This is a genomic window from Dyadobacter sp. CY312, from assembly GCF_021390535.1.
GTDB lineage: Bacteria > Bacteroidota > Bacteroidia > Cytophagales > Spirosomataceae > Dyadobacter.
Genome location: NZ_JAJUXG010000006.1, coordinates 1 through 168,215, shown reverse-complemented (window position 1 = coordinate 168,215; position 168,215 = coordinate 1). Strand labels below are relative to the sequence as shown.

Annotated in this window: 125 protein-coding genes; 56 read left to right on the top strand and 69 right to left on the bottom strand. The window is 42.0% G+C overall.

From position 1 onward, the window contains the following. From LZG71_RS09750 to LZG71_RS09740, 3 genes are all read right to left on the bottom strand, one after another. Nucleotides 1-865, bottom strand: an 865-nt coding sequence (locus LZG71_RS09750) for a winged helix-turn-helix domain-containing protein (RefSeq protein ID WP_233819821.1), incomplete at its 3' end; no start/stop codon positions are given. Nucleotides 866-907: 42 nt separating this feature from the next. Continuing rightward, nucleotides 908-1,369, bottom strand: a complete 462-nt coding sequence (locus LZG71_RS09745; protein ID WP_233819819.1) for a hypothetical protein — start codon at nt 1,367-1,369, stop codon at nt 908-910. A gap of 32 nt (nt 1,370-1,401) precedes the next feature. Further along, nucleotides 1,402-1,809, bottom strand: coding sequence for a hypothetical protein (locus LZG71_RS09740; protein WP_233819818.1), 408 nt, complete (start codon nt 1,807-1,809; stop codon nt 1,402-1,404). A 241-nt stretch (nt 1,810-2,050) separates the two neighbouring features. On the opposite strand from LZG71_RS09740, the gene LZG71_RS09735 reads away from it, so the two are divergent. From LZG71_RS09735 to LZG71_RS09725, 3 genes are all read left to right on the top strand, one after another. Next, the gene (locus LZG71_RS09735; protein WP_233819817.1) at nt 2,051-3,295 is read left to right on the top strand and encodes an MFS transporter; all 1,245 of its coding nucleotides are present in this window, start codon (nt 2,051-2,053) and stop codon (nt 3,293-3,295) included. A 188-nt stretch (nt 3,296-3,483) separates the two neighbouring features. After that, a complete protein-coding gene (locus tag LZG71_RS09730) occupies nt 3,484-3,717 on the top strand; it encodes a hypothetical protein (RefSeq protein ID WP_233819816.1) in 234 nt (77 codons plus the stop codon). After that, complete coding sequence (locus LZG71_RS09725; RefSeq protein WP_233819815.1) at nt 3,717-4,124, top strand: putative toxin-antitoxin system toxin component, PIN family; 408 nt, start codon at nt 3,717-3,719, stop codon at nt 4,122-4,124. Before LZG71_RS09730 ends, LZG71_RS09725 begins: the two co-directional genes overlap by 1 nt. Before the next feature lie 63 nt (nt 4,125-4,187). Here LZG71_RS09725 and LZG71_RS09720 read toward each other — a convergent pair whose 3' ends face one another. The 5 genes from LZG71_RS09720 to LZG71_RS09700 all read right to left on the bottom strand — a co-directional run bounded on the left by LZG71_RS09720 (nt 4,188) and on the right by LZG71_RS09700 (nt 15,509). Further along, complete coding sequence (locus LZG71_RS09720; protein WP_233819814.1) at nt 4,188-6,587, bottom strand: ABC transporter permease; 2,400 nt, start codon at nt 6,585-6,587, stop codon at nt 4,188-4,190. A 78-nt stretch (nt 6,588-6,665) separates the two neighbouring features. Further along, a complete protein-coding gene (locus LZG71_RS09715) occupies nt 6,666-9,062 on the bottom strand; it encodes an ABC transporter permease (RefSeq protein ID WP_233819812.1) in 2,397 nt (798 codons plus the stop codon). Between the two features lie 256 nt (nt 9,063-9,318). Next, nucleotides 9,319-10,731, bottom strand: coding sequence for a RagB/SusD family nutrient uptake outer membrane protein (locus LZG71_RS09710; protein WP_233819806.1), 1,413 nt, complete (start codon nt 10,729-10,731; stop codon nt 9,319-9,321). A 54-nt stretch (nt 10,732-10,785) separates the two neighbouring features. Next, nucleotides 10,786-14,055 (bottom strand): TonB-dependent receptor, encoded by a 3,270-nt coding sequence (locus tag LZG71_RS09705; protein WP_233819805.1) that lies wholly within the window; start codon nt 14,053-14,055, stop codon nt 10,786-10,788. A gap of 410 nt (nt 14,056-14,465) precedes the next feature. Continuing rightward, nucleotides 14,466-15,509: a DUF4097 domain-containing protein gene (locus LZG71_RS09700; protein ID WP_233819804.1), complete on the bottom strand. Its 1,044-nt coding sequence runs from the start codon at nt 15,507-15,509 to the stop codon at nt 14,466-14,468. 264 nt (nt 15,510-15,773) lie between these two features. On the opposite strand from LZG71_RS09700, the gene LZG71_RS09695 reads away from it, so the two are divergent. Continuing rightward, nucleotides 15,774-16,004 (top strand): hypothetical protein, encoded by a 231-nt coding sequence (locus LZG71_RS09695; RefSeq protein WP_233819803.1) that lies wholly within the window; start codon nt 15,774-15,776, stop codon nt 16,002-16,004. 40 nt (nt 16,005-16,044) lie between these two features. Here LZG71_RS09695 and LZG71_RS09690 read toward each other — a convergent pair whose 3' ends face one another. The 4 genes from LZG71_RS09690 to LZG71_RS09675 all read right to left on the bottom strand — a co-directional run bounded on the left by LZG71_RS09690 (nt 16,045) and on the right by LZG71_RS09675 (nt 20,744). Next, complete coding sequence (locus tag LZG71_RS09690) at nt 16,045-16,401, bottom strand: hypothetical protein (RefSeq protein WP_233819801.1); 357 nt, start codon at nt 16,399-16,401, stop codon at nt 16,045-16,047. A 113-nt stretch (nt 16,402-16,514) separates the two neighbouring features. Continuing rightward, on the bottom strand, nt 16,515-17,996 hold the full coding sequence (locus LZG71_RS09685) for a GH1 family beta-glucosidase (RefSeq protein ID WP_233819800.1): 1,482 nt from the start codon (nt 17,994-17,996) through the stop codon (nt 16,515-16,517). 36 nt (nt 17,997-18,032) lie between these two features. Beyond that, nucleotides 18,033-19,640, bottom strand: a complete 1,608-nt coding sequence (locus LZG71_RS09680; protein WP_233819798.1) for a T9SS type A sorting domain-containing protein — start codon at nt 19,638-19,640, stop codon at nt 18,033-18,035. 531 nt (nt 19,641-20,171) lie between these two features. Further along, nucleotides 20,172-20,744 carry an RNA polymerase sigma factor gene (locus tag LZG71_RS09675; protein WP_233819796.1) on the bottom strand — a complete coding sequence of 191 codons (573 nt, stop codon included), beginning with the start codon at nt 20,742-20,744 and terminating at the stop codon, nt 20,172-20,174. A 235-nt stretch (nt 20,745-20,979) separates the two neighbouring features. Between LZG71_RS09675 and LZG71_RS09670 the strand changes: the two genes are divergently transcribed. Continuing rightward, nucleotides 20,980-21,465: a GNAT family N-acetyltransferase gene (locus LZG71_RS09670; protein ID WP_233819795.1), complete on the top strand. Its 486-nt coding sequence runs from the start codon at nt 20,980-20,982 to the stop codon at nt 21,463-21,465. Between the two features lie 57 nt (nt 21,466-21,522). Here LZG71_RS09670 and LZG71_RS09665 read toward each other — a convergent pair whose 3' ends face one another. The 12 genes from LZG71_RS09665 to LZG71_RS09610 form a co-directional block, all read right to left on the bottom strand. Continuing rightward, the gene (locus LZG71_RS09665; RefSeq protein WP_233819794.1) at nt 21,523-22,731 is read right to left on the bottom strand and encodes a hypothetical protein; all 1,209 of its coding nucleotides are present in this window, start codon (nt 22,729-22,731) and stop codon (nt 21,523-21,525) included. A 165-nt stretch (nt 22,732-22,896) separates the two neighbouring features. Then, nucleotides 22,897-23,184, bottom strand: coding sequence for a hypothetical protein (locus LZG71_RS09660; RefSeq protein WP_233819793.1), 288 nt, complete (start codon nt 23,182-23,184; stop codon nt 22,897-22,899). A 66-nt stretch (nt 23,185-23,250) separates the two neighbouring features. Continuing rightward, a complete protein-coding gene (locus LZG71_RS09655; protein ID WP_233819790.1) occupies nt 23,251-25,650 on the bottom strand; it encodes an ABC transporter permease in 2,400 nt (799 codons plus the stop codon). Between the two features lie 202 nt (nt 25,651-25,852). After that, nucleotides 25,853-27,340, bottom strand: coding sequence for a capsule assembly Wzi family protein (locus tag LZG71_RS09650; RefSeq protein ID WP_233819785.1), 1,488 nt, complete (start codon nt 27,338-27,340; stop codon nt 25,853-25,855). 280 nt (nt 27,341-27,620) lie between these two features. After that, complete coding sequence (locus LZG71_RS09645; protein ID WP_233819784.1) at nt 27,621-27,932, bottom strand: hypothetical protein; 312 nt, start codon at nt 27,930-27,932, stop codon at nt 27,621-27,623. A 234-nt stretch (nt 27,933-28,166) separates the two neighbouring features. Continuing rightward, a complete protein-coding gene (locus LZG71_RS09640) occupies nt 28,167-30,575 on the bottom strand; it encodes an ABC transporter permease (protein WP_233819782.1) in 2,409 nt (802 codons plus the stop codon). 120 nt (nt 30,576-30,695) lie between these two features. After that, nucleotides 30,696-33,107 (bottom strand): ABC transporter permease, encoded by a 2,412-nt coding sequence (locus LZG71_RS09635; RefSeq protein WP_233819781.1) that lies wholly within the window; start codon nt 33,105-33,107, stop codon nt 30,696-30,698. Between the two features lie 8 nt (nt 33,108-33,115). After that, complete coding sequence (locus tag LZG71_RS09630) at nt 33,116-34,222, bottom strand: DUF2911 domain-containing protein (RefSeq protein ID WP_233819780.1); 1,107 nt, start codon at nt 34,220-34,222, stop codon at nt 33,116-33,118. 19 nt (nt 34,223-34,241) lie between these two features. Beyond that, the gene (locus tag LZG71_RS09625) at nt 34,242-36,653 is read right to left on the bottom strand and encodes an ABC transporter permease (protein ID WP_233819779.1); all 2,412 of its coding nucleotides are present in this window, start codon (nt 36,651-36,653) and stop codon (nt 34,242-34,244) included. A gap of 91 nt (nt 36,654-36,744) precedes the next feature. Next, nucleotides 36,745-39,135: an ABC transporter permease gene (locus tag LZG71_RS09620; protein ID WP_233819770.1), complete on the bottom strand. Its 2,391-nt coding sequence runs from the start codon at nt 39,133-39,135 to the stop codon at nt 36,745-36,747. A gap of 181 nt (nt 39,136-39,316) precedes the next feature. Further along, on the bottom strand, nt 39,317-41,758 hold the full coding sequence (locus tag LZG71_RS09615) for an outer membrane beta-barrel family protein (RefSeq protein ID WP_233819759.1): 2,442 nt from the start codon (nt 41,756-41,758) through the stop codon (nt 39,317-39,319). Between the two features lie 409 nt (nt 41,759-42,167). Then, nucleotides 42,168-42,515, bottom strand: coding sequence for a DUF6249 domain-containing protein (locus tag LZG71_RS09610; protein ID WP_233819742.1), 348 nt, complete (start codon nt 42,513-42,515; stop codon nt 42,168-42,170). A gap of 227 nt (nt 42,516-42,742) precedes the next feature. Between LZG71_RS09610 and LZG71_RS09605 the strand changes: the two genes are divergently transcribed. The 4 genes from LZG71_RS09605 to LZG71_RS09590 all read left to right on the top strand — a co-directional run bounded on the left by LZG71_RS09605 (nt 42,743) and on the right by LZG71_RS09590 (nt 45,124). Continuing rightward, nucleotides 42,743-43,294, top strand: a complete 552-nt coding sequence (locus LZG71_RS09605; protein WP_233819740.1) for an RNA polymerase sigma factor — start codon at nt 42,743-42,745, stop codon at nt 43,292-43,294. Between the two features lie 34 nt (nt 43,295-43,328). Beyond that, entirely contained in the window at nt 43,329-43,844 is a 516-nt protein-coding gene (locus tag LZG71_RS09600; protein WP_233819738.1) for a hypothetical protein, read from the top strand. 455 nt (nt 43,845-44,299) lie between these two features. Next, nucleotides 44,300-44,599 (top strand): hypothetical protein, encoded by a 300-nt coding sequence (locus LZG71_RS09595; RefSeq protein WP_233819736.1) that lies wholly within the window; start codon nt 44,300-44,302, stop codon nt 44,597-44,599. A 63-nt stretch (nt 44,600-44,662) separates the two neighbouring features. Further along, a complete protein-coding gene (locus LZG71_RS09590; protein WP_233819734.1) occupies nt 44,663-45,124 on the top strand; it encodes an Hsp20/alpha crystallin family protein in 462 nt (153 codons plus the stop codon). Nucleotides 45,125-45,360: 236 nt separating this feature from the next. Here the strand turns inward: LZG71_RS09590 and LZG71_RS09585 are convergent, their stop codons facing one another. Continuing rightward, nucleotides 45,361-47,763, bottom strand: coding sequence for an ABC transporter permease (locus LZG71_RS09585; protein ID WP_233819732.1), 2,403 nt, complete (start codon nt 47,761-47,763; stop codon nt 45,361-45,363). A 64-nt stretch (nt 47,764-47,827) separates the two neighbouring features. Continuing rightward, nucleotides 47,828-50,194: an ABC transporter permease gene (locus LZG71_RS09580; RefSeq protein WP_233819723.1), complete on the bottom strand. Its 2,367-nt coding sequence runs from the start codon at nt 50,192-50,194 to the stop codon at nt 47,828-47,830. A 583-nt stretch (nt 50,195-50,777) separates the two neighbouring features. Here LZG71_RS09580 and LZG71_RS09575 point away from each other — a divergent pair. Together LZG71_RS09575 and LZG71_RS09570 are read left to right on the top strand one after the other, a co-directional pair. Beyond that, on the top strand, nt 50,778-53,948 hold the full coding sequence (locus LZG71_RS09575; RefSeq protein WP_233819713.1) for a SusC/RagA family TonB-linked outer membrane protein: 3,171 nt from the start codon (nt 50,778-50,780) through the stop codon (nt 53,946-53,948). A gap of 58 nt (nt 53,949-54,006) precedes the next feature. Beyond that, nucleotides 54,007-55,281 carry a RagB/SusD family nutrient uptake outer membrane protein gene (locus LZG71_RS09570; RefSeq protein ID WP_233819703.1) on the top strand — a complete coding sequence of 425 codons (1,275 nt, stop codon included), beginning with the start codon at nt 54,007-54,009 and terminating at the stop codon, nt 55,279-55,281. A 193-nt stretch (nt 55,282-55,474) separates the two neighbouring features. Here the strand turns inward: LZG71_RS09570 and LZG71_RS09565 are convergent, their stop codons facing one another. Both LZG71_RS09565 and LZG71_RS09560 read right to left on the bottom strand, forming a co-directional pair. After that, entirely contained in the window at nt 55,475-55,870 is a 396-nt protein-coding gene (locus LZG71_RS09565; RefSeq protein ID WP_233819694.1) for a hypothetical protein, read from the bottom strand. A gap of 58 nt (nt 55,871-55,928) precedes the next feature. Beyond that, complete coding sequence (locus LZG71_RS09560; protein WP_233819692.1) at nt 55,929-56,345, bottom strand: hypothetical protein; 417 nt, start codon at nt 56,343-56,345, stop codon at nt 55,929-55,931. 345 nt (nt 56,346-56,690) lie between these two features. Here LZG71_RS09560 and LZG71_RS09555 point away from each other — a divergent pair, with 345 nt between their 5' ends. Continuing rightward, nucleotides 56,691-57,434 (top strand): hypothetical protein, encoded by a 744-nt coding sequence (locus tag LZG71_RS09555; RefSeq protein ID WP_233819690.1) that lies wholly within the window; start codon nt 56,691-56,693, stop codon nt 57,432-57,434. Between the two features lie 282 nt (nt 57,435-57,716). Further along, a complete protein-coding gene (locus tag LZG71_RS09550) occupies nt 57,717-58,472 on the top strand; it encodes a hypothetical protein (protein ID WP_233819687.1) in 756 nt (251 codons plus the stop codon). Nucleotides 58,473-58,514: 42 nt separating this feature from the next. Here the strand turns inward: LZG71_RS09550 and LZG71_RS09545 are convergent, their stop codons facing one another. Together LZG71_RS09545 and LZG71_RS09540 are read right to left on the bottom strand one after the other, a co-directional pair. Then, a complete protein-coding gene (locus LZG71_RS09545) occupies nt 58,515-61,151 on the bottom strand; it encodes an ABC transporter permease (RefSeq protein ID WP_233819683.1) in 2,637 nt (878 codons plus the stop codon). Between the two features lie 41 nt (nt 61,152-61,192). Beyond that, nucleotides 61,193-61,534 carry a PadR family transcriptional regulator gene (locus LZG71_RS09540; RefSeq protein WP_233819673.1) on the bottom strand — a complete coding sequence of 114 codons (342 nt, stop codon included), beginning with the start codon at nt 61,532-61,534 and terminating at the stop codon, nt 61,193-61,195. A gap of 279 nt (nt 61,535-61,813) precedes the next feature. Here LZG71_RS09540 and LZG71_RS09535 point away from each other — a divergent pair, with 279 nt between their 5' ends. The 3 genes from LZG71_RS09535 to LZG71_RS09525 all read left to right on the top strand — a co-directional run bounded on the left by LZG71_RS09535 (nt 61,814) and on the right by LZG71_RS09525 (nt 63,081). After that, nucleotides 61,814-62,374 (top strand): hypothetical protein, encoded by a 561-nt coding sequence (locus LZG71_RS09535; protein ID WP_233819671.1) that lies wholly within the window; start codon nt 61,814-61,816, stop codon nt 62,372-62,374. Nucleotides 62,375-62,419: 45 nt separating this feature from the next. Next, nucleotides 62,420-62,767: a cupin domain-containing protein gene (locus LZG71_RS09530; protein ID WP_233819669.1), complete on the top strand. Its 348-nt coding sequence runs from the start codon at nt 62,420-62,422 to the stop codon at nt 62,765-62,767. 134 nt (nt 62,768-62,901) lie between these two features. Then, a complete protein-coding gene (locus tag LZG71_RS09525; RefSeq protein ID WP_233819667.1) occupies nt 62,902-63,081 on the top strand; it encodes a hypothetical protein in 180 nt (59 codons plus the stop codon). A gap of 51 nt (nt 63,082-63,132) precedes the next feature. Here LZG71_RS09525 and LZG71_RS09520 read toward each other — a convergent pair whose 3' ends face one another. Beyond that, nucleotides 63,133-65,514, bottom strand: a complete 2,382-nt coding sequence (locus LZG71_RS09520) for an ABC transporter permease (protein ID WP_233819665.1) — start codon at nt 65,512-65,514, stop codon at nt 63,133-63,135. 64 nt (nt 65,515-65,578) lie between these two features. Next, nucleotides 65,579-67,993: an ABC transporter permease gene (locus LZG71_RS09515; protein ID WP_233819657.1), complete on the bottom strand. Its 2,415-nt coding sequence runs from the start codon at nt 67,991-67,993 to the stop codon at nt 65,579-65,581. Between the two features lie 243 nt (nt 67,994-68,236). Between LZG71_RS09515 and LZG71_RS09510 the strand changes: the two genes are divergently transcribed. Further along, a complete protein-coding gene (locus tag LZG71_RS09510; protein WP_233819638.1) occupies nt 68,237-68,440 on the top strand; it encodes a DUF2281 domain-containing protein in 204 nt (67 codons plus the stop codon). Further along, entirely contained in the window at nt 68,440-68,823 is a 384-nt protein-coding gene (locus LZG71_RS09505) for a type II toxin-antitoxin system VapC family toxin (protein WP_233819636.1), read from the top strand. The genes LZG71_RS09510 and LZG71_RS09505 overlap by 1 nt, the downstream gene beginning before the upstream one ends. Before the next feature lie 12 nt (nt 68,824-68,835). Here the strand turns inward: LZG71_RS09505 and LZG71_RS09500 are convergent, their stop codons facing one another. Both LZG71_RS09500 and LZG71_RS09495 read right to left on the bottom strand, forming a co-directional pair. Further along, a complete protein-coding gene (locus LZG71_RS09500; RefSeq protein ID WP_233819634.1) occupies nt 68,836-71,292 on the bottom strand; it encodes an ABC transporter permease in 2,457 nt (818 codons plus the stop codon). A gap of 198 nt (nt 71,293-71,490) precedes the next feature. Further along, nucleotides 71,491-72,159 carry a hypothetical protein gene (locus LZG71_RS09495; RefSeq protein ID WP_233819617.1) on the bottom strand — a complete coding sequence of 223 codons (669 nt, stop codon included), beginning with the start codon at nt 72,157-72,159 and terminating at the stop codon, nt 71,491-71,493. Nucleotides 72,160-72,636: 477 nt separating this feature from the next. Here LZG71_RS09495 and LZG71_RS09490 point away from each other — a divergent pair, with 477 nt between their 5' ends. Further along, entirely contained in the window at nt 72,637-73,389 is a 753-nt protein-coding gene (locus LZG71_RS09490; protein ID WP_233819608.1) for a GIN domain-containing protein, read from the top strand. A gap of 135 nt (nt 73,390-73,524) precedes the next feature. Here LZG71_RS09490 and LZG71_RS09485 read toward each other — a convergent pair whose 3' ends face one another. The 7 genes from LZG71_RS09485 to LZG71_RS09455 form a co-directional block, all read right to left on the bottom strand. Further along, complete coding sequence (locus LZG71_RS09485; RefSeq protein ID WP_233819606.1) at nt 73,525-75,960, bottom strand: ABC transporter permease; 2,436 nt, start codon at nt 75,958-75,960, stop codon at nt 73,525-73,527. 179 nt (nt 75,961-76,139) lie between these two features. Then, nucleotides 76,140-78,569 (bottom strand): ABC transporter permease, encoded by a 2,430-nt coding sequence (locus LZG71_RS09480; RefSeq protein ID WP_233819595.1) that lies wholly within the window; start codon nt 78,567-78,569, stop codon nt 76,140-76,142. 150 nt (nt 78,570-78,719) lie between these two features. Beyond that, complete coding sequence (locus LZG71_RS09475) at nt 78,720-81,083, bottom strand: ABC transporter permease (protein ID WP_233819586.1); 2,364 nt, start codon at nt 81,081-81,083, stop codon at nt 78,720-78,722. A 63-nt stretch (nt 81,084-81,146) separates the two neighbouring features. Next, a complete protein-coding gene (locus LZG71_RS09470; RefSeq protein WP_233819579.1) occupies nt 81,147-83,564 on the bottom strand; it encodes an ABC transporter permease in 2,418 nt (805 codons plus the stop codon). A gap of 196 nt (nt 83,565-83,760) precedes the next feature. Continuing rightward, on the bottom strand, nt 83,761-84,336 hold the full coding sequence (locus LZG71_RS09465; protein WP_233819571.1) for a hypothetical protein: 576 nt from the start codon (nt 84,334-84,336) through the stop codon (nt 83,761-83,763). Nucleotides 84,337-84,638: 302 nt separating this feature from the next. Then, nucleotides 84,639-85,316 carry an ABC transporter ATP-binding protein gene (locus tag LZG71_RS09460; protein WP_233819569.1) on the bottom strand — a complete coding sequence of 226 codons (678 nt, stop codon included), beginning with the start codon at nt 85,314-85,316 and terminating at the stop codon, nt 84,639-84,641. A gap of 136 nt (nt 85,317-85,452) precedes the next feature. Beyond that, nucleotides 85,453-86,697, bottom strand: coding sequence for an efflux RND transporter periplasmic adaptor subunit (locus LZG71_RS09455; protein WP_233819828.1), 1,245 nt, complete (start codon nt 86,695-86,697; stop codon nt 85,453-85,455). 504 nt (nt 86,698-87,201) lie between these two features. Between LZG71_RS09455 and LZG71_RS09450 the strand changes: the two genes are divergently transcribed. From LZG71_RS09450 to LZG71_RS09440, 3 genes are all read left to right on the top strand, one after another. Then, a complete protein-coding gene (locus LZG71_RS09450; RefSeq protein WP_310587751.1) occupies nt 87,202-87,702 on the top strand; it encodes a dihydrofolate reductase in 501 nt (166 codons plus the stop codon). Between the two features lie 54 nt (nt 87,703-87,756). Then, a complete protein-coding gene (locus tag LZG71_RS09445; protein ID WP_233819560.1) occupies nt 87,757-88,851 on the top strand; it encodes an alpha/beta hydrolase in 1,095 nt (364 codons plus the stop codon). 98 nt (nt 88,852-88,949) lie between these two features. After that, nucleotides 88,950-89,948 carry a phosphotransferase enzyme family protein gene (locus LZG71_RS09440; protein WP_233819558.1) on the top strand — a complete coding sequence of 333 codons (999 nt, stop codon included), beginning with the start codon at nt 88,950-88,952 and terminating at the stop codon, nt 89,946-89,948. A gap of 118 nt (nt 89,949-90,066) precedes the next feature. On the opposite strand, the gene hslU is transcribed toward LZG71_RS09440, so the two are convergent. Further along, on the bottom strand, nt 90,067-91,464 hold the full coding sequence (gene hslU / locus LZG71_RS09435) for an ATP-dependent protease ATPase subunit HslU (RefSeq protein ID WP_233819549.1): 1,398 nt from the start codon (nt 91,462-91,464) through the stop codon (nt 90,067-90,069). Nucleotides 91,465-91,744: 280 nt separating this feature from the next. Between hslU and LZG71_RS09430 the strand changes: the two genes are divergently transcribed. The 12 genes from LZG71_RS09430 to LZG71_RS09375 all read left to right on the top strand — a co-directional run bounded on the left by LZG71_RS09430 (nt 91,745) and on the right by LZG71_RS09375 (nt 106,647). After that, a complete protein-coding gene (locus tag LZG71_RS09430; RefSeq protein ID WP_233819547.1) occupies nt 91,745-94,024 on the top strand; it encodes a GH92 family glycosyl hydrolase in 2,280 nt (759 codons plus the stop codon). Between the two features lie 181 nt (nt 94,025-94,205). Further along, the gene (locus tag LZG71_RS09425; protein WP_233819538.1) at nt 94,206-94,463 is read left to right on the top strand and encodes a type II toxin-antitoxin system HicA family toxin; all 258 of its coding nucleotides are present in this window, start codon (nt 94,206-94,208) and stop codon (nt 94,461-94,463) included. After that, nucleotides 94,460-94,858 carry a type II toxin-antitoxin system HicB family antitoxin gene (locus tag LZG71_RS09420; protein WP_233819536.1) on the top strand — a complete coding sequence of 133 codons (399 nt, stop codon included), beginning with the start codon at nt 94,460-94,462 and terminating at the stop codon, nt 94,856-94,858. The genes LZG71_RS09425 and LZG71_RS09420 overlap by 4 nt, the downstream gene beginning before the upstream one ends. Before the next feature lie 449 nt (nt 94,859-95,307). Continuing rightward, complete coding sequence (locus LZG71_RS09415) at nt 95,308-96,321, top strand: aldo/keto reductase (RefSeq protein ID WP_233819534.1); 1,014 nt, start codon at nt 95,308-95,310, stop codon at nt 96,319-96,321. A gap of 85 nt (nt 96,322-96,406) precedes the next feature. Continuing rightward, nucleotides 96,407-97,585, top strand: coding sequence for a PQQ-dependent sugar dehydrogenase (locus LZG71_RS09410; protein ID WP_233819516.1), 1,179 nt, complete (start codon nt 96,407-96,409; stop codon nt 97,583-97,585). Between the two features lie 188 nt (nt 97,586-97,773). Further along, entirely contained in the window at nt 97,774-98,184 is a 411-nt protein-coding gene (locus tag LZG71_RS09405; RefSeq protein ID WP_233819511.1) for a cytochrome c, read from the top strand. Between the two features lie 302 nt (nt 98,185-98,486). Continuing rightward, complete coding sequence (locus LZG71_RS09400; RefSeq protein ID WP_233819509.1) at nt 98,487-100,874, top strand: TonB-dependent receptor; 2,388 nt, start codon at nt 98,487-98,489, stop codon at nt 100,872-100,874. Nucleotides 100,875-101,099: 225 nt separating this feature from the next. Beyond that, the gene (locus tag LZG71_RS09395; protein ID WP_233819500.1) at nt 101,100-101,813 is read left to right on the top strand and encodes a DUF4198 domain-containing protein; all 714 of its coding nucleotides are present in this window, start codon (nt 101,100-101,102) and stop codon (nt 101,811-101,813) included. A 104-nt stretch (nt 101,814-101,917) separates the two neighbouring features. Next, a complete protein-coding gene (locus LZG71_RS09390; RefSeq protein WP_233819486.1) occupies nt 101,918-104,263 on the top strand; it encodes a TonB-dependent receptor in 2,346 nt (781 codons plus the stop codon). A 191-nt stretch (nt 104,264-104,454) separates the two neighbouring features. Further along, nucleotides 104,455-104,766 carry a hypothetical protein gene (locus LZG71_RS09385; RefSeq protein WP_233819484.1) on the top strand — a complete coding sequence of 104 codons (312 nt, stop codon included), beginning with the start codon at nt 104,455-104,457 and terminating at the stop codon, nt 104,764-104,766. Next, a complete protein-coding gene (locus LZG71_RS09380; protein ID WP_233819482.1) occupies nt 104,756-105,037 on the top strand; it encodes a hypothetical protein in 282 nt (93 codons plus the stop codon). The genes LZG71_RS09385 and LZG71_RS09380 overlap by 11 nt, the downstream gene beginning before the upstream one ends. 2 nt (nt 105,038-105,039) lie before the next feature. Next, nucleotides 105,040-106,647, top strand: coding sequence for a PepSY domain-containing protein (locus tag LZG71_RS09375; RefSeq protein ID WP_233819480.1), 1,608 nt, complete (start codon nt 105,040-105,042; stop codon nt 106,645-106,647). A 197-nt stretch (nt 106,648-106,844) separates the two neighbouring features. Here the strand turns inward: LZG71_RS09375 and LZG71_RS09370 are convergent, their stop codons facing one another. After that, the gene (locus LZG71_RS09370; protein WP_233819478.1) at nt 106,845-107,039 is read right to left on the bottom strand and encodes a hypothetical protein; all 195 of its coding nucleotides are present in this window, start codon (nt 107,037-107,039) and stop codon (nt 106,845-106,847) included. Nucleotides 107,040-107,197: 158 nt separating this feature from the next. Next, nucleotides 107,198-108,658: a gluconokinase gene (locus LZG71_RS09365; RefSeq protein ID WP_233819476.1), complete on the bottom strand. Its 1,461-nt coding sequence runs from the start codon at nt 108,656-108,658 to the stop codon at nt 107,198-107,200. Nucleotides 108,659-108,873: 215 nt separating this feature from the next. Between LZG71_RS09365 and LZG71_RS09360 the strand changes: the two genes are divergently transcribed. Then, nucleotides 108,874-109,083: a hypothetical protein gene (locus LZG71_RS09360; RefSeq protein WP_233819474.1), complete on the top strand. Its 210-nt coding sequence runs from the start codon at nt 108,874-108,876 to the stop codon at nt 109,081-109,083. Nucleotides 109,084-109,125: 42 nt separating this feature from the next. On the opposite strand, the gene LZG71_RS09355 is transcribed toward LZG71_RS09360, so the two are convergent. Next, nucleotides 109,126-110,358, bottom strand: a complete 1,233-nt coding sequence (locus LZG71_RS09355) for a metallophosphoesterase (RefSeq protein ID WP_233819472.1) — start codon at nt 110,356-110,358, stop codon at nt 109,126-109,128. Between the two features lie 197 nt (nt 110,359-110,555). Here LZG71_RS09355 and LZG71_RS09350 point away from each other — a divergent pair, with 197 nt between their 5' ends. Beyond that, a complete protein-coding gene (locus tag LZG71_RS09350) occupies nt 110,556-111,071 on the top strand; it encodes a DinB family protein (RefSeq protein ID WP_233819462.1) in 516 nt (171 codons plus the stop codon). A gap of 52 nt (nt 111,072-111,123) precedes the next feature. Here the strand turns inward: LZG71_RS09350 and LZG71_RS09345 are convergent, their stop codons facing one another. Continuing rightward, nucleotides 111,124-112,107, bottom strand: a complete 984-nt coding sequence (locus tag LZG71_RS09345) for a glycosyltransferase family 2 protein (RefSeq protein ID WP_310587752.1) — start codon at nt 112,105-112,107, stop codon at nt 111,124-111,126. Nucleotides 112,108-112,329: 222 nt separating this feature from the next. Here LZG71_RS09345 and pgeF point away from each other — a divergent pair, with 222 nt between their 5' ends. Then, nucleotides 112,330-113,073 (top strand): peptidoglycan editing factor PgeF, encoded by a 744-nt coding sequence (gene pgeF / locus LZG71_RS09340; protein WP_233819444.1) that lies wholly within the window; start codon nt 112,330-112,332, stop codon nt 113,071-113,073. Here pgeF and LZG71_RS09335 read toward each other — a convergent pair. The 4 genes from LZG71_RS09335 to LZG71_RS09320 form a co-directional block, all read right to left on the bottom strand. Beyond that, entirely contained in the window at nt 113,070-114,764 is a 1,695-nt protein-coding gene (locus LZG71_RS09335; protein WP_255712865.1) for a lamin tail domain-containing protein, read from the bottom strand. The two genes, pgeF and LZG71_RS09335, sit on opposite strands and share 4 nt — an antisense overlap. A 126-nt stretch (nt 114,765-114,890) precedes the next feature. Continuing rightward, on the bottom strand, nt 114,891-115,319 hold the full coding sequence (locus LZG71_RS09330; RefSeq protein WP_233819424.1) for a histone H1/H5 family protein, HCT subfamily: 429 nt from the start codon (nt 115,317-115,319) through the stop codon (nt 114,891-114,893). Nucleotides 115,320-115,458: 139 nt separating this feature from the next. After that, nucleotides 115,459-115,995: a TrmH family RNA methyltransferase gene (locus LZG71_RS09325; protein WP_233819416.1), complete on the bottom strand. Its 537-nt coding sequence runs from the start codon at nt 115,993-115,995 to the stop codon at nt 115,459-115,461. 90 nt (nt 115,996-116,085) lie between these two features. Further along, on the bottom strand, nt 116,086-116,706 hold the full coding sequence (locus LZG71_RS09320; RefSeq protein ID WP_233819412.1) for a response regulator transcription factor: 621 nt from the start codon (nt 116,704-116,706) through the stop codon (nt 116,086-116,088). Between the two features lie 336 nt (nt 116,707-117,042). Between LZG71_RS09320 and LZG71_RS09315 the strand changes: the two genes are divergently transcribed. The 3 genes from LZG71_RS09315 to LZG71_RS09305 all read left to right on the top strand — a co-directional run bounded on the left by LZG71_RS09315 (nt 117,043) and on the right by LZG71_RS09305 (nt 120,349). After that, nucleotides 117,043-118,020, top strand: coding sequence for a hypothetical protein (locus LZG71_RS09315; protein WP_233819405.1), 978 nt, complete (start codon nt 117,043-117,045; stop codon nt 118,018-118,020). Between the two features lie 123 nt (nt 118,021-118,143). After that, complete coding sequence (locus LZG71_RS09310) at nt 118,144-119,370, top strand: LamG-like jellyroll fold domain-containing protein (protein ID WP_233819404.1); 1,227 nt, start codon at nt 118,144-118,146, stop codon at nt 119,368-119,370. Between the two features lie 97 nt (nt 119,371-119,467). After that, nucleotides 119,468-120,349, top strand: coding sequence for an FkbM family methyltransferase (locus LZG71_RS09305; RefSeq protein ID WP_233819402.1), 882 nt, complete (start codon nt 119,468-119,470; stop codon nt 120,347-120,349). A 9-nt stretch (nt 120,350-120,358) separates the two neighbouring features. On the opposite strand, the gene LZG71_RS09300 is transcribed toward LZG71_RS09305, so the two are convergent. Genes LZG71_RS09300 through LZG71_RS09290 form a run of 3 tightly spaced genes read right to left on the bottom strand, consistent with a single transcriptional unit; the run spans nt 120,359 to nt 124,205 of the window. Next, nucleotides 120,359-121,858 (bottom strand): lipopolysaccharide biosynthesis protein, encoded by a 1,500-nt coding sequence (locus LZG71_RS09300; RefSeq protein ID WP_233819384.1) that lies wholly within the window; start codon nt 121,856-121,858, stop codon nt 120,359-120,361. Nucleotides 121,859-121,867: 9 nt separating this feature from the next. Continuing rightward, the gene (wecB, locus tag LZG71_RS09295) at nt 121,868-122,968 is read right to left on the bottom strand and encodes a non-hydrolyzing UDP-N-acetylglucosamine 2-epimerase (protein ID WP_233819375.1); all 1,101 of its coding nucleotides are present in this window, start codon (nt 122,966-122,968) and stop codon (nt 121,868-121,870) included. Nucleotides 122,969-122,993: 25 nt separating this feature from the next. Further along, entirely contained in the window at nt 122,994-124,205 is a 1,212-nt protein-coding gene (locus tag LZG71_RS09290; protein ID WP_233819373.1) for a glycosyltransferase family 4 protein, read from the bottom strand. Nucleotides 124,206-124,319: 114 nt separating this feature from the next. On the opposite strand from LZG71_RS09290, the gene LZG71_RS09285 reads away from it, so the two are divergent. Next, nucleotides 124,320-125,126 carry an FkbM family methyltransferase gene (locus LZG71_RS09285; protein ID WP_233819371.1) on the top strand — a complete coding sequence of 269 codons (807 nt, stop codon included), beginning with the start codon at nt 124,320-124,322 and terminating at the stop codon, nt 125,124-125,126. A gap of 251 nt (nt 125,127-125,377) precedes the next feature. Here the strand turns inward: LZG71_RS09285 and LZG71_RS09280 are convergent, their stop codons facing one another. After that, a complete protein-coding gene (locus LZG71_RS09280) occupies nt 125,378-126,286 on the bottom strand; it encodes a class I SAM-dependent methyltransferase (protein ID WP_233819360.1) in 909 nt (302 codons plus the stop codon). Between the two features lie 201 nt (nt 126,287-126,487). After that, nucleotides 126,488-127,756 carry a nucleotide sugar dehydrogenase gene (locus LZG71_RS09275; RefSeq protein WP_233819358.1) on the bottom strand — a complete coding sequence of 423 codons (1,269 nt, stop codon included), beginning with the start codon at nt 127,754-127,756 and terminating at the stop codon, nt 126,488-126,490. Between the two features lie 273 nt (nt 127,757-128,029). Here LZG71_RS09275 and LZG71_RS09270 point away from each other — a divergent pair, with 273 nt between their 5' ends. The 4 genes from LZG71_RS09270 to LZG71_RS09255 all read left to right on the top strand — a co-directional run bounded on the left by LZG71_RS09270 (nt 128,030) and on the right by LZG71_RS09255 (nt 134,754). Then, a complete protein-coding gene (locus LZG71_RS09270) occupies nt 128,030-129,292 on the top strand; it encodes a glycosyltransferase family 4 protein (RefSeq protein ID WP_233819348.1) in 1,263 nt (420 codons plus the stop codon). After that, nucleotides 129,292-130,056: a glycosyltransferase gene (locus LZG71_RS09265; RefSeq protein ID WP_233819346.1), complete on the top strand. Its 765-nt coding sequence runs from the start codon at nt 129,292-129,294 to the stop codon at nt 130,054-130,056. The genes LZG71_RS09270 and LZG71_RS09265 overlap by 1 nt, the downstream gene beginning before the upstream one ends. Nucleotides 130,057-130,248: 192 nt before the next feature. After that, nucleotides 130,249-133,350 (top strand): TonB-dependent receptor, encoded by a 3,102-nt coding sequence (locus LZG71_RS09260; RefSeq protein WP_233819344.1) that lies wholly within the window; start codon nt 130,249-130,251, stop codon nt 133,348-133,350. A gap of 30 nt (nt 133,351-133,380) precedes the next feature. Continuing rightward, complete coding sequence (locus tag LZG71_RS09255) at nt 133,381-134,754, top strand: RagB/SusD family nutrient uptake outer membrane protein (RefSeq protein WP_233819322.1); 1,374 nt, start codon at nt 133,381-133,383, stop codon at nt 134,752-134,754. 72 nt (nt 134,755-134,826) lie between these two features. Here the strand turns inward: LZG71_RS09255 and LZG71_RS09250 are convergent, their stop codons facing one another. From LZG71_RS09250 to nirB, 8 genes are all read right to left on the bottom strand, one after another. Beyond that, nucleotides 134,827-136,137, bottom strand: a complete 1,311-nt coding sequence (locus tag LZG71_RS09250) for a DUF4302 domain-containing protein (protein WP_233819320.1) — start codon at nt 136,135-136,137, stop codon at nt 134,827-134,829. 34 nt (nt 136,138-136,171) lie between these two features. After that, complete coding sequence (locus LZG71_RS09245; RefSeq protein ID WP_233819318.1) at nt 136,172-137,098, bottom strand: putative zinc-binding metallopeptidase; 927 nt, start codon at nt 137,096-137,098, stop codon at nt 136,172-136,174. A gap of 33 nt (nt 137,099-137,131) precedes the next feature. Next, the gene (locus LZG71_RS09240; RefSeq protein ID WP_233819316.1) at nt 137,132-138,613 is read right to left on the bottom strand and encodes a RagB/SusD family nutrient uptake outer membrane protein; all 1,482 of its coding nucleotides are present in this window, start codon (nt 138,611-138,613) and stop codon (nt 137,132-137,134) included. Between the two features lie 50 nt (nt 138,614-138,663). Continuing rightward, complete coding sequence (locus tag LZG71_RS09235; RefSeq protein WP_233819314.1) at nt 138,664-142,020, bottom strand: SusC/RagA family TonB-linked outer membrane protein; 3,357 nt, start codon at nt 142,018-142,020, stop codon at nt 138,664-138,666. A 269-nt stretch (nt 142,021-142,289) separates the two neighbouring features. Next, on the bottom strand, nt 142,290-142,967 hold the full coding sequence (locus LZG71_RS09230; RefSeq protein WP_233819312.1) for a response regulator transcription factor: 678 nt from the start codon (nt 142,965-142,967) through the stop codon (nt 142,290-142,292). A gap of 3 nt (nt 142,968-142,970) precedes the next feature. Continuing rightward, a complete protein-coding gene (locus LZG71_RS09225) occupies nt 142,971-144,416 on the bottom strand; it encodes a histidine kinase (protein WP_233819310.1) in 1,446 nt (481 codons plus the stop codon). A gap of 5 nt (nt 144,417-144,421) precedes the next feature. Next, nucleotides 144,422-144,775 (bottom strand): nitrite reductase small subunit NirD, encoded by a 354-nt coding sequence (gene nirD / locus LZG71_RS09220; RefSeq protein WP_233819823.1) that lies wholly within the window; start codon nt 144,773-144,775, stop codon nt 144,422-144,424. A gap of 304 nt (nt 144,776-145,079) precedes the next feature. Beyond that, nucleotides 145,080-147,593: a nitrite reductase large subunit NirB gene (nirB, locus tag LZG71_RS09215; RefSeq protein ID WP_233819308.1), complete on the bottom strand. Its 2,514-nt coding sequence runs from the start codon at nt 147,591-147,593 to the stop codon at nt 145,080-145,082. A 279-nt stretch (nt 147,594-147,872) separates the two neighbouring features. On the opposite strand from nirB, the gene cobA reads away from it, so the two are divergent. From cobA to LZG71_RS09185, 6 genes are all read left to right on the top strand, one after another. Beyond that, nucleotides 147,873-148,631 (top strand): uroporphyrinogen-III C-methyltransferase, encoded by a 759-nt coding sequence (gene cobA, locus LZG71_RS09210; RefSeq protein ID WP_233819306.1) that lies wholly within the window; start codon nt 147,873-147,875, stop codon nt 148,629-148,631. 321 nt (nt 148,632-148,952) lie between these two features. Beyond that, on the top strand, nt 148,953-150,311 hold the full coding sequence (locus tag LZG71_RS09205) for an alginate export family protein (protein ID WP_233819304.1): 1,359 nt from the start codon (nt 148,953-148,955) through the stop codon (nt 150,309-150,311). A 108-nt stretch (nt 150,312-150,419) separates the two neighbouring features. Beyond that, nucleotides 150,420-151,730: an MFS transporter gene (locus tag LZG71_RS09200; protein WP_233819302.1), complete on the top strand. Its 1,311-nt coding sequence runs from the start codon at nt 150,420-150,422 to the stop codon at nt 151,728-151,730. A gap of 248 nt (nt 151,731-151,978) precedes the next feature. Beyond that, nucleotides 151,979-155,590: a nitrate reductase gene (locus LZG71_RS09195; protein ID WP_233819299.1), complete on the top strand. Its 3,612-nt coding sequence runs from the start codon at nt 151,979-151,981 to the stop codon at nt 155,588-155,590. Between the two features lie 66 nt (nt 155,591-155,656). Next, the gene (locus tag LZG71_RS09190) at nt 155,657-157,117 is read left to right on the top strand and encodes a rubredoxin (protein ID WP_233819297.1); all 1,461 of its coding nucleotides are present in this window, start codon (nt 155,657-155,659) and stop codon (nt 157,115-157,117) included. A gap of 17 nt (nt 157,118-157,134) precedes the next feature. Continuing rightward, complete coding sequence (locus LZG71_RS09185) at nt 157,135-157,605, top strand: nitrate reductase associated protein (RefSeq protein WP_233819295.1); 471 nt, start codon at nt 157,135-157,137, stop codon at nt 157,603-157,605. A 97-nt stretch (nt 157,606-157,702) separates the two neighbouring features. Here the strand turns inward: LZG71_RS09185 and LZG71_RS09180 are convergent, their stop codons facing one another. The 3 genes from LZG71_RS09180 to LZG71_RS09170 are packed head-to-tail and all read right to left on the bottom strand — an operon-like array spanning nt 157,703 to nt 158,938. Then, nucleotides 157,703-158,281 carry a bifunctional precorrin-2 dehydrogenase/sirohydrochlorin ferrochelatase gene (locus tag LZG71_RS09180; protein ID WP_233819293.1) on the bottom strand — a complete coding sequence of 193 codons (579 nt, stop codon included), beginning with the start codon at nt 158,279-158,281 and terminating at the stop codon, nt 157,703-157,705. Nucleotides 158,282-158,291: 10 nt separating this feature from the next. Continuing rightward, on the bottom strand, nt 158,292-158,690 hold the full coding sequence (locus LZG71_RS09175; protein WP_233819291.1) for a type II toxin-antitoxin system VapC family toxin: 399 nt from the start codon (nt 158,688-158,690) through the stop codon (nt 158,292-158,294). 23 nt (nt 158,691-158,713) lie between these two features. Then, entirely contained in the window at nt 158,714-158,938 is a 225-nt protein-coding gene (locus LZG71_RS09170) for a hypothetical protein (protein ID WP_233819289.1), read from the bottom strand. A 219-nt stretch (nt 158,939-159,157) separates the two neighbouring features. Between LZG71_RS09170 and LZG71_RS09165 the strand changes: the two genes are divergently transcribed. Then, complete coding sequence (locus LZG71_RS09165; RefSeq protein WP_233819287.1) at nt 159,158-161,098, top strand: ABC-F family ATP-binding cassette domain-containing protein; 1,941 nt, start codon at nt 159,158-159,160, stop codon at nt 161,096-161,098. A 73-nt stretch (nt 161,099-161,171) separates the two neighbouring features. Here LZG71_RS09165 and LZG71_RS09160 read toward each other — a convergent pair whose 3' ends face one another. Beyond that, nucleotides 161,172-161,753, bottom strand: coding sequence for a Uma2 family endonuclease (locus LZG71_RS09160; protein WP_233819285.1), 582 nt, complete (start codon nt 161,751-161,753; stop codon nt 161,172-161,174). Between the two features lie 102 nt (nt 161,754-161,855). On the opposite strand from LZG71_RS09160, the gene LZG71_RS09155 reads away from it, so the two are divergent. Then, nucleotides 161,856-163,139, top strand: a complete 1,284-nt coding sequence (locus tag LZG71_RS09155; RefSeq protein ID WP_233819283.1) for a DUF5103 domain-containing protein — start codon at nt 161,856-161,858, stop codon at nt 163,137-163,139. Between the two features lie 349 nt (nt 163,140-163,488). On the opposite strand, the gene ychF is transcribed toward LZG71_RS09155, so the two are convergent. Together ychF and LZG71_RS09145 are read right to left on the bottom strand one after the other, a co-directional pair. Continuing rightward, entirely contained in the window at nt 163,489-164,589 is a 1,101-nt protein-coding gene (gene ychF / locus LZG71_RS09150) for a redox-regulated ATPase YchF (RefSeq protein ID WP_233819281.1), read from the bottom strand. A gap of 236 nt (nt 164,590-164,825) precedes the next feature. Beyond that, a complete protein-coding gene (locus LZG71_RS09145) occupies nt 164,826-165,176 on the bottom strand; it encodes a DUF3276 family protein (RefSeq protein WP_233819279.1) in 351 nt (116 codons plus the stop codon). A 243-nt stretch (nt 165,177-165,419) separates the two neighbouring features. Between LZG71_RS09145 and LZG71_RS09140 the strand changes: the two genes are divergently transcribed. The 3 genes from LZG71_RS09140 to LZG71_RS09130 are packed head-to-tail and all read left to right on the top strand — an operon-like array spanning nt 165,420 to nt 168,006. Then, a complete protein-coding gene (locus LZG71_RS09140) occupies nt 165,420-165,869 on the top strand; it encodes a septal ring lytic transglycosylase RlpA family protein (RefSeq protein ID WP_233819277.1) in 450 nt (149 codons plus the stop codon). Nucleotides 165,870-165,889: 20 nt separating this feature from the next. Next, nucleotides 165,890-166,804 (top strand): DUF58 domain-containing protein, encoded by a 915-nt coding sequence (locus LZG71_RS09135; protein ID WP_233819275.1) that lies wholly within the window; start codon nt 165,890-165,892, stop codon nt 166,802-166,804. A gap of 53 nt (nt 166,805-166,857) precedes the next feature. Then, a complete protein-coding gene (locus LZG71_RS09130) occupies nt 166,858-168,006 on the top strand; it encodes a hypothetical protein (RefSeq protein ID WP_233819273.1) in 1,149 nt (382 codons plus the stop codon). Nucleotides 168,007-168,215 lie beyond the last annotated feature (209 nt).

Genomic DNA, 168,215 nt, shown 5'->3' with positions numbered 1-168,215 from the left:
CAGCTGATATTTTTATTTGAGGATCATTTGCCAACATTTTCCGGAGCCGGGAAACGAAGACATCCACGCTGCGGCCAACAATAATGCCTTCGTCTTCCCAAACAGATTTAAGGATAAAATCTCGTTCGAGGATTTGATTTTTACCAGATACAAAAAGGTTTAACAATTTGGCTTCGCGGTAGGTTAGATTGTAGGTATTACTCGCCGAAAACAGTATAAGATTGGGCACATCCAATTCTGAATTTCCGAACGTGACCTTCTTAGAGTTATCGACAATAACGTCAACAGTTTCGACAGGATTATGTACCTTTTGACCTCTTTTCCAGACAATAAAACCAAGCCCGGCAAGAAGGCTGCCAATCGGCAAAACCCACCAATTATTCGCCGTTGAAGCTTTTTGCGGTTCAGACGAAAAGTTGACTTTGATGTTATAACAACCCGGCTCCTGCTTTCTTCCTGCACAAGGAACACCCTCTTTGGAATTCAAATCCTGAAAACTGTACCCCAACTGAATTTCGCCACTTTCACAATTCAAAATCGAAACGGTGTATGGACGAACAATGCCATGCTGCTCGAAAGATTCCTGCAATAACTGAGGCAATTTGTCATAATCAAAAAGGTGGTCGACTCTAACATTAAAAGTGTTGATATCCTGTTGCTGGATAGCAGGAATTTTGGAAAGAGAATCTCCGTTTTCTATGAGCAAATGATGCGCGGTTCTTCTCAAAGCAAGATTTACCTTCTCCGCAAACTGAACAGATTCGTTGTTGCCGGAAACGTTATGGGTAAAAAACATCAAAAGAAATATCAACCCATACAGCGTCCTGAGTGGTGTAGTTGGCCTATTATTTCTTTGCTTTTTCATGACTTGAATCCGTGTAATTATCAATATTCAAATTTACCAAATTCAACACCCATTTCCACTCTTCTTGTTCAATCCCAGCCACCAGTCAAAATTATACATGAATTGTTTTTGTTTCACTACAATGATTTTCCGTCCGGCATTTTCATTTTTCCCGGCAGGATCAACCACAATCTGATCCCCATCTATCGCCTTTTTCAGAATCTCTGCCATTTCAATTTCCATTACAGCATGATTGTGCGCATGGGATTGTGCATCTACAATCTTACCAGCTCTTTTAATGTAGGCATAGAAAGGTACACGTTTTAGAGATTTCGTTTCAGAGTTCCCCTCCGATAAACTTAGTTTCCCTCTCGTTACCCATGAAAATAAGCTCATGTCTACATTTTTCCCATTCAATAAAAGGGCATTGCTATCCGACTTGTTGTCTTTTGGCAACGCATTGGACACAGGCACGGATAACAACGTGGCAAGAAAAAATACGGTGTATAACAAATTGCTTTTCATGATTGAAAATTTTTTAGAAGTAAATAAAATGTTTACAAAACCTGAATTTCGTTGTGCGGCAAGGCGTATTGACTATCCATCGTAAGCAAAACAATTTGATCGCCAGCAGTGCATTTCTGCATCACTTTTTCAATGTTTACCTCCTTGTACGTTTCATCCGAAAACATCACCAGCGTCTTTGTATTCTTATCACGGATCGCAATCCGGAATGAGATTTTCTCTTTCGCCCTGTTCCCGGTTGGGCTCAGATCAGCCGTGCAAACGGTTAGTTTTCCAACAGCATTTGCCGCAAGTTTGCACTTCCCGTTGGGAGCATATTCGTCCACTACCATTTTGTTGTTCAAAAAGGCAGCCGAACAATCATTAAAAGATTTTTGCCCAAAGACAAGTCCTGACATCATCAATAAAACACCGGCTAACAGATAATTTACACCTTTCATGACCATTTTGATTTAAGTGGAAAAAGTTTGGATTTCAATACTGAATCAAATGTAAATCGTGAAGCCAAACGATTCGGTTAAAGCGCTGTAAAACATTGTAAACGAAATGTAAAAGATTGATTTTCGGCTTATAACCACTTAAAAAATAACGTTACTGCCAGTTGATATTAATTTTCCATTAAAGCAGAACATAAATTATCCTGAAACGTGTTACAACAATTGAACACCACACAACATCAGCTTGAAAGCAGTCACTCCGCAAGATCCGTACGCAGCGCTCCGCTATTCCGATTTCCGTTTTTACATTTCAAATACTTTTCTTTTCTCTGCAACAATCCTCATTCAGGAGGTTATTGTCGCTTATGAATTGTATAAAATGACGCATGATCCGCTGGCTCTCGGCCTGATCGGACTGGCAGAGGTGATCCCCTTTATCATCACTTCGCTATTCGGCGGCTACGTTGCGGATCAGAAAAACAAAATCTCCATCATGCACATCAGCATTGTTGTGATCATTTTGGGATCCATCATTTTGTACACTGTATTTCAGCCGGGGATTTACAATTCACTCACACAAGGCCAGCATCTGGCAGCGGTATATTCCGTATTCGGATTGATTGGTTTTGCCAAAGGTTTTTACTCGCCGGCATCCAGTTCGCTGAAACCTTATCTGGTACCTCGTGCCATATATGCGAATTCTTCGACATGGAGCAGTTCGTTCTGGCAGGCAGGTTCCATCACAGGTCCGGCATTTGCAGGTTTTTTATACGCTTATGCAGGATTTACAAATACGCTGTTGATTGTAGTTGCTAACTTTATTCTTTGCTGGTTTCTGCTGGGAATGATCAAAACAAGACCTGAAATTGTAAAAATAACAACGCCCATTATTGAGAGTTTGAAAGAAGGTTTCCGGTTTGTATTCAAAACCAGAATCGTTCTTTATGCTATTTCTCTTGATCTCTTCTCTGTACTTTTTGGTGGTGTAATTGCATTGCTGCCCATTTATGCAGAAGATATTTTAAAAGTGGGGCCCGAAGGGCTCGGACTTTTGCGCGCAGCTCCTTCCATTGGTTCGCTGCTCACCATGCTGGCGATGGCTTTCTTCCCGCCCACGCACAATGCATGGCGGAATATGCTCATAGCAGTTGCAGGTTTCGGCGCATTCACGATCCTGTTCGCCTTGTCGACCAACTTTTTACTTTCCTGTGCTGCACTTTTCGCAACAGGTGTCTGCGACAGTGTGAGTGTTATTGTGCGACAAACCATTTTACAAATTTACCCACCTGACGAAATGCGGGGACGCATTGCTGCTGTAAATGGCATATTCGTAAGTTCATCCAATGAATTGGGTGCCTTCGAATCCGGTGTTTTGGCAAAGGCTTTCGGTACCGTTCCGTCAGTAATAATGGGCGGAGTTCTGACCATTGGGGTTGTGAGCTGGATTTACTTGCGATCGAAGGATTTGTTCTCGGTAAGGCTGAGTTGATGTTAAACACAGAGTTTTAAGAGTTATCACGGAGTTACACGGAGATTGCTAATTCTTACCTTTTAGTATCAGCTAGGACAACCCTATCAAGTTACATTTGAGCAGAAAATTTCTTATTTTTGTTTCTATCAGCTAACTAGTGTTCAAATAACTCGTTATCTAATTTCACAATCTATCAAAACAAAAAAATGGTATCATCACATCAAAAGCAAAGTGGGCCATTGAGTGAGATTCAAATTAGTCTCTTGCGACTTTTTGATCAAAATCTGAGCGAAAGTGAAACACTCGAGGTGCGTAAGATGCTTATGGACCATTTTGACAAAGGACTCCAAAATGAGCTCAAAAAGGTGGTAGAAGAAAAAAAATATTCAGAAGAGGATTACCACAAGATGCTTTCTGATGACAATTTCATGACTAAATAATGCGAGTAGTTATAGACACAAATTGTCTACGGGCATCGATTCCTCCCAAAAGCCCCTTTTATCAACTATATCTTGATTTTAGAGCACAGAAATTTGATTGGTACGTAAGCAATGAGATTTTGCTAGAATACGACGAAATTCTCACTGCAACATACTCTGCTAAGACTTCCCAACTCGTTTTGCATCAGCTCGCAATAGCACCCAATGTGATTTTTACGGAACCTGCCTATAAATGGAATTTGATTACAGAAGATCCCGATGACAACAAATTTTCCGATTTGGCAATAAGCACAAACGCTGACTATTTGGTAACCAACGACTCTCATTTTAACGTTTTCAAATCTATCCCCTTTCCAAAACTAAATGTTGTGGATTTGGCATCGTTTCTGAAAATTTTAGAATCGTAAACAAGGTTAAACTTTTAAAACAGAATCTCACATACCTTATTCTCAAAGAAACTCAGCGCCGCCCTACTCCATACGCAAACTTTTCACCGGATCCATCAATGCAGCCTTCACCACTTTGTAACCAACCGTCATCAAGGTGATTAATAAAATTAAGATTCCTCCTGAACCCAAAATCCACCATTTCAGATCAATACGATAAGCAAAGCCATTTAACCAGCCGGTCATCGTGTACCAGGCAATAGGCGCTGCGATAACAAAGGCGACAGATACGAGAATCAGGAATTCTTTTCCGAACAGAAAAACAATACTTTCCACTCCGGCTCCCAACACCTTTCTCACTCCGATTTCTTTGGTTCTTTGCGTTACAATAAACGACACCATTCCGTACAATCCCAGACAACAGATCAATATTGCGACCATTGCAAACGAGCGGATTAAGGTGGTAAGTTGTTCTTCTTTTTCATAAAACTTAGCAATTTGTTCATCAACAAACTGATAAGAAAACACCTCGTCGGGATAAGTTTTTTGCCAAACTGAATTTATGTTCTGAATTGATTTCTCAAAATTCTTTGTATCCAGCCTTATTGCCAGCTCTTTGTATTGCTCTGGTTTGGCAAAAATCGCGCAAGGTTCTACTCCTACTTGTAATGATTTGAGGTGAAAGCTTTTTACCACACCTACAATTCTACCTTTACGATCATTCATACCGGTATTCAGCATTTTACCCAAAATCTCATTGGGATCAGTAATTCCCAGCTTGAACATCAGTTCCTGGTTTATTACAAACTCTGTTATTGAGTCTGAGGCAATGAAACTTCTTCCTGCCAACAATTTCATTTTATAAGTTTCAAGATAATTTTCATCGCCGTAGCGTTCGCGTATAACAAACTTCTCCCACTCTGTACGGCTATCGAACTTTACAGAACCACCATGTCCCATAGTCGAAGAAGGAGCATCGTATTGGTAGGTTACAGTTTTGATATCAGGGAATTGCAATAAATTATTCCGTAAAGCCGCCCTATTTTGCTGAATAGAATCGGAATTGGGTAATGCCACTGTGATGACGGCATTTTTATCAAAACCCAAATCTGCATTTTTGAAGTATTTCAACTGAAGAATAAGTACCAGTGTGCCAGTAACAAGGACCTGTGCAATAATCAGTTGAACGGTGATCAAAGAACGCCGTAATCCAATACCACCCACCTGCTGCGTTCCCAATTTACTTTTAAGTGCCGCAATGGGGTTAAATCCTGAAATGATAACAGACGGATAAAATCCCGCAATCGTAATAACAGTGAGTATCGTCACCAACCAGAATGATAGCAATTGAAACTGAAACAACATGGTAAAATGAAAAGCCTGCGTATGCGTCCAGTTGTTTAGAAAAGGCAATAATAAGGCAACCAGAAGCAACGCCAGGAATGCGGAAGTAACAGTCAACAATGCGGTTTCGCTCATAAATTGCCAGAAAAGTTGTCGTTGCGTACTGCCCAACACTTTCCTGATTCCAATTTCCTTTGCCCGTTTCAAAGCTTGGGCAGTTGCCAGATTTACAAAATTGATACAGGCGATTACAAGCAAAAAGATACCCACAGAAGCCAATATCCATAAGATTGAACGGCGTATTTCACCTCCATATCTTTCGTCAAAATGGACTTCGGACAACGGTTGTAATTTATGCTCATAATTCTTAGTTGCGCTGCCATAGTATTTTGAACCATTTGATTTTATAAGGTTTTCGACGGATTCAGAGCTTGCTTCTGCTCTCAGTTTAGCATAAATCTTATTTTGTGAGTTTAACCATCCAAAGTTGTCAAATTCGTAAGTCGGATAAACTTTCTTTAATGTCGGCAAAGAAATATAAATTTCAAATTTCAAATCAGTAGGATTTAATTGATTTTTCATCACACCCACGATCATAAGATCCGTAGTGTTATCAAGACGTAATGTTTTTCCAACTACATAAGGGGTTCCGAAATATTTTTTGGCTACTCTTTCACTAATTACCGTGGCATAGGGTTCCCTGAGTAAATTAGCCTTTCCTCCTTCCAACATCTGAAACGAAAAAATGTCGATAAATTCCTGATCAGCAAAAGCTACTTTGTCCTTCTCAATAAATCTTCTAAATCCATTTCCTACATAGGATGTAAGCGTTGCTCTCGGAATCTTTTTTATAAACCCTACCTTTTCAATCTGAGAATAATCAATGGACAAAGCAGTTGCCAATGGGATGGATGAATCCGAACTATACTCCGTTCCTTCATCCAGAAGCAGATCCAAAACAATGCGGTAAGTCCGGTCAAAATTCGGCTGATGACGATCCGTGCTCAAATGATATTGTAAAAAAAGAAAGATCAGTATCGCGCCAGTCATTCCCATACCCAATCCCAGGATATTCAGGAAAGTGTAGGTGCGGTTAATTCCCAGATTCCGCCAGGCGATTTTGAAGTAGTTTTTAAGCATAGGGAAAAAAATTGGTAGGAAGAAGGATGAAGGAAGGTGCAGAAAGTCCGTCTCCTTTCCTCCCTCGTCCTTACTCTATTATTCGGTTTTTATCGCTTTCACCGGATTCATCATTGCCGCTTTATAGGTTTGCAGGCACACCAAACTGATTATTACTATTCCGAATACTGCTGCAATTCCCGCGAATGTTGTCCATCCAAGGTCAATGCGATAGGCGTAATTCTGTAACCATTTGTTCATACTTAAAACCACCAGCGGAAAAGAAATAAGCATGGCAAACAGCATAACATACAAAAACTCTTTCACAAACAACACGATGATACTCACCACCGAAGCGCCCAACACTTTCCTGATTCCCAGCTCTTTGGTTCTTCTTGATACGTTCAGCGATACCATGCCCAATATTCCCAGCAAGACAATCACCATCGCCAATACAGTCGCTACCTTTGATGCCTTTTGTAATTGAATTTCGGATTGGTAAAGTTGTTGTAGAGTATCATCCATGAATTTAAATTCAAAAGGTGCATCCGGTAAGAGCTGCCTCCATTTTTCTTCAATCGCCTTCATGGATGTATTGATATCGCCACCGGGAATTTTGAATGACATAAATCGATAGTTATTCGTAGCTTTTACATTCATAATTAACAGTGGACGAATCGGTTCGTGCATGGACCCAAAATGAAAATCCCGGATTACGCCGCTGACTGTGAATGGCTCAGGATTAAAATGCATTTTGACCTTCTGGCCTATTGCAGACTCAGGATTTTTAAAACCCAGTGCCTTCAAAGTGGTTTCATTCAGTACAATATCATCCCTTCTGACAATTCCATTATTGGCATTAAAAAATTTCCCTGCCAACATTCTAAGCCCGTAGGTTTCAGCATAATTTTCATCAGTTGCAAGGATTTGTGAATAAACGGCTAATGTTGAATCCTGGCCCGCTTTGAATACCCCATTGTTATTACCAAAATTACCGTTGGGAATTTCGTATGATAAACTGACCTCATTTACTTCCTTCAATCTGGCCAGCTGATCCCTTATTCCCTCCATTTTTTGCAGACCTTCGGGCGTCCAGTCGCGTGGCGTGGCTATTGAAACGACGGATTCTTTGTTGTAACCCAAATCTTTGTTAAAAAAGTAATTCACTTGTTGAGAAATGACGGTTGCGCAGACAAATACAAAAAGTGCTATTGTAAATTGGGTGGCAATAAGCAGTCGCCTGAAAAACAGATTCTCTTTTATAGATTTCAATTTCCCTTTTACCGACTCAATGGCGGGCAGTCCGGACAAAATGAATGCGGGATAAATACCGGCCAGTAAACCAGTGAAAATGCCAAACAATAATGCAAGAGAAATATTAAAAGCAGAAAAAACACTGCCAATTTCTCTGCCCAGCATGTCTGTAAAATAGGATCGGCATAACTCAGACAGCCCCAATGCCAATACCATTGATATCCCCGCCAAAATAAATGACTCTGTTAAAAACTGGCGAATTAGCTGCGTTTTAGCGCTTCCAAGTACTTTACGCACACCAATTTCTTTCAGTCTGGACGATGCATTTCCGATTGAGATATTTACAAAATTCACAATGGCCATGAGCAGAATGAACAATGCAACACCAGAAAGTGTGTAAATCATTTTTTGAACAAGTCCATTGTTTTGCTGTCTGTAAAAATCCTTTAATGATGTAAAGTAAACCTGCAAATTCGCTTTTGTACTTTCAGATGCATGGGTGGCGATTAGCTGAGAAATAGCCTTTTGTAAATGCTCTTTGTTAATGCCGGGTTTTAGTTCGATGTAAGTGAGCATGTAAGGAAAATCCCAGCTTTCGGCACCATCTCTACCTTTGAGTCCCGTTAAAGGAATGAAAATGTGTGCGGGATTTTTTAACAGACTTGTAACCGAATTAATCGGCAACTTTTTTACAACCGCAGTAACCTCAAATTCTTGTTTACCTCCGACAAAATTATTCAACGTCAGGCTTTGGCCAAGTACATCACTTTTTCCAAAGTATTTCATTGCCTTTTCCTCTGTGATGACAATAGAATTGGGTTTTTGCAATGCAGTTCTTGCATCTCCGTGCAACAGAGGAAAAGCATACATGGATAGTAACGTGGAATCACCTACCTGAACCTCTTCCCTAAAATGTTTATCTCCTTTGGAAATAGCGACTGTGATACCATCAAAACGGTAGTAATTATCAACCAAATTGGGATATTGTTCTTTCAAAACTCTTCCTAAGGGACCAAGTGTGGCTATGTCCACACCCATATCCGGCTCCTTCCATTTGCTTCGCAGTATATATTGATTGTCTGCATTTTTAAGAAATGAATTCACCTGTAACTCGCCCCAAACATAACTCCCGATCAAGAATGTGAACGTCATACCAACGGATAGCCCAAAAATGTTAATCAATGAATAAAACTTCCGTTTCATCAGATTTCGCCAGGCAATTTTGAAGTAGTTTTTAAGCATCGGATTAAGGCTTGGGGGAAAAGGTATGGGACTTTTTCTCCCTAAAAGTACTTGTTTGGCTTACTGAAATTTGATTTAACTACCTCATTTAACTCTTTTTAACGAATGAGTACCTTTTTCTCCCAAAACAAAAAATCCTGCTCTTCCGAAGAAAAGCAGGATTTTAATGAAGTTTTGTACGATCTGAAAGTTAAACTATCTGACGATTATTGATCTGAAAACGCATAGCCAACCGCCAGGAGCTCTTTGGCCAAAATCAATTTTGCTTGTAAGTGTTATTTATATCCAACTCTCTTTGCGGTATCAGATACAACGGACGAATGGTTTTCCCCTGAGCCTGCAATACTTCTTTTGCAACTCCAAAACGCAGCAAATCGGCCCAGCGGTGATTTTCAAAAGCAAGTTCGACTCTTCTTTCGTGTAGTAGTTTTTGAGCAAATGTACCAGGCGTCGCCGCGCTGATCGGTGCCAGTTTCGCCCGTGCTCTCACCTGATTGATATAGCCGTAAGCCTCGGTTCCCTCTCCCAGGGCCTCCGCCAAAAGCAACAATACATCTGCATAGCGGAACACTACAAAATTGTATGAAGCATCATTTTCGTCAAAGGCATTTTCACGACCAAATTTCACGATGTAACGCGCGTCATTTTTCGTGTTTGTCTGCAAAACGCCCTGTGCATTCACAAAACTGGTGTCCATGGATTTTAAAAATCGATCGTCTCCTGGCTCATAGGCTTTAAGCACATCCTGCGTCGGACGGTTCTTGTAAGCACCTGTGGTATGTTTCAATGTAGGATGAAAAGCGTTGGTAAACGCATTACCAGTTCCCGTTCCTCCTCCTTTGAATTGAACTTCAAAAATAGACTCGGCATTGTTCTTGTTGGCCAACCCCCAAAGGCTTCCATAATCGGGCAACAGCGAATAACCATAAGTGGTAACAATTCTCCTGAGCACAGTTTCCGCAGATTTTTTGTCGCCTGAAATAAGGTAAACTTTCGCCAGCAAAGTTGCCGCTGCGCCTTTTGTAGCACGCCCTACCCTCGCTGCGTCGTATTTCAATGGCAAACCAGCTTCTGCCTTAATCAGATCCGGAATCAGTTGTTTATATACTTCGGCTGCCGGTACCTGGGGCAATGCCTTACCATCCTCCGCGGACTTCGCTTCTGTGAGCGGCAATGGAATTTTCCCAAATGATACTGCCAGATTATAAAAGAACAACGACCGGAGAAAAAGTGCTTCGCCTCTGATTTGTTCCCGCTCTGCTTCGGCAATATCCACTCCGTCGATCCGGCTCAAAACGATGTTACTTCTTGCAACACCCAGATAAGAATCTGTGTAAGCGGCAGTGATGAATTCACTGGTAGCATTCTCTGTAAAATTATCAATTACAGTCAATTCTGCTCCCAAACCCGTTCCGTCACTTCCCTGATCGGTATTGTCGGAGCGCATTTCCTGCGTAACCCAATAGCTCTGATTGTATGTACCGTTGGCCTGGAGTACTTTGTACGCGGCAATGATGGCAGTATTCAAGTCACCTGCGGTGTTGTAGAACTGGTTTACATTCCGCTGCGACGCAGGACTCAGATCCGTAAAACCTTCTCCGCAGGAAAGCAGCGTAGCCGCTCCCAACACCGAGGCGACAAGCTGTACTGATGTCTTTTTAAATTTCATATCTCTATATTTTTTAAACCAAAACATGCCGTCAAACTGGCTGGTTATAGCTGATTAAAATGTTACGTTTAAACCGAAGGTGAAGGTTTTCGCGAGCGGATAAGCACCATAATCTTCACCCTGTACGCCACTGAGAGTGGTTTGGTTGTTTACTTCCGGATTGTAACCTATGTAATCAGTTCGCGTAAACAAGTTGGTTGCTGTGGCGTAAGCCCGTAGGGTCTGAATTCTGTTACCCAGTAACTTTTTAGGAAATGTATAGCCTAAGGCTACATTTCTCAGCCTGATATAGGAACCATCTTCAACCTGATATGATGAAGGACGATTGTTGTTTCCATGCGTATCGGTAAGGCGGTCTGCTCTTGGTACCTCGCCGTTTCCTGGTTGTTCGGCAGATATCCAGCGATCGAGCGCAACTGTGTAAGAGTTGGTTCCCGCTTCACCGTTTGCAAGATGGCGTCTGGTCAAATTAAGAATTTCAGAACCCTGTACGCCCTGAATCAGAAAGCTCAGGTCCACTCCTTTGTATGCAAAACGGTTGGTAATCCCGTAAATAAAATCCGGCTGATAATTTCCTGTAACCGTACGGTCGTTGGCGTTGATCTTGCCATCACCATTTACATCTTTAAACCTGAAATCACCTGGTTGTGGTTTTGGAGCAACTTCGTCTTTCGGAGCATTATCAATGTCGCTTTGATTCTGATAAATCCCATCCACCACATAACCATAATAACTACCAATTGCATCGCCGATTCTGGTGATGTGGCGAATCCCCGCTCCTCCTGAACTCAATATAGGATCACCGGTCGGCCCAAGTTTCAGTACTGTGTTTTTATTTGTGGAAAAATTCAGATCCGTTGTCCAGGTGAAAGCACCCACTACGTTTCGACTGGATATTGTAAGTTCAATTCCTTTGTTTTCAACTTCTCCAATATTCTGGAGGGCGTTTAAAAAACCAACCGATGCAGGAACCTGCACATTCAGCAAAAGATCAGAAGTAACTTTTCTATACCAGTCGAACGAAAAGTAAACCCTGTCTTTAATAAGCCCCAGGTCAACACCAAGGTCCAGCTGGGTTGTTTTTTCCCATGTAAGTTTATTGTTACTGATCGTGAGTGGTGCAATTCCGTTTACTACGTTTCCACCTGTAACATAATTGTAAGGATTTAACAAACCGATGGACGCATAATTAGGAATCAAAAAGTTACCTGTTTTACCCCAACTTCCTCTAAATTTCAAATCACTGATAAACGTAACGGGTTTCAGGAATGCCTCTTCAGATACGCGCCATCCGGCAGATAACGATGGAAAAATCCCGGTTTTGTTGCCATCGCCGAACCGGGACGATTTATCGGTTCTGATGGTTGCAGTTAGCAAATATTTGCTCTGAAAAGAGTAATTAGCCCGTGCAAGATACGATACCAGCGACCACTCTTCGCGAAGCGACGTACCACCAGTAACCTGACCGCCACTCACAGTTTCAACCAGATCGTCCGGGAATTTCTGCGCGAACACCTGATTAATATCAATTCTGTCTTTTTGAGCACTGTAACCCGCTACTGCGGAAACGAAATGATCTTTTCCAAAAGCTTTTTCATATGCAAGCGTATTTTCAATGAGCCAATTCGAGTTCAGCGAAAAATTGGATTGTCCGTAAGGATCTCCAACCGTAGCCTGCCGGAACAGCAGGGAATTTCCACGATAGAAGTTCCGGTTGTAGTTATTGACATCAATACCGGTGTATAGCTTGTATTTAAGACCGGGAATGATTTCATACTCGCCAAATACATTTCCAAGTGTTCTGAACTGTGTTAGTTTGTCATTTACACCAGCAATAATGGCAAGCGGATTACTCGCTTCGGTCATACTTGCTGCGCGACCATCCTCGGTGTATAAGTGCGATTGATTGTCTCTTTGGTTAATGGTACCATCAGCATTATACGGTCTCACCGTTGGCGAGGTAACCAGTGCCGAATACACAATTCCCGGAGGATCGGCGAAGTACGGGGCTCCGGCAGGCGAACGATCCAGATTGCTGAAAGACGGACTTAATCCCAAGCCGAATTTTAACTTTTTGGTTGCATTCGCTTCCAGATTTACACGGAAAGCATAACGCTCAATACCGCTTTTTGCTACGATACCACGCTGATTGAAATAACCACCCGATACATAGTAATTCACATTTTCACCTCCGCCCGACAAGGAAGCATTGTAACTCTGAATGGGTGCCGATTTGAAAACCAGATCCTGCCAGTCGATATCCGTACCATCCGGGTTAACGAAATCGTCGGGAATATAATAGGCTGTATTGGTGGTTTTGGTATATCGGGTTGCATTGTTGTCGCTTGCGTTTGCACCCGCAATATCCTGCACATAAGCATTGTTTTTAGCCTCTTTCACATAAGCTGCAAGCTCGGCTGCATTCATGAGATCCACCTTTTTTGCCACACTTTGGGTTCCGAAATAGGCGTCGAAACCGATCACCGGCTTTTTATCTCTTTTCCCCTTTTTAGTCGTGATCAGGATAACACCGTTTGATCCGCGTGAACCGTATATCGCGGCTGCCGAAGCATCTTTAAGGACCTCAATTGATTCAATGTCATTGGGATTTATATTTCCCAACGGATTGGAAGGCGGAAGTGCAAATGCGACCGTGCGTCGGGAGATATCACCCTGCACCCCGGCATCCACATTTTTGGCCACTGGAAAGCCATCCACTACATAAAGCGGCTCCGTCCCTCCGGAAATAGAACCAAGCCCTCGCACGCGTATGGTTGTTCCTGCACCCGGTTCACCACTCGGCTCCTGCACCTGAACCCCGGCAATTTGCCCCTGAATGGCGTTTTCAAAAGTGGTTACCGGCATATCCTTGATGCTCTTGGCTGAGAGCGATCCTACCGATCCGGTAATATCCCGTTTATTTTGTGTACCATAACCTACAACGACAACTTCGTTCAGGCTGCTGACATCGGCATCCAGCTGAATATCTACTGACTGCCGCGTCCCCACTTTCACTTCCTGGCTTAGATATCCAATAAATGAAAATACCAGTGTGGCGTCACCATTTGGCACCGATAACCTGTAACTGCCGTCCACATCGGTAATGGTACCCGTGTTGGATCCTTTAATAAGAACATTCACTCCCGGGAGTCCTTGTCCGTTGCTTTTATCGGTTACCTTACCGACAATGTCCTGAGCATTTTTTTTCGTAACCGAGGGTTTGTAACGAAGCAGCGGGAATGCTTCCACACCCGCATGCATCGACTGGCTGGTAATTCCCAGAAGTACTGCCAGCATCATTTTGCGCGTAGAGATTAATTGCATCAAATTGTACGTTTTTAAATTTGCAAGATCCTAAAAAACAAACAGACATTATTTTTATTCTGAAATACACAATTAATTCAATAATAAATATGGCATATTGAATAATTAACACACTTCAAATTCTGATTGAATTAATATTTGTAATATAATCTAAATTATCAAACTTAATATAACACCAGCTATCTTAAAAACCGATGGTGACTTGCTTTGCGAATTTGACTTATTACAAGAATTAATTTAGTCTACTAATTTTATAGATTTAATAGTCAAATGTAAAAAAGATATTTATTAATTCAATAATTTTCTTTTCAAGAGAGAAAATTATGCAACAAAAAAAGGCACTCCTTGCGAGAGTACCTTTTCCGACTTGTATTATTTAAAGTTGAGATCGGGCTGAAAAACTTGCTCAACTATTGGTTCACATATACACTTCCGCTGCTGGCCGACAATGTAACCGGAACACCGCCTCCGTTTAATTTTCCGTTTACACGATCTTTTTCCACACTGCCGTCAAAGTTTTTAAGAGGAATAGAAACCTTATTTCCTCTAAGATTGAGATCCATTCCACTTTCCAGCGGCATGCTTACACGAATGCTGCCAGCCGAACTTTTCAGATCGAGATATTTACCAAGTTTGGCCATAGAAACTTCAACACTTCCGGCACTTGTACTTGCTTTCAGACTGCCTGACACATTGGCAAGCCTCACCGAGCCACCAGAAGTTCCCGCATTAAGAGAACCTTTGATATCGTCGCCTCTTACACTCCCACCGCTTGTATGCGCTGCAATTTCACCATCCAGTTTGTTGAGTTCTATACTTCCTCCGGATGTTTTTAATTCGATTATACCAAAAAGATTAGATGCTTTTATACTTCCGCCACTGGTAGAAAGATTGATATTTTTACTGCAGTTGGCCACATCAATACTTCCGCCAGAGGTACGCCCGGTAATTGATCCTTCCAGATCTTGCACTTTAAGGCTACCTCCACTTGTTGTGAAGTTTTGATCACCGGTTAAAGATGCGATTCTGATACTTCCACCACTCGTTTTGAGGTTTGTAGCTACGTTACGTGGAGACACAATTTTGAAGCTGATTGAAATGCCTTTGCTGTTGTCCCACTTGGTACCACTTTTTCTCTTTGCGGTTGCAATTACTTTGGTTCCTTCTGTTCCGATCAGGATGTCGTAGTCTTCCAGGCGGTCTTCAATCTCCTCCTTGCTTAGCTGACTTTTACCGTTCCAGTTATTGGGACGAACGAACATTTCTACCTGAAAACCGGTGTTTTTTCCACCAGTTACACCAATGGAACCTCCGGATGTTTCAACAGTTAATGTATTTAAAGCAGTATTATTAAATGACTTGGTTACATAAGGCTTTTCGTCGGAATTCTGTGCAGAAACCGTTGACACGATTCCAAACGCAAAAACGAAGGATAGTAGCTGTTTAATTTTCATGATCTATATCGGTTAGTTTTTATTAAGGATGACAAAAAGAAAACAAGAGTTGCACGCGCTTGTTTCATTTTATGGAAAAGTTTCATGGCTAATAGATAATGTTATCACTAAAAACAGATGCCAGAAACTTAACAAATTCATTTTCAGATATATAATCACTTTTGACTGTTCGTAAGCGGACACGCTCTTTTCGATGCCGTACAGTAGGATGATCGAAGGAATGGTTTTTGATAAATATCAGACATCATTATTTCTCAATACCTCATGAAAACATATCAGATAAAAGTGTTAGCCGATCGGGATGAAACCACCGTTTCAGACATCCTTACTGATTTGGCAAACAAAGGCATTATTGAGTTCTCAGCGGGCGCGCCGCAGCAGACAGAGAACAAGCGGCAAGAAGCTTCTGAAGATCAGGTTCAGGAGATTATAGAAGAATCGGAGCTGGGTCCATATTATTCAGAAAAAGAAGCGAAAGACATTCTGAATCTGTGACCCGAAGGAAGGTCGTGCTCGGGCGAACACGACCTGTTATTTACTTCTTGTGAATTTCCAGCACATCAATTTCATTCATCTTCGCCGTAGCACCCCAGCCGCATTGTACATTTTTGTTGTTGCCGGTCGGGCTGTATTTAATGTGTACGTTCGTGAAGCTGTACGCACTTTCAATGTTGCCCAATTCCCCTTCAATCAGGTTCATAGAAACGTCCGAAGCGGCCAAAGAAACGATACTGTCCCCTTGCACGACCGTAAAATGCCAGGAGCATCCGTCTGATGCAAGCATGTTGGTCCAGACTGCATCCGCTTCAAGCACATCCGACTTCATGATCTGATTCTGTTTTTCGCAGCCATTCCAGGCCAGCAAACCAAACACAACAATTAGAATCTTCATATAAACACGTTTTTAATGCTCAAGTCTGTAAATCAGCGATAAAAATTACTCAGTTCCAAGTGGGCTAATCTACCTGTACAGACTGTAAAAAGATTCAAAAGGTTGCAATCAGTTTATTCGTTTTTAAGAAGGCGGGCAAACCACTTTCCGGAAGTTTTGATCGTTCTTTTCTGGGTCTCAAAATCAACATGAACCAGCCCGAACCTTGCATTATATCCTTCGGCCCATTCGAAGTTATCCATCAATGACCATACCAGGTACCCCTTTATGTTAATCCCCTCCCGCTTTGCCCTAAGTACCTGTTCCAGGTATAAAGCAAAATATGCAGCACGCTCTTTGTCGTGCACTTCGCCATTCTCTACAAGGTCGTGATATGCTGCACCGCTTTCACTCACAATAATTTCCTTTATTCCCTTGTATTGAGCAAATTGACAAAGAATATTATATACCCCATCCGGCTTCACCTCCCAGCCCATCGCCGTAACAGGAACGTTTCTAAGCTTCGCCGGAACTTCTTTCAGCCACAATACCGGCGCGAGATACGAATGCTTCACAGTCACACCAAAATAGTTTTGCAGGCCGATGAAATCGAAATCAAACCTGAGCCGTTCGGCATCACCCGCTTGCATGTATTTTTTAATGCCACCCAAATAAGCGAAAGCATCAATCGGATATCCCAGACCCAGAGCGGGCTCAATAAACAAGCGATTCATGACTGCATCGGCTCTTTGAGCAGCACGAAGATCTTTTAAATCATTTGTGAATGGCTCGATAAATGAACAGGAGATAGCGGTACCGATGTATGCATCCGGGACAAGATCTCTTAAAATCCTACCTCCTTCCGCCTGACACATTGCAAGATGATGCACCACCGGTAGGAAGTTCCACAAGCCTTTTTTACCAGGCGCATGAAGCCCTGTGGTGTACCCCAGCGCAGCTACGGCCATAGGCTCATTCAACACAATCCAGTTTTTAACCCTATCGCCGAACAATGTAGCGCACAAAGTAGCATACTCCGCAAACCAGTTGATAATTTTTCTATTTTTCCAGCCTCCTTGTACCTCCAAAGCCTGCGGCAGATCCCAGTGATACAGGGTTACCCACGGTTTAATACCCAAGGAAACACATTTATCAATAACCTGATTATAGAAATCGACCCCTTCAGGATTAATTTCGCCTGTACCCGTTGGCAATATACGCGACCATGATAACGAAAAACGGAATTCACTGAATCCCATTTCAGCAACCATCTCAAGATCGGCCTCATAGCGGTTATAAAAGTCACAGGCTACATCGGCATGGTGCCCGTTTTTTATCTTCCCCTTTTTGTGCGAAAAGACATCCCATATCGATGCTCCCCTGCCACCGCTCCGTACAGCTCCTTCAATCTGAAAGGCCGCTGTTACCGTGCCCCAACAGAAATCTTCACCGAATTCATGCCTGGTAAATGGCACAAGCCGTTCTGTCGGATCACTGTTGCTTTCAGAGGTAACATTCATACAATAGGCTATTTCATTTAATCCGGTTTGCTCCGAATATTTACCAAAAATAAACCCTCCATCTGCCAAAACAGATGAAGGGCTGAAATTTAACAATCTCTTTATATTGAGGCTGAGTAAAGAATTGACCTGCTACTTCACAACCACGATGTGTTTGGTTGTAACTGCACCGCTGATATCATTAATCTTCACAATATATCTGCCTGATTTCAAATCACCAAGCTGGATTTTATTGGAAGCGTCCGGAGCTGCATTCTTAACAAGCACTCCGCTCGTGTTGTAAATTTTCACATTTGAAAGCGTGGCGCCCGATGACTTCACCGTCATATAGTCCGTTGCGGGGTTCGGGTACAATGCTATTTCAGAAGTACCTTCAAATTTCACACTTACGATGCTGCTGTAAGCAAATGTATTATCAGCATCAATCATTTTCAGGCGATACAGGTTGTTGCCGGAAGCTGGTGTGTTATGAACGAAATCATAATTGGCAGTTGCGCTGCTTTCACCTTTTGCAGCAACCTCTCCTAATGTCTGCCAGTTATTGCCTGTTACACTTTGCTGAATTTCAAATGATCTGGAATTACTTTCAGAAGCCGTGCTCCATGCAAGTTTTACCGAATTTTCAGATTTTGCTGCTTTGAAACCAACCAGTTTCACTGGTAATGAGCCTCCGAAAATAGTAAGACAAGCTGCATCAACTTTGAAAAAATCACCAGTAGAAGAGCCTACTACACGTACAAACGCAGTTCCCACAGGAGAGAGAGCATCAATTTTGTATTGCTTAAGCCTTCCTTTCAATTCCTCTACTGACTTATCGAGCTCCACGGAAACGGAAGAAATAGGTTCAGAACCTCCTTTGGCAAAAAACTGCAGTTCGAATTTGTGATTTCTTTTGTTATGGTATCCTCCCCATATCTTAAGTGTCACTTTACTTCCGGCCAGGGCTTCTACATCCTGATAAAAACTACCTGCACCACTATTGATTAACCCGCTTTTACTTCCGCAAACAACATATGCTCCGTCTTTAACAAAACGATTACCAGTCCACTCCTTAGGCACCTCTTTGCCATCGGAAGATTTTGTTTCTTCAAAACTTGGGTTTTTAAGCTTATTATCTTCACAGTCATTACATACATACGCAGGCTGCTCAATGTTCAAACAAGCTACGTCTACCTTAAACCAATTCCCCGTTGCAGTTCCCAACACCTTAACTTTCAGTGTTCCTTCCGGAGCAGTTCCTATAAGGGTGTATTTTTTTAACTTGTTACCATTTTCACTCAAAGATTTATCAAGCTTCTGCTTCACAACCAACAATTCTTCACCACCAGCTCCAAGAAAAATCAATTTAAAATAATGGTTGGCAAAGGCGTGGTACCCTCCATAAATATTAAGCGTAACCTTGCTGCCTGGTACCACATTTGCCGATTCCTGTGAAAATGATCCCGAACCGCTCAATAGGCCATTATAATTACCACATACATCATATGCGTTGTCCAATGTAAAATTCCCTTCGTACTTCCAGTCCGTAGGGACCCATACGTCTTTCACCTGCTTATAGGATTCAAAACTGCTATTAAGCAATTCATTTCCATTGCAGTTACAGTTGTCTGTTGTGGCAATGTCAGCGGTAGTGGCTGCTGCCAGAGTCAAATTATTACCAAAGCTGTTCGTCTTTACCGAAAATAGACAAAATGCGATAATAAAAAATGTTAATGATTGGAGTGTAGCGATTTTCTTCATAAGGATGAGACTAGATTGCGAATTTACTTTGTAGGATTACAGCGACAAATATAGTTCAGCATCTACTCAACATGCAAGAAAAAAATAGGATTTTTTATATATTACAAAGTGATAAAAATTACTTCTATGCTTAAAATTGAACTAATATTAGTACTGCATATAGAATTACTTTAAGACCTTTCAAACATATAATTATATAATAATCAATAAATTACAAATTTTACATCTTCCTAAGTATCAAAAATGAAACAAAAAGAACAAAAACAACAAAGTTGAACTATTCCAATAACACATTTCCCAGCATCTAGCTAAAACACGGAACCATGTTGGTTGCCAGGTTTTACCACCTCCCTAAAGCCGATTTGTGACGCTTGTTAGAACTACCAGCATAATCACCGAACAAAACATTGAATAAATACTATAAATCTGAGCAAATACCATAAACGTAGCAGCCCAACGGCATACGGGTGTAGCAAAAAAAACGAGCGGTGAGCTCGTTGTGGAAAAGAATCGAAAACAGGCTCTTAGCTTTCAACCGGCCAATTTGAGTTCGATAACATCTGCTCCGAATACTCCACGCAATTCCTGAAGAGATTTTCGAATTCGTGATTTCACCGTACCTAAAGGTATGCTTAACTTTTCAGCTGTTTCTTCATGTGTATAACCTTCGAAATACACCATTTCTATCAACAAGCGGCGCTCAGGAAGTAAGCCTGCTACAATAGCCCTTATGTCAATAAGTGAAACAGCGGGATTATAGATTGCGACCGGAAGTAATTCTGTTTCATGTACTTGTTCCCAATTCACAACCTTCCTCACTTTAACGTCCATTCGTAATTTGTCAATGGCCGTGTTGCGCGCTACATTGAGAATCCAGGTGAATAAAGTGCCCTTTTCCGGGTTGTAGCTTCCAATGTTTTTCCAGATTTTCAAAAATGTATCCTGCATAGCGTCAGCAGCCTTCTCCTCATCCTTGACCACCTTCAAAATAATCCCAAACAATGCGGCCGAATAACGCTCATACAGATATTCGAAAGCATCTTTGCTATTCGCTTTGAGCCGAACAATCAACTCCGATTCAGTATAAGTAAGCTTACTACTCATTTTAAATACTGTTTTTTTTAAATAGCCTGTAACTTTGCAACGTACATTCCTATCATCTCAAAACAATGTTATCAATTCCATTCCAGCACCAGTTCAATATTCTATGAGCAAACTATTGGTCAAACTGGGGAAAAGCCCAATAATGACTTAACCAACTCAGGATCAATTTTTTCAGATTCACTCCAACAGGCTATAATTCACAACTAATACGTCTTTAACGGACCAAATTGATATCATGCCAGCAATTGTAAAAGCTACAACCCAGCAACAGTACGAATCAGGAGCTTACCTCTTTAAGGAGTATGCTGATTCTCTGGACTTCACTTTATCATTTCAGAACTTCGAGGAAGAACTTAAAACAATTCCGGTTATGTACGGTTCACCATCGGGCGCACTGTTTCTGGTGGAAGATAATAGCACCTATGTAGGTGTAGCAGGATTAAGGCAAATTGAAAATGAACACACCTGTGAAGTAAAACGAATGTTTATCAAGCCTGAATTTCAGGGGAAGGGAATTGGAAAGATGCTTCTTGGCACGCTCATTCAGGAAGGAAAAAATCTGAATTATCAGATTATTAAACTGGATACATTAGGTCCGAAGATGCCGGCAGCCGTCGCCTTGTATCAGTCTTTCGGTTTCAGGGAGACCACGCCTTATAACTACAATCCTTATGATGGTGTGGTATATTTTCAAAAGGATCTTACTCAGCCGGAAGTCTAAAGGAAATAAAAAAGTGGCCGGACTTATAAGGTCCGACCACACAACAAGTTCTCTCAATTAGTGACTCTCGTCGGATTCTATACCCAGTATAGTTAATCTGTATGGCGTAGCAGAAACTTTTACTTTTTTGACTTTCGTAAAATCATTGATATCAATTTGCAGCAACTCGCCTGACTTGGGCTGTGTTACGTATAAGTACTTTGATGTTGCTTCAATTTGTGGTTTTTGAGTTTCATCCTTGGCAACGGCAGCAATCACAGAACCGCTCTTTTTCACTGCATTGCTTTTTAAATCATAAACCCTAACCTCTCCATTGTGAAAAAAAGCAATGAGATTATTACCTGCGTAGTCTGTTTTTACCTGCATAAGGTCCGTACTTTCTACAATGGGCGTAACACTGTTTGCCTGCACATCAATGATATACGCGCCTACCGCAGCAGAATAACCGATGAATTTATTCGCTCCTTTGGCTTCCAGAATTGAGCCAAACCAGGCTGTTCCGAATTTTTCAGGATGCGGAATTAACCTTTGTGCACCGGACGGCTCCACCACCAGAATGCCGCTCGATGAGCCAAAAAGCGATATCTTCCCATCTGTCGCATTGCCGTGAAGTCCTTTGGTCTGAACCGTGGACGCAAACAAAGTTTTACCGCTTGCATCTACTATTTTAACCCGCTCAGGAAGTGTACCCGCCACCGATTCGTCTTTTTCAGTAATGGCATAGGTCCCGTTGTCAAACTTGGTCATTGCGCCATGGTGGGCTTTATTACCGGCATTTATTGTGGTCATTTTCGACCCAGCTACATGAAATTCCGACTCTTTTGCAATGCTCAAAGTTCCATCACCATCATTGAACGTGATTATTTCATCCCCTTTGCTTTTAAAATGCGTAGGCTTGTTTCCATTGCCGGTTAAGGCGCCAAATTTAGGAGTTCCTTTCACATCTACATGATCTCCATGTCCTTCAAAACCTGTGTCAAAGAGCTGCACGTGATTGTTTGCGCCATTTACCAAAGCACCAAAACGACCTGCCTGCGTATTGTACAGTGCCGATTTAGGATAAAGCGCTTCAAATGATTCAGTGGTCAATTTAACAGGATCAACCAGAGAAATCTGCCTGGTAAGTTCATCATTCACCAGTATCCTGATGAACTTGTATTCACTCTCGGTGACCGGCGTCACTGTCTCCTCTTTGTCGTTATCGCAGGCTGTAAAACCTGAAATAATTGTCATGGCTAATAGTGTTCTTAATAAATTCCTCTTCATAGTTCTTCATTTATGTGCAACAATGATGCAAATATAGAAACGACTTTCTTTAATGCAACAATGATGCAAATATTATTTTCTGTTATGAAAAACTTGTTAACTAAAAAGCCAGCACATGCCTTAATGCACGTACTGGCTATAAAAACCTTATTTTTCGATTACAAATCAGGCTGTCGCTTGCTTAATCAAGTTCCTGCTCTCATTTTTCACAAAAGTGATCGGGACGAATTCATCCGTGGGTGCACCAATGTAATAGACCGTCCACTCAGGATCATGATGCGCAAGCATTTCACTGATGCAATCTGCGCGGTGACCCATCGGATTGGAGCAATTTTCCCAGTAGAAAAGCTCAACCCTGTAATGCAATTGCTGTTTAAGACCATTAATAATCACCTGAACTTCAATATCTTGCTTGCCTGGCAAGTTTGGGATTGGTATAGCTATATGGCTCATAAGTTTGGAATTTGGATAAGGTATAAGGCAAAAGTCGACTTTCACAATGCTCCCTGCTCTCCACCCCTACTCTGATCGAAGTGATTTAACAGGATTATTTAATGCTGCTTTTATACTCTGAAAACTGACTGTCAATTGTGCAATCAAAATGGCCATTAATCCGGCTCCGGCAAAAATCCACCACTGAATATCAATCCTGTAAGCAAAATCCTGCAACCAGTATCGAACCAAAAACCAGGCAAACGGCATTGCTATCAGAATTGAGATAAGCACGAGCTTCATGAAATCCTTTGACAGCAGCGCCACAATTCCCGGAACAGAAGCTCCCATTACCTTGCGAACCCCAATTTCCTTCACCCTCCTCTCAGCTGAATAGGAAGCCAGACCGAATAGTCCCAGACACGAGATGAAGATGGCAAGTCCGGCGAGAATCCCAACAATTTTACTCACCTGACCGTCAGCCTGATACAATTCTTTAAAATGTTCGTCCAGAAAGGAATATGTAAACTCCTTCTCAGGCACCTGGTTTTTCCAGATGTTACCAATAGCCGCAACGGCCTGAGTCGCATCTTTGCCCTTGATTTTTACCGACATTTCACCATAACCCCAATCTTTCTGGTTGAACAGGCAAAGTGTTTCAATTTTATGGTGTAACGAATTGAAGTTAAAGTCCTTCGCTATACCAACAATGGTACCAAGGGAATCCATTCCACTGAAACCAAAAGGCTTACCAACAAGCGCCTGAATGTTTTGATTGGGTTGATCCTTCAATAATTCCCTGGCAAGAGATTCATTGATTATATAAGTTCTGGCATTATCGGATTCGTCGTGTGTAAAATTGCGTCCGGCAACCAGCTTAATTTTATATAAAGAAAGATAATCCGGATCCACAATCACCTGCGAGGAAGCCATTTCCCGCACCGGACCATCCCCTTTGAAAGTGACACCAGTTTGATGCAGGTTATTACCCAGACGCTGACCCGATCCTGTGACACTTTCTACAAAAGAACTCGCAAGAAGTTCCTGCTTAAGTGACTCATATTTGGGCTGTGATTTGGAGTCGAGCGGTATAATGACGATTTGATCTTTTTCAAAACCCGGATCTCTATGCTGCATAAAATCAAGTTGTTTCACAGCAAATCCGGTTGCGATGATGAGAAATACCGCACTGCTGAACTGAGCAACAACCAACGTGTTTCTGAATGTACTTTTAGTGGTACCAATCTTACCTTTCAATACTTTAACAGGCTCAAAAGATGAGAGGAAAACCGCTGGATAGAGACCGGAGAAAACCCCAATAAGCGTTGCAGCACCCAGTGTCGTAAGCAGAACAACAGGATCAGTAAAGAACGAGAAGTCAAGTTCTCTCTGACTGAAACGAGCAACCGCAGGCAAAGCGAGCTTCACCAAAACTACTGCCAAAACCGAAGCCACCAAAGCCAGTAAAACCGATTCGCCAATAAACTGATTGGCAAGCTGGAACCTTTGCGCACCAATCGATTTACGGACACCAACTTCTTTGGCACGCCCCGCAGAACGGGCAGTCGACAGGTTCATAAAATTGACACAGGCGATTACCAACACGATCATGGCAATTACCGAGAACATGTACGTGTAAGTGCGGCTGAACTTATGGAAATTCTGATAGTCGTGGGTAATATCTACCGATCCGGAATGGACATTGGCCAGTGGTTGCAGGAAAAGCTCATAATATTTCCATCCGCCTTCTTTCATGTATTTTTTAAGATAGGCAGGAAACTTCTTTTCCAAAGCTGCAACGTTGGCACCAGGTGCAAGTTCAAGATAGGTTACCAGCCAGTTTCCTCCCCATCTGTCCATGAATTCTGGCTTGATGACAGTACTAAAAGAAAACAGTCCATCGAATTGCAAGTGAGAATTGGCAGGCACATCCTTCATCACACCGGTCACTTTGAAAGTTGTTGTATCGCGTGCATACCTCGTCACCGACTGACCGATCGGATTCTCTTTACCAAATAGATTTTCCGCACTCTTTTGCGTCAGCACTACGCTTTTTGGCTCTTTCAAAACTGTACTTTTTTCACCTTTTATCAGTTCAAAATCGAACATTTCAAAAAAGTTGGAATCCACGAAAAATCCCTGAGGCAATTCTATTTTTTTATCTTTCGCAGCCAGCAAAACCTGGGACATATTGTTAATGCGCACAAAATTCCGGACTTCCGGATAATCGTTCTTCAGGGTTGGCCCCATGGGAAACATGGATAGGGCTACTTTTTGCGGCGCTACCATACCTTCGTAGTTCTGAACTTCATTGAGCCTGTAGATATTCTTAGCATGGACTTTGTCGAAGCTCTTTTCATAGAGAACAAATACCATAATGACGATGAATGCGGCCATCCCTATCGCCAGACCGACAATATTGATCGATGAAAAGACTTTATTTTTCCAGATATTACGGAAAGCGATTTTGAAGTAATTTTTTAGCATAATCCTATGGGGTAAATAACAGTCTCGACAAGATGAGCTGGGATAATAAAAACTGGCCTGCCAGGACAGTTACCAAAAATATGCCAAATAAATCAATTAACTCATTATCAATACTTTAATTGCAAATAAACTCTTACAAACGTCCGAAAATGAACATCTTAGTTCAGCTATGAACAAGGATTAGCAAGTGAAAGAGAGGGAGCTACCATGTTTTTCTGATACCAAGATATCCTCCGTAAGAATTTCTGAATAATTCGCCTCTGTCAACAGAAAGCTTAGCCAGAATGGAGGTATTGGACAGGCCTTTCAGCTTTAGATGAGCAGCCAAAAGTGATGAAAACTGATTACGCGGGGGAAAAAAGTCTCCGCCCGGTGTACCATAATTACGGCTGAATGAACCTCTGAAAGTAAGCAGCAGCACGTCTTTATAAGTACCCTGAGCACCAGCATAAAACATATTTACCCTATTGTTGGGAAAAAACCGGGGATTGGTGGACTTAGAAAGATCCAGATCGGCACGCGGAATGATAAATGGCGTTCCAATTACGACGTCCTTGTAGGACCAGCCACTGATATACTGGCTATGATTGAAGTAATTATCGGCACCTTGGTATACGCTTCCTGTAATGTAGAACTCCGATCCGGACTGATCCTTTGTCGTCAGAAATTCCATCGTAAGTCGGGTCAGTTGGAAATGCCCGAATATCTTGGTATCGTTCAGAACCATATTTATACCATACAGCCCGTCCGGAAAATTTCGAAACGCAATGCTCGACACGTCTTCAAAGGCATGCTGGTGATATAATAGCAAGCGGTCACCATTTATTTTGGTCTCAAATGCAGCATCATAACTTCCCAAATGATTACCGATCCGGTAACTGTCGAATGAAGAAAATCCAGATTTTTTATACCAGTCTTTCGGTGTATAACCCAAAACCAGGTATTTATATAGCTTCCAGGAGTCTGGCAATTTGCCGTCTTCCGCCATATCAGGCTGAGCTTTTAAATAATCCGAGTGACCAGCCCAGGTTGCCTGATGGTTGATACCAAAGTAAAATTTTGATTTAGAAGCCGGTCGTCCCAAGCGAAAGTAAAGATGTTTCTGATGCAGGCGGGCACCGTAAATGTTAGGTGGGTTATTGAACCAGCCATGCGAAAAGGCCGCATTAACTGCTACAAACTTTTTAAAGGCGAAAGGTACATATCCTACCGTAGCCAGCTGAATTTTGGGAACCGGAAGTGCATTTCCCGAAACCGAATAAAAACCAGATGTGAGTGTGGAATCACCAAGCCCGGCAAGTTCCTTACGACGGCCTCCAAAAAATTCAATGAACTTATATCTGATCTTAACATGTGCTTCCGGAAAAATGATGCCCAGCTTATTCACCTTTTCAAAGCTGGCAACGGGATTTACAACAAATCCCCAGTCAAAATCTTTGCGTTTTTTTGTGATCGTATCGTATCGGGCATACTCACGCCATAATTTGCCCTGCATCAATGCTGACGGTGCTTGCTTTGGAATAGCTCCAAACTGATTGGTTCTCAGCCAAAATGGCGTTTGTTCATCCGACGACAATATACCGCCCGCTTCAATCTCCGCTCCAATCTGATACTTGCTGATAGACTGCCCGACACTGAGCGTGAAGGAAACAAGAAAAATAAAAAGAAGTATCCCTTTAAAAAAATGCATAAAGCAACTAGTAAAATTGGCTCATCCGACGCACTGTGGTTATAATATTGTTTTCAGCTCATGCTTCTAACAAGCATAAATGTAATGTTTTATCGTCGCAACCCATATCGTGGCATGTTAACCTTTTATTACCGGACATAAAAGGTTCAGGTTATCTACGGAGAAAACCGTTGAAGGGATTAAAGTTTGAGAAAAATAGATTGGTAAAAAGGTATACGCAGGAGTCCCTGACAATCCAATTATTTATTTCGAAGCGAGATAGATAGTCTTTATGCTTGGATTAGGGTTTTCTCACAACAGTAAGAACAATATCTGTTTGATTACTGCCAGGCGCATAATTTTTCAGTGGACTCACATCTGATAAATACCATGACGTATTATTTTTATTGAAATCCTCGTCAATAGTTATAGTTGCGTCACTCTTGATTTCCTTCCTAATATAAAAAGAACCGTTGCTTGCAGAGTAAATCGTGGTATCAGCAAATGTGCTTTGACTAAAAAGTTTTTGTGATGAAAAATTAATAGAGATCGGAAAAGAACCAACAGGATTCCCTGTTTCAGACATCACAATTCCTCCCAAAACTGTATCCATTGGAACAATATCCTTTTTTAGTTTACATGCTGTAAGCGAAACCAGGAATATGAACATGATTAAGTCCAGTACCTTCATAACAAGAATGGGCTATACAAGTTTTACAATTGCAATATAATAAATTCTACACTGCAATAACTCTACTCGCATTTCTCATGTAAAAATCTATTTCCCCGCCTTCATGTCTGTGATAAGCGACAATAGAAACAGCTTTCATTTTTTGGCATTTATGGTTTACTCACTTCTTAAACTCTTCACAGGATCAAGCAATGCCGCTCTTATTGCCTGGTAACTTACTGTCAGTAACGTAACTGACAATGCACCCACTCCGGCAACTGCAAAAATCCACCAGGAAATAGATGTATGATAGGTATATGACGCCAGCCAGGTAGCCATTGCGTACCAGGCAATGGGTATGGAAAGCAGGCAGGAAACGATAACCAAAACCACAAAATCACCGGAAAGTAAACGCCACAGATTACCCACCGAAGCACCAAGTACTTTACGTATACCGATTTCTTTTGTACGTTGCTCAGCCACAAACGAAGCCAAACCGAAAAGACCAAGGCAACTAATTAAAATAGCAAGACCAGCAAAAATGGAAGCCAATTTGCTGATACGCTCCTCTGCTACAAATTTCAGAGCGTACTCCTCATCTACAAATTGATAGTTGAATGGAGAATCGGGACTGTACTTTTTAAAAACAGCTTCGATATTTTTCAATGCTGCACCCGCGTTGGAAGCCGGATTAATCCTGGCTGTCACGAAAGTTCCTCCCCAGGGTCGGATATAAAAGATGGTTTTCTTCACAGGATCATAAGGTGACTCCATGACCATATCCTTCACAACACCCAGTATTTTAAAACTCCTGCCATCCCATTTTACGGTTTCACCAACAGCGGAGCCCATATCAGGTTTACCCAACCCCATGTATTTTACAGCCGTTTCGTTCAACACAAGCCCCGTTGAATCCGTAGAAAATGATTTCGAAAAATCGCGCCCGGCGATGAAATCCCAGCCAAGCGTTTTTCCGAAATCATGTGAGATCCCGATGGTTGCAAATTCTGATTGCAATCCCGGATCTTTACCTTTCCATTCAAAACCTACGTTGGCAGAGTAAACCTCTGTTGGCGGACCAACCGATTCAGCAAGAGATACAACCGTTCCTGTTTTTTTTAAATCGTGGAGCACAGCATCAAAATGGCGGTGAATGTCCTGCGTGTTAACAGGAATAGTTACCAAGCCTTCCCGTTCGTACCCGATGGGCCGGTTTTTGGCGTGAAGAATTTGCCTGTAAACTACAATGGTTCCGATGATCAGTGTAACAGATACCGTGAATTGAAGCACAACCAGTATTTTTCGAGGTAATGTACCGCTGCGGCCAATAGGCGACCAGGCGCCTTTAAGTACTTTAATAGGTTGAAAAGATGATAGATACAATGCGGGATAGCTTCCTGCTACAAAACCTGTAAATAAGCTAAACCCTATTCCGCTGGCTAAAAACACGGGGTCGGACCACCGGATCACCATTTCCTTATCCGCAATGGAATTGAAAAGGGGTAAAACGAGCTGAGCCAGAAGTAATGACAGCACGAAAGCAATACCCACAACCAGAAATGATTCACTGAAAAATTGGCTGACCAATTGCGCACGTACCGAACCTATCGCCTTTCGGATGCCTACTTCTTTGGCCCGCTTTTCGGAACGCGCCGTACTAAGATTCATAAAATTGATACAGGCAAGAAACAGGACAAACATTCCTATCACACCAAAAAGCCACACAAACTGGATACGTCCACCTTCGTTTACGCCATTGCTCCATTCTGAATACAAATGCCAGCGGCTCATTGGCTGCAAAAGCAATCGCGGCTCAAATTTTTGTTCATTTTTATCGGCACTGCTCCGCTTAACGTCTCTGATCTTGTCCGAAACTGCCTGCATATCAGCATTTGGAGCAAGCTGGACAAAAATCTGAAAAGAGTTATTACCCCATTCACTCTTCTCCTTTGCCTCTTTGACCCAATCGGTGGTTGACACAAACAAATCCCACGGAGCGATAAAATACAGATATTGAAACTGGGAATTATAAGGAAGATCCTCGTAAACACCGGTCACTTTCACATCCATGTGATTATCGATCTTCATCGTCTTATCAAGCGGATCGGCGTTGCCAAAAAAAGCCTTGGCCGCCGATTCTGAAAGCAAAATGGATGCGGGGTCCTTCAATCCGGAAGCCGTGCCGCGGATCATTTTTAAAGACAGCATGTCTGCCGCCTCGGGAGACATAAAATTTCCGAGCCTGGTAAATTTCTTGTCGTTGAAAGTCAGGATATGCCGTTGTAGCCACGAGGTGATCATCACATGACTAAAATCACCGTCAAAGTCACTCCGTAACGCGCCAGCAAGCGGAAGCGGCACACCAAAATCCGTTTTGATTTCCCCATCCAAGGTCTGCTGCTGCATTACCTGCGCAATACGGTCATAATTCTGATGGTATTTATTGAACGAGAGCTCGTCATAAACCCATAGACCAATCAGCATGGCTACAGCCATCCCAACAGCGAGGCCGCCAATGTTAATAGCAGAGTAGGTTTTGTTTTTAACCAGATTCCGAAAGGCGATCTTTAGATAGTTTTGGAGCATGTCACAGAATAATTGGATTATAGGTAAACGGCTGGTTTGTCAAGAATAAACATTCTGATGTTAAACAGGTATTTTGGTCAATGATCACTTCCCAGCTTCTTTGACCTTTTATCGATTTTTTTATTCGCTTCTTAAACTCTTCACAGGATTGAGCAGCGCAGCTCTAATTGCCTGATAACTGACAGTAAGCAATGTAATTACCAGCGCGCCGATTCCGGACAACGCAAATATCCACCACGAAATTTCAGTACGATAGCTGTATTTGGTGAGCCACTCTTGCATGGCATACCACGCAATGGGTGTGGAAATAATGGCGGAAATAACAACCAGAAAAGCAAAATCCTTAGAAAGCATTTGCCAAAGAGTTGCTACGGAAGCGCCCAACACTTTTCGAATTCCAATTTCTTTGGTACGTTGCTCAGCTACGAAAGATGCCAAACCGAACAGCCCCAAACAGGAAATAGAAATTGCGAGAATGGCAAAAAAAGTGACCAGCTTACCGGTTCTTTCTTCTGCCAGGAATTTGGAGTCATATTCTTCCCTGGTGAATTTGTATTCAAAAGGTACCGATGGTATCCGTTTCTTGAAGATCTCTTCGATCTTAGGTAAGGCTGCACTTACACTTACATTTGGATTAAGCCTGATGTTAATCCAGTTCGGATTACCCATCAGGATGAAAACAGTAGGTTTGGCCTTCTCGAATGGAGACTCCATCACCATGTCTTGTACCACGCCCAAAATGCTGAACTGCTTGCGAAGGTCGTTGGTCATCCATTTGCTTTGCCAGAACACGGCTTCACCAATGGGATTCTGAAAGCCGAACAATTTTGCAGCAGTTTCATTGATGACAAAGCCCATGGAATCAGAAGCAAAATCTTTTGAAAAATTTCGTCCCTTTACGAACTGCAATCCTACTGTTTTTGCGTATTCAGGCGAGACCGAAAGTGTCGCAAAATTATCTCTTCCCAACAGACTTCCCTCCCAGGTAAAACCCTTGTTGGCAGACCAGACACCAGTTGCCGGACTTTGAGACAAGGCCATTTCTTCAACTACACCACTATTCTCTAATTCACTTCGAATGATATCCGATTTTTGGAGAAATTCTTCCGATTTCATTTCGATCATCATAAGACCATCCCTGGAATAGCCGACAGGACGATTTTTGGCAAATTGCACCTGGCTGTAAATAACTGTTGTGCAAATAGTAAGGGTTATTGAAACGGTAAACTGAACCGCTACCAATATTTTGCGAGGCAATGAAGAGAAACGCCCTAACCGCATCGTACCTTTCAGAACCCTGATAGGCTGAAAGGATGTCAGATATAATGCCGGATAACTGCCGGCCAGCAAACTGGTAATGAAGACAAAAATTATACTAAACAGCCAGAAGTAAGCATTAGCCCAAGGAATAACCATTTGCTTAGCAGCGAGGTTATTGAACCAGCTTAACGATAAACTTACAGCTACAACTGCAATAAAAAAAGCAATAAAAACAACAAGAAATGACTCGCTAAAGAACTGCGCAATAAGCTGAATACGCTTCGAACCTATCGCTTTTCGAATTCCGACCTCTTTGCCCCGCTTTTCTGAACGTGCCGTGCTCAAATTCATAAAATTAATGCAAGCAAGAAGTAGGACAAAAAATCCGATCAGACCCACTAACCAAACATACTGAACCGGACCGTTATCAAGAATACCGTTTTTAAACTGAGAATATAAATGCCAATTGCTCATCGGATGCAGGAACATCTGAGGATTGGTTGCCACTTCACTCTTCATATTATCGATTTTTTTAATTGCATTGAGTTCGGAGTCCTTAATGGCCGCATCAGCTTTCGCATAATCAGTTTCGGGCTTGATCTCTACATACATCAACAGCGCATGATTATCCCATTGCTTTTGCGCCATGTAAGTATTTTTGGCAAGAAAGTAATCCCAGGAAGCAAGAAACCGAACCTCATGTAATTCCGAGTTTTTAGGAGGATCCTCATACACACCAGTTACAACCACCTCTTTATCTATATCTATTCTCACCAATTGATTCATGGGGTCTGACTTCCCAAAAAGCACCTCCGCTGTGGACACCGAGAGCAAAACTGACTGCTGTTCCTGCAAGCCAGCCCACGAACCTTTCAGCATTTTCAATGAAAACAACTCTGGCGCATCGGCTCCTACAAACTGACCAACCTTCGACACCTTAACCTCACCGGCTGCTAACACAGACTCTGAGGGGTGAGTGGCTGGAACGATGTGTTTGAAGCTTTCAGCATAATTGGTTTTCAGTTCGTTCACAAAAGGATAGGGAACGGAACGAGAAGAATGCAATTCTCCACCCACAGTCTGATTTTGCATCGCCAGCGCAATACGGTCATAATTCTGATGGTATTTATTGAACGAGAGCTCGTCATAAACCCATAGACCAATCAGCATGGCGACAGCCATCCCAACAGCGAGGCCGCCAATGTTGATACCAGAGTAGGTTTTGTTTTTAACCAGATTCCGAAAGGCGATCTTTAGATAGTTTTGGAGCATGGGTTTAATTATTTAAAAATCTCTTTGCCGGCGTTCATGTCCGCAATCAGAGATCCAAAGTAGCTTTTCCAATTTGCTTCGGTAGCCATATCCCTTCCCTTTTCAGCGTAGCTGATCGCCTCTTTTTTATTTTCCATGAAATAATAGCCCATCACCATACCTAAATTGGAATAGACTTCTTTGGGGTTTTTATCATGATTTAGTTTAAAGATTTTGAATGCCTGCTCATGCTTTTTCATTTTGTTCAAACTGCTTCCATACATCACCAGCTGAAGAGATGTTCCCATCGGAATGGCTTTTTTCATCAGAGAATCTGCTTCTTTATTTCTGTTGAATTTTTCCAGTAATCCGGCATAGGTAGACAATGTGAGGAAATTAGCTTCTCCGAAATAAGTATTAATCGAACGATCAGCCCAGGACAAACCTTCTTCAAGATTGATGTTGTTAACCAGGCAATAGTTGGCCGCCGTATGCATATTTTGCCAAAACCGGTAGAAAATCCCTGAATTAAACTCCCTTCTGAAAGATTCGATTTGAAGCCTGTGCAGATCTACCGAAATCGCGATCGGGACTTTTACTTTTTCCCATTGCATTGAAAGTGTTGCAGAATTTTCAGTCTGCTGGTCAAATTCATATTTCAGTCTTTCCACACTTTCATTCATATTTTGCACCGGAACCTCCACCCTTAATGCATCATCTTTGGGATCATAATAAAAACTCCCCCACGCCGTACTGAACTTTGAGAGCACAAGCGTAGCCGTTTTCTCTCCCATTGCAATAAAAAGTCCATACTTACCAGCTGAAACCGTTTTTCCTTCAACCATCACCTCCGTACTGAATTCAATTGTGGTGTTTTCATTCGCTCCTGCCCGCCATGGAGCTGCTTTGCTGGTGCCGTAATGAAGATCTTGAAAACCATAATGGACTACACCACCCCATATTTTCCCTTCCCGGCCATTTACTGCCGGTCTGTTGTAATCTACTCTGACAGTTGTAATTCCGATATTTTCAGAAACGGAAGCCTTTTTATTACCGTCAGCTGGTAAAGTGATTTGGCAATACGCCTGAATCACACAATGAGAGAGCAGAAGAAATACAATAGATACAGCTTTCATTTTTCTTACCATTTATGGTTTACTCACTTCTTAAACTCTTCACAGGATCAAGCAAAGCAGCTCTCACACTTTGGAAACTTACGGTGAGCAATGAAATAGCTATTGCTATAAAGCCGGCCATTGCAAATATCCCCCAGCTTATTTCAATTCTGTAAGCGAAATCCTGCAACCATTGATTCATCAGATACCAGGCTATGGGTGATGCGATCAAAATAGCAATGAGGGTTAGTTTCACAAATTCCTTTGAGAGCAAAACCACAACGCTGGTCGCTGTTGCACCCAGCACTTTTCTGATACCAATTTCCTTGGTTCTCTGGTGAGAAATAAATGCGATCAGTGCAAAAAGTCCGAGGCAGGAAATTAAAATTGTTATCACCGAAAATAATGTCAGGATAGTAGAAACCCTGCTTTCCGCTTTATACATGTCGTTAAACTCCTGATCGAGAAAATGGTACTCGAACGGCTGTAAGGGAAAATTGGCTTCCCAGCTCTTTTTCAGCACATCCACAGCCTTGTTAACCTCCGTACCAGACACCCGAACCATCACTTTTCCAAAATAATCGTATTCAGAAATGATGGCAATAGGTGCGATTTTTTCATGAAGTGACCTAAAATGAAAGTCCTTCACCACCGCTTTGACAGTACCTTCCCTCCCGTTCATATTCACTTCCTTCCCTATCGCGCCTGCGGCATTCCATCCAAGTGCTTTAATTGCCGACTCATTGAGAATAAATGCATATCGTCTGAGCTCAACAGAGTCCAAAGTGGCTTGTGCAATGTCGGATTCATTGAAATTTTCTCCCGCAACCAGTTTCATTCCCATGGTTTTTACAAAATCCTTTTCTACTGGAATTGCCGTAATGTTCATACTGAAATCATTCGGTTTGTCCTTGGCAGAAATACTGTAACCACCCTGTACGTTCAGTGGAGAGTCATACGAAGCGGTAGCTGATGCTATGGATGCATTGCCTAGCAATTCGTTTTTAATTGAAGCAAGTTTCCCGGCCGAAATCCCCGTGCTCAAATCGAGCACAAGTACCTGGTCGGGATTCATTCCCAAACTCTTATTTTGTATGTAATCTAACTGTGAATTAGCAATGAGTGTGCCGATAATGAAAAGCAGCGATACCGAGAATTGAAAAACCACCAGAAAGCTTCTCAACATATTGCCTCCCGGACTGGAAAGTACGTTGCTTTTGAGAACCTTAATGGGCTCAAAACGCGAAAGAACAGCGGCGGGATATGCTCCGGCAAGTAACGTAACGGCAACAAACAACGAAACCAACACCATCACAACTGAGAACGGCGGCCACACCCCCAGGTTCAGCTCGGATGCTGTGAGACTGCTCAACCCAGGAAAACCCAGATTAGCGATTACAAATCCGATCAGGACAGATATTATTGTAATGATGCCACATTCATAGAGGTATTGCCCAAAGACCTGCGAACGCTCAGCGCCCATGACCTTTCTCACTCCTACCTCCTTCGCTCTAACCGCAGAACGTGCAGTAACCAGGTTAACAAAATTGATACAGGCTATCGCCAAAATCAAAAAGGCTACACCCGATAGAATGTACATGTATTTGTAGTTTCCGGTAGCTTCCATTCCACCTGTTACATTCGAGTAAAGATGTATCTGACCAAACTCTTCCAGATCCAATCTCACCCTGACACCCGGGTTTTTAGGATCGTTCAGATGTTTTGCTACATAATTATCGACTTTACTTCGAAGAGAAGTTAAACTGGATCCCGGTTTAAGCAGCAAAAAGGTAAAATCGTTTGCAGAATCGAAGGATTCGGTACGTGAGCGGGGAAGTGTGCTGTAACTTGCCAGCCAATGGAATTTAATTGATGAATAAGAAGGCACATCGGCCACCACACCGGTAACCTGCATCGTATACTTATTGTTTATCGAAACAGATTTACCTACGGCACTTTCGTTTCCGAAAAATTTCCGTGCAGCTGTTTCGTCTATTACCACCGAATTGGGAGCAGACAGTGCAGTGGCAGGATTTCCTTCAACAAAAGGAAATGAAAACATATTGAAGAAAGTCGAATCAGCAAAAAGTACATCTTTTTCATTAAACAACTTATCTCCATACTTAACAGGCACAGAGCCATTGCCCGAAAGCGAGTATAGCCGCACCGCACTTTTCACTTCTTCAAATTCTCTCGAAAATACCGGAGCAACGGCCGTTGGTGTAACCGCAACATTCACAGATTCACCATCACCCGATTGATAAAACAAATTGACCCTCACAAGGCTGTCGCTATGTTCGTGAAAACGATCATACCGCAGTTCATGTAAAATGTAAGTTGCCAGCAAAAGGAAACATCCAATACCAATAGAAAGCCCGGTAATGCTCACAAGTGAGTTGGTGCGGTGTTTCATCAAGTTGCGATAAGCGATTTTCAGGTAGTTACGAAGCATAGCTTACTTATTATTTTTGTCAAAAATTATTAGCTGAATTGTGAGAAAGGAGCCTGGCACAAAGGGTTTTCCTTCGCTACCAGGCCCCGTCTTATTCGCTCCTTAAAGACTTCACCGGATTGAGTAACGCCGCCCTGATCGCCTTGTAACTCACTGTGAGTAAAGTAATGGCAACCAGTAAAACGAGCACAGCTGCAAACACCCAGAGCTGTATCTTAATCATATAACTCTTATAATCTTCCAGCCAAATCGTCATGATATAATAAGCAATGGGTGCCGCTATCACAAATGAAATAACAACAAGCTTTACAAAATCCTTTGAAAGTAAACCCCACAATGTAGTTACACTCGCTCCCAGCACTTTGCGGATACCTATTTCTTTTGTGCGTTGCTCGGCCATAAAAGAGGCTAATCCGAACAAACCAAGACAGGAAATAAAGATCGCCAGCAAGGATACAATCGCTGAAAGATTCCCAATCAGCTCTTCGTAATTGAATTTTTTGGCATACTCCGCATCGGCAAATTTGTAATCGAATGGAAAACCGGGATTATATCTGTCGAAAATGGGTTTAATTTTTTGGATGGCTTCTGAACTTGATACGTTCGGGTTAATACGCACGTTAAGACAATTCACCCAGTCTTTCTCAAACACAACCGTTACCGGCGAAGTCGCCCTGAAAGGTGAATCCAGCATGATGTCTGTCATTACACCTACCACACGGCGGTCTTTACCATTCCATTTTACAATTTCTCCCACGGGATCTTTCAGTTTCATGCGTTTTACGGCGGCCTCATTCAAAATAACACCGTTCGAATCCGATACAAACTCTGTGGAGAAATCACGGCCCGCTTTGAGCTCAATGCCGAGGGTTTTTGTATAATCGTAACTCGTGGCAATCGTTGAAAAAATCACACCTTTCTCATCAGGCGTAGATCCTTTCCACTCCCAGCCGCTGTTGTTACTCCATATCTCAGAAGGCGGAGAATTTGTCTTGCAAATGGATGAAACCATGCCCGTCGCCAGCAGTTCGTTACGTAAAGGCTCAAACTTATCAACAAGATCTTTGGTAGCATCAACGGAAATAAGGCTCTTATTATCGAAACCAATAGGCCGGTTTTTCCCATGCTGAATCTGCTGATAAATGATAATGGTCCCGATCATCAGCACAATTGAGAATGAAAACTGAATCACAACCAGTACCTGACGTGGTAGAGAAGCGTTTTTCCCAACATGGACAACACCTTTTAAAATTCTTACGGGGTTGAACGAAGAAAGATAAAGTGCCGGGTAACTTCCAGCAAGAAGTCCGGTAAACAAGGTAAACAGCAAAAGAATACCCCACAGAACAGGATTGCCAAATTCCATACGCAGGGACTTTTCAGTAAGCGAATTGAAGAAAGGCAATGCAATAGCCACCAGTATTACAGAAAACAGTAAAGCCACAAAAGAGATCAGCAGCGATTCACTTAAAAACTGTGTTATAAGTTGCTTCCTGCCAGATCCAACCGCTTTTCTGACACCCACTTCCTTCGCGCGTTTCTCTGACCGGGCAGTACTCAGATTCATGAAATTAATGCAGGCGATGATCAGAATAAACAACCCGAAAATCCCAAACAGGCGTACATATTTGATAAACCCGCCAGAATTGATTCCCTCTGTAAAATTGGAATACAATCTCCATTTTGACATGGGGTGAATAAAGACTTCCGGTTTGATCGTTTTCACCATCAGTTCGTTGTCCCGAAAATGGTTTATGACAAGATCCTTGATTTTCGCATTGGTTTTTTCCGGTGAAACGCCGTCTTTAAGCTGGACAAAAGCCTGGTAGGAATTGTTTCCCCAGTTGCTTTCCTGACCTTTCATCCAATCATATATTTTCTGCTGTAATTGCCACGGAATCAGATATTCAAATTGCAATGTGGCATTTTTGGGCTGGGACGCGATAACGGCGGTTACTTTCAAATCCACCAAATTATCCATTTTGACAGTTTTGCCAATCGGATTATTCTTGCCAAATAATGCTTCCGCCGTTTCTTTTGTCAGAACAATGGAATATGGTTCCTTCAAAGGCTTTTTATCTCCATCCAGAATCTCAAAAGAAAACATGTCGATGGCTTCCTCTCCAATAAAATGCCCCTTTTTCAGGAATTTTTGGTTGCCGACAACCAGCGAGCGGCTGGATCCCCAGTCACACATGGCAACTCCCTGAAAATCCGGATATTTGTTTTTCAGCTCAGGACCCGTAGCAAACGGTATAGCATCCTGCGTACCCCGACGACCGTCGAAAGTCTGGTGCATTTTGATCTGATAAAGCGTTTCGAAGTTTTTGTGATGTTTGTTTGCCGACACCTCGTCGTTAATCCAAAGTCCGATCAATATTGCCACGGACATCCCCACGGCAAGGCCGGCGATATTGATGAAAGAATACACTTTGCTCTTGGCAAGGTTTCGAAACGCAATTTTAAGATAATTCCGGATCATGAGGTGCTATTTTATATATGGCTATGGGTTTTACAAATCATTAATATGGTCGCTGACTCACCAAATTTATACCAGTATATTTGCCACACTGACTATCAGTCATATACATAAAAAAATCGGAGTTTTGATGTCCGAAAACGAACACCAAAACTCCTAAGCGATCACCTGATAACGCTGTTATTTACTGCACATCATCATTTTTGATACCCCTTTTGTTCTTTTTGATCGCATCTTTCAGCTTTCCAAACTTATAGTTCAGACTGACATTAAAAGATCTGAAATAGTCGATTCGATAATTACTTTGGCTGAAATCCGGGCCGGAAGTGGTACGCAAATCTCTGCGGTATTTACTGAAAGGATTATTGACAGAAGCCGATAACGAGAGTTTGTCTTTAATCACATCCTTGTTCACACTGAACGAAGTATAACTCGCCGCGTTGGAAGTCCCCTGCAAATTGATACTCGGACCATTCGCATTGAAACTCGCATTAACCCGCCAATCCTTTTCAAACCGATAGCCTGTGGATGCATGAATCTGATACATCACACCCCTATTGGTGATCTTTTCTCCATTCACTTCACCCCTCACTTTACCATGCGCCACTCTTGCATTCATGTTGAAATTCCATCTTTTGGTAAATGGATAATTCATGCTCAAATTCCCCATTAGTAACCTTGCCGTACCGGTGTTTCCATAACTGATACGGTTAATCGCCGTAACCGGATCATAGGCGGAAACCTGGAAAATCAGATCCGTGAAATAGGTGCCGCCCACGCTGATATTGAAAGAACCCTTTTGGGCACGATTGTAACCTAACTGAAAGTCGTTCACAAGCGCTGGTCTCAAATTCGGATTCCCGGTTCTTTCAAAACTCGGATTCGATTTGTCTACAAACGGGTTGAGCTGATAAATACCTGGTCGTTGTATACGTTGTGTGAAACCCAGATTCATGCCGCTGTTATCCTTTTTGAACTTCTTGCTAATGGAAAGCGAAGGAATAACGTTGAAATAATTCTGCCGAACTTTCGAGTCCGTAGAGATAAAATCGGCACTCATACTGGTTTGTTCAATACGTGCTCCCGCCTTTATACCCCAACTTTTGAAACTGTACTGATAGGTATTGTATGCTCCATAAACATTTTGAACGTTAGCAAATTTGTTGCTGTAAGCCGGATTAAGTTCAAAATCACCCGTTTCCGAATCGAACGAACGATACTGGAAATCACTTTTGTTATCCCGCATGATGGCTTTCAATCCTGCCTCGATATTCAGTTTCTTTAAAGGATATACGTAGTCGACCTGCACCGTTTGTTCACCAAAACTCTGGTCGTTCACCTGCCGGTAATCTGGCAGGTCATAGTTAATACGATCCCAAATAGAAAGATCCGTATTCTGATCGTTCGCAAATCTGAAATAGCGGTACGAAAGTGTCAGTAATCGATTTTTGTCAGCCTTAAAACCCTTCTGGTAATTAAGTGCAACGTCCATTCCGTTTCCAATTCCATCATTACGATTATCCAATCGATATTGTTCCAAAGTACCCTCTTCACCATTCAATAATGAGCTTTGGCTTCCCGATCCTTTGGAGCTATTGCCATTGATATTAAACTGCCCAGAAAGCAGATTGAGACTATCCAATTCATAACTCACTTCATATCCCAAATATCCACTTTTGCTGTTTGAAAGCGTGGAGCCGTTTTGAAGAAGATCTGTACGGTCATCACCAAACGTTTGTCTGGTAATCGAATTAGAAATTCGTGGCGTGTTGTAAATGCTTCCTCCGCCCATGGCTGTCATCCCCCATTTACCCAGTTTTGAAGAAAACGAACCTCCAAACCCCGGACCGCCAACCGGAAATCTTTCACTTACATTTATAGATCCGTTATAACCATTATCCAGTTTTTTGAAGGTGATGATGTTGATAATTCCCGCTAATCCCTCAGCATCGTATTTGGCTGGTGGCGTGGTGATTACTTCAATGCGCTCAATGGATGAAGCAGGCATGCTCCTCAGAATTTCTTTATAACTCCGCTCCACCATGCTGGAAGGTTTTCCGTTGATAAGAATCTTAAAATCTGCGTTTCCTTTCAGGAAAATATTGTTATCTGCATCCAGCGACAAATGCGGAACCTTGCGCATCATATCCAAAACACTAAACACTTTGCTTTCAGGATCTGCTTGTAAATCATAGCTAATTCTATCAATTTCCTGCTTCACAATTTGTTTGGTACCACTTACAGTAACCTCTTTTAGTCCAACCACTTGCTGACTAATTGGTACAACGCCCAAGTCCAGAATTTTCGAAACAGAATCCGTTAGATTCGCATCTACAATCTTATTCTTATAACCCACTCCCACAACAACGACGGTATACTTGCCGGGTTTTATACCCGAAAATGCAAAACTTCCGTCCTCTTTGGTGTAGTCGGCTTTCACCACCGTATTCTTATCCCGCACAAGATTTACAGTAATGAAATCGAGTTTTTTCTGAGATGAAGAGTCTGTTACAATTCCGATTATTTTGAAATCGGTTACGACGACCTGCCCTGTGGCGTTTTTCTTAAAGGCAAGCAAGCCCAGCAAGAGTAGCAGCCAGTGCGTGATGTGACATATTTTTTTCATTTTTCAAGAGTTTCGCCGGGTTGTCCGGCATGATGGCTAATAGATTCAAAAGGCAATAGAAATCCTGTCAAGAGTTTGAGCTCTTTTAAAAAAACGGCAGTTTGTTTTCTCCCTCAGTGTTCGTTTGTGAAGACACAAACGGAGGCGGTAAACATATACCCTTCTCTTAATCAATAATGAATGGCAGCGTAGTTTTTCTTTTTTTCATGGCTAATAGATTTTAAAAATTCTATGCAACAAATATATAAAAAGGTACTTTGTATTGCAAGGTACTTGGTTACATTTATTTTACACGGTATAAATAACAAGCCGACACAGTAGTTGAAATTGAGAATTTGGGATGAATTAAGAGTACTGTTTACTTAAAACTGCAAACTAAACACTAGTAAGTAATGCAGCAACAAGCAAATTACTCCTCCACCTTCTTTTCTAACTTTCTCTCAATTAAAAAGTTAAGAATAAGGCTTATACCTCCAAAGAGAAAAATCATTGAGAAGAATGAAACACCCTGACTAAAACCGTGGTAGTCATGCATGAATTCCGCGGCGATGATTCCAATTGCTACACCGACGAAGAGCATCCCAAATTTGAGTGTTGGAGAAATACTGCCATTTCTGGCTATGAATAGCGATGCATCAACATTGCGTTCGATCATCGCCATACGTTCGCGATATCTGGTAATCAGAAAAACATAAACGATTCCGAAAACTCCGGCAAACGCTGAAACTGTAATAACAATGTGTTTTATATCATGCATGGCTGTAATTTTAAATTGTCATTTTTAGAAAAGTTACCCATATGACAGTGGTATGGAAAACCAGGTTACAGATTTGGCCAAAAAAAATTAAAAAAAATAAAATCCTGGAAATTCTGTAACCAGATTTGAACAGAGGCTGTCTAACCAGTAATTGATAGAATTTTAGAATACCAGGCATGGGTGGAATTTAAATGTTTCCCCGGCTACCAGTTGCTCAAAGTTAATCCATGAAACAACCCGACGACCAGGTATATATAAGTAGAGTAGTAAACGGAGAACCGTCTTACTTCTCCTATCTGGTTAATCGGTACAAGGATATGGCTTTTACAATTTCACTTAAAATCCTGCGAAATCAGGAGGATGCAGAAGATGCGGCGCAGGAAAGTTTTGTGAAGGCCTATCAACAGATTCGTACGTATCAGGGTAATGCAAAGTTTTCAACCTGGCTGTATACCATTGTTTACCGTACCTCCATTTCGAAATTACAGAAGAACAAAATCCTGACTTTTGCTATTGATGATGAACTGAACGAGGAATTTATATACGATTATTCGGCCACACAGTTGGAGCAACTGCAAATGAATGAACAGTCGAAATTCGTGCGGCAGGCCATTCAAAAATTACCGGAGGCAGAAGCTTTACTGATCACGCTCTTTTACATGAATGAAAATACCGTCAAAGAAATTGAGGAGATCACAGGTATGAAGGCTTCAAATATTAAGGTAAAATTGTTCAGAGCGAGAAAAATATTGGAGAAGGAATTACAGTTTTTAATGTAATTCAGACAGAAAACGAATTCATTCAAGTGTTGACATGAAAGAGGCAAACGAGGACATATTGAAAAAGCTGATTCAGCAATCAGGCCCGGAAACCGCACCTTCGGACTTTACTGAATTTGTCATGAGTGCTGTTCAGGTAGAGTCGCAGCATGAATCAATTGTCAACCTGGAATTGAAAACTGTACTTCAACAAAATGCTCTTGACCAACCATCCGCAGATTTCTTGTTGCGGGTGATGTCGCAAGTGGAAGTTCAGCAAATGTCGCCTGTTTTATTAACAGAAGTCAAACCGATTATCAGCCCAAAAGTTTGGTATTGGCTTGGGAGCATTGCCGCAAGTTTGGTGATATTGATCGCGTTCTTTTATCAAAGTCTGGAAAAAATTTCAGACGAACCCACTTCTTTAAGTCTATCCGACAAAGCATTTTCCAACATTTCCGAAAGTTTCATTTCCATCCCACCACTTTACAGCATATCCTGCATAGCCATTACAGGGCTTCTCCTGACCGATTACTTCCTGAGAAATCGGTTCATGAAGCGTTTGGTTTAAAAGCTAAGTGTTTAACTCTTTCTCCCATTTTTATAAGCAGATAGCTTATGAGTTAGCTCGTTTGTGAGGACACAAACGAGGGCAATTATTGCCGTGGTTTGTGTCTTCACAAAACACCAGCACAACTTCTCTAACGCCGCGGTTTGTGTCCTCACAAAACGCAAGCACGACTGCTCGTTGGTTGCAAGCCCACTTTAACACCAAACCAACATTATCGATATTTTTTCGATAAAAAAATCCTAATATACTCACTTTAAACACATTATCCATTTCACAGCAACTAGAATTATGCCGTATGAGAAAAATACTTTCAAAACTTTAAAGTAAAACAACATCCGTGTCCGTCTACCCTTAAAACCGGATATCAGGCTTTGAAAAACAATTTCTGAAACGGTTTAAAGTAAAATGTAAAATCAAACGTCATCATTAAAAAGTAAACATTAAAAGCAGAAAACATGAAAAATAACTTTCGTTTTATATTCCCCCGGTTGGTAGGTGCTACCCTGATTGTTGGTCTTGCCTCATTGGTTTTGGTCACATTGTTCAAATTGCTCTTGGGCGTTATGCTCATAGGTGGGGTGGTGATGCTTGTGAAACGCATGATCGGCAGACCAGGTCACGATTTACCGGCGGGTCCATACGCCAGATTTGCTGAGCATGGATATGGATCTTACCAGAGGCACAATCAATGGGCCGGACCGATAACTGTCGACAGGAATCAGTCTCAAGCGCAAACCATCGTACCAATCAATTAAAAGTATCCTGAGAAAATCAGGAATTAATAACAATTCAATTTTTAACAGATAATAATTAAAGTCATGAATAACCAACAAACAACAACAGACAATCAAAGTCAATATGGATATAGAGGCCGTGGATGCGGACCTTTCAGCAAAATGTTCTCCGGAAAAGGCCCGTTCAGTGGCAAAGGGCCATGGGGAGGTGCCTTTGGCAATCGTAAGGCAGCGAATATTGAAGAAACGGATTCAGTTTTTAAAATTTCCCTCTACGCGGCCGGACTTGTCAAAACCAATTTTAAGATTTCCGTCAGTAACGACATTTTGACGATTGCCTATAATGCGCCGGAGGGAAATAAGTCCGAAGAAAGCAAGTTCGCTTACCAGGAGTATCAACCTTCCTCTTTCGAGCGATCTTTCCAGTTAAACGGAAAGGTTCTTACCGACAGCATCAGTGCAGAATACATCGACGGTGTGATGATTGTAACAATGCCCAAAAATCCTGATACCAACAGACCAGCACAGGAAGTAAATGTGAATTAAGGTTTGCTACTCGTTTGTGAGGACACAAACGAGGGCGAAATAGAAAAGATAAAAGCCCGGCGTCTGTGTCGGGCTTTTATCTTTTTGTCTAACGCCTGCTACAACCACCGTGGTTTGTGTCTTCACTAAACACTCACAACTGCCGCGGTTTGTGTCCTCACAAAACGCCAACGAGACTCGTTTGTGGGGACACAAACGAGGGCGAATCTAAGTTTCTATGCCCCAGCCCCTCTGCCCTATTCGCTTTTCAAACTTTTCACCGGATTCATCAGCGCTGCTTTAATACTTTGTAAGCTGACTGTGAAAAGTGCGATGGCTATTGCCAGAAATCCTGCCAGTGCAAATACCCACCAGTTAATTTCTGTATGATAAGCGAAATCCTGCAACCAATTGTGCATGCCGTACCATGCGATCGGTGAAGCGATCAGGATTGCGATGACTACCAGTTTGAGAAAATCCTGAGATAATAACGTTACGATACTTGCAACTGAAGCTCCCAAAACTTTTCTTACACCAATTTCCTTGGTCCGCAGTTCTGCCATGAACATGGATAACCCTAAAAGTCCGAGACAGGAAATAAAAATGGCGATCCCGGCAAAAATTCCAAACAAAAGCTGCTGGGTTTGTTCTCTTGCATACAGCTTACCAAAACGCTGATCCAGAAATTCGTACTCAAAAGGTTTATCAGGAAACTGTGTTTTCCAAACTGATTCTATATGGCTCACCGCTTGTTTTATATTGCTGCCTGAAACATGAATGGAAACCCTGCCTAATCTTCCTGACTCATTGAACATCACCATCGGAACCACTTTCTGATGCAGGGATTCAAAATGAAAATCTTTCGTAACACCGATAATTTGTCCTCGAATTTCACCATAACCAAAGCCATTCCCGATTGCATCTGCCGGGTTTTTCCAACCCAAAAGTCGGGCGGCAGTTTGGTTAAGTATAAAACCCGACGTTTTATCCGTAGGGTGATCCAACGAGAAATTTCTTCCCGCCGCCATTGCTATCTGATATACCGGAATGAAAGCTTCATCCACTGCCAGAGCTTTGATGATAATATCGCTGGTAGCCATTGTATCACCCTTCATAACATAAGCCTCCCAGGAGTCGAGCAAACGACCTGAGGGAATTCGGGACGAACGGCCCACTTCTTTAACGTTACTATTTTCCTTCAAACGCTGTTTGATACTTTCAAAGTTTGTTGCAGAATCATCCGGCATTCCCAGAAGGATAACCTGATCTTTGGAATAACCCAAATCATAGTTTCTGATGTAACGCATTTGATTATATACCACAGCCGTACTGATGATCAGCACAACAGCAATTGCAAATTGCACCACAACCAAACTCTGCCGTAGTTTTCCATTTTTAAGCGCAGAAGCAATTTTACCCTTCAACACACTGATTGGCTGAAACGAAGTCATGAAAAATGCCGGATAGCTGCCTGCAATAACTCCCGTAAAAAGTGTGATCGACACCAAAATGGCAATAAAAACCGGATCTAAGAGTGCATTAAATTCAAGTTGTTTCTGGGTAAAATTATTTAAAGCCGGCAAACACATTATGACAATCAAAATGGCAATGAGTACAGAAACAAGGACTAAAAGGATTGATTCGCTCAGAAATTGGTTGATCAGTTGCGAACGAACAGCACCAATCACTTTGCGCATACCTACTTCCTTAGCTCTCGTTGCCGACTTGGCAGTTGCCAGGTTCATGTAATTTATGCAGGCAATGATGAGTATAAAAATGGCAATTGCTGAAAACAGATAGACGTATTGTATGTCTCCGTTTGCCTCAATTTCTGAATCCAGATGTGAATGCAAGTGAATGTCAGTCAGTTTCATCAGATCCAAAACAGAATAAGTCGAAGCATTTGAATCGATGTGACGGTTCTGAAATGCAGGAAATGCTTTTACAAGCTTTTGCGGATCATAGTTTTCAGGCAGAAGCAAATAAGTAGAGAACGAATTATTGCCCCAATTTGACCTCAACCCTTCCTCTCCATAAACTCTTGGATCATTTAAAGTAGAAAATGAAACCAGGAAATCAGGGTGAAAATGTGATTGCGAAGGTAACGGCTCAAAAATGCCCGTTACGGTATAATCCAGCTGATTATCAAGGCGCACTGTTTTACCCATGGGGTTTTCGTCTCCAAAATATTTTTTCGCCATAGATCGGGAAAACATAATGGAAAACGGATTCTCGAGTGCTTTGTCAGGATTACCTACCGCAACATCGAAACTGAAAACTTTAAACAGATTTGGCTCAGCAGCGAATACTTTTTCTTCATTGAAAACGCTCTCACCATATTTCACCGAAGCACCCGTTTCCAACAGGCGAACAACCTGTTCAACTTCCGCAAAATCCTGTTTGATCAATGGTCCAAATGGCGGAGCTGCATGCCCCAGCCGCAACGATGCAGTGCCATCTTTGGAAAGGAAAGTTCTCGATAGCCGATAAATACGGTCGGCATTTGTGTTAAAGCGGTCATAACTCAACTCATCTTTAACGTAAAGCGCCAGCAACAAAAAACAAGCAAGCCCAATGGCCACGCCGGCAATGTTGATAAAACTGAATACCTTGTGTTTCAACAAGTTTCGTACAGCGATTTTTAAATAACTCCGTAGCATATTGATATGGATTAGGATTATCCGAATTGGGCAACAGGAACTCTGATACCTTTTTTACCAGTGTTTATTCACTTTTTAAAGATTTCACCGGATTGACTAATGCCGCTTTAACACTCTGATAACTTACTGTGAGCAAAGCAACCAGGAGCGCGAGAAAACCGGACATTGCAAAAACAGGCCATTGAATGTCAATTTTGTAGGCAAAATCCTGCAACCACTTGTCCATCGCGTACCATGCAACTGGCACTGCAATGAGGATACCAATTAGCACCATTTTCATAAAGTCCTTCGCCAATAACCCGATAATCCCAGCAACGCTTGATCCCAAAACTTTACGAACACCGATTTCTCTGGTACGTATCTGTGCCGTGTAGGCAGCAAGACCAAGCAGTCCCAGACACGAAATGAACACTGCAATGGAAGCAAAAATATTGAAGAGAAGTCCGGTTTGCTTTTCAGATTTATACATGTCATTGAACGTATCGTCCAGAAAAGCATACCCAAATGGAAACTGCCCGTTGTATTGCTTCCATGAAACTTCTGCGGCAGCAATTGTCGTTGCCGCATTTTCTCCGTTTGTTTTGATATAAATACGATTCATGTCAGATGGCGTGTATGAAAAAATTGCGGGTTCAATTTTCTCTTTCATCGACTCAAAATGGAAGTCTTTCACCACGCCGATAATCGTCCCATTTTTGTTCCACAACCTGAATTTCTTTCCGATCGGATCTTTGATACGAGCCGCTTTCACAGCGGTTTCATTCAAAATAAAATGAAGAGAATCTGCAACTGATCCACTGAAATTAGCTCCCTGCACCAGCTCCATTTTGAAAAATGGAATAAAGTCCTGGTCAATTGACATGGGCCGGATCATCAAGGTTTCTCCCGTTTCCTTTCCATCCCATTCGTTATTACCCGTTTGCGACCCGATCTGAACGATGTTTGAACTCGCTCTTGTAACACCGCTAACTCCTGGTTTATTTAGCAAATCGGCTTTAACGGCATCATAATGTTTCGCAATACCGTACATGGGAAATGATAAAACATGCGCTTTGTCATAACCCAGCTCTTTAGAACGGATGTAGCTGAGCTGATTGCTGATGATAATAGTACCTGCGATGAGCATCACGGAAACCGAGAATTGTACCACAACAAGCGTTTTTCTAAACAATGCCTCGTTTATTTTCCCTGAAACTTTGCCATGTAATGCTCTTAGTGGATCCATGGATGAAAGAAGCAAAGCCGGATAGATGCTCGACGCAATGAGTGTACCAACAATGGTAAGACCGATAACCTGCCAGATCTGATAACTTGTAAAATCAATGACCAGATTTTTTCCCGCGATTTGATTATAAACCGGCATGAGCAGGTACAGCAAAATTAAAGCAGAGATCGTCGCCAGAAGAAAAAGTATTGTCGTTTCGATCAGGAATTGTAAAAAAAGCTGAGTTCTGGCGGCTCCCACTATTTTTCTCATGCTGACTTCCTTTGAACGCAACATAGACCGTGCCGTTGAGAGGTTCACATAATTGATACAGGCAATGCCGAGAATGAGTAATGCAATGATGATAAACATTCTCACGGTTTCTATTCCTTCATTGGCACCATCTGATTTGTAAAGGTGCATTTTAGACAAAGGTTGCAAGAGGTATGCAACATCAGTGTCATCAGCTTTGTTACGCAAATGAATATTTCTCAGCTTTTCAGGCAGGCTACCAATCGCCTGTCCGGGTTGCAAAAGCAGGTACGTTGAATAATCAAACTGATGAAAATCGTTATCGGAATTCCGGCCGTCCTGCCTCCTGCTGTACATATTTTTGAACAACCGTGAAATAGGCAGAAACATATCTCCCTGAATACTTGAATTTTTGGGCAAATCCCGGATTATCCCGGTTACCATAAAACTGACTTTGTCGTTAGCAGAAAGAATTTTCCCAATCGGATCCTCATCTCCAAAATACTTCTTTGCGGTTGTCTCCGTAAGAATGATAGAATTGTCATCAGAAAATGGCTTTTTGTTGTCGCCTTTAATGAGTCCAAAATCGAAAACGGAAAACAAGTTGGGATCCGTGAATAAAGAATTATTCTCGTTGAAAATTTTATCCTTATAGGTAAACAAAATGTATTGATTGTTCTGGGAAAGCCTCACAGCATCCTTAATCTCAGGCAGTTCTTTTTTACCCAGTATTCCTATTGGAGCCGCCGTACTGGTCCAAATCTGCTGGCTCGAACCAGTGCCAACTCTGTTTTCCAGTTTATAGATATCATCTGCCTGTTTATGAAACCGATCAAAACTCAGTTCGTCCTGTACCCATAACAAAATCAGAATTCCTACACCAAGCCCGATCGTTAAACCGGCTCCGTTGATAAGAGAATAAAATCTGTTTTTCAACAAACTACGCCAGGCGATTTTAAAATAGTTACGGATCATGACATATATTTAGTTTATTAAAACGACTCGAAAATTTTAGCGATTGAGTCTTTAAGTCGCGGTGTATATCTTCATAAGACACTTCCAACTGCCACGGTTTGTATCCTGACAAGGCGTAGTTCCGGCACTGCCTACTACAACCCTATAACTGTATCACCCCTCAGTATATTCGTTTGTGGAGACACAAACGAAGGCAACCAGATACAAACATTAGCAACACTTCAAACTGGCACTACCACACAAACCTATAAAAGGCATACCAAATTCGTAATGTATTATAATACAGTAAATTACAAATCATAAAAATAGAATATTGTCCGAAAACGAACAGACATTGTCCGCAAGCGTAAGCCAGGGTTTTCTATTACCGGACAACAAAAATTAACCATCCTCAAAACCGAACTATATTCTATCAAATTTGGCTTTAAAAGGCATTTATTCTACAAAAAGAATAAATCCTGGGTGAATATTTTACAAAAGAAAATAAATAGACTCCCTCTCATTTGATTATCATATGCGTATTTAGATATTTGCTTTCATCATACAGTTTTAACCCACATTCATGTATTAAAACCAAATATTTATGAGAAAACATATTCATTTATTGTGGTCTCCCAAGGACTGGCTGGCAGGTATTGCAATAGCCATGTTGTTTTCGGTGGGAGCGTTTGCACAATCCTATTCCATCAGTGGAAAAGTTACGGACAAAGCCGGCCAAGGCGTTCCCGGTGTTTCGGTGCAAATAAGAAGTACAACTCAGGGAAGCATCACTGACGCAGAAGGTGTATACGCGCTGAATGCCACTCTCCCCGTGGGAGATTACACCATTGACTTCTCGTCGATCGGATATAAAACCGTATCTCAAAAGCTGAGCCTCGGAAACCAAACCTCCCTCACAATCAATGCATCCATTATTGATGAAGTTGCATTGTTGGATGAGATTGTGGTTACAGGCTCTACGTTAAAATCAACACGCCGACAACTTGGGAATGCCATCAACTCGGTAAGTTCTACGGATCTGCAAAAATCGGGAACGGGAAACCTCTTTTCCGCATTGCAGGGAAAAGTGCCCGGCGCGCAAATCACGCAAAATTCCGGTGATCCTGCTGGTGGGATGACGATCAGACTAAGGGGGATCAAATCTCTTCAAGGAAATTCAGATCCGCTATATGTTATTGACGGGGTCATTATCAGTAATTCCTCGGCAAATGTTTCTCAATATGCTTTGGCTGATCAGATTGGTCAGGCTGTGGTAGGAACCAACCGTATGGCAGATATCAATCCTGCCGACATTGAATCCATGAGTATCATCAACGGAGCTGCCGCTGCGGCACAATATGGTTCACGGGCCTCCAATGGTGTGGTGCTCATCACGACCAAACGAGGGAAAACCGGTGCGCCTCAGATTAACTTTTCAACGAGTGTTAACGTCAATGAGCTTCGTAAGAAATTCGCTATCAGTACATACGGTAAACAATTTGGATTCGCCGGCTTGCGCCTCGCTCCGATTTCAAACGTATCTGCCGCGCAAATTGCAGCAAACCCCGGTGTTACTGTGAGCCGCGTGTTCCGTGACGGCGTATTTGTGGACCTTGCTACCAATCAGGTGGATGTGCAACGTTACGACTATCAGGACGATATCTACAAAACCGGAATCGGCACCGACAATTCGCTGTCAGTAAGTGGCGGAACGGACAAAACGCAATATTTCGCGTCGCTTTCCTATCTTAAAAATCAGGGTATTGTGAAGGGTACGGACTTTCAGCGTTATGGTTTGCGTGTGAGACTCGAACAACGTTTGGCCAGTTGGGCTAAAATATCGGCAGGCATTACCTATTCCAACAGCTTCTCCAACGAGAAGCCAAATGGAAACGTTTTTTACAGTCCGGTAAACTCGATCAATATCACCAACAACATTTATGATATCAGTCGCCGGGATGCGGGAGGCAACCTGCTTGCTGTGGAACCTACACGGGTGAACCCACTTACTGTGATCGAAAAAATGCGTTTTACACAGGCCGTTAACCGTACCGTAAACGATTTACAGCTTAACCTTACACCATTCAAAGGTTTCAACGTGGACTGGGTTTTCGGGATGGACGCATTTTCTCAGTTGGGTAAAAACCTGATTCCCGCTTATCCGTATCAGGCTGTGGCGGGTTTGCCGGCAGAACGTTTTCCGGATGGTTTTGCAGCCAATGTAAATGCCAATACGTTTCTTTACAACAGTGATATCAACCTGTCGTATGAAACTGAGCTAACCAAAGACCTGAAACTGAATCTGATTGCAGGAACGAGTTACCAAAACAGCAAAACGGACATTACATACGGAAGCGGACAAAAACTGGCTCCGTTTATTGAAACTGTCAGCGGCGCTACAACCACGATCCGATCGTCATATAATTATGATCAGTTCGATTTATTCGGAGTTTTCGCTCAGGGAACATTGGGTTACAAAAACCTGCTTTTTGTAACCGGGGCTGTTCGCCGCGACCGTTCTTCCAAATTTTCTGAATCAGAATCAAACCAAACTTATCCAAAATTCAGCGCCAGCTTTGTTCCTTCCGACATGGAGTTTTGGAAAGGTGGCAGCCTGAGTAACGTGGTTAATACCGCCAAACTGCGTTATTCTTGGGGCCGCTCAGGTAACCTCACTGGTATTGGATCGTACGATCGTTTCTGGCAATTCCAGCCTGCCAACTTCCTTGGGAAAGGTACCATCGTGCCAAGTGCCACGCTGGCCAATTCAAAAGTAAGACCGGAATTTATGACTGAAAATGAAGGCGGAATTGATCTTACATTTTTGGAAAATAAACTTTCGCTCGGACTAACCGCCTACAAGCAAAAAATAACGGATCTGGTGGTGAATAAAGTGTTGGCACCAACCGAAGGTGGAACCAGTTCGATTGACAACGTAGGTGAAATGGAAAATAATGGATTTGAGGTAAGCCTGGGTTATAACGTAGTTCAAAGCAAAGATTTCAGCTGGGATTTTAACGTAATTTATAGCCAGAACCGGAATAAAATCACCAGACTTGGAAGTCCTTTACTAGCACTTAATACAGTAACAGGCGCACCTTCTTACCTTATTGAAGGACAGGCTGCCAGTGTTTTTTACGGAACATTTTTTGCAAGAAATGCAGATGGAAGTCAGTTTTTGACCACTCAAAATTTCCCACAGTCTCAGAAAGGTGTGCAGTCGGCAACTGACCCGCTGGCATATACCCCGGCAGCCACAGGAGCAGACGGACAGTTTTTAACGAACAACATGGTCAGAAAAATTATTGGTAATCCTAATCCTAAATGGACCGGTTCATTCGTCAGCAACATGACCTACAAAAACCTTGGCTTCCGTTTCCTGATCGACGCGGTACAAGGGCTGGAAGTATTCAATGCCGACAGACGTACACGCCAGGGAGTGGGAATTGGTGATTATGCAGAAAAAGAACTTACAGGTGAGCTGCCAAGAGGTTACATCTATTCCATTTACAATACGGAAGAGTGGCGTGTGGACGATGGTTCTTTTGTGAAACTTCGTGAAGTGAGCTTGTCGTACACGCTTCCTTCGTTGATCAAAAATGTAAGAAACATCAACATCGCCCTTACTGGCCGGAACCTGATTTCGCTGGATAATTACGACGGTTACGATCCTGAAACCAATGCAGGTGGAAACAGCGACATGGTACGTGGTGTAGATTTTGGCAACGTACCTATTCCAAGAAGTTACCAACTGAAAATTTCTGCAAGTTTCTGATTTTCAATTTCCATGGAAGAATTCCTTATTCTTCTGACCATTTCAATTTTTGATAAAAATGAAAAGAACATACATATTTTCCATACTCGCTGCGGCTGCGCTGATGTTTACATCCTGTGAACAAAAGGAATATCTCAACCCCAGCTCCACCAACGAAGGCCAGGTTATTAACGATGTAAACGGTCTCATTACACTAGCCAACGGATTACAATACCGTTTCACCATCAGTGGCGGGCTATACAATTTCATATCGGCCAACGGATTAACTACCAAAGAGCTTGTTGTGTTGAATGCCGGCAACACCGACCTTGACCTTTTGGGCAAAGGATCAGGAAACGTGCAAGGCAATAATGCTATCCTCACCTCGCTTTGGGCACAATGCCATCTTACCAAGTCCAACGCGGATATTATTCTGAACAACCTGGACAAAGCAACAGACCCGGCGGTAAAAAGCGGATTGGTCGCTTATGCATCCATTTTTAAAGCAATCGCATTGGGTACGCTAGCAGAGTTTTGGCAGCAGGCACCGACAAAAACAGGAAAAAACATTGCCTTTAATACGCGTGAAGATGTGCTTAAAGAAGCTGTGACCTTATTGGAAAGTGCCGCTGCGGCCGTGGCCGCCAATCCGCCTTCGGCTGATTTCACCAGACAGGTTGTAAACAGTATTGATATGCCCAATACGGCTCAGGCGCTGATTGCACGTTACAGTCTTATGCTTGGCGAATACGAAAAAGCGCTGACAGCTGCCAATAAAGTGGATTTAACTAAAAAATCAGCTTTCAATTTCGACGACGTAAGCCAGAATCCGATATTCTTCCTATCGTTCGGAAACCGGAACGTTACCGAACCTGCGAACGTAGGTCTGGGTTTGCCTGATGCTTTGAAACCTACGATTGCTGACAAACGAGTTGGCTTTTATACCCAAACTACTGCCCCGACCAAAAACCTTGGAACCGGATTTTTTACAGCAAATAATGCAGCTATACCGGTCTATTTGCCCGGTGAAATGATGCTGATCAAAGCAGAAGTTCTGGCGCGCCAGAACAAAACGGATGAAGCGATAGCTGAACTGGATAAAGTCTTAACTAAAACCACCGACGTCTGGGGACTTGGAGCAGGTCTGTCGGCCTACGCTGGTGCAAAGGATGCAGCCTCGGTTTTGACAGAGATTTACCGCAACCGATGCATTGAGCTCTTTATGTCGGGATTGAAACTGGAAGATTCACGCCGCTTTGCAAGACCTGAGACAGAACGTAATCGAAACTGGTATCCCTATCCTACCAACGAACGCCAGAATAATACAAGCACACCGGCTGATCCGGCCAACTAAAAAAGTCCCGCTGCAAATCGTCTAAACTTGCAGCGGGACTTTTTTAGTGTTTCACAAAAGTGTTCGTTAGTAACAAACAAAAATGTTTGATAGTAATGGACACTTTATAAATCAACAAAAACCCCTGCAACCAACATTTACGTTCGTTGCAGGGATTTTTCATTTAATATTCATGGCTAAATGCTATTGTCTCCTAACCTCTGCGGTTAAATCTTCCCCGGTTGTCAAACTTGTCAGCATGTTGGTAAGCCATCCATTTTTGACGTTGGTTTGGAGTAAGGACTGAGAAAATTTCACGCTGTTTTTGTTCTTCCAGGCGTTTCTGTCCCTGCCACGACTGTGCTCCTCTTCCTCTATTCACCATTTTGTCGTAAGCTTTTTCAATCTTCTTGATCTTATTCTCCTGCTTGCGGGTAAGACCCACAATTCTATCAAGTTTATTGATATTGTATTCTTCAATTCTGTTATCGTAACGGGACCCCTCCACCACCGGTCCGCCGTGTCCTCTGGATGGAAAACCTTTTTGTGCAAAACCGTTACCGATTGTAAGTATTGCCAAAGTTGCGATTGCTATGATTGTCTTTTTCATGGTTGCTATTTATTTAAAGTTTGATTGTTATTTTTCATGACTAATTGATCTCCGACTATTAACCTCTGCGGTTGTATCTGGCACGACTATCGAATTTATCGCGGCTATTGTTTTTCTGTGCGTATTGGTAAGCTGTCAATTTCTGACGCTGTGCTGAGGTCAATACTTCCAGAATATCGTGACGTTTTTGTTCTTCCAGTCTTGTCAGGCTTTCCAAAGTCTGAGATTTCTTGCTACTGTTCACCACACGATTGTAGTAGTCTGCAATTTTAGAAATTTCGTTTTCCTGCTTACGCGTCAGGTTTACGACCTTATCCAAGTGATCAATGTCATAAACATTCACAACCGGATTGTTGGTGCGGCTGCTTGTTACATACACCGGACCATCGTGACCGTTTGATTTGTAAGCCTGAGCGAAGCTGCCAGTTACTGAGAATATTGCCAAAGCTGCTATTGCGAAGATTGTCTTTTTCATGGTTTCTAAATGTTTAAATTTGTTCGTTATTGATGGTTAGAGGGGCTTTTTTGATTCAGGTTTAAGTGCTCAAAAGCGCAATCTGCCAACTAGCGGTGCGACTAGATGAATAGACTCTTTTCACCGACGAAAGCATCAATAAAGATTTTAAACAGAATTTAGAACGCCATTGTATTTCTTAAAACCCAATTTGTCTTTCTATTTTCACATAATAAAACCCCAATGAATTGACTAAGAGCTAATCAAAACCTCGATTCAAATTTTTCTAAATGCTACTATTTTCCTAAATATGCAAAATACTTCCAGTGACATAGGACTGAGGCACAATCATCAATCAGACTAATCGTGAAAAATCAATTATCCTCCCTGCCAGATCAAAAACGTAGCGGTATCTTCGTCTTACTGATACTCGCTTTGTTCCTACAAGCATGCAAGAGTACCAGTCCCGATCCTATAACTCCTTACGATTATTTCCCATTGGAAATCGGTCGTTACAGAATATTTGAAGTCACAGAGGATGTATATTCTGCCGGAACAGCTAAACCGGTTCGCAAAACATGGCAGGAAAAGGATGAGATTATTGGCATGAATGAAGACACCACTAACGGCAAAATATTCCTATTTTCCCGTTCAATACGTAATACATCAGCGGATTCGTGGAAAAAAATCAAGGAATATACTGCTCAAAAATATATTGAAAAGGTAGTAGTCAACATTGACAATGAAGTTCTGATGCCCTTGATTTTCCCTTACAGCCCACAAGCCAGGTGGGACGGTTATCGGTATTTTATGCTACCCGAAGATGATGTAAGAGAGGGTTTCCTACATACGTATCGCGACATTAATCAACCATTGGATATCAATGGCTTACATTTTGACAAAACATTGAAGGTTAGTGAAAGAGATGAGGATGGTTTGGTTCAACTCCGCTTAGGCTATAAACAATACGCTGTGGGTGTGGGACTTATTACCGACGAACAGACCGACTTTTATTACAGCCAGGAAGGCGATTGGCTTGATAAACCTAAAGAAATTGCCTCCGGTGTAAGCAGGGTTAAGAAAATCATTGAGTTTGGCGTGACCGAATAACCCTCAGCATTTCAATTTTCCACTCTCTATAGTAACGTCGATCACAAAAGTTCACATAAATTACTTTGTGACCGTCTGTTCCTTTCCAGGTCAATACATCGAAGCAATCACCTTATTGAACCATTCCACTCAACGATACGTTGTGCTGGATTTGAAACTTATCCTTTTCTAAATCAGATGTGTATAGAATATTTACCTGTATGAGCAGGTATTTCTTTAAATTTGTCAAATCATACTAGAAAAAACGGAAACACGTTTTTGATTAATATAAACTATCTGTTTGTGAAAGATTTTTTTACTTCTACCAATAAATCCGGGCATTTTTCAAAAGTCATTTCAGGAATTGCCTTGCTGGCTTTACTTGTGGTGCAATCATGCAGTGATTCGGGAACAGATCCCATTGCACCATACGACTATTACCCTCTGAGCATCGGACAGTTTCAGATATATCAGGTAAATGAGGAAGTTTACTCGTCTGGCACCAAAGAGCCTGTATTGAAAGCCTGGCAGGAAAAGGACGAAGTCACAAGTGTGAACGAGGATTCATCAGGTACAAAGGTTTACATTGTTTCGCGTTCTACAAGAAATACAGCGGCTCAATCCTGGCAAAAAATAAAAGAATACAGTGTTCGTCACGACCCGGACAAGGTTATTGTAAATCTGGACAATGAAGTATTGATGCCACTTGTTTTCCCTTACAGCCCGCAGGTTACCTGGGATGGCTATAAATATTTTAGCCTGGACGACGATGATCCGCGTTACAACACCAAACATCGCTATGAGGACATCAACAAACCACTGACAGTTAATGCCCTTAATTTTGACAAAACGATCAAGGTTGCGGAAAGAACAGATACTACTGGCGTGGCTCAGTTCCGTTTGGGATACAAACAATATGCTGCCGGTGTAGGCCTTGTTACCGACGAGCAAACCAACTTTGATTATTTGCAGGAAGGTGGTGTGTTTATTGGTGATCGGGTGATTGGATCCGGAACACGGCGAATCCGAAAGATCATTGAATTTGGTATTAGTCAATAAAAAACTGCCGGCCGATCATTCGATTCGCCGGCAGTTTTTTTATTACTCGCTTCTCAGACTTTTCACCGGGTCAAGTAATGCCGCCCGCAGAGATTTGTATGCTACGGTTATTGCGGCAACAAAAAATGTGATAAAGATTGCAGATGCAAATGTCCAGAAGTTCATTTGAATACGAAACTTAAAGTCCTGCAACCAGCTATTCATAACCCACCAGCCAACCGGCGCCGCAATAACAAAGGCAACTAAAATAAGCATTGAAAATTCTTTACCGAAAATCCACAGGATTTGTGTTACACCACTTCCCAACACTTTACGAATACCAATCTCTTTGGTTTTTTGTGCGGCCATAAATGATACCAATCCATACAATCCAAGCGAACCAATCAAAATCGCAATGAACGAGAACATCTCGATTAATTTCAACATCCGGTCTTCCGTTTCGTAAAACCGGGCAATGTTCTCATCCAGAAACTGAGATTCAAAAATCTGGTCAGGATATTTTGCGATCCATGCCTGTTCAAGAGCAGTGAGTGTGTTTTTTACATTCGACAGATTCACCTTTACAGCCAGGTCTGAATAATTATCATTATAAGTTGTGATCGCAACCGGAGTTATATCTTCGTGAAGAGAGCGATCATGAAAATCTTTTACAATGCCCACAATAGGTCCTTCCATTGTGCCCCCATTAGCTCCTATAACTTTACCAATTGCATCCTGAGGAGTTTTGAAGTTTAGTTTTCTGGTAAATGCTTCATTCACAAGGAACTCTTTTACCGAATCCGCAGGAAAAACATTCCTCCCTGCAACCATTTGCAGCCCAAAAGTTGGCACATAATCCGCATCTGCCGCTTTGATGCTGGTCTGAAAACTTACGTCTTCCAACTGATTGTCAAACCGAATGCCAGTGTTCCAGGCTTGTTGTGACGACGGTGCCGTAAAACACAATGTTGCTTTCTCTACTCCGGCAATGTCCTCAATCTGACTTTTCAGCGTTTTCATTTTCACACCTGTCGTATCAATCCCAAGCGGAATCATCACGATAGCGTCTTTATTAAATCCCAGATCAGCCTGCCGGGTATATTGCATTTGGCTCACAATTACCACCATGCCAATGATTAGCATCTGAGAAATGGTAAACTGCGCTACAATAAGCATACGCCTTGTATTGAAACCTCCAATACTGGCTTGCGATAATTTACCTTTTAAGGCAATAATCGGTTGAAAACGTGCAAGAACGAGCCCGGGATAAGATCCGGCGAAAAAAGTAACAATAATACCAAGTCCGAGAACAAACAGTATCAACTGCACATCTGTGAAAACATTGAGGCTCATTTGGGTATTAAAAAATGAATTCACTACCGGTAAAACCAGGTAGGAAAGCACCACAGAAACAACAATCGCCAGCGCGGAAATGAGGAACGTCTCCGAAATAAACTGCCAGAATAGCTGAGCCTGCAATCCACCCAAAACTTTACGAACACCAACCTCTTTCGAACGTTTGAATGCCTGCGCCGTAGCCAGGTTGACGAAATTAACACAAGCCGTAGCAATGAGAAAAAGTCCGATGACCGACAAAATCCATAAATTCCGTTTTTCCATTGGTCCGTCATAACGTGCATCAAAATGCACTTCCGACAATGGCTGTAACTTGTAATGATGAACGTTTTTGCTATTAGGACGATATTTTTTTGGATACGCAGGAAACACATTTTCCACTTGTGCAACCGAGACACCCGGTCTTAGGCGAACAAAACACTGCACCGAGCTGTTAATCCCACCCCATGAATCATCACTTCCAAGCCAGCTGTCGTAGGTTTTCAATGTAACATAGGATGCATAAATTCCTGTTTTCCGATCCGTATTTTCAGGAAAATCTTTCAGAATTCCGGTAACAGTAAAAGCAATTTTATTATCAAACCAAAACACTTTGCCAATCGGATTTTCGTCACCAAAATACTTCTTCGCTGTCTTTTGAGTCATAATCGCCGTATTCGGCTCGGTCAGTACCGTCTGTTTATTTCCTTCCAGTAACGGGTAATTAAAGATTTCGAAGAAGTCGGTCTCAGCAAAGGCAACGCCCTCCTCTTCTTTAAATTTTTTGAGGTTATTGCCATTCTTCAGGGTAATCAGTGCCTGGTTGTAAGTAGTAATTCTGGCTACATTTTCAGCAAAAGTGTATTCGTTTCTGAACACTTTTCCAAGCGGAGCAGGTACGCTCCTTTGGTAACTAACATTGTCGCGATGCTGCTCAGTCACGATCCGATAGACACGATCGGCATTACTGTGAAAATTATCAAAGCTCAGGTGATATTTTACCAACATAAAAATGATCAGTCCGCAAGTCATTCCAAGCGTTAGACCCGATACATTTATGAGTGTATAAGCTTTATTATTTTTAATGTTTCTGAAAGCGATTTTAAAATAGTTACGGATCATGATATGGCTAATTGTGGAAGATGAGGAATACAAATTCTGTTTTCTTTTTATATACATTGGCTTGAAAAAGCCGAACACCTCCCGCCAGTAAAGCCAGCGTGCTTTCCCAATTCCCAGGTGCACCACATTGTACTGGAAACCCTCATACAAATCTCCCTGAATTGCTTCGAGCAAGTGAGGTGCAATGAACCACACCAATAATCGGGTTGCCAGACTTGGCGGTTGTAAATTTGGCTGTCTCATATTTTTTAATTTCTATGCATCCCTACTCCTCTGCAGGTTTCCTAGTTTATCTGCACCGATAATCTGAAAGGATTAACGAGCCTGCTCCAAAAACCAACTCTCACTTCCTGAATCTCCTGTAAGGTCCGATGCCCATAAGCAGAAACCGTAAACAGGCGTTTCCGCCTACCGCCTCTCTCGGCTGTGGGCTCGCCCAGCGCGGATTTCACCATTCCTTTCTCTTCCAGTCGTTGCAAAGCCGAATGCACCTGATTCAAGCGTACATCCCGACCGGTTTGCTCCGTAATTTCGTTCATCAGTGCTACACCGTAGGCCTGACCTTCCATAACTGCCACAGTGAGCAGAACGATTTCTTCAAACTCTCCCAGATAGGTTCGTTTCATAAGTTGTGATATTTTCCACTTTTGCTGATAAAATAGTACGCCAGAGTAAATATCACTATCAAAAATCCTAACAATCAAATAGTTAAATAAAAATTAAAAACTTTCAACTGTTCAGAACCGAACACCAATGTTCGATTTTAAGGAGAGCAAAAGCAACTTTGTACGCCTTCACAAATTGAAAAAAGTACAGCACCGATTGGAAGTTGGTATTTCAATAGGCACGGGAACTGAAATCTTTATCTTTGCCAATCGATCATTTAACTATTAAATTAATACTGCATGAAAATTATCATTTCAATTTCCCTCTTTTTCCTAGCCATATCGGCCTCGGCTCAGGGAAAAAGTGAAGCCTTCAAATTTTGGGAAAGTCTGAAAAAACATTGTAACAAGTCCTTTGAAGGAAGCTTATTGAGCACGCCGGCCAATGATGATTTTGCAGGAAAGAAATTGGTTATGCACGTCCGTGCTTGTGATGATAACACCATTCGTATTCCATTTTTTGTAGGGGACAACAAATCCAGAACCTGGATATTGACGTTTGAAAACGACCGTATCCAGCTCAAACACGACCACAGGCATGAGGATGGCAGCGAAGACAAAGTAACTCAATATGGAGGAAAGGCAACCAATTCCGGCTCTGCCAACATTCAGATCTTCCCTGCCGATCAGCAAACCACTGACTTACTACCACATGCTTCAACCAACGTCTGGTGGATAACACTGGATGATAGGTCATTTTCCTATAATCTGCGAAGAATGGGTTCCGACCGCCTTTTTACTGTGTTTTTTGATCTGACCAAAACCGTAGAAAATCCATCTGCACCCTGGGGTTGGAAATAAGAAGACCGCTACTTCCAGCGTTAACAATTCAAACAACAATTCATTATGCCGTTTATAGATTACAATTTAGAAAAAACCTTCAAAATATGGGATGGAATTTCTGGTACGATAGCCCATTCTGATCAGGCAACTTATTGCCGCTTCACAATTGAAAGCGGTTCTGTGTTGCCTGTCCACAGCCATGTACATGAGCAATGGTGTCACGTTCTGGAAGGCGAACTGGAATTTGACATTGATGGAGAGAAAAAATTGCTGAAAGCGGGTATGTCTGCATTTATCCCTTCCTGGGCACCGCATTCGGCAGTGGCACTAACAGAATGCAAAGTTCTGGATTGTTTCACTCCTGTGAGAGAAGATTTCAGAGCGTTGCAAGCAAAGATGAGCCAGGAGTAGTTTTAGTGACTATTTCTATTGACAGTCGTCAGCGATAGGGGTTAAACACGATGCTGAATTGGCCAACATTCCAGAAGCAATTAAACGTTAACTTTGATAAGCAAATTGCAATTTTAACGGGAAATGAAACCGCCATGGGAATAATCGAAACAATCAAAATGATAACCTTGGAAGAAGGGATTGAAAAGGGTATCGAACAAGGTCGTAATGAAGAGAAAATTACGTTTGTGAAGAACCTTCTTTCTAACACCGATTTTGATATTTCTAAAATAGCTCGTCTTCCGGAGTATCTGAGACGTTTGTTAAAAATGTAAGACAAAGTCTTGCGTAAATAAGAAAGCTCAAGACTTTGTCTTAGAAAACACCTATTCACTCCTCAAACTCTTCACCGGGTTCATCAGCGCTGCCCTAATACTCTGGAAACTTACTGTTCCAAATGCGATAAGGGTAGATAATGACGCTGCTGCCGCGAAAATCCACCAGTGAATATCGGTACGGTATGCAAAGCCCTGCAACCATTTATACATTCCATAGTAGGCGACCGGGGACGCAATCAAAAATGCAATTAATACCAGTTTAAGAAAATCCTTTGAGAGCAGACCTACAATGCTGCCGACCGATGCACCCATTACCTTCCTCACGCCTATTTCCTTGGTGCGCTGCGCGGTGCTGTACGATGCAAGACCTAACAAACCGAGACAGGAAATAAAAATAGCCAGGATTGCAAAGTTGAAAAAAAGTTTCTCAAAACGCTCTTCACTTCTGTACTGACGATCGAAAAACTCATCCATAAAATAGTAACTGAATGGCCTGTCAGGCATAATGGTTTTCCACTTACTCTCAACCGCCGCCACAATCGCCTTTGTATCTCCTCCGTCGATCTTTACAGATATGAGCTCGCTGCCTCCTGGTTCGATCCGCATGGTAAGCGGCTTAATCACCTCTTGCAAAGAACGAAAATGGAAATCTTTGATCACACCAACAATCTTCCCTTCACGGCCCCATTGTTTGAATCGGCGGCCAATGGCTTGCTCCGGAGAACTGTAACCAAACAGCCTGGCTGCTGCTTCGTTAATCACCATGGCCTGCGTTGTATCAGTTCCGAACGTTCTTGAAAAAGGTCGTCCGGCTGCCATTTTAAGGTTAAACTGCGTAATGTAATCAAAGTCGACGAAATATAGATCCAGATTCGCTATTTGTAAATCGCCACTTTTATTTTCTATTTCTGAGTAAGCTCCCGGATTGCCACCACCAGGAACGCTGGAAGATGCAGCAGTTGATTTTATTCCGGCAATTCCTTTGAGTGATTCTTTAAATGCTTCACGTTTTGGATCGCCCTGCGAATTAACGATCAGCATCTGGTCTTTACTGAAACCAAGGTCACGGTTCCGCATGTAGTCCATTTGTGTAAAAACGACGATTGTGGCAATAATAAGCGCTATCGATATACCAAACTGAAATGTAACCAGCCCCTTACGAAGCAAAATCCCTTTTACACTTGTTGTAAAACGCCCTTTCAAAACCACCACAGGTTCAAACGATGAAAGTACCATCGCCGGATAACTACCAGCCAGAATTCCGATGATGATTGCTGCAACAAAAAGTCCGCCAACAAAAGGAAGGCTACTCAATATACCAGTGCTGATGATTTTGCCTGAAAGGTTGTTAAAAAGTGGCAATAATGCCGCGGACAGAATAACTGCAAACACAAAGGCGATCAGGCAAAGAAGAATGGATTCACTGATGAATTGTCTGGCAAGTAAACTACGTGGAGCACCTACAACTTTACGTATACCTACTTCCTTGGCACGTTCCACCGAACGCGCTGTTGTCAGGTTTACAAAGTTGATGCAGGCAATAAGCAGAATGAAAACAGCTACTACCGAGAATACATATACGTTATTCATACTTCCCCCATCGTCGGAACCCCGGGTAGATAGCAAATGCACATCAGCCAATGGTTCCAGAAAAAGCGTGTAATGCATATTCATTTCGTCCATCAATTTTCCGGCACGGTTTTTCAGAAATGCGGGAAGTTTACTTTCCAGCGCTTTACCAGTTGTTCCGGGTTTTAAAAGCAAGTAGGTTGTTGCACCAAAGTTACCCCATTGATCGTCCAGGCCCTTATTGAACCGCTGAGTCTGGGTTGACATGGAAACAAACATGTCTCCTTTGATCTGCGAATTCTCCGGAATATCTTTCATCACACCCGTAACAGTGGCGGGCAAGCCATCTCCTGACAAGAGTAAGGTCTGTCCAATCGGATCATTATCTCCAAAATATTTCTTCGCAGCTTTTTCAGTAAAAACCAGACTCAGCTGATCCTTCAATGCAGTGGCAGGATTTCCTTTAATCAATTCAAAATCAAAAACCTGAAAAAAGGTTGAATCTGCAAATACCGTTTTTTCTTCCTGAAACTTGATATCCCCTTTTCTAACCAAAAAACTACCACCGCTTACGCGGGTAAAAGCTTCTACTTCCGGAAAGTCATTTTTAATATTTGGAGCAAAAGCCCAAGATGTCACACCTGTATTGATTGTTTCAGAAGGTGTTTTGATATCGGTAACCAGTCGATAGATCCTGTCGGCTTTGGAGTTGAAACGGTCATAGGTTAGCTCGAAATTGACGTAGAGAAATATAAGAAAGCAAGCCGACATCCCGACTGTCAACCCCATAATGTTTATGAAAGAAAATACCTTATGCTTCCAAAGATTCCGGAACGCTATTTTTAAATAATTTTTTATCATGGCTAGTATGTATTATGGGTATGTGATGCGTGTCCAAAGACTAAATAGACGTCTGAGCTTCTCTTTATTCGCTTTTCAAACTTTTTACAGGATTCATCAGCGCGGCTTTTATACTTTGAAAACTTACTGTTCCAACTGCAACAAAAATGGCAGCCAAGCCCACTCCAATAAAGATTAACGGACTAATTTCGATACGATACGCATAGTTATCAAGCCACTTTTGCATGAAGAACCAGGCAAGCGGTGAAGCAATGAGGATGGCAATGACCACCAGTTTGACAAAATCCCTGGAAAGCACAAAAACGAGGTTGGGTATACTGGCACCCAAAACTTTACGGACACCAATTTCTTTGGTTCTCTGCTCAATCACAATCAGCGCAACTGCGAACAAACCAAGACATGACAATAAGATAGCAATGCCCGATGCAAGGCTAAAAATATTGGATAAACGTTGCTCTTCTTTGTACCAGTTATCGGTATTTTCATCCATGAAAGTACCTTTAAATTCAGATTCCGGCGTAATTTCTTTCCAGATACCTTTCAGCTTATCCATTGATACATTAAGACTTTGTGGGGTAACTCTCACAAATATGTAGAGGGGTGTCCGGGAAAGGTGTATGGTGATTGGATTTTTATCATTTTTGACCGAATAAAGGTTAAAATCCGGAATCAGCCCAATGATTTGAATCTTACTTCCAGCTGAATCGGTCTGAAAATACTTACCAACCGGGTCCGTCTCTCCAATTTTTTTCGCCATACTTTCGGTGATGATAACTCTATCGAGCGAGTCGGCGGGATAAGCCGGATCGAATTCCCGTCCACCAAGTAATTTGATGTTCAGCGTTTTCAAATATTCGTAATCAACACCAAGCCAGTCGGTCGACACCTCCTTTTCTTTGTATGTAAATCCAAGTACACTTCGGTAAGTACTTTTGTCAGCACCCACACCAAGGTTCACTTCCGAGCCCGTCACACCAAGAATCGAAGGGTCAGAAGCCAGTTTGTTTCTCATTCTTTGCAATGCCTGAAATCCGTCTACTTTATTACCAACCGGAATACTGATCACCTCCTCTTTCTGAAAACCCAGTGGCTGATTTCGCAAATGATTAACCTGCTGAACGGCGATAATGGTACAACAAATCAACAAACTCGACAAAGTGAACTGGGTAATGATCAGCGAATTGCGCAGTATACCCGGCTTCTTCATGGTCAACTTTCCTTTCAATACTTCCACTGCATTGAACTTGGACATTTGCCATGCCGGATAGCCTCCCGCCAAGGTTGTAACCAGCACAAAAAGTCCGAGGATAAGCACGAGTTTGTCCGGCTGTAACATGTAATCCAGGGTCAGCTTCGACTTGAAGGTTGCGTTAAATGTAGGCAAGAGCAACATGGATAGAATAACTCCGATCAAAAATCCAACGAAACATATCACCGCCGCTTCGCCCCATATCTGTACAAAAAGCTGGTTTTTAAGCGCGCCAAGTGATTTCCTGACACCAACTTCTCTCGCTCGGATAAAAGATCTGGCAACGTTTAGATTGATAAAATTGATGCAGGCAATAAGTAATATAAAAAACGCGATACCCATTAATGCATACACCAACGTGGCCGGTGTGCTTCCACCTGTTGCTAATTCTGTTCCAAAGTGAACATTCGACATTTTTTGAAGCCTTATAGCAAACACATCCCCACGTTCGTCGGGTTTTGCTCCTTTCTTTTCCAGGCTCGCAAAACTCTCGGTCAGATATTTCCGGGCAAATGGCTTCAATTTTTTTTCAAAGGCATCGCGATTGGTATTCGGAGATAATTTTAAGAATACTAAATGAGAACGCGAGTCCCAGGCATCTTTCTGCGACTGATAATCGCTTACATTCTCGGATCTTATAAAAGCATCGAACTCTATTGTGGAGTTATCAGGAAAATCTCCGAGCACTCCGCTTACCACATATTGTTTTTTATTGGCACCCAAACCAAGCTGTAACGTTTTTCCCATCGGGTCTTCCGTTCCGAATACAGATTTGGCCATATTTTCACTGATGATAATATTGCTTAAATCTTTGAGCGCACTTTCTTTGTTTCCCTTAATCAGCGGAAACGAAAATATCTTCAAAAAGTCAGGATCAGTAAATTTGACTTGTTTATCAAAATATTTTCCTTTGTACTCCACCACATCACCTCCGTTTACGACACGTGCGATGCCTTCGATCTCTGGAAATTCTGCTTTAAGCGCAGGCGTGAGCGGAAACGGCATTGTTGTGGTTTTACCAGCTTTTTCGGGATCATTCGAGAAAAAATAAGTCTGATATATCCTGTCTCCATCCTCATGGAAGTTGTCAAAGGTCAGTTGGAAATAGGACGTAAGAAAAAGAAAAACACTGACGCAGAATGCTACTGAGAGTCCGACAATATTGATAAAGGCATAACCCTTACTTTTCCAGATATTACGGAACGCAATTTTGAGGTAGTTTTTAAACATGGCTGTTGGCGATAGGCTTTTAGCTCTTGGCTATTTGATATAGATTACAATGTCCATTGAATTATCATACCAAATCTCCAATGTCAATGTAATGAACTATGAATAAGATAGTTAATAGAAATAAAATTTCAGTAAAATGTTCACTAACGAACAGTTTGTTCGTTAGTGAACTTCGTTAAATTGATATTCGTGAATTGTTTTGCTTTCGCTATATTTGTGTACAAGCAAATAAAATGAATGGATATGAGCGATTTAACCATACATACCAAACTCGATATTTTACCTCAGGAACTAAAAAACGAGGTCAATGACTTTATAGATTTTTTAATCCAAAAATCTACTAAAAATAAAACATCCGTTATCCCAAAATTCGGAAGTGCAAAAGGTAAAATTAAAATGTCTGCTGATTTCGACGCTCCTCTGGATGATTTCAAAGATTATATGTGATGAATTTTTTACTTGATACGCATGCCTTTCTTTGGTTTATAAATGGTGATGCCGAGCTATCAAAAGAAGCCCGAGATATTATTGAAAACTCAGAAAACACCAAATTCATCAGTATTGCCACATTTTGGGAAATAGCGATTAAAATCAATATTGGTAAGTTACAGCTTGACATGCCGTTTCAAGAGCTGGAATACCATGCTTCGATAAATGGATTCAGACTGTTACCGATTACATTTCGACATACCAATAAAATAATTAATCTACCTCTGCATCACAAAGATCCTTTTGACAGAATTATTATTGCTCAGGCAAGTTGCGATAATCTTTCCATAATTGGTAAGGATCCCTACTTCCAGGACTATGATGTAAACATGAGTTGGTAATCACGCCTCCACTCACTCCGATTTCAAAGACTTTACTGGATTTGTAATTGCCGCCTTAATCGCTTGTGAACTCACTGTGATCATCGCAATAATAATGGCCAGTGCTCCGGCAGCTGCGAACATCCACCATTGAATGCTGATTTTGTAGGCAAAATCCTGCAACCATTTGTTCATCACATACCAGGTTAGCGGCGTTGCAATAACAATGGAGACAACCACAAGTTTGATGAAATCTCCGGAGAGCAACCCTACTATATTTCCAACGGATGCTCCTAACACTTTACGGACACCTATTTCCTTAATCCGCTGCTGTGCGGCAAATGTAGCCAGGCCGAAGAGTCCGAGACAGGATATTAAGATTGAAATGATTGTAAACGAATTTACAATACGGGCCGTTCTGGCATCGGCAGTGTAGTTTCTTTGAAAATCTTCATTCAGAAAGCTGTAAGAAAATGGTTCATCCGGTACCATAGCTTTCCATTTGGTTTCAAGAAATGGTAACACTTTGCCAATGTCCGCCGTGCCGACATGCGCAATAATGTAGTTGAAATCATTATTAAACTGAGGAAAAAACGCATATGGTTCTATTGCCTGATGCAAACCTGCAAAATGAAAATCCTTCACAACGCCTACAATTTCAATCCCTTGCGATTTCCCTTCACCATCGTCATAATGTAATTTTGATCCGACAGCTTTATCAAGCGCAATACCAAACTTCTTTATCGTTGCTTCATTTACGACCATTTTGAAATTCGTATCTCCTGGAAACTCGGCCGAGAGCATTCTACCGGCAGCCATTTCAAATCCCATTGTGTTCATGAAATCCGGGGCTACCCAATTGGTTTTCACAATTGAGCTTTCGTTCATAGATAGATCGGAACGGTAAACAGACATATCGCCAGGATTTTGAATTCCCGGATAATAAGATGTTCCTGATGCAGAAGCGATCTGATTATTTTGCAAAATTTCACTTCGCAGCGATGAATAAGCCTTTTTCGCCTGTTCACTGCGCAATGGAATTACAATCTGCTGATCCTTTGTGAAACCCAATGGCTGGTCGCGCATGAAACTGATCTGGCCCTGAATAACCATTGTTGCTACCACAAGCCCGATGGAAATTACAAATTGAAATACTACCAGTCCGCGCCGTAGTGCTGTTGCGGAAACGGAGTTGACAAACTTTCCTTTGATAACATCAAGCGGATTGAAAACCGATAAATAAAATGCAGGATAGCTACCTGATAATAAACCGGTCAGCACGGCAAGCAAAAGAAAGGAAACGATTATTTCCGGCTTAAAAAGGTCTGAAACCAGCAAATTCTTGTCGGAAAGCTGATTAAATAATGGTAAAAACACCACCACCGATATCAATGCGAAGATCAGGGCCAGAAAGGTAAGAACCATTGATTCACCCAAAAACTGACCGATTAGTCCTCCTTTTCCTGCCCCCATCACTTTTCTCATCCCAACTTCCGCCGCCCGTTTCGCAGAACGCGCTGTTGAAAGATTCATGAAATTGATGCACGCAATAAGCAATGTAAAAATGGCAATAGACGCAAGCACGTATAGGTAGGTTGTGCTCGTAGTTGGTGTAATGATGTCAGTTATCTTGTTAAATAAATGAATATCAGTCACCGGAAGTAAGCTCATGTGTTTTGCGTAACCAGCAGCTTTGATATCCTTACCTGCATATTTATCCACAAACGCAGGTAGTTTTTTGTTGAATTTTTCAGGATCAGTACCTGGCTTTACGCGTATGTAGGTGTAAAACATGTTGTTGTTGGTAAAATCCAGATTACCTTCCCGCAAGTAATTACCAACCCAACCCGACATCATGGGCATGAAATAACGTGCATCGTAATGAGAGCGTGCGCTTTCATCCTTGTACACACCCGTAACCTTAAAGTTTTCCCCATTGCCATCGGTTCCTCCTATATTGATCGTTTTGTTTATCGCAGAGACGTTACCAAAAAGTTTGGCTGCAACATCTTCTGATAACACCACGGAATGCGGATCGTTTAAGGCAGTTTTGGGATCGCCCTCCACAAATTGATAAGAAAACATATCGAAAAACGTGGAATCAACATGGCAGCCTTTCGTTTCAAAGACTGATTTTACGGTTTTTCCGGAATCCACCACTTTCAGCAAAGTCTTGTTTTCAAGGAAATTTATCCATGTGCGGGTAACCTGCACCACTTCCGGAAATTCCTGTTTCAAGGCTCCAGCATAAGGTGCCGGAGCACGCGGATTGTCCATTTTCTCGCCACTAAAACGCACATTTTCACTCCTGACAAGATACAATTCATTGGCATGCTCCTGATGTTTATCAAATGAAACTTCGCTCAGTATATACAACAGCAATAACATGCAACAGGTAAGGCCAACCGACAGACCAAACACGTTGATAAAGGAGAAAAGCTTGCTTTTTAGCAAGTTTCGCCAGGCGATTTTTAGATAGTTTTCAAACATGGCTATGAGCTTTTAGCAGTCTGCAATTAGCTTTTCTTTAAAATTATTTTACTTAACAGAATAGCATTCTGATGCCTTCGTTTGTGTCCTCACAAACGAATTGAGACTAATAGGAGCTGTTTGTGGGGACACAAACAGCGGCTGGAAATTGGCTTTCATATCACAGTTTCTGCCCCCACAAACTGCCATTTGTTATGTCTATTGGTCGGCAACTGACAAGTTTGCAAAATCACCGTCTGAACCATTCCCAACCCAGAAACCGATTTTGTTCCCTTTCTGACCACTTAAAGGTTTCACTACCAAACTTGGCGCTGAACTTTTATTCACAAAAACGCTCACCTCATCATTCTTAATAACCAGCCGGCAATGAAACCATTCATCTGGTTCAGGAGCAGGATTTATAGGCTGTTCGTATTTATTTGGAAACTCCGAACGCAACTTTGGCCAGTCGTATTTAGGAAGCGAAATGTATTGTACAGAATGATTTCTTCTCTCTTCTTCTTTTGACTTGAAATTGAAAGGACGAAAATAAACGGCGTCGTAAGTGCTGTCGTTGGAGCTGTGAAAGGCGATTCCAACGAAGCTTTGTTGCAGTACGTTTTTTCCTTTTACGTCAAACTCAATAGTTCCATCTTTAAACTCAACGCCTTCCAACCAGGCAACACCAGCACCTTCTTTCTCATTTAAATGGATATAAGAGCCTTTGGAGCCGGAGGAAACAATACTTACTTCACGATTGTAAGCCTTGATGGATTTGTCAACAACCAGTTTTGACAAATCAACCTCAACATGCTGAGCAAAAGCGGTAATAGACCATATACCGGCTACTAGTGGCAGGATTAATTTTTTCAAAATGAATTCGATCATTGTCATTAGGAAATTGTATTTATGTTAATGTCCTCAACGGACTGGGAGCTAATAGATAGTTCTCGTATTAGATAACTGTACCAGCCATCAAACTACAAATCAAAACGTTGTATTTCAATAAGTTAAATACTTTCCAAAACAAAAAAGTGTTCGATTTTGGACACTTTTCGTTCGGTTTTGGGATTGACATTTTGAGCTTAATCTAAGAAAGACAGCCTATTAAGATTAAAAAAAAGAAGCACGTACCGTCTTCATTTGTACTCCCCTCAAAAAAACTCAAAACCATTATCTAAGCCCTCACACCATACAAAGCCCTTTGTAGGCAAGCAGACGGCGGCTGAGAGAGGCGTATTAATTAAGAATTCTTAAAGCTTAGTCAAGAACAGACTGACAGTGTTATCTTTAAATAATAAAAGTATTGAAGTAAAAACTTGCAATATTTACATAAAATACTTTATCAACTTAATTATTCAGCTCATGAAAAAGTTACTTCTTCCACTGCTTTCATGTCTCGCTATTTTTGATGTTGCCAACGGTCAAATACCAAAAAGCGAGGTCAAAGGAAATAAAATTATAACAACCGTCGACCGAAAAACCCTACCCTTTTCCCATATTAAGGTAATAGGCTTGCATGCGACCCTTGAAAAGGGTAACCAAGAAACAATTCGAATTCAGGCTGAGTCCAATATTGTAAAGTATGTACAGTCAAGTGTAGTTGGAGACACTTTAATCATTCAACCTGATATGTCAATACCGCTAAGAGACATTCATTCTCCGGTTGTTCATATATCTTTTAAAAATATAAAAAGCATTTTAGGAAGTGTTGCCGAAATAAAATTGCTATCTCCCATTGAATCAGATTCGCTGGTTCTCAAACTTCAAACGGCCTCACGTGTAGAAGGCGAGATCTATTCCAAATTTCTTGATTTAAAACTTTTAACGAGCCAAGCTGTACTTTCCGGTACTGCCTTGGAGGCCAAAATGTCTTTGATAACTAAATCAAATTTAGAGGGTAAAGACTTAAAAATACAGAATTTGACACTATGGACAGAGACATTAAGTAAGGCAGACTTAAATGTATCACAGGAGATAACCGCTTCCATACTAGGTGACAATGAAATTTCAAATGCGGGAGCTGCGATCGCCGTGGTAAAACAGGCACCTATTGATAAAATGTTTGTTCCCAAATTCACAAACGGTCGTCCTGATATCTACAAGTTTGAAAAGTAATTGAAGCCTGAATAAAAATGATTATTCCTGTTATGATTCCTACCGCCGCAGTTTGTGTCTCCACAAACTGCCTTTTACAATCTCTCGTTTGTGAGGACACAAACGAGGGCAAGGGCCGTTAGGATCCCCTAAGCCCTATTCACTCTTCAAAGATTTCACCGGATTCATCAAAGCCGCTTTTACACTCTGAAAACTCACCGTCAACAGCGCAATCACAATAGCCAGAACGCCGGCCAGAACAAACACCCACCACTGAATTTCAATTTTGTAAGCAAACCCCTCCAGCCACCTGCTCATTCCATACCAGCCAAGAGGAATTGCAAGTGTAATGGCCATCAGCACGGGCTTGACAAAGTCCTTGGAGAGCTGTACCACAACAGAAATTACTGATGCTCCCAAAACCTTCCGGACACCTATTTCCTTCGTCCTTCTTTCAGCAGCGAATGCGCTTAGGCCAAATAACCCCAGGCACGCAATAAAAATGGCCGTAAAAGCGAATGTTGCAAACAGCTTTTGGATACGCTGTTCAGATCGATACATGGCGTCAAAATCCTCATTCAAAAAGGAATACTCGAAAGCCAGCCCGGGATACAGTTGTTTCCAGGTAGCTTCCATAGCCTTGATAACAGGAGGAAAATCTGTTGTATTCAACTTAAAAGAGACTGCCTCAGGAAAGGCTTTTTCGATACTGGAACTCAACATACCACCATTAATAACCATAACAAGTGGCTGGATTTTATCCCTTAACGACTCATAATGAAAATCCTGAACTACTCCGATAATCGTCAGCAATTCTCCTCCTGGCTTGTGCATCGTTTTTCCGATCGGGTTTTTGTATCCCAGTCGTTTGGCCGCACTTTGATTAATAATTACGGATTCCTGATCTGATGTACTGCTTTCTCTGAAATTCCTTCCTGCAACAAGTTTCAGGCTGAATGTGGTTAAATAATCAGGATCCACCATCCATTCCTGCATATTGATAGAATTCCGTTCATCTGTCTCATTTTCAGCAAACCACATATCGTTCCATCTGTTGGAAACTACTGGTAAAAAACCACTAACAGCACCACTTCCAATGCCCGGATTTCTCAGAACCTCATTTTTGAATACCTGAATTCCACTTCTATCGACAAGAGCGGTTTTGACAATTACAACCTGTTCTTTATCAAATCCGACCCGCTGGCTCTGAATGTAACGCAGCTGCTGATTAACCAGCAAGGTGCCAATGATAAGTAATACAGATATTGAAAATTGCAATACAACCAATGTGGTCCGCAACATCTGACTTCGGTTTCCTGTTGATGCAATCCCTTTTAAAGCAGAAATGGGTTTAAATGCCGAAAGAAAAAATGCCGGGTAAATTCCCGCCAAAATCCCCACAATTGCAGTGCCTCCCAGCAGGCAGGCTATTCCAGAAATACTGATCAAATTCGATACATTCAGTTGCTTGGCTGCAAGCGAATTGAATCCGGGTAAAAGCAGATACAGCATCACAATTCCAACTACAAGCGCCAAAACAGTAGTCAGCATTGATTCGGATAAAAATTGAAACACCAGCACGTTCCGGTTGGAGCCCATAACTTTTCGGACGCCTATCTCGCGTGATCTTTTGGCAGACCTGGCTGTTGTCAGATTTATGAAGTTGAACACCGCAATGAGCAGGATGAACACGCCGATCAGCACAAACATGACTACGGACGAAATGCTATTATTCGGAGCCAGCTCCCCTTCCCTGTTGGAATAAAGATGAATTTCCGAAAGCGGCATCAGTGAATAACCGAAGTCGTTACCCGCTTTTCTGGTTTTGGCCAATGTTGTTTGAAAATACCGTTGCAGTGCAGGATCCAGATAAGTCTGGACTATTTGCTCAAACTTCGCATCCAGCAAAGCAGGATTACTTCCGGGTCTGAGCAGTACATAAGTATTGAAGATATGATTTCCCCACTTGGCGGCCTTTGCATTCTGGGTTTCGTATAAAGGCAATAAAAAGTCGGCCTCAAAATGGGACTGTGCAGGAATATCCAGTATAACGCCGGTTACTTTCCGCACCTCTTTATTGTCGAAAACGAGTGTTTGGTTGAGTGCACTCTCTGTCCCAAAGTATTTCTTTGCCATACTTTCGGTGATTACCACCGACTGCGGATCTGCAAGTGCTTTTTTAGGATTTCCGGCTAACATCGGAAGTGTGAAAACTTCAAAAACAGTTGAATCAGCATACAGTATTTTCTGTTCACGAATCGCAACTTCTTTACTTTTCACAAGCTGACTACCCGACTTACCCAACCGGGTGGCTGCCTCCACTTCCGGGAAATCCTGTTTTAAAGTTTGCCCCATAGGCGTTGGAGCAACAGCGATCTCTGTACTCTTTCCACCCGAAGTCAGCAAACCGTTTACCCGGTAAATCCGGTCAACATTAAGGTTAAACTGATCGTAACTCAACTCATCCTGAACATACAACACACTTAATGTACAAGCGGCCAATCCAAGAGCCAACCCCAAAATGGTTAGTGCAGAATATCCTTTACTCTGAGTAAGATTCCGCCAGGCAATTTTGAGATTATTTCGAAGCATATAATTGGATGTCATCTTATTAACTCCGTAAACTGATGAGCTATTCAATCTTTAAAAACTTTTTCCGACACGGTTTGTATCTCCACAATTCCCCGCCGTTTGTGTCCTCACAAACGGCTCCTCAGCGGGACACAAACGAAGCGCTGTATTTTCCACAAGCAGTTTATTCTTCGTCCCAGCTATTCACTCTTCAATGACTTCACCGGGTTCATCAAAGCCGCCCTAATGCTCTGATAGCTCACCGTAAGCAGTGCAATTACGATGGCCAGTACACCGGCAATGGCAAACATCCACCACGAGATTTCAATGTGATAGGCGAAATCCTGCAACCAGGTATTCATGGCGTACCAGGCAATGGGGCTGCCCAGGAGAATTGAGATCAGTACCAATTTGATAAAATCTTTGGATAAAAGACCCACGATACTACCCACACTTGCTCCCAATACCTTCCGTACGCCTATTTCTTTCGTACGTCTTTCTGCCGTGTAAGCCGACAATCCAAAAAGCCCAAGACAACCGATGATTATCGAAATAATAGCGAAGGTGATGAAAATCTGTCCAACGCGCTGTTCGCTCCTGTATTGTTTGTCGAAATCCGCATCCATAAACTCATATGCAAACGGCTGACCCGGTGCCATACTTTTCCAAAGATTTCCGATCTGACTAACGGTTTGCTGGTAATCATTACCTTTCAATTTGATTGCCACTAGGCCCTGACTTGGTTTAAGAACCATGCTCAGTCCGCCTATATTGTCACGGAGTGACGCGAAATGGAAGTTTTTCACCACGCCAATAATCGTAAACGTTTCACGTTCATTGCCATAAGGGTCATCCATATTGAATATTTTCTTTCCGATCGGATCGGCAAAGCCGAGGATTTTGGCGGCAGTTTCATTAATAATGATCCCCGAAGAATCCGAAGGAAAATCTTCCAGAAAGGCTCTTCCAGTCTTAATCTCAAGATTCAAGGTTTTGACAAAATCGTGATCCACCGCCCATTTTTGCATACTCACTCCTTTATCTTGCTGCAACTGACCTTCCGGAAACATGGAATTGTCGCTTCGGGAAGAAGGTGTGGGCAGGAAACTCGTTACCGTGCTACTTTCCACATTGGGCAGTATTGCCACTTGCTCTTTGAAAGCACTAGACTTTTTGTCGAGTGCATAGGCATTTTTCACGATCAGGATATGCTCTTTGTTGTAACCCAGCTGCTTGGTCTGGATATAATTGAGCTGCTTGTAAATTACACCGGTTCCGATCAGCAGCATCACCGAGATCATGAACTGGAACACTACAAGTGAGTTTCGCAGATATCCACCTTTGCCTTCAATTTCCATAGAGCCCTTTAATACCTTCAACGGCTGGAAAGACGAAAGAAAAAATGCCGGGTAACTACCAGCCATTACGCCCACCACGATTGCAGTAACTACGGCAATGATCCAGAAAAGGACGTTCTGATATGGAAAAACAATTTCTTTATTAGCCAAATTGTTGAACAACGGTAACGCAATAATAGCCAGCAAAACTGCCATTGTCAGCGACAGGAAACTAAGCATGATTGCCTCCGTCAGAAACTGATTGATAAGCGATGATCTTTCCGATCCCAAAGCTTTACGCACCCCTACTTCCTTAGCCCGGTTGGAAGAACGGGCAGTAGCAAGATTCATAAAATTGACACATGCAATGGCGAGTAAAAAAAGCGCAACTACACTAAAAATGTATACGTACTGGATGTTGCTGTTTACCGCAATTTCTGCCTGACGATTGGAATGGAGGTGAATATCGGTCAGTGGCATGAGTGTGTATTTGATGTAACTGCCCGATTTTCTCAGATCGTCCAGCGAAGCTCCCATCACACTTCTCACCCATTTACCAGTATATTTTTCAACAACTGCATCAAAATTCTTTTCAAAAGCAGCCCCACTCACGCCCTCTCTCAGCAACAGATATGTAGCGAAATTATGGCTACCCCAATTGCCCTCCCTGCTGTGTTTGTTGGTACTCATCGAGAGTAGCATATTCAATGTACTCAAATGGGAATGTGTCGGAATATTTTCCATCACCCCCGTAACGGTGTAGGTTTGATTGTTGTTGAGTAACAGGGTTTTACCGATGGGATCTTCCTTCCCGAAATACTTATCGGCATCACGTTCGGAAATTACCAGCGTGTTCGGCTCTGTGAGAATCCTTTTGGTGTCTCCGGCTATCATTGGAATTTGAAAGACCTGAAAAAACGTGGAATCGGCATAGGCCACTTGCGCTTCCTCCAAATTTTCAGTTGTGCCGGTGCGACGAACGAGATAACTGCCATATTTACGCAGCCTTGTCGCTGCCTCCAACTGAGGATATTCCTGTAACATTGTAAAAGCCATCGGATCAGGCGCCTCTGCCAGTTTCATATCGGCTCCGCCAAACCTGATGTCAGAATTGACACGATAAATTCGTTCCGCATTGGTAAAAGATTTGTCATAACTCAGCTCATCAACTACATACAGTGTGATAAGCAGGCAGCTCGCCAAACCAAGTGACAGGCCGAATACATTAAGAAATGTATAAAACTTCTGTTTGCGCAAATTCCGCCAGGCGATTTTTATATAGTTTTTTAGCATTTTTTGGGGTTTTTAGCGAATAGCTGTTAGCTAAGTCGTACTGAAACAAAATTTTCTGATATCTCTTAAAAAACTTAGATGTGGCATCAATGTTATCCTTAGCAGATGCTACTTGTACTTTAACGAAGCCAAGAGCTTATTAGCTAAGCCCTATTCGCTCTTCAATGTTTTCACGGGATTTAATAATGCTGCTTTTATTGCCTGAAAACTTACAGTAAACAAGGCAATCATCAATGCTGCCATAGCGGTAACTACGAAATACCACCATTCTATTTCAATACGATATGCATATTTTTGAAGCCAGCCTTTCAGGAAATACCAGGCTATTGGAAATGCAATCAATGCTGCTATACCAACCAGTTTTACAAAATCTTTTGAAAGCATTCCTACCAGATTGGCGACACTCGCACCTAGTACTTTTCTGACACCAATTTCCTTGGTTCGTTGTTCCGCGGTGAAAGCTGCCAGTCCGAATAAACCCAAACTCGAAATAAAAATGGCTAGAAATGCGAAGTAGTTAGAAAGCTTGCTGACCACATTTTCGGATTTGTACAGGTTGCCAAATTCCTGATCTGCGAAATAATATTTGAGAGGAAATCCTGGATTGTAGCGCTTGTAAACCTCTTCAAGATTTGCAATGGCCTGTTTTGTTTTCCCTGGTTCTGTGCGGATCAAAGCTGCTCCCCAGTTATCGGTTTTAGGTTGCAGGCCAACGATCAAAGGCTCAATAGCAACATGCAATGAACCAATATGAAAATCTTTCATTAACCCGATGATCTTGCCTTTTTTGCCCCACATTGTCAGCTCTTTCCCAACCGGATCTTTGTAACCTATCTTTTTGGCTGCGGCTTCGTTGATGAGATAATTGGAGGTGTCTGTGCCATATTCAGGACTAAAATCGCGTCCGTCCAGCAGTTTGATACCCATCGTTTTTACAAAATCGAATCCGGATGGGTTGACTGCAAAAAGTAATTGCTGAGTTGTATCTTTTCCCGGCCAACTCACGCCCATTGTCGAACTACCCACTTCAAGCGGAGTAGCTTGGGAAACCGCTACGGATTTGATTCCCGGCTGGGATTCAAGTGCTTGTTTAAAAGAAGAAAAATTCTTTGCTAAACCGATTTCAATGTCATCAATATAAAGCAGATTCCCTCTTTCAAACCCAAGATTTTTGGTTTGAATATATTCGATCTGACGATACACGACGATCATAGCCAAAATCAATAGAATCGACAATCCGAACTGAAACACAACCAATCCCTGGCGAAAATAGGCAGCGCTGGGTTTGAACTTTAAAGAGCCTTTCAATATCGTAACAGGATTCAGTGACGACATAAATAGTGCAGGATAACTTCCCGCAACTGTGCCGGTAATAATCGTTAGTCCCAATAGTGTAAAAATCAAAGACGGGCTCAACAAATCAAGAGATAACTGTTTTTCTGTAAGCACATTGAAGGGCGTCAGCATCAGAAAAACGATCACAATTGCAAAAATCAGAGCAATAAAAGTGATGAGAATGGATTCGCCTATAAACTGCCCGATCAGACTAAACCGATAGGCTCCAACCACCTTGCGTAATCCAACTTCCTTGGCTCTTTTCACAGAACGTGCAGTTGCCAGATTCATGAAATTGATACAGGCAATAACCAGAATGAAAACGGCCACGATCGTAAAAATCTTGACATACTCTATCCTTCCGCCATCCTGTTTTCCTGAATCCCACTTCGAATGAAGGTAAGATTCTCCATAGTTTGTCAGGAAAATATCAACGTTGCTATTCTTATTTTTGGTTTTGATGTAATTCTTAATCTTGGTATTCACCTTGCTAAGCGATGCATTTTCAGAAAGCATGACCACGCAACGCGGACCATTGTTTCCCCATTCTTTCGACCAGTCATTCCCGTTTTTCTGCCACCTGTCGTAACTCATCAGGAAATCGAATTTCATGGAAGAAAACGGCGAAATTGGCTTTAAAATCCCTGTAACAATAACGTCGTCCTTATTGTCGACCCGAATGGTTTTACCCATTGGATCTTTTCCTTTGAAGTACTTATCGGCTAATTTTTGAGATATCACTACTCCATCCGGGCGTTTCAAGGCGGTTTTGGCATCTCCCTGACTCAATCCGTATGAAAACATGCTCAAAAAATCACCTTGTACATACCTCCCTTTTTCGTTATCAAAAGTATTTTCAACAGCAAAAACCGGTGATTCTTCCCAAAGCAATTGACTTGCCAGCTGAATTTCAGGAATGTCTTTAACAATATGCTCCGCCAGAATTCCGGGAGTAGCTTCAATTGTATTGATCTGGCCGGAATAGTGCTGATTTTCCATCACCTTGTAAAGACGCGCTCCATTTGCATGAAACTGATCCATCTTCATTTCATCTTTTACCCATAACATAATCAGCAGGCTGCAAGCCATACCCAAAGCAAGGCCAAGAATATTAATAAGGCTGAACGACTTGTTCTTCCACAAATTCCGCCAGGCGATTTTTAGATAGTTTCGGAGCATAGGGATAAGGGTTGTAGGCTTTGGGCAAGACGCACAGATTTCCCATGCCCCTTCCCCAAAGCTCTATTCGCTTTTTAACGTTTTTATCGGATTCATCAAAGCCGCTTTTATTGCCTGAAAACTTACGGTAACCAGCGCAATCACTACGACCACCAGTCCGGCTAGTGCAAACATCCACCACTGAATCTCTATCCTGTAAGCAAAACCTTGTAACCACTTGCTCATGGCCCACCAGGCGACGGGTGAAGCTATCAGGACAGCGATGATCACCAGTTTCACAAAATCACCTGATAACAATGCAACAATCCTTACTACCGAGGCACCCAGTACTTTCCTGATGCCTATTTCTTTGGTTCTTTGTTCTGCCGTGTAAGTAGCCAGCCCCAATAATCCAAGGCAGGCGATAAGAATTGCCAGGACGGAAAATGTGGTAAATATCTTTCTAAATCGAAAATCCGACTGGTATTGGCGATCAAAATCCTGATCCAGAAAACTATACAGGAAAGGTCTTTGGGGTGCCAGTTTTTTCCATATCCGCTCCACTTGGGCAAGGGTTTCAGGAAGGTTTTCGGATTTTATCTTCAAAGATAAATACCTGCTGGCATTGGGTTCCAACGGTAAGGTCAGAGGCTCAATTTTCTGGTGCAGCGAGATGTAGTTAAAATCTTTTACCACCCCGATTACCTCGCCTTTCCTACCCCACTGATCAAATTTTTTACCGATGATATCTTTCGGATTGGCATAACCATATTGCCGTGCTGCCGCCTCATTGATCACAATCGCTTCTTTAAGATCAGAAGGATGATCCCTGGAATAAGTCCTTCCTGCCACAAGTTCCAGCCCATAGTGGCTGATGAAATCCGTACCAACCTGAAATACAGCCTGGCCTTCCCACTTCATTTCACCATCAGCTCCCTGTATACCCGTACCCGCATTTGGAAAGTAACTTCCGGGAACACTTCGGGAGAATGCTGCGGAGCGTATGCCTGGATTGGCTTCCATTTCAGCTTTCAATGTTTCCATCTTCCCATTTACTGTCTCATCATAGTTGTAATCCAGTACGAGCATGCGTTCTTTGTCAAAGCCCAAATTGCCGTCCAGCAGGTGTCCTGTCTGGAAGTACACAATCATCGTCCCCGCAATTAGCGCTATGGAAAGGCTGAATTGGAAAACCACCAGTCCCCTTCTGAGGTTTACTCCCCTCGCACTTGATTTATTAATTCCTTTCAGAATTTTTACAGGATCGAAGCCGGACAAAACCAAAGCAGGATATGAACCAGCTAAAATGCCTATTATCAACATAATACCAAGAAAAAATGGAACCGTCTGCCAACTGACAAAGCTTTGGATCGAAAGTTCTTTTCCGGTGAGGTTAGTCATTACAGGCAATGCTATAGCTATAAAAAGCACTGCGGCGAAGGCCGACATAAAAACAATAATTAAGGATTCGCCCAGGAACTGATAAATCAGGCTTCCACGGTCTGCTCCTATCGATTTTCTGATTCCAACTTCTTTTGCCCTTTCCAAGGATCTGGCAGTTGACAGGTTCATAAAATTAATGATGGCTATAACCAATATGAATAATCCGATCATGGAAAAAACATAAATATTGGTCAAACTGCCCGTCTCTCCCGGTTGCCTCTCTGCGGTTGTTTTGAGATAAACGTCACGCAGCGGCTCTATGGCAATTGTATATTTTGAGTTGTCATCTGCCTTTCTTCTCTCTATAAATCCTGCGATTTTCTTATTGAACGCCGCTTCATCAAAACCTTTACGGACAAGAAAATACGTGTAAAAATCTACGTAACCCCAATTAGTAAATATATCGGGAAGTGATTTCTGAAAAGTACTCATCGACAGAAGTGCATTGAACCGGAAATGTGAGTTGAGGGGAAGATCCGGCATAATGCCCGTTACGGTGTAGATACCAGCATTGGCTCTTCCGGCAGATTCACTTCCCACCAGGGATTTCCCTATCGGATTCTCGCTACCGAAATATTTCCTGGCAGTGCTTTCCGTCAAAACGATACTGAATGGTGCTATCAAGGCAGTCTTTGGATTGCCCTGAATCAACTTCCAGCTGAAAACGTCAAAGACTGTGGAATCCATAAAGAAAACCCCTTCTTCCTGATAGACTTTGTCTCCATTTTTCAGCAAAAGATCCGATCTTCCGGAAAACTGAACCACCTTCTCAATCTCTGGAAAATCCTGTTTCAAAGCAGGTCCGACAGGCGCATTTCCCCAGACCCAAAAAGGTTCTGATCCAGTGCCCTCTCCCACCGGAGCGGTTGAACCGTGAATGACCCTGTAAATCCGGTCCCCTTTTTCATGGTAACTATCGTACGAAAGTTCATTCCTGACAAAGACAAAAATGAGGACACAGCAAGCCATGCCGACCCCGAGTCCGGTAATATTAATGAAGGAATAAACTTTCTGTTTAAGGAAATTCCGCCAGGCGATTTTTAGATAGTTTTTAAGCATTTTTTAGCGGTTTGCTGTGGGCGACTAGCTGTGAGCGACTAGCTTTTAGCTAAATCGTATTGAAACAAAATTTCTGACATTTCTCAAAACTTCGACCTGTATTCAAAGTTATACCAGGCTAGTGTTAATTGTTCGTAAAACGAAGCTAATGGCCATAAGCTAAATGCTAATCGCTCCTTAATGGGGGAGATATTATTTAAAAAGAAACTTCTTCAATGGCCGAGGGAAGTCCTATTTCCGCCTCAAAATTTTTGATGATCGTTTCACGCTGTTTTTCCGATTTAGCACTGACGTCAACAGTTTTTTCAAAAATAAACTCATCTCCTTCTCTCATAAACTGATAACGAAGGTGCATTTCACCAGAATTATTGTCAAAGTCCACTTCCTTCTTGTAAGGTTGTGATCTGGTGCCAAAAACCGGTTTCACATCTTCATTCTCTTGTTCAGAAACATGAGCATATGTGGTAGAAGCGCGTGCAGATCGTGCCGATTCGGGAGCGTTTGCAGGACGTGGCGGTTTGGGGGCGGCTACTTCACCAATTCCCAGTGATTCAAAAACTTTCTGGGTTATTGCAGTCCTTTCGTCCTTGCTAAGCCCGGCTACATCAAAGGTGCGACGATAGTCGATGCTTTCTCCGTTTACAGTCCCGTTGACACTGATGGATAACTTTCGTCCGTCATCATCAATACAACGACTCAAATGATTTTTTTGCTGAGCAAAAGCAAGTGTTGAAACACCAGCTAACAATACGGTGAGGATTTTTCTTTTCATGGCTGGTAAATTTCTGGCTACGAGCACTTAGTTATAAGTTCTTAGCCCGCATTTATGATTTTGGTATCTTTTTTTGATACTGATTATATTAGTAAGCAGCATCTTAACACATAGCCAACTCGTTTGGGAGGACGCAAAGGAGGACAATGAATATCTGGTATCCTGATTGACACAGACTGTGTTCAAAGCCAGCGATTTAAGCATCACAACCAAACTTTTTTGGAGAACACAATCGCCAGCGATACGTCATAGCCAAACTCGTTTGTGAAGACACAAACGAGGGCTATTGTTACTTTCGGCTCCTATACGTGCACTTTTTCTGTCACGATTTTACCATCAAACAGATTCACAATCCGATGCGCAAAACCCGCATCATACGGAGAGTGTGTTACCATCAGGATAGTCGTCCCTGCATTGTTCAGCTGGCTTAGCAAATTCATTACCTCTTCACCATTTTTGGAGTCAAGGTTACCAGTCGGCTCATCGGCCAGTATCGTTTTAGGATTGGCAACTACTGCACGTGCAATGGCTGTACGTTGCTGCTGACCACCCGAAAGTTGCTGTGGAAAGTGATTCCGACGGTGCATCATATTCATACGTGTAAGAGCAGCTTCTACTTTTTCCTTGCGTTCAGCGGGAGGAGTTTTCAGGTATAGCAAAGGAAGCTCCACGTTTTCATATACCGTTAGTTCGTCGATCAGGTTAAAACTTTGGAAAACGAAACCGATGTTTCCTTTTCGTATCTGAGCTCTTTGCCTTTCCGACATTTTCCCTACCTCTGTGCCATAGAATTCGTACGAACCCTCACTTGGATTATCAAGCAGTCCGAGGATGTTCAGCAATGTGGATTTTCCACAACCGGAAGGTCCCATGATGGCAACAAATTCGCCATCTTTCACTTCCATATCGATCCCATTGAGGGCTGTTGTCTCAACCTCCTCCGTAGAGAAGATTTTATGCATGTTGGTAATTTTGATCATCGGGTAATATGTTGTTTCTTTTGACTACTAGTTATTTTAACCGCAATAGATGCAATGTATTTCGCAATGGACGCAAAGATTTTGATTGCAGGTTTCTTACGCATATTGCGCAGACCTTTGTGCCCATTGCGGTTTATTAAAATTCAAGTACTTCGTTGTCTCCGAAGTTCTCATACGAACTTGTGATCACTTTTTCGCCAGGTTTAAGACCGTCCAGTACTTCGAAGTATTCCGGATTTTTGCGGCCAAGTGTTATCTTACGTTTTGATGCTCTTTTGCCGTCTTCGTTCAGGACATATACCCAGTTCCCGCCTGTTTCGGAGAAGAATCCTCCAACCGGTAACAGTGTAGCCTGAGAAGGCTGTCCAAGTTGCAAACGAATCGGTGCGGATTGACCTCTTTTTATTAATTCAGGAGCTTTGTCAAACTGCATGTCCACTTCAAACCGTCCGCTTTTTACTTCCGGATATATCTTGATGATTTTTAGAGAATACTCTTTTCCATTAAAATCCATTGTTCCTGTGAGTCCGGCGAAGATTCGGGAAATATAATGCTCATCCACTCCTACCCGCATTTTAAATCCGTTCAAATCATCAATCTGACCTATGTTTTGTCCCTGACTGATATTAGAACCGACTTCAACGTTCATAGACGAGAGTAAGCCCGTAACAGGTGCTTTTACCGAGAGATTTTCCAAAGTTTGCTTCCAGAGGTTCACGTTCTTTTGTGTACTTGCCAAGGTTCCCTCCAATTGGCTGATCTGCATTTTCGCATTCTCTTCCTGGTATTTTTGAGACTCTATTTCAATATCCCTTTGTTTCACCAAACGCTCGTAATCCCGCTTCGTTTTTAAATAATCAGCATCAGGAATCACCTTATCTTTGTATAGCTTCGTATTCCGGTCATGCGCATCTTTTGCCTGATCGATCTGAAAATCTAATTCACTTAAAGATTTTTGCAGATTAAATCGTGCGATTTTCAAAGTCTGACGTGTGTTTTGAAGATCATTCACCAGTCGGCTTGCTTCCGTTTCAGATTGCAAAAAGCTCAGTTTCAGATTTTGATTTTCCAGTCGCAGCAACACCTCACCTTGCTTCACCATATTTCCACCTTCGATCAACTTTTCGGTCACATAACCACCTACAATTGCATCCAGCTGAATTGTTTTTAAAGGCTGAACAACCCCGGTCACCACGATAAATTCGTCGAACTTACCCTGTGAAACCGCCGAGATGGTGAGCTTATCCTGCTCTACATTCAGCTTGCTTCGTTTATCTGAAAGAAAAAATTGGTATATCAAAAACCCAACGAGCAGCGTGCTTCCGGCTATAAGTCCGATACGCTGATTGGTCCAGAATTTCTTTGGTTTTACTTTGTCCATCGTTGTTGATCCTCCAGTGAATCCGTTACTGGAACTTGACGAGTTAGGTGTTTTTACTTCCATTATATTTTGTAATAATAATTGATATCCGGTTTTTAATCTTACTTCTTTTATCCAATCACTATGCCACAAACCCAATATAGAACTAAGTAGCTCATTAACAACTGTTTATAATTAAAACATTTTAGAGAGTTTGTTCATTATCGGACATTTCTGTACGTGTACGGACAGGAGTTCACAAGCCGGTCAGGGCTTATTCCATAATGCAATATCTTGAAGCGAGGCGGCCGTGATTTCTTGCGAACGTTCCTAATCACAGTTAGATACGAGGCATCTTTCAGTCCGAATCTTTTTCATACCTGAGAAGCAGTTAACAAGATATAAATCGCGTAGCGATGCAATATTGGTAGAATACGCCCCCTACAGAAAAACAGAAATCCCGTCAGAAATGTAACATTCCTGCAAAATCGCCCGTCTTTGTTCTTTATTAAATAAATTTGCAAAATGAAAAAGATGATGGTATCACTTATAGTAGCAGTATCGCGGAATGGCGCGATCGGGAAGGATAATCAATTACTCTGGCGGTTGCCTGATGACTTGAAGAGATTTAAAAATCTTACGCTTGGGCATCCCATCATTATGGGTAGAAAAACTTTTGACTCAATTGGGAAACCATTGCCTGGGAGAACTTCTATTGTTATTACCCGCAATACTGATTTCCAACACGAAGGAGTGATTGTGGTACACAATGTAACGGATGCATTGGAGGAAGCCCGAAAATTGAACGCAGATGAAACTTTTATAATCGGCGGCGGTGAGTTGTATAAACTCACGCAGCCAATTGCGGACAAGCTTTACATCACCGAAGTTGAAACCACAATTGACGGCGATACTTTTTTTCAAATCGACAATCCCGAGGACTGGACCGAAACCGAACGTACTGTTCATCAGGCAGATGAAAAACATTTTTTTGCATTTAACTTTGTCGACTACGTAAAAAAATAGGATTAAATCGTAAATTTGCACCCCGAATTACACATAGTCAGTGACTTTAAGCGCATGGAAGTAGCAGTAGATACACTTAGGATTGAATTAAAAACTCCGGCATCAGACAAACGACCCATTTTCATTACAGGAAATTTTTGCGAATGGTTACCAGATCTTGAAGAATATCAAATGACCGAAGAAACACCTGGTCATTATTTCTTCCAGTTCCCGGCAGACCTGCAACTTCCTGAACCATTAGAATATAAATATACAAGAGGCGGATGGGATCAGGTTGAGCTTGACAACTACGGACAGCCCCAGTCGAACCGGGTTGTGGATCCAAACGAAGACATTGTAATAGATTACATAACGCGTTGGCAAAAAGATAAAACTACAAAGGAGAATTTCGCTCCTATTGTTGAAGTACTTTCTGAAACTTTTGAAATCCCACAACTCAATAAAAAAAGACGCGTGCACGTCCTTTTGCCTCACAACTATTATGAACACCCGGAACGCACTTATCCGGTACTATACATGACCGACGCTCAAAATCTTTTTGGCGACGGATCTCCATACGGCAACTGGGCAATTGATAAAAGTCTTACCAAACTGGCACCCGAGGGCAAGGCGGATGTGATCATCGTTGCCATTGACCATGCCGGGGAAGACCGCGTACAGGAGTTTTCACCTTACGATAATCCACGGTTAGGAAAAGGGCTTGGCCTCAAATTCCTTCGTTTTGTGACAGATACGTTAAAACCGTCAGTCGATAAACAATACCGGACCAAACCCGACAGACTCAATACCGGAATGGGCGGAAGTTCGGTGGGCGGATTATTATCTATTTACGCTGCACTGATGTTCCCAAATGTATTCGGGCGACTGATGATATTCTCTCCTTCGCTTTGGATCTCCCAACGTATTTATTTCGACGCGATTCATTTCTTCGAACCATTCGAAACGCGCATTTACCTTTATGCAGGTGGGAAAGAAGGTGCGAACATGATTCCGAACATTAACAAATTACAGGAAACACTGCACAGCCAGGGTTTTGGATATAGCCGCGTAAAAATCAATACTTCTATTGATCCAAAGGGACAGCATAATGAAAAGCGTTGGAGCAAAGAGTTTCCGGAAGCTTTGAAATGGCTGTATTTTGAGTCATAGAAATTAACATAGAGTCTCACAGAGTTAAAAGGGAGAACCACAGAGGAATTATTACTCTTGGCTCTCCCTTTTTCAAAAGCCCATTTTACTCCCGCAATATGAACATCTTCCCTACGCAATATTCAATGCTGTCAACCGTGGCATTAAAGGATCATTTGGAGAAAGCTTATGGGTTGTCCGGCACGGTTTGTAAACTGCTTGTTCACAATGTGAGTGACACTTATCTGTTACAAAACGAGAACGAGAAGTACATTTTTAAGCTGTACAGAGATTCGCACAGGAGGCTGGACGAGATTAAGGCGGAAGTGGAGTTACTCAATATCCTGAAAGATGCGGACACAAAGATCTCATATCCTATTCAGGCTTTGAATGGCGATTTTATTCAGTCTTTTAATGCTGCCGAAGGAGTTCGGAATGGTATATTGTTTTCATTTGCTGCCGGTAAACCTACTCTTGATTACAACGACAGCCGACTGCAAGCCGTAGGAATTGAAATGGCACGGATTCACAACGTTACGTCAGCATTGCAATTATCCAACCCAAGAAGGGTGTACAATGTAGAGACAACTTTGTTAAAGCCGTTGGATTACATCAAACCAGAATTTGCAGAGCTTCCGGAAGAATATGAATGGCTAAAAACCACGACTGAAAAAGTGGTTGAGAAAATTAATCAGTTCGACCTTTCAAAATTCAGTTACGGATACTGCCATTACGATTTCCTGCCGCATAATTTCCATTTCGATGAAAATGACAACCTGACTTTTTTCGATTTTGACTTTGCAGGAAAGGGATTACTTGCCAACGACCTGATGACATTTAATTTACATTTTTTCTTTGATGTCCATTCCAAAAAACAAACACAGGAAGAAGCCGACAATAAATTTGAAGTGTTCTTAAACGCTTACCGTGAAGTGCGTCCCGTGACGGATGAAGAAATTGCAGCTATACCGTATCTTGGTTTTGCCTTCTGGATGTTTTTCCTGGAATTCTATCAGCTGCACTTTGAAGACTGGTCCAACACTTTTTATACCCTCAGGTTCAAAAAGGAAAGAATGGGCTGGATACGAAGTTATGTGGAGAGGTATTGTAAGTTATAAAGATTTTTAACCGCCCGGCGGCCCGGCGCAATGGGCGCTATGGATATCGCAATGGGCGCAAAAGTCTTTCTAGTGTGACCATTGCGTTTCCTCATTGCGCCCATTGCGGTTTATAACCTTACAAAATGTATTGACTCAAATCTCTGTTTTTGATCAAATGCGAAAGTTTGTCACTTACCATTTCTGCGGTGACAACGATATGAGAATCCGGACCGATTTCATCAGGAATATCAAACATAAAGTCGTTTAACAGTAAACTCATCACCGTTTGCAGACGACGGGCACCAATGTTTTCTACCTCACTATTTACCTCAAAAGCAATTCTGGCCATTTCCTGAAGTGCGCCATCTTCGAACACAAGTTCAACGCCTTCTGCTTCCATCATTGCCTCGTATTGTTTTGTCAAAGCATTTTTTGGTGTTTTCAATATCTGATAGAAATCAGATTCGGTAAGGCTGTTCAATTCCACACGGATCGGGAAACGTCCCTGTAATTCAGGAATAAGATCGGAAGGCTTAGCAACGTGAAATGCACCGGCTGCGATAAACAAGATGTGATCTGTATTGATGACACCATGCTTTGTGTTAACAGCACTTCCTTCCACAATTGGGAGCAAGTCGCGCTGAACACCTTCACGGCTCACATCCGGACCACCACCGCCGCCAGAACGACTTGATGCCACTTTATCAATTTCATCTATAAAGATAATTCCCAGGTTTTCGGCTTTCTGAATCGCTTCCAGCTTCACCTCGTCCATATCGATCAGCTTTCCTGCTTCTTCGTCAAGCAAGAGTTTCTTAGCCTCTCCTACCGTCACTTTTCGTTTTTTACCACGACGAGGCATCATGTTGCCAATCATCTCCTGGATGTTCATCATCGAAACATCGTCCATCGCTCCGCCAATCATACCCACGCTCGGAGACTGGTTTTGCTGAACCTCAATTTCTATCTTGCGGGAATCCAGCTCACCACTGCGGATTTTCTCACGAAAACGTTCACGTGTACGTTGGTTCAGTTCACCATCGTCTTCCGGTACCGAGTTATCACCATCTTGTACAGGTTCGCTCTTGATTTTCGATGCACCATGAATTGGAGGGATTAATGCATCCAGAATAATATCTTCAACAGCCTGCTCAGCCTTGATTTTAACCTCTTCTTTCTTTTGAGTCCGCACCATGCCCACAGCCTGCTCTACCAGGTCACGAACCATACTTTCTACGTCACGGCCCACATAACCCACCTCTGTAAATTTAGAAGCTTCTACTTTTACGAAAGGTGCATCGGCGATTTTGGCAAGACGGCGTGCAATCTCCGTTTTACCCACACCAGTTGCACCTATCATTAATATATTATTCGGAATAATTTCCTTCTGAATTTCCTCAGGACTATTCATGCGCCTCCACCGATTTCTCAATGCAATTGCTACATTTCTCTTTGCGTCATTTTGTCCGATAATGTATTGATCCAACTCAAAAACAATCTGACGTGGCGTTAAGCGATTTAAGTGTTCAGTCATTGTGATTTATGAAAATACTTGGCTTAATATGATGATTTAAAGGTATACATTGATTCTAAATATCCATTGGTACATGATAAAAAGAAGCGCTATTTTCCTGGGACCTTAATATTCCCCGGTACACCGCAGACTGCAAAGAAATAACTATGCCTGTACAAAATGTCATGTTCACGGCGCAGAAGTAAATCTTTTGACAATTTGTGTTTTTATTAAAGCACAGGCTTCTTCCTGTATCGTTTCCTGCAATATCTTTGCCGATCAATTCCTTTAACCTTATATCATGAAAAAAATTCTTTATTGCCTTTTCTTTCTTATTTCAAGCGCATCCGCTTTTGCCCAACATACGCCAGCCACCGATTTGGTTCAATATGTAAACCCTCTTATGGGGACGCAATCCAAATTCAGCCTTTCTTCCGGCAACACCTATCCGGCAATTGCAATGCCATGGGGCATGAATTTCTGGATGCCTCAGACTGGCAAAATGGGAGACGGTTGGAGCTATATGTACGACGCCGAAAAAATCAGAGGCTTCAAACAGACACATCAGCCAAGCCCGTGGATCAACGATTACGGACAGTTTTCAATATTGCCAATGACTGGTAAACTGAAAGTTGACGAAGACAGCCGGGCAAGCTGGTTTTCACATAAAGCAGAAGTTGCCAAGCCAAATTACTATAAGGTTTATCTGGCCGATTATGATGTAACAACCGAAATTGCTCCTACCGAACGTGCCGCGCAATTCCGTTTTACGTTTCCTGAATCTGAAAATTCTTATGTGCTCGTCGATGCTTTTGACAAAGGTTCTTATGTGAAGATCATTCCTGCCGAACGCAAGATCATTGGCTACACAACCAAAAACAGTGGCGGTGTTCCTGCCAATTTCAAAAACTACTTTGTACTCGTTTTTGACAAGGCGTTCACTTTCTCTCAGACATTTAGCGGAAAAAAACTTACCAAAGACACCCTCGAACTACAAGCCAACCATGCTGGCGCAGTTATTGGTTTTAAAACCAAAAGAGGCGAGCAAGTCGGCGTAAAAGTGGCATCTTCTTTCATTAGCCCCGAACAGGCCGAGCTCAACCTGAAAAGAGAAATTGGCACCGATAACTTTGAAACAACAAAACAAAAAGGACATAAAGCCTGGAACGATGAGTTGTCTAAAATTAAAGTAGAAGGTGATAACATCGACCAGATCCGCACTTTTTACTCCTGTCTGTATCGCGTCCTTTTGTTCCCACGGAAGTTTTACGAGTTTGATGCCAAAAATCAGATTGTACATTACAGTCCTTACAATGGCGAGGTTCGTCCCGGATACATGTTTACTGACAATGGTTTTTGGGACACATTCCGGGCTGTTTTTCCATTCTTTACTTTAATGTACCCGACATTGAATTCTCAGATTATGCAGGGCTTGGCCAATGCGTATGACGAGAGTGGATACCTTCCAGAATGGGCAAGTCCTGGTCACCGTGATTGTATGATTGGTTCCAATTCCGCATCACTCATCGCCGATTCATATGTAAAAGGTATCCGTGGATATGATATCAATAAACTGTATGAAGCTGTTCTTAAAAACACTGAAAATGCAGGACCGGTAAGTTCCGTAGGGCGCTTTGGTCATGAATATTACAATGAACTGGGTTATGTTCCTTACGATGTTAAAGTGAATGAAAATGCGGCACGAACACTGGAATACGCCTACGCAGATTTCTGTATTGCTCAATTGGGTAAAGAATTAAAGAAACCGCAGGCCGAAATTGACCTTTACCTGAAAAGGAGCCAGAACTACAAAAACCTTTTTGACCCTGAAACCAAGTGGATGCGGGGAAAAAATAAGGACGGAAAATTCCAGACTCCTTTTAATCCGTTTAAATGGGGAGACGCGTTTACCGAAGGAAACAGCATTCATTATACCTGGTCTGTTTTTCAGGATGTAAAAGGTTTGATCGGATTGGTTGGCGGCAGAGAAGCGTTTGTTCAAAAACTCGATACCGTGTTTACCCTTCCTCCGATTTTCGATGACAGTTATTATGGTTTCCCGATACACGAAATCCGCGAAATGCAGATCATGAACATGGGTAATTACGCGCACGGAAATCAGCCAATTCAGCACATGATTTACCTGTACAATTATGCAGGAGCTCCTTCAAAAACACAATATTGGTCCCGTGAAGTGATGAACAAACTGTATCAGGCTGCTCCGGACGGTTACTGCGGTGACGAGGATAATGGACAAACCTCAGCCTGGTATGTTTTCTCAGCACTTGGTTTTTATCCGGTAACACCCGGAACTACTCAATATGTGATTGGTTCACCATTGTTCAAAAAGGCAACAATTACGCTGGAAAATGGCAAGAAATTTGTGGTAGAAGCACCGGCGTCAAACGACAAAAATATGTACATCCAGGGTGCTACGATGAATGGAAAACCGTATGCACAGACTTACCTGGAACACGGAGATATATTGAGGGGTGGGAATATTAAGTTTAATCTGGCAAGCCAGCCATCCAACGTCTGGGGTGTAAAACCTGAGAATGCGCCGTTTTCGCTGACGAAGTAAACTTGGTTATCAGCCATTAAATTGAGTTAAAAAATTTGCGATGATGCCCCTGTGGGTCTGGTACTTGAAGATATGAGTATCAGACCCACATTTTAACTTTATAACCGAACTGACGTAATTAGCATTAGTTATTTTTTTATCCAATATTTGTAACTAATATCTAGTCACAAACGTTTGTCAATTGAGCAAGATAGATAAGTTAATCATTCGCTTTTTGAAAAAGCCCAAGGATTTCACCTGGGATGAATTAACAGTTGTTTTAGGCTATTACGGTTTCACTGAAATTGCGACTGGGAAAACAGGCGGTTCAAGAAGAAAGTTTGTAGATGCAAACCAGGTAATAATAAGTTTGCACAAGCCCCATCCCAAGCCAATCATTAAGCATTATGTATTAGAACAGGTTATGGAAACATTAAAAGAAAACGGCAAACTGAAATGATCAATTCACTAACATACAACGGATATACGGCTTCGATTTCTTATAGTTCCGTTGACGAGGTTTTCTTCGGTAAAGTACTTGGTATCAATGACCTGGTCAATTTCGAAGGAACATCGGTAAGTGAACTCAAAGAATCTTTTCAGGAGGCGGTAGATGATTACATTGAGACTTGCAAAACACTGGGCAAATCTCCCGAGAAAGCTTATAAAGGAGTTTTTAATGTTCGTGTTCCTTCAATACTTCATAAAAAGGCGGCGACAATTGCTTCACAACATGATATAACATTGAATGATTTCGTTAAATCGGTCTTGGAATATGCAGTCACTCATGAAGATGTGACGGCGGAGTTGGTAAGTAATAAACCGGGAGAATCTAGCTATGCGATGGGAGCATAAGCATTTGATTTCATTATACTAATATTCTCAATAAAATATGTAAGAATGATTTTTTATTCAACTTTTGTCACTTGATTTTTAAAGAACTTAGAAGTATAAAAGCTAAAAAATCAGATACCAAAGAACTTCCCGAAGGGTTTAGTATCAATTCCGAACTAAACGGGAAATACTCTGATCAATCTTTATTTAAGGATAAGGTTGAGAGAGCCAATCATATTTTAAAAACTCATAAATTTCCAAATCTTTCGAAATTTGAGAGCTAGGATTTCTAAATGCACATTTTCAAACCGACTTGATGCTTATCGTTGCCTTTCAACACCGGATAACAACATAGGATCGCATTTGATGCTACAATTTCACCCATAAATGCATGGCACAATTATTTGAGCCATGCATTTAAATTATCAACCCAGCTAACGGCTGATTGCCGAAAGCCAAAAGCCATCAAAATGATTTACAGAAAAATCGCAAATTCGGATCATCCGGAACATAAAGACTTAGAGTTGTCAGTTATCACTTTTGGTGCCTGGGCAACTGGTGGCTGGATGTGGGGAGGTTCGGAAAGAGCTGAATCGGTTAAAGCCATTCAGGCGTCATATGATGCCGGAGTGACTTCGATTGATACAGCACCAGTTTACGGTATGGGACTCAGTGAGGAAATTGTTGGGGAGGCAATCAAAGATATTCCACGGGACAAATTGCAGATTCTTACCAAATACGGAATGCGCTGGGATTTGGCGAAGGGCGATTTGGCTATGCACAGCAAAGACAATGATGGCAACGAAATCGATATCTACAAATACGCTGCAAAAGACAGCATCATCAAGGAGTGCGAAGACAGCCTGCGACGTCTTGGAACGGATTACATCGATCTGTACCAAATCCATTGGCACGACAAAACTACCCCGATCGAAGAAACAATGGAGGCGGTTTCGCAATTGATCAAACAGGGAAAAGTGCGTTACGCAGGTGTGTGTAATTACAATGCAGACCTGATGCGGGAAGCTTCCCAATACATCAATCTGGTATCCGATCAGGTTCCATACAGTATGGTTAAAAGGGATATAGAAGCAGAATTGGTGCCTTATTGCCTGGAACATGAAAAGTCGATTTTAGCTTATAGCCCACTTCAAAGAGGTTTACTCACCGGAAAGATGACTCTCGGATATAAATTTGGTGAGGACGACAACCGCTCCTCATTGCATTATTTTTCGGATGAAAACCTGAAACGCGTTAATGAGTTTCTGGACAAACTAAAACCTTTGGCTGATCAGAAAAACGCGTCGTTATCTCAACTCGTATTGAGATGGACGGTTCAACAACCGGGCATTACGATAGCATTAGTGGGAGCCAGAGATGCAAGGCAGGCTATCCAGAATGCAGCAGCCATGGATTTTGATCTGAATGCCGAAGAAATTAATTTCATTAACGGGCATTTAAATGACCTCAAATTGGTTCAATAACAAGGGTAGCTTAGCTACCTTTCTTTTTTTACCTTTGATACACATTTAAAATCTCAACTTAGTTTTTTTCATTCTTCTTAAATCCATGAATAAATACATTCCTTTCTTAAAGAAAAGCTTTCCTGTTGCACTTGGCGGATTATTGCTTACGGTCTCAATTGGTCTCATGAGTAACACGGGAATAGCCGATGATAAAAATGCTCCAAAGGAAATAACGCAGGCGAATCTTAAACTGGACACAGTGGCGTCGGGTTTGAAAATGCCCTGGGCGACTGCATTCCTGCCAAATGGGGATTTGCTTGTCACAGAACGTGGCGGAAAACTGCGTCTGGTTAAAAATGGCGTACTAGATCCAAAAGAAATAAGCGGCGTACCACAAGTTTGGTACAAAGGACAAGGAGGTTTGCTTGACGTTCAGCTTCATCCCGATTATGCCAAAAATGGCTGGATCTACATCAGCTATTCTTCCCCAAAAGCCGAAGGCGAAGAAGGTGAAGAAGGCGGTGCAAACACCGCTCTTATTCGCGCGAAACTGAAAGACCATGCGCTGGTAGATGTTCAGAAAATATTTAAGGCCATTCCAAATGTGAAAGGTAATGTTCACTTTGGAGGGCGCATTGTATTTGACAAAAAAGGATATGTATTCCTGTCACTGGGAGAACGCGGACAGAAAGAGAATTCGCAGGATTTAAGCAAAGATCAGGGCAAAGTGGTTCGTTTGCATGAAGATGGAAAAATTCCAACGGACAACCCATTTGTTAAAACTGCCAATGCCCGTCCTGAAATATGGAGCTACGGCCATCGTAATCCACAAGGAATGGTGATTCATCCAACAACTGGTGCTATATGGGAACATGAGCACGGTCCACAAGGAGGCGATGAGCTTAACATTGTTGAAAAAGGAAAAAATTACGGCTGGCCACTGATCACTTTTGGTATTGATTATGACAACAGCATCATTTCTAAAGACACTGCACGTGCCGGTCTTGAACAACCTGTAATTTACTGGAAACCATCTATTGCTCCATGCGGTATGACTTTCGTGAACAGTCCTAAATTCAAAGAATGGAACGGCGACCTTATTGTAGGTTCTTTGAAATTTATGCAGTTGCAACACCTTGTCGTTAAAGGTAATAAGGTTACTAAAAAAGAGATTTTGTTCGAAGGAATCGGTCGAGTAAGAGACGTACGCCAGGGACCAGATGGCAATATTTACGTGGTTCTGGAAAGCTCCGGAACTGTGGTGAGAATTAGTAGAAAGTAGATTATTTTGAGAAGTAAGAAGTTAAAAAGGAGAAGTTAAAAGGAGTTAAGGAGTTAAGGAGTTATAGTAGTTACTTACGCTGGCACAAAGCGTTAACTACTTTAACTCCTCTAACTTCATTTTTTAACTACTCTTAACTTCTAAACTTTCTTTACTCCCCGTAACTTCTTAACTCCTTTAACTTCTCAATGAAATTAACAATCATCGCCATTTCCGCACTTACATTGTATTCCTCTTTTACTCTGAACCAAAACGATGAGCTGGCTAAGAGCATTGAGCGTGGGAAAATGGTATATTCGGAAAACTGTATTACCTGCCACATGGGAACCGGCGAAGGTGTTCCGGCTGCATTTCCACCACTGGCGAAGTCTGATTACTTACTAAAAACTCCCGAAAAGGCCATTTACGCAGTTAAGTTTGGACTTGCGGGAAAGATTGTGGTAAATGGAATAGACTACGACAACATGATGCCGCCGCCAGGACTGGATAATGATGAAATTGCCGATGTGATGAACTACATTCAAAACTCCTGGGGAAATAATTCGGATGGTAAAATGGTGACAGAGAAAATGGTTGAGGCGGTGGAAGAGGAAAAGTAGATTAAAAATGTTTCACGCGAAGACAACGAAGAAGAGCAAAGACCGCAAAAAAACTTAGCGATCTTTGCTCTTTTTACTTATCTGCTTTGCATGAAATTTTCATCCCGCAGATCGCAACTTAAATAAATACCAGTCATAAATTTATCAAACTACTTACAATTAACGCCTTACAATTCACTCCCAGGCACATTATACGACTAAAATCTATTTAAAATAAATCTAAATAAACTTGTTTGCATCAAAACAGTGTGTGATATTTGCAGCCAAAATTTTTATTACTAATTAGACCAGTTTTAAATAATATGCAAAGGATTATTTTTACTCTAACGTTATGCCTGATATCAATCGCCATGTATGCTCAAAACGGCAAGATATCAGGGCAAATTTTGACTTCGGACGGAAAACCAGCTGAATACGTTTCAATTGGATTGAAAGGATTAAAGAACGGAACTGTATCCGATGAAAAAGGAAATTTCACGATTAACAAGGTAAAGCCGGGTATTTATACAGTTTTGGCAAGTTTTGTAGGCGCTACAACACAGGAAAAGGAAGTTGAAGTTCTTGAAAATCAAACAGCTCAAATCAATTTCACACTGGCTGAAAGTTCTAACCAATTGGAAGAAGTAACAATCCTGGATCAGAATCAATACAAAAACAACGAAGTATCTTCCAGTTTACGACTGCTCACTCCTATTCTCGAAACACCTCAGAACATTCAGGTTGTAACGTCCAAAGTACTTGCTGATCAACAGATAATAAGCATGAGTGATGGACTAATCCGCAACGTAAGCGGAGCTACACGTGTAGAGCACTGGGGCGACATGTATACCAACATTACCATGCGAGGCTCTCAAATCCAGGCTTTTAGGAATGGATTTAATGTAGTAAGCTCTTTTTGGGGACCGCTCACCGAAGATATGAGCTTCGTAGATCATATAGAGTTTGTGAAAGGTCCCGCAGGGTTTATGCTGGCAAATGGAGATCCGAGCGGATTGTACAATGTGGTAACCAAAAAACCGACCGGGCAAACCAAAGGCGAAGCATCTATTACCGTTGGGAATTACGGCCTGTACCGAACCGCCCTGGACCTGGATGGCAAGTTAACTGCTGATGGCAAATTACTATATCGTCTAAACCTGGCGGGACAAAACAAAAAATCTTTCAGAGCCAATGAGTTCAATAACCGTTACAGCGTTGCTCCGGTTATCTCATACCAGATCGACGACAAAACGAAATTAACAGCGGAATACACGCTTCAATATGCAAAAATGTCGGATGTTGGCTCATTTTATATATTCTCACCAGATGGTTACGCTTCACTCCCACGCGATTTCACAGCAATGCCGGCGGGATTGGAACCCACGAAAATCAAAGATCATAGTTTGTTCCTGAACCTGGAACACCAGTTCAACAGCGACTGGAAACTAACTGCACAGGCCTCCTATTTCAATTATCAACAAAAAGGAACAAGTCTCTGGCCGGGTGAAGTAAAACCTGATGGCAAAATGATTCGCAGTGTCGGTGTATGGGATGCGCAAAGTGAAATGACGCTTGCACAGGTATTCGTGAACGGCAATGTCACAACCGGTGGAATTACCCATAGAATATTGACTGGGTTGGACGTCGGTTCCAAAGATTACATGGCCGACTGGAATCAGTCACATGCCCTGGATGACACAATTAAAGGCGGCGAGTTTAATATCCACGCACCGTATTTTGGCGCACCGAAAAACGGATATCCGGTATGGGATCGCACGCTGAGCCTGGAAGCGCGTGCCGTAAACGGCGGTGGATTAATGGATCAGAAATACACCGGAATTTATGCTCAGGACGAGCTTGGTTTTCTGAACAACAAAATAAGGCTAACGCTGGCGGGCCGGTACACATACGTGAGCCAATCAAGCTGGGGCGGGCCAGCCGTTTCCGACAAACACTTTACTCCCCGTGTCGGTCTCAGTGTCTCTGCAAACAAACAAACCTCCTTTTATCTACTTTATGATCAGGCATTTATTCCGCAATCAGGGCGCATTGCAAGCGCGGAATCCATCAAACCTATCACCGGCAATAACAAGGAGTTTGGTATAAAAAAAGATTGGGCAGGAGGAAAATGGAATTCGACGGTTTCTGTATACAGCATTACCAAAAGAAACGAGCTTACTGCTGATCCAAACAGCCCTCCTAATTCCGGTTTAAGCGTTGTGTTGGGCGAGAAAAGAGCACAGGGTGTTGAATTTGACGTAAGAGGAAGCATTGTTTCCGGCTTGAATCTGGTAGCAAATTATGCCTACACTGATTCCAAAGTAACGAAAGTCGCTGCTGGCGTTACAGACATCAAAGTGGATGACGTGCTTCCCGGATTTGCAAAACATACAGTGAATACGTGGCTAAGCTACAAGCTGCAAAAAGGCGCATTAAAAGGAACCGGAGTCTCCGCAGGATTTACTTACCTCGCCGACAGAGCAACCGGCTCATGGAGTGCAAGTAATGCGAAAGAAAACCTTCCCAATTATTTCAAGCTGGACGGAGGCCTGTTCTGGGAGAAAGAAAAATTCAAGATCACATTCAACGTCTTCAATATTCTGGACGAATACCTGTACAGCGGCTCATTTTACGGATACATGGGTAATGTGTATTCATGGCAGGCCGAGGCGCCAAGAAATTCCCGTTTGAGTATCAACTACAAATTCTAAGATATTGATCAGACTACCGGCTAATTATCGGTGGTCTGATTACTTCTTGAATTTCAAAAATAACCAATCCAACCTTTTATTTTCTGCACTACGCACACGCCACTTTTCAAATTAAACATATGATTAACAAGCCACAAGACCTCATAACCCCTGGTCAATACAGGATGGATGCTACACTTTCCCGCAAATTCAACTAATCTTTATTTTCTCTTCAATTTAAACTTTATGAAAAAATCTCTTTTAGCAATTACCTTGTTTCTCGTTTCAGTTGGAAACCTATTTGCTCATGCACTCTGGATCCAGACCAGCACTGTTGGTAAGACAGGTCAGAAACAATCCGTGAAAATAGTCTACTCAGAACCGGACGACAAACCTGAAAAACTGGCAGACTGGTATTCCGACGTGAAGGAATTCGAACTCTGGCTTACCACGCCCGACAAGCAAAAAGTCAAACTTAATACGGTTGCTGGTGATGACCATTTCACATCGGAATTTACTCCTGAAAAAGATGGCGTATATACCCTATCGATCAGTAAAGCAGCCAAAGAACTGGGTGGAGAGACAATTTATGAATTCAACGCAAGTGCAATCGTTAAGGTGGGCAAATCTCTTACCGGTAACGATGCAGCTTTTAATAGTAACATTATCAACGTATTTGCTGATGCATCTAGGACATATAAAGCCAATCAACCTTTTAATTTTACAACCATATTGAAAGGAAAACCTACTGAAAAGCTGCATGTTGGTGTTGCGTCCCCAAGCGGTTGGAATAAGAACATCAGTTCCAATGCCAACGGAGTTGCTGAGTTTACTCCGATATGGCCGGGAACGTATAAACTGGAAGTGTCTGCAAGCGAAGACGCAACCGGAGATCACTTTGGGAAACCTTACAAATCTATATGGAGATGCGCCACGTTGCTTGTGGACGTTGCGAAATAATCGTTTCCAATTCCCTGTAAAAAAATGTGACTGTCAGTTTTTGTTACTGGCAGTCATCTCCCCTCCTCCCCTTTATTTGTTGCATACTCTTTACTTCAATTTTCATGAAATACATTTTTACAGTGCTATGCCTGATAGCAACAACGCTTGCTTATGCTCAACAGACAGGTAAATCACATATCAAAGGACATATTCAAACCAGTGACGGGAAACCCGGTTCATTTGTAACTGTTCAAGTCAAAAACAGCAAAACAGGAACCGTAACTGACGAAAACGGCAATTACCAGTTGCGTAATGTTCCTGCAGGCAACCATACGCTCATCATTAGCATTGTGGGTTTTGAGTCTATCGAATACGATATTGAAGCAAAAGAAGATGCAACGACAACTATTGCGGACATCAGCCTGAAAGAAGATGCAAAAACACTTCGTGAGGTAACTATTAAAGGAAACATAAACAAGTTTGCCCAAAAGGAAAGTCCTTATGTTTCCCGTTTACCACTTAAAAACCTTGAAAATCCGCAGGTATATAGTGTTATTTCAAAAAATTTAATGGAAGAGCAGCTGGTAACCGACTACAAGCAGGCGCTCCGAAATGTACCGGGAGCGGCAGTAGCTCACGGCGGTTACAGCAATGGCTTTACGTATTCCATCATCCGTGGTTTCTGGACAGGCGCAAGGATGCGTAACGGACTTTCGTCTCAGCAATTCAACGGTATAGATCCCGTTACTGTAGAACGAACTGAGGCAATCAAAGGTCCGTCCGGAACGCTGTTTGGTTCAAGTCTTATTTCATTCGGAGGGCTTACCAACCTGGTTACTAAAAAACCTTTGGAAACATTTCAGGGCAACGTAACCTTCACCACCGGAAGTTACAATCTCGTTCGGCTATCGGCAGATGTAAACACGCCCCTCAATGCAGATAAGTCATTACTGCTGAGAGTAAATACGGCTGTTCATTCAGAAGGCAGTTTCATGGACTGGGGTTTTCAGAAACGTTTTGTATTTGCTCCGTCACTTTCTTACAAAGTAGACGACAGACTTACTCTGAATTTTGAAGCTGAAATTCTAAGGTCTAAAATGACCTTATTACCCATTTATGATTTTTCGGGAGTATCAGTCAAAAACATATCAAAACTGCCCGTTCGTTACAACCAGTCGATCAACTCTGACGATCCTGTTAATTCTGGTGGAAGTGATCTTTTTTATGCACAAGCTACCTATAAACTTCCCGGAAACTGGACTTCCAATACATTGTTTTCCTATGCAGCCGGTCACGACGATGAATTTGTGGCATTATGGGCGAGCTGGAAAAGTGATTCAACCATAGCACGAAACGTGGAAACCGCAGCTGGTGGGACTACGGATTTGCAGTTTCAGCAAAATTTTAACGGTGAATTTAAAATCGCCGGAATGCGTAACCGACTCGTCGTAGGGCTCGATTATTACCATACCAAAAACATCAGTACAGGATATGTAAATGCCTCCTTTGCTTCGCAGTCGCCTTACGACGTCATCAATATCAACAGATTATACAGTCCTGTGTCGCTGGATAAAATCCGTGCAATACGCTCTAACCTGATTCATGCACGGCAATCTTCCAAAACCGAAACATACAGCGCATATGCATCCAACGTATTGAATATCACCGACCGCCTACTTGCCATGCTGAGCCTTAGAGTTGACCGCTACGAGTACAAGGGAGCAGCTGTAATGTTCTCGGACTACACGGGCGGTTATGGACAAACGGCATTGTCCCCAAAATTCGGATTAGTCTATCAGCCCATAAAAGATCAGGTGAGCATATTTGCGAATTATATGAACGGTTTCCAGAACAATGGATCTGCCCGGCAACCAGATGGAAGTATATCTGTTTTGAAACCTGCCAACGGATACCAGTGGGAAACGGGTGTGAAGCTGGATGTTTTCAATCACAAACTGAGTGCTACCGTAAGCTATTACAACATTGACCTGACCAATGCGATCAGACAAGATGCCAGTGGTTTTTCAAGACAGGATGGCAAGCAGCGCAGCAAAGGAATAGAAGCAGATATCATTGCTAACCCTTTCCCAGGCTTGTCGATCATTGCAGGGTTTGGGATGAACGACTACAAATACCTCATCGCAAACGAAGGACAAGAGGGTACAACCACGGGTTTGCCGAATAACTTTGTCAATTTCTGGTTGAGCTATAAGGCACCGGCAGGAGCACTACGTGGTGTTGGTGTGGGTTTTGGTGGAAACTATGTAAGTGAAGCTTATTCAGATAACCAATACGGTTCACTTACAATACCAGCCTACACGCTTCTGGATGCTACCATTTTTTATGATAAACCAAAATGGAGGCTCGCACTGAAAGTAAACAATCTCTCCAATGCGAAGATGTGGGGACTAAATGACAATCCTCTCAATCCTAGAAATGTCGCAACATCGCTTTCATTCAAGTTTTAGGACAAAGCAATGATTGGAATCTGGTTGGTATGAAGGGTGACATTTTTTTTAGAACAAAATTATACTTCACACTGACCAGGTTATATGTTCCAAGGGGACAAGAAAAAAATGGAATCGCTTCAGAAAAAAATACCTGAATCACTTCACCTAAGGATTGGCAAAATCACTCACCACCATTCGAACCGTAACCTATGCTTGCATGTTATTTCATTTTGATCGGCACGTATCTATTCTACACCCGATCCAAGTATTTCCCAGCCTTTCTTTTCCGGCCAAACATTCCAACGGTTAAAAGTTTAGGAACCGTTTTTCTTGTCATAGGAACCGGAATTTATGTTCACTCCGATGGTTGGGCCGGCGGACTGCTCCTGTCTCTTGTAGCTTTTTCTCTGGCCATGTGTCTGACCCAGCTTTTCTCTACTTTGGGTCGAAAATATTTTTATGGAATGGCCGCAATTATTCACCTCTTTTTACTGATTGAACTCATTTCTTATGCCCGCTAAAAAAGAATATTTAACCACAAAAGGCCAACGAGCACTCAAAATTACAGCAGGACTTATTGGCGGATATTTTCTGGCTGTAAGTTTTCAAATGGTCATTGGAGTCCTGATTCCCTACCGTACCGAGGTAATCCTGACCGGAGCATTTTCCGTATTTATCCTTTGGGTTGCCTTCATGGTAATTGCCTTCCTGGCTCGCAACGGATGGGTAATCTGGGGTATTTACTTGTTCAGTACCAGTGCATTTGCAGGAATCATTTATTTATTCAGATAGCCATGAAGTTAAAAGGACTTTCCAACCGACTGTACAACATCACCTTTCACACGCATACGGTGTCCGGAATTGTGATCAGTTTTGCCTTGTATGTGATATTCTTTGCTGGTGCGTTTACGCTTTTCAAATCAGAGTTTTATCAGTGGGAAAACCCGAAAGCAAGACAGCAGCATCGCGCAGCAATTGACTACGATGCAGTGTTGCACAAGCTAAAAGAACAAAAACCGCGGTTTAATCTTTCGGATGACATAACTGTGATAATGCCAACCGAAGAACGGCCCATTATGAATATCTACGGCCATTTGATTGTACCAAAAGGTAAACCGGAAGAACATTATTATACCAGCTACTCGCCCATCAGCGCAACATTTTCAGAAGAAGAAAATACCACCATCGGAGAAACACTTTACCGTCTTCATTTCTTTGACCAGATACCAGTCATTGGCAGATATTTATCAGGTTTTGTAGCCCTGTTTTTTGCCTTTGCGGTGGTAACGGGCGTGATGATCCATTGGAAAAATATGCTTACCAAATTCAATGGTTTTTCACTTAAAGGCGGCTACAAGCAAATCTGGACTAATTCTCACACCGTTTTCGGATTACTTGGACTGCCATTTCAGTTTATGTATGCCATTACCGGTGCTTATTACATGCTTTCGTTTCTGGTTTTGGCACCTGTTGTAATGGTTTTCTTTGATGGAGATCAGGAAAAAGCGTTCAAAGTAATATTAGCAGAGCGAATGTTGGAAACGCAGGAAAATTCGCCAGTAACCACTGAAAATTTAAAACTGACTACCCTTCTCAATCAGGTCCAAAGTGACCATCCTGAGCTAAAGCTGAATTATCTGCAGATTAAAAACTTTGATCGTGAAGACGGAATTTTCACTGCATCGGTACAAAACAATAAAACTTTTGCCGGCGACGGATCTGTTGCAATCACGCTGCGTGACGGCAAAATCATCTCTGATAATCTTCCAGGAAAGAGAAGTTATGCACAATCGGTTCTCCCCGGTATAGCCCGCTTGCATTTTGCAACTTTCGGTGGATTGGCTTTAAAAATTATCTATTTTGTCATGGCTTTGTTTGCCTGTTTTGTCATTATCAGTGGTGTCCTTTTATGGAAAGAAGCAAGAAACAAGAAAAACTACACCGACAAACAAAAGCGTTTTCATCACCGCGTTACGATGTTTTATCTTGCTATTTGCTTCGCACTTTTCCCGGCAGTTGCTATTTTGTTCAGTGCCGAACTGCTCGTCGCAGATACGAATCAACATGTTTTTTATGTCAGATCTATATTCTTCCTCTCCTGGTTTCTGCTGACAGCTGTCGGATTGTTTATGAAAAATGAGGCAAATGAAACCAGACTGTACCTGTTTTTAACCGCCATATTCTCTCTCACTGTACCTGTTGCTAACGGCATTATAACAGAAGACTGGATATGGAACTCTATGGCAAATGGAAATTACTTTGTTGCAGGAACCGATTTGTTTTGGTTGATTACTGGGACTTTGTCGCTGGGGCTTGTATTTGTTATAAGAACAAAAGATCACGGTAAAAGTATATCTGATCGGGCTGAGAAGAACAAAAAGGAAGTGGGAGTTAATTCCTGAGTTGTCTCTTTCACGCAAAGTAAAAAAGAAGAGTAAAGACCGCGAAGGTCAATTTGCGCACTTTGCCCTTACTTACCCTCTTTGCGTGAAATATTTAAAACTACCCTCTTTCACACAAAGCAAAAAAAGAAGAGCAAAGATCGCTGAGAAACTTTGCGATCTTTGCTCTTTTCGTTTATCAACTTAGTGTGAAATTCTTAGATTTCGCCCTGGATTTTCAAAACAAAATCCTCACTTACATCAGCAAGGTTGGCGATTTTGACAATATCAAAGTCTGTATTTTTAAGAAGATTTTTTACAAAAACTATCTTTCCTTCTTCCCTTCCTTTCTCTATCCCTTCTTCCAAAGCCTCTTCTCTGGTAATCAACTTTATGGTTTCTATAATTCCCATGGCAGTTTGGTCTTCGGTTAAAAATGAAATCTGCTTATCAAAGTTAACGTTTGTTTCATATTGTCAATATGGATAAAGGTCTTTAAAAGCAGAGAAAACTTCTGCTCTTCTCATTTCCATATTTTTTACTTTCAATAAGTAAACAAACCTTCCAATCTCTACACCGCATGCGAAAGCATCAGTTTAGAACCCTTGATAAACTTTTCACTTAATACCTCATACGACTTATGAGCGGAATCAACGGGATTGAATTCTTGCCCTACCAGCGTAAATGCTTCCATTTCGGAATACGATTCGTATAGTCCAACTGCTTTCAAACCCATCATGGCAGCGCCGGCTGCACCTGTTTCGACCGTTTCGTTCAGAACCACTTTTTTACCAAAAATATCAGCCAGCATCTGAACCCAAACCGGACTTCTTGCAAAGCCCCCATTGGCATAAATCGTATCGATATCCTGCATCTCCAGTAAAACTTTCCCAATCGCCTTCAAATTGAGCAAGATACCCTCCATCACAGCTCTGGCAAAATGTGGTTTGGTATGCTGAATATCCAGTCCGGAGAATCCGCCACGCACTTCGGAACTCCACAAAGGTGCTCTTTCTCCAAGCAGATAGGGATAAAAAAGCAGTCCGTTTGAGCCCGGCCTGATCGCCGAAGCCTGTTCAAAGACAGCATCGAATTCCTCGTTCGAAAAAAAAGTGTTCATTAACCATTCAAAAATCACCGCGCCATTGTTGGAAGGTCCGCCGACGATATAGGTGTTTTCGTCCAGAATGTAACAGAAAGTCTGCATCAATGAATCGGTATACGGCTTGTCCGAACAAATACGCACTGCCGCACTCGTACCAATTGTAACAGCCATAGAACCCGTTCTGATTGCACCACTGCCCAGATTGGCAAGGCAACCATCACTTGCACCCATAATTAACGAAGTCCCCTCCGGTAACTCAGCCAGATTATTCGCAGGCAGTTTTTCAATATAGTAAGGCGAGACAGCCTCAGATAACTTTGAAGTTTTCAGGCCTAACTTTTTTAGCGTGTATTCATCCCATTTCAATTCCCGGATATTGAACATGCCGGTTGCAGATGCAATGGAATAATCGACTAAAAATTTACCAGTGAGGCGATAAATCACATATTCTTTAATCCCTACAAACCGATAGGCATTTTTATAGATTTCCGGCTCGTTCTCCTTCAACCACAGCAATTTGCAAACGGGCGTCATGGCGTGGATGGGAGTTCCGTTATTTTGGTATATTTTCTTGCCAATTCTTGATGCTTTCAGCTTGAAAGCAATCTCAGAACTTCTGTTGTCCGCCCAGATAATTAGCCCGGTTAAGTGTTTTCCACTTTCATCCAGTGCCAGCACGCCATGCATCGCAGCACTAAAACTAACACCGAGCAATTCACCACCTTTCTCACTGGCTTTGGTTACAACCTGCAATGTTCTACAAGCTGCCTGAAAAATCTCCTCTGGATTTTGTTCACTCCATTCGGGCTTGGGATGCACCATGTCATAGGTTTCACTATGCATCGCAAGTATTTTTCCGGATACAGAATCAAAAGCAACTGACTTTACGTTTGTTGTACCAATGTCACAACCAATGATATAGGGCATTTTTACTATTTTAGTGAATAGCGTCCCACATTTAACTGACAGGACTATTCAGATTATTGACCAAAACAAATGTAATGATTGATTAACATCCAGCTATCAAAAAGCTGAAATCAACCAGACAGAATCACAATTTATTACACATCCTACAATAAACTGCCTGTTATTTATTATTTTCGCAGCATTATCATTTTACGGGTCAAACTTTACAAGGAATCATGTCCGATACAACTCATACAGCGCACAGTCACTCAGAGGAAACGCCAAAGAGGCTTTCAAGTGCAACTTACATCATAGCATTTATAGTATTGTTTTTGATACTTGCTGTTTTTGCTGATCTTTTCGTATTCATACTTGGAACAATTGGTCTGATCGTAACCTTTGCAGCTCTTTACAGCGAAACTAACGCGCACGGCGCTCATCACTAAGCGTCGCACACGTGTGTAACGATATAATAACTGGCCAGTTCATCAGGAATCAGCAAGCCCGCTGACAATATTCCAGCTGAACTGGCCATTTGCCATGTTTACCTGCCATTGTTCCTCTATTACGCAGGTATCTTCCATATCCCGATATTCGGCAGTCAGTTTTGCACCGTCAACATTAAGTTTTACAAATCCATTGTATCCCAACTGATGACGTTTCACAACTTTCCTGACACGCCGGTCGTAGAACATTATTTTTCGTATTTCCTCCTCGGAATGTGGCATTTTGATCTCAACCGGTAATCCTCCATGCCCAAGGCAACGCCCATAAGCTACGGGACCATTTCCATTTTGAGCTTTGTTATATACAACCAGACGGTGATCGTGTCCCCAAAACCATATGATTTCTCTTTCAGAATTTCCCAATAATTCTTGAATCTGTTCTCCTGGTTTGGCATACTGCTCCCTGAACGCAGATACATACGGATGATGACTCAAAAAGACGAGTCCACGTTTATCATCAGGATCGCCAAGACGAACTACATCACGCAGCCAATCCACTTGTTCCTTTTTAAGATGGCAGTCGGGAGGTGACAAGATTTCCAAAAACGGGCGACCAACCGAGGTATAACCCGTATCTAGTCCGATTATTCTCCAATAATCATTTTCAAGACAAAAAAAGCCAGCCTGCTGCGTCTTTCTCATTTCTCCGTCCTTCACATACATTGCAGGTAGCAGGTGCTGGAAAAATGCATCACCGTTCGAGTACATTTCATGATTTCCGGACAAAGCCAGGCTCCCCGACTCACCGTAATACCACGAAGCATAAGGCGCGGTAAAGTTCTCCTCAATTTCTTTTGGCGTGCCTACAAAGTAAATGTCTCCCAGATGAATGGAATAGTCCGGCGCATATTTTGCCACCAAATGTGCCACAGCATCCGATTCTGCGGTGTCACTTGCCCAATCAGAAAGTAAAGCTATGGAAATTCCCGCACGCGACGGAACGGAAGATTGCAGCCGATACACCCCGCTTTCGCCGTTGCGGGGATAAGCCTGATAGGCATGCCGTGGCCCGAACCGGCTTTTAAGATAATGCCACGCGAAACCTAAAAGATTTGTTTTAAAAAATTCGGAAATAACATTGGTTACCTCCGAGGTATTTTTAACATGTTCTTCGTAAAGTTCAAGCTGAGTTTTGGCATGGTTCTCGGCCTCACTATGCCCCAGGTCAAGATATTTCTCACTTCGCTTATCGGCAGAATCCTGCTTATCAGTCATTTAATTAACTTTTTTGTAACAAGAAAAAAATTTATTCCCGCAATACTGCCTCCTTTATTCTATTATTCAGATTTTCAGAACAGCTAAAAGGCAATCAGAACCTTAAACTAATTAAATACTCCCGTTATAGGTAATAAAAATACTTCCTCCTACCTTTCGTCCATAATCAGATTGTCAACCACCAAACAACTATCCAAATGAAAAAAATTTCACTAATCTGTCTGTTATGGCTCACCGCACAGACTGTGTTTGCGCAAGCGTCAAAAGAAAAACAAATTGCTGAATGGGAGCGTGCAAAAATCTATACCCGCGAATATCTGGATACCATGCCAGAAGACGGTTATGCTTTAAAACCCACTCCTGAAATGCGTTCTTTTGCAGAACAAATGGATCACTTAGCCGATGCCAATTTTGCTTTTGCTGCTTCTGCCTCAGGCAAAAAAAGTCCGTTGGAAGGCTCAGCTGAAAAAATGGCTGATCAATCAAAAGCAGCGGTTACAAAGGTGGTCATGGATAGCTACGACTTTACAATTGCAGCGATTAAAGACATGACAGATGCTGATTTCAAAAAAGACATCAAGCTATTTGGAATGGATATGAAAGCTGATACAGCATTCGAAAAATCATTTGAACACCAGACTCACCACCGTGGACAAACGACGGTTTATATCAGACTTAAAGGTGTAAAACCTCCGCAGGAAAAATTGTTCTGATAATAAAAATGCCCTCTTCAACGGAGGGCATTTTTATTACAGCAAGAAATAACTACGACTTTGCCTTGGGTTTTAAGTTGTAAAGCGACAATGCGAAAAAACTATATATCTTCATCGCAAAGGACGGCACAATAAAATCTCTGATTATCTCCTTGCGTTTCTCCTCCGAAGGATCTGCCAAAGACAAATATTTCAAGGCAAACTTCGCTCTGGGCCAGTAGCTATCACGGTATTGTTTTGAAAAAAGCAGCTTGTAATAATAAGTTGCGATATTTTTTTTCAGCTTCGCATCGTATCTATAATTAAACTCTTTATTGATGTTTGAATAGAGTTGAATCCTGTTGAAGAGGAAATCGGAGCTGTAATGGTTATCAGCAAAACTGGCGCCTCCACGATTTTTTCTATACACCGACATCACCTCATCTATATAACCAATAGGACCACGACTTGCCAACATAATATTTCTTGGAATATCTCCACTGGTCGACAAATTGGTCCATTCAGGATCAGGATTTTTCTCAAAATCGGCACGACGGAACATCAGACTAGACGTAGCAATAAAGCACAACTCATCCTCTCCAATCAGATCATCTACCGTAACTTCCGGCTTTTTTAACATATTCACCAGATGTGACGGAGCCGAATTATCGTCATAAATGGCCATTGCATTGTGGTAGCTTGCTGAATAATGCGGATTTGCATCCAGCATTTCAACCTGCTTTTGCAGCTTGTGCGGCGATGTCAGATAATCGTCCCCGTCAAACTGTGCAATGTATTCGCCTTTTGCATTTGCGAACGTATTCAGCGCATTGTATTTCCCGTTTAATCCAAGGTTTTTAGATTGCAGCAACAACCGGATTTTATCAGGAAACCTGCTTTGATATTCCTTTAATATACTTACTGTATTGTCCTTCGAACAATCGTCACCTACAATGATTTCGTAAGGAAATGTTGTTTCCTGCATCAGCAGTGAATCCAACATTTTGGGTACGAATTTTTCATGATTATAGGTAACAACGCAGACACTCACTTTCATCATAAACGCATATTTCATAAAACAAACTGCGACCATTGTAAACCTACAATGCAGCAGCCACTACTGTTATCCAAAGAGTTTATTCAACAAATACTCTCTCGGGATACTAACATGCAAAGTTACTTTAATTGTTTCTGATTCAACCAATCCTTTATAATCTTAACTTTGATGTTTTATTAACCGACAATTAACAGCACTATTTTGTTAGATATAACCAAACCTATGTTTCGCAGTCCGCACATATTTGCTGATTTCGGAAGCGTTACAGCAGCAGAAAGTACCAGACATGGCGGTGTGAGTGAAGCTCCTTATCACGCATTGAACCTGGGAGGATCCACCGCCGATGAACCGGATAAAGTCATTGAAAACAATCACCGTTTCTTCGCGGCATTGGATATTCCCTTTGAAAATGTTGCCAAATCGCATCAGGTTCACGGAACAGAGATCCTGAACGTTGTAAAACCTGGCCGATTTGAAGGATATGATGCACTGATTACCAGTATACCAAATATTCAGCTGGCGGTTACCGTTGCAGATTGCACCCCTGTTCTCGTATACGACCCGGTTACCAGAGCCGTTGCAGCCATTCATGCAGGATGGCGTGGAACTGCGCAGCAAATTGTTTACAAAACCATTCTTAAAATGCAGGAAACATTTGGCTCCGTTCCCGCGAATTGTGTTGCATACATAGGTACATGTATAGACGAATGCTCATTTGAAGTTGGTGAAGAAGTGGCAGCAAACTTCGAGTCTGCACACAAAAGATGGGACGACGATAAACAGAAATTTTTTGTTGATCTAAAAAAAGCGAATAAAGATCAATTGGTGAAAGTGGGGCTGCGGACCGAAAACATAGAGTTATCAGCATATTCCACAGTGCTCAATAATGAAGATTACTTTTCGTACCGTTTTGAAAAAGGTTTGACCGGACGAATGTTGGCAACCATTGGCTTCTCCGCAACTTAATTCCGCCGGTTGGCCACTACTACTTTGCACTTGTAATGCTGCTTTTGCCCGTTTATACTAAAAGTATCAATAACGATAAAGTAATATCCGGTACCGACAACCGCACCCTGGTCGTCGGTACCATCCCATTGCAAGGTTCCGCTTGTTCCCAGTAACTGGTTAACAATAAGATTTTTAACAGAACGTCCACCTGCATTAAATATTCGGATGGTGGCTAAATTACCGGCCATATTCTGCTGATAATGTAAGTTTGCAAAATCATCCACACCATCTCCGTCAGGAGAAAATGCCTCAGGTTCAATGTAAAATATAGGATTAGACGATTCATTTTTGATTTGAGAATTACTATAACCTGGCGTAGCATATCCCACAGTCGACGAAGCAGAATGCCAATTCGACGTTTCTCCGGATGGCATAGCAGAATCCATTCTTTCCAATGAAATGCCTTTGAAGACGGTTACCAAAGCGTGATGCATCTTTTCGTCATAAATCATTTTGTCAAATAACTGCTGTCCATTATTTCTCAAAACAGCTCCACCCTCCGTATTCGGAAATGATGGAAATGTATTCATCTGAAAAAATTGACGCTCGGTATCAGAAGGATATTGTTCTTGCAAAATTTCTACATCCGTCGTTAAAGCCAGATAACCATTCGGCGGCATAGTCACATTCAGCGCAGTTATGAGGGAAAAGGAACTGGTACCATCTGTCTTTACATTACCCAGCGACCAATCCTTGATGCTGATGTGTTTTGATGATCTGTTGTATAGTTCCACAAAATCCACTCCACCCTCAAATGGGTTAAAAAGAATTTCATTAATGACTACATCGCCTGAATCTGCAACGGCTGGCAACGCCAGAGCTCTTTCGGTTTCCCGCAATATGTTTCCGGAACAATCCGATATGTTTCTAACAGACAAACGATATTCCTGTCCTCCCAAAAGCGGCGCATCAAGGATCAGTTTTAACGTATGAAAATCCGGAAGTGTAAGCTCTCTTTTCAGAATCTTCCTCCCGGCCAATTCTATCAGCGCAGCTGAAACTGCATTAAGGCTGTCCATTTTTTTATCGAAAACCAATTGGATCTCTGCATTCCCGTACACATCAACTCGCTCCAAAACTGGCGGAATCACATCCGTTCCAGCTTCTCTGAAACTATTAATCCTGCCTGGCGTTCCGCCGCTTTCGTTCGCTGTAGTACGCCAGTTGGTTTTCTCAAGACAAGGTAAAGTCACATCCACCATTTCAAGCGAATAACCGCCATCCCTCTTATCGGTCTGCCACCATTTGTTTTGATAAGAGATGGCATATATCAGTTTGTTGCGGTTATTTTGCAGAGCAAGGAGCATTCCTTCATTGGTCAGCGAGAAGGAACTCAGACCAATTAAACTCCCCAAAGGAGCCAGGAGATCCATGCTATTTCGATGACATACAATAGTATACGAACCGGGGAGAATTACTGAATCGGGCAGAACAACCGACCGCGTTCCCATCGCCAACTTCCATCCTTTTAAAGATATGGTGCGGTTTGTGGTATTATAAAGTTCGATGTATTCAACATCGGGCAATCCTTTCGCCGGCGTCGGATCCGCCATAATTTCAGTTATTATAACCGAATGGTATTCTTGCGCGATAGTTTCATGTAAGGAAGACACAAAACTAAGAAGGATTAAAAAAAGCCACCTGATCATAACCGTAATTGATTTACACATCATATACGTAAATACAATTTGGTGGTAACACACTTCCAAAAACATAAAAAAATCGACTCCGTTTCCGAAGCCGATTTAATTATCTTGCTGGTAACTAATGCGATACTACTTCCCCTCCTCCACTTTGGCAGGTGCCGTTGCTGCAGGTTTTACCGCAGTTTTGACAGGAGCTTTTGCCGGTGCCTTAGCAACCACTGGTTTAGCCGGAGCTAACGGTTTTGCAGGAGTAGGGACCGGTGCCTTAGTGGTAGCAGCAGCAACCAAAGCAGTTAATTTGGCAGTTTTTTCAGATTTCTTACTTTTTTTATCCTTTTTGCCACCTTTTTTATCTTTTGATTTCTTTTCCAGTTTTTTAGCTTCCTTTTCTTTCGCCTTCAAAGCTTCCTTTTCAAACTTGGCTACTTTTTTGGCCAGTTTAGCTGCTGCTTTTTCAATCGATTTCTTGATGCCTTTCGAGCCTGCTACGACTGACTCAATTTTCACCGATATGGTTTGAGCAATCTCAGAGGACAACTTTTTTGTTGCGGATTTCATGATTTCTTTTTTAAGTTCAGTAATTGAATAAACGCCAGGCAAATAACCTTGAAATATCTGGTTACAAAGGGGAAATTACGTACTATTTATTCAACGCGCAATTACAGCTTATTATAAGCTAAAATCCAAATTTTCCATATTATTTTTCTGTTAAGTTTTTTCGCACAAATTCCCACAGGACAATCCCGGCAGAAACTGATACATTAAATGAATGCTTTGTGCCGAATTGAGGAATTTCAACACATCCATCCACTACCGCCATCACTTCATCCGATACACCTTCTACCTCATTGCCAAAAACAAAAGCATAAGGTGCTCCTGGCTCAAAGTTAAATTCCTGAAGCAAGGTACTTCCCTCGACCTGCTCAACTGCTAAAACTTTATAACCTTTACTTTGAAGATCCAAAACAGCCTCTGCCGCCACCGGCGCCTTTTCCCATGCAACCGATAATTCCGCACCAAGCGCACTTCTGGTGATCTCACGGTGAGGCGGCTGTTGCGTGTATCCTCCCAGGATAATCTTTTCGGCTCGTAGCGCATCTGCCGTCCGAAAAAAAGACCCGATGTTGTTCAGGCTACGTATATTATCAAGTACAATGATGTATGGAAACTTGTCTGACTGCTTAAATTCATCCACAGACAAACGATTCATTTCTTCAACAAGTAATTTTCTCATGCTTTAAGGCAATTAACCTAGGGTATAAAAAAATAACCCCATAAAATTACAGGGTTATCCATTATATTTCCACAAAGAGCAAAAGTGCTCTTATTTAATTTTAGTAATCAGTTCAACAATGTTTTTAACGCCCAGCTTTTCAAAAATGCGGGCCTTGTAAGTACTAACAGTTGAAAGCTGTAAATTTAGTTTTTCCGCGATTTTTGCAGTTCCCAAGCCTTCTTTAAGCAAGTTCATTACGTCTGTTTCTCTTGGAGACAAGCTCACAATAGGATCTGGCAAGAACTCCTTAGGATTGATCAGCCTGTTGATGTTCATCTGCTGCATATCTTCGCTCATGTACTTTTTGTTGTTGAGTACACTCAATACAGCAGCCTGGAATTCTTCTTCCGGTGCGTCTTTGGATAAATATCCATCCGCTCCCGCCTGTAGGTATAACAAACCGTAAAGCTGCTCGTCGTAACTCGAAAACATTAAAATTCTGGTTCCAGGCGACTTTGAGCGAATAGCCTCAACCATTTTGGTATTGTTACCGCCCGGTATGTTAATATCAAGAATTAAAAGATCATAAGGCTTTACCTCTAATTCTTTAATCAACTTATCAAAATCTTCAACATCAGTAATTGAGGAATCAGGAATCAGTGACTGGAGGAGGTGTTTAGTCCCAATTCTTACCACGGCGTGATCTTCGGCAATAAGTATGTGTTTCATGTATGGGTTTGATGCAAATAAATACAGAAATTGGTAATGATCAAAGTTAGAATAAACGATTAACCTTCATATGAAATAATCTTAAAAGAAAGGTACGGCATGTACTTTTAACATTGCTCTTTCCTTCGTTAATCCAAACTCTGTTAACGCAAAAATAACAATCGACAGTATATTTCAGCATAAAAAACATAAAATTAGTATTTATTACTTAACTATCTAATAAATTCAGCACCTAGTTTCTATAAAGCAATGTGAAGCTGATTAGTAATTGAAAAAACTCAAACACAATTCGTCACCGGTTCCACAGACATCAATTTGCTAAACGAGGCCCTTTATATGCCTGATTATGAATGCAGTAATTCTGATTTTTATACAACCATATCGGAATCTTACGATCCTGAAATCGTTTCAGACTTGGAAATATATTTATACCTGACACCATTACACGTTCAAACTCAGGCTGATCAAAAAGGTAAATTTTTTTTCCTATATAGTCAAAAAGAGAAGGGTAGTCCGCTAGCATTATTCCAATGCAGCAATGATGAAAAGAGCTGGTTTTCACCATCTCATGCTCCTTTTGGAAGTATCCAATTCTTCCCGGGCTGTATGCCGGATGAAATTAATTTCTTCCTCCATTGTATTGCCCGATATATCCGCGAACAAGGAGGTACAAGACTAACCATCCGACACTACCCAAATTGTTATCTTAAAACTACCGGGGATTTGGTTAATGATAGCTATTTATTCTATGGTTTTACAATAGCAGAAAAACTAATAAACCACTACATTCCTGTAAGCTCTAAAACTTTTGCAGATGTAATTCGCAATATGGAAAAACGCCGGCTTGCAAAGTGTGTGAATCAAAATTTCTCATCAGGATTGGATATAGAAACTACTGCTAAAAAAGCCTATGCGTTTCTTTCATTTTGCCGATCAAAAAAAGGCTATGGTATGTCATTGGATGAGGCACAGCTAACGGAACTTATTACGACATTCCCGAAAGAAATTCTCATTTTCAGTGTTAAACAAAATGGTCTAGTGATCGCTCTTTCTGTCACTGTTCGGGTTAACAAAAGAGTGCTGTACAATTTCCTTACCGACAGCCTGCCAGAATACAATGCTTTCAGTCCATCAGTCCTCTTATTACAATGTATTTACAACTATTGCCAGAAAGAGAAAATTGAGATACTTGACCTTGGCACCTCGCTGGACCATCACGGTTCAGAAAAAGCAGGATTGGTGCGATTTAAGGATAACATGGGTGGCGTAAGGAGTTGGAAGGTTACATACTCAAAAGATTTCTTCCGTATTTAACTAAATTTGGTTTTACTTTACAACAGTCATTAACAAGCTCACGATATCGGTTTGTACGATAATTACGATACCCTCTATTCATGAAATACTTTCTCCTTCTTTTACTTGGGCCTGTAAGCCTAAGTGCAAAATTCTCAAGTTAATCTGAACGATGGATTGATAGGCTGCTACCCCTTTTATGAACATGCCTTTGATTGGAGTGACAGTGACAACCATGGTACTGTACATGGTGCGAAACTAACCACCGATCGTTTTGGCTATGGGAACAATGCTTATGAATTCGATGGAATTGACGATTACATTGAAATTAGTCCAAAGGATCTGGAGCTGAATGTATTTAGCGACTCCGTATGGGTAAAACCAAAATCTTTACCTTCAAGTGGACAGCCAATGTTCATTTTTTCTGTTGGAAGCGAATATGGTGATCAGCATATTTTGCTCGGAAACAATTATACTCAAAGGCATACCGGATTTTCACATGGATCATATTTAAGAGTTGCACAAAATATCAATTGCACTCAATCGACATTTCCGGATGTTGATAAATGGTACCACCTTGTACTTGTTAAGAGTGAAGACAGTTATAGTTTTTTCATTGATGGCAAAGTGGTATGTTCAGATAAGGTTAATGGCGAAACAGCTTTTTATGGTACCGGAAATGTAAAGGCGATCATTGGGGCACGTAACAATTATGGACAAGCCACCAATGCAGTTATTGATGACTTGCATATATATGATCGGGTGTTATCGAACGTTGAAATTGATGCTTTGTACAAAGGACAGGCAACAGACCCTGTAATAATGACATTAAAGGCAGATAACGATACACCATGCGCAGGTACCACGCTAAACCTTACGGCTGGAATGAAAGGTGTCAGATCTGTATTTACCTGGAAGGTCAATGGAGTATTTATACCAACGACTATAACTGAAAATTTTTCTTATGACCTGCCAGCAAGCACGGAAGATTATGAACTGGAGGTTGAAGTAACTGGCTCAGTTCCGGGATGTTTTCCTATATCTCCACCTTTTTCAAAAAAATCTATTCTAGTTAAAAATTGCAGCACAACTCCCCCTGATGAAAAAGGTATTTTGAATGTCCCGTCTGCATTCTCCCCTAATCAGGATTTTGTGAATGATACCTGGGAGATTACAGGAAAGCATGGCTACGAGGAGTTATCCGTTTGGGTATATAACAGATGGGGAGAAGTTGTATTTTATTCAAAAGATTATACAAGTGCCTGGGATGGCAAATATAACGGTGAATTGGTACCATCAGGCGTATACACGTTCAGGATCCAATCACAAAATAACTTGGTAAAATCCGGTGAATTAAACATTTTTCGCTAGCAAGTCCCACAAGTGCATTCGGGTACATGATAATCAAATTATAGCTTGTTGGATTAAATGTTATAATTTTGGACCAAATACTCATTCCTTTGTTCTAATGAAGTTAAAGACAATCAATACAGTCCTCAACCATCCTTTAAATAGTGACCGAAAATTTAAGGCACTGTTCTCATTCCTGAAAAGAGGTGTAATGATTCGTCTTCATAAGCACCCGATGATCTATCCATTTATAGCAGATACCGCATTAGTTGTTGAGAAAGGTATGTCAAGTGCCGAACTGCAAATTTATACCGGTTTATACGATCACGTGGAGATGCTGTTTTTAATGCATTATCTCAGACCGGAAGATACTTTTGTTGACATAGGCGCCAACGTTGGCGTTTATTCCGTTTTGGCAGGAGGTGTAACAGGAGCGAAGTCGATATCCTTTGAACCGATTCCATCCACGTTCGCAAACCTGAAACGTAACATTGTTTATAACAATTTGCAGGATCGCACAGAGCTCTTTAACATGGGAGTTGGTGATAAGGAGGAAACGCTCGTGTTCTCCAACGCGCTCGATGCGATTAACCATGTAATAACCGATGGAAATTATTCAGGATCGGTAACGAACGTACCGGTCAATTCTCTGGATAACCTGATGAAAAACCGGACCCCCAATTTCCTTAAAATTGATGTTGAAGGATTTGAAGCCAACGTGATAAACGGTGCAACAGAAACACTCAATCGACCGGAGTTAAAAGTAATTATGATGGAAACCAATGGATTGTCAGACCAGTATGAGTTTGGTCAGAACTACATTCACGACAAATTGCTTGCAATTGGATTCAGACCATATAACTACAATCCTTATCAAAGAACAATAAGCCAGATTGAGAAACCAAATCCTGACAATACCATCTACATCAAAGATTCTGGATTTGTTCAGCAGAGACTAAAAACAGGCAAAAAAGTAAAATTGCGAGATCAGATGATCTAAGTGTTTCGATTACTTCACAAAACGCTGCCGCAGGCCATCAACGAGTTCATTTATCTCCACGGATACGTTCATCCTGATAATTGCCAGAGTGAAAAACACAGCAATAAAAGCAGAACGGATCGCGAGCGCACCCATGGCCGAAAAGATCGTGCGGGTGTAATCTGGCACCAATAAAGTGAGGCCGTATAACACGGACAGGATTACCAGCACTTTTAAACTTCCATAGGTAAAGGGCATGACATCAAATTTCAAATAAACGAAAGTCATCCTTGTTACCGAATATACAAGCGTAGTCAACACGGTGGCTATGGCGGCTCCCGTATATCCGTAAAGCGGAATCAGCCACAAATTGAAGCCTACTCCCATAATAGCTGTGCTGATGATGAAGAGCGTAGCCCACCTGAAATATTTGGAGTACATAATAATCTCAGAATTGAGACCAGTTGCAATGTCAAATACCTTCACAATCGCCAGGAACAGAACCACATATTTCCCCTGTCCATAAGTTTCTCCTTTTGGAATCAGATAAAAAATATCGTCAATACTTGCCCAGATCAGCAGGAAAAAGAATCCACCTGCAATGAGCTGATTTAATGCTGATTTTTGATTCATGGTACGAATGTGATCGTGATCATTACGTACCAGTGCATTTGCCAGAAGCGGAATGGAGATCTGCGCGATGGCTTTGCGTGGAATCTCAATAATGGATGCAATACTTGCTGCAATGATAAAAATACCTGTGCTTACAAGCCCCTGCTCACCAGCCAGCATCGATTTGTCGATAAACAAAACCAGATTCACACCAATTCCACCCAGGATCGTAAAACCTCCGTATGCCAGCATTTGTTTCAGCAAAGCGTTGGTAAGAAAACCCCGGCTGGGCATCCGCAGATATAGTTTACCTAGTTGTTTGATATAAGCAAAAAGCAATACCACAGCAAAACCGTAGGTCGCAATCAGCAAATACCAAAGTACGTCAAAGCTAATCCATCCAAATCCAAAAAGAAGTATGAGAAATACGTTGGCCAGCCTCAGGTAAACCTCCCGTATAAAACTCGGTACAGCAATTCTTGCATTATTCCGGCAATATGCTTCGAGCACAGTGATGTAAATCCAGAATGCTGTGAGCGGAATTACTAAAAAATGGTATTTGAGAATCATCGGCGACTGATCCGCGAAATACGCCTTAATTTCAGGTGTAAAAAACAGATACAGTCCGGTAAAAAGCAGAACGCCAATAAATGGCAGGAACAGCAAAAAACCTAAAATTCCGCGATGCTGTTCTTCATCATCACGAAAAAGCGCAAAAAATTTATCTACGATAAATGGAGTTCCAAGATGTGCAAATGCAGAAAAAAGCAGGCTGTTCTCAAACAACAATCTGGAAAGAGCGAGTTGCTCCACAGACAGGAATTTGGTAGACACAAACATTTGATTCACAACACCAATCCCCACTCCAATGTAGGAACCCAGCCCGGCCTTCAGACTTTGACGAACAACTATTCCCACTATAAAATGTTATTTAGCATATTTTTTCAGAAGAATCTCAGCGATCCGCTCAGCTGCATGTCCGTCCCATAGAGGAGGTGTTTGTCCCTGTTTTGATTTTCCTGAAAGAATCTCGATGACTAGCTCCTGAACTGATTCGGGATTGAGATCACTTAAAAGATAGTTGGTGCCCAGCTCAACCGTAACCGGACGTTCTGTACTGGCTCTGAACGTAATACAAGGCACTTTAAGGTAAGTTGTTTCTTCCTGAATACCACCGGAATCGGTAATGATAAGTTGCGCATTCTCCATTAAATAGAGAAACTCAAGATACCCCTGCGGCTCCATCAGCGTCACATTCTGAATTGCTTTTAACTCTTCCAGCAATCCGTTCGTTTCCATATTTTTGAGTGTTCGAGGATGAACCGGGAACAAAACCTTCGTACGAGAAGCGGTATCTTTTATTATAGCCAGAATATTTTTAAGGCCTTCGGCAACATCCACATTACTTGGACGGTGCATCGTCACAAGCACGTATTTTTTCGATTCAAGTCCAAGTCCGTCCAGCAAATTCAACGTCGATGCTTTTTCACGGTAATATACCAGCGAATCGATCATCACATTCCCAACAAAATGGACCTTGTCGTCGGGAATGCTTTCCTTTTTGAGGTTTACCATTCCTGCGTTTTCCGTAACAAAAAGGTCGTCAGAGATCCCGTCTGTCATGATCCGGTTAATTTCCTCAGGCATCCGGCGGTCTCCGCTTCTGAGCCCGGCTTCAACATGAACAACAGGAACATGTTCTTTCACTGCTACCATCGCACAGGCTATGGTAGAGTTCACATCTCCCACCACCAATACCACATCAGGTGTTTCGGCAAGCATCACCTGCTCAAACTCGATCATGATCCTGGCCGTTTGCTGTGTATGTGATCCCCCTCCTACACCTAAAAAGTAGTCAGGTTTTGGAAGTTCCAGCTGGTTGAAAAACACATCCGACATTTTCGCGTCGTAATGCTGCCCCGTGTGAATGATCTTGGACTCAATTTCGGCATGTTTAGAAAACGCCCTGTGCAAAGGAGCCACTTTCATGAAATTAGGACGAGCACCTACAATACTTAAAATTTTCATTTTCAGATAGCGGATATCATAGAAATTAATGTTTCATAACATATTGAAATGCAACATCATATTCCCGGAGAACACTGTGAATATTAACTTCTTTCTTAATTATCGCCAACGAATTGGCTCCAAATTGCTTTATTTTTTCAGGATTGTTAAGCAGCTTTCCAATAGCCGCATCCATACTTCCCTGATCGCCATTGGTGAAATAATAACCATTGTAACCTTCTCTCACCAATCGTTTTTCGGTACCATCGGCAACGGAACAGACAACAGGTTTGGCAAAACACATGGCATCATTGATAGACAAACCGCCCATTCCGCCTAACACATAAACAGACGATGCGTGCAGGTAACGACCCAGCGTCAGCGATTCGTAAACACCACCTACAAACAGCACCCGATCCGAAACACCCAATTCCACAGCCAGTTTTTTCAAAGCTTCCTCTTCCGGGCCAAAACCGATTACTACCAATTCAATATCGGGCAGCGAAGATGCCAGATTTTTCACGCAGTGAATAAGCATATCCACCCTTTTCCACTTCACCAGACGACCAACATGAATGATTCTTTGGCGACCAGGAGGCAGGATTTCGGGTTGCTGCAAGACCTCTTCGTAAGTAGCAAGTAGTTCGTCTGTATCAGGGGAGTTGGCTGCTATAAAGATCTTGTCTTTTGGCACGCCATAGCTTCCTGTAATATTCCTGGCTTCATCGAAATAGTTGATATGCGCATCTGCAAGAGGCAAATAAATTTTGCGCAAGCAGGTTATGATAAAAAAGTAGAGATAGCCCTTCCAGTTTTTATCGTCGTTGCCGAGATCCTCGGTTATGTTTTGTCCTGAATAGTAGTATTCTTTGCTTTTCCCCCAATAAGAAATATTAAAAGGAATATCCCTGCAAATCAGCTTTCCGCCAACACTTTTGAGTTTAGAATAGAAAAAGGGATTGAGCACCAATTGCAAAAAATATGGCCATGCCGACATCACGATAATGTCCGGATTGATTTCTTTTAAGGTAGGGATCAGATCTTTAAAAAACGGTTTACCATACCAGGTTGTATATTCGGGCAGCTCCACCAATCTGAATTTCATAGCCGAATCTCCTTCTTTTACCCCAGACCCTACCGCTTTGCTTTTCTGACTTGGTTTGATCAGAATAAGATCGGTTCCGTATTCCGAAACCATTTTGTTCAGAATCAAGGTAAAATAGTGCGGCAGCCCCGCCATAACAAAACAAACACGCATGCGCCAGATCAAATTGGATACTTGCTGCAAAAGTACACAAACCAAAGTAATTTTAAGGTCGGCTTCAATCTTTGCCCTATCTTCGCCCCGAAATTAAATGCATAATCCAATTTCATGTACTGGCTGCGCTATTTGCTCAAAGAACCATTTCAGGCGTTACGTACTTCGCGTGACAGAGAATTCATCAAACTGCTTCTAAAATATGGTAATGCCAAACGGCACAACCGTACGCATGTCAGCTTCGGAAAATACCAGCTTGAAGTGCCGGACGTGATGTCATTTTTATGGCAGTACAAAGAGATTTATGCTGATGAATTTTACTTTTTCAAGTCCGACAATCCATCTCCTATTATTCTGGACTGCGGCGCCAACGTTGGCATGAGTGTTCTGTATTTCAAAGAATTGTACCCCAATGCAAAAATAAGCGCTTTTGAAGCCGAGCCGGAAATCATACAGATACTACGTTCTAACCTGATACGAAATAAAGTCGAAGGTGTGGAAATTATCCCAAAGGCAGTTTGGAAAGATACGGAGGGAATCTGGTTTGGTAGTGAGTCGGCCGATTCATCCTCCATTTATTCCAAGGCTGAAAAGAAACTTATCCCTTCCATCAGGTTAAAAGAATATCTTGAAAAAGAAAATTCGATTGACTTCCTGAAAATGGATATTGAAGGTGCAGAAATTGAAGTTCTGGAAGATTGTAAAAATTCGCTTGGCAATGTTAAAAACCTCTTCGTTGAGTTCCATTCCTATATAGGCAATACGCAGGGATTGGCAGATGTGATCCGTGTTTTTGAAGAAAACGGTTTCCGCTATTTTATTGATACCAATCAGCATAGGTTACGCCCTTTTGTAAACCACAAATATCGCGGCAATGAGGTGATGGATTTGCAGCTGAATATCTTTGGGTGGAGAGAGTAGCATGTTAAGGTTCACGCAAAGCAGGGAAGAAAAAAAGCAAAGACCGCTAAGATTAATTTCTCTTTGCACTCTTTGCCCTACCTTATTTTGCTTTGCGTGAAACTTAGATTCACTTCAAAATCGGAAGCAAGACTAATTTCGGATCAAAATAGCAAGAGCTTCCAATCAAAGGGTCTGGATATGTTGTGTTGCTAAAAACAATATAACATTGCTTACCTGCATAAAACACGCCAATTGCGATCAGCAGAACTCTACCTCGAATAAGGGTTTACCGGAAAAACATGTATTTGGAAGCCATCGCTCCTCATTGCTTCTATGACCTTTTCGGAAGGCATCTTTTTGAAAATTACGGCACACAATACCTGTGAAGGCATTAGAGAGCATTTGGTCAGAAAGTTATGCCACGACAGTTTTCTCTTAATTTTTTTAAAGGCTGGTGAAGAATCGTCTGCTTTCTCCTTGGCTATGTCCGGTTTCCAATAGTTATTATTAATACCCTTAAAAGCAACCATTGGAAGCCCGATTCCGTTTGCGAGCTTGTCTATCTCTCTTTCTGATAATTTGAATACATAGTTACCCACCTCTTCAAATGAATAACGGTTTTTCCAATATTTTTGTAACAGGGAAGTATCAAAGCGATCGAAGATGTTTCTCATGGCCAGAAGTAACGGCATCTTGGAAATAGGATCGTGTGGCTCAACCAAAATTACTGCATCTTTGGCCACTCTCAGCATTTCGTAAACTGCCATGTATGGACGGGGAAAATGATGATATGCCTCTTTTACGAAGACGTAATCGAAAGTATTATCGGCAAAGGTCAGGTTTTCTGCATTTTCAATAGCATATTTTTCAAAAAGCCCCTGACTTTGGGAGAGAGGCAGAAAGGTACCAGCAATGTCGGAGGCTGTAACATCCTGCCCTTTTCTGAAAAAGAAATTAGCATCGAAACCATATCCATCCCCAACTGTTAGCCAGTTCTTTTTTTCATTCACAAACGGATTTGCGAAGGCAAGTAACCTATTGTGTATCCAGTTGTTGATGGTATTATTATCCTGATCGTATTTCCAGTCTGTAATCGCTTTTTCCTGAGCTTCTTTTGTAGCATATTGAACTTCATACCACCCAGAATGCGCCTCGTGACTTTTTTTCTCTGTAGACATTGTTTTTCTATTCACCGAAATTTGGGTAAATATACTTTTTCTGATCAAAAATAAGGTTAATGCCACAGCTCTTTAATTCTGTGAGTGAAGGTCTCACGCAAAGTAGGAAAGACAAAAGGCAAAGACCGCTAAGTTAATTTTCTCTTTGCGTTCTTTGCCCTACCTTATTTCGCTTCGCGTGAAACCTTGAAACTTAAAACCTTACAACCTCGAATCAACTGATTCTTTCGGCAACGTCGACTTCAAATCGAAGATCACAGACTTTTCATTTGTAAAATCTGATATAACCAATTGCTGAAAAGACTGATGGGATACGGCTAAAATGACCGCTTCATATTTATCAGTAGGCTTGTCAACCAGAGCAATATCATATTCTTCAACAACCTGTTCCGCAGATGCCCACGGATCGTAAACGTCCACCTGCATACCGAAATCTTTCAGCTCCTTATACACATCCACAACACGTGTATTCCTGATATCAGGGCAATTCTCCTTGAAAGTAATACCCAATATCAGCACACGACTTCCTTCGACCCTGTGTCCTTTTTTGATTAACAGTTTAACCAGTTTATTCGCTACAAAAACACCCATCATGTCATTCACCCGGCGACCGGAAAGTATAACTTGTGGATAGTACCCGAGTGATTCGGCTTTATATGCCAGATAATACGGATCCACACCGATACAGTGGCCTCCTACCAGTCCAGGTTTGTATTTCAGGAAATTCCATTTGGTTCCGGCAGCTTCCAACACTTCGGTTGTATCGATTCCCATCCGGTCAAAAATGAGCGCGAGTTCATTAACGAAGGAAATATTCACATCGCGCTGTGCATTTTCAATGGCTTTGGAAGCCTCGGCTACCTTAATGCTGGAAGCAAGATATGTTCCGGCTTCAATAATAGATCCATATAATGCATCAACCAGCGTTGCCACCGCCGGATTGGACCCAGAAGTTACCTTTTTGATCTTGGTAAGAGTATTGACTTTGTCTCCCGGGTTAATCCGTTCTGGAGAATAGCCGCAAAAGAAATCGACGTTGTATTTTAACCCACTGGCTTTTTCAAGCACCGGAACACAGTCTTCCTCTGTACAGCCAGGGTAAACCGTCGACTCATATATCACGATGTCACCTTTTTTCAACACGCTCCCTACCGTCTGGCTGGCTTTCAAAAGCGGACCTAAATCAGGCTTTTTATAATTATCTATCGGTGTTGGTACAGTAACGATGTACGTATTGTATGCCCTTAATGAATCAGTATCACCAGAGAAAGCAAGATCCTGAACACGCTGAAAATCCTGTTCTGAAATTTCCTGAGTACGATCATAACCTGCTTTTAATTCCTCAATCCTTTCACGGTTAATATCAAAACCCAGGACAGGGTATTTACGGCTAAATTCCACCGCCAGGGGTAATCCAACGTAACCAAGACCTATGATTGCAATCTTACTTGCAGCAACTTCTGACAACATGTATCGTAATTTTTATAACAAAGTATAAAACTATACATATTAATCTTGAACAGGAAATTTTGCAGGAATCTGAATTGAATCATGCAACTCAATGTTTATAGTTTCTGTAAAACCGGGAGACGGTATTCTATTTTGTTCCTATGAAGTATGAAGGAATAAATTACTTTTCCTGAATAAAAATGAATAAACGCCAGAACTCTTTAATTTTGCCGTCGTAAGTCGATGCGTGAATGAAATTCATTTTTGCTCTTCATTCAGGATTCAACAAAAAATATGATTCTTCATCTCAGTACGTTTCATTTGGAAGGAGGAGCCGGAGTTGCGGCAACGCGACTGCATCGTGCCCTGCTTCGTTCCGGTGAAGATTCATGGATGTTGATTCCGGAAGTAAGTAATCAAGAAGAAAATGTAAAGGCACTGGCAACTTCCAAGTGGGATTCAAGAGTCGCTTTTTTCAGATTTGTATCCGAACGGCTTCATTTTCTCCCTTACGAAAAAGATAGCAGCATACGTTTTGCATTTTCACCGGCCGCTGCCGGAGCCGACATCAGCAAACATCCATTGGTTCAGAAAGCGGACATTATCCATCTTCACTGGATCAACTTTGGTTTTTTGTCGATCGTCTCTCTTGAAAAATTATTTTCTCTTGGCAAACCCATCGTATGGACTTTGCATGATATGTGGGCGTTTACCGGAGGCTGTCATTACAGTCGGGGCTGCGATAATTATTTAAGCCATTGTCAGTACTGTCCCTATCTTGCCAAACCGGGTCAGTACGACATCTCTTTTTCACAATTTGAAGAAAAGGCTGCTTTGTATAAAAACACCAATATGGTATTGGTTTCGCCCAGCAACTGGCTTACCGAACTGACGAGAAAGGCTGCCCTTACTCAAAATATCCCGGCACTTAATATACCAAACTGCATTGACACCAACCTGTTTCAGCCTTTAAACAAGGCCGAGATCAGAAATGAACTTGGCTTGCCCGTTGATAAAAAGCTGATTCTTTTTGCCGGTGCCAATACGCAGGATCCAAGAAAAGGTTTTCTCTACTTCAAAGAAGCCCTGGAAAATTACGCCCAACAGCACGATGATGCGGAAGTACTCATTTTCGGAAAGGCAACCGGTAACAGTTTCGATTCATTCCCTACACCGGTGCATTATCTTGGAAAAATATCGGAACCGCAACAAATGGTGAAAGTTTACAATGCAGCGGACATGATCGTGGTGCCTTCGCTGGAAGACAACCTGCCCAATACAATTATGGAAGCGATGGCTTGCGGCACACCGGCAGTTGGATTTGCTACCGGCGGCATTCCCGAAATGATCAACCACCAAGTGAATGGCTATGTTGCAGAACTTAAATCGTCCGAATCACTTTCTGAGGGAATAAGTTGGGTGATCAGAGAAAACTTTTTAGGAAAAATTTCAGAATCGGCACGCAAAAAAGTGATGGATAGTTATTCCGAAAAAGTGGTAACAACCCAATATAGCAAGCTGTATGAGATTTTGCTGAAAAATAAAACGGAAGTATAATGTCATTAATTACCATCGTCACGATCACCTATAATGCTGAGAAATTTCTCGGCAGAACACTTCATAGTGTTCAGGATGCTTTGCGTGGCGTGGATTCTGGTTTAATAGAATATCTGATCATTGATGGCGGCTCCAAAGACGAAACACTTGCAATAGCTGACCAGTACAGCTTTATAACCCAAACGGTATCTGAGCGGGATCACGGCCTTTACGATGCCATGAACAAAGGACTCAACCTTGCCACCGGAAAGTATATCTGGTTTTTAAATGCCGGTGATGAAGTGTATGACCCGCGCGTCCTGACCCAACTGATAGAAAATATCACGAGCGATGCTGACATCTATTACAGCGACGCCATGTTTGTGCTGGAAAACGGTGCCGAAGTGGGATTAAGAAGCAAATTCACGCCACATCAATTGCCTCAAAATTTAAAATGGCAGGATTTCGCAACAGGTATGAGGGTATGCCATCAGTCATTTATTGCAAAAAAAAGCATCGCTCCTCAGTACGACATCACCAACCTGAGTGCAGATATTGACTGGGAAATCAGCTGCATTAAAAATGCCGGTCGCACCCAACTGCTGAATTTCATTCTTTGTAAATATCTACTCGGCGGAACTTCCGTTCAGAATCACCGACGCTCCCTACTCGACCGTTTCTCAGTTCTCCGAAAACATTTCGGTTTGATCCCAACTATAATCAATCACCTCTTCATTTTTTGGCGCGGATTCTGGTTTGCAAGAAAGAATGGAAAGTATTGGTAGGTTATGCAATCGATTGGATATAGCAAGGATAAATAACTTGCCTCAGGGACGAAGTAACATTTTCAATCTTTCGCAATCAAATCCAAACAAAAAAATACACAATTCACAAAGAATAGCAACAATCATCTTGTTGTTAAAGCAATTACTATATATTTGTTTTACAATTTAACCATAACACCAAATCAAATATTTATGAAAAAAAATCTTCTATTAATTCTGTTTATTACTTTAAGCATATGCTGGTCAAGTTATGGACAGAGTATAATTATCACCGGAAAGGTATCATCATCGGAAGATGAATCCCTATTGGCTGGCGCAACTGTACAGGAAAAAGGATCAAGCAACGGAACACAAACAGATTCTGAGGGCAAGTATTCTATTCAAGTAAGTTCATCTACATCAATATTAATATTCAGCTTTGTAGGGACAGTATCAAAGGAAATCGCGGTTGCGAACCAAAGCGTTATTGACGTACAATTAGCCAGCGACACACGTAGTTTGGATGAAGTGGTGGTTACGGGTTTTGGCTCTCAGATCAAGCGGGATTTAACTGGAAACATTGCCCAGGTAAAAGGCACGGAAATCCAAAATATGCCTGTTGCAAGTGTTGATGCGGCACTTCAGGGAAGAGCAGCAGGCGTTTATGTCAATAGCGGAAGCGGAAAGCTAGGTCAGGCAATCAATGTAAGGGTACGAGGAAATTCTTCTATAAGTGCAAGTAGTCAGCCACTATATGTAGTCGACGGAATGCCCATCACAACATCCGACCAAAGCAATAATGGAGGTGCAACAAATCCTATTGCTGACATTAATTCGAATGATATCGAATCTATCGAAATCCTTAAAGACGCATCAGCAGGTGCAATTTACGGTTCAAGAGCTGCAAATGGTGTTGTATTGATCACTACAAAAAGAGGTAAGGCTGGCAAAACCAATGTTAGTGTAAATTACCAAATGGGTGTTTCCGAGGCAAAAAGGCGGGTCGACTTTTTAAATGCGGATGAATATGTAAAGTTCTATAGCCAGGCTACTGCAACACGCGATCGCATAGACAACGATCCCGATGATCCTAACTACTGGTCAAACTATATGTTGGGAGAAGGTGGTTTTTTGGAATACTACAGCATGGGAACCTACAACACCCCTCAACAACGGGACTACAATTGGCAAGATCAGGCATTCCAAAAGGGTCCAATGCAACAGCTTGATTTACAACTGAACGGAGGGACCGACAAGACCAAATTCTTTTTGTCAGGACAATATTTAGGCCAAAAAGGAATTCTGGTAGGTAATAAGCTGAATCGTATTTCAACACGAATGAATCTGGATCACCAAGCTTATAAATGGCTGCAAATTGGTGTTTCCATGGGGCTTGCAAGAACTGTAAACCATAGGCTTCCAGGAGACAATGCATTCTCAAATCCTCTGCAAATGGCAGCTCTTACCCCGCTTACTCCATTTACAGATTCGGAAACAGGCCTGGTTACCGGAACCCCTCCTGGAGATACCGGTCTGCCATTGTACTTCAATCCAATGATATCAATTAACTATGCCAGTTTCGTTGCAACCTCTTTTCGAAATCTAACCAATGCATACGGCCAGATCAGTTTCACTCCTGAACTGAAATTCAGGAGTGAATTAGGGATAGATCTTTTGAATCAAAATGAGGAAGGCTATTATCAAAGTCAAAACGTTAGAAACGTAAGTGCTGCAAGTAATGGACTTGGTAACAATTATGGCACATTTGTAACAAACTACAATACAAATAACTTTTTTTCATACGACAAAACGTTAGGGCTGCATGGGATTAGCGGGGTATTAGGAATGTCTTATCAAGAGTCCCAGTCCAAATTCAGCTTTACAGAAGGAACCCAATTCCCATCTGATTCCTATAAAAAAATAGCAAGTGCGGCCACAAAATCAGGAGGAAGTTCAAGCGAAACCAACTATCGCTTTCTTTCGTACTTTTTACGCCTTAACTACAAATTCTCCGACAAATATTTACTATCAGCAAGTGCACGGGTTGACGGCTCTTCTCGTTTTGGAGCTAATTCACGTTATGGATTCTTCCCCTCTGTATCAGCGGGATGGGTACTTACTGAGGAAAACTTCCTCAAAAATAGCAATGCTGTGAGTTTCCTGAAATTAAGAGCCAGCTATGGCAAAACAGGCAACTCGGAAATAGGTGATTTTCCGCAACTCGGATTGTTTTCTGGGGACGCAGGATATGCGGGAGCGGCAGGTCAGCGTCCATCTCAGATAGGCAATCCTGATCTTCGCTGGGAAACTACTACTCAGGCAGACTTCGGTGTTGATTTCGGTCTATTCAACAACCGTATCAATGGGGAAATTGATTACTACGAAAAATTTACAAGCGGACTCCTCTTTGAGGTCAATGTTCCTGCTACATCAGGTTTTTCAACCAAAGTCAGTAACATTGGCAAGCTTCAAAATAAAGGTTTCGAATTTGTGTTGAATACGCAAAATACTGTGGGAAGCTTCAAATGGAATACTTCCTTCAATATTGCAACCAATAAAAACGAGGTTACTGATATTCAGGGACAAATTATAGAAGGCGGTTTGAGAAATATGAGCCGTGTGATGGAAGGACAGCCAGTTGGCGTTTTCTATACAGTTGAATATGCGGGTGTAGATGAGAATAATGGAGATGCACTTTTTTATAAAAACAGTACTAACGCAGATGGTACCCTTGACAGATCAACTGTAACAAATAGTGGTTATAACTCTGCGCAGCGCGTAGTGGCAGGAAATCCTAACCCAAAAGTACTTGGAGGTATCACAAACACTTTTGCGTACAAAGGTTTCGATTTGAATATATTCTTTAATGGAGTTGCCGGTAACAAAATCAACTTCTATGGAGTTGGCCAGTATTCATCAGCTAATGGAATTTACGAAGACAACCAAACTTCTGATCAGCTCAATGCGTGGACTCCTCAAAACAAAAAAACTGATGTTCCTGAAGCTCGTTTTTATAGAAGTAATGGAAATCAGGCATCTACAAGATACATCTATGACGGATCCTATCTACGTCTACGATCATTGACATTAGGATACAACCTGCCTGCTAAATTGCTTGGACGTATGAAAATGGACCGTATAAGACTTTACGTATCTGCAATGAATCTCGCAACCTTCACCAAGTATAAAGGATGGGATCCAGAAGTAAATACCGATGATATGAGCGAGAAAGATTTAAAATTTGCCTTGGGAACTGACTTTTACACAGCCCCTCAACCACGTACAATTTTGGTTGGTATTAATGTTGGTTTTTGATTAAAAAGCACCACTTCGACTAGAAAAATCATGAAAAAGAATATGAGAATATACGCTATTTTACTTACATCATTTCTGTTTGCTACAAGTAGCTGCAACAATCGGCTTGACGTTAACCCTACCCAAAGTATTGATGAGAATGATGCGTTAAGTACATCCAAAGACGTGGAAGTTACACTCATTGGATGTTACGACGGATTACAGGATGAAGATGTTTATGGAGGAGGGTTTCAGGTTGCCGCCGAATTATTAGGCAATAACGGAGAACTAGGCTTTGGTGGGACTTTTCAAAATTTGCTGGAAATGTTCAACAAAGAAATGACCACTGTCAATGTATCTGCTCTCACTACCTGGCGTGACTCTTATGTCGCTATCAATAGGTGTAATAATGTCTTGTCCGCATTAGAGATCGTTGATGAGTCAAAACGTGAACGAATTGAGGGCGAAGCAAGATTTATTCGTGGATCTATTTATTTTGATCTCGTAAGATTGTACGCCAAAACATGGGGTGATGGCAATAATGCTTCAAATCTAGGTGTACCCTTAGTATTGACACCTACGCGGGGCGTAAGCGATGAAGATAAAATTGCAAGAAATTCAGTTGCAGAAGTTTATGCACAAGTTCTAGAAGATCTCAACGCTGCAAAAGAGTTATTACCAGAAACTAACACTTTTTATGCTACGAAATATGCTGCGCTTGCTCAGTTATCCAGGGTATATTTGATGCAAGGAGAATATGTAAAAGCTAATGAAGCAGTAAATGAAGTGATTGATTCGAAATCATATAGCATTATAAAACCTTTTAGTTCGCTTTTTTACACGTTTCTAAGAAATGGTGGTGCCAACCCGCAAGAGTACATTTTCTCTATGATTGTGACTCAACAGGACGGAGTTAATGACCTGAATACTTATTTCGGTGAAACTATTGACGAGATTACGGGAACTTCCGGTCGAGGTGATATCAGAGTACTTCCTAGACATTTAAACTTATATGAAGATGCTGATACACGTGGAGATTTCTTCCTGAGCACAAACAATGTCTATACCCAAAAACACCTGGATACTTACGGCAACGTTCTCCAATTCCGCTTGGCTGAAATGTACCTTACACGTGCTGAATGCAATTTCAGATTAGGAACTACTACCGGAGCAACACCAGTTCAGGACATTAATGTAATACGCAGCCGAGCAGGGCTGCCAGCTGCTACAACCGTTACGCTCGCATCAATACAGAAAGAGCGTCATCTGGAATTAGCTTTTGAAGGTCATACGCTGCATGACGCAAGACGTAATAAAGAGAACATAGGCTCACTTCCCTATAATTCTCCAAAACTTATCATTCCTATTCCTCAGAGGGAGATTGATGCCAATAACAAACTTGTTCAGAACGAAGGATACAACTAAGACTATATTAGCCGATAACAAAAAACACGCTTCGAAGGGAGCGTGTTTTTTGTTATATTCTATTCTTGATGATCAAATTCTAAACCAACTTATCCAAGACTTGGCATCTTTCACGCTTACCATATCATACGTTTTTTCTGACGTTTGAATTAGATAATACCCACTAGACTCATAAAGTTGCGCTGACATTTGAGCTACCGGGCCGGTTTTCGGCACGTCACCCAGAGTCCCTGCCATTGAGAAGATTATTCTGCCATCACTTGTAAAATTAGGTGTTCTTACAGCATCGCCATAGTGCAACGAAAGGCCACCATCCTCAAAAAATGCGGGAGCAAACAAATCGTATCCAGAACCGTATGCAGGTATGTACAGATACACCACGTAAGGAAAAGAATCAGAAGTTAATGTCTTAAGACCAAATGCATCATCTACGCCATTGACATGAAAACCGGATACTGAACGCCACTCGCCACCTGTAGCCTGCGGTGCATTCCACCATGCACGTGGAGCAGCACGATCTATTGACAAAGGTCTGATTGCTGTGCCAATAACAGAAGTTGTACCATTCACTGAAACTGATAACTGAGTGCGGGATTCATCCCAGGTAATTTTATTAAATCCGTTTATTGTATTGGATCCATTTACAAACGGTTTCGCAAAAACCAACCCTTCCGAATCATAATAATAAGTGGTGGTGAAAGTCCTCACAGTAGTGCCGTCAAGCCATGTCAGTTTAATTATTCTGTCCACCTGATTTACCGCAATTTCATAAGTGACACCATTAAATGTTAGTCTTTTAAAATAAACCTGGTATTTGGAAATGTTGTTAAAAGCAAGACCTGCTGCCTGACCACCACCATTGAACGCAGTTTGCTGCGCCTGAGTTGCACGGGTTAATATGAGCTTGCTTTGATTTTTCCTTCCTACAAAAACAATCCTGTCGGTCGTAACTGAGTCCGGATAAATTGCAAATTCAAAATCAGAAAGGAGCCCATCTCCGTCATTCCCGCCGTTCACCCCACCGTCAGGATCTGCCAACAGATGCATATAGCCATAAGTATCGAATATGAGTGTAGGTGTTTGCATGGCTTTCAGGCGGTAGCTGCTTTCCTTTGGCGTTTTTGCTGACGTTTCCGTAAAATCCGAATACATTGATACCCGATTTTTATCATCGAATTTCATGTAAAATCCATAACTGCTTTCGTTGCCTGGATATACCACCGCATTCCAGCCATAAGCCGCCTCAGACAATTGTTTTTCATAAGCTCCGAGAGCTTCATTCAGACGCTCGTCCGTAGTCTTTTCAAAAACAGATTCATCCTTATTTTCGCAGGACCAAAAGCCCGCCGAAAGCAGCAGAAAATATAAAATCGACTTTCTCATCAGGTAATATTTTTAAAAACTTCTTTAAATCCTATCAAAACATACTGACCATTGCAGCCCTTGTCTTTTTCTGCAATGCATAGAAATCAATGTTCCAGGAGTTTTTATAATAGGCCACAATCATTGCCTCTTTTTGTCTAAGTGCTGACTGAGCCTGTTCTCTGGTAGTTCCCTTTGCAGTGGTGCCTGGTGGTATTGCATTAACCATTTTATCAAAACCATCTTTACCTTCCATAAGCATCACCGCAATCATCTCCACAAAATCATCGTCGAAGTTGGAAGCAGAGTAAGCAGTCACAAAACCATCCCGCAACGCATCTTCGTCCCTGTAGTTGATCCAGTTGGCACCATAATACTTCCCGGCACTAATGGTCTTGTATTCCTGCGGATAGTTTTTGTTCTGGTGGAGGATATGGCCAAACTCATGTTGTATGACATGGAAAACAAAGAACTTGGCATAAAGCGAATCTGTTTCCGCCTTGTATCCCGGCATTCCCTTTACTTTAAATCGGTTAATTCCCATCATTACGATCTTACGTCCTCCCTCTGCCTGTCCACCAGTTACAGAGCCATCAAGATTGTATTCTACACTGCCTGAGAGCACAAAAAGTTTTGGGGAATACTTATTAAAAAAGACTTTCCCCGCCTCTTCCACATATGGTTTTGCCCATCCTTTGTCAATACTTGATAACAAAGGAATAACCTGAGCCTCATCTGCCGGAACAAGTGTTTTCAAAACGTTATCAAACTCGAACTGATCCCATTTATATTTCACTGAAATATTATAGGGGGTTGTCATATTGCTAAAAATCCAATCATCAATCGGACCTTTTACCCATTCATCACCACCAAGTCCTGGTATATTTTCAACATCACCAATTTCGTCCTCCTTACAAGACACCAGCACTACACTGCACAGGAGAAAGATACTTGAAAACAGTAATCCTGATAATTTATTCATATTTGTAACATTTAAAATCTTTCAATGTAATTCTTATCTCGCATTCAACTCCAAGCCAGAGATAGTAGCGCTTTGAGGTAACTGAAATACCCTGCGTGGATCATCTGCTCCGACAGAAGAAATAACATTACCGACATTATCAGTATGTTCAACAGGAACTGCAAATCTTTGCAAATCGAACCAGCGCATTCCTTCCTGCATAAATTCTGCCCTCTTGAAATCCATTATGGCATTGATTAGATTGTTGGCAAAGTTGTTTGACCCATAATAAGTTTGAAGCTTAGCCTGGGTAAGTGTGTGCGTTGACGCATGGTAACCCGATATCCTCTTGCTCAGGAACAAATTCAGATCAGCAAGAGCAGCTGCATTTTGGCTCGAAAACACCTTGGCCTCAGCTCGGTTAAAAAGGACTTCTTCTGCCGTAAACAGTGGTAGCATTACATAGGGAACACCCGTGTCTGCATTAACTGATTCTCGCACAAAATACTCATACCACTTAGGAACAAAATAATTATTATCTCCCTGATAATAAACCGGGTATGACCAGCTAGCATTGGCAGACACCATGGTTTCGCTGGAAAAAATCTCACGCTGCTTACCAAAAGAAACTCCAAAGCGATAACGAGGCATGTAACGACCAATCAATGAAGCCGTTTCGACAAGCAAGAGATTTGATCGCTGAGTTGCCTGTGAGTAAATGGTTGTGAGTTCGTCTGGCGACATATTTTCCATTGTCGTATTCCAGGGACGAAGATTGTCCACCACCGAAGAGCCTGGAAATGCAGCATTTGTATATTGTAAAACTTTGGCGTAATCTTTCTTGAAAAGGTAAAAGCGAGCAGCAAAAGCATTAGCAGCCGCCAGGTTGAAATGATATTTTGGTACAGTGTACGAACCGTCGCTTATAAGCGGTAGCCCTGCCAAAAGGTCCTCTTCAATCTTTTCGTACACATAAGCTACTGTCCTGCGTTCATACTTCTTAATTACCACATTTTCGGGTTCTGTAACATAAGGAATTCCCGGATCAGAGGCAGCGGTTTGTGCATTGTAAAATTTGCTAAAAAAGCTTACGAGCATAAAATGTGCATAAGCTCTGGCAACAAGAGCCTCTCCTTTTTGTGCATTAAATTGGACGGGATCTGCTGAGGAATTGATGATATGAAGAGCTTCGTTACTTACTGATATTGCTCTGTAACATTCAGCCCAGTAGGAATCCGGAGCATCAGACGTGCCAACAGGCGCATCTACCTCTTCAAAAAGAAAAGAGAAGCGATTGGTTTTATCATCTTCACCAACGCCCTTGTCTACCACATTATCACTCATGGATTCAGCCATAACCACATACCCGGACTGCGGATATGCAGTTGTCAATAACTGCGACACCTGTTTGGGCGTAGATATTGACGCGCGAGTACTGTCTGGCTCTTTGGATAAGAAATCCTCGCAGCTTGTCAGCATGGAGACAACCAGAAATATGGCTGCCACTTTCTTTGTTTCGTGTATGATCGACTTCATTGTCTTCCTATTATTGTCGCAATAATTTCGGGTTTCTAAATTGCTGTTCATTACAAAGTAAGTTTCAACGCAAGTGTAAATTGTTTTTGAAGAGGCTGAGCCACTCCACCAGCATTGAAAAACTCCGGATCCTGCCCTTTCAGCTTTTTATCAGAGTATAGCAATGCGAGATTACTGGATGAAAACTGAATATTTGCAGCAGTCAAACCTACTCTTTTCACAGCAGTCAAAGGAATTTTGTACGACAGCGCAATTGATTTTAATCTGATAAAGTCTCCTTTTGCAACTCGCTCGCGGGAGTAATTGTAAATACTGTAAGGATAAGTGCCCGCCAGGTATTGCTGATAAAGCTTATCGCTGATTGCAGGAACATCTGTCGGCCCTTCTTCTCCCGGAATTACCCATCTATCAGCAAATTCTTTGGGTGTTGCATCCAAGTCACTGAACGTCCCTCTGAAAAGTGGATTCATTCTAATTTTGTTTCCAGCCTGCCCGGTAAATAGTATATTGAGTGAAAGATTTTTGTAGTTAAAGGTATTATTGAAACCTCCTGTAAATGGCGGATCAACTGGTCCTTCGTATTTCAAATATCTCACATTTTGATCTTGCAAATACACATCCGAACTCACCTCGCCAGTTTCATTGACAAAAATCGGCACACCAGTTTCAGGATTTAATGATCTGTAATCAATAGAGAAAAGACTTCGAACTGGACGACCCGTAACATTTGCTCCTTCGGCTTTCACAAGATCAAATATTCCCGGATCATTGCTTACGTTGGTAATGAGAGTTTTCGCATATCCAAAGTTAATGGTAGCTCGCCAGTCAAAATTCTTATTCTTTAATACCACTCCACCAAGAGAAAAGTCAATTCCCTGCGACTCCATATCTGCGTAGTTGGCCACTTTATATATTTGACCACCTACACCCGAAGTTTTAATAAAATCGATCAGGTCGAAACTTTTACGGATATAACCGTCCATAGTGAGGTTAACCCGGTTGGCGAATAACCCAAGATCCAGCCCTACATTACCACTGTAAAGTTTTTCCCAGGTTAGTTCCGTATTCTCCAATGCAGCTAACTGTAATGATGATTCTTTCTCATTCGCAAAGGGACGGTTGGTAATGAAGCTTTGAAACAAAACGGAAGCATTGGATGCAGGACCGGTATCTGCAGATAACCCATAACTGGCCCTAAGACGTCCCATACTGAGCCATGAAAACTTTTTGATAAATTCCTCTCTGTCAAAATTCCATGAACCTGCAACTGTATAGGTAGGAAGCCATCTCGCTGCCGCCGACTTTCCAAATCTATTGGAACCATCATATCGCAGGTAAGCTGTAAAATTATATTTCTCGTCGAGTGTATAACCGGCACTACCATAGAAAGCAGCAAATCTTTCATACTCCTCCTTCATTCCATAATACGGGAAATTTGCCTCTATGGTTTGTTTCAAGATACGATAGTCAACAAACGGTGTACCACCCTGATCGTACTGAAACCCATATCCTGTATTGTTGTAATTCTGACGATTGGTGTACTTAACTTCCTGCCCTACAAGAAGATCAACAGTGTGTCTTTCAGCAAATGTTCTGTTATATCTCAGGTTGTTCCTGACATTATAAAACTTCATCTGATCTTCATTGCGATTATAGAATCCCCCACTCGGCAACACGACAACTGGAAATGCATTAGGATCATCAGGATCTTTATACAGGTATTTATTTCTGTCTGCAATAGTGGCATTATCTGCTGCTCTATATGCATTCGCCATATTTGAGTTTTCCGATATTCTATGCTCCTGCCCTGTTTGAATGTATCTCAAAGCACCAAGAAAATCATAGGTCAAATGGTCGGTAATTTTATATGAGAAATCTCCTTGCAGCCTGATATCTGCAACATTCAGGTTGATTTTGTTATTGGCCAGTTCATGGACAATGTTAAACGGCGCATAGTTTCTTCTAAAAAATTCAAGGTCTCCGTTTTCATCATAGGCAGTCAGCGTTCTGCTTGTATTCAGTGCGTAATTAAACGGATTGATATCGAAATCGCGGTCAAATCGGCCTTCAACAGGATTACTTCTACGGCTTAATGAGCCCGGGACCTGTTGGTTACGGATGGAGGCAAGAGTAGAAAAGCCAAGCGTTACACGATCAGACAACTTATAGGTATTTCTAAAATTGAGCGTGTACCTGCTCACTTTGTCCGCAATTGTCCAACCATTATCATTTAAAAAACTGGTTGAAAAATAAGACTGGGATTTATCCGTACCGAAGGAAATACTAAGCGAATGCTCCTGAACTAAATTTTGCTTATACAACACATCGAACCAATCGGTATTGGCTCTTCCATATCGAAGTAAAAATGCCTTTTTAGCTTCCGGAGTATTCTGAACAGGAAAATTTCCCTGATCATCACCCGATACAGAGTTGTAAAACTTCCCATATATTCCGTAGTCTGGCATGGACAGAATATCCGTATTCAGATAACCCTTCCTTTCTAATTCACCAAGAATCGAAAGTTGCTCCCCGGAATTCATGATGTTAAAATTGCGATAGGAAGGCTTCAACTGGGTACTAAAATTGCCCGAATAAGAAATAACAGGCTTTCCGCTTTTCCCTTTTTTTGTGGTGATTACAATCACACCATTCATGGCACGCGCACCATACAATGCCGCTGCGGCTGCATCTTTTAGAATATCAAATGTTTCTATATCATTCGGATTGAGCCCTGCAACAGCGGAACCCAATAATGTTGTTGGATCTCCACTCGAAAGCTGATCGTTGGAAATATTCACAATATCTTCCAGAACTACCCCATCAACCACCCACAATGGCTTATTTGCTCCATTTAGTGAAGTGGCTCCACGAATCCTGATTTTTGGTGCTGCACCAAACGTACCCGATACGTTTTGAATAGAAACTCCAGCAGCACGTCCTTCAAGCATTCTACTTACATCAGGAAGACCATCAATTCTAACATCTTCTGATTTAAGGGTTACTGCGGAACCGCTAAACTTATTTTTATCGATCTGCTGAAAACCAGTTACTACCACATCCTGCAAACCTACAGCGTCCTCGGTTAAGATGATGTTTACGATTCTTGATGCCGGTACTTCTTTTTGAATGTATCCGATCATGGTTACAACCAGGGATACTCCGGCTTCAACGCCCTGAAGTTCAAACTCCCCATTGGCATTGGTTACCGTTCCGTTTTGTGTGCCTTTTACTCTGACCGTAGAACCAATAAGTAATTCACCGGAAGTACTTTTAACGGTACCGCGGACGGGGATTGTCTGGGCGTCGGCATGAGAAGGTATCAGGAATAAAAAGAATACAAGGAAAATTGCACTCAGAGAATCCAAAAGCAGTCGGTTAGAACTACGGTTCCGATAAAAAATTTCCATACAAAGTGTAAAAGTCTAACGCTAAATTAATGGGTTACTGTCTGGCAGTGATGGTTTTCATGAAGTCAATAATACACATAAACTCAACAAAAAACGAGAAGTTTTTTTTGCAGCAAACGGCTACTTCATTTTCTAGTAAAAAAAGGGATACTTAGTGAAACGAAATCGTAAGACCAAAAGCCAAATTATAAATACTATTACGCTTGAACGCAGACTTTTGTGGAGATAAAAAATATTTATTCAGAGTGTCAAATACACTAAAATAGCGACTATCTCCTGGGTGCAGTCCGAAGTGCCAGACTGATCAGCTCGGCCGTATTTTTAACATTGGCTTTTCTCATAATACTGGCTCGCTGGTTGGCGACGGTATTGGCGCTGATATCGAACCGCTCGCCTATTTCTTTACTGCTGAGCCCTTCTGTAAGGCATTTCAGAATCTGCTGCTCACGCGGTGTGATAATTTTCCAGAGGGACGTTTCCTTTTGCTCTTCTGCTTTGGTTTCTGCCGGAATTGCAAAAGAGGCATTTTTCATAAAACTTTTGATAATAATCGAGGCGGCGTACGGCGGGTAATACAGTTCACCTTTGGCGACACTCCGAACAGCTTTCAGGATTTCATCGCGACTTGTATCTTTTTCCAAATATCCCGATGCGCCATTGTGCATGGCCGACAGGATATAATCTGGATTATTATGCATGCTAAAAACCAGTACCCTTACGTCAGGATACAATGGAAGCACCTGTTTGATCACTTCAATACCCGGCATGCGTGGCATGGTCAGATCCAGCAGGATCACATCCGGATCCACTTTCTCAATCATTTCTGCAACTTCATCGCCATCGGAAGCTTCTCCCGCAATCAGAATATCCTCTTCATCTTCCAGCAAGGTTATAATTCCCTGCCGCACAACAGAATGGTCGTCAACAACTAAAATACGTATTGGCATGAATTAAAGAATTTGGATTTCCTCCGGGCAAATGGTGACTACAAGTTTAGTGCCTCTTTCAGGATCAGACGTCAACGCCAGATCACCAGATAAAAGTTTTGCCCTTGTTCGCATATTTTCAATCCCATTCTGCATAAAAACGGAGCCTTGTTGGTTTTTCAAATTACGAATTAAAAATCCTTTACCATCGTCTTCAATATCCAAAATCACACAATTCCCATTTTCTTCCAATTTAATAACGACATTATCCGCCTCGGCATGTTTCAGTGTGTTATTGAGTGCTTCCTGGGCAATACGGTACAGGCCAATTTCTGTTTGCGAATTGAGAGACACCGTTCCCTCTAATCCTTCATACCTGATTTTCAAACCGGATAAATCTGCCGTTTGTTCACAAAGCAATTTCAAAGCCGCATTTAACCCAAAATCAGCCAAAACTGAGGGCATGAGATTGTAGGAAATTTGCCGGGTAGTCTGGATTGTTTCCTGAATCAATTTCACCAGTTGGTCAAATCTGTTTCGCTGCTTTTCGTCAGCAAACTGAACCTGCCTGAGTTTCTCTGCATGAAGTTTTAGACCTGTGAGCATTTGTCCGATTCCGTCGTGTAGCTCACGTGCAAAGCGTTTTCGTTCTTCCTCCTGTCCTTCAATCAGCGCACCCGTCCGGATGCGGTCTTCAGCGAGTTGTAATTGATACTTTTCTTTCTGTATCCTGGCAATGTGATTTTGCGCTTCCAGCAACAATTTGTTTTTATCTTCAAGCTCGGTATTTGCCTTCAATAGTGCTTCCTCCGATTGAGACAGCAATCGTATCGCGCGCCTGGTCTCATTCACAACCGGCCTGAAAATCAGCAGACCTTCCGCTAAAAGAACGATGATGGTCATGATATCCATGATCCATTCTATCCGTTCAAGGTTTTTTAGCCGCTCATAGCTTTCCTTGTCAAATTGGAAAACGATTTCATTCATTTTTGATAAAAAAACCGGTTCCATTTCCAGAACAGTGGCCAGCTCTTTCCGCTTCTCTTCAATGGCTAAATCCGAATTATCTATTTTATCAAATGCCTGATACATTGTTTCAAAAACCGGATTGAGCCGGGCGAACATGGAGTCGAGCGGAGCGCTTTTCCAGACAACAGTCTCCTTACCAACTAGCAGTTTTTTTTCGGCCAGCTGGTTGTGGTTATTTTTCCAGGCGTTTAGCAACGAATCATAGCGAACTGAATCGGCATGCGGGATTTGCCCGATCTTCACAAGCGCCAGTTTGGTAAGGCGCTGGCTCAGCATCCGTTGCCGGCCCGCAACATTTACTACTCGCCCATCGTAATTGAGACTGCTGATGGTTTTTCTGATCAAAAAAAGACCTCCCAATGTAAGCAATGCCACCACCACAAGTGCCACAACATAAAAACGCGTGAGACTTCCGGCCACGCGTTTATCAATTTTCTCCATAAATTTTATAATCCTACATACACCTGATTTTCTTTCACCATAATTGGAAAAGTGTTGATCTTGTACGATTCGTCATTCAGGCATTGTCCGCTTTGCAATGAAAAGGTTTTTTTGTGAAAAGGACAAGCCACTTTTGGTTCTTCACCCTGGCTGCCGATCATTCCACGCGAAACCGCCATTTGCTGTCTGTGCGGACACATGTTGTCCGTTGCGTACCACTCTCCTCTTCTGGCAAAGTTAAAGATAGCAATTTGTTTGCCTTCTATCAGCGCACATCCGCCGCCATCGGCAGGAATGTCTTCCACATGGCAAGCCTTGTGCCATGTAATTCTGTCTTTTGTGTTCTTTACAGGTTCCATGATTTTTCTGGTAATCCCGGGACTGCGCCCGGGTGTGATAGATGTATACTTCTGCCCTCTCAGAATCACAGGGCGATGTCTTATTCTCGGTATCCATACGGCGATGCCTTCTGTCTCGATATTCATAGGGCGATGCCCTATGTTCAGGTATGTAGGCCTTTCAGGCCAGCGTAAATCCTAACTCCCTCATTCTTAACTTCTTAATTCTTCATTCTTAACTTCTTAATTCTTCATTCTTAACTCCTTCATTCTTAACTCCTTCATTCTTAACTCCTTCATTCTTAACTCCTTCATTCTTAACCCCCTACACCCACTCCTTCACTCTCTTCTGCTCGCGCATAGGCTCGAATTGGATAGAAGGATCTTTAACGGAAACATTCACGAAGTGAGAGAAACGTTTCCTTAATTCAGGACTATCAACCACTTCTTTCCACTCGCATTGATAAACATCAATCAGTGCCTGCATGTCACGTTCAAGATCTGCGGCTACTCCAAGAATGTCGTCCACCACCACGGCTTTGAGATAATTGATACCACCTTCCATTTTATTAAGCCAGGTAGCAGTTCTGGTAAGTGGGTCAGCAGTTTTGATGTAGAACATTAAGAACCTGTCTATTAATCTGATACAAGTTTCCTTGTCCACATCCGTAGCGATAAGTTGCGCATGTTGCGGCTTAGATCCGCCGTTTCCGCATACATACAGGTTCCATCCTTTCTCGGTCGCAATAATCCCAAAATCCTTGCTTTGTGCTTCTGCACATTCACGCACGCATCCTGAAACGGCCGATTTCAATTTGTGTGGAGAACGAAGACCCTTGTATCTATCCTCGACTTCAATGGCAAATGATACAGAATCTTGCACGCCAAAACGGCACCAGGTTGACCCCACGCAGCTTTTTACAGTACGTAGAGATTTTCCGTAGGCATGCCCGCTTTCAAAACCAGCGTCAATGAGTTGCTCCCAGATATCCGGCAAATCGCCCAGATGTGCTCCGAAGAGATCGATACGTTGTCCACCCGTAATTTTAGTATAAAGCCCATAACGCTGCGCTACCTGACCAATCACGATCAGTTTTTCAGGCGTAATTTCTCCACCCGGAATCCGCGGAACTACGGAATACGTACCGCCCTTTTGAATATTCGCCAGATAACGGTCATTGGAATCCTGAACCGTACCACGGTCGGCCTTCAAAATACTTTCGTTCCAAAGGCTGGCAAGTACAGACGCTACCAAAGGTTTACAAACCTCACAGCCGTCTCCTTTACCGAAATGATCAAGCACGGAACCATAGGTCCGCAAGCCTTCCATTTTTACCAGATCCAGCAATTCCTGGCGTGAATGGTCAAAATGCTCGCAAACCACATTGCGTATATAAACACCTTTTTCTTTTAAAACACCCTGAATGATGTCTTTCACCATCGGCACACAGCCTCCGCAACCTGTTCCTGCTTTGCAGCATTTCTTAATTGCGTCAATGGTGGTATGTCCATTTTCACCCACTTCATGACAAAGCATTCCTTTTGTAACAGCTTCGCAAGAACAGATCAATGCATCATCAGGAAAGCTCATCACTCCCGCTCCCGCTTCTTCACCACCACGTGAACCTAAAATCAGATCTTCGGAATCGGGAGGAAGAATTGTTTTGCTCTTGCAGGTTTGCAGCAACATATTGTATTGCTCTGCATCACCGACCAATATTCCACCCAGAAGTTCTTTTCCATCAGGAGAAACATTGATACGCTTGTAAACGCCTTTTGCTTTGTTTTCGTAGCGAATGGTTTTGCAGGCTGGCTCTTCGATAAAAGGATCCCCGAAACTGGCTACGTCTGTGCCGATCAGTTTCAGCTTGGTGGACATATCGTAAGGCAAAAATTCCTTTGAACCGCCAGTTAGATAAGTCGCAACCACTTCGGCCATTTCATAGCCCGGAGCGATGAGTCCGTAAATCATGTGATGCGCCAGTGCACATTCCCCGATAGCAAAAATATCCGGATCAGAAGTTTGAAGATGATTATTCACAACAATACCTCCTCTTGGATGCGTTTCCAGACCTGCAATTTTAGCCAGCTCGTCGCGCGGACGGATACCAGCAGAAATAACCAGCATATCTACTTCAAGATACGAGTCGGCAAACTGCATTCCTTCAATACAATCGCCTCCTTTTATTTCCTGCGTACTTTTCGATAAATGAATATTCAATCCAAGCGACTCCAACTGACTTTGCAGCATTCTGGATCCTGCATCGTCAATTTGCCTTGGCATCAGTCTTGGTGCAAATTCCACCACATGCGCCTCCTGCAAACCTAAGTCAAGCAGTGCTTTTGCTGCTTCCAATCCCAGCAAACCGCCACCCAACACAGCTCCTTTTTTTGCTTTTTTTGCAAAAGACTGTATCAGTTCCAGATCCTCTATAGTTCTGTATACAAACACCCCATCTTTTTCAACACCAGGAATAGACGGAACAAATGCACCCGAACCAGTTGCCATAATAAGATAGTCATAATAAACTATGTGACCGTGATGGGAACGCACCAGTTTTTCAGTGCGATCAATATCAACAACCGGATCAGAAAGAAACAGCCTGATACCGTTTTCCGCATACCATTCCGATGGCGCCATAGTAAGATCGTCCGCAGATTTCCCTGCGAAATATTCACTCAAATGTACGCGATCGTAGGCTGCACGAGGTTCTTCGCCAAAAACCGTCAGTGTAAATTCCAGATCTTTTTTCTCTTTGGCCAGCAATTTCTCGCAGAACTTGTAGCCTACCATACCATTGCCTACGACTACGATATGGATGGTTGTTTGTGCTTTCATAGTCATTAATAACTATATATTTTGAATAACCTTGTTTTTTTATTGCAATATTTCAAGAATAAATTATTCCCATTCCTTAATACCACAGACCAAAATTAAATCGCATTTTTAGCATTTCCTAATTTTTTATTCGCCAAACAGATAATTTTTAAACATATATTTTGGTAAAAGTATTGTTTTTAAAAATTTAGACCTTAATTTTGAACCAACAATTAGATATAGTTATGTTTTACTATACATAGTACATTTCTAATATTCACCATATATAATAAAGAAGCGATGGAGGCGAAACTTACATTGGTTGGAGCAGGTCCCGGAAACGGAGAACTTATTACTTTGAAAGGATTGAGAGCTTTGAAAAATGCAGATGTTATTCTTTACGACGAACTGGCAAACGCCGAACTTCTGGAATTTGCGCCAGAGCACGCATTGAAAATGTATGTTGGTAAAAAAGCCGGTGACGCCTCTTTTTCGCAGGAAGAAATAAACGGATTGATTGTCAGGCTTGCACGTAAGCGCGGACATGTGGTGAGGCTCAAAGGAGGCGACTCATTCGTTTTTGGTCGTGGTCACGAGGAAATGGAATATGCCAGAGAACATAATATATCGGTTGAGGTAGTGCCCGGCGTTTCGAGCTGTATAGCGGTTCCGGCCTCTATGGAAATTCCGGTTACAAGAAGAGGAGTAAGTGAAAGTTTCTGGGTAATAACCGGCACCACCCGCAATGGTGAACTTTCTGACGATATGCGATTGGCGGTTCAGTCAAAAGCAACGGTGGTTGTACTGATGGGACTCAGCAAATTGCAGGAGATATGCGATCTGTACAAACATTTCGGACGCGGACATTTGCCGATGGCTGTGATTCAGAATGGAACAAGACCTGATGAAAAAAGTGTAATAGGCCAGGTTTGGGAAATGCCCTATCTGGTGAAGGAAAACAAAATCAGCACTCCGGCGATTATGATCATGGGCGACGTAGTAGCCCTGCACCCATCCTACGCCATGGAGTATTTGCAGAGTGTTCATAGTGCTGTTTAAAGCAATTACATAAACTGGATTACACTACCAAGTTTGTCAGTCTGAGCCTGTCGAAGACCGAGCAGCCAAGATTGAATTAATGAAAAGTCAAACATACATTTTGACATTGATCGCATAGATGGCAGGGGAGCTACCATTGATCCACTAATAAAATACTGAAAATGGCTGTAGCAACTTCATTGCCCGCACTTCGACAAGCTCAGTGTGACAAGAGGGTCTCATTTTGAAAGTATTAAAACATTTATCATTAGCACTAGTATCAAAAAAACCACTTTTAACAGCCGCGCTTATTTCCATTTTCATTTTAAAAAATCAACCTGAATGAAAACAGCTATTTACATTTTTACAGTTAGCCTGGCTTTGGTTTTCCACCTTAAACCATCGACTTCCAATGCGCAGATCAGTATTTCTGGACAGCTTCGCACGCGCTCAGAATTGCTGCATGGACAAGGAACGCTTTTGTCCAAAGGCGATGATCCGGCCTTTTTTACCTCGCAGAGAACGCGATTAAATGTTGGTTACAAAGGATACCGCACACAGTTTTACGTATCGGCTCAGGATGTAAGGGTTTGGGGACAGGATGCTTCTACCAACAACCGGCTCACCAATGCGAACCTGAACGGACTAATGCTGCACGAAGCCTGGGGAGAAATTAGTTTGCTGGATACGAATCAAACCAAACTTGGAAAAGAGTTTTCTGTCAAAATTGGCAGACAGGAGTTGATTTATGACGATAGCCGTTTGCTGGGAAATCTTGATTGGTTACAACAAGCAAGGAGGCATGACGCGATTTTGCTCAAATACAACAATGCCGGATTCACGACACATTTAGGCGCTGCGTATAACCAGAACCGTGAACTAAAAACGGGTACGTTATTTGACGGTGCTCCCAATGGATACGCGGCGGGTACCAACGGAATTGGCACCATGTACAAGTCGATGCAGTTTGCCTATTTGGGCAAAAAACTGAAACAGGGAAATGCATCCTTTCTGATTTTAAAAGATGATTTTCAAAAATATTATTTGAATGAAACCGGCGTAAAGACCCTGAGCAAAGGAACCTGGAACCGGGTTACTTTGGGACCGTATTTGCAAACCAAAATAGGCAAAAGCTGGAATGTGAACGCATCAGCCTATTTACAAACCGGAAAAGACAAAGACGGAACGAGACTGAATGCCTACATGTATTCTGTAAGAGGACTCTACGCCGCCAACCCTATTTTCTCTTTCGGACCAGGTTTTGATCATACCTCAGGAACGTCGGTTGGCTCCACAAAAAACGGAAGTTTTGATCCCTTGTACGGAACACCTCACAAGTTTTGGGGGCAGATGGATTACTTCTATGCAGCCAACGGTTTTGGCAAAGGCGGACTATCGGATCTATACATTCATTCGACCATCAAAGCATCTGAAAAGTTGTCAATCCAAACGGATTTGCACCAATTTACCAGTGCATCTCAGATCAGAAATACAAGTGACGAAAATCTTTCAGGAAACCTGGGTAATGAGCTGGATATTATCGCCACTTACAACCTGACCAAAACGGTAAGTTTTCAGGGAGGCTATTGCACCTACTTGTCTACCAGTAGTTTGGCACAGATAAAGGGCGTAAAAGACCCTCAAAAAATGGCAAACTGGGCATATTTAATGATTAATATCAAGCCGGAATTTCTAAAATAGCTTTGAGCTTTTAGCGATTGGCTATTAGCTTATTACACCTACAAATAAAGTATTAGCTCAGGCTGAAAAGCAGGACAACACCAACACGAATTTCAAATAACCAAACGCATGGAAACTACAAATAAACCACTCGAAAAGTTAAATATTTTCAGTTTTAAAGGTGTTCAAATGCGCACCTTCCATCTTACCTGGATGGCATTTTTTCTTTGCTTTTTTGGCTGGTTTGGTCTAGCTCCGTTGATGACTATTGTCAAAACGGATTTGGGATTAACCAAAAGTCAGATCGGGAATATCATCATCGCTTCGGTAGCCGCCACAGTTGTGGCCCGAATCGCGATCGGCAAACTTTGCGATACATGGGGACCAAGGAAAACGTATTCCGCTCTTTTGGCGATATGCTCCATACCTGTAATGACGGTTGGTCTGGTTCATTCTTATGAAGGCTTTCTTCTGTTCCGACTTGCAATTGGTGTTATCGGCGCATCTTTTGTGATTACACAATACCACACGTCGGTGATGTTTGATAAAAAAATCGTTGGTACTGCCAATGCAGTAGCTGGCGGATGGGGAAATTTGGGCGGAGGTATTACCAACATGGTCATGCCGTTGATCTTCGCAGGATTTATCGGAGCAGGCTATTTGCCGGAATCGGCATGGAGACTTGCTATGATCGTACCAGGTGTAATGTTGCTGGTTTTCTCAGTAATTTATTATCGCTACACCAAAGATACGCCGGCTGGTAATTTCGAAGATTTGGAAACTGCCGGTCCGGCTACTGTGAAAAACAAAGGTTCACTAGCCATCGCCGCCAAAGATCCTCGTACCTGGGCACTATTCCTTGCCTACGGAGCCTGCTTCGGAATTGAGATCACATTTGACAACATTGCAGCACTTTACTTCTTTGAAAATTTCAACACATCACTCGCATTGGCAGGTATTCTGGCAGGAACGTTTGGATTCATGAACCTGTTTGCCCGTGCCGTAGGAGGTATTGTGGCCGATAAAGTAGGAGCCAAATTTGGCATGATCGGCAAAGGAAAACTTCTTGCCGGACTGCTTGCACTTGAAGGGATTGGCATTGCATTATTTGCTCAAAGCGGCAGTATTGTGATGGCAGTGGTTACCATGTTGGCATTTGCCATGTTCCTGAAAATGGCCAATGGCGTTACCTATGCAATTGTTCCTTTTGTTAACCAAAAAGCAATTGGCTCAGTGAGCGGGATAGTGGGTGCCGGTGGAAATGTGGGCGCTGTATTGGCAGGATTCCTTTTCAAATCAAGCGCAATCACCTATTCACAAGCATTTGTATACATCGGCGTTGCCATTGCATGTGTTGCTGCGGTTGTTGCACTTATCAATTTTGACAAGAAAAGCGAAGTTTTGACAGGGGTTGGAGCGATGGAGACGGCAGAGGCTTGATGTAGTATTTCTTATCCTGTTATTGCGGTGCGCTGCACCTGAATACTTTCAAAAATTAACATTAGTGCTACAAATATTTCGGTGCTCTGCACCTGTTAAGCGAACAAAACGAAACAAAATGACTTTGATTGAAGCAATTTTTTAAGGCTCAGAGAGCCGGAATATTTGTAGAGAAATAAGCATTAAGAAAACCCAAGGTGCAGCGCACCGAAATACTAGTTCTGAGGATTCAATCAACCAATTAAACCATGACACCTACATCAAACTCCTTTAAGTCAACCTGTTGCTATTGCGGCGTGGGTTGTGGTGTAGTTATTCATAAGGGAAATAACGGCCAGCTGGCTTTGGAGGGCGATAAAGATCACCCTTCGAGCAAGGGAATGCTTTGCTCCAAAGGCATGAATCTGCATTACACGGTCATGGATCAGTCGGACAGGCTGCTTTATCCGCAGATGCGCATGAATCGATCCATGCCTTTGCAGAGAGTGAGCTGGGATGATGCTTTGGAAAGAACAGCGGCGGTATTTAAAACTTTTATCAAAAAATTCGGTCCTGATTCCGTAGCATTTTACGTCTCAGGACAATGCCTCACGGAAGAATATTACCTGATTAACAAACTTATCAAAGGTTTCATTGGCTCAAACAATATTGATACCAATTCCCGCCTTTGCATGAGCTCCGCTGTGGTTGGTTACAAACTTTCATTGGGAGAAGACAGCGTACCGGTTTGCTACGACGACATCGAAGAAGCAGATGTTTTTTTCGTTGCAGGCGCCAATCCGGCATGGTGCCATCCTATTCTTTGGAGACGTATTGAAGCGCATAAAGCTGCCAATCCGAAGGTAAAAATCATTTGTGTTGATCCACGCAAAACCGATACAGCCCGTTCGTCAGATCTGCATTTGGGTATCAACCCAGGCACAGACATTGTACTGAACAACGCAATTGGGCGCATTCTGATTGAAAATAATCACATCAATGAAGATTTCATTGTAAATCATACGGATGGTTTTGATGCGTTTCGGGAAAAGGTTTTTCAGCGCACCATTGAGGAAGCTGCCGAAATTTGTGGTGTTAATTCGGATGATATTCATGTGGCTGCAAATTGGATCGGTCGGTCGAAGGGATTTTTATCTCTCTGGACAATGGGACTGAATCAGTCGGTGATCGGTGTCAACAAAAACCTTTCCCTGATTAACCTCCACCTCATTACCGGTAAAATAGGAATTCCTGGAAACGGTCCTTTTTCTTTAACCGGACAACCCAATGCAATGGGCGGTAGGGAAACAGGCGGACTGGCCAATATACTTCCGGCGCACCGCGATGTCACCAATGCAGCTCACCGGGAAGAAATGGAAACATTTTGGAACACTCCCGTAAAAATCGCCAACAAACCGGGGCTAACTGCGACGGAAATGTTCGAAGCTTTGGCCGACGACAGACTTAAAGCGATCTGGATTATTAATACCAATCCGCTGGTGAGTATGCCCGACGTACACACTGCTGAAAAAGCGCTTAAAAATGCCAAGTATGTCGTAGTTCAGGATGTATCTAACCGTGCCGATACTGTTGCCTATGCCGATGTGGTGCTCCCGGCGGCAGCCTGGCTCGAAAAAGAAGGTACCATGACCAACGCCGAAAGACGAATCACGCATTTACCAAAAGCAATAGATGCACCTGGTGAAGCATTGCCTGACTCAGAAATCATCTGGCGTTTTGCAGCAAAAATGGGTTTTAGTGAGTCATTTAATTACAAAAATACATCGGAGGTTTATGACGAATATACCCAAATCACCGCCGGCACAACTATCGATGTAACCGGTGTAAATTATGACCTGCTAAAAAGGGAACGAAGCATCCAATGGCCGTTTGCAAAGGAGAACGGAATGAGGAGAATGGAGAAAGAACACACTAGCCTGAAAGACTTCCATCCCTCAGCCCATGGCAACGCCGTGGGAACACCGGAACGAATAATTAACCCGGAAATCGGAACAAAAAGATTATTCACCGACCACCAATTCTACACCCCCAACAAAAGAGCCCAGATTTTTGCAGTAAACGACGAAAACACCTCAGAGCCAACAGACAACGATTTTCCATTAGTACTCACCACAGGACGGATACGTGACCAATGGCATACGATGACAAAAACGGGCAGGGTGGCAAAATTGAACCAGCATACGCCACAGCCTTTTTTGCAAATCCATCCTCATGATGCAAAAGAAAGAAATATTCAGGAAGGACAGCTAGCTGTTGTAAAAGGTCGTAGAGGAGAAGTTCGGGTAAAGGTGCAGATTACGGAAGATGTAAAAGCCGGGCTATGTTTCCTGCCCATGCATTGGGGTAAAATCCTTGGCAGCTCTTTGGGAAGAGCTAATAATTTGACCAGCTCGTTGGTAGATCCTCGTTCGAAAGAACCCGATTTTAAGTTTTCAGCCGTACAGGTTTTGGCATACAAAAAACCATTTGAAAAGATCATTGTAATTGGTGCTGGATCTGCCGGTTTGGGATTCATCAACACCTATCGCTCTCTAAATCAGGAAGACGAAATTCATGTTTTCTCAAAAGAAATATATCCATTTTACAATCGGGTACTTCTCCCCGACTACATCAGCGGGGCACAATCCTGGGAGCAACTGGTAAAACTCAGAGAAGATCAGTTTGCCGAAAACAACATCATCGTTCACAAAGGAATTGGCATTGCCCACATTGACCGGAAAAACAAAACTGTAACCGATAGTAATGGCAATGAGCACAGTTACGACAAGCTGATTCTGGGTATGGGAAGCAGAGCTTTTATGCCAAAAGGCGTTCCGAATCTGCCGGGAATTTTCAACATGCGTTCCCGATTGGATGCGGATTCTTTGTTGCCATTTCTGAAACAACCTGAACCACATGCCGTGATTGTGGGAGGCGGAATTCTGGGTCTGGAACTGGCTGCTTCGTTCCGTGAAATGAACGTCAAAGTAACTGTCATTCAGCGCAGCGGGCGCTTGATGGAACGTCAGCTTGATCCATTGGCAAGTGAATTGTTGTATCAGGATTTGCAGGATCGCGGTGTTGAGATATTCTTCAACGATGAAGTTTCAACCTTCACCGGCACAGATAAAGTGCAGGGTATTCATCTCAAATCCGGACGAAAAATTGATTGTCAGGTGGTGGTAATGGCCATTGGAACGGTACCTACTATTGAACTTGCAACGGGTACCGGACTGGATTGCAAGAGAGGAATTGTGGTAAACGATTACATGCAAACATCTGATGCTGATATTTTTACAGCAGGAGAAATTGCCGAATGGCGTGGACAGATGTGGGGGATCACGCTGGCTGCCGAACAACAAGCCGAAGTAGCCGCAAAATATATTTCAGGCGATATTTCTCAGCCATATAAAGGAAGCACTTCCATGAATATCCTGAAAATGGAAGGATTGCACCTATGCAGCATTGGTATGACTGAAGTTCCGGCTAACGATAGCACCTATGAAGAAATCGTCTTCATTGATAAATCGAAAAGATATTACAAAAAATGCATTGTGCATCGCGACAAGCTCGTTGGCGCCACGTTGATCGGGGACAAAAATGAGTTCCTGGAATTTAAAGACCTCATCGCCAATGGTATCGAACTTTCGGAGAAACGTCTGCAATTGCTCCGGGCGAGCCAGAAAGCGGATCCGATGGTCGGAAAACTGGTTTGTTCTTGCAACAATGTCGGAAAAGGAAATCTGGAAAAAGCGATACAGGAAGGTTGCAACGACTTTCAGAAACTTTGTCAAAAAACAGGCGCCGGCACTGGCTGCGGCTCATGCCGCCCCGAAGTAAGGTCAATTTTAGAAAAAATGAATGAAGAAATCCTGGTCTAGCCGTTGGCCTGAAAGGGCTCCATCTCTCAAAGTAGGGCATCGCCCTACGTTTAATGAAAAGAAACCATGCGCGACTACTATAACATAAAAGTAAATCTAGCCGGCGGAATCGCCTCTCCCGGACTGCTGAAAGATATCTTATCAGTAGCCTGGAAAGCGCAGATACGGGACGTGAGGCTGGGATCGAGGCAACAGTTGCTTTTCACGGCACATTATGAAGTGATGCGTTCTTTGGAAAAAGATCTGAAAAACCTTGATGTAAGTTATGAGGTTAACACAGAAAAATTTCCAAATATCATCAGCTCTTATTGCGGCGAAGAAGTGTTTCGTACGGGACAATGGCTGGGCGCAAATGAGTATCACACTGTATTGGACAGCTTCGATTTTAAGCCATTACTCAAAATCAATATTTCCGATTCCAATCAAAGTTTCACGCCATTTTTTACAGGGAATCTCAATTTTGTTTCTTCAAAAGACCCTCATTTTTGGTATTTATACATTCGTCCAAAACAAGGAAATTCTGTTTTTAAATGGAAAGATCTGATCTATACCAATGAGATTGGAAGAGTAGCGAAGGCAATGGAAGCCTGCATGTTGTCGGGTGATGACCACGATGAAGAATCACTTTACGAAGCCGTTACAAGCAACATCACCTACATATCCGAACCCGCAACAGAAGAACTTGAATTGCCTTCATTTTCACTACCTTATTACGAAGGATTTAACCGATACGAATCCAGAACGTGGCTGGGTCTCTACCGCCGTGATGAGCAGTTTTCTATTGAATTTTTACTGGATCTATGCGCACTTTGCCTGAAAAGCAGAATTGGAGAAATTTGCCTTACACCTTGGAAGTCACTCATTATCAAAGGAATTGAAGATCAATTCCGAAGTGAATGGAGTAATATTTTAGGTAAGCACAACATTAATGTTCGTCATGCTGCGAATGAGCTTGCATGGCAAACAGAAGACCAGACCGAAGAAGGAACGGCTCTAAAAAAAGAACTGGTAAGATATATTGAGAAAAATGACACCCGGACATTCGGACTTTGCTTTGGTATTCAAACCAGACCGAAATCAGAAGTATTCGGCTCCATTTTGATTCGTCGTCGTCCGTTATTGAGCATCGGACAATTGGCACTATTCAGTGTGTACGACTTGTATTACACCGAAAACTTCAACCCGAACAGCCGCAAGCACATTTTGTTCGAAAAAGGATTGTTCAAAATTCATTTGGCCGGACAGGTTGAGCGTTTGTGCAGGAAATTTAATAATCGCCGCACCGTCGCAAGTTCGGCAGATTCAGGGACAGAAATAGAAGAACCAAAGCCTATTTCGTCCACTCCGGTTATTCACCAGTGCCCCGATTGCCTCACTGTTTACGACGAAAACTATGGTGACCTGATGCAGGATATTAAGGCTGGAACTTCATTCGAAGATTTACCTGCCGATTATTGCTGTGCCACCTGCGGAACCGCCAAGAACGACATGATAGAAATTACAACCATGGAAGAAATTGTGTTTTAAAATAGAGCCCAAATTTTATGAGAACATTATCTGTCAATACCCGTTTTTTCGAATTTGAGAGTGATTTTGTAGATAGCCTGCGGTGCGTTCCAATGATTGTCAGGTACAAGCTGGATACTTGTGGAATTAAACTTAAACTACCTGAATGGGCCAAATTCAATGTAAAACACAAAGAAATGCTGGCTTGTATGCGGTGCTACACTGCTACGGAAATTGAGAATTACAGAAGTTTTGTACAAAGCCTCGTTTACACCTATACCGGACACGAAGCCAGCATTCTTGGGCAGGTGAATGATTCCTGGAACAATATATTTGAGGTTCCTGAGGAGGTGATTTTGAAAGGAGAAGAATGGAAATGCCCGAAAATCAGCATCCGAAACTGGATTAATCTGGATACATTACAACGATTTGCATTGGTAAAATTGAGCAGATCCGGACATGAGGGGCGCAATTTCCCGGTGGCTTTGAGGGAATTTGGGGTGGTTTAAGGTTATTTGACCGCAATAGGCGCTATGGTTTTCGCAATGAGCGCAAGAATTATTAAGTAATTTTCGTCCATTGCGTGAACTTTGCGTCCATTGCGGTTCAGCTTTTTTTATCAACCAACACCGACGTAATCCTGTTCAACTCATCCACCTTGTAAGCAAAATCTCCTTTTAGCATATCTCGCACCGCCTTGAGCTGTTCCATTGCGGTTTCCAGATTTTCGGGCAGAGCTTCGTTTAAAACTTCTTTCAGCCGTTTTGCCATGGTTGGCGACATTCCGTTTGTAGAAATTGCCACTTTCAAATTTCCTTTTTGTACCACAGAAGAGAGGTAAAAATCACACAAAGCAGGCGTATCGGCCACGTTACAAAGTAAATGCCTCGTTGCAGCCAGCTCTTTAATTCTCCTATTTTCTTCCTTATCATTAGTAGCAACAATCACCAGATCCTTTTCTGTAAGATCGGCATCTTCAAATTTTCTTGTAATAAGGTTAATTCTGGGATTTGCCTGAGCCATTTCCCTGATCTCTGTTCCGATTTCAGGAGCAACCAAGGTTACTTTTGCTTCGGGAGAGTTATTCAAAACAGCGGTAATTTTCTCTAAACCAACATAGCCTCCGCCAACGATAAGCGTATGGAGGTTTTCGAGTTTCAGGAATATGGGGAATAGATTGTTCAAATTTGAGTAGTTAATTATTTTCAATAAGGTTAATAATTTCTTTATAAGACCTGAATTTTTCGTCAGCAGAAATGAGTGTAATATTCTCGTGAAGAGCAGTAGCTATTATTAGCCGATCAAAAGGATCTCTGTGATCGGGAAACATGGGCACTTCACCGTATTTGGTGATATGGTCATTACTAAGAGGCAGAATCTCAAAATTATCAGCCCTCATTCTTTCAATAAGATCATTGATCGGGATATTGAGCTCAGGCAGCTTATTAATCTTTTGTTTAATAGAAATTTCGAACAATGAAATTTGAGGAACCAGTATTCTGTTATTCCGTAGTATGGATAAAGTATTCTCAGCTAATTTTTTAGGATCGGTAATGGCCCAAATCAAAATTTGCGTATCAACTAAATACTTCATAAAATTTCTAATTGCTTTAAAACTTACATATAGTCTTTAAGATCGTCCAATGGCTCATTAAAGTCATCCGGAATACCATATCCCTTGTTGGCAAGGCTGCCTATTCTAACACCCGGCTTTCGGTCTGACTTATCAACCTCGCTATCTGGCAAAAACATCACCACAACTTTGGTCTTTTCCAGTGTTGGAGCGGGTTCTTCCAAAGTAACCTGTCCATTCTCAAATGTTCCTTTAACTGCCGTGTACATATCCTGTATCGTTTAATAGCCTAAGGGATAAACCCAAAAGAAAAACCATTAATTCAAATTCGTTGCGACAAGCTGAGCCTTTAACTGACTTTATTTTGAAGTTCATCGCATTACCAAATTTACAAGAATAATGTTGCATTTCCGGCTAAGTGTTTGATTTTATAACTATTCCAACAATTACCTTTTCACTATCTCCATCTTTCCCCGTACCTTTGCGGCATGATCGCGATTACGAACCTCAGTTATTTTCTTGGCGACCGTGCTTTATACGATAGCGCGTCGCTCCATATTAAGCCAAAACAAAAGATCGGCCTTATCGGGCTGAACGGAACCGGGAAGTCTACCCTGCTCAGGATGATCAACGGTGAGTTCCAGCCAGATGGTGGCCATATATCAAAATCCGGGGATTGCACTATTGGATTTTTGAATCAGGATTTACTTTCCTACCAAAGTGATGAGTCCATTCTTTCTGTGGCAATGCAGGCTTTCGAGCGGCAAAACCAGTTACAGGTACAGATCGACAAGATCCTGCACGAAATGGAGCATAACTATAAAGATGAACTTATTGACAAACTTGCAAGAGTTCAGGACGAGTTCGAAGCTTTGGACGGATATTCTGTACAATCAAAAGCGGAGGCCATTTTGGAAGGCCTTGGATTTGTGACCGGTGATCTTCAAAGACCTTTGAGATTATTTTCCGGGGGATGGCGTATGCGTGTAATGCTGGCCAAATTGCTTTTGCAAAAACCATCGTTACTGATGCTCGATGAACCTACCAACCACTTGGACTTACCGTCTATTCAGTGGGTTGAAAAATATGTTCAGAGTTACGAAGGTGCGGTGATCGTAGTAAGTCACGACAGGCAGTTTTTGGATAATACCATTGACACAACCGTTGAGGTTTCAGGAGGCAAATTGAATTACTACTCTGGAAACTATTCTTTCTATCTGGAAGAAAAAGACGAGCGTAACGAAATTCAGCGTGGAGCTTACGAGAACCAGCAAGCCAAAATCCGACAAACAGAAAAATTTATTGAGCGTTTTAAGGCTAAAGCAACCAAATCCAAACAGGTACAAAGCCGTGTAAAAGCGCTTGATAGAATGGATGTTGTGGATGCTGTTGTGGACGAAAATGCCAAAGTTCACTTCCGTTTCCAGTTTACCACACAGCCTGGCCGCCATGTATTCCAATTGGAAGATGCATCCAAAGCGTATGGCGAAAAGGTGATTTTGGATGCGACGAACATCAGCATGGAACGCGGCGATAAAATCGCATTGATCGGGGCCAACGGACGAGGAAAATCAACCGTATTGCGCGTAGTTTCAGGTGATGAGCCAATTGAAGGTAAACGCAGGTTGGGACACAATGTGATGTTCACTTTCTATGCGCAGCACCAGTTGGAATCGCTAAATATCAATCACAACCTGATTGAAGAACTTAAATATGCGAATCCAAACAAAACTGAAACAGAATTAAGAACGGTCTTGGGTTGCTTCCTATTTACAGGGGACGACGTTTTCAAAAAGATCAAAGTCCTTTCGGGAGGAGAAAAATCACGGGTTGCACTTGCCAAGGTATTGCTTTCGCAAGCCAACTTCCTGCTTCTCGATGAGCCTACCAACCACTTGGACATGCAATCGGTTAATATCCTGATTCAGGCTTTGCAGCAGTATGAAGGAAGTTACATTGTTGTTTCTCACGACAGGTATTTTGTAGAAAACATAGCAAATAAAATCTGGTACATCGAAGATCATCAGATTAAGGAATATCCTGGAACGTACCAAGAATATGAAGTATGGGTTGAAGAACGTGGTTTACAGTCCGCTGTAAGTGACAAAGCGGTTGTCAGCAGCGCACCTCCACAAAAAACAAGCCCTCAACCAGCTGCTAAAAGTACAGCAAAGAAACCGACTTCAAACGAAGATGCTCAGAAGCTAAAGAAGGCTAAAAAGCAGGTTGAAGAGCTGGAAGAGGCTATAAATTTACTGGAGGCTAAAAAAGCTGTCACAGAAACTAAATTAGCAGAACCGGCGATTTATGACGATGCCAAAGCATTGGCAGATTTGAACCGGACCTACGCTGACATTAAGCAAAAATTGGACAAAGCAAATGACAATTGGGAAACCGCAATGATGGAGATTGAGGAACTTGCAGGATAACTTTAGTTGAAACATATACAAAAAACGGAAGCTCTAGGGCATCCGTTTTTTATATTAACAAAGTTGATGCCAATTAAACCAAATCTTCTGTACCAGAGTAAATGTCTGCAAGTGTTAATTCGAGTCCAACAGAACCAATTTCTATGGAACCACCAATATCATAGGCCACGGAAGCCAAAAACCAGACTCCTTCCTCATTTTTCCTCCAAACCTCAGCTCCGATAGAAAGGGAATCAACAATCGCATATTCTTTTAGTGAAGGAATACTTCTGTAAAAATGAAATTTTTCACCTTTATCATATCTGGCAGTACTTGAAGAAAGCACTTCAAGTATTACAGTAGGGTTTAAAACTGTGTCCTTTTTATCGTTCAGAAACTCGTTCTTTCCACAGATGATTAAAAAATCAGGATAAGTGAAAAGACCGTTTGCAGGTATATGAATGCGCAAATCACTAGAATAGCCTCTACATGATTTCCCCTTCAAGAACGTTCCCACCTCAACAGACAGATTCTCCGTAATCCTATTGTGATTGAATCCGGCACCGGCCATCGCAAATATCTCCCCCTGATAATACTCGCTTTTATAATCGGCTTCTCTTTCCATTTCGAGGTATTCCTCTTCGGAGTATATTTTTTGTGGCTGCGCTGTCATCATCTCAATGTTTTAAAACAAAAATAGTTATTTCTGCAAAAAAGGCATTAATTCGTTTTTTACACGAATACTTAACAAGTTAACGTTATTTTCTAAAACCTTTTTATGCGCCTGACTCTTTTCGTTTTACTAAGTCTTCATTTTTTTACTGCTCATTCTCAAACGCAGAATGTCCGCCTGGAAGACTATATATACAATCCCAAAATCGCCACAGTGCTGCTTTATCCCGGAATTGACGATCCGGAAAACCCCAGAAGATTGGTAAGCCCGCCCGTGTTGCCGATGCAGACGAGTTATCCGCTTGTACTTGAATTCGATGATCTGGCTGCATCTTTTGCAGGCTATCGCGCAAAAATAATCCATTGTAACGCCGACTGGACAAAGTCCAACCTGAACGACATTGAATATACATACGAATACAACGAATATCCAATCAATAATAACGAACAGTCGTTTAGCACCAAAGTCCCCTATTTCCATTACCGGTTTGAGGTTCCAAAACTGAAATTATCCGGCAATTATGTATTGGTTGTTTATTCTGATACAGATAGAAAACCTGTTTTGTCAAGACGGTTTATGATCTACGAACCTCGTATTGGAATCAGTGCGGAGGCTCGCTTTTCGCAGGGCATCAGTCAGCAGTTTTCAGACCAGCAGATTGATTTCAAAATTGATTACAAGGGTTATCCGCTCAACGCACCCCAAACTGACTTGAAAGTTGTGATCAGAAAAAACTTTCGCTGGGATCAGATTCGTACCGGTTTTAAACCAACGAACGTCAGACCCTTCGACCATCTGTTGGAATACACCTTTTTTGACCTTGAAAACACCTTCCCGGGTGGAAACGAATTTCGTTATTTTGATAGCCGTACATTATCGGCCAGAGGTTTCGGCATTCAGGAATTGGAACGTTCGGATGAATTCACCAAGCTGATTCTTTTCCCCGACAAACCCCGTTCCGATAATTCCTATCTACAAATGGATGACCTCAATGGCCAATACATTGTTGATCAAAGAGAATCTGGCAGAGGAAGCGTTGAAGCAGATTATACTCCCGTCATTTTCACGCTTCGAATTGCCGAAGATCCCGACGCAACCTTTTATGTGAATGGCGCATTCAACCTCTGGCAATTAAACGAACGCAATAAGATGACCTTCAACCCCGATCTGAATGCTTATGAAGCTGAAATATTCCTGAAACAGGGTGTTATTAATTATGATTACAGCGCCATCACGGGTCCAAATGCGAAACCAGACGAATCCGTCATTGAAGGGAATTACGTGGCTACTGAAAATGACTACGACATTCTGGTTTACTACCGCCCGCAAGCAGGGAGATCTGATCTTTTGATTGGGTACAAGACTGTGGAGTGGAATCGGAGGAGGTAGAAAATCACCTGGTACTTAACGGATGACAAGATGATTATACTGCAAGTTTTATCTCATATAGCCCTGACCTATTTCACAGCATATTGCTTCAAAGATTCTAGCAAAAATCGTAAGTACTGGGGCTATCCATTACTGATCATTCTTGGAATTATAAATACTTTAATTTTCATAATACTTGAACTGAAAACAACTCCGATAACCGGATGTATGACTTACATAATTGGTTTTGTACCAATTGGTGCCTTTTGTCTAATATTATCTCTTACTATTTATTACGCTTTAACAGTAAAAAATCCCTCGAAGCATAAATCTGCATCGAGGGATTTTTAGAAAAGTAGTTCTAAAAAAACTACACATTAAACCTAAAGTGCATAATGTCACCATCCTGCACTACGTATTCTTTTCCTTCCACAGCCATTTTACCAACTTCTTTCACGGCTGCTTCGGTTTTATATTTTTCGTAATCCGCTACTTTAATCACCTCAGCGCGGATAAATCCTTTTTCAAAATCACTGTGAATCACACCAGCTGCCTGCGGCGCTTTCCAGCCTCTCACGATCGTCCATGCTCTTACTTCTTTCACCCCAGCTGTGAAATAGGTAATCAGGTTCAAAAGTGAGTAAGACGCTTTAATCAATTTACTCAAACCAGATTCTTTCAAGCCATATTCTCCAAGGAACATTTCATGCTCTTCCGGATCTTCTATTTCCGAGATTTGAGATTCAATCGCTGCACAAAGCACAATAACCTCCGCACCTTCATGTTTCACTGCTTCACGCAGTTTTTCAGAATATTCGTTACCCGTAAGCATCGAGTTTTCATCCACATTGGCTACATAAAGCACTGGCTTCACTGTTAGCAATTGAAGATCACCAATTACTGCTTCTCTCGTTTCAGGATCAATTTCCAGGCTCCTGGCATTTTTACCAGCTTCCAGCGTTTCTTTGTATTTTTTCAGCCATTCCAATTCCACCTTTGCCTTTGCATCGCCGGCTCTGGCTCCTTTTTCCGACTTCTGCATTTTCTTCTCAATCGATTCCAGATCTTTCAACTGAAGTTCGATGTCGATAATTTCTTTATCAAATACAGGATCCACACGACCTTCTACGTGTACTACGTTCTCATCCTGAAAACAACGTACAACGTGAACGATGGCATCCACTTCACGAATATTTGCTAAAAATTTATTACCCAAACCAGCTCCCTGGCTTGCTCCTTTAACCAAACCGGCAATATCAACAAATTCCATAATGGTAGGAATTGTCTTTTGCGGATTAACAAGCCCGATCAGGATGTCGATACGTTCATCAGGAACGGTTACAACACCTACGTTGGGTTCTATGGTACAAAAAGGATAATTGGCTGCTTCGGCCTTGCCGGTAGAAATAGCATTAAAGAGCGTGGACTTACCAACGTTTGGTAATCCAACAATTCCACATTGAAGACTCATATATAAAAGGTATACATTAAAAGCAGATAAGTAGCTGATAGCAATTAGTCGTGAGTGATTAGCTTTATTCGAATTCCAATAAATTGATATAACTAACACTTAGATCTAAACACCGATCAAGACCATCCATCTGACAGCCAAATAATAATTTGGCGCAAAAGTACTGTTTAGTCAGTACAAAAACCAAAAGCCTTCGCAATAGATTCCGAAGGCTTCTTTCAGGAAACGTAAATTTTTTATTCCCACTTAAGATCCGACTCGCCGATCACAACGTCAGCTTCTTCCGCTTTGGCTTCGAATTGAGAAAAGTCCACCTCTGGCATTAACTCCGTTTTTACGTGGTCAACCGCCTCTTTCAGCGCCTCTGCAAACTTATCAAAGTCTTCTTTGTACAAGAACATTTTGTGTTTCTCGTACGTAAAGCCATCTCCCTGAGGATGACGACGGCTCTCAGTAATCGTTAGATAGTAATCGTTGGATCGCGTAGAGCGAACATCAAAGAAATAAGTCCGTTTTCCTGCCCTGACCCTTTTGGAGTAGATTTGCTCTCTGTCTTCCACTATTTTTCGTTTTAAATAGGTTTTCAAACGCTAAAATAGAAAGTTTATTGCTGCGAACAAAAAAACCGAAACATATTAGCAATCGGGACCTGTTTGAACAAAGTTTACGGGAACCCTGGCAGTGCAGTTTAGTGCGGTGAAATATGAATTTGTCCTTTTATTCTGTTACTTTTGAAAAATCTGTGATATTATTTCGATTCCTGTTAAGGATTCAAAAATAGAAAGTAAGGTTGCTGAAACCTTATTGATGTTCCATCTAAACACTCAGATATGACCTATAATCGGATTCTGATTCTCATCCTTTTAGCCTTTGCCTGGCAACCAGAAGCGTTTTCTCAGGTGTCGTTAGGTAAAACGGAAACAGGACGTGCCTCGTACTACTCCACTCGTTTTCACGGTAAAAAAACTTCGTTTGGAGAAATACATAAGAGCACCGAATTATCGGCCGCTCACCGCACCTACCCACACAATACCATGCTGGAAGTGACGAATCTGGATAACGATAAAAAGGTAATTGTTCGCGTAAACGACCGGGGGCCTTATTCACGAAACAGGCTTGTGGATATCAGCAAGGAAGCCGCCAAACAACTGAACATTGTCAGCCAGGGGGTCTGCAACGTTTCGGTGAGGGTTGTAGGAATGGAAGGAATGGTATTACTTGACCAAAATGAAGAAATAGATCCGCAGTCTGGTCGGATCGTCTCTCTGAAAAAAGATTAAATTGCTTCAATCATAACGTTATGAGCACCCGCGAGCTTGATTTATCCAAAGTAAGAGCATTCGGGAATCTGGAATTCCTGGCCAAGCAACTGGTAGAAGGTTTTATAACGGGACTGCACAAATCGCCTTTTCACGGCTTTTCCGTAGAGTTTGCAGAACATCAGCTTTACAATACCGGTGAATCCACCCGCTATATTGACTGGAAAGTTTTTGCCAAATCGGACCGGCTTTATACCAAACGTTACGAAGAAGAAACCAACCTGCGCTGTCATATATTGATTGATACCTCGTCTTCGATGTATTATCCGCAGGCAGACTTTGGAAAAATGACATTCAGCGTGATGGCTGCCGCCAGCATTACTTATCTGCTTCAAAAACAAAAAGATGCCGTAAGTCTGTGCACATTTTCGGATCAGATTGAAGTACAGACTCCCGTAAAATCAACGCCATCACATGTTCACAAGATCATGCTGGAATTGAATAATTTACTGGAAACCAGCAAGCCCTTACATAAAACTTCCGTCGCGACTGTACTACATCAGATCGCAGAGAAAATCCATAAGCGTTCGCTGGTTGTCATTTTCAGTGACATGTTCGACAATCCGGATGAAGCCGAACACATATTTTCTGCTTTGCAGCATTTGCGTCACAATCTTCACGAGGTACTATTGTTTCACGTTACGGATAAAAAAACGGAGGAAACATTCGATTTCGAAAACCGGCCTTATGAATTTATCGACCTTGAAACAGGCGAAAAAGTGAAAGTGCAACCAGATCAGGTTCGCGAATCATACCAGAAGTCTGTTGGCGATTTTTACCAAAAATTAAAGCTAAAATGTGGTCAGTACAAAATCGATTTTATTGACGCCGACATCGCGCAGGGCTTCGATCCGGTGTTGATGGCTTATTTGGTGAAGCATTCAAAAATGAGGTAAATTTTCATGAAATTTGGTCTCCCGATCCTCGTATCATTTTTGACCAACGTTTCATGAAAAAAACTTTACTCCTCTACATATCTTTATCAGTTTCTTTCCTGTTTTTAAACGGCTGCCATTCAGCCAAAAAATCTCTTAAAAAAGGAAACTATGACGACTCTGTACTAAGAAGCGCAGAGAAACTGATGGACAATGCAAACCATACATCATCAGCAGATATTCTTAAACAGGCGTATCCGGCAGCTCTCGCACAACATCTGGATGAGGCCGAACGAGCAGTCTCCTCATCGGATATCTTTCGGCACGAAGATGAATTAAAAGCATATGAAAGTCTGAACCAGCTTTACCGGGTTTTGAGCAAATGCAACACATGCATGAAAATTACCAATGCCAAATCCTTCGAAACGCAGGAAACCAGCGCCAGAAACAATGCTGCAAACGTTAGGTATGAAGAAGCAGATGAGCTGTTGGCAAAAGCTGACCGACAAAATGCCCGTAAGGCATATGACCATTTCGAGCGAGTCAACAATCTCATTCCGGGTTTTAAAGAAGTGGATAAAAAGCTCAAACACGCCTACCACATTGCTTCTTTTAAAGTAGTGGTGGAGCAGGTTCTCGTAACTTCAAAAAGATATCAGCTGAGCAATGAATACTTCCAGAACAAAGTAGATGAATTCCTAAAAACCAATCAGAGACTAAATCGTTTCGTAAGGTTTTACAATCCGGAAGAGGCTACACAAGCAGGTTTGCAACCAGACCATGTAATTACATTACAGTTTGACGACTTTGTAGTGGGACAGACTTTACTTGAAAAAAATACAGAAACTGTTACCAGCAAAGACAGTGTGAAAGTGGGCGAAAAAATGATTGGGAAAGCTAAAATTCCTATCTATAATCGGGTAACAGCGAAGTTTACAACAAACCGTAAGACTGTACATTCTGCCGGATTGCTGGATATGCAGATCAAGGATTTTAAAACAAGGAATATTGTCAACAAAGATAAATTCAATGGGGAATACAACTGGATGTGCGAATGGGCGCATTTTAACGGGGACGAGCGAGCACTGACTCCTGCCCAATTAAGAATGTGCAAGAGCCAGGAATTACTTCCGCCTGATCCTCAGCAGTTGTTTATCGAGTTCAGCAAACCGATCTATGACCGGTTAACGACCAAGCTTAAGAATTTTTATGAGAAATATTGATGCGACCGTTGACTACCTAAGTGCAATTTGACCTATAAGGATTGGAAATTTTACTCCCTTCGTCTTACCTTCAAAAGGATTTACGCTAAACAATGGTATTGTTTAGAAGGTGTTTGGGAATTGCGAAGAATGGAGATCGTACCATCTTTGCAGTGACGAAACATTAAAGCATTGATTAAACAGTTTACTAGACTGACCGATCTCCAATG

Excerpts from the sequence above, each read along its gene's own strand:
- LZG71_RS09360 (WP_233819474.1), top strand. The coding sequence starts at position 108,874 with ATGTCCGATACAACTCATACAGCGCACAGTCACTCAGAGGAAACGCCA.
- LZG71_RS09460 (WP_233819569.1), bottom strand. The coding sequence starts at position 85,316 with ATGATCAAAATTACCAACATGCATAAAATCTTCTCTACGGAGGAGGTT.
- LZG71_RS09255 (WP_233819322.1), top strand. The coding sequence starts at position 133,381 with ATGAAAAAGAATATGAGAATATACGCTATTTTACTTACATCATTTCTG.
- LZG71_RS09415 (WP_233819534.1), top strand. The coding sequence starts at position 95,308 with ATGATTTACAGAAAAATCGCAAATTCGGATCATCCGGAACATAAAGAC.
- LZG71_RS09140 (WP_233819277.1), top strand. The coding sequence starts at position 165,420 with ATGACCTATAATCGGATTCTGATTCTCATCCTTTTAGCCTTTGCCTGG.
- LZG71_RS09305 (WP_233819402.1), top strand. The coding sequence starts at position 119,468 with ATGAAGTTAAAGACAATCAATACAGTCCTCAACCATCCTTTAAATAGT.
- LZG71_RS09200 (WP_233819302.1), top strand. The coding sequence starts at position 150,420 with ATGGAAACTACAAATAAACCACTCGAAAAGTTAAATATTTTCAGTTTT.
- LZG71_RS09500 (WP_233819634.1), bottom strand. The coding sequence starts at position 71,292 with ATGTTTGAAAACTATCTAAAAATCGCCTGGCGAAACTTGCTAAAAAGC.
- nirB (WP_233819308.1), bottom strand. The coding sequence starts at position 147,593 with ATGAAAGCACAAACAACCATCCATATCGTAGTCGTAGGCAATGGTATG.
- LZG71_RS09420 (WP_233819536.1), top strand. The coding sequence starts at position 94,460 with ATGATCAATTCACTAACATACAACGGATATACGGCTTCGATTTCTTAT.
- LZG71_RS09715 (WP_233819812.1), bottom strand. The coding sequence starts at position 9,062 with ATGCTTAAAAACTACTTCAAAATTGCCTGGCGAAATCTGATGAAACGG.
- LZG71_RS09330 (WP_233819424.1), bottom strand. The coding sequence starts at position 115,319 with ATGAAATCCGCAACAAAAAAGTTGTCCTCTGAGATTGCTCAAACCATA.
- LZG71_RS09375 (WP_233819480.1), top strand. The coding sequence starts at position 105,040 with ATGAAGTTAAAAGGACTTTCCAACCGACTGTACAACATCACCTTTCAC.
- LZG71_RS09455 (WP_233819828.1), bottom strand. The coding sequence starts at position 86,697 with ATGGACAAAGTAAAACCAAAGAAATTCTGGACCAATCAGCGTATCGGA.
- LZG71_RS09690 (WP_233819801.1), bottom strand. The coding sequence starts at position 16,401 with ATGAAGATTCTAATTGTTGTGTTTGGTTTGCTGGCCTGGAATGGCTGC.
- LZG71_RS09600 (WP_233819738.1), top strand. The coding sequence starts at position 43,329 with ATGAAAGAGGCAAACGAGGACATATTGAAAAAGCTGATTCAGCAATCA.
- LZG71_RS09575 (WP_233819713.1), top strand. The coding sequence starts at position 50,778 with ATGAGAAAACATATTCATTTATTGTGGTCTCCCAAGGACTGGCTGGCA.
- LZG71_RS09565 (WP_233819694.1), bottom strand. The coding sequence starts at position 55,870 with ATGAAAAAGACAATCATAGCAATCGCAACTTTGGCAATACTTACAATC.
- LZG71_RS09350 (WP_233819462.1), top strand. The coding sequence starts at position 110,556 with ATGAAAAAAATTTCACTAATCTGTCTGTTATGGCTCACCGCACAGACT.
- LZG71_RS09230 (WP_233819312.1), bottom strand. The coding sequence starts at position 142,967 with ATGCCAATACGTATTTTAGTTGTTGACGACCATTCTGTTGTGCGGCAG.
- LZG71_RS09190 (WP_233819297.1), top strand. The coding sequence starts at position 155,657 with ATGCGCGACTACTATAACATAAAAGTAAATCTAGCCGGCGGAATCGCC.
- LZG71_RS09410 (WP_233819516.1), top strand. The coding sequence starts at position 96,407 with ATGAATAAATACATTCCTTTCTTAAAGAAAAGCTTTCCTGTTGCACTT.
- LZG71_RS09595 (WP_233819736.1), top strand. The coding sequence starts at position 44,300 with ATGAAAAATAACTTTCGTTTTATATTCCCCCGGTTGGTAGGTGCTACC.
- wecB (WP_233819375.1), bottom strand. The coding sequence starts at position 122,968 with ATGAAAATTTTAAGTATTGTAGGTGCTCGTCCTAATTTCATGAAAGTG.
- LZG71_RS09530 (WP_233819669.1), top strand. The coding sequence starts at position 62,420 with ATGCCGTTTATAGATTACAATTTAGAAAAAACCTTCAAAATATGGGAT.
- LZG71_RS09590 (WP_233819734.1), top strand. The coding sequence starts at position 44,663 with ATGAATAACCAACAAACAACAACAGACAATCAAAGTCAATATGGATAT.
- LZG71_RS09665 (WP_233819794.1), bottom strand. The coding sequence starts at position 22,731 with ATGAAGAGGAATTTATTAAGAACACTATTAGCCATGACAATTATTTCA.
- LZG71_RS09645 (WP_233819784.1), bottom strand. The coding sequence starts at position 27,932 with ATGGATACAGTTTTGGGAGGAATTGTGATGTCTGAAACAGGGAATCCT.
- LZG71_RS09290 (WP_233819373.1), bottom strand. The coding sequence starts at position 124,205 with ATGCGTGTTTGTTTTGTTATGGCGGGGCTGCCGCACTATTTTACCTTG.
- LZG71_RS09700 (WP_233819804.1), bottom strand. The coding sequence starts at position 15,509 with ATGAAAATTAAACAGCTACTATCCTTCGTTTTTGCGTTTGGAATCGTG.
- LZG71_RS09705 (WP_233819805.1), bottom strand. The coding sequence starts at position 14,055 with ATGCAATTAATCTCTACGCGCAAAATGATGCTGGCAGTACTTCTGGGA.
- LZG71_RS09270 (WP_233819348.1), top strand. The coding sequence starts at position 128,030 with ATGATTCTTCATCTCAGTACGTTTCATTTGGAAGGAGGAGCCGGAGTT.
- LZG71_RS09325 (WP_233819416.1), bottom strand. The coding sequence starts at position 115,995 with ATGAGAAAATTACTTGTTGAAGAAATGAATCGTTTGTCTGTGGATGAA.
- LZG71_RS09355 (WP_233819472.1), bottom strand. The coding sequence starts at position 110,358 with ATGACTGATAAGCAGGATTCTGCCGATAAGCGAAGTGAGAAATATCTT.
- LZG71_RS09165 (WP_233819287.1), top strand. The coding sequence starts at position 159,158 with ATGATCGCGATTACGAACCTCAGTTATTTTCTTGGCGACCGTGCTTTA.
- LZG71_RS09320 (WP_233819412.1), bottom strand. The coding sequence starts at position 116,706 with ATGAAACACATACTTATTGCCGAAGATCACGCCGTGGTAAGAATTGGG.
- LZG71_RS09395 (WP_233819500.1), top strand. The coding sequence starts at position 101,100 with ATGAAAAAATCTCTTTTAGCAATTACCTTGTTTCTCGTTTCAGTTGGA.
- LZG71_RS09345 (WP_310587752.1), bottom strand. The coding sequence starts at position 112,107 with ATGAAAGTGAGTGTCTGCGTTGTTACCTATAATCATGAAAAATTCGTA.
- LZG71_RS09570 (WP_233819703.1), top strand. The coding sequence starts at position 54,007 with ATGAAAAGAACATACATATTTTCCATACTCGCTGCGGCTGCGCTGATG.
- LZG71_RS09450 (WP_310587751.1), top strand. The coding sequence starts at position 87,202 with ATGAAAAAGATGATGGTATCACTTATAGTAGCAGTATCGCGGAATGGC.
- LZG71_RS09130 (WP_233819273.1), top strand. The coding sequence starts at position 166,858 with ATGAAAAAAACTTTACTCCTCTACATATCTTTATCAGTTTCTTTCCTG.
- LZG71_RS09440 (WP_233819558.1), top strand. The coding sequence starts at position 88,950 with ATGAACATCTTCCCTACGCAATATTCAATGCTGTCAACCGTGGCATTA.
- LZG71_RS09405 (WP_233819511.1), top strand. The coding sequence starts at position 97,774 with ATGAAATTAACAATCATCGCCATTTCCGCACTTACATTGTATTCCTCT.
- LZG71_RS09370 (WP_233819478.1), bottom strand. The coding sequence starts at position 107,039 with ATGGGAATTATAGAAACCATAAAGTTGATTACCAGAGAAGAGGCTTTG.
- LZG71_RS09280 (WP_233819360.1), bottom strand. The coding sequence starts at position 126,286 with ATGTCTACAGAGAAAAAAAGTCACGAGGCGCATTCTGGGTGGTATGAA.
- LZG71_RS09740 (WP_233819818.1), bottom strand. The coding sequence starts at position 1,809 with ATGAAAGGTGTAAATTATCTGTTAGCCGGTGTTTTATTGATGATGTCA.
- LZG71_RS09630 (WP_233819780.1), bottom strand. The coding sequence starts at position 34,222 with ATGAAAGCTGTATCTATTGTATTTCTTCTGCTCTCTCATTGTGTGATT.
- LZG71_RS09505 (WP_233819636.1), top strand. The coding sequence starts at position 68,440 with ATGAATTTTTTACTTGATACGCATGCCTTTCTTTGGTTTATAAATGGT.
- LZG71_RS09465 (WP_233819571.1), bottom strand. The coding sequence starts at position 84,336 with ATGAAAAGAAAAATCCTCACCGTATTGTTAGCTGGTGTTTCAACACTT.
- LZG71_RS09520 (WP_233819665.1), bottom strand. The coding sequence starts at position 65,514 with ATGATAAAAAATTATTTAAAAATAGCGTTCCGGAATCTTTGGAAGCAT.
- LZG71_RS09485 (WP_233819606.1), bottom strand. The coding sequence starts at position 75,960 with ATGCTTCGAAATAATCTCAAAATTGCCTGGCGGAATCTTACTCAGAGT.
- LZG71_RS09185 (WP_233819295.1), top strand. The coding sequence starts at position 157,135 with ATGAGAACATTATCTGTCAATACCCGTTTTTTCGAATTTGAGAGTGAT.
- LZG71_RS09365 (WP_233819476.1), bottom strand. The coding sequence starts at position 108,658 with ATGCCCTATATCATTGGTTGTGACATTGGTACAACAAACGTAAAGTCA.
- LZG71_RS09195 (WP_233819299.1), top strand. The coding sequence starts at position 151,979 with ATGACACCTACATCAAACTCCTTTAAGTCAACCTGTTGCTATTGCGGC.
- LZG71_RS09285 (WP_233819371.1), top strand. The coding sequence starts at position 124,320 with ATGTACTGGCTGCGCTATTTGCTCAAAGAACCATTTCAGGCGTTACGT.
- LZG71_RS09650 (WP_233819785.1), bottom strand. The coding sequence starts at position 27,340 with ATGCATTTTTTTAAAGGGATACTTCTTTTTATTTTTCTTGTTTCCTTC.
- LZG71_RS09380 (WP_233819482.1), top strand. The coding sequence starts at position 104,756 with ATGCCCGCTAAAAAAGAATATTTAACCACAAAAGGCCAACGAGCACTC.
- LZG71_RS09610 (WP_233819742.1), bottom strand. The coding sequence starts at position 42,515 with ATGCATGATATAAAACACATTGTTATTACAGTTTCAGCGTTTGCCGGA.
- LZG71_RS09240 (WP_233819316.1), bottom strand. The coding sequence starts at position 138,613 with ATGAAGTCGATCATACACGAAACAAAGAAAGTGGCAGCCATATTTCTG.
- LZG71_RS09495 (WP_233819617.1), bottom strand. The coding sequence starts at position 72,159 with ATGATCGAATTCATTTTGAAAAAATTAATCCTGCCACTAGTAGCCGGT.
- LZG71_RS09680 (WP_233819798.1), bottom strand. The coding sequence starts at position 19,640 with ATGAAGAAAATCGCTACACTCCAATCATTAACATTTTTTATTATCGCA.
- LZG71_RS09430 (WP_233819547.1), top strand. The coding sequence starts at position 91,745 with ATGAAAAAAATTCTTTATTGCCTTTTCTTTCTTATTTCAAGCGCATCC.
- LZG71_RS09540 (WP_233819673.1), bottom strand. The coding sequence starts at position 61,534 with ATGAAACGAACCTATCTGGGAGAGTTTGAAGAAATCGTTCTGCTCACT.
- LZG71_RS09475 (WP_233819586.1), bottom strand. The coding sequence starts at position 81,083 with ATGCTCCGAAACTATCTAAAAATCGCCTGGCGGAATTTGTGGAAGAAC.
- LZG71_RS09445 (WP_233819560.1), top strand. The coding sequence starts at position 87,757 with ATGGAAGTAGCAGTAGATACACTTAGGATTGAATTAAAAACTCCGGCA.
- LZG71_RS09225 (WP_233819310.1), bottom strand. The coding sequence starts at position 144,416 with ATGGAGAAAATTGATAAACGCGTGGCCGGAAGTCTCACGCGTTTTTAT.
- LZG71_RS09545 (WP_233819683.1), bottom strand. The coding sequence starts at position 61,151 with ATGAGACAGCCAAATTTACAACCGCCAAGTCTGGCAACCCGATTATTG.
- LZG71_RS09490 (WP_233819608.1), top strand. The coding sequence starts at position 72,637 with ATGAAAAAGTTACTTCTTCCACTGCTTTCATGTCTCGCTATTTTTGAT.
- LZG71_RS09720 (WP_233819814.1), bottom strand. The coding sequence starts at position 6,587 with ATGCTTAAAAACTACTTCAAAATCGCCTGGCGGAATCTGGGAATTAAC.
- LZG71_RS09745 (WP_233819819.1), bottom strand. The coding sequence starts at position 1,369 with ATGAAAAGCAATTTGTTATACACCGTATTTTTTCTTGCCACGTTGTTA.
- LZG71_RS09155 (WP_233819283.1), top strand. The coding sequence starts at position 161,856 with ATGCGCCTGACTCTTTTCGTTTTACTAAGTCTTCATTTTTTTACTGCT.
- LZG71_RS09470 (WP_233819579.1), bottom strand. The coding sequence starts at position 83,564 with ATGCTTAAAAACTATCTAAAAATCGCCTGGCGGAATTTCCTTAAACAG.
- LZG71_RS09390 (WP_233819486.1), top strand. The coding sequence starts at position 101,918 with ATGAAATACATTTTTACAGTGCTATGCCTGATAGCAACAACGCTTGCT.
- LZG71_RS09620 (WP_233819770.1), bottom strand. The coding sequence starts at position 39,135 with ATGATCCGGAATTATCTTAAAATTGCGTTTCGAAACCTTGCCAAGAGC.
- LZG71_RS09605 (WP_233819740.1), top strand. The coding sequence starts at position 42,743 with ATGAAACAACCCGACGACCAGGTATATATAAGTAGAGTAGTAAACGGA.
- LZG71_RS09510 (WP_233819638.1), top strand. The coding sequence starts at position 68,237 with ATGAGCGATTTAACCATACATACCAAACTCGATATTTTACCTCAGGAA.
- LZG71_RS09535 (WP_233819671.1), top strand. The coding sequence starts at position 61,814 with ATGAAAATTATCATTTCAATTTCCCTCTTTTTCCTAGCCATATCGGCC.
- LZG71_RS09175 (WP_233819291.1), bottom strand. The coding sequence starts at position 158,690 with ATGAAGTATTTAGTTGATACGCAAATTTTGATTTGGGCCATTACCGAT.
- hslU (WP_233819549.1), bottom strand. The coding sequence starts at position 91,464 with ATGACTGAACACTTAAATCGCTTAACGCCACGTCAGATTGTTTTTGAG.
- LZG71_RS09260 (WP_233819344.1), top strand. The coding sequence starts at position 130,249 with ATGAAAAAAAATCTTCTATTAATTCTGTTTATTACTTTAAGCATATGC.
- LZG71_RS09635 (WP_233819781.1), bottom strand. The coding sequence starts at position 33,107 with ATGCTCCAAAACTATCTAAAGATCGCCTTTCGGAATCTGGTTAAAAAC.
- LZG71_RS09675 (WP_233819796.1), bottom strand. The coding sequence starts at position 20,744 with ATGAGTAGTAAGCTTACTTATACTGAATCGGAGTTGATTGTTCGGCTC.
- LZG71_RS09480 (WP_233819595.1), bottom strand. The coding sequence starts at position 78,569 with ATGCTAAAAAACTATATAAAAATCGCCTGGCGGAATTTGCGCAAACAG.
- LZG71_RS09625 (WP_233819779.1), bottom strand. The coding sequence starts at position 36,653 with ATGCTTCGTAACTACCTGAAAATCGCTTATCGCAACTTGATGAAACAC.
- LZG71_RS09695 (WP_233819803.1), top strand. The coding sequence starts at position 15,774 with ATGAAAACATATCAGATAAAAGTGTTAGCCGATCGGGATGAAACCACC.
- cobA (WP_233819306.1), top strand. The coding sequence starts at position 147,873 with ATGGAGGCGAAACTTACATTGGTTGGAGCAGGTCCCGGAAACGGAGAA.
- LZG71_RS09170 (WP_233819289.1), bottom strand. The coding sequence starts at position 158,938 with ATGTACACGGCAGTTAAAGGAACATTTGAGAATGGACAGGTTACTTTG.
- nirD (WP_233819823.1), bottom strand. The coding sequence starts at position 144,775 with ATGGAACCTGTAAAGAACACAAAAGACAGAATTACATGGCACAAGGCT.
- LZG71_RS09585 (WP_233819732.1), bottom strand. The coding sequence starts at position 47,763 with ATGCTACGGAGTTATTTAAAAATCGCTGTACGAAACTTGTTGAAACAC.
- LZG71_RS09135 (WP_233819275.1), top strand. The coding sequence starts at position 165,890 with ATGAGCACCCGCGAGCTTGATTTATCCAAAGTAAGAGCATTCGGGAAT.
- LZG71_RS09160 (WP_233819285.1), bottom strand. The coding sequence starts at position 161,753 with ATGATGACAGCGCAGCCACAAAAAATATACTCCGAAGAGGAATACCTC.
- LZG71_RS09250 (WP_233819320.1), bottom strand. The coding sequence starts at position 136,137 with ATGAGAAAGTCGATTTTATATTTTCTGCTGCTTTCGGCGGGCTTTTGG.
- LZG71_RS09385 (WP_233819484.1), top strand. The coding sequence starts at position 104,455 with ATGCTTGCATGTTATTTCATTTTGATCGGCACGTATCTATTCTACACC.
- LZG71_RS09400 (WP_233819509.1), top strand. The coding sequence starts at position 98,487 with ATGCAAAGGATTATTTTTACTCTAACGTTATGCCTGATATCAATCGCC.
- LZG71_RS09275 (WP_233819358.1), bottom strand. The coding sequence starts at position 127,756 with ATGTTGTCAGAAGTTGCTGCAAGTAAGATTGCAATCATAGGTCTTGGT.
- LZG71_RS09725 (WP_233819815.1), top strand. The coding sequence starts at position 3,717 with ATGCGAGTAGTTATAGACACAAATTGTCTACGGGCATCGATTCCTCCC.
- LZG71_RS09580 (WP_233819723.1), bottom strand. The coding sequence starts at position 50,194 with ATGATCCGTAACTATTTTAAAATCGCCTGGCGTAGTTTGTTGAAAAAC.
- LZG71_RS09710 (WP_233819806.1), bottom strand. The coding sequence starts at position 10,731 with ATGAAATTTAAAAAGACATCAGTACAGCTTGTCGCCTCGGTGTTGGGA.
- LZG71_RS09670 (WP_233819795.1), top strand. The coding sequence starts at position 20,980 with ATGCCAGCAATTGTAAAAGCTACAACCCAGCAACAGTACGAATCAGGA.
- LZG71_RS09615 (WP_233819759.1), bottom strand. The coding sequence starts at position 41,758 with ATGAAAAAAATATGTCACATCACGCACTGGCTGCTACTCTTGCTGGGC.
- pgeF (WP_233819444.1), top strand. The coding sequence starts at position 112,330 with ATGTTTCGCAGTCCGCACATATTTGCTGATTTCGGAAGCGTTACAGCA.
- LZG71_RS09640 (WP_233819782.1), bottom strand. The coding sequence starts at position 30,575 with ATGCTCCAAAACTATCTAAAGATCGCCTTTCGGAATCTGGTTAAAAAC.
- LZG71_RS09515 (WP_233819657.1), bottom strand. The coding sequence starts at position 67,993 with ATGTTTAAAAACTACCTCAAAATTGCGTTCCGTAATATCTGGAAAAGT.
- LZG71_RS09660 (WP_233819793.1), bottom strand. The coding sequence starts at position 23,184 with ATGAGCCATATAGCTATACCAATCCCAAACTTGCCAGGCAAGCAAGAT.
- LZG71_RS09235 (WP_233819314.1), bottom strand. The coding sequence starts at position 142,020 with ATGGAAATTTTTTATCGGAACCGTAGTTCTAACCGACTGCTTTTGGAT.
- LZG71_RS09245 (WP_233819318.1), bottom strand. The coding sequence starts at position 137,098 with ATGAATAAATTATCAGGATTACTGTTTTCAAGTATCTTTCTCCTGTGC.
- LZG71_RS09335 (WP_255712865.1), bottom strand. The coding sequence starts at position 114,764 with ATGATCAGGTGGCTTTTTTTAATCCTTCTTAGTTTTGTGTCTTCCTTA.
- LZG71_RS09730 (WP_233819816.1), top strand. The coding sequence starts at position 3,484 with ATGGTATCATCACATCAAAAGCAAAGTGGGCCATTGAGTGAGATTCAA.
- LZG71_RS09265 (WP_233819346.1), top strand. The coding sequence starts at position 129,292 with ATGTCATTAATTACCATCGTCACGATCACCTATAATGCTGAGAAATTT.
- LZG71_RS09315 (WP_233819405.1), top strand. The coding sequence starts at position 117,043 with ATGCCTGATTATGAATGCAGTAATTCTGATTTTTATACAACCATATCG.
- LZG71_RS09560 (WP_233819692.1), bottom strand. The coding sequence starts at position 56,345 with ATGAAAAAGACAATCTTCGCAATAGCAGCTTTGGCAATATTCTCAGTA.
- LZG71_RS09205 (WP_233819304.1), top strand. The coding sequence starts at position 148,953 with ATGAAAACAGCTATTTACATTTTTACAGTTAGCCTGGCTTTGGTTTTC.
- ychF (WP_233819281.1), bottom strand. The coding sequence starts at position 164,589 with ATGAGTCTTCAATGTGGAATTGTTGGATTACCAAACGTTGGTAAGTCC.
- LZG71_RS09525 (WP_233819667.1), top strand. The coding sequence starts at position 62,902 with ATGGGAATAATCGAAACAATCAAAATGATAACCTTGGAAGAAGGGATT.
- LZG71_RS09655 (WP_233819790.1), bottom strand. The coding sequence starts at position 25,650 with ATGCTAAAAAATTACTTCAAAATCGCTTTCCGTAATATCTGGAAAAAT.